The organism is Paenibacillus sp. FSL H7-0756, assembly GCF_038006765.1.
Classification (GTDB): domain Bacteria; phylum Bacillota; class Bacilli; order Paenibacillales; family Paenibacillaceae; genus Paenibacillus_AQ.
In genome coordinates this window covers 1,787,590-2,018,275 of sequence record NZ_JBBOVT010000002.1, presented here as the reverse complement: position 1 = coordinate 2,018,275, position 230,686 = coordinate 1,787,590, and the positions used below count along the sequence as shown (strand labels likewise).

Below are 230,686 nucleotides of genomic sequence, written 5' to 3'. Positions count from 1 at the left end.
TGACCAGCTTGCCCGGACCGCGGTACGGATATGTGAGGCGCAGATGAAGGAGGCGGGCTACGGCCTGCCTCCCTGCGCCTATTCCTTTATTGTTTTCGGGAGTGCGGGCCGGCAGGAAGCTACACTGTGGAGCGATCAGGATAACGGCCTGATTGTCGAGGAAGCGCTGGAGGGTGAACGGAAAAGGTATTTCGAAGCTTTTGGCAGCATGCTGTCGGATGTGCTTGAGGCGATTGGCTATGAGAAGTGTGAGGGCAGGGTCATGTGCTCTGAGCCGCTCTGGCGGAAGTCACTGGCAGACTGGAGGCTCCAGCTGGCAGACTGGATGGAGCAACTCGAATGGGAGCCTGTGAGGTACCTGATTATAGCTTCGGATATGCGGCATGTAGCGGGAAGTGAGGCGCTGTCTGCGCAGTGGCGGGAAGCCCTGCATAACGGATTCACGGATAACAGTAAATTGACGTTGGCAGTACTGCGCAATACGGTGCGCCACAAGGCAACGCTGAATCTGCTGGGGCAGGTGCTCACGGAGCGGTTCGGTGATAATGCAGGCGGCTTCGATGTCAAATATGGCCTCTACATTCCGCTTGTCAATATTGTCAGGCACTTGTCGCTGCTGCATGGAATCGAAGCATCTTCGACACTGAAGCGGCTGGATGAGCTGGCTAAGCTGGAGCAGTATCAGCATCTGGAAGAAATCAGGCGGGCTTGTCTGACAGCGCTCAGGATGCGGGTGAACACGCCGTTTACGGTGACGGACGGCCTGCTCGTGAGCAGTGATTATTATGCGGAGAATGATTTGAAGAATAAGCAGCTCCGGGCGGAGCTGCGGGAAAGCCTGCTGCTGATCAGACGCCTGCATAAGGCGCTGCAGCGGCAGCTCCGGTCAGCGGAAAGGAGACAGCTATGAAGGAGCCGAGCAAAGGCGGAGGATTCTGGAATAATCTGCGGCAAGGCGGAATGCCCTCTGCCATCGCTTCCATGAGGGGCGGAGAATCGGCGCAGCAGACAGCCCAGCAAATGGCCTTTATCCGTTCTCTGATGCGCGAGAAGCGGCGTCCCGAGGTGTTGCATACTCCGCTGTCTGAACTGGAGACGGTAATATTCGATCTGGAGACTACAGGCTTCTCCCACCAGGGTGGGGACGAGATTATGTCCATTGGGGCGATCCGGGTAGTAGGCGAAGAGATCAAGGCAGAGGAATGCTTCTATACACTGGTGAACTGCGGGGCAACGATTCCTGACAATATTACGAGACTGACCGGAATCTCAGCCGAGATGACCTCCTCTGCTCCGCCGCTGATGGATGGCCTGCATAACTTCATGTCCTTCGTCGGGCAGCGGGTGCTGGTGGCGCACGGGAGCGCCCATGATAAGGCGTTCCTGAACGCTGCCTTATGGAAGACCTCCAAGGTCCAGTTAACCCACCGGGTGCTGGATACGATGATGCTGGCCCGTTGGCTGGAGCCGCACCGCAGCAATTACACGCTGGATGAGCTGCTGGCGATCCATGAGATTCCTATTGAGGGCCGCCATCATGCGCTGGAGGATGCCAAGATGACGGCGAAGCTGTGGGTAGCTTACATCCGCCAGATCTTACAAAAGAATCAGGTAGATACGCTAGGCGACTTGTACGCCTATCTAAGCAGGACCTGAGGGATATTGTGTAAGACTATCCGGATTGCAGTGCAAAGCGAGGAGTCATAAAGGTATTTCAGGAAGGCGGCGGGTCAGGCGCTACGTTGCGTATCGGCCTTAGGCCAATACACATGCCACCCGCTGCGGCAGCGCCAGCAGCTGTCCGCAGGTCTCCTGCGGCAGCCGGGCAGCAGAAGCTTCCCCAGCCTTTGCTGTACGGAAGAGTCCGGTCTGAACACCCGGGGGCTTCCCTGGCCGCTGTCAGCTTTACCCCTCTCTCTTCATGGGATTTCGTCTTTGACGGAATCCTCTTTTTTTATGATAACGTTTGAAACTGGAGCAAGTGGGGGTACAATAGAGAAAAATCCTCCATGTAAAGGATCTGAACTCTATGAAAGCAGTCCATAAACGGAATGTAACGATTCTGGCCTTGATTGTTTTTCTGGCCGTTCTTGCCATAGAACATAAAGTGAAATCGGAGCCAAAGGCGGTTGCAGTCCTGCAGCAGACGGCGGAACCGGAGACTGGTGCATCCGCCGGACTCAAAGCGCCTCCTTTTACAGTGCAGGAAGGGGATAAGCAATATGGGGTCGATGGGGCGAGGGAGAAGCCGGTCATTCTTAACTTCTGGGCCTCCTGGTGTGATCCTTGCCGGCAGGAAGCTCCTGAACTGAATAAGCTGGCTATGAAGTACAGCAAGGTGCTGGATGTATACGGAATTAACGTGACCAGCCAGGATTACAAGCCTAATGCGGAACGCTTCGTCAAGAAGTACATGCTGACCTTCCCGGTGATGTATGATCTGAAGGGCCAGATCTTCGACAAGTATAACGGGGCGGTGTTTCCGACCAACGTGTTGATTGATAAGAACGGGGTCATCAGCGAGATTATCCTGGGGGTCCTGAGCGCAGAGGAATTGGAGAAAAAGATTATTGCGCTGACCGGCTCCTAGCACAGGCAATCAGCTGCATGGTGAAAAGCCCTCCTGCGCGGAGAAAGTTCCGCATCGGAGGGCTTTTTGGAGTGCATCGAGCGAAGCCAAGGAGATCAGTGATTGACCAGACCTCTCGGTTCACTGCTGGCCGGAATGCCCTGGTCCAGTGAGATCTGTCCCAGAAGGGCATAGCGCATGGAATCGACCAGCGCCTCCCAGCTCGCTTCGATCACGTTGCTGGATACGCCTACGGTGTTCCAGGTGTCGCTGTAGTCCTTGGATTCAATCAGCACGCGTACCTTCGCGGCCGTCTGATCCTGCTCATCCAGCACACGGACCTTATAGTCGGAGAGGTGCATGTCTTTAAGCTGCGGGAAGTAGGTCTGCAGTGCCTTACGCAGCGCATTATCCAGTGCGTTGACCGGTCCGTTGCCTTCGGCGGCCGTGTACAGGCTCTCGCCGCCCACCTTCAGCTTGACGAAGGCTTCGGAGACGACAGGGCGGCCGGCGGTTTTCTCAACCAGCATCTTGAACGATTCGAAGGTGAACAGCTCGTTCATCTCGCCGGTTGCTTCCCGGAGCAGCAATTCAAGCGAAGCATCCGCGCCTTCGAACTGGTACCCCTGATGTTCAAGATTCTTGATCTTATCAATCACCTTGCGCGCCTGCTCGCTGCTTGGATCAAGGCTGAGTCCCATGTCCTGCGCCTTGGACAGCACATTGCTCTGACCGGCAAGCTCGGAGACCAGGACACGCTGCTTATTGCCTACCAGCTCAGGGGCGATATGCTCGTACGTCCGTGAATCGCGCAAAATGGCGGATACGTGGATGCCGCCCTTGTGGGCGAAAGCGGCTGTGCCGACATAAGGCTGATTCACCGGCATGTTCACGTTGGCGACCTCACTGATGAACCGGGCTGTATTGGTTAACTGCGGCAGAGAATCGCCAGGGATGCAGTGATAGCCCATCTTCAGCTGCAGTGTTGGAATGATGGAACACAGATTGGCATTGCCGCAGCGCTCGCCGTAGCCGTTAATGGTCCCCTGGACCTGCCGGGCACCGGCGCCGATTGCGCTTAGGGTGTTGGCAACCGCAAGCTCACAATCGTTGTGTGTATGAATACCGAGCGATGCTTCCGGGAGCATCACACCGATGCTTGTCACAATATCATGAATCTCATGCGGCAGGGTGCCGCCGTTCGTATCGCACATCACCAGCCAGTCTGCTCCGGCCTCGCGGGCACGGGTGAGAACGGCAGCGGCGTATTCAGGATTGTTCTTGAAGCCGTCGAAGAAATGCTCTGCATCGAAAATGACCTCAAGCCCCTTGCGCTTCAGATAAGAGATGGAATCGCCGATCATGGCCAGGTTCTCTTCCAGAGTGGTCTGCAGGGCAGTATGAACATGGAAATCCCACGATTTGCCCACCAGGGTAGCCGCCGGAACGCCAGCGTTAATCATCCGCTGCAGCCCCTCGTCCTGCTCAGTCACCGTGTTCTTGCGCCGGGTGCTGCCGAATGCGGTAATTTTGGCATTCAGATGAAGCTCCTGGACTCTTTTGAAAAACTCGATATCCTTGTTGTTGCTGCCCGGATTGCCGCCTTCAATATAATGGACACCCAGATCGTCGAGTTTCCTGGCAATCTTCAGCTTGTCATCCGCCGACAGACTGATCCCCTCGCCTTGTGTTCCGTCGCGCAGGGTAGTATCGAAGATGGAGATAGACTTAGACATGAGTGTCCTCCTAAAAGTGTTATTAGCCTTCGCATAGGAAATTAATTTTTATATTATAGCATTTTTACGCGGGAAAGTAACAAAGAACTTTTCACTGCGCTGTCACAAGCGGCTCTCTGGCAAGTTGACCTCCCGCCGGGGTAGAGGTATGCTGACAATAACAATGGAACCCCGAAAGATAAGAAGGTGGATACCATGCAGAGTGTGGATCAATATTATCCGGCAAGCGGCAGGGTTATTCTGCATGTGGATATGAATGCCTTTTATTGCTCTGTGCATGAGGCGGAAGATCCGGAGCAATATAAAGGTGAGGCGACAGCGGTGGCTGGCAGTGTGGAGGCTAGAAGGGGGATTATCGTCACCTGCTCCTACGCCGCGCGCAGGCTGGGCATCTCCACTGGTATGCAGGTGCAGAAGGCGCTGCGGATTTGTCCGTCTTTAATGCTTATTAAGCCGGATTTCCATCTATACCGCAAGTACTCGAATGCTTTTATGCAAATTGCCTACAGCTATACCCCCTTGCTCGAAGCGGTCTCTATAGATGAATGCTATCTCGATATCACCGGCTCCCGTCAATTCGGTACCCCGCTGGAGATTGCCGAGGCGCTGCAGCGGCGCATTATGGAGGAGCTGGGTCTGCCTTGCTCCATCGGGATTGCCCCCAACAAGCTGCTGGCGAAGATCGCTTCTGATCTGAAGAAGCCCAGCGGTATCTCCGTGCTGCGGCTGCGCGATGTGCCGTCCGTGCTGTGGGACAAGCCGTGCAATGAGATGTTCGGCATTGGCGGCAAGACGGCCGAGAAGCTGCGCAAGCTGGGCATCTACAGCATCGGACAGCTGGCGGCCGCAGACGAGGCGATGCTGGTCGGCCATTTCGGCGTCATGGGTGCCTGGCTGAAGCGGGCGGGGAACGGGATTGATCACGGGATCGTGAATCCGGAGCGGGAGCAGAGCAAATCCATCGGCCATACAACCACGCTGCCGCATGATGTAGTAGGCTTGGCTGAGGCGCGCCCGATTCTGCTGAACCTAAGCGATCAGGTCGCGCGGAGGCTGAGGAAGCAGGGGCTGGTTGCAGCGGGGGTACAGCTGACGATCCGCACGCCGGATATGAAGACGATTACCCGCTCCCGCCAGCTTGAGGCTCCCACGGAGAGCGCCGAGGACATCTATAAGGTGGCATGCGACCAGTTCGCGCGCCACTGGAAGGGTGACAAGCCGGTGCGGCTGCTGGGGGTAACGCTCCAGGGGCTGATACCCAAAGAGGAGTCGGCCATTCAGCTGGACCTGTTCGACTACGAACGGCAGCCGAAAAAGGAATCGCTCAATAAGGCGATGGATATGCTGCGCAACAAGTTCGGCGAGAATGCGGTGCTGACCGCAGGGATGCTGAGCGACAGCCACTCTGCGCGGCTGCGTAATCATAAGGAGCGGGGCACCTCGCTGCAGAAGGACAATCTGGGCGGCGCAGATAAGGATATAGACTGAGATAAGGGCCGTCATCACCTGCTGGGAGCCCCCCTGAGAATGAGGCAATAATGTCAACACATTGAAAATTCATTGAAATTGTATCCTATTTATATTAATATGAGAAAAATAACAGGCTGCGACTGCAGGCTGTATAGTTAAGCGGGAGGCAGAGAAAAAATGGCTAAGTACACTTGGGTCGAGAAGGACACATGCATCGCTTGTGGTGCTTGTGGCGCGACGGCCCCTGATATTTTTGATTACGATGATGAAGGTTTGGCAGAAGTGATCTATGAGAACGACGGCAACCACGGTGATGTAGTGATTCCGGACGACTTGTTCGATGACCTGCAGGATTCAGCTGACGGATGCCCTACAGACTCCATTAAGATTGCAGATGCACCTTTCAACAAAGAGGGCTAAGCTACTGCCGTCTAACATAAAGACATCTCCGGTCCGCAATAAATGCGGCTTGAGGTGTCTTTTTTTGCATCTTTTGCCGATATACAATAGAAGGCAGATACGAATACGTAACCATACCACCAATAGTGGAGGCCAACATGAAGAATGCTCAGCATCTAAAAGCCTATGTACAGATGCATCCGGATAATAAGATGGCATGGTACTTGCTTGGTAAGGAATACTATAAGAACGGCCAGTATGGAAAAGCGAATTACTGCTACAATCAGGCCGGGGAAGTGTATGAGGCATTTGAACGCAGCAAGGTGCCGGCGGAAATGCTGCAGCAGTACGAGGAAGGGCTGCTGGAATCGGCCCGGGAACGGCAGACCGCTAGACTCAAGAAGCGCCGGGTGCTGCTGGCTCTAATGCTGCTGCTGCTCATGCTTATTCCGGCTGCCGTCGCACCGGGAATTCAGCCGGAGAGAGCGGGCACCGCTGCGCCAGCCGCGAATATCTCAGCTGTGCTGCCGCCGGAGAGCGCCGAAGAGACACCGGTAAGTCCGCAAGAACCGGCAAGTCTGGATTTCACGGCGGTAGCGGCGGATGCTGCTGCGGGGGGCGGGGGCCTGGCAGCCATCCTGAAGTCGGCAAAGACGCCTTCCGCCACCGCATTGCTCGGTATGAAGCGCTCGGGCAAATGGCTGCTCTGGAAGAAAGGGTTGCCGCTGGAGGCTACCCTTGCCAAGAGCGGAGAAGGGCGTATAGTTTATCAGTCCTATAATCAGGCAGCGTGCGCATGCCAGCCGCCGGATCCGGCGGAGCTTAAGCAGCAGGGACTGAACTGGCAGAAGCAGCAGGAGGAGCTCGCTGTGCTCTGGAGTGCGCTGCGTACGTACAAGAACAGCAAAGGGGCTTATCCCGAAGCGGTACAGGAATTAGTGAAGCCGTTCCCGGCGAACGTGCTGGGCGGCATCACCCCGCTGATGAAGGAAGCCTTCGCACCGCTGCGCAGTGCCGCACGGGGAGAGGCGCCGCTGCTCTCTGCATCTCCACAGCCGTCAGGAGGCCAAGAAGCAGGTACTCCGGGGCAAGAGCAGACAGGCGGACGTCCGGCGGCGGGGCCGGGGGAGAAGCTTTTTTTCAAACAACCGCTTGCTATCATTGTTGATAAGCAAAACTACCGTCTGGCGGTCACCAGCGGCAATGTAATTCTGCGGAATTATCCTGTGGGACTCGGCGGAGATAAGACACCTGAAGGAGAGTTCTTCATTAAGGATAAGGTCGTGAACCCGAACGGGCGCGATAACGGGGAATTCGGCAGCCGGGGCATGCAGCTCTCGGACAGTAATTATGCAATTCACGGGACGAATGAGCCGGATAGCATCGGCAAGGATGAGTCGCTGGGGTGTATCCGGATGAGCCGGAAGGATGTGGAGGAGCTGTTCGCGATGGTGCCGATGGGCACGAAGGTTCAGATTAGTCAAGGGGTTCTGCCTGAGGAGCTGGTCGTACCGGAGGAACGTTTCCCTTCGGATTCGCCCCGTAATCAGACCAACCCCCATAAAGTGTACCATTGGCTGAACTAATTCCCGACAAAGATAAATAAAACGGCGATAAGCGCAATCAGCAGTATCAGACTGGCGCTGATCCACAGAATCGCTTTGCGGTTCACTTCTTCTTTTTTCTGCTGGAGTGTAGGAGGCTTACGTTTGGTTGACATTAGGTCGCCCTTCTTTCTCTCTTAGTCTGTGATAACCCTTACATGTGAGGATTGCCGGCGGTGCATTGAACTTGTGCCCGCTCCTCTATTCTAGTCTGGATGAAAAGACAAGTCTAGCTGCAATCTCTTGCGGCAGGACTGGATCAACGGAGCCATAGTCTATACAGAGGAATAACGGCTGGAGTATCATAAGGAAAGTTTCATGCTGGAGCGTGAAGAACACAGAAGCAGGAGTGATGCTGCCATGGCAAGCAGATCCAAAAGCGAAATTCCGGTGCTGCTATACCGCTATGCAGGTCCCCGGAGGAATATAGGATTCACCTTTTCCCGGTATAATTTGAACATGGAAGAGGGCGGGAGTGCACACGCAGAGATGCTGTTTATCTATGAAGAGGACTTTGAGTATCTTAAGCCTGCGATTAACAAGGTGTTCCCTGTAACCAATCCCTTTACTGGAGAAGAGCAGACATCGCTGGACCCTTGCTGGGAGAATCCTATTCCGAAGAGCTTGTGGGAGTCCATCTTGTCTGAGCTTGAGCAGCAGCGGGATAGTAACTCTGAACTACAAGATTTCCTGAACCCGTTCATAAGCTGGGCAAGGAATCACCTGCGGACTGCGGACGGAATTGAAATTACGGGGAATCTGTGAGAATTGGCGGCGGCGGCAAGGAAGTGCGGCAAGGCGGGGACAATCGCTGCGGCAAAAAACTTTTCTTTTCCCCCGGAAACGGATAAAATTAAGAAGAAACCTATAGATACGGGAGTCGTTATGTCAATTGTGGTTCCCTTGAAGGAGCGAGAACGGTGCTGTATCGACATTTTGGCAAGCCAATTTTCTTTAAAATGGACCCGGAGACGGCGCATCATCTCGTCATCGGCGGACTGAATAAAGCAGATCTAGTACCCGGCGGGAGCGCAGCCATGCGCCTGATGTACGGGGTTCCTGAGACGGCAGATCTTGCAGTAGACCTGTTCGGGGTACATTTCCCGACCCCTGTGGGCTTAGCGGCAGGGCTGGATAAGAATGCGGAAGCGGTAGGAGGGTTCTCTTCGATCGGCTTCGGATTCATGGAGGTAGGCACGGTAACTCCGGTAGGCCAGCCCGGCAATGACAGCCCACGGCTGTTCCGGCTGCTGCCCGACAAGGCGCTTATTAACCGGATGGGCTTCAATAATGAAGGCGCTGAGGCTATGGCTGAACGTCTCAAGAAGCTGAAGAAGCGCAGAATTCCGGTGGCGGTCAATATCGGACGCAACAAGGCCACCCCGAATGAATTGGCGCATGAGGATTACCGCAAGTGTATCCGTACGCTGTATCCGTACGGTGATTTTTTTGTGGTCAATATCAGCTCGCCGAATACCCCGGATCTCCGGAGTCTTCAGCATGGCAGCGAGCTCTCGAACCTGCTTAGCGAGGTTAAGGAAGAGATGGAGCTGCAGCGGGTGAAGACGGGCACTACGAAGGGGCTGCTGGTCAAGATCGCTCCCGATGTCAGCGACGCTGAGCTGGAATATATGGTACATACCATCAGGGAAGCCGGAATGGACGGCATCATTGCCACCAATACGACACTCTCCCGTGAAGGGCTGCAGAGTGACAAAGCCGGAGAGACGGGCGGGCTGAGCGGTCAGCCGCTGCGTGAACGTTCTACAGAGATTATCCGCAGAATCTATAGCCAGACTGGCGGCAAGCTGCCGATTATCGGGTCGGGCGGGATTTTTACAGCCCAGGATGCTTACGATAAGATACGTGCGGGCGCCAGTCTGGTCGAAATTTATACAGCACTCATCTATGAAGGGCCGGAGGTTAACCGCAGAGTGCATGCCGGACTACGGCAGCTGCTGCGGCGGGACGGCTTCCAGAGGCTCCTTGATGCGGTAGGCGCTGATCATCACTGAAGGATGAATGGACAGGAGGACAAGGCGATGGACGTCAGGGACTGGGGAACTTTTCTGCTTCCTTATGAACAAACGGTGGAGGAATTGAAGGTTAAATTCAAGACGATGCGCTCCGAACTTAAGAAAAGGGAAGAATATACTCCGATTGAATTCGTTACCGGCCGTGTAAAGCGGCTGTCTAGCATACTTGAGAAGGCTAAACGCTTAAACGTAAAAATGGAGGATCTGGAAACGGGCATCGAGGATATCGCCGGCATTCGCATTATGTGCCAGTTCGTCGAGGATATCCGCAGAGTGGCGGAATACATCCGTGCCCGCAAAGACCTTGAAGTACTATATGAGAAGGACTACATTACCAATTATAAGGAAAGCGGCTACCGCAGCTTCCATATGATCATCCGGTATCCGGTACAGACTGCGCTGGGTCAAAAGATTGTACTCGCTGAAATTCAAATCCGTACACTGGCGATGAACTTCTGGGCAACCATTGAGCATTCGCTGAATTATAAATACCGGGAGAGCCTGCCTGATGAAATGCGGGTGCGCCTGAAAACGGCAGCAGAAGCGGCTTCCATTCTGGACAGCGAGATGTCGAGTATCCGGGAAGAGATTCTGGAGGCCCAGAAGACCTTCGAGGAGAACTCGAACATGACGACCCAACTGCTGAAGGCAATCCACCAGCTGTATTTCTATCATCTTGTGAATGAAGCGATTGAGAGTCAGGAACGGTTCAATGCGATCTGGCAGGCTCAGGATATGGATGCAATGAAGGAACTGCTGGACCATGTGCGCGAGCTGCTCTCGAATGCCAAGAAGGGCAGCGAGCCGGATGGCTTATGAGCCGCTGTATCTGGCCTACCTCATCTACTTCAACCGGGACAGGGATTATTTCGAATGTCATGAGGTGTTGGAGGAATTATGGCTGGAAAAGCAGCGTGATCCGTTATACAAAGCTCTGCTGCAGGTGGCAGTCGGGCTGTACCATTTCCGTAATGCCAATGTGCGCGGCGGCCTGATTCTGCTGAAGCAGTCTCATGAAGTACTGGGCAGATATCCGGCGGTGACGCTGGGGATTGATCTGGCGAAGCTGGTCCGGGAAGCCGGGGAGTATGTTGCCCGTCTGGAGGCTTACAACGATCAGCCCTTTGATTATTATGATCTCACAATCCGCATCGTAGACCCCGTGCTGGAGGAAGAGGTCAGGCTCGCTGCTGAGTCTACTCCGCCTGTGCTGCCTCAGCGGCGCGGGCCGCAGCGGCCGGACAGACCCAGGCACAGCCCGGGTGGCGCTTGACCATAGTAAGGTACAACAGGAGCACCCGCAGGGGTGTTCCTGATTATTTGAGCGGGAGGACGGCATCATGACAGCACAACTGCCCGGAGCTTTCGCGCAGCGTATGAAAGAGCTGCTGGGACCGGAATATGAGCAATTTACAGATACCTATCAGCAGTCACCTTACGGGGGAATCCGGGCCAATACACTGAAAATAACGGTGGACGGGCTGCGGGAGCACTCCCCCTTCCCCCTGGAGCCGATTCCCTGGTGCCCTTCGGGCTTCTATACCGGAGAGGGAGCCAGACCCGGAAAGCACCCCTATTATCATGCGGGGCTGTACTATATTCAGGAGCCGAGTGCCATGGCCCCGGTTGAACTGCTGGATGTTCAGCCGGGGGATCGGGTGCTCGATCTGTGCGCAGCCCCGGGCGGCAAGTCTACCCAGATTGCTGCCAAGCTGCAGGGTGAAGGCCTGCTAGTCTCGAATGACCTGCATCCTGAACGGACAAAGGCGCTCGCCAAGAATCTGGAGCTGTACGGGGTACGTAACGGCATTGTCCTGAATGAGCGCCCGGAGCGGATTGCGGCGGCCTTTCCCCGCTTCTTCGACCGGATTCTGATCGACGCGCCGTGTTCGGGTGAAGGCATGTTCCGCAAGGACGAGGATATGGTCAGACAGTGGGAGCCGGGAACCCCGGACAAATATGCGGAGATGCAGCGGGAGATTCTGCAGACGGCAGCCACGGCGCTGAAGCCGGGCGGAACGATGGTCTACTCGACGTGCACCTTCGCGCCGGAAGAGGACGAGGAGCTGGTGGCCGGATTCCTGGCTGGCCATCCGCACTTCTCGCTGGTTCCCATAGGCGGAACCGGTCCGTACGCTGCCGGACTCGGCCCATTGCCGGGTGCGGCGCGGCTGTGGCCGCATAAGGTCAAGGGGGAAGGGCATTTCATGGCGGTATTGCGTCATGAGGGAAGTGGCGGATCGGAGAGAGAGGCATTTGAAACCGGGGCAGCAGGAAATGGAACTACGGTGACAAACACTTTAGAGAACGTAAAAGCACGAAATGAGTCGAGAGAGAAAAGTCTGTCAGCCGCGCCCCGGAGCAAGCCTGGCAAAACAGACTCTCATAGTAAGGCAGTTCCCGGTAAGGCAGATTACGGCCGGGGCGGCAAGGGAGGACGCGGATCTGGACACGGCTCCGGCTCTGGCTTTGGTAGAGCCGGAACGGGTCCAGGTCCGCAGTCACAGCGAACTGGCGGGGAAGCGGTAGCGTTCGCGGTCTATGCGGACTTTATTCAAGAGCTGCTGGGGACACAGCCGCCCGGACATGCGATATGGTTCGGCGACCATCTTTATATCTCCCCGTTGCCGCGTGAAGCGCTGGACGGGCTGAAGACGGTCCGGCCGGGCTGGTATGTGGGGCAGATCAAGAGCGGCAGATTCGTTCCCGGTCATCCGCTCGCTACAGCACTTCGTCCTGAGGAATGCAGCCGCTCGGTATCGCTATCCAGCGCCAGCGGGGAAGCGGTCTCCTACCTGAAGGGGGAGACCTTGTCGATCCCCGCAGAACGCATGTCCATTAAGGATGGACATGCTTACAAAGGTTATACTCTCGTTTGCATTGACGGCTTCAGCGCAGGCTGGGGCAAATGGCAGGACGGACTACTGAAGAACGAATATCCCGCAGGCTGGAGGTGGACTTAGAGTATGGCTACAGGAGGAACGGCGAATAAGAAACAGCGGATTGATAAGGTGCTGTCCCACATGGGGATTGGCTCGCGCAGCGATATCCGCAAGCAGGCCAAGCAGGGCCTGATCACAGTCAATGGAGCTGTCGTCAAAGACAGCGGGTTCCATGTAGACCCGGAGCAGGACCGCATAGAGGTTGGCGGGGAGCCGGTTCTCTACCGGGAATTCATCTATCTGATGATGAATAAACCGCCGGGCGTATTATCCGCCACCGAAGACAAACGGGACCGTACGGTTCTGGATCTGCTGAAGCAGGAGTATGCGCAGTTCGAGCCGTTCCCGGTCGGACGGCTGGATAAGGATACCGTGGGGCTTCTGCTGCTCACGAATGACGGCAAGCTGGCACATGAGCTGCTGTCCCCGCGCAAGCATGTCCCCAAAACCTACGAGGCTACCGTTGAGGGGGAGGTTGATGCAGCGGATGTGGCTGCTTTTGCCGAGGGTGTTACGCTTGAGGATGGTTATGTGACTCTGCCCGCGCAGCTTAGCATTCTAAGCAGAGAACGGGGCAGCCGTGTGCTGTCGTATATCTCACTCACCATTACGGAAGGCAAATTCCATCAGGTGAAGCGGATGTTCGTGGCTGTCGGGAAGAAGGTAGTGTTCCTGAAACGGGTGTCGATGGGCGAACTCAAGCTGGATGAGACGCTGCCCGAGGGAGCTTGCCGGGAGCTCACGGCCCGTGAGCTTACGCTGCTGCGCGGCGGCGGGGATGCGGAATCGTAAGGATTAGTTAAATAGAGACCAGGAGCGAACTGGCGGTATACTATACAGAGATAGGATGATGGGGTATGAAATACAAGCTGATTGCACTGGATGTAGACGGAACACTGCTGAATGATGATCATCAGCTCAGTGAAGAGAATAAAGCGGCGATTGCCGAGGTCACACGCCAGGGCGGGCAGATTGTACTCTGCACAGGGCGCAGTCCGCAGAATTCGATTCCTTTTATGGAGGAGATGGGCTTGTCGGGCTATGTGCTTGGCCATAACGGGGCGGCAACGGTAAGCGTCAAGGACCGTAAGGTGCTGCACCAGTATGGGCTGGACGCCAGAGGGCTGGACCCGTATATCGCCTATTGCCGCGAGCGTGATATCCATTTCGATGTGAACACAACGTTTGAGATGTATGTGGACAATGTGGAGAACCTGACGAAGGAAGCCCACTATATGTATGAGCATTTCCGGATTATGCCTGCATCTCTTCCCGCTTGGGAGGACTTCCGCGAACCGATTGTGAAATTCACTGTATTCACACAGTCCGATATTCTGGATGAAGCGCAGCGGGAGTGGGCTACTTGGGGAGAGCAATACAACATTCTGCGCAGCGGAGAGTTCTTCGTCGATTTGATGCACCCGGAATCCTCCAAAGGCAATGCCCTGAAGCATCTGGCAGCCGAGCTTGGCATCCCGCAAGAGCAGGTGCTGTCGATCGGCAACTATTACAATGATATCTCCATGCTGACCTATGCCGGTCTGGGTGTGGCGATGGATAACTCTCCGGTGGAGGTCAAAGCAGCCGCAGATGTGATCACCGGCACTAATAATGACAACGGCGTGCGCGATGCGCTGGTGAAGTACTGTTTGTAAGTAGACTAATTCAACTTGCATAGTGATGAAAAAGCAGCCTGCCCCCATTAAGGGAGCGGGCTGCTTGAGGTCCGTGTGCTGTGCTGCTTACAGCGGAATTAGACGAACAACGAACGGGAAATGATTACGAGCAATATGAAGAGTACCAAAATCGCACCGGTTGAAGTGAAGCCTACACCTGCACCCATGTCTGATTCCTCCCTTGATTCATGTCTGTTCCCATTTGCCGGCGCTTAAGTCCGGCGGATCTCCATGGGATAATGACATCATATGCGTAGGGAGGCTTCATGAACTGGTCAACTGCCTAAACCTCGTCAAGATGGGCTTTTAGAATCCGCAGACCCTTGGGCAAATGATTCTTGAGCTGGCCGGAGCTGGCTTTGCCCCAGCCTACGGGCAAGCCGTCTACGGTTACCAGCGTCCAGCCATGCAGGCTTGGCGGAACCGGCAGACTCTCTCCGCGCAGCCAGGCCTGGATTTCCGGGCCGTCCGCAGGCATATCATAGCTGCGTGCCGCCTGATCCGGCCGCAGAGCCATGGCCAGAGCGTGGGCAGGCTCGATCCGGTTCTTTTTGAGATGGGCAATATGCAGTCCGGCACGCGGCACCTTGAGCCCGTCCAGTATACCGGTATGCAGCCGCTCCCTGAATGCCTCAGGCAGCAGATACAGGGATTCGCCGAAGAGAAGCGGCACGCCGTGTCCGGCGAATCCGGGCAATTCTGCCTCCGACCAGCTCATGAACTGTTGATGGGCCTCCCTAAGCGTAGCACTTGCCTTCTGACTATTACTGCCGCGTTCACCGCGTTTACTTTTGCTTGAACGTGAAGCAGATTCTGTCTGGTCAGCGGAAGCAGCCTTGTGCAGCAGGGCCACAAAATGCCCTTCACCCCGCTCCAGGTGGGGCCACAGCCGCTTCGTAACGATCAGCTCCATATCGGGATAGGTCTGCACGAAGCGCTCCATCGTCTCCTCATTCTCCTGGCGGTTGAAGGTACAGGTCGAATAGACCATATGACCGCCAGGCTTCAGCATCAGATACGCATCCTGCAGAATATCCCACTGTCTGGCTACACAGATCTCCACATGCTTCGGGGACCATTCGTCTATCGCCGCAGGGTCTTTGCGGAACATCCCTTCGCCGGAGCATGGCGCGTCCAGCATAATGCGGTCGAACACCTCAGGGAATCTTTTGGAGAGATCACCGGGAGCTGCGGAGGTAACCAGCGTGTTGCTTATGCCGAGCCGCTCGACGTTTTCGGCCAGGATTTTGGCCCGCTCCGGGTGGATTTCATTGGAAATAAGCAGCCCTTGCCCCTGCATCAGTGAGGCGATATGGGTGGTTTTGCCGCCGGGAGCGGCCGCCAGGTCGAGAACGATCTCACCGGGGAGCGGCTTCAGCAGCTCGGCTGCGGACATTGCGGAGGGCTCCTGAATATAATATAGTCCGGCGGTATGATACGGATGTCTTCCCGGCCGGACCGGGTCCTCATAGTAGAAGCCCGATGGGCACCATGCTACCAGTGACAGGCCGAATTGTGCGATTGCCTGCTCCGCTGCGGCGCGGCCGGAAGGTGCACTGCTTTTTAACGTATTGAACCGCAGACCCTGGGTCCGCTTAGCAAGATAGCTCTCCAGAAAAGCGTCCGCCGTATCCCCCAGCATCTCTCTAATGTTAGCGGTGTACGCGGCAGGCAGCCGTTCTTCATTCATCTTTCATTCTCCTCTAGTTCAAAATCCAAGATAAGTAAAGCTGTCATCTTAGTTGCTGTTTCGGGTGGATACCGATAAAATTAGGATATGGAACCTTAGCGTACCTATACCTGTAGCTATACCCGTATTTATTATTGTACATATACACAACTATATCATAATTGCCGGCTTTCACCGTAAATAGGGCAATTGTAAAGGGAGATGTACCAATATGAACTTGCTGCAAGCGCTATTCTTCCCGCCGGAGCAGCCCGGTGGTGTATCTTCTATGATCCCTTATCTGCAGGAACGCTTCCGCTCGAGCCGCTGGGAGATGGATTTGTTCTGGCTGCCCAAGCGCATCCGGGGCAAGGGACGCGAAGACATCGTCTTCGAGACCTTTGATTGGACCGTGTACGGCGAAAGTCCGGTTGTACAAAAATACATTCAGACCTACCGGGATTACATCTGGTGGACCAAGCTGCGCATGAGCAAAAATTATGATCTGATCCATGCCCATCATCCGATTGCAGGGCTGGCGATGAAGAGAATTTATCCTGATGTGCCCTTGATTCAGACGCTGCACTCCAGCTATGAGCGTGAATTGATTCTGAACGGGTTGATCCGCGAGGGGGGGATTGAGCATCAGTTCCTGGTCGCCATTTACCGGGAGCTGGAGCATGTGAGTGACCGGCTGATGACGGTTTCGCGTGCTTTTGCCGATTATATGACTCCTTATATTGAGCGGCCGGACAGCATCGGAGTGATCCCGAACGGGTTCGACGAGAAGCGGTTCAAGCCTGTCCCGCATGAGAATGACATCCCGCAGTTGGTCACGGTTACCCGCCTGGTGCCGGCCAAAGGCATCGATATTCTGTTCAAGGCCTGTGCCGAGCTGAAGAAGCGGGGGCATGAATATGTGCTGCATATTATCGGGGACGGACCGAGCCGGGCGGAGCTGGAGAAGCTTGCGCAGGAGCTGGGTATATATAATGAGACTATTTTTTACGGCTATACGCTGCATCCTGAGGAATTCATGCCGTTCTTCGATATCTTCGTATTGCCATCGCGGGCGGAGGCGTTCGGTTCGGTATTTGCCGAGGCTGCGCTGAGCTGTCTGGCGCTGGTCGGGACCAATGTGGGCGGCATTCCCGAGCAAATTGAGGACGGGGTGAACGGGCTGCTGGTGAATCCGGATGATGAGCTGGGACTGGCAGATGCTCTGGAAAAAGTAATCACGGACCCCGGTTACCGCTATGAGCTGTCGCGCTCGGCTTGGGATAAAGCAAAAAGCCTCTATTCCCTGACCCGTGTAGCCAATGAACTGAAGAAAACCTATCTGCAGTTCCAGCCGGGAATGAAGGGGTGAGGCTATGATTCCTTTTCGTTTCCTGCATGCTGCGGATCTGCATCTGGACAGCCGGTTCGCCGGTCTGTCTCATCTCCCGCCGGATATCCGCTCCTATCTCCGGGAGTCCACCTTCGCCGCCCTCGGGCGGCTTGTTGGCGTAGCCACCCTGCAAAAGGTAGATTTCGTGGTCATTAGCGGCGATGTCTACGATGTCTCGGATGCATCGCTTCAAGGGCAGCTCCGGTTCCGGGAGGCTCTGGAGGAACTCGGACACCACGGAATTCAGGTATTCCTGATCCACGGTAACCATGATCCGCTGGACGGCCCGCGCCTTAGCTCAGCACCGCCTGCCCATGTTACGGTATTCGGCGGCAGTGAGCCGGAACGCGTTACCGCCCGCCGCCGGGTGGACGGGAAGGAGGTAGCTGTGATCAGCGGCATCTCCTACCCGACCTCCAAAGTGACAGAGAATACAGCTCTGCGCTTCAGCCGCCAGCCGGGCAGCAGCCTGTTCCACATCGCCCTGCTGCACGGCAATGTGGACGGGGATCTCCAGCATGAGACTTACTCCCCATGCACCCGGAAAGATCTGATCGGCAGGGGCTATGACTATTGGGCGCTGGGGCATATTCATAAGCGGAGTATTCTGCATGAGCATCCGCCTATCGTCTATCCGGGCAACATTCAAGGAAGAAGCATTAAGGAGACCGGGCCAAAGGGCTGCTATACGGTTGATGTCAGTGCAGAGGGTGCAGTCCGGCTGGATTTCCATGAACTGGACAGTGTACGCTGGCAGGTCCGCGAGCTCTCGATTGAAGGACTCACTGACGAGGCAGAGTGGACCCTGGCTGTAGAGAATGCAGTGGAGGATATCCGCAGAGAGACTCCGCAGATGATGTCTGTGGTCAGATTCCGCCTGACCGGGCGGGGGGATATACATAAGGTGCTGGCTGAAAAGGGGGCGGCAGATGATCTGCTCACCGAGCTCCAGCGGCGGGAAACTGTGCGCGCGGTGCGCAAAGAATACGCGGGCTTGGTCTGGACGGAAGGCTTCTCCATTGAAACGGGACTTGCGGTTGACCGGGAGCACTTGCTTCTGGAGGACAGCTTCCTGGGTGAAATGCTACGGCTTGCCGGGCACAGTAGCGGGAATGCCGCAGAGCTGGACGAGCTGGTCGCTACTGCGCTGAGACCGCTGATGGAGAACCAGGAGCTGCGCAGGCTGCTATTATCCGTAGGAGCCGAAGAGAAGCAGGAATGGCTGAGAGGTGCAACAGAGCTGGGAATCACTCTGCTGAGCGGACTGGAAGAGTCCGGAGGGACGCCGCTGAATACTGCGGAAGAAGGCAAGGTGTATTCTGTTGAGGGCAATGGAGCAGGGCTGGAAGGGACTGGACGGGCGTGGGAAAATGCGCCGGCGGATGCTGACGGATGGGTGATGAGTAAGAACACTGCCGGGGATACCGGAGATAGTGATGGACAGCAAGACCGGGAGGTAGAGGGATGAAGATCGATTCATTGCGGATCGGCGGCTACGGAAGGCTGGCTCAGCGGGAGATTGGACTGAATGAAGGGGTCACGGTTCTGTTCGGACGCAACGAGGCTGGTAAAAGCACGACCCTGCAGTTCATCCGTGCCATGCTGTACGGCATCCCCGGCCGGGGGAATCCGGCTGAACGGTACGAGCCGCTGCAAGGAGGGACGCACGGCGGAGTTCTGGAAGCAAGGGATGAGTCCGGCGCATTATGGACCATCCGCCGGTATGCTTCCGGCGGCGCGGGGCCGGGCAGAGCGGAGAAGCTGCATATTGCACTCCTCCATCCGGATGGCCGCACGGAGGAGCTGAATCAGGCGGAGCTGGAGCGGCGTCTGCTTGGCGGCATCTCCCGGAGCATGTTCCGCCAGCTGTTCGCTGTCTCGCTTGACGAGCTGCAGGAGCTGGGTGCCTTGCAGTCCGGGGAAATGAGCAGCTACCTGTTCCATGCCGGGATGGGCGGCGGCGGGGAGATTATGCGGGCCGAGAAGCGTCTGGTCCAGGAGGCCGAGAAGCTCTACAAGCCGCGAGGCAAGGTCCAGGAGGCGGCCAGGATTCTACAGTCTATCGGGAAGCTGGAGCAGGAGGTAGCGGAGAGCCGCTCTTATCTGCCGAGATATAACGGGAATACCCTGGCTCTGGAAGCAGCGGAGCAGAAGCTGGAGCAGATGAAGCTGGACCGCGGGCTCGCCGGTGCAAGGCTGATGAAGCTGCACAAGGCGCAGGACATCCGGGAGCTGTGGCTGAAATGGAGCGAAGGCCGGCTGGAGCTGGAGGAGCTGCCTGTGATTGCATCGTTCCCGGATAACGGGGCGGAACGCTGGAGGTCGCTTACAGCCGATCTGCGCAGCTTGCAGGGTGCAGCGTTCCGGCTGGAACGGCTTACGGCAGAGCTTACCGCAGAGCTTGCGGCGAAGCCGCCTGATCCTCTGCTTGCAGAGCAGGGGCCTGCGCTCGAAGCGCTGGACCGCAGCCGCAGCAGCTATGAGGACAAGCGGGCGGAGCAGCAGCGGATTCAGGCGGAGCTTGCGGCTCTGCGGGAGCAGCTGCAACGCCTGCTGCGCAGCATTGGCGCAGGCTGGGATACCGCAGAGCTTGCGGGCTTCACACCGGCCGCCGCGGACCGGGAGGCCGCGCGGCGTTACGCCGCCTCCTTTGCCGGATATGACCGGCAAATGGAGACCCGGGGCGCGGAGCTGCTGAGCCTCCGCGCCCGCAAGGCCGCCGCCGCTGCTGCGCTGCAGGCGGCCGAGCGCCTGCTGGCGCAGGAGCACGCCAGCGGCGCAGCGGACTTCGCGGGCCTGGCACCGCGCAGCCCGCGTGAACTGGTGCAGCTCTGGGACGAGCTGCAGCAGGCCGCCGAGCGCTGGCGCGAAGCGCAGCTCGGCCCGGAAGGCGGCGCGTCAGCTCCGCGCCGCAGGGATACCGCCGGGGGCAGCCGCCCCGGCGACAACGGGCGCCGGGCGGTACGCTACCGGCGCTTCCTGCAGGCGGGCGCAGCGCTTACGCTGCTGCTGCCGCCTGCGCTGTGGCTGACCGGCGCACCGCCGGTCAGCGTATGGTCCGCGCTCGGCCTGCTGGCCGCAGCGGACCTGTGGCTATGGGCCGCCCTGCGCGCAGCGGGGGCGGCGGGGTCCCCGCCGGAGCCCGGCGGCGGGGAAGCGGGCAAGGCCGCAGCGGAGATGCTGCGGCTGCGCGGGCTGTTGCTCTCCGGCGCGGAGCGGGAGAGCGGCCCTAAGGCCGCCAGCCCTGACGCAGGCGGGCTGGAGGCCGGGATGCGCGAGCTGCGCCGGCTGATGGAGGCCTGGGGCACCTGGCGCCAGCGCGTTGACCGGCAGGCGGCTGAGGCCGAGGCCTGCCGGACGGAGCTTGCGCAGCTGAGCGGACAGGAGCAGGTGCTGACCGGCGAGCTGGAGGAAGCGGAGGCCCGCTTCACGGAGCTGGCGGCACGCTACGAAGCATGGCTGCGTCAGCGGAGACTCCCCGAAGGGCTGTCGCCGGACGGCCTGCCGGATATCTTCGCCCTGGCAGAGCAGGGCCATGAGCTGCTGTGCCAGGAGGCCAAATGGTCTGCGCGGCTTAGCGGACTGGCTGAGGAATGTGCGCTCTATGAGCAGGAAGGGCTGAAGCTGTTTACGGCTGCGGAGACCGGACGGCCAGCTCCAATTCCTTTTGTAGCTGATCAGCAATCGGTACCGGCTGCTCCGTTTGCTGCACAGCACCGCCTACCCGCCACCGATCCTACTGCCCAATACGCACCCGCAACTCCAGCTGCTCCTGGTCACCCTACCCCAGCCGCCCTCTTAACCTGGCTGGAGCTGCGGAAGCGGGAGTGGGATCAGCTGAGGGCTGAGCTGCTACGCAGAGAGAGTGTGGAGGTGCGGCTGGCTGAAGTCCGGGAGGAGCTGGCAGCGAATCACAGGGAGCAGGCGGAATTGAACCTGCGGTGCTCGAAGCTGCTGGAGGAAGGCAGTGCTGAGAACGGAGAGGAGTTCCTGCGCCGTTCCTCTGCGTGGCTGAGACGGATAGAGGTTACGCGGTTCGTGCGTCAAGCGGAGCTGGCGATGTTCAGCGGATGGGATGATGAAGGCCGGGCGGAGCTGCTGAGTCTGCTGGAGCATCTGGATGCCGGGCGGCTTGAGCAGGAGCATCAGGCTGCGGAAGAAGCGGCGGCCGAGCTTGAAGAGGAGCGGAGCATGCTGCTTGAGCAGCGCGGCAAGCTGCTGCAGGAACGGGAAGCGTTGACAGAGCGAGGCAAGGAAGATACTGCCCTCCAGCAGCTGGAGGAGCAGCGGGCGTCACTGCGTAATCTGGCCGGGCAATATGCGGTAACGGCGCTGGCGGCCGAGCTGATGGGGCGGACGCGCAGAATCTATGAACAGGAGAAGCAGCCTCAGGTGCTGCAGCTCGCCTCCTTGTACTTCTCGAAGCTCACGTACGGGGAATACCGCCGGATCGTGATGACACTGGGGCACAAAGAGCTGAAGGCTGAACACAAGGATGCCGGACTGCTGGACAGCGGACTGCTCAGCCGGGGAACCGCAGAGCAGCTGTATCTGGCGATCCGGCTGGCACTGGCAGAAACGATGAGCAGCAAGGTCAATTTGCCGATGTTCTTCGATGATCTCTTCGTTAATTTCGATGAACACCGGCTTCAAGCGGCCCTGGCTCTGCTTGGCGAGCTGTCGGCTTCCCGGCAGATCGTCATGATGACCTGCCACCGTCATGTCGCCGAAGCAGTGGCGGGCATCATTCCTGCAGCAGCAGTTATTTCCGTGTAGTCCGGATGGCAGGCTTGATGCTGACAATCGTGATTCCCTGCTTTTTGCCGCCCGCCCCTCCTGCCGGTGGCTTCCCCTGTCCTGGCGGCGGAGACATGGGGGAGCGCACCAGCATGATCACCCATATCAGACACAGCGCGCCGAAAATCGGGTAGAAGATGCCCAGCAGTGAGCTGAAGCCGAATTGGCTGAACACATAGCAGATCAGCATCAGCAGCGGGGCGACAAGCGCAGGGGCAACCGGGAGCCGCTGCTGGAGCTGTACGCTTACCCCGTAGATTCCCGCAACAAAGGTGCTGAAGATTTCCATGAAGATCAGCAGCAGAAAAATCATCTGCACCACCGGACCCAGCCGGACGGCGATGCTTCCCATCGGAATCTCGAACTGCAGGATGCCCGGCATCTGCGAGCTCATGGCAAAATGAGCCGCCAGCAGCATGAACCCGATACCCGCTCCGCCCAGAATACCGCCGCGCACCAGCGCACGTTCGTCATCCGTATGGCGGGCCAGCGGAACGAGTACAGCCTGAGCCATGCCAAGGTTGAACGAGGTATAGAGCAGCGGAGAGATCCAGGCGTTGATGCTGCTGTAATCGGTGGGCAGGAAGAGGAAGCGTTCGGCTCCCGCAACGCCCAGCGTATTACAGACAAGGATTAGCGACAAAGTAAGCATCAGGGGCACCACCAGGCTGTTGATCTGCAGAATGCCGGAAATACCGCGCTTCAGGAGCAAGTATGATCCAAGGATCGTCAGAAGCAGCCCCGCCTGATAGGGAAGGCCGAGATGCTCCTTGAAGATCGCCCCGGCGCCTGCGAGCATGATGCTGTTCACCCCGATCAGAATAATCATGGTGAACAGGCTGATGATGGTCCCGGCCTTGGCTCCGAACAGGTGGCGGTTGAAATCCTCATACGAGTCCGCAGAGATTTTCCGGGCGATGATCATCATTTTGGTGCCCAGCCAGATAAAGAGAGCGGCAGAGAATAGAATCGTCAGCAGCGCCCAGTGTCCGTACCTGGTGAAAAAACGGAGGATTTCCTGGCCGGTAGCGAATCCGGCGCCTACAATGGTGCCAATATAAGTGAACGCGATCTGTAATGTGCGGACATGTGACTTCATGCTTAGCCTCCTTATGAATGCTGCGAAGTTTATAATCGCGGGGCCTGCAAGGATATAGCCTTGTGTAGTCCGCATAGTACAGGTTATGATGAGGAACAGAGGGACATGACTTCCGCCTGGACGAACAGGTGCGATTTCGGTGAAACGTCTATAAAGGGTAATGGAGGCTTACAATTATGGAATTATTGAAACAGCGGATATTGGAGGAAGGCGTAGTCGTCTCGGATCAGGTGCTGAAGCTGGACGGACTGCTTAACCACCAGGTCGATCCGATGCTTACGATGGAAATGGGACGGGAATTTGCCCGCAGATTTGCTGAGGCTGGAGTGACTCGCGTAGTGACTGTGGAATCCTCGGGGATTGCCGTGGCATTTGCCACCGCTTATGAGATGAAGGTGCCGCTGGTGTTTGCCCGCCGCAAAAAAACGCTGCTGGCTGATCCCGACGCTCTGTGTGAACGGGTTCCATCTTTTACCAAAGGAATTGTTACAGACATCATGCTGTCCCGCCAGTTCATCTCGGAGGATGACAAAATCCTCTTCATCGATGACATTATCGCCAACGGCGACGCGGCCCGCGGCCTGATTAAGATTATCCAGCGTTCAGGAGCCGAGCTGGTGGGCCTTGGCGTAGTGGTCGAAAAAAGCTTCCAGGCCGGTGCACGCACGATCCGCGAACAGGGAATCCGTCTGGAATCCCTTGTTGATATTACCTCTCTTAATGACGGGACGATTGTTTTTGGATAAGGTGGAAGTGACAATAACAGGAACACAGCCTATTTTTTAAACATCTGCTTTTCACCCTATAAGTTTTCCTTTATAATAAAAATTAGACATGAGAGAGGAGGCGTCACAATGGGGAATGAACCGGTGACAGAGCAATTTTTTATTGATAAACTAACCGAGGCTAAGGATCACTTCGAACGTGCGCTGGATTGCAAACACACGGAGTTCGACGATTTGTATCCCTATATGATCGAACATCCTCAGTTTTTCTGGTACAAACGTTATGTTGCTTGGTCAGAGCTTTTGACAATCACAAGTTTGTGTGAAGAGCTGTCGTTCAGCTGGAGACAGACATTCACAGAGCATCAGGTCGAATATCTGGAACAACGTGTGATGTCCGCTAAAGTTCTTGACTTCTGGTTTGAGAAGAATGAAGCGCTGATATAGGAACTTCATAAGACATACAGATTGCTTTTGAAAGATAACTAGACCCGGATGATTCTCATTTGGGTCTTTTTCATGACCGGATTCAGAGTTGAATTTGGACAAGCTAAGCACAGAGAGGGGAGCAAAAATACTATGATCAGTGATGAACAACTAGATGCCTACCGGATTTCCGGTGAGCGGGTAAGAGTCGTGCGCGACGGACTGGCGAGCAATGATATCAGAGGGATCGTGCTGGCCTGGGACGAGACTCAGGTGATGATCCGGCGTCCGAACAAGCATGTGGTGAAGCTGGACCGGAGATACTTGTATCAGCCGGTGAGCGAGCCCAGACCGGAAGCCTATACCTCAGAATAAGCGGAGAACGGAGGCCACGATGAGTCATCATAATAAAATAGCGGTAGTCACCGGCGGCGCGGGCGGAATCGGACGCTGTCTCACCGAGAAATTCCTGAAGGCCGGAGCAATGGTTGCCTGTATCGATACGGATGCAGCAGCCGGACGCTGGCTGGAGGAACGGTATGGCACAGAGCGGCTGTTCTTCTATGCGGGCGATATTGCGCAGCAGTCCGTGCTGGATGATTTCACCGCACAGGTAATCAGCCGCTACGGACAGGTGGATTACCTGATTAACAATGCCTGTACCAGCAAAAAAGGCTTGTTGTCCGAGTGCAGCTATGAGGATTTCGAGTACGTGCAGCGGATCGGAGTGACAGCGCCTTATTATCTGACGCTGCGGCTTAAGCCGTATTTTACCCAAGGAGCCTCTATTGTGAATATCTCCTCCAGCCGGGAGCGGATGTCGCAGCCGGATACCGAGAGCTATACTGCCGCCAAAGGCGGGATTGGTGCTTTGACCCACGCCCTTAGTGTAAGTCTGGCCGGTAAGGCTAGGGTGAATGCCATCAGCCCGGGCTGGATTGACACTACGGCTTATCACGGTACGGAGGAAACGCCGGAACCGGTTCATACAGAGCCGGACCGGCTGCAGCATCCTGCGGGACGGGTCGGAACTCCGGCAGATATCGCGGCTATGGTGCTGTTCCTGTGCAGTGAGGCCGCGGGATTCATCACGGGCGAGAATATTACAATCGATGGCGGGATGGGCAAGCAGATGATCTACCACGGAGACGGGGGCTGGACCTACCGCCCAGGAGGGCAATCATGAAGCTGCCGGTTATTAAGAACGCCGGGGAACTGGCTGTGCTGGTGCGGGATATCGGGTACCTGCCCTTGTTCCGCTGTGAGATCGCAGGCTTCTCTCTGGAGGAATGCACACCTGCGGGCTACTGGTTCGTGAAGGATGTAATCGGCCCGTGGGAATGGCGCGAGGAGATTGCGGCCGGGGGCGAGATCGCTTATGCGAAGCTTTTTAACAAGAAGGCCGGGTTCATCAGCAGAGAATGGTATCCGGACTTCGCCAATTACCGCCGGGACGGTTATGATTTCGATGCCAGATATGATGACGGACTGGCCTCCATGGCCAGCAAACGAATCATGGATGTGCTGCTGGAGCATGAGGCAGGACTACTCTCCAGTGACCTCAAAGCGCTGTCCGGCTTCGCGGCCAAAGGTGCCAAAGGCTTCGACACAGCCATGACGCTGCTGCAGATGCAGACCTACATTACAGCCAGCAAATTCGAGTATAAGCAGGACAAGCATGGCCGTCCCTACGGCTGGGGAATCGGCCGTTATGCTGTGAGCGAGCATGTATTCGGAGCAGACTATGTGACTTCACGTTACAGCGATCAGCCCGAGGCATCCAGGGAGCGGATCATGGAGCATACGGCCAAGCTGTTCCCGGAGGCCGGGGCGAAGCAGCTGGAGAAGGTCTTGAAGTAAGTTCCCTCAGGCGTTGAACCGGTGAACGGCAGGAAGGGGCCGGGTTGCTGCTTGGGCCAATGTAATCGAAAAACCGCCGCTCACCATCAACGTATCATATATTGTTCTGCACCCGCACCAAGAGCCTCGTCCGCAAAAGGACGAGGCTCTTCATGTCAGCAGTACATTCCACCACAAGGGCAGCTTAGATGGTCATGGCCAACTGTTCGGCTTGTTCTTCCCGGGGAATAATGGAGGCAAGCTCGGCACCCAGTCCGAGGTAGGCGCGCATACGCTGCATCATCTCATTACGGAAGCCGGGCCATAGAATATGGATCTCGCCAACATAGCCCCGGCAGTTATACTCGGCGGTAACTCCGCGCTGATCCTGGCGCACAGTGTTGATCTTGAGCTGGTTCGCGGTAAGCTCGCGGGTAACCTCCTGCAGCATCAGGGATGTCTTCTTGGTAGCGCTGGATACCAGCTCCATGTAGAGCTGGGGAGTCTTGAACAGACCGCTCTTGCCGATGGCGCGGCAGTCCCGTTCAAATACTTTATGAATAAACGTTAGCAACAGATAGCTTCTGACCAGGGACAATTCATCTTTGGTTATATTCTCAGGGATTGTTGGTGTATTTAGGGGGTGTCTCTTGGTAATCGCCATTATAAATCACCTCATTTATAGTATGCGAACCTTTGTTCTCATTATACACCGAATCCGCAAATAAAAGCAATATTTTACTTGCAATTTATGGATAGCAATTTACAATAAAATAAACTTGACTCCATAATTCTGGCATGGTAAGATCTATCTTGTGACTGCGAAAGTTAGTCAACTGAATATGCGGTCATGGCGGAATTGGCAGACGCGCTGGCTTCAGGTGCCAGTGGTAGCAATATCGTGGAGGTTCGAGTCCTCTTGACCGCATTACCGTAAGAATGAATAAGCTCTTGAATCAGTCCTTTTGACGGTTCAGGAGCTTTTTTTGATTGGTTAGATCTGATTGATAATAAGAATTAGGTGTGCCAATATGGTTTTGCTATTGAAATAGGCCGCCTGTATTGTTTATGATAATATCTATGATATTCATTAAATCTTGAGTAGGTAGATTATGAATTTAAATGACAATATATTAATCAAGATTCGTGAAATGAGGGAAAGCTTTACTCCGGTTGAACGGCTGGTCGGGGATTATATTCTGGAGAACAAGGAAGAGATTCCCCATTTGTCCATTAAAGAATTAGCCCAATCGAGTAAAACAAGTGATGCCTCGGTCCTGCGGTTCTGTAAAACAATGGGCTACAGCGGATACCGCAATTTTATTGTGAGTATATCAGCTTCTTTGGGTTCCCGCGATGAGGATGCAAAGGCCCAATATACAGATATACAGCCGGGTGATGATCTCTCGACCATTATTTCAAATATTTCACTCAATAACATGAAATCCATTGAGGACACACTTAGTGTGGTTGACCGGAAAGAGATTGCAAGAGCAGTAGAAGTGCTGTGCCATAGCAAAAGAATTGTTTTCTTTGGCATAGGGGCCTCGGGAATCGTGTGTATGGACGGGGAACAGAAATTCTCACGCATTAACAAGATGTGTCATGCTTATACGGACGGCCATAGCCAGCTTACTGCAGCAACCTTGCTCGGCAAAGATGATGTTGCCATTTTTATTTCTAACTCTGGTGCAACCAGTGATATTATTGACGCCCTGATCATTGCCCAGAAGAATAAAGCGACATGTATTGCAGTTACCCGGTACAACAAAAGCGAGCTTGCAGTGCGGGCGGATATTGTTCTTAGCATATCTACCCCTGAAATAACGATCCGCAGTGGTGCCATGGGCTCGCGTATTGCTATGCTGACGATCATCGACATCCTGTTTGCCGGGGTTGCCAGTGCAGAATACGAGCAGGTAAAAACGTCTTTAACCAATACCCATAATATTTTGAAGAAAAAACTCAGATATTAAATTCTGGGAAGCGCATGGATTTGGAGGAAGGGGCTATCCCGAAAGTATACTAGCCCCGGTTGTTCTTCAGTTGTCCAAATACGCTTTCCGGCTCCATCATTCGGCGGTTTTGTTTCTTTTTAAGGATAGACGAGTCGTTTCCTGCTTAAACAGCGGAGAGGACGGAACGATTGTGGAAAAGCGATAGCGCTCGCCTTGGTCTCCGGATTTTCACCGCTAAGGGGAATGAAAAAAATCTGGAGAGCACAGCGATTGGAACAACGTTTCGTTCGCGGAGCGTCCTCACCGAGCGCAAACGTTCATCCAACTCCAAATCAAGGGGTGTTCCAGCCATTTCATGGCTTATGGGACATCCCCTTTTTTTTATTCCCTTTGCCATGTCAGATTATCTACATCATAAAACGTTTGATTTTGGCGAAACTAATGACTCGTTTTTCAAGAATACGGCAGAAGGAGTGATAATAACGTTTGACAAAAGTGAAAATTGTATATTGTAAGCGCTTTATAAATGTGATATAACTGATTATACGAGTCACTGAAATAAAAAATCGGAATAATATTCATAAATAAAATTTTATTTCAAAATCTATTGACGGTTTTAGGAATATATATTAGTATAAAAATTAATAAATGTATGGTATTCTAACATCATTTGTTAGATATATGTAATTTATATTTAAAAAGAAGGAGGATGACTATGAATGACTACCTTGCGGGATTAACTACAGAAGCCGTGAATCCGGACACCCTGATGATTGATGAATGTACAACTGAACAAATGGTCCAGTTAATGAATCAGCAGGATGCTCTGGTCTCCGCAGCCGTCGCTAACGAAATTCCGCAGATTGCAAGGGCGGTAGATATTCTGCACAACAGGCTGTCTGCCGGCGGGAGAATGTTTTACATAGGAGCCGGCACATCCGGAAGATTGGGTGTTTTGGATGCTTCCGAATGTCCTCCTACCTTTGGTACAGATCCTTCCCTGGTACAAGGATATATCGCTGGGGGTGATATTGCTTTACGGAATGCGGTTGAAGGCTGTGAAGACGATGAGGAGGAAGGGATCTCATTAGTCGAAAGCATCGGGGTGACAGAGCAGGATGTAGTTATCGGCATTTCGGCAAGCGGGAGTGCCAAGTTTGTGATTGCAGCTTTGGCGAAGGCGAAGGAGCTTGGGGCAGCTACCATCGGTGTGTGCAACAACAAGGACTCCAAGTTTGAACCCATTGCAGATATTTGTATTTCACCTGTTGTAGGACCGGAGGTCATTAGCGGCTCGACCCGGTTAAAAGCGGGAACGGCTCAAAAGCTGGTGCTTAATATGCTGACAACATGTACTATGGTCAAATTAGGGAAAACTTATAACAACTTAATGGTTGATTTAAAAGCCAGCAATTTCAAGCTGATAGACCGCTCCCTCCGCATTATTATGAATACGACAGGGGTAGAGACCCAAGCCGCCTCAGAGACACTTGAAAAAGCAGGAATGAATTGTAAGCTGGCCATCATGATGATTAAAACGGGGTTAGATGCAAAGGCCGCAGAAGAAGCGCTTGAAGCAAATGGAGGACGCCTGAAACAAGCGATCCTATCATTGAATTAGAAAATTGAGGAGGCTGCTATCGATGAAAAAAAGAAATGGTTCAACGCTGCTTTTGTCAGCAATCATGATGATGTCGCTATTATCCGCCTGTGGAGGGAACGCAAATAACACTGCGGATTCTGCAAATTCCGGAAGCACAGGCAGCAGCGGTGCGGGAAAAGATACAATAACTGCATTATTACCTCCGGTATCGGCTAATTACCAGGCCCGGTTTGCTGATATGGAAAAAGAATTTAATGCACTGCATCCTAATTTGACGCTGAAAATCGAACCGGCGAGCTGGGAAGATATGACACAAAAGCTGGATACACAAGTCAATGCAGGCTCCCCTCCGGATATTGCCTGGATCGGTGCATCCGGACTTTCGAAATATGCAGCACTAGATGTACTAATCGATCTGAACCCAGTCCTGTCTGACGAAGTTAAGGCGGATTATGACGAAGTTCCAATGAAGTATTTTCAATTGGGTGATGCCCAGTACGGCCTGCCCGCGTATATGGAAATCCACACCATCGGCGGTAATAAACAATTCCTTGAAGAAGCCGGAATTGACTGGAAGAGTATTCAGCAAAACGGCTGGACCTATGATGAGTTCCGGAAAGCTATTGCAAAAGGCGTAGTAAAAAATGATAAAGGTGAAACCAGCCGTTACGGTTTCGTATTCGCGACCTCCGGTGTAACTTCTAAAGATTACCTGGCTATTCTTGCTAAAACTGCGGGTCTGCCGGATTACTTCGACAAGGACCTCAAATACACGTATACAAGCAAAAAATTCCTGGGCCTGCTGACAGCGATCCGTGAAATGATCGACGATGGTTCTATGCCTAAAGAGTTAAGCTCCATCGATGCCGGCAAACGCTGGAATATGTTTCTGACCGGCCAAACGATGATCACCGGTAAAGGCTTGTCGGCATTTGAAAACTCCGCCCGTCTGAACAATGAGAAAATTAAAGCGAACGATGGATCAGCTGTTGCGGATTCGATCGAAGTGGATTACATTTCACTTCCTGTACCAACCTTCAACGGTGCCGATTATATCCCTACTTCCATAGTAGATGGTTATATCGCACTCCGTGGTAAAAAAGAGCCTTCAGAAGAACATATCAAAAATATTGCCCTGGCGGTGAATTTCCTGTCTTCCGGTTCGATTGCTGCCAACTATAGTAATGAGCTGTTCTTAACACCAATTACCGAGTCTGCACGTAAAGCAGAAGTGCTTGAAAAGTTCCCGCGTAACGAAGACAACGTTGCTGCAGGGAAAGCGATGATGGCCAAAGCACTCCCGGCCCGTACAGATATTCCTACGGAGCAGGCTGCTGAAGCGCTCAAAATTGAAACAGAAGTGATTATTCCTAAACTGCAGGCATTGCTTGCCGATGAGATTACCCCGCAAGAGATGTATGATGCAGTTAAAGCAGCTGCCGTCAAATCCTTCGGTGAAGATGGTGTGGTCGCGGACTAGATTGCCATATAGGCCGGCATGTGAAGTGAAAGCTGTACGAAGCTTAAACGTACAGCTTTCCTTCTGAATGCAGGCAAGCAGAAGGTACTTTTTTGAAGAAGAGAGGTGCGGCCCAATGAATCAATTGTTGACCAAAAGAAAAAAGCTGAAGCTCGAAAGTGACTCTGGCTGGGGATACGCGTTTATCGCAGTAGCACTTATTGCATTTTCTTTATTTACTGCCTATCCGGTAATCAATGCCTTTATAATCAGCCTGCAGAAATATCGTCCACTAGGGTCCACTTATGTCGGCCTGGAGAACTTCGTCAATTCCTTTTCAGATGAGCTGTTCTGGAAAGCGCTGAAAAATACATTGGTCTATACGCTGTTAACCGTTCCATTTAATATTTTACTGTCCTTCCTTGTTGCCATTCTGATTATGCCTTTTAAGAAAAAAACACAAACTATATTTAAAGCGGTATATTATTTGCCGGCTGTAGCTTCAGGGGTATCTCTTGCTGTCGTATGGCTGTGGATCTTTGATCCGCTAAAATCAGGTATTGCCAATCAAGCGGTCGGACTTTTTGGTATCAGTAATCAGAACTGGCTGGGTTCGAGTGCAACGGCCATGTTTTCACTTGTATTAATGTCCTGGCTGTCAAGTCATGGTACAGCGATCATTATCTATCTGGCTGCACTGCTCAGTATTGATAACAGTTATTATGAAGCAGCTGATATTGATGGGGCGACTTTTTTGCAAAAGCTGCGGTATATTGTCATTCCTTTCCTTAAGCCAACAACGCTATTCCTGCTGGTTACAGGGGTCATAGGTTCCTTCCAGGTGTTCCAGAACGCTTATCTGATGACAGGCGGCGGACCAGACCATGCCACAACCATGGTGGGATTGTTAATCTTTAACAATGCGTTCACATATTTCGAGTTTGGGGAGGCAGCGGCCCAATCCTTGCTTCTGGCAGCGGTTATTGCCTTGATCTCATTCTTCCAATTTAAGATTTTAGGTAAAGACATAGAATACTAGGAAAGGGGCAGAAACCTATGGGGTTGTTCAACAATAATATCAAAAGCAAAGGATCGCTGTTCGCCCGTAATGGTCTGATCATTACAGCCCTTCTCCTGTTTGCCGCAGCGACCATTTTCCCGATATACTTTATGATCATTTCCTCGTTCGGTGATCCGGTAGAAGCTGGCGCAATGAGCTATTCGCTGATCCCGGCAAAGATTTCCTTTGAGTCTTATAAATTCTTTTTTAACTTCAGCGCCCATTCCTGGGATTGGTTGAAAAATTCTTTTATTGTAGCAGCTTGTATTACGGTATCAAACGTATTTTTCGCCACGCTTGCAGGATACGCTTTTGCCAAAATGAAATTTAGAGGAAAAGGCATTCTGTTCGCTATTCTGCTGGGGTCCATGATGATTCCTACTCAAGTCACCCAGGTTCCGCTGTATATATTGATCGTGAATATTTTTGAATTGCAAAATACGTATACAGCGTTGATTATGCCAAGCATTGTCACGGTGTATAACATTTTTCTGGTCAAGCAGTTCATGTCCTCCATTCCGGTAGAAATTATTGAAGCTGCCAAAATCGAAGGCTGCTCCCAGCCTAAAATCTTTTGGTATATCATTATGCCGTTGTCCAAAACGGTTATGGCAGTACTGGCCATCCTGACGTTTATGGCAGCATGGAATGACTTCTTCTGGCCGTTCCTGGTTACCAACACTATGGATATGCAGACGATTCAGGTGGGGCTCAAAAACTTCCGTTTTGCGAATACCACTTACTTTGCACCTATGATGGCAGGGGCAACCATTTCTGCCGTTCCGATGTTTATTTTGTTCTTCAGCTTACAGAAGTATTTCCTTGAAGGAGTAGCCGTCGGAGCGGTGAAAGGGTGATGGGCGGCCCAGCTGAAGTAAATCTTACCTATCTGGTTGGCTTGATGTCCGGCACATCGGTAGACGGTATTGATGCAGCGGTAATTAAGCTTTCGTCCACGCCGGACACAGAGTATGGAATAGAGACGGAATTACTGGTTTTTGAGAACACTCCGTTTCCAGCGCATGTCAGAAGTTCGATATTCGAGCTGTTTGATCCTTCCAAGGCTACGGTTGATAAGGTAGGCGCAATGAACATGTGGCTGGGGGAATTATACGCCCGGGCAGTAGTGTCGGTGATCCGCAAATGCGGACTTGCGCCTTCCCAAATATTTGCGATAGGATCCCATGGCCAAACGATCTATCATGCACCGGAAGAGAAGAGGATGGACGGCTATAACCTGCACTGTACGGTACAGATCGGAGAAGGTGCAGTGATAGCGAACCGGACGGGCATTCCCTGCATATCAGATTTTCGGGTTGCCGACATGGCAATGGATGGACAGGGAGCGCCACTCGTGCCTTTTACTGAATATTTATTGTTTAACCATCCGGAGAAAACATCACTTCTGCAGAATATTGGAGGAATAGGGAATGTAACGGTTCTTCCTGCCAATGCTTCTCCCGAAGAGGTGTATGCCTACGATACAGGGCCCGGAAATATGATTATTGACGGTCTTGTATCCCATTTATTTGCGCCAATGACGATGGATGCCGGCGGTGAAATTGCTGCGGGTGGTGAGGTTATTGATCAGCTATTGAAATGGATGCAGCAGGATGAGTATTATAGTATGCCTTTCCCGAAATCGACAGGCAGAGAACGGTTTGGACAACAATATGTTGCACAAATACTTCAGATGATGGAGGAGCATCACTGGAAAGCTGAGGATGTTATTGCCACAGCTACACGCTTGACAGCATGGAGTATTGCCGACAGCTATGAACGGTATATTGCCCCGCAGCATCAGGCTCAGCGATTGCTGGTTGGCGGCGGAGGGAGCTATAACCTGACGTTATTGCGCGATTTGCGGCAGTTATTTGCTCCCTTCGGAGTGCGGGTGCTGACACAGGAGGATATTGGCGGCAACAGTGATGCCAAGGAAGCCGTTGCTTTTGCTGTGCTGGCTTATCATACGATGAGACGTCTGCCGAATAATATCCCTCAGGTAACCGGAGCTTCCCGGCCGGTAGTCATGGGCAAAATTTCTTGGCCCTACCCGGAACACAGGGGGTTGGAATGATGCAAATCAGACTCTTCTCCATGGAAGATTTTTCTGGAGTGGTCGCGCTCTGGAACCGGGAGGCTACGAAGTATGACTACAAGCCGTTTACCGAACAGGAATTTCAGGACACATTTATTAATCATGCTTATTTCGATGCGGAGTGTATGTGGGTAGGCTTTAATGAACGAGGGATTGTAGGTTTTGCAGCCGGCTGCAGCGGGGATGACCTTCCGCTCGGCGATGTGGCGGGCTATATTACGACCGTAATTATAGATTCGGGTGCCGCTTTTTTAGAGCTGTACGATGCCTTTGTGCAGCGCATGGAAACAAGGTTCCGGCAGCTTGGGAAAAGTCAGGTGGAGGTGTTGTTCTTTAACCCTGTTAAGCTGAAATGGACGATGCCAAGCGCACCGCAGCATGAACACAATAATGCCCCGGGCATTAGTACAGACCAGCCGTTATATGATGCTTTGATCGCCAGAGGGTATGCAGAGCGGGCGACACAATGCGGCATGCACCTGAAGCTGGGTGACTTTAGTGTTCCTGAAGATATTGCAGTCAAAGAAAGCAAAGCAAACAGAGAAGGCTATCAGGTTACTCATTATGCCCCCGCTGTTCATAAAGGGCTTGAAGCCATGCTTGCAGCCCTGCAGAATCCGCAGTGGGAGAGGGATGTAGCAGCATTTGTAAAGAATGGTGAACCTCTTGTGGTGGCAGTTCATGGCAGTGAGGTTGTGGGTTTTGCAGGTCCAATTATGGTCGAACCGGATGGCCGGGCATTTTTTTGCGGGATCGGGGTACACCCGGAGTATGAGGGACATGGTCTCGGCAGTGTCCTATTTTCCCGGATGGTCGAAGCTTTTCAGACTGCAGGCTGTCAATATATCTCTTTGTTTACTGGCAGCAATAACCCGGCTCTTGGAATCTATCAAAAAGCAGGATTTCAGATTGAAAAACAATTTTCCATATTGCGGAGGGAGCTGTAGGGATGAGCGGAAAGTTGACGGTTTTAGCGATTGGAGCGCATGTTGGGGATGTGGAATTGGCGTCCGGCGGTGTACTGGCCAGCCATAGCTTAAAAGGAGACCGTATCGTAACCCTGGCTTTAACTCCAGGTGAAAGAGGCGTGCCGGCCGGGCAGGATATGAAGGAGTACCGTCAGCAAAAAATCAAAGAGGCAGAGAGTTTCGCTGATATGCTGGGCGGTGAAGCCGTTGTTTTTGATTATTGTGACGGAGAGCTGCCAGACAATCAGGAGATTCGGCTGGAGGTCTGCGATGTGATCCGCCGCGTGAAGCCGGACATTATCATCACCCATTGGAGAAACAGCATGCATAAGGATCATGCTCTGACCCATCATATCGTGAACGATGCAAGGTTTTTTGCCAGCCTGTCCTCTTTTGAGCGTGAGCTTCCTGCTCATTTTGCCGCAAAGCTGTATTATTCGGAAAACTGGGAAGATGCTGTGGACTATGTCCCTTACGTATACGTGGATTTTGATCAGGCGGCTTATGATTTATGGATTGAGGCGTTAGGCCAGCATTGGTTTGTGACGAACAGCAAATCTTTTAAATATATGGATTACTATAAAGCGTTGGCCGTTGTCCGGGGCTGTGAAGCAAGAAAAACCTATGCCGAAGCCTTCATGGTCCCTGCCGAGACGATGAAAATCAGACAATCGGGGCTTGCGTGATATGGTATTAAACGGGATTGATTCTATTGTGAAGTATCTTCATCTGTTCAAAGGTAAACGTGTGGGGTTAATTACCGCGCCGACAGGGCTTACCAAAGATTTCAGATCCACCATTACGATATTACACGAGAATTGTAATCTTACGGCCATGTTCTCACCTGAGCATGGTGTCCGCGGAGATCTGGATGCAGGGGCATTAGTGGAGACGTATACGGACCCTTTTACCAATGTTCCGGTCTACAGCCTGTACCGCAAAGATTCCAAACGTTTAACAAAGGAAATGCTGGAGAAGGTAGATATCCTTGTGTATGATATCCAGGATGTTGGTGTACGGTATTATACCTTCATTTATACGATGCTGTATGCCCTTGAGGATTGTGCTCCGGCAGGCGTGGAATTTGTTGTTCTCGACCGGGTGAATCCGCTGAACGGGGTGAACGTGGAAGGGAATATCCTACAGCCCGGCTTCAAATCCTTTGTCGGGAATTATGAGCTGACTGTCCGGTACGGCCTGACCGCAGGTGAAGTGGCTGTCATGGCCAATGATCAGATGAACTGGAAGGCATCGCTTCATGTCGTTCGTCTGGAAGGCTGGGAACGGAGCATGTCTTTCCCGGATACAGTCTTAACCTGGGTTCATCCTTCACTGGGAATTCCCCGGTATGAAACCGCGCTGTTATATACAGGCACCTGCCTATTTGAGGGAACAAACTGCTCTGAAGGAAGAGGCACAACCTTCCCCTTTGAAATGATTGGAGCTCCCTTTATTGAGGCGCAGCAGCTGGCAGATGAGATGAATGCGTTGCGCCTTCCAGGCGTGTATTTCCGTCCGGTTCATTTCAAGCCAACGTCTTCTAAGCATTCCGGAGAGCTGTGCGGCGGCGTTCAATTATATATTACAGACCGCCAGGTGATCAAGCCGTTAGAGGTTGGCGTAACCTTATTATTTACGATCAGGGACTTGTTTGAGCCGTTTGCATTTCTGCCTCCCGTGAAGGAGGGCTCACGTCCTTTTATTGACTTATTGGGCGGAAGCAGCATCTACCGGACGAAGGATATTCAGGCTAAGCAGCTGCTCGAACAGTTTGCAGAGGACAGCAGGCAATTTGCAGAAATGAAACAGCAGTATCATTTATATCACTAGCGGATGGTGAATAGCGGATGAGAACGATAGAACAAATGAGCTTGCGTGAGAAAATCGGGCAAATGTTCGTAACAGGCTTTCCGTCAACGGAGATGTCCCCGGAGCTGAAGGAAGTCATTGAGCAGTACAAAGTCGGAAATATTATTTTATTCTCCCATAATATCAGCAATAAATATCAATTAGGCGGGCTTGTTGCAGAACTGCAGCAATGGTTCACCACACATACAGGCATTCCGGGCTTTATTACGATTGACCAGGAAGGCGGCCGGGTGACCCGAATGCCTAAGGACGCGACGAATGTAGCCGGAGCCATGGCCATTGCCTCTTCAGGACGCCCTGAAAATGCTTATGCAGCAGGCAGAATAACGGCCCGGGAACTACAAGCATTAGGCATTAATTTCAATCTTGCGCCCGTGATGGATGTTACCAGTAATGCGCTCAATCCGGTGATCAACGTCCGCTCTTACGGGGATACTGTTGAGACGGTATCGCAGTACGGGATTCAAATGATGAAGGGCTTGCTCGATGGCGGCGTAATGTCCTCGCTGAAGCATTTTCCCGGTCATGGGGATACCGATGTCGATTCACACATTGGCTTGCCTGTTATTAACAAAACGGTGGAGGAGCTAGAGCAGCTTGAACTGCTGCCGTTTAAGGCTGCAATCGGGCAGGGGGCCGAGGCCATCATGAGCGCCCATATTTTATTCCCGCAAATCGAAACGTCTGGTGTACCGGGAACGATGTCTTATACGATTATTACAGAGCTGCTTAAAGGGAAATTGGGATTTGAGGGGCTGGTTGTCTCCGATTGTCTGGAAATGGATGCGATTAAACGCTATTACGGGACGGCCAAAGGTGCACTCGAAGCCGTTAAAGCAGGGATTGATCTGGTATTCATCAGTCACACGCCTGCAACGGTTAAAGAAGCGGTTCATTTAATAGAAGAAGCTGTAGCGGCGGGTGATTTGGATGAAGCGGTTATTGATGCAGCTGTTGCCAAAATTCTAGCCTATAAAGCCCGCTATACGCATGTTGGGGAACCGGATTACGGGATCGTGGGCTGCGGAGTTCACCGCCGGGCGAACGAGCTGATGCGTACGGAAACGATCTGCCTGATTAAAGGTGAGACCCGGCCCGTTCAGGCAGGGGATGGGCAGGTCTTGTTTGTGGGCTCCTATGCCTACCGGACCGACCTGGCCTCCAGCAGTGTGAATCAGGAGCTTAGTTTCCCGCAGTATATGGGTGAGCATTTTGCTGCGGCGTATGAGCTGATCAGCATTGATCCGGACGAGGAGCAGATTAACACAGTGCTGCACAAGGCTGAAGGGTACAAGCATGTTGTTATCGGGCTGTTCAATGCGCGTGAAAATACAGGCCAGCTGGCGCTTGTGCAGAAGCTTGTGGCAGCAAACTGTAAAGTAACGGCAATTACCTTGGGCCGGCCGTATGATTTAGCTTTAATCGAAGGCGGGTTTTGCGGCATTGCAGCCTTTGAATATACTCCGGATGCATTCAAGTCCCTTATTCCCATCCTGAATGGTGAGGTCACACCTGCTGCCAGTATTACGATTCAGCTATAGGGGGATATCAGTATGGCATTTATTGTTGGCATGGACGGGGGCGGCACCAAGACAGCTGTCATTGTTACTCATGATGATCAGGAAGAGCCCGTACGATCCTTTACGGCAGGGCCTATTAATTATAATGGCGGCGATGCCGGGGCTATTGCTGCCGCTTTCGGGGAGATTTTTAAGCAGATCAGGTCCTGCTGCACAAGCCTTGCGGAAGTTAATCATGTATGTATAGGAGCGGCAGGCGTAAGCAATCCGGCAGTAGCCCGATTTTTGGAGCAACAGGTGAGAGATAACGGTTATAGCGGGCCGCTAACGATTACCGGGGATCAGGAAACCGCACTATATGGAGCCCAGAATGCGATGCAGGGTATTATTCTCATTGCCGGTACAGGCTCCATTTGCTTCGGGGTGAATGAAAAGGGAGAGCGGCACCGCACAGGAGGCTTTGGTCATCTGATTGATGATGAGGGAAGCGGATATTATATCGGGCGTGAGCTCTTGTCCGTGCTGGTTCAGACAGAGGACGGAAGAATGGCGGATACGATGATTCCGGAGCTGGTCTATAAGCAGCTTGGACTTGGTACGGTGCAAGAGGTTATAGGTTTTGTCTACGACAAAAACACAACGAAAAAAGATATTGCAGCGCTCGCCCCGGTGATGACGGCAGCATGCGGGCTCGGGGACGCCCAGGCGCTAAAATTGGCGGAGCAATGTGCAGCCGGTCTGTTTGAGCTTGTGGTGCCTGTGATTGAGCGGCTGAAATTATATGAGAGTAAGGTTGCAATTGCCGGAAGTGTGCTGCAGAAATCCCGTTTTGTAAGAGAGGCCTTAGAGCGGAAGCTTGCCCGCAGCTACCCGCAGACCCAGCTGATTATGCCTGTTCATAATGCAGCCTATGGTGCTGTACTGCTCGGAAAATCAAAAATGAGTAACGGGTAATCCTATGAATGAAGCAAAGGAAGGGTGTGCCACAAGTCCGGCAGTTTTGGACTTGCGGCACACCCTTTTTCCGGTGAATAAACAACTCCGGGGTGACAGGTTACGTTCAAAATTTGTCGGTTAAATAAAACACGGCCTGCTGCTTCGGGAACAGGGCCTGCAGAATATCAGTATGTCGGGCAGGGGCTCCAGCTTCAGCTGCGCCTTCCGCATTATAGCCAAAGATGATATAAGAGATCAGATTCCGCTCATCCACTTCTATGGTTATCCGGGACCCGGACTGACTATTCCCGGAAACGGAAAGCCGCTTCTGGCGGTAGTCGAGGCAGATCCGCTCCTCCCCGCATTGCAGCGTTATGAACAGCTCCTGTTCCGCCATCAAGTCATTGCCGTTAAGGCGATGCTCCAATTCAGGCTGAAGCTTGTGGAAGGTAGAATACAGGTTGATCATTTTCCACATCGCCATATGGATGGGAACGGGCTCTGCCTGAAGCTGCAGATAATAGGAATATAGCTTGTGATCTTCAGGAAGCATCGCCATGATTTGCCTGGCCTTCGGCCGAAGACGGCATAATTCATGAAATAAGTACTCCACGCCGTCCGCTGCCTCATCCAGATAGATGAGTTCGTTGATAAATACCTGTTCGGTGTCCTTTTTTTCAATAATGCCATAAGCGACAATTTTATGATCGTGCTGAAGCAGCAGACAGTCCGATTTCTTCCATTCCGGCCAGCGGATCAGATCCTTCCAGTAGGTTTCATTACGTACTACAGTATAGGTGCGGTTCTGATTGAATTGTTCATAAATAGCACGGATATCCTCAAGATAACGGGGCTCAAAAGGTATAACCTCGTAACCGTCCGGCTGCCCGCCCCGCGCCTCATTTTCAACAGCGTAAGCAGTCTCGGGAATCAGTCTCCAGCCGGCCTTCTCATAAAATGCATGCTTGCTGGCCAGAAGTACACTTATATCAAAACCGGCTTCTCTCATGTAGTCTGTTTGTGCAGCAAGAATTTTGTGTGTCAGCCCCATGCCGCGATAATTGGGATCTGCAGCGACGCTGCCCATGGCGCCCGTCTGCAAGACCGCTTGGCCGACTCTGATGGAAAGCGGAAAGATTTGAACATTGGCAGCAACCTTGCCGCCGACCGTCGCAAACCATGTGGTATCCGGGTCATAGGAGGTGTCGAGGTCTAATCTTTCCTGGAAATACCCCCGGCCTACGGAAAAACATTCATCTAAAATATCGTAAATCTGTTCAAGCTGTTCTCTGCCCGGCCTGTTGGTTACGCTTATATTTTGTTCTGGTGTTGTCGTCATCTTTGCTTTCCTCCTGGGTCGCTATGTTAAAAACAGAGTTCATTCAGAATCCTTCATCAGAATAAGCCGAAACCCCTCTTGAATATAAGTTCTCCGCTAACTTAATAAATTCTTCTGGCGGTATATCCTTTTCCTGCTGGAGCCAAAGGCGAAATAAAGAAAGGGTCGTCGTCAGATAGAACTCAATGAAGTATGGCGTTAAGGAATGATTTTGCGGAAGGCTTAGGAATTGCTCCATGGGGATGTCTCTTTTTAAGCGTGCTAAGAAACGGGGGCTTCCATAATCGCCCAGAAGGGCATGGAGCGCCAGGAGATGTTCTTTTCTGTCCAGACAAGACAGCGCATCCTGAACCGAATGCATCGACAGCTCGTTACCGGCTAGTTCTGCTTTGATGTCATGGAGCAAGTTATTTTCCACAGTGTCCAGAAGTTCGTAAATGTCAGTAAAGTATTGATAAAAGGTACTGCGGTTATACCCTGACCGGCTGGCGATTTCCTGGATGGAAATTTTCTCAACCGGCTTTTGGCTGTATAGCTCACAAAACACATCTATAAACTTTTGTCTTGTTTTCTCCGTAATTTGGGGCTGCTTGTTCATGTTTCCCTCCTGCCTGCGCATAAGATATCATCCGACAGATATTAAAAAACTGATGATTGATCGAGAAATCCTAAAGCTTTATGATCACATCATACAACATGTTGTCGGATAATCAAATGGGGATATTAAAGAGCAGGAGTGATTATAATGTCAGCAGAGCAAAACAGAATTTTAATTTTCGGTGCAGGTGTCATCGGGAGTATTTATGCAATAAAGTTTATGGAAGCAGGATATGACGTTAGTCTGTTTGCACGTGCGGACAGGTTCAGAGCTTTACAAGAAAAAGGCCTGCAATATAATGACAAAGGTACAGTCAGAACGGTTCCGGTGAAGGTCATGGATACGCTCGAAAATGACGATATATACGATTTTATTTTCGTTACCGTTCGTTATGACCGGGCCGAATCCGCGTTGCTCGCGCTAAAAGATAATCAAAGTCAAAATATAGTTACGATGACCAATAGCCCGATTGGATTTTCTTCGTGGCAGGATATTGTTGGGGACCGGCTGTTACCGGCTTTTCCCGGCTTCGGCGGACAGATTAAAGATGGGGTCCTGTTTGCCCGGTTCATGCCCAAGCTTCTAGTGGCTACCGCATTTGGAGAAATGAATGGCGCAGTGACGCAGCGCATCTTAAAGCTCGCACAAGTATTTCAAACCGCCAAGCTTCCCTACGCTATAAAAAAGGATATGCAGGCGTATCTAATCACTCATTCTGTATCAGATATTGCTCTGCTGGGCGGTTTGTATTCCCGCAATCAGGAGAGTGAACCTATATCACCGGGAACCAGAAAGACGGCACGAAAAATAACAGTTACTTTAAAAGCGTATCTAAAAGCAATCCGCGAAGCTGATGTTGCTGTTGATCCGCCCGTTTTTAACATAGTCCCTAAGCTCCCAAGCTTCATCCTGGATGTTCTCTTCATTGCCTGGCTGCGCACCAAAATGGTTAAGGATATGCTGCTGCCGGATTATGCGAATGCTGCGAATCAGGAGGTTGTGCAGCTAGAGAAGGATCTGACAAAATTTCTATCTATGCAGAACGGCTGATGAATCGTTTGTTCCGGTATTGTAACCCGTCTGTTTATTCTTCACTTCCAGCGGATGGTAAGGTTGAAGAACTGAAGCAGGCGGGAGGCTTACCATGATAACAAGATTAGGGAAGATACTGAACATATCGATATTGGCGGTCTGCCTGGCTGGATGCAGTCAGGCGGCAGAGCCAACAGTTGCACAGCATATTCCGGTTACACCAACTCCGGGACATGCAGCACTAGAAGAGGATCTGATTCCGCGCAACACCTCAGAACCTTTTATCGGGCGGATAGATCTGGATCAGGAGACAGCGAAGTTCATCTATGGAACCTGGAAGGTGGACAAGCTGCTGGGATTCGCGAATTCCTATAATGACGCGTCTGAATATCCTACAGGACAGGACATCATTGGGGATGAACTTGTGATTCATAAAGATTACTTCTCCTCGATGGGGCTAGAGGGCTATGAAGCGTACCAATACGAGTTCACCAATCCCCGCTATAGCATAACCCAGAGGCATTATAACGGGGATTCCTTTTACAGAGTGAACAAATTGAATCTGTCTATGATCGGGACCAGCGATGTAACGACCGACATAGAGGTAACTGAGCCTTCGCCGGGACTGGGTGTACCGCTAAGCTTCATCGATGTGAATCATAACAAGCTGATCCTGTGGATCGAAGCCGCAACGTTTGAGTTGATAAGAGTGGACGAATCGGGTAATAAGTAGTCTAAGTACTGGAGTCTATAATGACAGGAGTGAGCGCATATGAGCTGGGATGTACTTATTATGAAAACGAAATACGATTTTGAAGCGCCGGAGGAAGAACAGCCGCCAGTGCCACCGCTGGGACAACGTGATGTAATCATTGAGAAGCTGACCCGCCGCCTACCGAACCTGGATTACCGGGATAAGGCTTGGGGAGTCCTTGAGGGCGAGGGGTTTTCGATTGAGTTCAACACAGGTGACGAGGAGCTCGTGGATTCAATTATGCTGCATGTCCGGGGCGGGGGAGCGGTGATGGATACCCTCTGCTTGATCTGCGAGACACTGGAGGCTTATGCCCTGGACACATCGGATACCGGCTATATTGACTTTGAGCAGCCTGAAGCAGCGGAGCAATCCTGGGAGCAATTTCAGAAGTATCGTGACAAGGTGATTAACAACCATAACGGAAGGGTTTGAAGTGAACAGAGGCGCAGGATGGATCACATCTGCTGCCTCTTTTTTGTGTTTTGAAGTGTTTGGAAATAACGTGCAGAATGGTATTGACGCCTGAAGAAGTAGCATGTTAATATTTTCACGTGACAAACTAACATGTCAGTATGCCTAAATAGCATGTTAGCATGTTAACTCATTTATCCTACTTCAGGAGGTTTTTTTGTGGATGTGGCTAATGTTGTAATCGGTTTCATTATGGTCTTATCTTTTTTTGGATTGGTGTGGTATTGCGTCAAGGGGTATAACCTCATGGTTGGCTTCTTCGTCATGTCGGTGCTGTGGACCTCAATTGCTCTGATCGGAAATAGCATTCATCCTACCTCCGTGATGGAGGGCAAGACCTTCATTGACGTCCTGACGAACGTGTTCCAGACGGGGCCTGAGAACTACGGGAAGGCGATACTGGTTAATATTTTCTTCGGCGCCTTCTTCGGCAGAGTCCTGATCGACACCGGGATTGCCGCTACACTGATCCGTAAGGTCGTAGAGCTTGGAGGAGACAAACCAAGAATTACCATGTCCCTGCTGTGTATCGTTACCGCTGTAATCTTCACCTCCATGACCGGTATCGGTCCGGTCATCTCCATTGCTGTCATCGTGCTGCCGATCATGCTGTCACTCGGAATTCCTTCACCGATTGCCTTGTTCTCCTTCATGGGCTCGATCATGGCGGGGATCTTCGGGAACATCGTGAACTTTAAGCAATATCAGGCGATATTTGCAACAGCCAACGAAAGCTATGCCAGCTACGACTATAATACATATTTCAAATTCGGCATGATTGCGATGGCAGTATCTCTGATCGTAGTGCTGGTGGTATCTAATGTGATGATGAACCGGAAGCTCTCCCGGGCCTGGGCGGCCACACCGGATAGCGGAGCTACTGTGGATGCACCTGCCATCTCCTGGATCTCGATCATTCTGCCGGTAGTGGGTGTGGTAGTGCTCAAGGTGCCGATTATTTTCGGCTTTATCTTCGCAGCCCTGTTCGCCCTGCTGACCTGCGGCAAGCTGAAGGGTGGTTTTGCAAGCGTTTGCAGAATGCTGTCGAAGCAGTTCGCAGACGGAGCGATCGATGTGGCGCCGATGATCGGGTTCTTGCTCACGCTGTCGATGTTCAACAATGCGGCCACCTATGCTTCCCCTTATTTCAAAACCCTGCTGGACGGCGCAATGCCCCAGACCGCGCTGCTCTTGTGTATTGTATTTGCCATCCTGACACCGCTCGGCTTCTTCCGCGGTCCGATGAACCTCGTCGGTTCGGGTTCGGCCATCCTGGCCGTCGTGGTGGCAACCGCTGCCTGGCCGGTCCAATTCCTCTATCCGCTGTTCGCCATTACTACCGTTGCACCGCAGCATTTGGACGTTACACAGTCCTGGGTGGCCTGGGGCTTCGGCTATACGAAGGTTCCGGCCAAGGAATACATGAAGATGTCGATTCCTACCGGCTGGATCATCGGGATTATCCTCTGCGCGATCGTATTCTTCATGTACGGAAATTTGGTGTAGTCTACTATTAAGGAAGAGAAACGGAGAAATCATATGAGTACAATGGTTAGAATGGGAATCGATGTGGGGGGAACCCATACCAAGGCAGTGGCGATTGACAATGCGACCCATGAGATTATCGGGAAATCATCGGTCAAGACGACGCATGATCATGCCACAGGCGTAGCCGCAGGTGTGGTGAAATGCTTCATGAATTGCCTGGAGGAGAACAATATCCGTCCTGAGGATGTGGTGTTCGTGGCCCACAGTACCACGCAGGCTACGAATGCGCTGATCGAGGGCGATATTGCCCAGGTGGGCATCATCGGCCTGGCGAAGGGCGGTCTGGAAGGCTGGCTCGCCAAGCGGCAGACCCGGCTTCAGAATATCGATCTGTGCAACGGCAAGGAGATCAAGATCTACAATAGCTTCCTGAATGTTAAAAAAATGTCCGAAGCCTCCGTGCTTTCGGTCATCGATGATTTGAAGCAGCAGGGGGCACAGGTGATTGTGCCTTCGATGGCTTTTGGCGTAGATAACGGGCGGCCCGAGGAACTGGTCTATATCGAAGCGGAGAAAAAAGGCATGCCGACCACCATGGCCTCCGACATCACAAAATTATACGGGCTGACCCGGAGAACCCGGACGGCTGCGATTAATGCAAGTATTCTGCCGAAGATGCTGGATACCGCCAATTCCACAGAGAAGTCGGTGCGGGAGGCCGGGGTTCATGTTCCCCTGATGATTATGAGAGGCGACGGCGGCGTTATGGAGATCAGTGAGATGAAGAAGCGGCCTGTGCTGACGATGCTGTCGGGCCCGGCGGCCTCAGTCATGGGCTCATTGATGTATCTTAGAGCGTCTAACGGGGTGTATTTCGAGGTCGGCGGTACGACAACCAATATCGGTGTGATCAAAAACGGCCGTCCGGCCATCGACTATTCCATCGTCGGCGGTCATCCGACCTATGTCAATTCCCTGGATGTACGGGTGCTCGGCGTAGCCGGCGGGTCCATGATTCGGGCGAACAAGAGCGGAGTGGTCGATGTCGGACCCAGATCGGCGCATATCGGCGGACTGGATTATTCCGTATTCACCGATCCGGATAAGATTAAGGGAGCTCAGGTCGAATTCTTTTCTCCAAAGCCGGGTGATCCTGCTGATTATGTGGCGGTCCGGCTGGGAAACGGGGAACGGGTGACGATCACGAACTCCTGTGCGGCGAATGTGCTGGGACTGGTGAAGCCGGAGCATTTCTCTTACGGGAATGTGGAAGCGGCCAGAAGAGCGATGCAGGCATTGGCGGATTACTGCGGAATGACGGTAGAGGATATTGCCAAGCAGATCATGGAGAAGGCGTATGCGAAGATCGAGCCGATCATCCTGGCGCTGGCCGAGAAATACAAGCTCGAGAAGGACCAGATCTCCCTGGTAGGTGTTGGCGGCGGCGCGGCTTCGCTGATTGTCTATTTTTCCGAGAAAATGGGCCTGAAGTACAGCATCCCCGAGAATGCAGAGGTTATCTCTTCGATAGGGGTTGCTCTGTCGATGGTACGGGACGTTGTAGAGCGGATTATTCCGTCTCCGTCGAAGGAAGTGATTGCTGCCCTCAAGATGGAAGCCATGAACAAGGCCATCCAGAGCGGGGCCACCCCGGAGAGCATCGAGATTCATATTGATATTGATCCGCAGACCTCCAAGGTGACAGCGATTGCTACCGGTTCTACCGAGGTGAAGACAACCGAGCTGTTGAAGGAATGTGATGAGGCGGAGCTGCGGGAGCTGGCTGCCCAGGATATGCGTATCCCGCTTGAACGGACCAAGCTGCTGGAGAAGACCCGGTATGTCAGTATTTTCGGCGAATGGATGGATAAAGCCGGTGAAGCCGGTCCGGTCCGCATCCTGGACACCAAGGGCTTCATCAAAGTGCAGAGGGGCCGGGCAATGGCGCTTAAGACCACTGCGGGTGATTACCTGAGCGCGGTTAAGCAGCTGTGGGAGGCAATGGCTGTGTATCAGACGGAGCTGATTGCAAGACCTGACTTTTACCTGTGCATCGGTGCCCGTGTCATGGACTTTACCGCATCGGACTTCGAACAGCTGGAGCTGCTGATGGATATTGAGGTATCCACCTTCGAGCCGGACACGGAGATCATTGTCGTGGCGGCTAATATCAAGCAGAGCTAAGAACCGCGCGGAAGAACGTGTAGACAGGGGGACGTATGCAAGTGCAGACGAAGCTGGGAGAGCTGCTGTATCCATTGCTGGAGGTTGACCATGAGGCTTGGGGAATGTATGCCTTCTCGAGAGACATTCTGAACCGGCGGATTTCGCCGGAGACGAAGCGGGAAATGCTGAAGCAGGCCAGAGCCTGCGGCATAGAATATGCACAGCGGATGATGCTTGAATATGGGACCCGTGATGTCAGGGTGCTTGCTGAACGTATGAACCTGAAGCTGGAATTCAAGGATGCGCTCATGACCGGCAAGCGTGTGCTATTCGCCTCCTATACCCCGCCGGACCGGATCGAAATCATGGAAGAACCCTTGCGCAGAGCGGCGGAGCAGGTGCGGGAGGCGGGTCCTGGTCTGGTTGAACTTTTTCCGCAAGCTGGTATAATGAATACTATCCTTGGCCACGAAATTTATCATTTTGTAGAAGATCGGTTTGCACAGGAAATATACACCCGGACCGAGCGCGTTCTGCTATGGAAGCTGCTGGGCCTGAAGAATTATTCTACAATACGCACCTTAAGTGAAGTTGGAGCCATGGCTTTTACACAGGAGCTGAACAGACTGCGGTACCCGCCGTTTATTCTGGATGTCCTGTTGTATTACAGCTACGACTCAGCCAGTGCGGAGACAATAACCCGTGATGTACTAGGAGTGAGTTCAGGGAAGGTGTAGGGAAGCCGTTGAAGATTATGAATAACAGTAATTCACTGAATGATGTAACTTACAATAGAATAAAAGAAGACATCATGAATATGACGCTCGAGCCGGGAATGGATGTCAGTGTGCAGAAGCTGTCTGAACGCTATGGCGTCAGCCGGACGCCGGTACGGGAAGCAGTGGTCCGCCTTCAACAGTCAGGACTGGTGGAAATATATCCTCAGCGCAAAACTGTAGTCTCTAAGATTGATCTGCAACGGGTCCGTGAGGAGTGGTTCATCCGCACCTCGCTTGAATCTGCGGTGATCGATGAGTTCATCCGCAAGTGCAGCGAGCTGGTAGCCGATACGATGCAGGAACTGATTAATAAGCAGAAGAAGTACATGGACAAGAAGTATTTCAGAGAATTCTATATTAAGGACAACCGGTTCCATCAGCTGATCTTTCAGACGGCCGGGGAGGAGTTATCCTGGTTCACCATCGAAGAGGTAGCATCCCATTACAATCGTATCCGTCTGCTCTACGGGAAGATGGAGGGGGTGCAGCCGTCCGATATCGATAAGCATGTGAAGATGGTGGCGGCGACCCGCAAGCGGGATGTGGAAGGGATGCGCAAGGTCGTGATGGAGCATTCCAATACACTGCTGGACCGGGTCCAGAGCATGTCGAAGCAGTACCCGCAATTCTTCTGATCATACACGCTGTAAAGATTCAAGGCGTATACCGAAAGCCTCTCTCTATGGAGGAGGACTTCCGGTATACGCCTTTTGTTGTGATATAAGAAATGATATCACTCCTATTGCTGCTTGAGCCGCCGGTAATATAGCCACGTTCTGCCCGCGAACGAACCGAAGAGCAGAATGGACAGGAACATAATTGAAGTGTTCCACGCCTGGGATGCGGTGATCCCGTCCCGCAGCATGCTATCAATGAAGGCCGACAGATTAAGGCTGTAGAGCAGGATCATGGGCAGGAACAGCAGGGTATAGCTGATGGCGATTTTACGTGCCTGCTTCAGGCGGTGGACCGGATCACTATAGATTTCCTGCTGCTCCGCAGCGTTCTGCTCCTCCCGGCTCCAGAGGGTCCATTTCTGCAGAGAGAAGGGAGAGCTGTAGAGTCTCGTCCAGCCAGCCTCATGGTGCAGCTCGAAATACCCTTCATCGGCAATGACCTGATAGTCGGCGTGATAGGTCATGCGGCGTGGACGGCCCTTGCTGAAATGGAACAGCGTTCCTCCGAAGCCTACTTTATAGAGATTCCATCCGTGCTTCTCTTTGTCCTCCAGCCATTGCTCCAGCCGGTCAGGGGCGTACATCCAGCCGGGCTTCATCCGCGCCATCGTAGTGCCGGCAGGCTTCTGCGGTCCGGGAGGCTTCTTCAGGTCCTGATGGTTTAGCAGAAATACCTTACTGGCAGCCCGGAGCTTCACTATAGAGTAAATTGCAAGAACAAGCAGGGCCAGGGCTCCCGCTGCTGCGGCCCAGGTAACGGCCCACAGCGGACTTGGCTGAATGCGGACTGGAGTATCCTGATTGAAGGTGAGCCCTAGTACAAGCAGTGGAATAAGGGCAATGAGCAGCAAATACACCAGGATTCCCATGAAAAGATAGGAGATGATACGGTTTCGCCTCAGGACATCCTTACGTGAAGGATAGGCGCTAATCTGTGACGGCAGCCGGTCATTCTCGTACAGACTCCATTTTCCACGCTGCAGCCGCTTGCTCCATCCCTCTGCGGCAAGATAAGGAGACATGGATGAATGCTTGGCCGAATGATAAGCCAGCTGATAAGTTAGCCGGAAAGGCTCAGCCTGCCGGAAGGTAAAGCGCCGCAGCAGTAAGCTCCATTCTTCCACACGCCATCCCTTGCCGGCCATATCGGCCAACCAGGCTTCTGTCCCCGGCAGATCATAGCTCCAAAAGGGCCGAAATACAGTTCTCATTGAAATTCCTCCTCACTGGTGACGGCGTTGCGGTGAAGTTCCTTTAACCTGCCGATTTCAGCGCGCATGACTTCCTTCCCCAGCTCAGACACCTCGTACACCGTCTTTCTCTCTTCATCGGCAAATACGGTAATCAGTCCATCCTTGTTCATTTTGGTCAAGGTTCCATATACTGTACCGGAGCCCAGCCGGAGCCGTCCTTCCGACAATTCCTCCACATGCTTAATAATTCCATATCCATGGCGCGGCTTGGTTAAGGACAATAGAATATAGAAGGCCGTTTCTGTCATGGGCACGTACTTTTTTAGAACCTTTTGCGCTGCGGACACCGCGTTCACCTGCTTCGTCAATTCGTTGTGCCAAGTCATGGCTAAGAAAATATGTCGTGCTGTGACTATGTCATAGTGTGACTATATCACGATGCGACATATAATTCAACTATAGGCAGATGTTCTGAGGTAAGCAGGACTAACCTCGGGGAAGAATTAGGGGCTGGCACAAGGGCTGCCAGAGCTCAGGTACAAGCTGGGGCTGTAAACAGTAGACCGTCTGTAAATATTGGCTGAGCGGAGCCAGCTTGTTCTCAACCAGCACCTCCTTGATCTCGGACGGCTTGACGGGGATAGCTTGTCCGGTGGAGGACATGAACTCGGCTAGGGGAAGCAGCATAGCGCAGCTCTTGCGGTATGACATGCGGTGCGGGAACCTGGGGGAGCTGCCGGAATCGTATTTAGACAGCCTGATGCGGGCGTAGTGACCCGCCAGGACGCTGCGGGCATCGAGCTTCAGCACAGCGAAGACCTCGCCCGGCTCTCTGCGCGAATACATTGCAGCCATTGCGAGGCAATCGCGCCAGGTCGCCCACAGGAACACATGGCGGTCCAGGCAGCGGCGGAACTCTTCCGCCGTTGTCCCCGGAGCCATCGCCTCAGGCGTAATGCGCAGATGGGCATTCAGCGTCGCGGCTTGCCCTGTATAGCTTACCCGGTGCGCCGCAGTCCGCCGCTCTCCGGCTGCATGAGCGGGGCTCAGCACCGCAGAGGAATAAATGGCGTCAAGGGCAGCCATGGCGGGCAGATTCACTGCCCGGGTGAAATGATAGAAGGAGGTGCGGAGCGGGCTTTTGGTCATGGCATCAATCAGGTAGGGGTTCATGGGAGCTTCTGTCCTTTGAAGGAGCTGAAGGGCATGCTCTTCACCTTGCGGTTCAGCAGCACGGCATTGATCTCGCCTCCGGCCAGGATGATAAAAGAGCTGATATACAGCCAGATTAGCAGCACGGTTACGCCCCCGAGACTGCCGTAGGTTTTGGAGAAATCACTGAATTGATTGACGTATACGGAGAACAGAACCGAGGTCGTAATCCAGCCGATGGTGGTGAACAACGCCCCAGGCATAACCTCACGCAGCGCCAGTCTCCGGCTGGGAGCGATCCAGTACAGCAGGGTGAAGACGATGAACATTACGAACAGCGGAATCGCATATTGCAGCAGATCCCAGAGCTTTTGGAATCCATAGGGGAGATCAACCAGCAGAAAGACCTGCGTCTTAAGCCAGCTGCCAAGGACCAATAGCAGCATGCTGAGCAGTACGACGAACCCGATTGTCAAGGTAGCGAGCAGGGCGATCCCCCGGATTTTCCAGAACACTCTGCTCTCGTCAATCTCGTACGCACGGTTAAGCCCCTTAATGATGGCATTGATCCCTTTGGAGGCGGCCCACAGCGTAGCCAGCATCCCGAAGGACAGCAGCGTCTGGCTGCGTCCTGCGGAAACATCCTGCAGAATCTCTTCTATAATAGAGATGGCTTCGGCGGGCATGATCTGCTCCAGCTGCTCTATATTTTTCTCCAGGGAGATATTCGCATACCCGATCAGGGTCATGATGAAGATGAGGAAAGGAAACAGAGACAGGATTAAATAATAGGTCAGCTGCGCAGCGATGCCCTGGACATCATCGTCATTAATTTTCACCCATAGCTGCTTGATGAACTTGAAAGTGCCTCTTCTACTGCCGGAAGTGCTGTTCATAGGACCCTCCTTCATGAATTCCCGGATAGGCTGAGATGGTAGCCAAATCGTTCCATATATATGTATACCCCGGTGAAATACCCTTTAGTCCGTCGGGGTAGTTTTTATTGTAACATACCGGGATTAGCTGGATTTTGGCAATTCACTTGTATTATACTGGAAAACTCTTAGAATAGTAGGAAAGATAGCAGTATAAACTGAACCTGGGCCAAACCTTCTCTGGAGTCGGGCCATCCCATAACAGAACAAAACAGGTTCAGTCTATCTTGCTACACCCAAGGTATAAGGAGAGTGTATATGAAGCTGCTGCTTGAGGAGTATGAGGGAATTAGGCGTTGGATGGTTCGGAATGCCCGTCCGCTGGACCTGGCGCGGTGGAGATTTCACTTTGAGGGCGGCGGAGCTGCACCGGTGCTGGAAGCGCTATCCGCCTATCAGAATGAGGATGGGGGCTTCGGCCATGCCCTGGAAGCGGACGCGTGGAATCCGAATTCCACGCCCATCCAGACCGCTACGGCGGTGGAGAGGCTGTTGGAGCTGGAATTCACAGAGGCCGGGCATCCGCTGGTGCAGGGAATTCTGAAATACCTGGACAGCGGCGCGGATATGGATGGCCGCACATGGAGGAATGTCGTAGCTTCCAATAACGATTATCCTCATGCCCCCTGGTGGCATACAAGTTCAGACAGTACTTCCCACAGTATGTATAACCCGACAGCTATTCTGGCCGGATTCATTCTGAAGGCTGCTCCGCGGGATAGCGGGCTGTATGCCACCGGACTGGAGATTGCCCGTGAGCTGACAGAGCTTTTCCTGCGTGACCCTAATATTGAGATGCACCCGCTGAAATGTGTGGACACGCTGCTGCATTGCATCACCTTGGCGGGGCTGCAGGAGCACTTCCCCTATGTGGAGCTGCAAGAAGCCTTCAAAGTACAGAGCGCACGCCTGATCAGCCGCGATGAGGGGAATTGGAACGGGTATGGATGCCGTCCGTCAGCGTTCATTCATTCGCCGCATAGTCCCGGATACGCTGAACTGGGCGGACTGCTGCACCGGGAGCTGGACTATCTGCTGGAGACCCGAAATACCGCAGGTGTCTGGGAGCTGACCTGGAGCTGGGAAGGATATGAACGCGAGTATGCTATTAGTGAGAACTGGTGGAAGGGGCATATCGTGATTGAGAATTTGCGGCTGCTGCGGGAATTCGGACGAATGGCGGAGCTGCTATGAACAGAACTGGAATACCGTCTGGCATAAAATAAAACGAATGAAGCGGTCAAGCCACAGCCCTCCGTACCGGGAGCTGTGGCTTGACCGCGTCGCGTGCCAATTGCAGCCTTATCACTGGCAGCAGCTATTAGGCGCCCCCGGATTGAAGGAATTCCTGCTCGTAAATGGCCCGGACATCCTTCAGGATACGGCTGCTATGCTCTGTGAATTTCAGCGGTTTGACCTGATTCTTAATCAGGAAGACACCGGACTTGCCGCTGTGTTCACCCAGAGCTGCCTGATACAGCAGGCCTGCGCCATGGGTAGGCTCGGGGAAGAACAGCCGTGTAATGGGTTTTAACCATAACGGGATACCGGATTTTTTGCCGCTGCGAAGGGTGTTGTTGCCTCCGGGATCGGCGCTGCGGATCAGAATGCCCTCTGCCGCAAGCGCCGGGGCCACCGCTTCCGTCCACAAGGACAAGGCACGCTTGGTGTCGGCATAAGGGCCGGTCAGCATCTGAAATTTGGCCGGGTGCTCCAGAGAATCCGGATCGAAGCTGCGCTTCATCATAAACGCATTGGAGGACGTATTCACGACCGTGCGGAGCCTGCTTTTCAACAAGAGGGGCTTCAGCTCCATCGTAATGATATACGGAACCACCGTCTGCAGCTCATAATGCAGCTCACGCCCTTGCTTGGACAAGAATAATTCGGGGAAGCTGCCCCCGGCGTTGTTGAACAGAATGTCAATGTGCGCTTCGTGATGGTTAATCTCCTGCAGGGCATTCCGTAATTGCCCGAAATCGCTTAAATCTGCCTTATAGATTCGAAGTTGTCTGCTGCTGAGTGCCTGCTGGGTAAGCGGGTCATCTTCTGCAAAAGCAGAGCGGATCAGCGCAATGACCTCCCAGCCTTCATTCAGAAGTCTATGGGTCAGGGCCAGCCCGATACCGTGATTGGCTCCAGTAATCAGCGCGGTGCGCGGGGGATGTGATGATTTCATAGTGGTTGCTCCTCTACATGGAAAGTGGTGAATGGTGCTCATTGTATAACTTGGAGCCGAATCCAAGTCAAGCGATAAAATGTGTCATTGACTTGGAGCTGGCTCCAAGTTGTAGAATGGAGGGGAGGATTGAGAACAATCAAAGGGAGTGATTCTATGAGTCTGGCGGAAGCGGATCTCCAGCAGGGATATTCGATTAAGGAAACGGCGGAGCGGACGGGCATGTCTGAGGATACGATAAGGTATTATGAGAAGATTGGGCTGCTGCCCCGGGCGAAGCGCAAGGGAAACAGCCACCGCATCTATAGCGAATCAGACCTGAACCGGATGCTGCTGATTACATGTCTCAAAAAAACAGGGATGTCGCTGGACGACATGCGTCCTTATCTGCACTTGTCTATGGATGCAGACCTGTCTCAGTATCCTGAGCTCCACACGATGATTCGGAATCACCGGCAGAAGATTATCGAGCAGATCGCATCGCTGCAGCAAATTGTTGACTTCATAGATGTAAAAATCGACCAGGGGAGCCTGGGCCCGCAGGCTTGTGAGCTGACCGGGGACCGCAAGCAGATGCCAAAGGGACGTAAAGCCAAGACTACAGTGTGAGTATCGATGAAGTGGTGGAATACAGGCGGAGCCTATAGCGGCTGAGCTGGACCGGAGCTCTGCAAAAAGCTTAAACGAGCGTAGAACCGCCATCCACGACAATAATTTGACCGGTAGAATAGTTCTCCCGCATTAAGTATAAAAATGCTTCGGCACCATCCTCCGGTTCACCGATTCTCCCCACTGGAAGTGATTCCCCGACATTATTGTACATTATGCTCCGGTGCTTCTCAGGAACCTCGTTCCAAAACTCGGTACGCATAATGCCGAAGCTAACGGTGTTGACGCGAAGCGGGCTCAACTCAACGGCCAACGCTCTGGTGAGGGACTCAACAGCTCCACATATACTGGCTGCAACAGTAACTCCTTTCTGCGGACGAGCTCCGGCGATACCGGAAGTCAGCGTGAGCGAACCGCCTCGCCGGATGTTCTGACTGCCGTATTTGGCAGCCATGAACGCTCCCCAGTATCGCAAGTTGAATAATTGCTGTGCAGTCCCGATGTCGGTGATATCCAGATTTTCGATCATCATTGGGTCGCCGGCAGTAAACACCAAGTGATCGAATTCGCCGATATTACTAAAAAATGTTCTAACCTGTTCCTCATTCGTCAAATCCACCGCATACCCTTCGGTACCTTCAGGCAAACGCGAAACGGCCCGGTCAACTTTTTCTTTTTTGCTGGACACGACGACTAGGTTCGCCCCTTCCCGGGCGGCGGCTTCGGCGGTCGCAAATCCGATTCCTGAGGTTCCTCCAAGAATAACAACACGTTTGTCTTTGAAACGATGCCCATATTCGTTCTCTATTGTTTGCACAAGAAAAATCTCCTTTGTATTCGATATTTGAATTTAAGAACGGGTGATAACACGATTATAATCAGTTATAGAACCGGTAAACAGGTGTGCGTTTATACTACTGCTCCGGATACTATTGGCACGATTACTAGTATAAAAAGTATCACCAATAGAGAGGAGGTAACCTGTTCATGAATGATGAGAGAAGACGTAAAGAATTGGCTGATTTCCTCCGTTCACGACGCTCGCGTGTCTCTCCGGTAGAGATGGGGCTGCAGGTGGAACAGTCACGCCGCCGCACGAAAGGCTTGCGGCGGGAAGAAGTGTCAAGCTTATCGGGCATTTCTTTGCCATGGTATACAGCACTGGAGCAGGGCCGGGACATTCATGTGTCGGAGCAGGTTCTGGAAAGTCTGGTGCGGACATTGCGTCTTAACAGCGGCGAACGCAACCATCTTCTTTTATTGGCCAATCCTTCACCGCTTCTGCAGTCAAACTCGGATGATGCCGTTCCTCCTTCCCTGCAGAAGATACTGGACAGGATGGGAACCTATCCAGCGTACATTATGGATCGACGCTGGAATGTTATCGCAATGAACCAAATAACAGATACGTTGTGTAGAGACTTCAGCCGAGACCCGGAGCTCGGAAAAAATATTCTTTGGCGTGTTTTTGCAGTGGAGGAGAGCAAGCTTCGCATTGCGAATTGGGAGAAGGTTGCCTCGATGATGGTGGCCCATTTCAGAAGCCGGTTTGCCCTTTACATGAACGATTCGTGGTATCAGGAGCTGGCCGAGAAGTTAATGGACAGGAGCGAAGAATTCAGGACGTTATGGGAACGGCATGATGTCTCCGATTCTTTCGAGGGTGAACAAATCATCCGTCTTCCTGAAACTGAACTGCTGACGTTCCAATACCATACTTTTAAAATTTCTGAGAGCAGCGATTATGCAATGAGGGTATTCACGCCCGTATCCGAAGAAAATAAAGTGCAGGTGCTGGAGGACATGCTTGAAGCAGACCGCCGGGGAGCCGGATGGCTTATCCAGCCCAATGGCGGGTGAAAGCGGCTCTCCCTGCCATTGTTAATTTTTGCGTAACCACTTTCGTACATATTTCACCTTCGGGAGCCAAACAATGAGAACAATTGTTGAATCACGAAGGAGGTTCTATAGATGAAGAGACGCAATTCCAGAAGGAAGCATATCCTATTATATCTGCTGGCTGCGGTTATGGTAATGCTCACTGCGCTTGTTCCCCCAGCTCCGCATATGGTGTCTGCTGCTCCGGCAGGCAAGGCTGCTTCCCCACCTGCGGCCCACAGCGGTTCCGTCACCCGGCAGGAAGCGGAGCAGAAGCAGCCGCCCCGCGTCGCTGTTATTATTGATGACTTCGGCAATGACATGCGCGGGACGGAAGAGATGTTCAAGCTACCGGTCAAAATTACCGTGGCGGTGATGCCGTTCATGCGCTCCAGTGAGCAGGATGCCCGGCGCGCGCATGAGCTTGGCTTCGATGTGCTGGTCCACCTGCCGATGGAACCGCGTCAGGGCAAGCCGGAATGGCTGGGGCCGGGGGCCGTGCTGACCAGCATGAATGATGCCGAAGTCCGGAGGCGGGTGGAAGCTGCGCTCGATAATGTGCCTTACGCGATTGGCATTAACAATCACATGGGCTCCAAGGTGACCGGTGACGAACGGGTCATGGGCATCGTGCTTGCCGTCTGCAAGGAGCGCGGCCTGTTCTTCGTAGACAGCCATACCAACTACCGTTCAGTCGCGGGACGGATGGCCCGGGAGCTGGGGATGCCGCCGGTGGAAAATCATATTTTCCTGGATGATGTGCATTCGGCAAGCCATGTAATCAAGCAGATGAAGCTCGTGCAGGAGCGGGCCATGAGTCAAAAGTTCTGCGTCACCATCGGTCATGTCGGCATCCAGGGCAAAGAGACCGCCGCGGGCATCCGCAGCGGCATTGCCGGAATGAAGGACAAGGTGCAATTCGTCGGTATCTCCGATCTGGTCCGCGAGGAATGGAAGTGGAATGCCCGGCTTACACTTCCATAAGATAGGCAGCGATCCCGTTCGCAATGGCTTCGGCGATCTCTTCCTGGCCCTTCGGTGTACAGAGCTTCTCGCGGTCAGCCGGACTGCTGACAAATCCCGCCTCAACGATCACCGTTGTGGCGGTTATTTTGTTGAGCAGATAGAACGGTTTGCCCCGGACAGGATCATTCTTCATCCCGTAGAGCCTGTTGAGCTGATCCTGTATGGTCCGGGCCAGCAGGAAGCTGCGTCCTTCCTGGCGGTACAGGACGAGCGGACCATGCTTGGACGGGGATTTCGCCCAGTTAATGTGGATGCTGACCACAACATTGGCCGGAAGCGTCTCTGCCAGCTCCTTGCGCTGGGCCAGATCGCGCAGATGCCGGGATCTGTTCCTCAGCCACAGATTCTCATCGCTGGGCGCATAATCGCCGGTCCGGTTCAGAATCGTATCGAAGCCGTCCGCACGCAGCAGGAGGAAGAGACGGCGTGAGATGGCGAGGGTAATGTCCTTCTCCAGAATGCTGCCGTAGGAAGTTCCGCCGTCAATTCCTCCATGCCCGGCATCGATCAGAATGATCCGCTGGTCATGGCCGAGCATATGCTGGCGGTGTTTGGGCTGCTCTGCCTGCGGATTAGTGCGTGAAGCAGCCGCGTGGATCACAGCGGGGTTGCCTGCTGTAAGCATGAGCAGAACGCTTGCTGCGGCTATGATCTTTTGCAGCCGGTACCGGGATCTCGGCGGGGCCTGCTCTTTTAAATGATGGGAATGTGTAGCGGTATGGGACTCCAATGCTTCTGATTGTCTCAAGTGAATAACCTCCCTGCCGGAATAATCAACAGCTACTTGAACTTAACGACGGTTTATACAGGTGTAGTCTTGTTAGATTGTGCCTTAACGGCCCAACCTATGCGAAGCTTCGGATTCCGGTTTAGAGATCGGAGGATTGGAGCACACTATAGGTATAAGATCAAGGGGCGGGAACCCGCCAAGCACTCACCTGGGAGGTGTATGAGATGGCATCCGGCGGAGATGATCTGGTGAAGTATATTACGGAGAAGGTAGTCGTCTACATTGAGAACCCTCGGGCTGTCCATGCCAGACGGAAGGCAGAGAAGCAGCCATGGGCGGAAAAATGGTTCGGCACGCTGCCGCTCGCCTGGTCCGTGTGGCGCAGCAAATGGAGCCGGAACGGAGATAGTAAGGAGTAGCGCTTCAGCCGGTAAGCGGGCGCTGTGTGGGCATGAGGTGTATAAATGCACCTCATTCTGTCCTTTTGCCCGATTTCCACTAATTCAGGGGGTACAAGTGCACCTGAGTTCGCAGAAGTCGGGCGTTGAGTGTGAATCAGGTGTATAAGCAAACAGCCTTCCCAAGTGGCGCCGTACAGACGGTGCCCGGGAAGGCTGTTTCAGTATGGAGCAGGAATTCTGCCAGTGTCAGTCTACCGGCTTGAACCGGGCAGAACAGCCGAGCCCAGCGAGGTTCCTCCGGGCAGCGGTACCGGCAGCTTGTGGAAGGTTCCGGCCTTCTGTAGGGCATTAAGCGGGAGGTAGCGGATGCCACCGGGACCGGCAGCAGCATAGACTACTGCGGCTTCTGTGCTTCCCTGGTCCCGGGAAGCGCCGGGCTTCAGCCAGCTCTGGCTGCCTGTAATCATGAATGGCGCGCCCAGCGTGTCGTTGTGCCCCGAAGACTGGAAGGCGAGACTGCCCCGCTCCTGCAGCAGAGCGCTAAGGCTTGCTCCATTCAGCGTCTTCAGACTGGGTGCGGTCAGCCACAGCAGATCGGCATAAGGGTCATCCTCTCCGCCGCTCCGCAGAGCGGGCAGGGCAGTTCGAGCTTGCCCAGGGCTGGAGGACAGCATAGCTGAGGCTTCCGGTGCAGCATTAAGAATAGGCTCAGCCTGGCCCTGACTCCAGGGTAGGGTCTCCAGGACGGCAGCATTCAGATACAGCGTGCTGTTCTTGGTAGTGATTTTCCAGACAGGCAGCATTGGAGCATAGAGCGCCGTAACCCCGATAGCACCTGAAGAATTAGAGGGTATCAGTCCTTGCTGCACCAGATACTGGCGCAGTTCAGTCATACTATAAGGGAGTCCATCGGTTCCGGCTCCGTATTCGCTAAGCAGATATCCGCCCTGATCCGCAGCGGAGATAATGAGATAGCCGATCCGCTGGCCGCTGCTCATCACATTGACCAGCCAGCTGCGCGTTCCCGGACCAAGCGGGTAGACCTCCGTTACGGCATTCTTCCATTCCTTAAAAGGAGCATCCGCAGAGAGCTGATTCATCGTCTGCCGGGTGAAGGCCTGCAGCGTTTCCGGCGCCGGAATCGGCTTCATTTCAAGTCCCGGAAGAACCTCCTGCGTGACAGCCTGCGTCACGGTCGTCCGGCTGGCTTGTGATGCTAGCGCCTGAGGAGAGGAGGCACTGGCAGCCAGCAGAGTCAGTCCAAGAATCAGACAGAGGAGCAGGCGGCCACGCCGCCGGAATGAACCCTTCTGCCTTATAGAGATGTTCATAGTATAGGTCACCTTTCCTGTACCCAAGGATATTCGCAGAGCACGCTGTCCCGGCCGCCTTGCCGCAAGCCCGGGCTTGCTTCCGCTTCTTACTGTCCATTCTAGGGGACAAGCCCTGAAAAGGCTGTTGCTTGCTGTCGCGCCGGGCGGCGGGAGTTTCGCTGTTTTTTTGCCTGCTTTTAGCGGACCAGGTCGCATTCTATGTGCTGCGCAGATGAAACAATCCGTACGTTACGGCAGAAACTGCAATCTGCGGCTCATACTGCCACGAGGTCTCCTGACGGCGGCGGTTGTACTGCTCCTGGATGGCGAGCCGCTTCTCTTCTTCCGGTTCTTTCAGCAGCTCCGCGTAGTAGATGTCCACGATACTAAGCTCCAGCTCCAGCCGCTCTCGGGCTTCTTCCGCCCAGGTGTAATCCAGCAGCGCCAGCTTGGAAGTCAGATATCCCTCCAGCCGGTCGGCTCCGTCCGTAATCCCCAACTCGAACGGCTGAACATGAATGTTCTCCGGCAGCCGTGGCGTCAGCTCCTTGCCGGCCAGCCGGGCCTCGAAGTCCGGGACGATCAGCCCGGTGGTTAAAGAGACCGCGATGAAATGCAGCTCCTCGCGCTTCAGGTCACAGGTCATTTCGACCTTGTAGCAGACCGCCAGCCACGGCTCGTAGGCGGCCGAGAACAAGGTGGTCCGCTGCCTGAGGCCAGGGTCCTCGAACAGTTGGAGACACCGGCCTTCGTCCCGCGCCGCCGACCAGATCTGCCGCAGGCGCTTGCTGCCGTAGGTCACATCCTCGCGGCGGATCATCCCCGGTCCGAGGCGCGGCAGCGCCGGAACGATGCCGAAATACCGCGCGAGGATGCTGTCTTCCGGCGCAGCCGATACCCCCGGCGGCAACGCCGCTCCCTGCGCCGCGCCAAGGTCCGCGCTTGCTTCGGCATCCGCCGCCCCGGCCAGACCCGGCGGCGCTCCCGCCCCTGCCGGGCGGCTTGCCCCGCCGCGCGGGCGGGCCGCAGGCGTGGCAGCCTGCGCGGCCAGTTCATCGTACTTCTGCGGGTCGAAGACGAAGCTGAAGGACAGGGTCTCGGGATCTACGCCCGTGCGCTCCACGAAGCCCCAATAATAAGGGCGGTCCGTCAGCATCCGGTCCGCGCGCGGGGAGAGCTTCACCGTCACATGCAGGGGAGAGGATTCCAGAATCGTACATTCGGTCGCTTCCAGATAATCCATGACCTGCTTGCGTACTTCCATAGGGGACAGCATCAGTTAGGCACCCCGCTATCATCCAGCTTGGCGTGGCTCAATTCACTGAGCGAATCGCCGATCGTATCCAGCCCGCTGCGCAGCTCCTCGTCGCTGCCCGCTTCGAGAACGATTTTGTACAGGCTTTTTTCAAGCGAGCCCTTCTGCTCGAAGCGCTCCAGAATGACATCCAGCCCGCCGATGACCATCTCGAACATGTTGATTTTCTCATGCAGCAGGTGGAGGATATGCTCTTCAATCGTCCCTTCGGTGGAGAGGTTATAGATGACCACATCATTCTCCTGACCGAGCCGGTGGACCCGGCCGATCCGCTGCTCGACCCGCATCGGGTTCCAAGGCAGATCGAAATTGATCATATGGTGGCAGAACTGCAGGTTGATCCCTTCGCCGCCGGCTTCAGTGGCAATCATCACCTGGGCGCGTCCGCGGAAGAGGTCCATCATCCAGTCTTTTTTGCCGCGGTTCATCCCGCCGGAATACGTCACACATTGCAGTCCATGCTCGCGGAAATACTGAAGCAGATACTCCTGCGTGGCCCGGTATTCCGTGAAGACGATCACCTTCTCGTTCATTTCACGGATTAATTCCATCGTCTTCTCCGCCTTGGTATTCGTCTTGACCGTTCGGATCGTCTGGAGCAGCCCCATCATCCGCTCGCGCTTCGGCGAATCGGCCGGCAGCTTCTTGATCAGATTCACCAGCGTAACGAACACCGCATCCCGGCTGCTGCACACCTCACGTTGAAGCGTGACCAGGGAGAGCATACTGCTGAGATTGCCGCCCGCCTCCTGATACTGTTCTTTGACAAAAGCGGTCACGCCATCATACAGCGCCTTCTCCTCTGCGGAGAGGGTGAGGGGGATATTGCGCACCTTGCGCTTGGTGAAATTCACCGGGCCTTCGCCCCGGCGGTTGCGGATCATGACCTTGGACAGCTCGCCCCGGAGCTGAACCTCATTCTTGGGCTGGCGCTTATCCACCACGAAATTGGTAGCAAAATCGCCCTGATTCCCAAGCTGGCCCGGCTTCAGCAGCGTAATCAGATTGAACAGCTCGCCAAGATCGTTCTGCACGGGGGTGGCGGTGAGCAGCAGGCAGTATTTTTTGCGGAGCTGCTGTACGAACAGATAATTGGTCGATTTCTTGTTCTTCAGCTTATGGGCTTCGTCGATAATCAGCATGTCATACTCCTGGCTCAGCAGCATTTCCTTATGAGGGTCACGCTTGGCTGTATCCATCGAGGCGACGACAATGTCATTGCCCCAGGAATAGGCTTTCTTTTGCGCTACGGCAGAGATTCCGAACTTCGTATTCAGCTCTCGTACCCATTGCAGGACAAGCGAGGCCGGCACCAGAATCAGAACCTTGCTCACCAGCCCGCGCACCAGATATTCCTTCAGCACAAGTCCCGCTTCGATGGTCTTGCCAAGTCCGACTTCATCGGCCAGAATCGCTCGTCCCGACATCTCGAACAGCACCTTGTGCGCCGTATCCAGCTGATGGGGCAGGGGAGACAGCCCGGACAGATGCTTCATACACTGCAGCTCATCGAAGCTGGTCACCAGGCCCGACTGCTCTCCCTGTACAGCAAGGCGGGATAAGCGCCAGTCGCCCCACGGCCCTCCTTTATCGAGTCTCGATTCCAGATCATGCAGCCAGTTACGCTCAAAAGATAGAGGAACAGGCAGCAGCGGCGCAGAAGTTACCTTCTCTTGGGGCAAGGAATTGCGGAATAATTGCGTCATGTTGCAGCCTCCTCCGTCGCAGTTTCATATCGAAATGCGTAACAGTAGTATGCTCGTTTCAGAGAGATTTCATAACCAGAGGGGCATGGAATTCACAGAGGAACGCTGTAATCCGCCTTGAAAGCTTTCAGTTCCGCTGCCCTGCAAAAAAGCGAGAAAGAGGGAGGAAATCAGCCGTTCTTTTCCTGTTTTTCCGTTATTCCTGCCTGGGGCTGCTTTTTCAAAAAAGACCTCTATCCACAACATGTGGTATAGTTTAAAAGTTAACGCACACCATATATTGTTACAAAAGCATGAAATTTAGCGGGTATGCGGATTTAATTCGGTTGTTTGTTATTGACAAAAGGAGCTTTCGCCGGACAAGCAGGCTGCGGCTGCCTTGCCGCCGGAAGCATGACCTATTACATCCCCGGGAGGTTTTGGTATTGAGTACAGTGGAACACAACAAGCGTCTAGAGGGTCTGAGCGAGAAAATATTCCTGGACCGTTACGCCTGGAAGGACGCAGACAGCAATAATGCCAAGGTAGGCGATGTGGTGCTAGTCCTGACCAAGGACGATCCGAAGTTCCCGACCAAGGAGGTCGGCGAGATTGTGGAGCGCACAGGCCGGATCGTTACGGTTCGAACCCGCAGCGGGGAGCTGGTGCAGTCGGATGTCGAGAAGCTGACTCTGAACATCGAGAAGACGCCGGAGGAGATGTGGGATCGTCTGGCGGCCGCGATGGCCTCAGTAGAGAAGACACCCGAGCTTCAGGAGGAGTGGACCAGCCGGTTCCGCTCCATTCTGGATGACTGGAAGCTGGTTCCAGGGGGACGGATTGCGGCTGGCGCCGGGGCAAGCGAAGAGCTTACGTTATTCAACTGCTATGTTATTCCCTCTCCAAAAGACAGCCGGGGCGGCATCATGGAGACCCTCTCCGAGATGACCGAGATTATGGCCCGCGGCGGCGGGGTTGGCATCAATCTGTCCTCGCTGCGTCCGCGCCGCGCTATTGTCCGTGGGGTGAACGGTTCCTCCAGCGGCTCTGTCTCCTGGGGTGGCCTCTTCAGCTACACTACCGGACTGATTGAACAGGGCGGCAGCCGCCGCGGTGCGCTGATGCTGATGATTAACGACTGGCACCCGGATGTGCTGGATTTCATTACCGTGAAGCAGACGATGGGCCAGGTGACGAACGCCAATCTATCGGTATGCGTGAGCAACAGCTTCATGAAGGCCGTGAAGGAGGATCTGGATTGGGAATTGGTCTTCCCCGATACGACTGACCCGGATTATGACACCCTGTGGGACGGCGATCTCGATAAATGGAAGGCCGATAACCGCCGCGTCATTCCTTACCGTACCGTCAGAGCGCGCGATATCTGGCAGACGATTATCGAATCGGCCTGGAAATCAGCGGAGCCGGGCGTTGTTTTCATGGAGTATTATAACCAGATGTCTAATAGCTGGTATTTCAATCCAATCATTTGTACCAATCCGTGCTTCCACCCGGATACCCGTATTGCAACGGAATATGGACTTTTAACCATTGAAGAGTTATATAAGAAGGTTGGAACGGAATCCTTCCTGGTGGGAACCGATTTGAGACTAGTCGAGCAGGCCAAAGTGGTCGGCGGCAGAAGCTATGAAGTTCCAGGTCTACAGATGAGACGGGCTACAGTGTTCCCGACTGGGACCAGAGAAACCTTGAAGATCTCGCTGCAAAATGGGGTTGTGCTATCCGTTACGCCTGAGCACCGCTTATTTACCGACTCCGGCTGGAAAGAGGCCCGGAACCTGAATGCAGAGGATTGTGTATATTTGCAGTCCGGTGAAGGCGGGTTTGCGGCTGAGGATCAGCTTGGTGAGGGTTGGGTCCGCGAACAGCTTGAGGGACTTGGAGTCAAGGCGGTTAGAGCCGGTGAGAAAGAGGTTCCGGCTGCACTGTATAGCGCTTCACGTGAGACCGTTGTTGCGTTCCTGCAAGGATTATTCTCGGCAGACGGAACGGTATATGACCGAGATGAGATGCACCGTTCGGTACGGCTGACTTCAGCTTCGAAGAAGCTGCTTCAAGGCGTTCAATTGCTGCTGCTTAATTTCGGAATTAACAGCTCCATCAATAGCGACGGACACAGCGGATTCTATGAGCTTATCCTAAGCGGCAACAACATCCTGGAATTCAAGAATAAGATCGGCTTCAAGCTTCTTACCAGAAAACAAGAGGCACTGGAGCGCATTGCCAGACCTTCCCGCAAAAATGAAAAGTTTATCTCCAAAGTCGTTGGTATCGAAGCAGGCGAGGTTGTGACGGTATACGATATTACTGAGCCTGTTACGCACTCCCTGATCGCTGGCGGTGTTGTGGCTCATAACTGCGGGGAACAGGGCCTGCCCGGCTGGGGCGTGTGCAACCTGTCCGCAGTCAATCTCTCCAAGTTCTACGATGCCGATAACCATGATGTGGACTGGGCAGATCTTGCGAGAACTACCCGTTATTCCGTGCGTTTCCTGGATAATGTTATCGACAAGACACCGTATCATTTCCCGGAAAATGAAGCGAACCAGAAGCTCGAACGCCGCGTAGGCCTCGGCACCATGGGACTGGCTGAGCTGATGATTAAGCTGAATATCCGCTACGGCAGCCCCGAATCGCTGGAGTTCCTGGACAAGCTCTACGGCTTCATGGCCCGCGAGGCCTATCTGGCTTCTGCGGAGATTGCCGGAGAGAAGGGCTCATTCCAGGCGTTTGACACCGACAAATATTTGCAGAGCGGCTTTATGCGGAATATTACCGAGGTGTACCCGGAGGTCGGCGAATCGATCCGTAAGCATGGCATGCGTAACGTGACTGTAATCACCCAGGCCCCTACCGGCAGCACAGGAACCATGGTCGGTACATCTACAGGCATCGAGCCGTATTTTGCCTTCAAATATTTCCGCCAGAGCCGTCTCGGCTATGACGAGCAGTTCGTGCCGATCGCTCAAGAATGGCTGGAAGCCCATCCGGGAGAGGAGCTGCCGGAATACTTCGTCACTTCGATGGACCTGTCCGCTAAGGATCATATCCGTGCTCAGGCCGCTATTCAGCGCTGGGTGGACAGCTCCATCTCCAAGACCGCGAACTGCCCGTCCGACTTCACGGTAGAAGAGACCGCCGAGCTGTACGAAATGGCCTTCGATCTGGGCTGCAAAGGCGTGACGATCTACCGTGACGGCAGCCGTGATGTGCAGGTGCTGGAAACGGCGAAGAAGGAAGACAAGAAGGAAGAGGCAGCTGAAGTTAAGTCGGTGGAGGCTAAGGAAGCAAAACAGGCAGCTCCGGCTACTGTAGTTGCAAAGCCAATGACTATGGAAGCATCGGCGGGCCTGCCAGGGGCCAGCGGAGTAGACAAACAATACAAGAAGCGTCCGCAGGTGCTGCGCGGAGCGACCTATAAGATCAACACACCGTTCGGCATGGCGTATATCACCATCAATGACCTTGATGGCATCCCGGCCGAAATCTTCCTGAACGTCGGCAAGGCTGGCTCTGACGTCTTCGCCATGGCCGAAGCCCTCGGTCGAGTTTGCTCGCTGTTCCTGCGCTATGGCGACCACGGCGAGAAGGTCGGCCTGCTGATCAAGCACCTCAAGGGCATCGGCGGATCCGGCGCCATCGGCTTCGGTGCGAATCGCGTCGAGTCTATCGCCGACGCAGTAGCCAAAGCCCTGGAGACCCATGTGCTGAACAACGCCCATGACGACCATATCCCAGCGCCCATAGCGGCTACACTGGAGCTTGATTTCAACGAGGCGCTGAGCGCTGAGCTGAAATCCACCGTTCCTCCGGTAGCAACGAACGATAGCCACGGCGGTCATGACGCGCACAGCCACGTTACTGCTTCGCGGGATCTCTGCCCTTCCTGCGGGAGTGCCTCGCTGATTAATATTGAGGGATGTAAGACCTGCGGGAATTGCGGGTATAGCCGGTGCGGGTGAGGAAATCAAAAACAGGACATCCACAATCTTAAGTGAAAAATCATTTTCTGCACAGATTTAACAGATGTAATTCTAGCCTTTAGAAATCCGTATTTTCCTTATGCAATAACAAACATTGTGAGGAGGAATTTAAATGCGTGATCGTAATAAGGATGGTCAATATCGTCAGAAGCGTGCAGACACAAAGGTTGGGAATATCGAAGCTAAGTATGGGGTTGATTTTGGGGTTCGAAGTGACATGGAGCTTGGGACCTTAAGAAAACAGCATGGCGACAAATCACTGACTCAAATTCTAAAAGATCAAAACAAATAACAACATAGGGGGAGTGACTGTTGGCTCCCCTTTCTTTAATAAAATGACAGCAAGAAACGCATAAGGTTCGCATAACAACCAATAAGGGAGTCATAATGTATGCCTCAGATAATAAATCAAGTAACCAAGTTAGCAGTTCGTAAATAGTTATATACTCATGTTACTGATTAAGCTTAGAAGAAGCGATACCATTATTGATGGGAAGAGTAATAAATAAGAACATTAAAGAATTACTCCAACGTGTTAAATGCCTTTGCTTAATTTGATGAACATGTAAATTTTGAAAAATTAATAATTGAACATGTTTTCCTTAGATAATAAGATTGATTAAAAAATTATATTGGAGAATGAATAATTTACAGAACAAAGTAATGAAATCCACATTATGATTAGTGAAAGGAGAATAGTAAATGAGTCATTTCTCAGAAAGATATAATGATCTACGTTATACTATTTCGACTGATGGAACGCTTGGACTGAGGAATGCTCAAATAGGCGCTATTCATGCGATTGCTTCATTTAATACTTTGCAGAAAAAAATCGCTGGTATAGTTGTCATGCCAACAGGATCAGGAAAGACGGCCGTTTTAATGATGGCACCATATATCACGAATAGCATGAAAGTTTTAATTGTAACACCAAGTGTCATGGTTCGTGGACAAATCTTTAACGACTTTTCAGAGCTTAAAACACTGAAAAAGGCTTTGGTTTTTACGAATGAAATTACTCCGCCAGCTGTTTATGAACTGAAAAATAAATATTCTATTGAACTTCAATCTACTGTTGAAGCTGCAGATGTTATTATTGCAACTCCTCAATGCGCATTGTCCTTATCTGAAAGTGATATTAGTAATTTATTTGATTTAGTATTAATAGATGAGGCGCATCATGTACCGGCACTTACATGGCAACAGATCCTTATAAACATGAAGGAATCGAACCATTTTTTATTCACTGCTACGCCTTTTCGCATGGATCGTAAAGAGATCAAGGGCGAAATTTTATATACTTATCCGTTGTCAATGGCTCACCGTGATGGTATTTTTGGTGAAATTCTTTACATCCCGATTGATGAGGCACCTGAAAAAGATAAACTCATTGCAAAAGAAGCAGAACGTTTATTTCTAAACGATAGACAGCAAGGATACGATCATTACCTTATGGTGAGAACTGATACTAAAGAGAAGGCTAAATACCTAGAACATCTTTACAAAACCGAAACAGCTTTAACTTTAAAACGCATAGATAGCTCTATGTCTTTCAGGACTGTAGAACTGAGTATTAGCGCATTAAAAGAAAGAAAGATTGATGGAATCATTTGTGTTGATATGTTAGGAGAAGGATTTGACTTCCCTAATTTGAAAATAGCTGCTATTCATGATCCTCATAAATCTCTTGCTAATACTCTCCAGTTCATTGGCAGATTTGCACGAACAAATGCTGAAAATATTGGTGTTGCAAAATTTATTGCCATGAATGATGAAGAATTGATGGTGGAAAATTTCAAGCTTTTTTCTAGTGATGCTATTTGGCAAGAAATAATAGTGGACCATGAGCGAGAGAACTATTCGCAAAGAAGAAGAAGTAAAAAAAAATCTAAGCGAGTACGTTCGAGATGACGGTTTAACTATGTCAGAAGATATTATCACTTTGCATAGTTTAAGACCTAATTGCCATGCGAAAGTTTATCATATATCGGGTTTTGATATTAACGGGGATTTCCCAAAAATATGTCGTGTGGGAGAGAATATCTATAGAAATCCTGCGGATAATACGGTGATAGGCATTGGAACATTAAAAAATCGTCCGAAATGGTCTGATACCGACCAAGTGTTGGACATTCAAAATTTTCTCTTCATTGTACATTACCAAAAAGAAACATCGCTGCTCTTTATATATTCACAAATGAAAAGCGAAATGGATTATCAATTGATAGCAGAAGCATTCACTACCAGTTATGACAAAATTCCAAGGAATGAAATTCATCGCGTATTAGGTGAGTTGCAAGAATTCGAAATGTTTAACACCGGTATGCAAAGTAGATTCGCGGAGACTGGTGAGTCATATCGTATCTATGCTGGTTCAAATGTAGCATCTGCGATCAATCCGGTTACCGGAAAAATGTACTCAGCAGGACATGTGTTTTGCAAAGCGGTTGCAGAAGCTGGATCAATTACTATCGGTTATAGTAGTGGATCGAAAATATGGAGCAGCTCATATGTAGTAATACCAGAATACATTAAATGGTGTAATTCGTATGGGGCTAAAATTGCTAATGAAAAAATGGAAGTAAAGACTAACACTAATTATGATTTGATGCCATTGCCAAGGAGACTCATTAAATTCCCTGAAAAGATATTTTTTTGTTTTTTTTCTGACAGAACATATACATCACCACCAGCACTTATGTTGAGCGTAGATAAAGTATCTGAGATTATTCTTACAGATGCATCATTAGAAATTATATCTGTATCAGAGGAAGAAGTTATTATTGAAGTATGTTTATCTAAGCTTAGAGAAATAGTTGTTTACTGTGTTAATGGAACTTACTCTTCTCCGGAGCCTGCTATGCTATTGAAAGACGGTAAAAATAAAGTCTTACTAGCGGAATATCTTAATAATTATCCATTGGTTTTAAAAACAACTGATGACTCTGTAATAGAAGGGAATGAAATATGTTCTGGTGCACCCGACGCAATTGTTTTTTCTAGCAACAACATAAATAATATTGCCTGGGAAAAGTATGACACAGATATTAGATGTGAGTTTGGGCAAGCTACACCAGGTCAAATTTCTATTCAAGATGCATTAGATAAAATACTGATCGAACAAGATAATTTTGATTATATGCTCTATGATCATGGCTCAGGAGAAATAGCCGACTACATCACTATCAAAGAAACAGAGCACATGATTGAAGTTGTTCTTTTTCATGTAAAAGCGATGGGAGGAAAAAAATTTAACGGAGATTTAGGCGATATTTATGAAGTCACACAACAAGCAATAAAATCAACAATATGGTTAAAATCGAGGGGGACTTTATTGGATAAAATAAAAAGCCGTAGAAAAAGCAACCATGGCGTAATGAGAAAAGGCGAATTTAATAAACTCGAAAAATTAATGAAACAAAATAAGTTATTTACTGCTAAAATTATTATTGTTCAGCCAGCTATTAAGAAGAGTGTTGAACTACCTTCTAAATATCAAGAGGTGTTAGCGGCTACAAGTTATTATATTATTAATAGTGGCCGTGTAACTGAACTGGGTATATGGGGGAGTTAAACTCTTTCCAACTTGTAACAGTGTATCAAGTGCTGTATGAATATTACATTCTTAAAAAATTCAGTTATTCAAACCGATACAATGCAAATGACAGATGACAGCTTGATGATCCCTAGAATGGAATATATGGCCCAAAAAAATTTCAAAAGATTTGTATTAATCCTAGCCATTATTTTGGGTCACAGTTTAACAATAGCAGCGGCAGCTTAAGACTTTCTTTACCAGGTCTTAGACTGCCGCTGTTTTTTTATTCACAGATCAGTCCCCTACCACGTTACCCCCCACCAAACAATAGCCCAAAAGAGTAGTTTTAGCCGTATTCACCAAGATGTAAGAAAGAGTTGAGACTTTCATGAACGTTTGAAGGCAATAAGGTGACCGGAACCGTTTTACTTAAAATTAAAGATATAATAATTCAAAATATCTAACCGCTTGGATAAGGAGGCACTAACGTTATGGGCATCGATACTGTGCTGTGGAGCAGACTGGTGACAGGCTTGACACTAGGGTTCCACGTTATTTTCGCAACAATTGGCGTTGGGGTTCCGCTAATGATCGCCATTGCAGAATTCATGGGCATACGCAAAAAAGACGCTCACTACACGCTGATGGCCAAGCGATGGGCCCGCGGGTTTGTCATTTCTGTAGCCGTGGGCGTGGTGACAGGTACGGCGATTTCACTGCAGCTGGCCTTGGTCTGGCCGAATTTCATGAAGCTTGCCGGTAACGTGATTGCGCTTCCGCTATTTATGGAAGTATTTGCTTTCTTTTTTGAGGCGATCTTCCTGGGCATTTATCTCTATACCTGGGACCGCTTCAAAAAGCCGTATATCCACTGGCTCCTTACGATCCCGATTGTTGCCGGTGCCGGGATGTCCGCTGTGTTTATCACAACTGTAAACGGGTTCATGAATCAGCCTGAGGGCTTTGCCATGGCGGGAGGACAATTCACAGCTGTGAATCCGGTGGAGGCGATGCTGAATACAGCGACGTTCTCCAAGGTGTTCCATGTCTTAAGCTCAGCCTATCTGACCGGGGCCGCACTGCTGGCAGGCATAGCCGCGTTTGCACTCCTGAGGAAGGGCGCCTCGGAATACCATAAAAAAGCGCTGAAGCTGATGATGGCCGTAGTGATGGTGTTTGGACTGCTGAACGCACTTGCTGGAGATGTATCTGCGAAATTTTTGGCGGAGCATCAGCCGGAGAAGCTGGCAGCGGCAGAGTGGCATTTTGAAACGGAGAGCGGAGCAGATCTGATTCTGTTAGGGTGGCTTAACGCAGAGCATGAGGTGCTGGGCGCACTGCACATTCCCAAATTTCTCAGCTTCCTCGCCTTTGGCGATTTCAATGCAGAGGTAACCGGTCTGAATGAATTTCCTGCGGATGAGCGGCCGCCGCTCCTGGTTCATTATTTGTTTGATCTAATGGTCGGTATAGGGTTCGCTCTATTAGGTATTTCATTCCTGTATTTCCTGTTTGTATTCTGGAAAAAACGCAATGAGCATAACAAATGGCTGCTTCGCGCGATCGCATTAGGGGCGCCGCTTGCTTTTTTGGGAGTCGAGCTGGGATGGTTTTACGCTGAAATCGGGCGCCAGCCCTGGATCTTAAGGGGATACATGCGTGTAGAAGAGGGGGCTACGGCATCACCGAGTGTGAGAATCCTGTTTTTTGTATTCCTGTTGCTGTACATCCTGTTAGGCACTGTCTGTGTTCTTGTGCTGCGGCGCATGTTCAAGGACAATCCGGCAGAAACCGAGATGGAGAAGTGGAATCAGCCTCCCGGCGACAAATCAACAGCAAGGGGTGAGCGCGCAAAATGAGTTACGAGCTGATTGGAATTTCAGTGCTCTGGCTGTTTTTATACGGCTATTTAATTGTGGCCTCCATTGATTTTGGAGCCGGGTTCTTTGCCTTTTATGCCCGGCTGACGAAGCAGGATCATCTGATCAACCGTCTGATCTCCCGCTACCTATCGCCTGTCTGGGAGATTACGAATGTGTTTTTCGTCTTTTTTTACATTGGACTTGTCGGCTTTTTCCCGGACACCGCTTATTATTACGGCTCGGCGCTGCTAGTTCCGGGAAGTATTGCTGTTATCCTCATCGCGATCCGCGGTTCGTTCTATGCGTTCGAGAATTACGGCTCCAAAAATAACATCGTATATCTGTTTCTGTATGGCGCTTCGGGCCTGCTAATTCCCGCATCCTTGTCCGTGGCGCTTACCCTGTCGGAAGGCGGCTTTATCTTTAAGCAAGGGGAGACCGTGTCTCTGGATTACTGGACCTTGTTTACGAACCCCTTATCCTGGAGCATTGTAGGCTTGGCGATTGTATCCGTGCTGTTCATCAGCGCCTCCTTCTTGGCTTTTTATGCTTCCCGGGCTGAGGATCATAATGCACTGAAGCTTATGCGTACTTATGCGCTGTTCTGGAGCACGCCGACGATTGTGATCGCGCTGACGGCCTTTATTTATTTGGGCCAGCACAATGAGCGGCATTTTCAAAATATGATGGATCTATGGTGGCTGCTTGCGCTGTCCGTAGCGTTCTTCATGCTTGCCATGTGGCTGCTATACAGCGGACGCCGTTACGGCTTGGCATTCATAAGCATCATGCTGCAATTTCTCTGCGCCTTCTTCGCTTACGGCATCGGGCAGTATCCTTATATTCTGGACCCGTTCATTACGATCGGGAACAGCATCACTTCACCGGCCATGGGCCTGGCGCTGGTCATTGTGTTCATCGGCGGGATGTGCTTGCTGATTCCTTCCCTGATTCTGGTGTTCAAGCTGTTTCTCTTTGACGCAGATTATGTGAAAGGAAAGAAATAAATGAACAAGACAACAAGCCTGATCGCTGAGCAAATGTCTAGGCAACGCAAACGATTGGTTATGCTGACCCTCCTGTCGCTCCTGCTTGGCATTGCGATCGTAAGTCAGGCCGGGCTGCTGGCGGAAGCGGTCCAGCGGGTGTTCGTGGAGAAGGCTTCCTTATCCTCGGTTGCTCTGCTGCTCGCTCTTCTGCTGTCAGTGATGGCGATCCGCAGTTTACTGTTATACGCAAACGGAAAAGTTGGCCTAACTATGGCTGCCGCCGCTAAGGCAAATATGCGTTCAGCCGTGCTGCAGAAGCTTACCCATGCGTCCATACCTTCAACACTGCGGGGGCAGACGGGAGGAAAGGTCAGTGTGGCGCTGGACGCAGTGGACGAGACGGACAGTTACTTCAGTCAATACATGCCGCGGATGGCCGAAGCAGCGATCATCCCGGTTCTGATTCTGGCCGTTACCTTTACCTTACATGCGAATACCGGCTTCATTCTGCTGTTTACGGCACCGTTCATCCCGCTGTTTATGATTCTGGTGGGACTGCAAACGAAGAATAAATCCGAAGAAAAATATGCGCAGCTCGCAGAATTCTCCGGCACCTTCCTGGATTCGCTTCAAGGGCTGGTGACCTTAAAAATTTTCGGACAATCCCGCCGCCAGCAGCAGCAGATTGAGCGCAGCAGCCTGGGTTACCGTGATGCGACCATGGATATTTTGAAGGTTGCCTTTACGAATACGTTTATGCTGGAATCGATCGTCATGCTGGGCATCGGGATTGTTGCTCTTGAATTGGCTATTCAACTGCTCGTTTTCAAATCCATGCCGTTCCACACAGCTTTTCTTGTCCTGCTGCTTGTTCCCGAGTTCTTTAACCTGCTCAAGAATACAGGAACCGCTTTTCACAGCGGGCGGACCAGTATGGGGGCGGTCCGTAAGGTGGAGCAGATGCTTGCGGAAATAGGCGGCGGTACCGGCACACAGCCGGACGGGGGAGGGCAGTCCTCAGCCAAGCTGCTCAAGCTGCCGCCATCCATTGCGCTCAATGGTGTACATTTCCACTATGCACCCGGTTCATTCGAGCTTAAGGCTGGGTCTGTCTCCATAGAACCCGGACAGCATGTTGCCATCGTCGGCCACAGCGGCTCGGGCAAAACAACCTTACTCCATCTCATTGCCGGGCTTTTGAAGCCGGTATCAGGGACAGTGACGGTGAACGGAAGCCCGCTGACAGCGTGGGAGGAAGACTCGTGGTTTGAGCAGGTCAGCTACATTACTCAGCATCCCTATATTTTTGCCGGTACCTTTGCTGAGAATATCGCCATCGGCGCCGGACGTGAGGTCTCCAGGGAAGAAATCAGGCAGGCCGCAGAGGAAGCGGGACTTGCAGCGCTGGTTGCCGGACTGGAGCAGGGACTGGACACCCATGTCGGGGAGGGCGGCAGGGGATTGTCGGGAGGGGAAAAGCAACGTCTTGCTTTAGCGCGGGCATTCTTGAAACGTCCGGCCCTGATCTTGTTCGATGAGCCTACAGTAGGTCTCGACTTGCAGACCGAACAAATCCTGCAAAGCTCCATAACAGCGCTGGCCCAAAAGGCCACGATGATCACAGTCGCACACCGGTTATACACGATCCGGCAAGCGGATAATATTTTGTTTATGGACCATGGAGTATTAGCAGCGGCCGGACCTCACGACGAGCTCCTTGAACGTATGCCTCAATATGCCGAGATGGTTGATATGCAGCGAAAAGGAGGGTCAGCATGAATGAACTGGCGATTTTGTCCAAGGCCATGATAGCGGAGCGTAAGGATATTCTCCTGTCGATTCTGGGAGGGTTTATTGCCGGCGCAGCCGGTGTGGCCCTCTTCTCCGCGAGCGGATATCTGATTTCACAGACGGTCTTCATGCCGCCGCTCTACACCCTGATCGTACTGACCTCGCTGGTCAAGCTGCTGGGTTTGCTCCGGGCGGCAAGCCGTTACGGAGAACGCCTGTATTCGCACAGAGCAACCTTTTCCATGCTTAGCCGTTTGCGCACAGGCTTTTTTGCCAGGCTGATCCCGTTAACGCCCGGTATCTTGAACAAGAACCGCAGCGGAGATCTGCTTGCACGGATTGTCGGGGATGTAGAGAGCCTGCAGAATTATTTTTTGCGTGTTGCTTATCCGCCGGTTATCGTCATCACGGTATTTCTGGCAACTATGGTGTTCAGTGCTTCTTATTCATTCTGGATGGCTTGCTTGTTTGTAACAGGAATGCTGCTGACTGCATGGGTTGTACCGGGAATCGTATTGATGGGCCAGCGGACGGTACACGGCCGTGTCCGTAAGCAGCGGGCGCTGCTGTCAACGGAAGTCACCGAAGTATTGTATGGCTACCGTGATCTGAAGGTGTACGGGCAATTGCCGCAGCGGGAGCAGCAGCTTCAGGCGGCTTCGGCAGCACTGACAGCAGAGCAGCAGCGTGCAGCAGGTCATCTGTTACGCGGACAGGCGATGCACACCTTTGTAACCTTTTTTATATCGTGGGGTGTACTGACGCTAGGGGCCTATCTAATTATGGAAGGTGCGCTGGCAGGCGTATTCTTAGCGATGCTTGTTATGGCCTCACAGACGGTGTTCGAAGAAGCAGCGGCCATGGCTACTTTACCAGCCTATAAGCAAGACAGTGAGCACGCGGCCAAAAGGCTGACTGAAACCGTATTGACTTCCGGTGATTTACCTGTGCAGCCGGGCCGCACCCTGGCGGCAGGAGAGCCTGTTTCGGTAGAGCTGTCCGGCGTTACATTCCAATATGAAGACGAGTGGCGGCCCGCGCTGACGGAAGTGTCACTACACCTCCCGGCCGGCTCCCGAACGGCTGTGGTTGGACCAAGCGGATCCGGCAAATCCACCCTGATCGATCTGCTGCTCAAGCTGCGTACGCCTGCATCTGGAGCCATACGTTTTAACGGCATTTCGGTACAAGAGCTGGATGAGTCAGGCATTTGGGAAGCCTCAAATGTCGTATTGCAGCAAAGCCATTTTTTCCGCGGAACGGTCCGTGATAACTTGCTGCTGAATGGAGAAGAACAGTCTGACGAAGTATTGTTAGTAGCTCTAGCTAAGGCCCAATTGCCGGATATGGCATTAACCGATGTTGTATTCGAAAAAGGAGAGAACCTGTCCGACGGCGAGAAGCAGCGTCTGGCTCTGGCCCGGGTCATGCTCCGCAAAGGGCGGTTATGGCTGCTGGATGAACCTACATCTTCGCTGGATTATGTCACGGAAGGGCGCGTATTAACCCATCTCTACGAACAGTCCGCCGGAGATACCTTACTGCTCATTTGCCACCGGCTTACCGGCCTGGAAGGGATGGACAGGATTATCGTCATGGAGCAGGGCAGGGTGATCGAAACGGGTTCATATGCGGAGCTAATGGAACAAGAGGGCTACTTGTACCGGATGAAGCAGATTGAGCTGCAGATGATTGGAGAGCAATAGTGAATTCTCATTTACATTTACACGACAGCATGTAATTTGATGCTGTCGTGTTTTAAGTTTAATTAAAATGATTTTGAATTTAAGTAATCGTAAAGGGGCTGTGGATTCCAGATTTGAGCTTCAATGTATTCAATGTAAGGGCCCATACCTTCCCAAAGTGCAGTTCTGCCTTTATCCTCTGGTGCACCGTAAATATCCGCTAACATAGCTAAGTCTGAGAGAGTAAAGATTCTCCCATGATACTGTGATTGATAATGAGCAGATTCCTTATCTGCCCCTAGCCAATAGGTAACCATGCTATCGGGATAAGTGAAGCTTATATCCTGGTGCGAAAAAACACTGAGCGGAACACGGATTCTGCTTAATTCAAGGGCAGACAAGTGATCTTCCATCCATTGAGAGTAGCCCAGCACTGCGTAGAGTGGATAATTTTCTTGGGGATTTCCCCCTTGTTCTATGAATTCACTCATTACCCATTGTTCAGCTTGCCGTCTATTATGTAAATATTGAGCAGGTTCCTTGAATCTATCGGCTACCGGGTTATCCACATATAAAGTCTCCATAACTTGAATTGCATCAGAATCACTTAATGCGGTTAGGCTGCGGAATGGTGTATCACCCTGTCTATAATAATGAGTCAGAAATGTAATCATGTTTCTCCTCTTCAGTAATTATTTTTTGGAAAGTGCACTACATTTCAATACATAATACATTTCCTCAAGCATGACTATCGCGTCGTCAATGGTTAGTTCCTGCGAGTTCATGTGGATCATAACTCCAATTCCGAGCCAATATGCCGAAAGCTTCTTGAACATTTCCCGGGTTTTTATTGTGCTCATCGTGCATAGCTGAGGATCTAACTGAAGAAACGCCTGATAGATCTCTTCTGAGAGCAGGTCATCATTATTCTTGGTGTAGTCACTGCTGTACTCAGATAAAAATAATAATCGGAACAGATGCTTCTCTGCTTGAGCAAAAAATAAACAACCTACTGCCAGGTTCATTGCGGGTTCATTCTTCTCATTGCTGTATTGTTTGATCTCATTTAATGCGAAATCAACAGTACGCTTGTATACGTCTTCCTTGACCTCTTCCATACTTTTGTACAATCGATAGACAGGTTGAGTAGAGCATTTTAGCTTTACCGCGATATTTCTGGCTGTCAGCACCTCGAATCCGGCTTGGCGGGTTAGTTCGAATGCTGTAAGGGAGATCTGTTCTCTAGTAACTTCTGCTTTTGGCGGTATTTTTCTCAACTCCTTCAACTGAAACTAAAAATAACAACTGTTATGTAACGTATGTTATTACCACTTCAATCAATTGTCAATCCCTGTAATCCAACAGGTTGTAGATTTCCTGAATTATAGTTATATTTTAGGAAATGATGAAGGAGAGAATGAATGAGATTATGCTTAAGCAAGCCATGAAATACATCGCTATTTTATACAAATATGCTCCCTATCTGATCATCTTGAAGTTCTTACAAATCCTGCTGCTTGCTCTGACTACTCCACTGACGCTATACATAACACAGCATCTGATTGATTCTTTACAAGGTTATATCAATAATGGTGTTCCGCTGAATCAGCTTGTCCAATGGGGAGCAGCCTTGGTAGCTACCTTGCTCTTCACAGCGAATAGCACCTTCATGGACAGTATGATTACCCTACGCTTAAGAAGTAAGCTGAACAAGGATTTTATGGAAGAAATTGTGGAGAAATTTAACCGGATAGAGTACTCCTGCTACGAGGATTCCAAGGTACAGGATCATTTGAATAAGATGGGAAATCACCCGGATGAGAAGATTCTGGAGGTGCTGATCCAGACCTTAACGATGATATCGCAGCTGGTCAGCTTAGTGAGCTTGATGGCTATCTTTTTACAGGTATCGGGCTGGTTTACTGTGGCCTTCTTGATAATCTTCACACTAATGGTAGTACTGAACTTCAAAGCGATGAAAATGATGAACGGGCTGTTTACCAGCCAATCCCGGGAGGAGCGGGAATTATCCTATCTGGGGGGACTGCTTAGTGATAAAAGATCCCTGCTTGAACTCAAGGTATTTGGTGCGGTCGGATACATACAGAGTAAATGGAAACAAAAATCGGAAAAGGTGCTAAAAGAGCGGTTGATGACGACGATAAAGTCTCATCGCTATTTTGCTGCCAGCAGCTTTTTACTACTGATGTGGATCGGATTAGTAATCTTTGAGCTGATATATGGAGTCATGGAACGACGGGTTTCTGTCGGGTTGTTCGTTTCTTTGATTGGAGCATCCGGCAGTATTCTGGGAATTGCAGATGATCTGTCATTATTGTTCTCCCGGCTGTCTCATCGTTGTATGGAGATTATGCATTATGAAATGTTCATGCGGCTTCCAGAGCGGCACAATACCGCTTTATCCGGACATTCTGCGACGCTCAACTCTGCAGCTCATCCATTCATAGAATTTAAAGATATTTGTTTTACCTATCCGGGGACTGCAGAGCAGGTGCTGAAGAAGGTCTCCTTCACCATTCATCAGCATGAACATATTACTTTGGTTGGAGGGAATGGGGCCGGTAAATCGACAATTGTAAAGCTGTTAATGAAGCTGTATGTTCCAGATCGCGGAGAGATATTGATAGATGGTGTACCCTTGAACCAGATCAGTCAAGAAAATCTTAGAAACAGTATAGGGATTATCTTTCAGGATTACGGCAAGTATTCATTGACTCTTCGAGAGAATATCGCTTTTGGCAACATCGCCAAAATAGGAAATGACAATGACCTTAGAGGCGCTTTGACCAAGGCAGCACCCGATGGGTTTCTGTCTGATTTGGATACGGCTTTAGGGAAAATTGCGGAGAACGGTATAGATCTGTCTGGAGGACAATGGCAGAAGATTGCCATGGCCCGTGCTTATCTGGCAGATTGCCCTTTCATGATTATGGATGAACCGACAGCGGCATTAGATCCGGTGGCTGAAAGTGAATTGTACGCAACTTTTAGAGATATGATGGGGGAGAAGGGTTGCTTATTTATCTCTCATCGTCTGGCGAGCGCCAGGTTCTCTGACCGTATCTTAGTGCTACAAGACGGTGCTATTGCGGAAGACGGAACTCACGAACACTTAATCAGTCAGAAGGGTATGTATGCAAATCTATGGAGCAAGCAAAGCTCTTGGTATAGGGACAGTGATAACCATGAAGGATAGATACACACCGCTGGTGATTGTGCTCAGAGTATACAAACAAACGTTAAAGGCTGCTCCTTGGTCAGGGGTTTTGTCTCCGCTGTATTATTTGCTCGAGGGCATTTTTCCGGTATTTATAACGATAATTTCAGCCGGTCTTTTTAACGAGGTTTATTCTTATTCGCAGGGAAAAACGGAGGGGTATCCTCTTTATTTCTATGGAGGAGTTCTGCTGGCAGGCTATGTATTAAAGCAAATCCTTCAGTTTATCTCTAATATCACGATCAATGCCGGGGTCTATGAACGATGCACAGATTATCATAAACAGGCTATAGCACATAAGAGCTCCCGGTTACCGCTGATCCTGTATGAGGACTCCGAGACCATGAACATCAAAGCTAGAGCTATGGACTGTGTAAACCGTGAAATTCTAAGTCAAATTTATATGTCATCTGCGGTATTTGCTACAAGCGCTATCAGTATTATTTCATTGGTGTCTGTGCTTGCCAGCTACAATCTGCTGTTTATTCTGTTGTCTTTGTTGACAGTCATGCCCTACTTTATTGCGAGAAGGCTGCGTGGTAAGGATTTCTATGCGCTGAAGAAGAGACAAACCAAACGAGTCCGCTATAGGGATTACTTGTGGGAAATGTTCAATGATAAGACCGCAGTGAAAGAAATGCGAACTATGGGGTTCGACCAGTACTTAAGAGAGCAATTCAAAGAAACAAGAGTTGAGATAGATAAGGAGTTATGGGAATTCAGTAAAAAGGATGCATTATCTTTGCTATTCTGCGATACGATTCGTGTCATTGGTTATACGGCGAGTGTCGTTCTCGCACTGGTCCTAACCGTATCCGGTGAGATTAACATAGGCTTGTTCGGAGCAAGCATCGGGGCTTTCTTATCCGTACAGAATGAAACGAAAAAGTTCTTAATGGATCTGGGCAGCCTTCCTGAGAAAATAGCCTTTGCCAAGGATTATTATGCTTTTTTGGACTTACCTGAAGAGCGTAAAGGATCAGTGCAAAAAGAAAGTCTTACAGAAAACATAAAGCTGAAGCAGCTTGAATTTACTTATCCTAACGCAGGTCGCAAAACGATTAAAGGAGTTAACCTGGAAATTCATAAAGGTGAGAAGATAGCGGTTATAGGTGAAAATGGAAGCGGGAAAACAACGCTCTCGAAGTTGATTTTGGGACTATACCCCGTTCAGCGCGGTGCAGTTACCTATGATGGAGAAGCCTTAGAGGGTCTGAATCAGGAGGCTCTTTTCCAAATGATCTCTATCATTCCACAGGATTTCATGAGATATTCACTTACTCTGAGAGAGAATATCTGTATATCGGATTTGGCGAGGTCTGATACTGACCGTGATATCTTGGAGGTGCTGGAAATGGTTAAGCTGGATATTGATCCTTCCGGACTCAATCGTACACTAGGGAGAGAATTCGATGGACTGGAGCTTTCGGGCGGACAATGGCAGAAACTCTCCATTGCGAGGGGATTATTCAAGAGGAGTGAGATTATCGTAATGGATGAGCCGACTAGCGCATTGGACCCGCTGATTGAGAATGAGATCCTGATGAATTTTCTCACAGTGGCACAGGACAAGACGGCAATTATCGTCTCCCACCGGACCGGCTTGTGCCGGCATGTGGATAGAATAGTAGTAATGAAGGCTGGTGAGATCGTCGAAGTCGGCAGCCACAGTGAGCTGATCCAGAGAGAGGGCGAGTATACAAGGCTGTATACAACGCAAGAGCAATGGTATGTTTAGATTTGAGCAGAACGTAATAACCGGTACCTGCCCGCAGGCATTCCATAGTGTGTCTTAAAGGCTGAGCAAAATTGCTCAAGCGACGAATAACCGACCGTTTCTGCGATATGGCTGATGGTCATGGCGGTCATGGTCAGGTAATGAGAAGCTGCATTTAACCGGGCTATGGTCCGTTTCCGGGTAAAGGTCATGCCGTAAAATTGTCTGATCGTTCTTTCCGTCTGTCTGACGCTCAAGCCCAATGTGTCCGCCAGCGCTTGTACGGTAATAAAGCGGTATTGGTACAGAAAGCTGTGTTCAATGGCAGCCAGCCGGGTATCGTCGAGCGTCTGCAGCGGTGCCTGTGAGATGGAAGCGGCCGGCTGGTCACCCATATAATTCCGGATCAGCTTGACGACAATCTGTTCAAGAATCGTGCTTACATACCGGTGATAGCCGATGAATTTGCGGGTAGTCTCGAAGGAGAGCTGCTCAAACAATGGCATCAGGTTTTGTGTATCCTGGCCGATCCAGAATGGTGTCTGTGCGAATGTTCCGGTGATGCTATCAAGCTCCTGATCCCGGGCAGGCTTGTTTTCCAGCAGCTCGAAGCAGATACAGTACTCCGACATGGGGTCCGAAGGATTCGTAATCTGCTCGTGGACGACATCCGGTCCTGTCATGAACAAGGTACCCGGGACGACCGGATAACTGTGTCCGTTCGCGATCAGCATACCTTGCCCTTCCGGGACATAATGCAGTTCATAGCTTCGTTTGCTGTGGATATGCTCGGGAAAAGAACGGTGAAACGTACCGGATAACATATATGGCACATTCAGCGCCAGCCCTCCGACAGTAATCCGCAAATTCATATTCTCCAGGTGGATCGGCGGTAAATTCATGGGTTATCCGCTCCTCATTGCCGCTTGTGCCCCTATTATAACAGATCTGCGAAATTGCGACATGCGAAGCGGGAATCTGTCGTTTCTGTGAATGCCGCTTGAAGCCAGGTCTTCTTTATAATAAGAGGCAAATGAGGGGGAGGGAGCATCATCGCATGAAGAATGATTTGCAATCTGCACGCCTGTACGAACAAGGGAATTATGCCAGCACCTACACGGAGATTCCAGCGTCCAATCCCGGCCGGGCATGGCGGGACGGAATGGTCAGCGGAAACGGGGAGAACGGATATGTCACATCGGGAGCGCCGTATGCGGACAGCTTTATTTATCAATATATGTGGTTCAACTATCCGTCTGGCGATCCGCGAGTGATTCCGGAAGAATTGACCGGACAGCTGGCCGAGGCCAGGAGAAATGTCTTCCAGCTTAATGATCAATGGAAGATTACGTTTGCGGACGGGACCACCAGGGCAAGAACCTTTCTCTACAGCTATCATCCGGGGCACCAGCTCCGGTTAAGCGCCATGAATAAGGGAACCGTGTCCGGTTATGAAAGATGGACCAACTATGAGACAGCGGAAACCGGCGTGCGCTACTCCGATGAAGGCGGCGAGTGGATCCGAACCTCTTTTACGTCCAGGGAAGACAATGTATCGGTTACGAAGATCTCGCAATCGTCGGCCGGTACCAAGATCAACATGATCATTTCGATTGATGACATTTCGGGGATGTACAAAGCGCAGGATGGGGCGACCGAGGTGACCGCACTCCAATACAAGAAGCTGGTTGATCCGAATGCGGACTATATCGCACAGGTGGCCCATTACCCTTCCTACCCGGGCAGCGAGCTGGCCGATGGGGGATACGCCGGCTTGACCCGGGTTGTGGTCATTAACGGAACCCGGAGGAGAGTGCTGCTTGCGGACACGAATGAACCGATGAATGTCGGCGCAGACCAGAATCCGGTGATTCAAGTGAACGATGCGGAAGCCGTGTACTTAATCACGCAGTCGGACCGGACCTTTCATATGGGTAAGACCGGTGATTTTGCAGGCCAGACGAGCTATGCGATAGTGGACGGTCTTTTGCAGATTACGAATGCTGTTGCGGTAAAATATCAGGACGCTTCGGGCATCTTCGATTACAATGCAGCCCTTGCGCCTCATGCCCGGAAGCACGCCGCAGAATTTAACGCCGTACGTTTCTCTCTTGCAGGTGACAACGAGGACAAGTCCGCAGACAATGAAACGTTGATCAACGCGCAGAAGGCTTGCAAATCAAGAATCCATCATGCTTTCTTGGAGCAGGTGTACAATCAGGGGCGGTATGCCTTGATCTGCTGCAGCGGCTCAAGCGCCCCGAGGTTATATGGAATGTGGACCGGGGAGTGGAATCCTGGCTGGCGGGGGATTTATACGCTGGATGCCAATGTGAATCTGCAGGTGGCAGCTATGAATACTGGTCATTTGACTCTTGCCCAACTCGGGTATATTACTTTTTTCCTCCGGAATACGCCCGATTTCGAATACAATGCGCGAATGGCCTACGGAATGCATGATGCGCTTCAGGTATCGGTCAACTCGGACATCGACCGCGGGATGCATGTGGAGTACGATAACGACTACCCGTTTCAATATTGGAATGCGGGGGCAAGCTGGTGTCTGCTTCCTATCTTCGAATATTGGCAGTGCTACGGCAACCAGCAGATTCCCATCAACGAGTACATGAGAATCCACGAACTGAAGCCGATTCTAAGCGTTGAAGACGGAGGGCTGACGGATGAAGAATTCGCAGAGCTGCTCGGCAGGGGATATCTGGATTTAGAGCAAGATATTTTGCTTACGCTGTTAACCAAGCAGGCTAATTTCTGGGAGCAGCTATGTACGCCGGAGTACTATACGGATGTTAATGGCACAGCGTGCTATGAGCAAGGGAAGACGGAGCTGCATCCGGGCGAGAAATATCTGCTCCTCCCTGGCTATTCGCCGGAGAATCACCCGGTCGGTTACCATAGCACACTCACAGCCAATGCCAGTATGGATATTTCAGCAGCAAGGGACGGACTGGGTATGGTAATCACTATTGAACGGGCGGTTAAGCGTAACGGATACGAAGCGGCAGCCGCCAGATGGGAAGCGTTACTTGCGCTGCTGCCGGACTACAAGGTGGACAAGGACGGCGCTTTGCGCGAATGGGCGATGAACGAATATACGGAGAACAACGACCACCGCCATTTGAGCCATCTCTACCCGGCCTGGCCCGCCTATGAGACGCAGAACGATGCAGAGCTCTTAAGAGCGGCAATTACCGCGATGGAGAACCGGAACAAATACAATACGTCGGACGCCACGGCGGGGCACGGCTGGATGCACAAGGCGCTGGTCTGCGCGCGGTTAAAGGACGGCAACGAAGTGGCCGCTTCGCTTTTGCCGATGATGACGGACTCCGGCTACTATGCATCACTGATGACAGACCACGACACCAACGGGAGAAATGACTGCTATTGTACGGATACCTTATTTGGTACAGTAGGAGCGGTGAATGAGGCGTTGCTGTTCTCGAGTACCGGTGAAATAGAGCTTCTTCCGGCTTTGCCATCAGGATGGCAAGCAGGTTCCATACATGGGCTGATGGCCAGAACCCTGCTGGAGGTCCGTACTTTAACGTGGAACCTTGAATCCAAATCGGTGAGCGTTACCCTGGAATCCATGATTGATGCTAACGAGCTCCAATTGAAATTGGGCATTCCTTGGACAACAGCAACGGTCAACGGAGAAGAGACCAGGGCACTTGGAGAGGGAGCGGGGAAATATCTTCGCTTGACGTTGAGTTCGGGTGTTGCTGTTATGGTTAAATTCACGTTAGGTGGTTAAGGTAGAGGAGTAGCAGGTATTCAATAACGGCATATGAAACTGTGACAGGCAGGGATACGTATCTGAGGTAGGTCAGACTCTAACATATCGGAGGTACGAATCATGAAACAACTCTACATCAAACAAAAGGTATTCAGCATAGGTGAGAAGTTTACGGTGAAGGATGAGCGGGAGCAGGATGTGTATGTTGTGGAGGGCAGCTTCATGCGCATTCCCAAGACGTTCTCGATTATGAACGCAGGCGGAAGGGAAGTTGCGCAGATTACGAAGAAGGTGTTCAGCTTCCTGCCCAAGTTCTTCGTGGAAGTGGATGGCCGTGAGATATTGACGATTAAAAAGGAGCTGTCGTTCTTCAAGGCGCGCTATTCGATAGATTCGGCGGATATTGAGGTGCACGGGGACTGGTGGGACATGGATTTCCAAATCCTGCAGCGCGGAGCCGTTGTAGGGGAAGTTAGCAAAAAGTGGTTCACCTGGGGAGACAGCTACAGTGTTGAAGTTTTGAATGAGGAGCTGGAGGCGGTCATCGTCGCGATTGTGGTTGCCATTGATTGTGTGAAGGCGGATCACCGTGCCGCTGCTTCTAATTCGTAGTTAATAACAATATTTTCAAATACACCCTCTCCGCACGGAGGGGGCTTTTGGCGTGCACCTGCATGTGAGGATAGATCAATTATGATCCTGCTTAGATCATTGTTTTGGGCTAGTAGGTTGATTAGAATTTGGGGTGTAGGCAATGTAAACGTAAAGGAGACGGTAACATGCTTAGATTGATCAATGTGGAGAACGGTACGGTAAAAGGCTTGCCCGCAGCCGATCCCCGGATTACGAGCTTCAAGGGAATACCGTTCGCAGCGCCGCCTGTAGGCGAGAACCGCTGGCGGGCACCGCAGCCTGCGGAAGACTGGGAAGGCGTGCTGCTGGCTCATGAGTTCGCGCCGGTCTCCATGCAGGTCAGACAGGAGCTGGATGACAACAATATCTATACCCGTGAATGGGCGGTTGAGCCTGATATTGCGATGAGCGAGGATTGCCTGTACCTGAACGTATGGACCCCGGCCAAGCAGGCGGACGAGAAGCTTCCAGTGTATGTATGGTATTTCGGCGGCGGGCTGCAGGTAGGCCATCCGGCGGAGATGGAATTCGACGGCGAACGGATTGCCCGCCGGGGGATCGTTGTTGTAACGATTAACTACCGGCTGAATATCTTCGGCTTCCTCTGTCATCCCGAGATTACAGCGGAATCGCCTGAAGCACCGGCTAACTTCGGCAACCTTGACCAGCAGGCGGCGACACGCTGGGTGAAACGCAACATTGCGGCCTTCGGGGGCGACCCGGACAATATCACCATCGGCGGGCAGTCGGCGGGCGGCGGCAGTGTCATGAGCCAGCTCACCTCTCCTCAGAACGAAGGATTGTTTCAGCGGGCGATTGTTGAAAGCGGTATCTTCACCGATCTGTACCCGGGAACCCTGCTGCCGCCGCTCCGGGGAACGCTGCAGGACGCGGAGCGGGACGGAATTGAGTTCTTCAAATATCTGGGCGTATCCTCTCTGGCCGAAGCGCGGAAGCTGGATGCAGTCTATCTGCGGGACAAGGCAGTGGCGCTTGGCGGCTTCTGGGGGACTGTTGCTGATCAGAAGTTCCAGGTAGGCACCCCGTTCGACAGGTTCGTGCAGAATAGACGCTTGAAGGTGCCGGTCATGCTCGGCCATACCTCCTCCGAGTTCTTCAGCACTCCAAAGGTACAGTCCTACGAGGAGTTCAAGCAGCTTGCGGCAGACATGTTCGGGGAGGATGCGGAGACCTTCCTGAAGCTTAGCGGCGCAGGGCCGGATGCCGTTCAGGAAGCGGCGGAGCGGGCAGCGGTAAGCGGGATCGAATACGCAATCCGTATTGCCGGACAGGCGAATGCCGATACCGGAGGCGAAACGCCGCTCTATTACTATAACTTCGATGCCGAGATTCCGGGATGGGATAACCCGGGCACCTTCCACTCGGTGGATCTGTGGTTCTTCTTCGAGACGCTGGCCAAGTGCTGGCGGCCGTTTGTCGGCAAGCATTACGATCTGGCCCGTCAGATGTGCAATTACACTGCACACTTCATCCGTACCGGTGACCCGAACGGCAAGGATTCCACAGGCGAAGAATTGCCGCGCTGGGAGCCGTACACCCCGGAAGCACCTTACGGGATGCTGTTCGCAGACAAGGCTGAGTTCTCCAGAGAACAGCCGGGTGAGATCATGAATTTTCTGGTGCAGCAGTATTTCAAGAAGGCTGGCAGCCCGGTCTGAGCTGAGAAGCGCAGGAAGCGCGCGGTAATCAATATATCTTACCTCTGGCCTGTCTCTGGTAATTTCGCGGTGTATACCCGGTCACCTGCTTGAATTGCCGGCAGAAATGCTCCACATTCGGATAGCCGCACCGTGCTGCGATATCGGCGATGCTCTCGGAGCTGTAGACGAGGTATTCCTTGGCCATGCGGACGCGGCTGTTAATGACATCCTCCATGCAGGAGAGTCCGAAGTTTTTTTTGTAGATACTCTGGAGATAGCCTGAACTGATCTCAAGCACACCGGCCATTCTGGCCACGGTCCAGTACTCTCCGGGGTTCGTCTGAATGAGCGTGCGCAGCTTCAGCAGCTTATAGTATTGCGGGGTAATATTGTCCTGGAAATAGGATTCCCAGAGTTTGTTGAACAGCGCGTGCAGGAGCAGATCGATGGAGGAGGCTTTGCAGTCCCCGCCCATATGGTGCTCGCTGGCGAGCAGTTCAAGCAGCTTTTGACAATAGTCAGGGTCGCTAAGCGCAAAAGGGATACCTAGGGGAAGCGGAGATTCCGTGACATAAGGCTCATTGGTTTCAAAGCGAATCCAGTCATTAATAAACTGGCCGCCGCATGCCTGATAATAGACTTTCTGCTGCGGCTGGTACAGAACTACGCTGTGGGCAGGGTACGGCTTGAGTCCGCCATGCACCCAGAATAGCGCCGGAGTCTTGGTAATGACCAGGAGCCAGTGCGCACCAGCGGGAACATCTACAACGAAGTTAGAGGCGTGTATCGTATTGCACTCGACATAGTGAATAAGGGCCATTTCCGTACTCCTCCTAATGAATCTCGCGGAATTCACCTGGCGTAATTCCTTCGGATTCCATGAATTTCTTGTTGAAGTAGCTGATGCCCGGATACCCGGAGAGGATGGCAACCTCTTTGATGGACATCGAGGGATGGGCCAGCAATAATTGCTTGCTTTTTTGAATCCGGCATTTGGTGATATAAGTGCCAGGGGTCATTTTCGTTGCCTTTTTAAACAGGCTGCAGAAATAATTCGGTGTCAGCCCTGCTTGAGCCGCCCACCATTCCAGCTCAAATGGAAGGTGGGCTTTTTGTTGCATTTTGGGCAACAGAGCCGTTATTTTATCCAGATGATTGGTGCTGCGGTAGGATGAGAATGGAAGCGAATTGCTCACAAATTCAATGATTACGCTATAGGTTAAGGTGGAGATATGGGAGGGGCGGAGGAAATTATAATGTTCAACCTCATGAAATAAATCTTCAAATGCCGAATGCAGGAGGGAATCGTTCTTCAGCGTCCAGATCGAAGAACTGGTATACCGGTTATCCAGGAAGTAAGCCGGGAGTGCATTGCCGTTAAACTGAATCCAGAAAATATTCCACGGGTCTGACTCTGAGCAATAATATCGCATACGGTCGTTCGGGAAATGGAGGAAGGCATCCCCAGCGCCCAATGTAAAGGTTCTGTCCCCGATTTCGATATCCCCGCTTCCACTAACGATATAATGCAAACTGAAATCTCTGACCCCATTCGGCCGGTTCACATTATGATCATCCGGGCGGACGAAGTTTCCGAACGAATGCGGAAAGCAGAAGAACCGGAATTCTGTAAAATTGGGTAAGTAATAAGTTCGCATGTTGCTGTCCTCCCGCCTTTCCTCTATCAGATAAAATCTTAATATAGTTTCATTAATAGTATAATATTATTATTTCGTCAAGGATTATTGATCATTATAATGAGAACAATAAACTATTTTTGTTTCAGAAGACGGTGCCCGATATATAAAAGTGACAACGCTTTCTAGAAAACGTTAGCTTACGCCGCGGTTCCCCGGGAAGGTAAACTACAGGTAAAGGAGGAACGAATGATGCAACTCGAAACAAACTTAACCGGCACGGGAGTTCAACGGGGCCAGATATGGAAGCGGTTTAAAAAACAAAGAGTGCTCCATTTATTTGTCGGGCTCGGCATGGTTTTTCTGGTGATTTTTTCCTACACTCCAATGTTCGGGATTCTGATGGCGTTTAAGGACTACAGCATTTCCGACGGGATCAAGGGGATTTTTACAAGTGATTGGGTGGGACTCCGGTATTTCGATGAATTTATCCACGATTATCAGTTTGGTAAGATCGTCAGGAATACGCTTGTGCTCAGCTTCTTAAAAGTGATTTTCGCTTTTCCAGCCCCCATTATACTGGCCATTCTGCTCAACGAAGTAAAAAGCATGCCGTTCAAGCGGTTCGTGCAGACGATCAGCTATTTGCCTCATTTTATCTCATGGGTAGTAGTGGTCGGAGTCTCCTATGCGTTCCTGTCCGCAGATATGGGGCTTGTGAACAAAGCGCTGCTGCAAGCCGGGTTCATCGACCAGCCGCTTAATATTCTGACGAGTCCGAATTATTTCTGGGGCCTCGCTGTAGGGAGTGCCGTGTGGAAAGAGATGGGCTGGTGGACGATTATTTTTCTGGCCGCGATTACAGGCATCAATCCTTCACTTTATGAAGCCGCTGAGATTGACGGGGCTGGCAGGCTGGCCCGCATCCGCCATATCACACTTCCGGGAATGAAGGGGACCATCGTCGTCGTGCTGGTTCTGACCATCGGCAGCATTCTTGGAGGCGGCTTGGTCGGCTCTAACTTTGAGCAGGCGTATCTCCTGGGGAACAGTATTAATAATCCGACCTCGGAAATCGTGCAGACTTATGCGTTCAAGGTGGGTTTAAGCGACGGCCGGTTCTCTTATGCAAGTGCGATTGATTTAATCCAGTCTGTTATCTCGGTCATTCTAATCTTCTCCAGTAACTTCATTGCGAAGCGCGTCTCTGGCTCAAGTCTATTCTAGAGAAAGGAGCGTTAACAGTGCTCAAGAGTCAAAAACAAAAAGATCTGGTCATGGACAGTACCGTATATTTGCTTCTTTCCATTATTGCGCTAACGATGTTATATCCCTTTTATTATGTACTGATTGCTTCGTTTAACAAGGGTTCTGACACATTATTAGGCGGGATGTATTTATGGCCGCGCAGTGTAACCTTTGAGAATTACAGGATTTTCCTGGAGGACCCCAAATGGATGAAGGCGTTCCTGGTTACTGTGGCCCGCACGGTCTCCGGCACCGCGCTCGGGCTTCTGCTCACCAGTCTTGTAGCCTATGCGCTGTCTCACCGGGATCTGCTGTTCAGTAAATTTTATTTCACCTTGATTATTTTCGCGATGTACTTCTCCGGCGGCCTGATTCCGTATTACGTGGTGCTGCGTTCATTGGGGCTGCTGAATTCGTTTGGCGTGTACATTGTACCCTCTATGCTGAATACATTTTTCTTGCTTATCGCTATCTCGTTTTTCCGGGAGATTCCCGGCGAATTGAAGGAGTCTGCTCACATGGATGGCGCAGGCGAGTTCACGATTTACTTCCGCATCATCCTGCCGGTCTCGATGCCGCTGCTTGCCACAATGGCACTGTTCATGGGGGTGGGCCAATGGAATGCCTGGCTGGACTCCGCGTATTTCGTCCAGTCCGAGAATCTGCGGACGCTTACATTCCGCATGATGGAGATCATCAACCAGAGCAACGCCCCGATGGATTCGGTGGCTGTAGCCAACCGGCCCGGCGGCGGAGTTACCAGCTTTTCCTTGCAGGTCACCTCGATGGTCGTCTCCATCTTGCCGATCATCTGCGTATATCCGTTCCTGCAGAAGTATTTTGTACACGGGATTATGTTAGGTTCTGTCAAAGGTTAATCAGGATGCTGAAAACAAAACAGGGAGAGATACACATTGCTTAGAGAGAATCTGGACCGGAATTGGGAGTTTGAACACGGGAAGCCGTTTCACATTCAAAGCAAGGAAAACGGGCAGGCGAGAATCGTTCATCTGCCGCATGACTTCACGATTGAAACGGATACGTGGGCGGAGGCTCCCGGCGGGAGAGCAACCGGATATTACGGCGGCGGGATCGGTACTTACACCAAGATGCTGGATATCCCGGCCGAGGCTGAGGGAAAAAGAGTGCTGGTCGAATTCGACGGCGCGTATATGAACACCACTGTGGTACTCAACGGGCATACCGTAGCCCAGCATCATTACGGATATACGCCATTCCATGCTGACCTCACGCCTTATATGAGGCCCGGTAATCCGAACCGGCTCGCGGTGACGGTGAATAATGCCGCACAGCCCAACTCCCGCTGGTACACGGGGTCAGGCCTATACCGCCATGTCGATCTGTTAACCAGTCCGAAGCTGCATATCGTACCATGGGGAATCTATGCCCGCACCTCGCATATCGTGGGCGGCACAGCGTTCATTATTGTGGAGACAACGGTAGCGAATCATGCGGATACTCCAGCCAGTGTATGGGTGGACCTCAAGCTGGAGAAGGAAGCCGGAGGGGGTGAGGCGGGAAGCGGAAGAGTGCAGATCTATGTACCTGCGGCCGGGAAAGCTGTTGGACGGGTGACGGTCGCGGTTGACCGTGCCGAATGTTGGGATATTGATTCCCCGTCTCTATACCGCATTACTGCATCTCTGAATGGAAGCGATAAACATTATGACAGTGACAGTACCCTGTTCGGCATCCGGACGCTCACTGTTGATGTGAAGAACGGTCTGATGCTGAACGGGAGCACGATCAAACTGAAAGGCGGCTGTGTGCACCATGATCACGGGATTCTTGGAGCCGCTTCCTACAGAGACAGCGAGTACCGCAAAATGAAGCTGCACAAGGATAATGGTTACAACGCCATCCGATGCGCCCACAATCCGCCGTCCAGGGATATGCTGGATGCCTGCGACCGGCTGGGCCTGCTTGTGATGAATGAAGCCTTCGATATGTGGACGATGGACAAAAATCCGCATGATTACAGTTTGTATTTTGAGCGCAACTGGAAGTCTGACATCGAAGCATTTATCCGGCGTGACCGCAATCATCCCAGCATCATCATGTGGTCAACAGGCAATGAAGTCAACGAGCGCGGAGGGTTGTCCGGCGGTTATGAATGGGCTGCCCGGCTCACGGCATGGGTCAGAGAACTGGACCCGACCCGTCCGGTTACCAACGCGGTATGCACCTTCTTCAGCGGGCTGGAGGATGAGGATCAGGAGCGGTTCTATGATGATCTCAAGAACCCGCCGAAAGAGTCGGCAGGCTTCGTCAATTTTGACACGGAGTTCGGCAAGCAGGTGTGGGATGGCTATACGGAAGCCTTCTGCGCTCCGCTCGATATTGTGGGCTATAACTATCTGATTCATCAATTCGCTGCCGCTGCCCATAAATATCCTGACCGGGTGATCTGCTCGACCGAGAGTATAGCCAGAGATATGGATCAATATTGGGAAGGTGTAGAACGCCATCCTTATATTATCGGCGATTTCAACTGGACCAGCTTCGATTACATCGGGGAGGCCGGACTGGGCAAGACGATATATGCGGAACCTCATGAGGCGGACGAACGGCGTAAAACCTTACATGAGTCCCCGTATCCATGGCGCCTGTCCTACGACGCGGATTTCGATCTGTGCGGCTTCGCGCGCCCCCAGCTTGCTTACCGGCGGATTGTCTGGGGTTCTGACGAAACCTTCATTGCTTCACACCGTCCTGAAAACTACGGCAAAACCGAGCTGATTAGCGGATGGGGCTGGACGGAATGCGAGCATGCCTGGAGCTGGATCGGGTATGAAGGCGAACCTGTTACTGTCGATGTCTACTCGGCAGCTGAGGAAGTCGAGCTCATTCTGAACGGTGTAAGCTTGGGCAGGCAACCCGCAGGCAAGGTTAACCGCTTCAAGGCGCGATTTGTTCTTACCTATATTCCGGGCACCTTGGAGGCTGTGAGTTATACCAAGGACAGCAAAGTTTCAAGCGATGTGCTCCACTCGGCCGGAGAGCCGGCGGGCATCCGCATTGTTCCGGAGAAAAAAGAGCTTGCTGCAGATGGGCAATCGCTCTGTTACGCGGTTGTTGAGATCATCGACGGTGCCGGTAATTGGGTGCCGGAGGCCTCGCTTTTGGCAGAGGCACGGGTACAAGGTGCGGCTACACTGGCTGGCTTCGGCACCGGCAGACCCCAGACGACCGAGAATTATACTACCGGCCGGTTCACTTCCTTCAAAGGCAGACTGCTGGCCGTTGTCCGAGCAGGGGTTGAGCCGGGAATCTCCACGCTGACAGTCAGCGTTGACGGGCTGGAGCCGGTTAGCCTGGATATTCCTGTGAATTAATACTATGGAGGGATTACATTGACAAAGACAACAAGCCGCAAGACGCTTGCGGCAACCATGGCAGTTACCTTGACGCTGGGACTATTGTCCGCTTGTGGCGGAGGCAATAGCGAAGATGCCAAACAGGGGGAAGCTGCCGCAACAGCCGGAGCTGGAGCTGTGAAGGAATTATCCTTGTTCATTGATTTTCCCTGGTGGGCAACCAAGGACTGGAAAGGGCCGATTGCGGAGAAAATCACCGAGAAGACGGGCGTTAAGCTGAATGTAACCGTAGCCACAGACGACAAGCAGCTCCCGCTGATGATTGCTTCAGGCGATCTGCCGGATCTGGTGCTCACCTCCAGCAACGTAGGCCGGATGTCCGATGCCAAGCTGTCGTATTCGTGGAATGAGCTGATCGAGAAGTATGCGCCGGACTTCAAGCTGGATGCCACCCGAATTGCGATCAATACGATGGATGACGGCAACTTCTATACGGTCCGCAATGCCTTCGCCACCCAGGAAGAGATGTCCAAGAATAAATTTGCGCTCGGCGGGGACGGCAATCCGGGGATTGCGGTGCGTGAAGACATCCTGAAGGAGCTGGGGAATCCCCCAATCAAGACACTGGATGACTTCGTGAAGGTGCTCGGTATGGTCAAGGAGAAGTATCCCGACATGGTGCCGCTGGTGCTGGACAAGAACTGGATCGAGCAGTATTTTCTCCAGCAATTCGGTGCCGAGGCCCTGTTTGACAACTGGGTTGAACAAGACGGGAAAGTGGATTATTTCATCAGACAGCCGCAAATGCTGGAGTTCTTCAAATTCATGAACAGCTTGTACCGGGGTGGCTACATTCTGGCTGAGAACTTTGCGTTTGCCAATGATCAGATCGACGAGCAATATGCGACAAGCGGCAAAGCGTTCGCCCACGGTCACACCGTAGGTACTGCGGATACGGACAACAGCGCCATTAAGAAAAACAACGGTACGTTTACCTTCAAAATGCTGCCGAGCGCATTGACCAAAGAAGCGAAGAAGGTAAGCACAGGACTGGGCTTCGCCGGCACCTTCATCACCAAGAAGAATAAGGACCCGGAGGCCTCGATCAAGCTTCTGCAATATCTGGCCAGCGACGAAGGGAAGAAGCTGACGATGTTCGGGGTAGAGGGCGAGCATTGGACGTGGAATGAAGAGGGACACCCGGATCTGAAGTATGATTCGTCTGATCAGGACTTCATGAATGTCAGCGGCATCGGCTGGTGGGTGCTGTACAATGACGGTGTCATGGAGGGCATGAGAGGATATGTGCCGGGCAAGCAGAAGACACAGGCGCTGATGGAGACAAAGGCGATCACAACCTACAATCCGGCGCTCGGCCTGATTCAGACGCAGCCGGATTCTGCGGAGAAGACGCTCAAGACCAAAATCGACGAGATGATTAAGAATGAGAAGGTCAAGATCTATCTGGCAGGCTCTGAAGCGGAGGCAGTAGCCAATTACGAGAATCTGGTGAAAACGGCCGAGAGTCTGGGCTTGCAGCAACTGGTAGACTGGGCCAACGATACGTATCAGAAGAAAAAGGAGCTATTCAAGTAAATCAGGGACAACCGGTAGAGGCGATGAGCCTCTACCTTATTTTTCGTCAGACGATACTCATTACAACAGGAGGAAGGGCAAACATGAGAGTACTGATTGTAGATGATGAACCGCTGATTCTGAACGGGCTGGTGAAGATTATCGGGGAGGCGGCTCCGCTCGGGACGGAGGTTTTCAGGGCGGACAATGCGTTTGAGGCCTTGGAGCTCATGATAGACTGTATGCCGGATGTGACCATTACAGATCTTCATATGCCGGAGAAAAATGGCTTCGAGCTCATCGAGGCGGCCAGGGAGAGCGGACTCTGCGACCGTTTTATTATTCTGACGGGCTACGATGAATTTGAATATGTCCGCAGAGCGCTCCGCACGGGGGTGGTGGATTATCTGCTGAAGCCGCTGGGTAAGGATGAGATTGCCGCTCTGCTGGTGCGGATTGAACAGGAGCTTCCCTCTGAAGCCGATCCGGAGTATTCGAACCATGCGAAGCGCATTCTGGCCTATACCAAAACCCATTATATGAACGATCTGTCGCTCAACCATCTGGCGGAATTGATGAATCTTCATCCGAAATATATCAGCAGTCTGTTTAAAAGAGTGACCGGCGATACGTTTGTCAATTATCTGAACGGATTTCGGATTAAGGAGGCTCAGAGGCTGCTCAGGTCCCATGGCCGGTTATCCGCAAACGCCATCGGCAAGAAGGTCGGGTTCGAGGACAAGCATTATTTCACTAAAGTCTTCAAGAAATATACAGGAATGACGCCGGGAGCTTACCGTGATGAGAGCAAACCGGAGTATCCGGCGAGTGGCGAAGAAGCAACCGGAGCTGGAGGGCTGGAACTGAAAGATAAGCGCAGTTAAACCGCTGCATCCGGGATTATGTCAATGCCGGATAAGTGAAGTAAAAATGTGAGCGTTGTCAATAAATAGATGCCTCCCCCATAATGAAAGCGTAACCAAAATAAAGACCACAATAATTGAACTGGGGGTTGACTATGAACACAGGTACAAGAAAAGGTCCGGGCCTACTGAAGAGTACTTCCATCCTGTTGTTGTCTGCACTGCTGTTGTCCGCTTGCTCGGGCAAGCTGGAATCCGGTAACGGCGGCAAGGAAGCGGCAGCCGGTAATGATCCGAAGCCAAATGCAGCTGTAGATGAGAGCCCGCTCGGCAAATATGATCCTCCGATTGAGGTATCGTTCGTCAGAGATCTGGGCGATGTGGTAGAGAATAACGTGCTTGGCGTATTGAAGGACGAGACGATTGATAATAACCGCTGGACCCAGTTGTATGAGGATCAGCTCGGCATCAAGATCAAATATAACTGGATTGTGAAGGGCAGCCAGACCTCGGATCAATATTTGCAGAAAATCAATGTCACCCTGGCCTCCGGCGATCTGCCGGATGTAACGCCGGTCAACGCCACCCAGCTGAAGCAATTGGCCGATTCAGACCAGATTGAGGATATGACGGCGTTATATGAAAAGTATGCTTCCCCGTTCACCAAGAAGGTGCTGTCGGGAGAAGGAACGAGTGTGTTCGATGCCGCGACCTTTGACGGGAAGCTGATGGCCATTCCGAGCCTGGAGTCCTCCATCGAACGGTCGATGTATATCTGGATTCGTACCGACTGGCTGGAGAAGCTGGGGATGCAGCCGCCTAAGACGATGGCGGATGTGCTTGCGATCTCTGAAGCCTTCGCGGATAAGGACCCGGACGGGAACGGAAAGAAGGACACCTACGGCCTTGGCATTACCAAGGATCTGTGGGGCGGGGCGATGGGGCTGGAGGGCTTCATGGCCGGGTATAATGCCTATCCGAACATCTGGCTGGATGACGGAACGGGCAAGCTGGTCTACGGCAGCATTCAGCCGGAAGTGAAGAAAGCGCTCCAAGTGCTGCAGGATATGGCCAAGAAGGGGCAGCTGGACCAGGAGTTCGGCGTCAAGGACGGGGGCAAGGTCTCCGAGCTGATCTCGGCCGGGAAGATCGGGATGGAATACGGCGAGCAGTGGAACTCCATCTGGCCGCTGCAGCTTAACCGTGACAATGATCCCAAGGCCCAGTGGCAGGCCTTCCCGATTGTCTCGGAATCGGGCGACACGCCGAAGGTGCCGCTGAAGTTCAGCACCACCCGCTTCTTCGCGGTCAAGAAGGGCGCCGCCCATCCGGAAGCGGTGATCAAATTGTTCAACCTGCATCTGGAGAAGAACTGGGGCGAGACGGCCGAATTCGATAAGTACTTCGCACCGCCGGAAGCGGAGAGCGTGTGGCAGTTGTCTCCGGTTACCCCGTATCCGGTAACGAAGAACGTAGACGCGTTCCGTGAGATTGATGCCGCCCGCAAGGCCGGAGATTTCTCGACTCTGAAGGGCGAGGCCAAGACAATTCAGGAGAAACTGGAATCCTATGCTTCAGGCTCAACAGAAGGCTTCGCACTATGGGGCTGGGAGCGGATCTACGGCGAGCAGGGCTCCATGGGCATAGCTGACCAGTACATCAAGAATGACCAGTTCATTCAGGAGAAGTTCGTCGGCGCTCCGACTCCGACCATGGTTGAGCGCAAGACAACGCTTGAGAAGCAGCAGAATGAAATGTTTGTCAAAATCATTCTGGGTGATCCTATCGATAAGTTCGACCAGTTCGTGAAGGACTGGAAGAAGCTGGGCGGCGATCAAATTACGCAAGAGGTCAACGAATGGTACGCAGCGACTAAGAAATAAGGCGCCCCTGGAGGAAGAAAAAGACCTTTTCTTCCTCCATTCCATTCTTGCCTGCAGATGTGGAGGATAACGATGAGAGCAAAACTGCGAAAAGAACTGCCGCTTCATTTGATGCTTTTGCCGGGACTGGTGATGATCATTCTGTTCTCCTACGTCCCCATGGCCGGTGTCATGATCGCGTTCCAGAAATTCATCCCTGCCAAGGGCTTGTTCGGGGATCAGAAGTGGGTGGGCCTGGATAACTTCGAATATGTGATGAACCTGCCAAGCTTCACACAGGTGCTGTGGAATACGCTGTTTATTTCGAGTCTTAAGCTGATTCTGGGCCTGATTATTCCGCTGGTGTTCGCAATTCTGCTGAACGAGCTGGCCAGTAATGTGATCAAACGGTCCGTGCAGACAGCGATTTATCTGCCGTATTTCTTATCCTGGGTTGTGCTTGGCGGCATCTTGATTGATATTCTGTCTCCATCGGGCGGGATTGTGAATGAATTCCTCGGATGGTTCGGCGTCTCCAAGATCTTTTTCCTCGGCGACAATGACTGGTTCCCCTTTACGCTGATTGCCTCGGATGTGTGGAAGAACTTCGGCTACGGCACGATTGTATATCTGGCGGCTATAACGGGCATTGATCCCGGGTTATATGAAGCAGCTACCATTGACGGCGCCAACCGCTGGCACAAGACCTGGCATATTACCATTCCGGGCATACGTATGGTCATCGTCCTGCTGTCGGTACTCAGTCTGGGACAACTGTTGAATGCGGGCTTCGATCAGGTCTTCAATCTGTACAGTCCGCAGGTCTACGAGAGCGGGGATATCCTGGATACCTTCGTCTACCGGATCGGTCTATTGGACGCCCAATACGGCGTAGCGACTGCCGTCGGCTTCTTTAAATCAATCATATCGCTCACCTTGATTTCCAGCTCGTATTTCCTGGCTTACCGTTTTGCCAAATACCGGATCTTCTAGAGGAGGGAGTACCCTTGGAGCAACAGCTAACGCCCAAACCGGAGGAATGGACTCCCATTCGCCCCAAGAAACGTTTTGACGGGATTGCGGTACTCAACGCAACCTTCCTGATTCTGGTCTCACTGCTCTGCATTCTGCCGCTTATTCATATTGTCGCTGTGTCCTTCAGTTCAAGCGCAGCAGCATCCGCCGGATATGTCCGGCTCTGGCCGGTAGATTTCACGTTCGCTTCCTATATGTATACGATGAGCCGGACTGAATTCTGGCAGTCGATGCTTGTCTCCCTGACCCGGATCGGCATCGGGACGCCGCTGAACCTGTTGCTGACGATTCTCGTGGCCTACCCGTTATCCAAGGAATCACACGCTCTGCGGTTCCGCAGCGTCTATGCCTGGGCCTTCTTCGTCACGATGCTGTTCAACGGCGGGCTGATCCCCTGGTATACCACTCTCAAGGAGTATGGCCTGCTGGATTCGATCTGGGCGCTTGTACTGCCCGGCGCCGTTCCTGTATTCAGCGTGGTGCTGCTGCTTAACTTCTTCCGGGAGATTCCGAAGGAGCTGGAAGAGGCCGCGCTGATTGACGGGGCCGGCCACTTCCGGACGGTCTGGTCCATCTTCGTGCCGATCTCCAAGCCGGCGCTGGCCACACTCGCTTTATTCTCGATGGTGGAGCACTGGAACAGCTGGTTCGACGGCTTGCTGCTCATGGGGAATCCGGCCAACTATCCGCTGCAAAGCTATATTCAGACCATTGTCATCCAGCAGAACCTGTCGAATATGTCGCGTGATGCCATGCTTGACCTGGCGCTGATCTCCGACCGGACGCTGAAGTCTTCCCAGATCTTCCTCGGCTCCCTGCCGATTATACTGGCTTACCCGTTCCTGCAGAAATATTTCGTGAAGGGGATTGTACTCGGCAGTGTCAAAGGATAACCTCCCGGAAGTTATGCATAAGCCAGCGGAGCTTCCGGGATTCAGGCTATAATGGTGAAAATGATTGCTGGGGGCCTGGGATTGTTGTTCCAAAAGGATTATTCACTGCGCAATACGATATTTCTGCGGCTGATTGTGACCTTTCTGCTCATTATGCTGCCTATTCTTGTCTTCGCCGCCTATCTGTATCAGTGGATTGTGCAAACGGCCAGCAATGATATTCGCAGCTCGGCCAGTGCCCAGACCGTCTTCTACTTAAGTGATATGGAGAATGAGATCGAGCGGATGAAGCTGTTGCAGTTCAGTCTGCTGGAGGATGAGGATCTGAACAAGCTGGCGCTGACCTGGGAGACGCTGCCGACCATTGACCGCACGGAGAACCTGAATTCGCTGATGAAGCGGCTGTTCATTGTGCAGAACAGCAGCACGTATATCAAGGACGTACGCGTTCATATCATGACCATAGGCCGGACCATCTCTTCGGTTGGCGGCGTGCGTGAGCTTGAGCTGAAGCGCTTCCGTGAGATCCGCTCGGTCTTCGGGGACCGGAAGTCCCAGGTGATTGAATGGGAAGGAGGCTTGTACCTCAGTGCGATGAAGCAGCGGGGTATTAAGGGCGCGGAGCCGCTGCTCACGGTGGAGATTGAACTGGACACCCAGGAGCTGCGGGCGGCGCTGGGCCAATTCAATACGTATCCCGGCAGTGGAACGCTGCTGCTGTCAGACAGTGCGAGATTCGCGCTGTACAGTATGACCGGTGAGCTGGCGCAGGCGGACCCCTCCCAGTACGCCCGGGATATCCGCTTGGTGGCCTCCGGGGAGAGGCTAAGCATCGCAGGCGCACCTTATTATATCGTCCAGACCGGCTCGCAGGAGCTGGGCTTGTCCATTTACCGGATCATCCCGGAGGGCATTATCAAGAATCCGCTGAGCAAATTCTATACCTGGGCCTGGGTGTTCGCTGTGGCTGCGCTTGCGATCATCATTGCTTTTGCGCTGTCCACCTACAAGTTCATTCATAAGCCAATGCTGACGCTGGTGAAGAGCTTCCGGAGAATGGAGCAGGGCGATCTGGATATTCATATCCAGCATGAGTCGAGGGATGAATTCCGTTATCTGTACAGCCGCTTCAATCAGATGGTAAGCAACCTGCATTCTCTGATCGACCAGGTGTATAAGCAGAAGATCCTGGCCCAGCGGGCAGAGCTGAAGCAGCTTCAATCACAGATTAACCCGCATTTCCTCTATAACAGCTTCTTCATTCTGAACACCATGGCGAAGACCGGCGATACCGAGCGGATCGAACAGCTGACCACGATGCTCGGCGAATACTTCCAGTTTGTCACCCGGAACGCTTCCGATCTGGTGTCTATGGAACAGGAGATCCACCATGCGAGAATGTATACAGAGATTCAGGCCATGCGTTTCTCCCGGCGGATTGGGGTCCGGTTCGATGCCTTGTCCGGGGAGCTGAAGCAGGTGCAGGTGCCGCGGCTGATTGTCCAGCCGATTATTGAGAATGCGTTCAAGCACAGTCTGGAAAAGAAAGCGATGGAGGGCCTGATCATTGTCCGCTTCGCCCAGGATGGCCCGGACATCCGCATTATCGTTGAAGATAATGGGGACCGGCTGAGCGATGACACACTGGAGCAGTTGAAAGAGTCCCTTAATGTCTATCAGGAGCAGGCGGAGACAACGGGCCTTGTGAATATCCACCGGCGCATCCGCATGACCTTCGGGGAGGCAAGCGGCTTGCTGGCAGACCGGAGTGAGCTGGGCGGACTAAGGGTGACCATCCTTTTTAGAGCTGGAGGTGAGAATACCGGTGTACAGGATGCTTATCGTTGACGATGAAGAGATTATCACGGATGGTCTGGCGGTTGTGTTTGGCAAAATGGAGCTGGAACTGGACATCTACAAGGCCTACTCGGGCCACGAAGCGCTAAGCCTGCTGAGCCGGACCCGTGTGGATATCGTCCTGTCTGATATCTGCATGCCCGAGATGGACGGGCTGGAGCTGATGGAGCATATCCGCCGTAGCTGGCCGCAGTGCAAAATCGTATTCCTGACCGGGCACAGCGACTTCAACTACGTCTATCAGGCGATTCAGGCTCCGGGCGTCCAATATGTGCTCAAGAATGAAGGGTATCCGAAGCTGATTGAGGCGGTCAAGCGTGCGCTCCAGGAATTGCAGGAGACGATGCAGGTCAATGACCTGATGCGCGAGGCGAAGGAGCAGCTTAACACGCTGGAGACCTTGGCGCAGGGTGATTATTTCCGCCATCTCATTCACAGCGTCAAGGTGGATCAGGATCTGGCGGAGGATTTCATCCGTCTGAATATTCCGCTGGATGCTTCGCGGCCGGTGCTGATTGCACTGGGCAGCATCAGTGATCCTGAGTCCTCGCGCACGTATATGGACCGCCGGGAGACGGCGCTTGCAGTGAAGTTCCTGTCGGAGAAGCTGCTGAAGGAGCGGACGGCCAGCCTCGGGGTCATCGACCGGTACGGTGACCTGATCTGGCTGATTCAGCCGGGCGGGACGGGAGAGGCAGCGCAGCCGGAGGCTTTTGAGCAGATGATGAAGTTCCTGGAAGGCACCTTCGAGCTGATTCAGCAGTCCTGCCGGGAATCGCTGGAGGTCGGGATGGCCATCACCCTCAGTGCTGAGGAGTGTGCCTGGTCCAGGCTTCCGGTAGTGTACGATAAGGCCAGACAAGTTCAGCATTACCGGGCCGGGGACGGGGAGCGGATGGTGCAGAAGGTGCAGCTGAATGAAGCGGCGGTGCCGGATACCGTGCGTGACCGGTTCATGCGTGACAAGGTGGAGACCCTGGCTGCGCATCTGGAGGCAGGCCGCAAGCAGGAGTTCCTCCGGCTGTACGGGGAGATGGCCGAACCGGCGGGGCAGGACCCGGGAAGGTGCAATCCTTATCTTACCGAGCTGTATTACACGATTGCGCTGATGCTCATGTCGTATATTAACAGATGGGAAGCGGACGAGGAGATCGGGGCAAGCGGATTAATGCAGCTTGAGGTTCACCGTACCCTCGGCGAAGCCTTCCAGTATCTTCGGAACACGGCGGAGCAGCTGTTCTCTGTCAGGAAGAGCGGGGAGCAGAAGCGGGCAGCGGGTGTCATCGACCGGATCTGCATATATATAGAAGAGAATCTCGACCAGGATCTGTCGCTGGTGCGGCTGGCCGATGTGATCCACTTCAATCCCTCCTACCTGTCCCGCCTGTTCAAGCAGGAACGGGGAATCAATCTGTCCGAGTACATCGAGGATATGCGCGTCCGCCAGGCCAAGGAGCTGCTGCGCAGAGGGGAGCTGAAGGTCGCCGAGGTCGGCTCGCTGATCGGCTACGTCACCCCGCAATCCTTCACCCGGGTATTCAAAAAATGGACTGGAACCACGCCGCAGGAATACCGTGCGGATATGGTGGGGGGGTGAATGGATAGGATAGTAGAATAGGATATAAGAAAGTCGCTCCTTCGGGATGGATGGCGTTGCCTCCATCGTCCGGGGGAGCGATTGTTCGTTGAGGAGAGTAAATGAGAGGGATAAATTACATTAATGCAGCCCAAAGTCGGCCTGACGGGCGAATGAAAGGGATAAATCCCTTTGGTGGGGCTGGAAGTAGAGTAAATGGTGAAATGAGAGGGATAAATCCCTTTGGTGGGGCTGGGCTTGGGCTAAAGGAGTGCCTGGATATGGTAGGTGCAGGCAAAATGAGTAAATGAGGAGCACAAGTGCACTTGAATTTGCTAAAATACGGGCAAAACGAGCAAATGAGGAGCACTTGTGCAGCACAAGTGCTCCTCATTTTTCAATTTCGTCTTAGATGGGCGGATTGCTTCAAGCTGCTTACCGTTACTTATAAATCCGATAATTCCCGCTCAGTGCCAGCATGGTGAAGAAATACAGGCAGTTGTCATAATAGCGCCGTTCTCCGGTGCGCAGGGGGGTGTTCCAGAACAGCTTGACGAAGTGCCCGGCATCCGGGCCGTCGGCGGCGAGCGAGGCCATGGCCAGAGTGGACAGCAGGCCGACTGGATGCAGGGAAGGCTCGTCAAACGGCTGCCCGTCAATCGTATACCGCCGGTAATCAGCCGGATCGATATCGCGGAAGAACGCCTGAATGCGGTTTGACTGCTCTACCTGCCAAGGATCGCAGCGGAACCATTCATAGTCCAGCCCGATATTAGCGGCGACCCGGTAGGCGTCACTGAAAAAGTGGCGGAAATCCCCGTGCGGCTGGGGTTCAGCCGGAGTTCCGTCATAATTGGCGTATTCCGGGGACAGTCCAGTAACCGGGTGGCAGGCCAGGTGCAGGTAATCCCGGCTACGGGCGGCTGCATCCTTCCAGAACGCCCGGTCTGCTTCATCTGCCTGCAGGGCGAACAGATCATAGAATTGCGGCAAATGATAGGAGGGATCACTGAACGGAGTCTCCGGGATGAACTTAATCAGCCGGGTCTCGGGGTCCCACATCGGATCGCCTTCCCCGTCTTCTCCCTTGTGCACACAGGCGCGGAGAATGATTCTGGCCTGCTCGGAATAATTGAACGGCGCGGCCCCGTCACCCCAGCGGCTGGAAGCAAAGAACAGCGCCATCGCGAAGAACTCCTCTCCGTCCGGGGCGGGTCCTTGCGACAGCCTTGTACCGTCCAGCCTGCATTGCCAGGCAAAATAATCCTTATAACGTCCCTCCGTATGCTGCATGAAGACCTTGGCGAATTTCCAGAGCCGGTCGAACTCCTCTTTTTTATCCATCTGAACCGCCATCATCATCCCGTAGGACATGCCCTCTGTACGCACATCGGTATTGCCTGTATCTACGATATAACCCTTATCATCATCCATCGTATGGTAGAGCCGGACATCAGGGGCGCCGTAGAACATTTCGTTCCAGGTATCTTCCAGCCGCTGCTGAATGGCCTCCGGACGCAGTCCGTGCTCAAGAAAGAGATTTCTATACTCTCCTGTATAAAAAGAGCCCTCTGTAGTATTCATCATAACATCCTCCAGGTGAATTTGATTTTGCCCAAGTATATCATAAGCGGCGGTATAGAGATTAAAGCGTTTTCCGGATAATTTATAGATGATTCCGGATCTTGACCATAATCTAAGGATAGATCAAGCTTAGGTGTCTATATGTCATGGACTTCACGCCAAAAGCTTCTCTATACTGGTAGGGACATGCTGCAAGATGAATAACAAGGTAAGGGTGATAGAGCTATGAATGAGGTGTCAAAGCTAATGAAGCTTACAGTCTACACGCGCATACCGAACCAGGATTACACCGGGTCCCTCAGCAACAGTGTTCATATGGCCTGCACAGATGATCATAATGAATTTCAGCCGCTTAACCGGAACTATGGCCTATTATTTGCCGTGGCGACCGTGGATGAGAAGAATGTGATCCATGAAAAAGGACTCAAAAATCCCCATTTGTTCCGCACACAGGATGGTGCTTTCGGGATTGTTGCGGTAAGAGTTGACGCCTCCTCGGGGGAGGATGACGGGGAGAGCAGAGGGCAGATTCTGCTGTGGACCTCGCCGGATCTGGTGACCTTCGATGCCCAGCGGCTTGTCCGGCTCGATAAAGAACGATATGTAAAAGAAGCCGTCTGCGCACTGGACAGTACAGGAGCAGGATATGAGATCCGCTGGCAGGACAACGACGGCAACTATTATGTTAACCGGCTGGCTGACCTGCGGAAGCCGGAAGAGATCTCGCCGCCGGAGCCTGCAGAAGCTTACACGGTAGAGCAGCCCGCTAGGCCGCTGCCCGGAACCCGTCCGGGGAATGTGCTGACAGTGGACGGTCCCACAGGCCGCAAGGTACAGGCAGCATGGACCCCGGTGTATAACACCGGTATTCGCGTGGCAGAGCAGGTCAGTGTCCGCTCCGCCGGGGAATTAGCGAAGGTCAGAGCCACAGCGCTGTATTCGGACGGCTCCATTGCCGATAAGCGGGTGGACTGGGATACCGCAGGAATTGATTTCACCTTGCCGGGAACCCATACCATACATGGCAAGGTAGTCACATATGACTTACCGTTCCCTTTGGCAAGCGGCTATGCAGACCCGGTAATTCTCCCTTGGAACGGCAGGTATTACTTCCTGGCTACCAATGACAATGTCAATAATATCGGCATCTATGTCCGCGTGGCAGATACCTTGCAGGACCTATTCGTTCCGGGCTTCGAGGAAGCCGTTATACTGGATCTTAATGAGGAGCTGAACTTCATTCAGACCTTCTGGGCGCCGGAATTCCATGTCATCGGCGGGGAGCTGTACATCCTGTTCGCCGTTGGCGGCAAGGTATGGGGGCCGCAATGCCATCTGATGAAGCTGAACCCCGGCGGCGATATTATGAAGGCCGGGGATTGGAGCACACCGGTCCGGGTGAAGCGGATGGACGGTACTCCATTAGCCGCAGACGGTATTACGCTGGATATGACTTATTTCAAAGCAGACGGTACCTCCTGTGTAGTCTGGTCTTACCGCAAAGGAATCGGAACGCCGCTGGATACCGGCTCCATGCTGTATATCGCCACGGTAGATGAAGCGAACCCGGCGGTATTAGCGAGTGAGCCGGTGCTGCTGTCGCGTCCGCTGCTGGGCTGGGAGAATGTTCAGGGCACGATTAATAACGAAGGCCCGTATCCGCTGCTTACAGAAGATACCGTGTATATTGCCTATTCCGGCGGGGCGGCAACGGGATATACCTACGCAGTGGGCTGGTTAAGCATTCCACGGGGTGGAGACTATCTGGATGCCAGCGCCTGGAGCAAGGCGGGTACGCCGGCACTTTCTTATTATTCGCTGGACGGGGTGTACGGTCCGGGGCATAATTCCTTTTTCCAGGATACAGACGGTACTACGCTAGTCCTCTACCACGGGGAAGAGCAATTGGTGAAGCATGGAACGAGATGTTCGGCAATCCACAGAGTCCATTACAACAGTAACGGCGTTCCACTGCTTGATGTGGCCGGGGAGAGAGATGTACATCCGGATTACGCCGACTGCAAGGTGCAGGTGACTGTGCTTACTTAGCTAGTCTACACTTACAACGACAATCTATATAACAAATGGAGGATGTTAGAATGACACAACAACAAGGATTCAACCCATATCTGCCTTCCTGGGAGTACGTGCCGGATGCGGAACCTTATGTTTTTGAAGGAAGAGTCTATGTCTATGGCTCGCACGACCGGTTCAACGGACATGCCTTCTGTCTGAACGACTATGTCTGCTGGTCAGCGCCGGAGGACAATCTGGGCGATTGGCAGTATGAAGGGGTGATCTACAAGACAACAGATGACCCGCTCAACCCGGAAGGCAGCATGTGTCTCTATGCACCGGATGTGACACAGGGACCGGACGGGCGCTACTATCTCTACTATGTACTGGACAAGGTTTCTCTCGTATCGGTAGCGGTCTGCGATAAGCCGGGCGGCAAATATGAATTCTACGGCTATGTAACCTACGGGGACGGCACGCGTCTGGGCGAACGGGAAGGTGATGAGCCGCAGTTTGACCCGGGGGTATTGACCGAAGGCGACACCACGTACCTGTACACCGGCTTCTGCGGATATGGCGATAAGTCCAGGCACGGCGCGATGGCTACTGTACTCGGTCCCGATATGCTTACGATTATTGAAGAGCCTGTGTTCGTGGCACCGAGCCAGCCTTACAGCCAGGGAACCGGCTTCGAGGGCTATGAGTTCTTCGAGGCTCCTTCCATCCGCAAAAGAGGGGATATCTACTACCTGATCTATTCCTCCATTTCCATGCATGAGCTGTGTTATGCCACGAGCAGTCATCCTACCCGGGATTTTGTGTATCAGGGGGTCATTGTGAGCAACTGTGATCTGCATATTGATACGTATAAGCCAGCGGACCAGACGATGTATTACGGCGGCAATAACCACGGCAGCATCGTGGAGATTCAGGGGCAGTGGTATATTTTCTATCACCGGCATACCAACGGAACCGCGTTCTCGCGCCAGGGCTGCATCGAGCCGATTACGTTCCGTGAAGACGGCACCATCCCGCAGGTGGAGATTACAACCTCCGGCCCGAACGGCGGCCCGCTGGAAGGACGCGGTGAATATCCGGCTTATCTGGCCTGCCACCTGTTCACCAAGGATCAGGAGATGTACACTGGAGGCTTCGGCAAGGTGGGTGCCTGGATGGACAGCCGGTTCCCGAAAATCACCCAGGACGGCAGAGACGGCGAAGAAGAGATGGGCTATATTGCCAATATGACGGAGTCGGCCACCGCCGGGTTCAAGTATTTTGACTGCAAGGGGGTTAGCCGGGTCTCCATTAAGGTGCGGGGATATTGCCATGGTGAGTTCCAGGTGAAGACGGCTTGGGACGGGCCTGCGCTTGCTTCTATTCCGGTAGGCTTCACGAATGTCTGGAAAGAATATGCTGCGGACGTGGCGATTCCGGACGGCGTTCAGGCACTGTATTTCACGTATACCGGGGGCGGCGGCGCGCAGTTTGCTTCGTTTACGCTGGCTTAAGCGGTCGCGGGCGGGACGGGATGGAATGGAATAGAGCATGACAAGCAGCAGCGCCCGAGAACTCTCTCAGGCGCTGCTGCTCTATTGGATGGAGGATAGTTAGTTGAAGACAGAGAGGGTTCCTCCTATTTGGCTCCACTCATTTGCAACTTATGCCTTAGCTCCAACATCTGAAGTAGTGCACGGACACAGGTGCCGCTATTTTGTCCAAAAGTGTGATTATTCACGAGCTACGGACTCAGTGGACCTTAAATGGGCGATATGGAAGCCAAATAAGATAGAAACAGTTAATTAACGGCCACTGAGTCCGTGAAAAGCTCATTTCTTCGGTTTTCAGGAATATAGCGGCATCTGAGTCCGCATGGCTTGCAGCCAGGTGCAAGAAATCTCATGCCTAGTAATCTAGCTCGTACAGGGCGGAGCCTATTTGTTGTCCGCTCCCGCCCACACACACTAGATGGTAATGGAGTATGCCCCGGACACTACACGCCGGAAGAATACCGTGCCTTGTACTCTGAGGGCGTCATGTTCATATAATGCTTGAACCACTTGGAGAAATAGCTGACATGCTGGTAGCCCGACTCCAGCGCAGCCTCCAGCACATTGTATGATCCGCTGCGGAGCAGACTGGCCGCCTGGCTGATGCGGATATAGTTCAGATACTCCATCGGGCGCATCCCCGTCTGAGCCTTGAAAAACTTGCAGAAATGCGAGCGGCTCAGCGCTACCACATAGGCAAGCTGATCCAGCTCCAGCCGGTCGCGGGAATGGGTCTCCATATAGCTCAGCACCTCCCGGATCTGCCGGTTATATTCCCGGCCGTGCCGGGGTTCCGGCTCCGGGTTCAGTGCGGTCAGCCCGTATTGATAGCTGTCTGCAATGAACAGCAGCAGGAGCGCCTTCAGGCTCATTTCGTATGCAGCAGATTGATGCTCATAGCGGCTTAACAGCTCTCTGATCAGCTGAAGCAACGGGGAGTGGGCGGCATCTGCGGCAGATAACATAGCAGGAAGCCGGATCTTCCCTTGCAGAACCGGGTCCAGGAACAGCTCCTGGACCCGGTCGGGCTGCGGCGAAGACAGCCAGGAGCCTTTGAACACGATGGAATAATAACAGGTGCCGCCCATTGCGGTGTCCATGCCCGAATGAAGCTCACCGGGATGAACGATCAGGGCATCTCCAGCCTGGATGGAGAACTCGCGGCTCTCAATATGGAAGGTAGCGTTGCCCTCTGCCAGATAGATCATCTCCATTTCGTTATGCCAGTGCACGGGAAGAATGGAATGCACGCGGGCCTGATGCTCCACCCGGTAGATATGCAGCGGGAATTCTGGCTGGCCGTGCAGCTTGTTCTCCCGGTAACGGTGTTCGTACATGATGCCCTCCTCTGAATCGCTATATTGTGATGATATCGCGCAAATATATGGTAGATGAACCGCTATCAATAATAATATCATTATAACCAGAGGAAGTCATAAGGAAGGGTGGAACCATAATGAAGCTGATAACTGTTCAATCCGGCGAGGCTGGCGTAAGGCTGGAGACTAGTGAGGGGATTATGCATATTGCCTGGTGTACGCCGGTGATTGCCAGAATCCGCTATACGCTGAATGCTGAGCTGAGCGGTAAAGAGAGTCTGATGGTGGTAAGCCGGCCAGAAGCCGAGACCGTACCTTACACTATCACAGACCTGCCCGGCCATCTGCAGATCTCAACGGCGCAGCTAATGATTGAAGTGGATAAAGAGAGCTGTGCCTTCAGCTACAGAGCTGCGGACGGCACACTGCTGACACGGGAGCCGGCCAGAGGCGGCAAAACCCTGGATCGCACAGAGGTCTATCATACGGTATTCGATGCTTCGGCAGACACGGTAGAGACCGGACAGGGTGCGGATGGGCTGCGTGCCAGAGCGGAGGGCGTTAACCGGAGGCTGGACCGGGAGGCTTTTCATACAAAGCTGGAATTCGAATGGCAGGAAGGGGAGGCCCTGTACGGACTGGGCTCCCATGAAGAGGGGATGATGAACCTCCGGGGACGGCAGCAATACTTGTACCAGCAGAATATGAAGGCGGTTGTTCCGGTACTGGTGTCTACACGCGGCTACGGGATTCTGGTAGATTCGGGATCTTATATGACTTTTCATGACGATGCCTTTGGCTCGTACCTCTGGAGCGATGCGGATGAAGAGATGGATTACTATTTCATTTATGGTCCGGAATTCGATCAGATTACGGCGGCAATCCGCTACCTGACCGGAGAAGCACCAATGCTGCCGAAGTGGTCCTTCGGGTATGTGCAGTCCAAGGAAAGATACGTCTCCCAGGCGGAACTCCTTGCCACCGTGCAAGAGTATCGTGAACGTTCGCTTCCCCTCGACTGTATCGTACTTGACTGGCAGTCCTGGACGGGTAATCTGTGGGGACAAAAGACTTTCGATCCTGAGCGCTTCCCCGATCCCTCGCAGATGATGAACAGCCTGCACGCTATGAATGCCAAGCTGATGGTATCGATCTGGCCGATTATGGGTGCGGGTGGGGATAATCATGAAGAGATGAAGGCGCGCGGCTTCCTGCTCGGCAATCAGGCGACATATGACGCCTTCTCGGAGGAGGCTCGTGCGCTGTATTGGAAGCAGGCCAACGAAGGGCTGTTCACCCACGGCATTGATGCCTGGTGGTGCGATTGCACCGAGCCGTTCGAAGCGGACTGGAAAGGCGCGGTGAAGCCGGAGCCGGAGCAGCGGCTGCTGATTAATACGGCAGAATCGAAGCGGTATCTCGATCCGGGCTTGATCAATGCCTACTCCATGCAGCATTCCAAAGGGATCTATGAAGGCCAGCGTGCAGCGACCTCAGCGAAGCGGGTAATCAATCTGACACGCTCCGCGTTCGCAGGGCAGCACCGCTATGGCACGATTACATGGTCTGGTGATACAGCCGCCAACTGGGAGACGCTGAGGAAGCAGATTGCAGACGGCCTTAACTTTTGCCTGACCGGTTCGCCATACTGGACGCTGGATATCGGAGCGTTCTTCGTGAAGAATCACAAGGAGCAATGGTTCTGGAACGGGGATTATGACGAGGGTGTTGCGGATTTGGGCTACCGGGAGCTATATGTCCGCTGGTTCCAGCTTGGCGCGTTCCTGCCGATGTTCCGTTCTCACGGAACCGATACTCCAAGGGAAATCTGGCAGTTCGGCGGGGAGGGTGAGCCGATGTATGATACGCTGGTGAAATACCTGAAGCTCCGTTACCGGCTGATGCCATACATCTACTCCCTGGCCGGAGCTGTGGCACACCGCAGCTATACTATGTTCCGCGCACTGGCCTTTGACTACCGGGAAGATGTGCAGGTCCATTCGATCGGCGACCAGTTCATGTTCGGTCCGGCTTTCATGGTGGCTCCCGTGACAGAGGCTATGTATTACGGTCCCGGCTCCCGCGAGCTTGAAGGGGTTCTTAAGCAGCGCAGTGTATATCTTCCTGAAGGCGAATGGTACGATTATTGGAGCGATGAACGGCTGGAGGGCGGTGTGACGATTGTAGCAAAAGCGGATCTGGAGACGCTTCCCTTGTATGTCCGCGCCGGGTCCATTATTCCGCTCGGCCCCGATGTTCAGTATTCGGATGAACAGCCGGAGGCTGTGACCCGGCTCAAGGTATACGGCGGCAAGGATGCAGCCTTCACCCTGTATGAAGATGAAGGCGACAATTATAATTATGAGACCGGCTCCTATGCCATGATTGAGCTGAGCTGGTGTGAAGCGGACCGCAGCCTGACTATCGGGAAGCGGGCAGGAGACTATGCCGGAATGCAGGCGGTAAGGCAATTTGCCGTAGAACTGGCGGGGCATGCGGGAAGCTGTGTTGTCACTTATGAAGGGGAAGCTGTAACCGTCCGCGAGGAGGATCTTCAGAGCTAAGGCAGAGGTTCATTGTAACCAACCTGAACGTTTTGTAAGCTGAATAGAGAAGCTCTACTAGGCTCTGTTACTCTTGCGGTAGGCGGCGGGTGTCATGCTGGTGATTCTTTTAAATGTACGGTAGAAGTGGGGCAGGCTCTCGAAGCCGCAGGCCATGGCGATCTGCTCAATGGTGCCGCTTGATTGCAGGAGGCTGTCCTTGGCGGCAAAAATCCGCTTAGTCGCAATATAATCCGTCACATTCATGCCCAGACGCTGCTTGAAGACCCGGCTGAAATGGGCCGGTGAGATCGAGGCCCGTGCAGCCAGGGAGCTTAGCTCCAGCGGCTGATCCAGATGATCGTTGATATAACTGAGCGCCTCACGGAACCATTCCGGCAGCAAGGGATTTGAAGCAACCGGCTCGGCCGCTTGCGGCAGACAGTAGCGGTTCAGATGCAGCAGTGTAAGATGAAGCAGCAGTGTAAGCGCCTGCCCGCCGTCCGGCTGATTCTGCTCGCGTTCCCGGTGGATCGCTTCGATATCATTTTGCAGAATCCCAGCATGCTCAGGAGACAGGGTATACTTGTACTGCTTGTTGGTCTTGGCAGCGTCGAACAGCTTTAGATAGGGATAAGACTCATTGTAGGTATGATTATGGATCAGAGCCGGGCTGAAAAAAAGAGCGGAGGAGGTCACCGGCTCCTCATTGTCGGGAAATCCCCGGTGTACCGTGTTCCCGGGAACAACAATGATGTCACCCGGCTGCATCTCATAAAAGGTCTGATCGATGAAAAAGCTTCCTTTGCCGCCGTATACGTAGATGAATTCGTACCAGTCATGCTGGTGGTCGGGCAGCTCACGCTGCGGGCTTTTTGTTTCCTTATAGTCCAGCAGCAGCGTAATTGGCAATTGATGGTCAAAATGCCTGCGGATCGGTTCCATAAAGTCTCCCCCTGAGTGAAATCTCTGCATTCTTACTTACATCATATCAAAATAAGGTATAAATTTGTTTGTTTTAGCTATTTTTATTCCTTTATCGGATGTTTACAATAAGGTGGAATGGAGGCGTTATCATGTATATTGATGCTCACCAGCATTATTGGAAGATAGACAGGGATGATTATGGATGGATTACGCCGGAGATTCCGGTGCTGTTCCGGGATTATCTGCCTGCTGATCTGGAGCCGGAGCTAACGAAGCATGGGATCAGCCGCACCATTGTGGTACAGGCTGCGCCGACCGTGGAGGAGACGGAATACATTCTGGGACTCAGCGGGCAGTCGGAGTCTGTCGCGGGTGTGATTGGCTGGCTGGATCTTGCAAGCCCTTCCTTTCAGGCAGAATTCGAGCGGCTCAGCAGACATCCGAAGTTCACCGGGCTGCGGGTGATGATTCAGGAGATGGCAGACCCCGGTGTGCTTTTGACCCGGCCATATATAGAAGCGCTCTCATATCTGGCGGAACGGGATGTGCCGGTGGATCTGCTGGTGCTGGCGGATCAGCTTCCGCAGCTTATTGCGATGCTGGAACAGGTTCCGGGACTGCGGGGAGTTATCGACCATCTGGCTAAGCCTAAGATTGCTTCGGGCCAATTAGAGCCTTGGAGAAGCTTAATGGAGGAGGTAGCTAAGCATCCGGGAATTTACTGCAAGCTGTCTGGAATGGTGACGGAGGCTGATCCGCAGGGCTGGACGCAGGAGGATTTCTCGGCTTACGTCCATGCTGTGCTGGAGCTGTTCGGACCGGAGCGGGTGATGTTCGGCAGCGACTGGCCGGTGTGTCTGATGGCGGCAACCTATGAGGAGGTTGTGGGGATTTTGCGCACAGCACTGCAAGACCGCTTGTCTGCGGAAGAGATGGAGCCGGTGTTTGGAGCGAATGCTGCTAGATTTTATAAGTTAGATCTATAAACCATAGGAGGTAGTGCAAGATGAAATACAGAAAGCTGGGCAATACGGGACTGGATGTCTCAGCATTAAGCTTCGGGGCCTCTTCACTGGGCAGCGTGTTCCGGGAGGTCCCGAAGGATGAGGCCATCCTTACGGTTCATACGGCGATTGATCTGGGGATTAACCTCATTGACGTCTCCCCATATTACGGTCTGATGAAAGCGGAAACGGTGCTGGGCGAGGCGCTGCAGACGGTACCGCGTGACAAGTATATTCTGAGCACTAAGGCCGGGCGTTACGGGTCAGATGAATTTGACTTCTCCAGAGAGCGGATCTTCCGCAGCGCGGAAGAGAGCATGGGCAGACTGGGCACGGATTACCTGGATATTCTGCTGCTGCATGATGTTGAATTCGGCTCGCTTACGCAGGTGATGGAGGAGGGAATTCCGGCGCTGGAAGAGCTGAAGCAAGCAGGCAAAATCCGTTACTTCGGTGTCAGCGGCCTGCCGCTGAGTGTGTTCGAGAAGGTGCTGCCGCAGACCAAGCTGGATGTCATTCTGTCCTATTGCCATTATTCGCTCAACGATACTACGCTGCTCCAGCTCCTTCCGCTGCTGGAGGAGAGCGGCACAGGGCTGATGAATGCGTCGCCTATCTCGATGGGTCTGCTCAGCAACCGCAAGGTGCCGGACTGGCATCCGGCAAGTGCGGAGATTCAAGCCGCGTGTCAGCGCGCCGCTGAGTATTGCAGAGACAAGGGCGAAGACATCGCCAAGCTGGCGGTCCAGTTCTCCACGGCGAACGAGCAGATTCCAACCACCTTGGTCAGCACGGCGACACCGGCTAATATCCGCAACAATATTAAATGGACCGAGGAGCCCATAGATCAACAATTACTGGCAGAAGTGCGCGATATTCTGAAGCCGATCGACGGTGCAACCTGGCCGAGCGGCCGGGCAGAATGGAACGAAGCATCTGGCCCGAACGGGGAGCGCTTATAATGAAGGGAATTATTTGTGAGGAAGTCGGTAAGTTCGTATTCCGCGAGGATCTGCCGGAGCCGGAGCTGGTGGACGGGGAAGCAGTTGTAAGCATCCGCCGTATCGGCATCTGCGGGACAGATCTGCACGCTTACCGGGGGAACCAGCCTTATTTCACTTATCCGCGTGTGCTGGGGCATGAGCTGTCCGGGATTATTGAGCGCATTGGCGACAACCCGCAAGGGCTACAGGCCGGTGACCAGGTCAGTGTCATTCCGTATCTGCATTGCGGAGAATGCCGGGCTTGTCTGAGCGGTAAAACGAATTGCTGCCAGAAAATGAGAGTGTTCGGTGTTCATCTGGACGGCGGGATGCGGGAACGGGTGAGTCTGCCTGTAGGCAATCTGCTGAAGACAGACGGGCTGACGCTGGATCAGGCGGCCATGCTGGAGCCGCTGGCGATTGGTGCCCATGCGGTTCGGCGCTCCGGTGTCGGCGCTGGAGATCAGGTGCTGGTGATCGGCGCAGGCCCGATCGGGCTGGGCGTGATGGCCATGGCCCGGTACGCCGGGGCGAAGGTGATTGCGATGGACGTCAACGATGAACGTCTGGCCTTCTGCAAGGGCTGGGCGCAGGCGGAGCATACGGTAAGCGCGTTGAAGGAGCCGAAGGAACAGCTGTCGGCGTTGACGGATGGCAACTTCCTGCCGCATGTTATTGATTCCACAGGCAACATTTCCTCTATGGAAGGGGCTTTCGGACTGGTTGGACATGGCGGTACATTGACTTATGTCGGCTTGGTCAAAGGGAACATTACCTTTAGTGACCCCGATTTCCATGCCCGTGAGATGACGGTGCAGGGCAGCAGAAATGCGACCCGCGAGGACTTCGAACAGGTGATTAGCGCCATTAGAGACGGTTACATTGATGTGGACCGCTATATTTCCCACCGCTGCTCTTTCGGGGAGATGACCCTGCAGTTCGAGAGCTGGCTGAATCCTGAGTCCAAGGTAATCAAGGCATTGGTGGAACTGAATTAACTGCGAAGGAGCGGAAAAGCGATGACAAGCACAAAACAGAGCCAGCGGTTATGGTACACGGAGCCGGCACAGGAATGGAATGAGGCACTGCCGGTCGGTAACGGCAGGCTGGGAGCGATGATCTTTGGCAGGGTAGCTGAGGAAAAGCTCCAGCTCAATGAGGATTCCGTGTGGTACGGAGGTCCGCGTGACCGCAACAATGAAGATGCGCTGCCCCACTTGCCGAAGCTCCGCCAGCTGATTCTGGAAGGCAAGCTGCGGGAGGCGGAAGAGCTGGCAGCCATGACGATGGTGGGGCTGCCGGAAGCACAGCGCCATTATCTGCCGCTTGGCGACCTGCTGCTGTCATTCGCCGGACATGAGCAGCCTGCTGAGGACTATCAGCGGGAGCTTGATCTCGAATCCGGCGTATCCCGGGTGAGTTATGTGACCGGCGGGGTCCGGTATACCCGTGAGCTATTCGCCAGCTACCCGGATCAAGCTATCGTGGTGCGGATTACCTCTGACCGGAAGAACGCAATCTCCCTGAAGGCCAGGTTTAACCGCCAGAACTGGAGAATGCTGGAGAAGACCGAGAAATGGAATGACAGCGGGCTGGTGATGGGCGGAGAATGCGGCGGGCGCGGGGGCAGCTCCTTCGCTGCTGCATTGAAGGCCGTCACGCAAGACGGAACCTGCCGCAATATCGGCGAATATGTGCTGGTGGAGGGGGCAAGCTCGGTTACATTGCTGCTTGCCGCAGGAACCACATTCCGCTATCCCGATCCGGCGCTGTATGCCAAGCGGCAGTTGGAGGCCTTGACTATGGTGCCTTATGAGGAACTGCTCGCCCGCCATGTTGCGGATTACCGCAGCTTGTACGGCCGGACCTCGCTGACGCTCCCGATGAACCCGGAGCTGGGCGGACTGCCAACCAGTGAACGGCTAAATCGGTTCCGGCAGGGGGGAGAAGACCACGGACTGATCTCGACTTATTTTCAATATGGCCGTTATCTGCTGATCGCCTCCAGCCGTCCTGGCTCCTTGCCTGCGAATCTGCAAGGCATCTGGAATGACAGCTTCACCCCGGCGTGGGACAGCAAATTCACGATTAACATTAACGCACAAATGAATTACTGGCCGGCAGAACTCTGCAATCTGGCGGAATGCCATGAGCCGCTGTTCGATCTGATCGAACGGATGCGTGAGCCTGGACGGGTGACTGCGAAGGTCATGTATGGCTGCGGCGGCTTCACGGCACACCACAATACGGACATCTGGGCAGATACTGCTCCTCAGGATACGTATCTGCCAGCATCGTTCTGGCCGCTGGGAGCAGCTTGGCTGTGTCTGCATATGTGGGAGCATTACCGGTTCAGCCAGGACCGCCAGTATCTGGCGAATGCCTACGATACGATGAAGGAATCTGCACAGTTCCTGTTGGATTACCTGATAGAGGATGAGTCGGGCCGGCTGATTACCTGCCCGTCCGTCTCGCCGGAGAACACTTACCAGCTTCCTGGCGGAGAATCGGGCGTGCTGTGTGCCGGAGCTTCTATGGACTTCCAGATCATTGAAGCCCTGTTCAAGGCCTGTGTCCAGAGCTCGGAGATTATCGGCCGTGACGAGGTATTCCGCGAAGAACTCCGTTCAGCGCTGGACCGTTTGCCGGGGCCACAGATCGGTAAATACGGGCAGATTCAGGAATGGATGGAGGATTACGAAGAGGTAGAGCCGGGGCACCGGCATATTTCGCATCTGTTCGCGCTGTATCCGGGGGATGCCTTCACGGTGGAGCATACGCCAGAGCTGGCAGCAGCAGCCCGTACGACGCTGGAACGCAGACTTGCCAGCGGCGGCGGACATACCGGCTGGAGCCGGGCCTGGATCATTAACTTCTGGGCCAGACTGCAGGATGAGGGTAAGGCTTATACGAATGTACGGGCGCTGCTGGAGCACTCCACCTTGCCGAATCTATTTGACAACCATCCGCCGTTCCAGATTGACGGGAACTTCGGAGGAACAGCGGGCATCGCGGAGATGCTGCTGCAGAGTCATACAGATAGGATCAGACTGCTGCCTGCATTGCCTGCCGACTGGAACGAAGGCAGTGTCAAGGGACTGCGGGCAAGAGGCGGCTATACCCTCGATTTCTCTTGGAGCGGTGGACTGGTTACGGAAGCAGTGGTAACATGTACCGTATCCGGCCCTTGCCGGCTCGAAGGTCCGGGACTGGATACGGTATCGTTCGCAGGAGAAGCGGGAAGCTCGTATACATTCACCCGCTGAGGCTGAATAGCAGGCTGTGCGGTTGACGAATACTATAAGATAGTACACTGGGATTGGCGCATTTGCGTCAATCCCTTTCTGCTGTGGTTGGTTTGAACGTCGAGCGCGGACCGAATGTAATCGAAAAACCGATTACATTGCACAGCGCGGGGGCGAGCGGAGCAAATGTAATCGAAAAACCGATTACATTGCGCAGCGTGGAGGCGAGCGGACCGAATGTAATCGAAAAACCGATTACATTGCGCAGCGTGGGGGTGAGCGGAGCAAATGTAATCGAAAAACCGATTACATTGCGCAGCGTGGAGGCGAGCGGAGCAAATGTAATCAAAAAACCGATTACATTGCACAGCGCGGGGACGAGCGGAGCAAATGTAATCGAAAAACCGATTACATTGCGCAGCGTGGAGGTGAGCGGAGCAAATGTAATCGAAAAACCGATTACATTGCGCAGCGCAGTGGCGTAGGTGCGGGTGGGTGCGCAAGGGACGAGCCTGATGGTGAGGTGCACAAGTGCCCCTGAATTCGCCGAAAGTAGGCCACCCGAGCAAATCAGGAGCACAAGTGCCCCTGATTCCGCTTTCATTCGCCGAAATCCGCCTAACCCGAAAAGGACCTAAGCAGGCTCAACGCTACACTCAACGCCACACATAGCCAGCTCAGAAAGAACGGCAATTCCACTGCCGTGCTGCAAGCAACCGTTTTCTTTTTATGAATTTATAGGGGGGAAGACCTATATTCTATGAATTGTAAGCGCATTCTGAAAACGTATAATTAAAGTTGTCACCAGGAGAAATTAGAAGCATAAGCGATTAGCCAAAAAGGGGAGGCATAACAACATGCACAAAACGGCAAAACGTTCAGCAGCAGCCGCTGCGGCCGGTGTATTAGCACTCACACTGGCACTGACAGGCTGTGGATCAAGCAATAACACCAGCAACACCGGAAGTAAGGATACCGGAGGCAAGGAACCCGCCACTGGAACTAACGCCAGCCCGGCAGCAGCCGGAGACGACACGGCTCCCGTAACGTTCTCGGTATTCATGAATGGTCCCGGACAACAGCCAACGCCTGACAATAAGCTTCTGAAGCTGATCAAAGACGAGACTGGAATCACCTTCAACCAGGAATTCCTGGTCGGCGACCTGCAGCAGAAGCTCGGGGTCATGATTGCCGGGGGCGATTACCCGGACATCCTGTCGGGTGACGACAAATTAATCAATGCCAAGGCATACATTCCGCTTGAGGATCTGATTGAGAAATACGCTCCTAACCTGAAGAAGCATTACGGTGCGGTCTGGAACCAGATCAAGGATGAGAGTGACGGCCACATTTACGTACTGCCAAGCTATGGCGTCTATCAAGGTAAAATTACTGAGCCTACTTATCAGGGACCAGGCTTCTGGCTGCAAAAAGGCGTGCTTGAGGAAATGGGCTACCCTACTCCTAAGACCCTGGATGAGTACTTCGACATCATTGCCAAATATAAAGAAAAACACCCGGACATGATCGGGTTCGAATCCCTCAACTTTGACTGGCGCGTGTTCCCGCTGCAGAATCCCCCAGAGCATCTGTCGGGGCATCCGAATGACGGGGCCGTTATTGTAGATAACAATGTAGCACAGATTTTTGCCGACAAGGATATCTCCAAGACTTACTACAAGAAGCTTAATGATATTAACGCTCAGGGCCTCATGGATAAAGAAGCCTTCGTACAGAACTATGACCAGTATCTGGCCAAGGTTGCAAGCGGCAAGGTCATCGGGATGTTTGACCAGCACTGGAACTTCCAGGACGGCGAGAAATCCCTGATCTCCCAAGGCAAGCTGGAAAATACGTATATCGGCTTCCCTCTGCTCTATCCGGGCGCAGAAGAATGGTATCGTGACCGTGGAGCGGTCGGTACTAACCGCGGATTCGGAATTTCGATCAATGCCAAGGACCCTGTCCGCATTATCAAATTCTGGGATAAGATGATTACCGAGGATTGGCAGAAGACGCTGCAATGGGGCGTGAAAGGTGAAGATTATGAAGTGAACGCAGACGGCTCCTTCTACCGTACGCCTGAGCAACGGGCGAATGCAGATCAGACCAGCTGGCAGGTAGCTAACAAAATCTCAGGGATGTTCGGTTACATGCCTAAGATTCAAGGTACGTACAGCGACGGTAACGCAGCAGATGCCGGTACACAGCCTCAGGAATTCTTCGACAGCCTGAAGCCTTACGACCAGAAGATTCTGAAGGCGTACAACAAGAAATCATGGTCCGAATTCTTCAAAGAACCGAAAGAGAACAACATCTACTTCCCTGCGTATTCCATCGTGCTTAAGGATGGTTCACCAGCCCAGCTCGCACAGTCCAAACTGAATGACCTCATGATTAAGTATTTGCCGAAAGCTATTATGGCCAGCCCTGCTGAGTTCGACGGCGTGTGGCAGGATTATGTGGACAGAATCCACAAGCTGGACATCAAGGCCTACGAAGACCGGATGAATGAAGGCATTCAGCAGCGTATCGAAAAATGGAGCGTTAAATAAACCATTTAATACAGAAATAGGAGCGGGAAATGCTGTTTCCCGCTCTTCCTAAATAGGAATGCGTGAATAGGACAAGTGGAGAGAATGATTTTTACAGGAGGGAAACAACATGTCTGATGCCGTACTGGACAAACAGGTCAAAAAACAGAAGACCCGAAAAAGCAAAATCGATCCGGAAATCGGTGTGGAACTCAGCTGGAAAACACTGAAAACACAGAAACAGCTTATTTTTATGTCCGTGCCCATTGCACTCTATCTGATTATCTTCAACTATGTTCCCATCTGGGGCTGGCTGATGGCCTTTCAGAATTACCGCCCGGCGGTGTCCTTTGGCCAGCAGGAATGGGTAGGTTTGCAGCAATTCAAATTTTTGTTCTCCGATGATACCTTTATGCTTGTACTTCGCAATACCATTGCCATGAGTTTTATTAACCTTGTACTGGGTACGGTTACGGCGATCGGTCTGGCTCTGCTGCTGAATGAGATCAAGCTCAAGTTCTTCAAGCGCGCGGTTCAGTCGATTTCCTATCTGCCGCACTTTCTGTCCATGGTTATCGCTGCGGGGATTGTATCCACTTCACTCTCCATCGATGGCGGGATTGTCAATGTCGTTCTAATGAAGCTTCACCTGATTAAAGATCCGATTATGTGGCTCAGTGAAGGGAAATACTTCTGGGGCATCATCGGGGCGTCGAACGTGTGGAAAGAGGTGGGCTGGGGTACGATCATTTATCTGGCGGCCATTACCTCCATCGATCCTTCCTTGTACGAAGCAGCTTCCATTGACGGCGCGAAACGTTTTCAAAAGATGCGTTATATCACGCTTCCGGGAATCAAGGCTACATTCGTTATTTTGCTGATTATGAACATTGGACATATTCTGGATGCCGGCTTCGAGCTTCAATATCTGCTGGGCAACGGACTTACTGTGGACTATTCGCAAACCATTGATATCTTTGTAGTGAAGTATGGTCTGGCTATGGGTAACTACTCGCTGGCTACGGCCGCAGGGATCTTCAAAACGATTGTCAGTGTCATTCTCGTATTCATCGCAAACAATGTCGCAAAACGCCTCGGCGAAGAGCGATTACTATAGAGGAGGAAGCCCATATGAAAGCCGGGACCAAAGGTTCAAGCCGGATTGAGCCGGTTGTATTTCATACCTTCAACACGATATTTATGCTCTTTGTGGTTACTGTCACGCTCTATCCGTTCCTCCAGACGCTGGCGGTATCCTTCAATGACGGCAGTGACACGCTTACCGGGGGGATCTACCTCTGGCCCCGTGTATGGACACTGGAGAATTACCGGGCGGTCTTTATATCAGGAACAATCTATCATGCTGCATTTATCTCGGTATCCCGTACGATAATTTCAACGGTGCTCGGTGTATTCCTTACAACGATGCTCGCTTATGCACTGGCGCAGCCGCAATATATTTTCCGCAAAAAGATCGGCCTGCTGTTCATCCTGACCATGTATTTCAATGCCGGACTGATTCCGAACTACTTCCTGATCAAGAATATGGGCCTGCTGCATAACTTCATGGTCTATATCCTGCCGAGTCTGGTCAGCGCGTTCAACCTGATTATCATGCGGACGTATATCCGCGGGCTTCCGTTCAGCCTTACCGAATCGGCGAAGATTGACGGGGCAGGAGAATTCAGAATTTTCTGGAAAATCATCTTCCCGCTCTGTACGCCTGTACTGGCAACTGTCGCACTGTTTATCGCGGTAGGCTCATGGAATTCCTGGTTTGACACATTCCTCTATGCCTCCTCGGATATCAAGCTTAGCACGCTGCAATATGAAATGATGAAGATGCTCGGCTCCATTATGAGTGCGAACAATGATCCGTCGATGCTTGCGGGAGGCCAGAACAATCAGGTCCAGTCGCTGGTTACGCCAGCCTCCATGCGTGCAGCCATTACGATCGTTACAGCGGTTCCGATTCTGTTCGTCTACCCTTTCTTGCAGAAGTATTTCGTGGTAGGATTGAACCTGGGTAGCGTAAAAGAGTAATTGTCAATACGTATTATAGTAAGGAAAATATGTATACTATAACCGTTTCGGGTGCAGCCGAAGCGGTTTCTCCTGTTCCATCATATGGAGTCCTGCTGGACTCCAACTACTTATATAAAGATGGTGATTCCATGCTTAAGGTACTGTTTGCCGACGATGAGCCGATTATGCTGGAAGGGCTCCGCTTCCTGGTCGACTGGGAGGCACTAAATTATGAAGTATGCGGCGAGGCGCTGGACGGGGAGGACGCGCTGCAGCTGATCGGCAGCACCCGCCCTGACCTGGTCATCACCGATGTGCGTATGCCGGTCATCGACGGCCTTGAGCTCATCCGAAGAACCTCTGAAAGCGATTTTCGGCCGAAGTTTATTATTTTTAGCGGCTATGCTGACTTTGAGTATGCCAAGCGGGCCCTGAAATACGGAGTAGCGAATTACTTGACCAAGCCTCTGGATGAAAAGGAGCTGACGGAGGCGGTGCAGACGGTTACGGCACAGATCCTAAAAGAACGCAAGGCGTCCTCTCGGCGTGATGCGCTCTCGGCTCTGATGCAGGAGGATATGGTATCCCGGCTCCTGATGCGGGAGAATACGGAGGAGGAGCGGGAGCAGGGGCTGAAGACGCTGGGGATCTCCCCCGCCTCGCGGCTATGCTGTATTCTGGTCCATGGAGCAGCGCCGGACAGCTTACATATGCGTGAGCAGCTCGCCGCCATGAGAAGCAGGGAACTGCTGCGCAGCCTCGCAGTCTATCCGTTCACCGCAGGCAGCGGGAAGCACGGCTATCTGCTGGTGTCTCCGCAGGAAGGACCGGTGCTTGACCAGGCACTGCTTACCGGGTGGATGGAGGAGATGCGGCCGCTGTACAGCACGCCGGTCTTTTTCACAGCAAGTCTTCAGCATCAGGGCCCGGAGGCTCTGAATACGGCATACCAGGAGGCGCTGGCTGCTGAGCTGTGCAAACCGTATGGTCCGGGGGCCGGGGGAGACGGCATCTTCGAGAAGCAGGATAAGACACAGATGGCTATGCTTCCGGCAGAGCTGAGACGATCGCTGCTGCAATCCGTCACCGAAGGGAAGACCCTGCATCTCACGGATCAGCTCGGAGAGGTGTTCAAGATTTTCTCGGCGGAGGTGGCTTCAAGCTCATGGATCGACGCTTTTCTGGCTAATATCAAAGCAGAGCTGCTACGTGAAATTACTGCCAGAGGGGGAGACTATGCGCAGTGGGTGCAGAAATGGTTCCCGTCCCGCCATACGGCTACTTGTCTGCCGATGCTTGAGCGTCAGATAGAGGAGGAGCTGTGCGAGGCTGCAGAGTGGTTCGCCGCGGCTGCGGACGGCAGGGCAGAGGATCAGATCGTGGCTGCAGCGATAGAGTATGTCCGCGGGCATTATCAGGAGAAGCTGAAGCTGCAGGATATTGCGGGGCATCTGCATGTGAACTCGGCTTACCTGGGACAACGGTTCAAGAAATACTACGGCAGCTCTTTTAACGATTATCTCCATGAATACCGCATTGAAGAGGCGAAGAAGCTGCTGCGCCGGACCGATATGGGGATTTCCGATATCTCGAGCAGAGTGGGCTATTCAGACGCCGATGTGTTCGCCGCCAAGTTCAAGGCGCTTAACGGAGTTACACCTTCCGTGTACAAGAAGAGCTAATTCAAGAGGAAGGAGGGGGCCTGCATGAAGAATAACCGGAAGCCATCTGCCTTCATCAATGATCTTCCGCTCAAATACAAGTTTTTGTTCATCTACTTGTTGTGTGTGCTTGTCCCCATACTTAGCATCAATGCCCTCTTTTATGTGCAGATCAGCCGTAATGTGGAGGCACGGGAGAGGGATAATTTGGAGATTTCTGTAGACCGGGTGGCTTATGACCTGATGCAGATCGTGAACGAATGTGTGGCGATCAGCAACACGGTGGCTGCGGACCGGCCTTTTATGGAGATGATGGATTACGCCTACCCGGATAATGAGGCTTATTATGATGCTTATAATGATTCTCTGAAGGACAAGCTGCGGCAGTACAGCAATCTTCATTCCTATATCTATTGGATGGGCATATACACCTCTAATCCGACGATTCAGAACGGCAACAGCTACTTCATTCTGTCGGACGCAGATAAGAGAAGTGAATGGTACCGTAAAATCTCAAGCAGCACAGACAAGGTGCTGCTCACTTCTTATCAGGGAACTAACCCGCTGAATCCGCCGCAGCAGGAAGTGCTTGTCAGCCTGATCCGCAAGCTGGATAACTTCACGGGCCAGCCCTACACGAAGTATCTGAGGATTGATCTGCGGCTGAACAATGTGCAGGACCTGTTCCAGAAGGAGCGTGACTATCTGGATTTCAAGCTGCTGGATGAGCAGAACCGGGTCGTGCTGGACTCGAACCGTTCCTTCTCCTCACTGGATGGCAGTGCCTTGCTGAATGTGGACACCAGCCTTGACCAGGCGCCCAAGCAGATTGTCCGGGCGCTCAGCAGTGCGGCCTACACCAAGGGCTGGCGGCTGGTTGGCACTCCGGAAGGGCGTAAGATCAACCATGAGATGGAGAGCGCGCTCAGGAACTCGCTGATTCTGCTCCTGCTGACGATCATCATTCCCACGCTGCTCATGATCGTCATTATACGTTCCTACAATCTGCGTGTACGGCTGCTCTACAAACATATGAAACAGGTCAAATATGAGCAATTCGAGAGCATTGATATGTATGAGGGGAAGGATGAGATCGGCGGTCTGATCCGCAGCTTCAATCTGATGACCGGCAAAATCCGCAATCTGATCAATGATGTCTACAAGCTGGAGATTCAGAAGAAGGATCTGGAGCTGGAACGGGTGCGGGCGGAGCTTAAATATCTGGAGAGCCAGGTGGACCCTCATTTCCTTTTTAATACGCTGAATGCGATCCTGGTCATCTGTAAGAAGTATAAATATGAACAGGTTACCGATGTCATCCGCAATCTGGCCCTGATTATGCGCAGGCTGCTCAGCTGGAAGGATGATCTGATTACGGTGGAGGAGGAAGTATCCTTCATCGAGATGTATCTGCAGATTGAGAAGTTCCGCTTCCAGAACCGGTTCTCTTATGAGCTGGATATTGCTCCTGAGGTGCTGAACTGCCGGATTCCCAAGATGAGTATACAGGCTCTGGTGGAGAATTCCTGCAAGCATGGTCTGCAATCGGTCAAATGGGCAAGGGAAATCCACGTGTCCGCTTCACGGAATGAGACAGGTCTGCTGATTGTGGTGACCGACAACGGCAAAGGAATCGAGAAGGAGAAGCTGGAATGGATCAAGTCCCATCTGGAGACAGAAGAGGATACGGGACAGAATGTCGGCCTCCGCAATGTGTATAAACGCCTCATGCTGTACTTTGACGGCAGGGCAGGATTCAGCATTGAGAGCATCGAGTATGAACGCACGGTCATTACCATCCAGATTCCCGAGGATTTGAGTCTGGTTCCGATAGGGGAGGGAGCTCATGTATAAAGTAGTGCTTGCTGATGATGAGACGATTGCCTTAGAGGGGCTGCGGACGCTGACTGACTGGGAGGAGCTGGGCTTCGAGGTATGCGGCGCCTGTGAGAACGGGGAGGAAGCGCTGGCTGCCATTATCCGCAGCTCGCCCGATCTTGTGATTACGGATATCCGCATGCCCGAGATCGACGGGCTTGAGCTGATCCGGCGCGTACGCAGCCTTGATATGGAGCAGCCGGTCTTCATCGTGCTTAGCGGCTACGGCGAATTTGAGTATGCCAGAACAGCCATCCGTTACGGGGTAAGACATTACCTGCTGAAGCCGGTCATGGATGCGGAATGGGATAAGGTGCTTACGGACATTACGGATGAGCTGGAGCTGCGCCTTAAGCAGACCATGCAGCAGAGCATGCTGTCCAGCCGGCTGTTGCCGCTCGCGATCGCGCGCATGCTTGAAGGGCACTGGACCGAGCCCGATGAAGAAGCAGCTGAGCAGATGGACCGCCTGGATGAGGCGGCTACTGGGTGGACGTATGTGCATGTGGAGGGTCATAGCAGCCGGATTACGGAGCTGTGCCGGGAGCTGGCCGGACCGGCCGGTGCGATGCTCATTGATCTGCCGGGGGATCAGACCGGGCTGGTCGTGGAGAGCTCGGGAGGGGCGGCTGGACTGGCGGAGCAGCTATACGCCGGACTGACCCGCGGCAGAATAAAGGGCTCGGTCAGCATCGGGCCAAGTGTGCGCTCCCTCCGCGAGCTGCCGGTCTCCTACCGCGAAGCGGCAGACGCTGCGGCACGCCACTTCTTCTATTCGGACGAATGCGGCCCGGTGGATTCGGCCAGTGAAGCTGAGGGACAGGTGAATTACACGCTTCCTTCCGCAGAGCTGATTGAGGAGATCATCAGCGCAGTGGAGCGGCTGCATGAGCAGAAGGCCGCAGAGAAGCTTGGTGAATTGTTCAGCGATTTCAAGGAGAACCGGACAGATCCGGGAGTCGTCCAGATGACAGGCATGGATATCATGCTGCGGAGCATGGAGCTGCTGAAGGAATTCGGCGGCGCGGACGATCAGTGGATCGGCACGCTTGATTTTTTTAGAACCGAGCCGAGATCCCTGGAAGACCTGCAGGTCACTCTGGAGACGGCGCTCTCCACCAGTATGAACTATATCCGCCAGCACAAGGAGCGTAACTCCGAGCATCCGCTGATCCGCGTGGAATGCTTCCTGAGAGATCATTATGCGGAGCATCTGACGGTAAAAGAGATTGCTGAGCATTTCTATATTAATCCGGTGTACCTGGGCCAGGCCTTCATTAAAAAGCACGGTATCAGCATTCTGGAGTACATTCATAATCTGCGGATCGAAGCGGCCAAGAAGCGGCTGATTGAAACTCACGATACGGTCAGAAGCATTGTGGAGAGCATCGGGTACGTACACTATCACCATTTCTTAAGAGAGTTCGAGAAACGGACGGCGCTGAAGCCCGTCCAGTTCCGCGCACAGGCACAGGGAAATAAAAAATAGGGTGCAATTATTTATTTGGGGTCCATCTATTTACTTTGGTGATGGTAAACGCATACAAATGCGTTATGATAGAGAGAGTTGTCCCAAAAAATGTTGTCAAATACAGGAGGTTAGCAAAAATGAAGCAAGCAAGCAGCGAAATTCCTGCATTACACGAAATGTTCCGGGAGGCCTTTAAAATAGGGGCCGCCGTCAGTACTGGCATTATAGCTGCCCAGGGTCCTTTCATTGGCAAGCATTACAACAGCATTACCGCCGAGAATGAGATGAAGCCGGCTCTGGTTCAGCCGCAGGAAGGCGAATTCACCTTCGAGGCAGCGGACGGTATCTTCGAATTCGCAGAGTCGCATGGGATCGGTGTCCGGGGGCATACGCTTCTGTGGCATAACCAGACCGGAGACTGGATGTTCCAGGATGCGGAAGGCGGAGCCTGCAGCAGAGAGCAGTTGCTTGCCCGCCTGCAGACCCACATTAACACAGTAGTGGGCCGTTACCGGGGACGGGCGTATGCCTGGGATGTAGTAAATGAAGCGATTGAGGACAAAACAGACCAGTACCTGCGGGATACGCAGTGGCTTGAGATCATCGGCGAGGATTATCTCCGTCAGGCCTTTGAAATGGCCCATCAGGCAGACCCTGACGCGTTGCTGTTCTACAACGACTATAATGAGACCGATCCTGTCAAGAGCGGCAAAATCTACAAGCTTGTACGCAGCCTGCTGGATCAGAATACGCCGATTCACGGGATCGGCATGCAGGGACACTGGAATATCTACGGCCCTTCCATTGAGGAAATCCGCAATGCGCTTAAGCTCTACGCATCGCTGGGGCTTAAGATCCACATTACCGAGCTGGATCTCTCCGTATTCCGTCATGACGACAAACGAACGGATTTGAAAGCGCCAACAGCTGAAATGCTGAAGCTGCAGGAGGAGCGTTATGCCGAGATCTTCGCCCTACTGCTGGAATTCAGAGACTCCATTGATTCGGTGACCTTCTGGGGTGTGGCCGATGATTATACCTGGCTGGACGGCTTCCCCGTCCGGGGACGCAAGAACTGGCCGTTCCTGTTCGATGAGCAGAAGCAGCCAAAGGCTTCATTCGCCCGGCTGGCTGAGCTGGCCGCACCGCAATCCTAATCTTATTGTAAGCTGGACACCTTATTATATCTGGAGGGAATCAAATGACAACTCAACTGAAGCAGGCTACCGGCAAGGTACCGCCAAGCGGCAATCCGCTGGTGGCACACAGATACGGAGCCGATCCTTATGCCCTGGTATTCGGAGACAGAGTCTATCTGTATATGACTAATGATGCGCTGGAGTATGATGAGAACGGCGCCGTGAAGGAGAACTCCTACAGCAGTATTAATACGATTACCGTAATCTCGTCCGCTGACCTGGTGAACTGGACCGATCATGGTCCGATAGCCGTAGCCGGACCGGAGGGTGCAGCGAAGTGGGCAACCCAGTCCTGGGCACCGGCAGCGCTTCATACCGTAATTGACGGCAAGGACAAGTTCTTCCTCTACTTCGCCAATAATGCCAGCGGCATCGGCGTTCTGTCGGGTGACAGTCCGGTGGGTCCATGGGTGGACCCGATCGGGGAGGCACTGATTCTGCGCTCTACACCTGGAGTAGAGGATGTTACCTGGTTGTTCGATCCGGCGGTGCTGTTAGATGATGACGGCAAGGGGTATATCTATTTCGGAGGCGGCGTCCCGGAAGGACAGTTCGCCGAGCCGGGCACAGCACGGGTGATGCCGCTGGGTGAGGACATGATCAGCGTGGTGGGCAGCGCGAAAGTGATTCCGGCCCCGTTCATGTTCGAGGATGCCGGAATCCATAAGTGGAACGGAGTCTACTATTATACCTACTGCTCGAACTTCTATGACGGGCAGCGGCCGGAAGGCAGCCCTCCTGCGGGAGAGATCGCCTATATGACCAGTGAGCATCCGATGGGTCCCTGGACGTATCAACACACGATCCTGAAGAATCCGGGACATTTCTTCGGCGTATCCGGGAATAACCATCATGCGGTCTTCCAGTTCCATGACAGCTGGTATATCGCTTATCACGCCCAGACCTTGTCCAAGGCTCAAGGGATTGCGAACGGCTACCGCTCCACACATTTGAACCGCCTGACTCATAATGAGGACGGTTCCATTCCGGAGATCCATGCGGATTACGAAGGTGTGCAGCAGCTTGCAGCGTTGAACCCGTATGAGCGTATTCCGGCGGCAACGATGGGCTGGAGCGCAGGGGTGAAGACAGAATACCTGGCCAAGGGCGGAGTTCAGGCCGTAACGGATGTGGAGCACGGCGGATGGATCGGACTTTCCGGGGTAGACTTCGGCAGCGGTGCCGGCTCGTTCCAGGCGTCAGTCCTGAGCCTGGAAGCGGGCGGCGTGCTGGAGCTGCATCTGGATGACCCGGCAGGTCCGGTTATCGGCAAGCTGCAGGTTCCGGCGGCAGGCGGAGCACAGGAATGGCTGGAGCTGAAGACGGCGGTCGAGGGAGCGGAGGGAGTGCATAACCTCTATCTGGTATTCTCAGGAGAGAGCGGTAAGGATTTGTTCAAGCTGGCCCATTGGCAATTCACACCACAGCATAACTAACAGCAAGGAGGCGGCACATTGAATACAGTCATCATTACTAATCCAGTACTATGGGCAGATGTCCCGGATGTGGATGTGATCCGGGTCGGTCCAGTGTTCTATATGGTCAGCACCAGCATGCACTCGATGCCGGGCTGTCCGATTATGAAATCGGTGAATCTGAAGGACTGGGAAATTGTGAGTTACGTCTTTGATACCTTCGAGGACACTCCGGCCTTCCGGCTGGAGGACGGCGAAGTGATTTACGGCGGCGGTTCCTGGGCGGCCTCGCTGCGGTGCAGGAACGGAATCTATTACGTATGCTTCTCTTGCAATGACACGGACCAGTTCTACATCTACCAGACCCGTGATATCGAGCATGGACCGTGGGAGCGTTCGGTCATTCCGGATCTGCACCATGACCCGGCGCTGCTGCTGGATGAGGACGGCCGTAATTATGTGATCTACGGCAACGGGGATATCCATATCCGGGAGCTGAACGAGGACCTGACCGGATGGATGCACCGGGGAACGAAGCAGCTGCTGCTGGAAGGCGAGCGGCAGGGCATTATGCTGCGGATGGAAGGCTGTCATGCCCATAAGCGGGACGGGTATTATTACCTGTTCTTCATTGAATGGCCGTCAGAGGGCAACATGCGCAGACGCCAGCTATGCTACCGGTCCCGGGAGCTGCTCGGTCCTTATGAGCGCAAGGTTATTCTGGACGATAACCTGGGCTACGAGAATCGCGGTGTAGCGCAAGGCGGGCTGGTCGATACTGAGGACGGCGACTGGTACGCCGTGCTGTTCCAGGATCACGGGGCAGTTGGACGTGTTCCCTGTGTATTCCCTGTGAGCTGGGAGAACGATTGGCCGGTAATCGGGGATGGCGGCAAGGCTCCGCTGAGCTTCGGGACGAAGCTGCCTGCGGATGAGCCAAAGGCGATTGTAATCAGCGATGAGTTCGACTATACGGAGAACCGGCTGGCGCTTCAGTGGCAATGGAACCATAATCCCGATAACGGGCTATGGTCAGTTACAGAGCGGCCGGGCTGTCTGCGGCTGCGTACAGGCAAGGCAGCTGATAGCGTCGTAACGGCGCGCAATACGCTGACCCAGCGGACGGAGGGTCCGGCTTGCAGTGCCGAGACGATGCTGTATCTGGGCGGCATGAACGAAGGCGACCGGGCCGGAATGGTAGCTCTCCAGTCCGGATACGGCACGGTTGAGGTGGCCGCCGGAGTGCAGGGACAGTTCACCGTGGATATGTGTATTCAGGGTGACAACGGCGTTGAAGTGGTGGAGAGTATCCCGTTCACGGGTGAGCGTATCTGCCTGCGGATCGATTTCGACTTCAGGGAGGGGGTAGACGAAGCACAGTTCTTCTATTCCGGTGACGGGGAGGTCTGGCACCCCATCGGACAGACGCTGCATATGAAATATACGCTGGATCATTTCATGGGCTACCGGATCGGCTTGTTCAATTATGCGACCCGGCTGCCTGGCGGCTATGCCGATTTCGATTATCTCCGTTATCACCGGCAGGATTAAGACCGGGTCTGGAAATGGGAAGCATATTCGCTGGGCGTCATCGATGTATGCTGCTTGAATATTCTTCCGAAATACGTCAGGCCCGTGAAGCCGACCCGGAAGGCCACCTCCTGAATCGGATACCGGCGGAGCTGGAGCAGGCGGCTGGCCTCATGCACCCGCAGCATGTTCACATATTCGATTAAGGTCTTGCCGGTGTTCTTTTTGAACAGATGACAGAAGTAGTTGGGGGTTACGCAGCAGATCCGTGCGGCCTCCTCCACGGTCAGCGGTTCATGGAAATGGTTGCTAAGGTGAATCAGCAGGGGCTGGATGCCTGTCTCCTGCCGGTCTCTTTTGGAAGGCGGTGCTGTGAACTCGGCCAGGGGATAAGCCAGACCCAGGGAAGAGAACAGGCCGCCTTTTATACATAATTCATACCCGGGATTCTTGCTCTGGTAGCTGAAAATAATCTGTTCAATGCATCCTCTGATCTGGCGGGTAACCGGCTGGTCCGCCCCATAGAAGGCAGGCAGCCTGATTTCACCGGAGAGCAGCGGCCGGATATGCTGAAGCTCAGTCAGGTCCCGTATACCGTTCAGCAATGCTTCGTTGTAGACAACCGCATACAGCTCACTGCCATCCTCTGTCGGATAGGCCGCATGAATCTGCGGACGGCTGACGAAGGCCAGCTCCCCCTGCACCAGCTCTCTGGAGTGGGGGCCGACCTGGACGCGGAAGCGGCCTTTGGTCACGAGAATCCATTCGAGATGGTCATGCCAGTGCGGCGGAATAATACTGCGGTCCGGAAAGCAGATATGAAATACATTGATGGGGAACAGGCCCTCGGGAATTTCCGTGTGCTCTTTTTTCCATGGATAAGGCTTGTCCTCGAACGCTCCACTCATCTTAATCCCTCCACACAATCGTAATATCGTATGATAGATGCGTATTTTTATGTATAGTATAGCGGCTTTGCACTCTTTATAATGTGGGTGCAACCTTATTATAGAACTGTTGGAGGGATCGCGCTATGTTTCGTGAAGAGAATGGCAGACTAATCAGAGAATATGATCATGAGAGAGTCTGGATAGAGCCTTGGGGAGAGCATTCGCTGCGTATCCGGGCTTCGTATGCGGAGATTACCGATGAGCAGTGGGCACTTCTGCCTGCTGTGCAGACGCTGAGTAATATATCGATCACTAAAGAACGCGCGAGCATTGTAAACGGGAATATCCGGGCGGAAATGACGGACAAGGGCCAGATCTTCTTTTATAACCAGCATGGCAAGCTGCTCCTTAACGAGACGGAGGATACCTATCAGTTAAAATACGGGGGCAGAGAGCTAAGCGCCATCCCCGGCAGCAGTGACTTCTCCGTGAAGCTCCGGCTGGAAGCGGACCCGCAAGAGAAGCTGTACGGCATGGGCCAGTATCAGCACTCCTTCCTGAATCTGAAGGGCTGCTCGCTGGAGCTGACCCACCGCAACAGCCAGATCAGTATTCCGTTCGTGCTGTCCAGCGCCGGTTACGGGTTCCTGTGGCATAATCCGGCGATCGGACAAGCGCATTTCAGTCTGAATGTGACCGAATGGACAGCTCCGTCGACCAAGCAGCTGGATTATTGGATCACTGCCGGCGACTCGCCTGCCGAGATCGAGGAGGCTTATGCCAAGGCTACGGGAACCGTGCCGATGATGCCGGATTATGGCATGGGGTTCTGGCAATGCAAGCTCCGCTACCGGACGCAGGAAGAATTGCTGGAGGTGGCGAGGGAGCATAAACGGCGGGGTCTGCCGATTGACGTCATCGTCATTGATTTCTTCCACTGGACGAATCAGGGAGACTGGCGGTTCGACCCGGAATATTGGCCTGATCCGGAGGCGATGGTGCAGGAGCTGCAGGAGCTGGGCATTGAGCTGATGGTCTCGGTCTGGCCGACTGTTCAGACGGAGAGTGAGAATTATAAGGAGATGCTGGAAAAAGGGTACCTGCTGCGCTCGGACCGCGGGGTGCGGACACAATTCCAGTTCCTCGGCCAGAATGCGATTTTCGATGCGACGAATCCGGAGGCCCGCAAGTTCCTGTGGGGTCTGATTAAGCAGAATTATTATGATAAAGGAATCAAGGTCTTCTGGCTCGATGAGGCAGAGCCGGAGCTGACGGTCTATGACCATGATATCTACCGTTATCATATCGGCTCCAGCAAGCAGATCGGCAATATCTATCCGATGAAATACAGCCAGACCTTCTATGACGGCATGGCCGCTGAAGGCCAGGAGAATATTATCAATCTGGTCCGTACCGCCTGGGCGGGCAGCCAGCGGTATGGGGCGCTTGTATGGTCTGGAGACATTCACTCCAGCTTCAAGGTGCTCAGCATTCAGGTGCGGGCCGGACTGAATATGGCTATGGCCGGGATTCCATGGTGGACCACCGACATCGGCGGCTTCCATGGCGGTAATCCGGCAGACGCCTCCTTCCGGGAGCTGATGGTCCGCTGGTTCCAGTACGGCGCGTTCTCTCCGGTATTCAGGCTGCACGGGGATCGTTCACCTTTTGTGCAGCCTACCGGAACGCGGGGCGGGGGCGTATGCGGAAGCGGCTCGGATAATGAGGTGTGGAGCTACGGGGATGAGGCGTATGTTATCTTCAAAGAGTTCATGCAGATGCGGGAGCGGCTGAAGCCGTACATCCGCGGACTGATGGAGGCTGCCCATGAGAAGGGCACGCCGCCTATGCGTCCATTGTTCTATGATTTCCCTCAGGACCCGGCAGCCTGGGATATCGAGGATCAGTATATGTTCGGTCCCGATCTGCTGGTCGCCCCGGTGCTGGGCGAGGGTGAACGGGCACGCAAGGTATACCTGCCGTCCGGCTCAGAGTGGACCCATGTCTATACCGGCACTGCCTATGCTGGCGGACAGGCGATTATGGTCGACGCGCCGCTCACGCAGATTCCGCTGTTTGTGCGGGACGGTGCCGTGCTGCCGGTGCTTGGCGGGGCTGAGGAGTAAGGATAGTGTGAACAAGAGCAGCGATTCTCCGGCGGAGGGTCGCTGCTCTTGGTAGTTGGGGCGGAATATGTACGGAAAACTGAACACATTGGGCCGGCGCGGAGGCGTGCGAGCGGAATGTAATCGAAAAACCGATCACATTTGGCGTGACAGAGGCGCGTGGATGAAATGTAATCGAAAAACCGATTACATTGGGCGTAGCGGAGGCGTGTGAGCGGAATGTAATCGAAAAACCGATTACATTGGGCGTGGCAGAGGCGCGTGAGCGGAAGGTAGTCGAAAAGCCGATTACATTGGGCGTTGCGGAGGCGTGTGAGCGGAATGTAATGGAAAAATCGATTACATTAGCGGCGGCGAGAGAGTGCCCACCGTTGGAGCGACGATGTATTCACACTTCCACATACCCTTACATACTCCTAACTAACTCCTGCCTAAGCCTCGTCTAACTCCGACCCTTTACACTCCCACTACTCTCCCTCCCGCACCTTCGGCTCCCGGGAAGCCAGCCGCTCCCGGTAGGCGCGGGGGGAGAAGCCGGTCAGCTGCCGGAACTGGCGGCAGAAATGCTCGACATTGGCGTAGCCGCAGAGAGCGGCGATCTCGGCGATTTTGTGCTGGCCGAAGCCCAGCTTCTCCTTGGCCAGCCGAATCCGGCATTGAATGACATCCTCCATGCAGGAGATGCCGAAGGCGGACTTGTAGATGGTCTGGAGGTAGCCGGTGCTGATGTGCAGATATCCGGCCATTGAGGATACAGTCCAAGGGTGGCCGGGATTGCTGTACAGCGTCTTGCGCAGCTCCAGCAGGTTATAATACTGCGGCGTCAGCTTGTCCTGGGAGGCTTCGGACAGCTTGTTGAACAAGAGACGGAACAGGTAGTCAATGGATAACTCCCGGTAATCATTCTGGAACGAGTTCTCCAGCGTCAGCAGCTGGAACAGCTGATGGCAATACCCGGGGTCGGGCAAGGAGAACGGGCTGCCCAGCGGCAGGACGCTTTCAGTAATATACGATTCATCCGCATCGAAACGGACCCAGTCGTTGACATACCTCCGGGAGCAGGCCCGGTAATAAATGTTGTGCCCAGGAGGGTATAAAGCGACAGAATGAGCGGGGAATTCCTTCAATTCACCGTCCACTTCGAACACCGCCGGGGTCTGGGTCAGGACAAGAAGCCAGGCGTTCAGTCCTTCGGGGATACTGTAGACGAAATTGGCCGGATGTGCAGCATCGTATTCCACGTAGTGAATTGTAGGCATTGGCTTCTCCTTTCTTCGGATAGATCAATTAATGGTCAGTAAATATCATTGTTAGTATTTCAGTGAATCTCTATAATTTGTAGTGGACATTAGAGTAAATTCGAAGGTTAACCGAACAGTGCGTAATTATAGTTATTAGAAATTATCAATAGGAAGGAAGATTATGAATTCATGATACCACAACAAAACGATGATCGGAAAGATATCCTTTGCTATACAAGACTGCCGCAGGAGGATATCGTGTATGCTTCGAAGCTGGCTTACAGTATGCACCTGGCATACAAGACCGATGGGGGCCAGTATCGGGCATTAAATCATAACTCAGGGGTTCTGTTCGCCAAGGCGACGGAGAATGAGGATGGGACGCTCCGGGCCAAAAGCCTGAAGAAGCCGTATCTTTTCTACTTGGCAGACGGGAATTTCGGCGTCATTGCTGTGCGCACCGAGGCTGACGGGGAAGCAGATGAACAAAGCAAGGGGAAGGTGCTGCTGTTCACTTCGGCCGATCTGCTGCAATACAGTGAGATTGGACTGCTGGAGCTTAAGACAGACACTCATGTAAGCGATGTCTCCTGCACCTATGACCCGGAGCGCAGCGGTTACCTGATCCAATGGATAGACGGGCAGGGCCAGGGCTATGAGAATTTCACTGCTGACATCATGAGCCTTACGAATGTCTCAGCACCGGTGGAAGCGGAGCCGTTCACGCTGGAAGCGGTGCAGACCGATATCGAGGGAATCCAGCCGCGTAATAGGATCGCTGTCTCTGCTGAGATAGCCCGCAGACTCTTCTGCAAGCTTACGGTACCGGAGAACATTGCTGTCGTAGTACCGGACCGGGTGAATGCGGCATCGGTAGAAGATGTGAAGGCGGTCCGGGCAACAGCCTTATACAGTGATGGAACGCAGGCTGCCAAAAAAGTCCGTTGGAACACGGAGGCCATCAACTGGGACAAGGCCGGAACCTACAGCATCTCTGGAGAGATCCATCAGGATCACTTTCCATTCCCGATTGCACTTAACCGTGCGGACCCTTGCATCGCAGCGTGGAAAGGGAAATATTATTTCATTGCGACTAATGACGCGGATAAGGAACATACGCTGTATATGAGGGAAGCCGATACGATTCCGGAGCTGGTGACAGCGGAGGAATCCCTGATCCTCGATTCCACCACGTATGAAGAGATTGGCGGCCTGCTGTGGGCACCGGAACTCCATATCATTGAAGACGAGCTGTATATTTTCCATGCCGCCACACCCGGCGAGTTCTTCCATGAGGAATCACATGTGATGAAGCTGAGTCCGGGCGGCAATCCCATGAATGCTGCGGACTGGTCCAGGCCCCGCCGGGTAGTGAAGAAGGACGGAAGCTATCTGTGCGAAGCAGGCACAACCATTTCACTGGATATGACCGTCATCCGCTGGAACGGCCAGCTCTATGCCGCATGGTCGGAGCGCCAATTCCTGCCGGTGGATCTGGGAGCCTGGGTCTACATCGCCACGATTGACCCGCAGGAGCCGTGGAAGCTGACCAGTGATCCGGTGCTGCTGACCCGGCCGGATTATGGCTGGGCCAATAACCATACGTTCGTGGATGAAGGTCCGTTTGCTCTGTACACGGATGACAAGCTGTACGTGACTTTTGCCAGTGCAGCGGTGGATGCTACTTATGTGGTCGGTCTGCTGACCGCAGACAAGGGGGCAGATCTGCTGGATATCAAGAGCTGGACCAAGGGCAATTATCCGCTGCTGACCTCCAGAAGTGTGCCGGGGGAATATGGGCCGGGCCATAATTCCTATGTGACGGACGAGGACGGGGTGATCTGGAACGCCTACCACGCCAGACCGGGAATTGAAGGACCGCGAAGCTCCGGCTTGCGGCGCGTGCATTTTGATATTGATGGTGCTCCGGTTCTGGATCTCACTGAGGAGAAGGATCTGAATCCGGGCCTGAAGCAGGTATCGATGGAAGTCATCGTAGGCTAGACTCCTGGCACGCCTAACTCTATAATATTCCTTGTCATCCGGGAACCCTTGACCATTCACTTAGGCCGGGGTTCCCTTTTTTTCAAGATTGTACTGGAGGAGTGGAAGCCGATATGTACGGGATCATTATTGTTGACGATGAGCTGTTTGTCCGCAAGGGCCTGATTGGAATGATTGACTGGGCGGGCAGCGGGTTCCAGATTGTGGATGAGGCGGACAACGGGGAGGATGCGCTGGAGCTGATCCGGGCCAAGCGGCCGCAGCTCGTGATCACCGATATCCGTATGCCGGTTCTGGATGGCATCGGGCTGATTGAGGCGGTGACGGAGGAGCAGCTTGGAACGGATTTTATCATAATCAGCGGATATAACGATTTCCGGTATGCCCAGCAGGCGGTCCGGTATGGCGTGCTGGACTATGTACTGAAGCCGATTAATGAGCATGAAATTGTGAAAGCGCTTCATAAGTTCCGTGATAAATTCACTGCGCGCAAGCAGCTACAGGACCGGCTTAGCATGCATGAGGGAGAGAAGCGGGTGGAGGCCCTGATCCGGGGAGAAGCGGAGGCGGAGGCGCTTGACGCCTGGGAGCAGCAGTGGATAGAGGCGGGAGCCCGCCAGTTCACCTATGTGCTGCTGGAGGTAAACAATGTGTTCCCTTGGAGCGGGAAGCCTATGCCCGGGAAGGCAGAGCTGAAGGAGGCGATCCGGCAGGCGGTGCAGCAGCTCACAGCAGAGACGCCGATTATCTATGAGCACCGGAGATTCTTCGGCTTCATTGTGCCGGAACATTATCTGGAGAAGCATGCAGGGGAGCTGCGCAGCTTCGTGGCGGATTGTCTGAGCAAGCTCTACGAGCGTTATCCCTTGGAGGTTCAGGCGTATGCGGGCAGACCGGTGAACACACTTCAGGAGCTGAAGTATTCGTATACCTCGGCCAAGGAGACTGTGGAGTACAAATATGTCCGGTCTGCCCAGCCGATTCTGCTGTACTCGGATATTGCCGGTCTGTCTCTGAACTACATTCATGCCAGTAGTAGGGTGCTTCAGGCGCTGATTGAAGCGATTGAGGAGAATAAGCAAGCGGAGATGCTGGACGCAATCTTCAAGCTGTTCACAGAATTTCAGGAGAAGCTGTTCTCCCGGGAAGCGATGAAGGCGGTTGCCATTCAATGCGTCCATAGTGTGCTGCACACTATACGGAGCATGGAGGGGGATGAGAAGCAGCTGGCAAGCCTTGTCCCGATGATGAACTGGCCGGATCATAACATCACGCTGACGGAGCTTCGTTCCTTGTTCGAAGCCTTTGCACAGGAGGCGGCGGAGCGGATTCAAGAGCTGTACCAGAACTACGGCAGCAGCGGGCTGTACCGGATCAAGTGTTATGTGGACCGGAACTTCCATGAGAATCTGAACCTCAAGCAGATCGCTGGCCAGTTCTATATGAACTCAGCCTATCTCGGTCAGGTATTCAAGAAGAATTACGGCATGTACTTCAATGACTACCTGCTCCAGCTGCGCATCACCGAGGCCAAAAAGCTGCTGCGGCAGACTGATCTGAGGATCTATGAAATTGCCGAGCAGGTCGGATTCAAGAATGCCGATTATTTCGTCACCCAGTTCGAGAAGCTGGAGCAGAAAACGCCGACAGAGTACCGAAACCGGACGGGTAACCATTAATGTCAGGAGGGGGCACTGTATGAAGCTGCTGAATAATATCCGGCTCAGGAATAAAATGTTCCTCGTCTATTTCCTCGGGGTCATCGCTCCAATCATTCTCACGAATGTGATCTTCTACAACACGATCACCGGGAATGTGAAGGCGCAGCGGATTAAGGACATCGATCTGGCGGTGGAGCAGATCAAGAATGAGTTCCGGCTGATCGTGGATCAGGCCGTGGGATTATCCTCTTTTTTCTATGCGGATTACAAGACCAATGAGGTGCTTGACCGTAACTTCACACAGACCGAAGACTATGTTGAGGCCTACGACCTCTATCTGCGGTCTACCCTGAACAACTATTCTCCGTTCTCTTCCTCGCTGCAAAACAAGACCCTCTATGTGGATAACCCCACGCTGCTGAATTCCGGGAACATCGGTATCCTGTCCGGGGAGATCCGGGAGAGCATCTGGTATAAGGAATGGATGCAGGAGGCTTCCTCCCAGCCGCTGTTCGTCCGCATCCAGGATGCAGGCGGCCGGTTCCAGTCGTTCTCGCTGCTGCGGCGGATGGATTATTTCGCGGACCGCATGCTCAAGGAGAAGCTGGTGAAGATTGATTTTAAGACGATTGATCTGATGGAGGTCTTCGCTAATCTGAACGTACACGGGGACGTGTATCTGCTGGGGCCGGAGGGCCGGATTGAATATACAACCAACCGGGCCATAGACTGGCAGGGGAAGGACCGGCAGCTGTATGCCTCTCTGAAGCAGGAGCATATCATTGATTTCCAGAAGGAATACGGGAGTATCAGTTATTTGTCCGGCTGGAGGATCGTCGGCACGGTCAATGAAAAGGAGATTATCAAGGAGGTGCTGAAATCCCGCTATTTCATCCTCTGGTCGGCCTGCCTGATGATGCTTGTCCCTACCGTTATTATTCTGATCATTACCCGCTCGATCAACCTCCGGATTATTGAGATCCTGAAGCATATGAAAAAGGTGAAGACGCAGCAGTTCCAGATGATTATGCACGGGGAGTCGCGCGATGAGATCGGCCAGCTGACCCTGGAGTTCAACAGTATGATTATGCAGATTAAGGCTCTGATTAACGATGTGTATCTAACGGAGATTCAGAAGAAGTCGCTGGAGCTGGAGCGGAGGAAGGCGCAGCTTAATGCGCTGCAGAGCCAGATTAACCCTCATTTCCTGTTCAACGCACTGGAAACCATTCGGATGCGGAGCCTGCTGAAGCAGGAGAACGAGACGGCCAAAATCATCCAAAGCATGGCGATGATCCTGCGCAGCTCATTGACCTGGAATAAGGAGTGGGTGAGCGTGGAGGAGGAGCTGGGCTTTATTCTCTGTTTTCTGGATATCCAGAAATACCGGTTCGAGGATAAGCTGAGCTACCATATCGATGTGGAGCCCGGGGCCTACGCCTGTATAGTCCCCAAGATGGTGTTCCTGCCCTTCGTGGAGAACGCCAGTATTCATGGCATCGAGCCGCTCAAAAAAGGCGGAAGCCTAGAGATCCGCATCAGCGTGACGGGGGATGAGGTGGTCTTCCAGGTGGCGGACAACGGGATTGGCATGAGCAGTGAGCAGGTGGACACGCTGTACGGATATCTCGACATGGAAGGGATTATCGGCGAGCGTATCGGAATACAGAATGTAATCTATAGGGTTACCATGCTGTATGGCGGGCGTGCGGTCTTCCGGGTGGACAGCAAACCGGGGGAAGGGACACGGATTGAGCTGAGAATCCCGGCGAATCCATAGTTTTCAAAGGAGAATCCATAATTTTACGGGTAACGGAGTAATGTAAACGCTTTTATACTAAAGGAGCAGTATATCATGAATATACAAGGGGGAGTACAGGCAATGGGTAAAAGCAAGAGAATATGGCTTCTCGCTCTGACGGCAGTCGTCTCATTATCCGTGGTGACAGCTTGCTCGGGGCCTAATAATGCCAAGAAGAATACAGGGACGACGGAGCCGACAAGCGCCGCTGCTACCACAGAGACCGAACCCAAGCAGGATAAGGTAACGTTCAAAATCTTCAACGGAGTGGCCGGCTCGAAGGATGGAAATACCAATGAGACGACCATCGGCAAGCTGCTGGAGGATCAGACCGGTGTCAATTTCAAGCTGGAATTCGTGGTGGGCGACCTCAATACCAAGATCGGAACTATGATTGCCGCCAATGATTACCCGGATGTGCTGATTCCTGATGCTGCTATAGAGGAAGTGCTTAATGCCGGTGCATTCATCCCGCTCGATGAGCTGATTGAGAAGTACGGGCCGAACATCCAGCGTGTCTATGGCAAATCCCTGAATCAGATGCGCTCCAAGGATGGTAAAATCTATTTCCTGCCGATTGCCGCCCAGGTGAACGATTTCATTCCTGAGCCGGAAGCCGGGGCGGGATTCTGGGTTCAGCGCCGTGTGCTGGAGGAAGCGGGTTATCCGAAGATCAAGACGCTGGATCAATATATAGAGCTGATTAAGAATTACCGCGACAAGCACAAGGATGAGAATCTGACCGGGATGGTCTCTCTTACGCATGACTGGAGATTCTTCGCCACCTCCAACCCGCCGATGCATCTGATGGGCTATCCGAATGACGGCAACGTTACCGTGGATACCAATACCTGGGAAGCCAAGACCTATGCCGGTGCAGAGTCCACCAAAAAGTGGCTGAAGACGCTGAATGACCTCAATGCTGCCGGTCTGTTCGATAAAGCCTCCTTCGTCGATAACTATGACCAGTATATCGCCAAATTAACCTCCCACAAGGTGCTCGGCTTCTTCGACTACCGCTGGCAGGTGGATAATGCGCTGAATGTGCTGAAGGATGCTGCCCGTAAAGATCCTTCCCTGGACGGCTTCAAGTACTTCCCGCTGCCGGTGACCTTCGAGGAAGGCACGCCGGATGCCTATCTTGATCCCCCAGGAGGCCTTGTAACGAACCGCGGAATCGGGATTACCGTCAGTGCCAAGGACCCGGTCCGCATCATCCAGTTCTTCGACAACATGCTGACCGAAGAGAACCAGACCCTGATGTCCTGGGGGATCAAAGGCGAGACGTATGAAGTGAATGAGAAGGGCCGCTACTACCGTACGCAGGAGCAGATCGACAAGATTGACGAGCCGTTCAGAGAGAGCTTCGGCTTCAAATACTTCAGCTGGAACTGGCCGATGTACAATGCCACCTCTACCCTGGCTGACGGAAATGCCAAGAATGTTGCCAGCCAGCCCGAGGTCTTCCAGATGACGCTGACCGACAAGGACAAGGCGATCTTAGAGAAATACGGCGTACAGACCTACAGCCAGCTGTTCGCTGAACCGGTTCCGCGTCCATACTTCCCGGCGTGGGGCTTCGCGAAGGAGCAGAATTCCCCGGAACAGCTCTGGGAAGCCAGCAAGGATGAAATGACGAAGAAATATTTCCCTAAGCTGGTGCTGACGACTCCCGATAAGTTTGATGCAGTCTGGGAGGAATACATGAAGGAATTCGGCAAGCTCGATACTGCGGGTTATGAGAAATGGACCACTGAGCAAGTCAAAGCGAAGGTCGAACTGGCGAACCAATAGCCGCCGGAACCGGCGGGAAAGACCAGGGCTGTACCCAGATGCTGGTCTTTCCTGCTTGCCGCTTAGACACCCCGGTGCGCTGAAGGAGAGAGATACGGATGGATAAAAATACGGTACCTGCGTTATCCCGGCCAGCGGCGGATAAGGAGCCGGGCCGGATGCGGCTGTTTTTCAAAAAACTGGGCCAGCAGCGGGCCCTGGCAGTGATGTCGGTCCCTTTTCTAATCTGGCTGTTTGTATTCAAATACTTGCCCTTGTGGGGCTGGAGCATTGCCTTCCAGGATTATAAGCCGGCCAGGAAGTTCATGGAGCAGACCTGGATTGGCTTCGAGCATTTCAAATTTCTGTTCGGGGACGACCGCTTCCTGCGGGTGTTACGCAATACGCTGGCGATGAGCTCGATTAACCTGTTCTTCGGCTTCGTCACCGCGATTACCCTGGCCTTGCTGCTTAATGAAATACGCAATATTGCTTTCAAGCGTGTAGTGCAGACTGTCAGTTATTTGCCGCATTTTATCTCCTGGGTGGTAGCAGCAAGTATCATTCAGACGACGCTGTCCCCGGATGGTACCATTAACCAGCTGCTGGTGGGTCTGGGCTTCCTTGACCGCGGCAATGAAATTCTGTTCCTGGGAATCCCCGAATACTTCTGGACCATCTTCGGAGCCAGCTCCGTCTGGAAGGATATCGGCTGGAACACCATCGTCTACCTGGCCGCTATGACCACAATTGATCCCACGCAGTATGAAGCAGCAGAGATTGACGGCGCGAACCGGTTCAAGAAAATGATCTATGTCACGCTTCCGGGCATCAAGTCTGTTGTGATTGTCCTGCTCATTATGAATATCGGATATCTGCTGGAATCGGGATTCGAGCCGCAGTACCTGCTGGGTAACGGCATGAATGTGGACTATTCCGAGAACATTGACATATTCGTGCTGAAATACGGAATTGCCCAGAGTAATTTCTCCCTGTCCATTGCAGCGGGAATGTTCAAGACGGTCGTCAGCTTCATCCTGCTGTTCATGGCGAACAATGCCGCGAAGCGTATGGGCGAAGCCAGACTGTATTAATAAAGGAGGCGCAGGCATGGAAACCGCAGCTGTCCCTAAGAAAAAACGCAAGCCCCCCATAAGCTCTTCCACCGGCGACCGCTTGTTTGTCATTTGCAACTACTGCTTCATGATCGCACTAATGATCGTTACTCTGTATCCGTTTGTGAATGTCCTTGCCGTGTCGCTTAATAACGCGCAAGACTCTATCAAAGGCGGAATCTACCTGCTGCCCAGAGAATGGACGCTGGCGAATTACACTTATATTCTGAGAGAGGCCACGATTTTTCATGCGACCTTCATCTCAGTGCTGCGCACCGTGATCGGAACGGTAGTCACCGTCTTCTGCTCGGCCATGCTGGCCTACACGCTTAGCAGACAGGATTATGTGCTGCGCAAATTCATCACCGTAGCTTTTATTATGACGATGTATTTCAACGGCGGTCTGATTCCCAATTACCTGCTGATCCGGGATATGGGACTGGTCGGCAGCTTCTGGGTCTACATTCTTCCGGGGATTATCGGGGTGTTCAACCTGATTATTATCCGTTCCTTCATTGAAAATCTGCCGGAGAGCATCATCGAATCGGCGAAAATTGACGGGGCGGGGGATTACCGGACCTTCTTCAGCCTCATTCTGCCGCTAACCGTGCCTGTCCTTGCCACGGTGGCGCTGTTCTCAGGGGTGTTCCAGTGGAATTCGTGGTTCGATGTGTTCCTCTACAATTCCTCGGATGAGAAGCTGAGTACCCTGCAATATGAGCTGCAAAAGATTCTGCAGAACTCCAATACCACCACCGGCACCTCTTCACTCGACGGGATGATCCAGGGAGCTACCGGAGGACAGCAGAATGCGGTCACGCCAATGTCCGTGCGGGCAACGATGACGATTGTAGCCTCGGTGCCGATTATCATGGTGTACCCGTTCCTGCAGAAGTATTTTGTCAAAGGCATGATGGTCGGCGGGGTTAAAGGCTAAGATGTCTAATTGTATACAAGAGTTCTCCCTTAGGGGGAATTATCATAGAAGGATCGTATGCCGGATGTACAAGGCCTGCGGTCTTTTCTATTAGGAATGTATACATGGTTATAGCATAATATAGTATTTTCATTTAAAATGTCCATATGACATATAAGAAAGAGGAGGATGTTCATATGGAATATCATGTTGCAATGCAAGGGAGCGATCAGGCTCCGGGTACAGCGGATCAGCCTTTCCGCTCCATCTCCCGCGCTGCGGCGCTGGCGGAGCCTGGAGATACAGTTACCGTTCATGCGGGTACATACAGGGAATGGGTGAACCCGGCTAACGGAGGAACAGAAGAACTAAGGATTGTCTATCAGGCTGCCGGAGATGGGGAGGTCATCATCACAGGTGCTGAGCCGGTGGCAGACTGGCAGGATGAAGGGGACGGTGTCTGGAGTACAGAGGTACCGAACAGCCTGTTTGCTGTGCGCAATCCTTTCAAAGAGAAATTGTATGGCGACTGGCTGTTCGAAGGGGCGTTCGAGCCGCATCTGGGGGAGGTCTACCTGGACGGCAAATCGCTGTACGAATGTGATAGCGTTACCAAGCTGCGCGATCCGAAGGTATGGCCTCAGGCCAAATACTCGCAGGATTCTCTTCTGCAGTGGTATGCGGAGGTAAGCTCCAATGCTACTAAGATCTGGGCGAGCTTCGGAGGCAAGGACCCCCGCAGGGAGAATGTGGAGATCAGCGTTCGACCTTATTGCTTCTGGCCGGAGAAGACAGGACGAGGCTATATAACCGTCAAGGGCTTCACGCTCCGCCAGGCTTCTCCCCAATGGGCACCGCCGACGGCGTTGCAGGAAGGGCTGATCGGCCCGCACTGGAGCAAGGGCTGGATCATTGAGGACAACCACATCTGCGAGTCCAAATGCACAGGGGTGAGCCTGGGCAAAGAAATCTCAACCGGGCATAACGAGTGGTCAAATGGCCGGATGAAGGGCGGGACGCAGCGGGAGCAGGAGGTTATTTTCCGCGCACTCCGCCAGGATTGGCATAAGGACAACATTGGAAGTCATATCGTCCGCAATAATGTAATTCATGATTGTGAGCAGGCCGGAGTGGTCGGCCATTTGGGCGGGGCCTTCAGCCAGATTGTCCAGAACCGGATTTATAACATCCATCATAAACGGATTTTCCACGGGGCAGAGGTCGGCGGAATCAAGCTCCATGCTTCACTGGATACCCAAATTTGCGGCAATGTTATTTACAGCTCATACCGGGCGTTATGGCTGGACTGGCAGGCACAGGGCACCCGTATCAGCCGGAACGTATTCTACGACAACCTGTCCGAGGATTTCTTCATGGAGGTCTGCCACGGTCCTTATATGGTCGATCACAACCTGTTCCTGTCGCCGATGAACTTCCGCAATATGGCCCAGGGCGGCGCATTCGTCCACAATCTGTTCGCCGGCAGGTTCGTAGTGCGTCCTGAGCTTACCCGTTACACGCCGTACCATATGCCGCATGAGACAGCCGTTGCCGGTTACAGCAACTTCACGGGCGGTGATGACCGATATTATAACAATATCTTCCTGCGTGATGAGGACACGGACAATGAGGTAGTGCCGATGACGTTCTTCGAGCATCTGCCGCTGTCTCCAAGAGATAAGGTGGACGATACCGGTGCTCCGGTAATGGATGGTATCCCGGATAATTCCCGCTGTTATCTGCATCCCGTAGGGCTGGGCGGCTATAACGAGCATCCGAATGCCCGGGATAAGCAGTGGTGGGAATACACCAGGGAAGAGATCAAGGCGCTGATCGATTCCGGGAAGCCGTTCCATCCTGAACAGATGGCCCTTCCTGTAGCCATTCAAGGCAATCTGTATCTGAAAGATGCGGTGCCGGGTGCGCATGAGACGCATGCGAAGGTCTATGCTGACAAAGGCATTGAGATTGAGGTTGATCCGGCTTCCGGCAAGGTGCAGGTGCATATCGTGAACCCTGAGCTGCTGCGTGCAGCCGCGCCGACCGTGGTCACCACGAATCTGCTGGGCAGAAGCTATCACGCCGAGATGCGCTATGAGGAGCTGGACGGCTCGCCGTACCGGTTCGACCGCGACTTCTTCGGTAAGCAGCGTCCGGACTCGAATGTAACGCCTGGACCGTTTGAATTAACCGATAATAGTCCGGTGAAGATTGTGCTGTAACGCAGAATGCTTGAAAGGGGCTGTCCCAAAAGCCATGAAATGGCTGCTTGGGACAGCTTTTTATTGTGGGCGTGCCCAGAGGCACGCATTATCTAGATGGTAACTGTGGAGACCCTCCCCCACACGGAATTTTTTTAGGAACCCGTAAGAGGCGCTCTATAAGTCCAAAAGACGAAATGAATCCTGGAAGGCATCTGATCCTGGCCGCCAGCCGTCGAGCGCTTTACTGCCGCCTGTTGTAGGCATGTCCTTGGTGTCATAAATATCTTTTATCGCAATCGGGAATCCCAGCAGATCACCCTTGGCGCCTTGTGCACGGGCATTGTCAGCCGCTTAGGCCTGGGCCAGCGCAGTTTCGGATACATGGAGGTAGGCATGGAAGCCAAGTTGCCCCCAATCGTACGCCTTGATTCGATCCAGATACGCTTGCGTAATTTGGACAGAAGTCGTTGTGCCGCTGATCATATCCTGCTGCATCTGTGCAATGGATTTATTTACAACATCGGTTTGAAACGGAATCACTCCCGAAGCAATAACAGATAACGCAATGGAAGTAACCAGTACTTGCTTTTTAGTTTTACGTAGATGTTTTAACTTAGTCATATGGGCAATCTCCTTTTCCTTTATGTATGTTTTTAAATTGTGTTAAGAAATGTAATATTGTTATTCGCTTCAGTCAATGAAAAATATGAATTTAATATATTTTTAGCAATATAGGGTGAATGGTGAACTAGTGTGAAATATATAGAGTAGATAAGGCGAGGGTGTATCAAGTTTTATACTAGACCTTATGGTCCGAAAATGAAGAATGATGTATTTACTATTTTTATTGTTAGAAACCTGTTACAATGACCAAACTTATTCGGGATAAATTCTTTATCAGGCAAATAGACACTGAAAAGGGGGAGTAGCTTTGAATAAGCTGGCATTGTTATTTCCAGGTCAAGGCTCCCAGTATGTGGGGATGGGGAAGCGTTCTTATGAGTCTTCTGAAGCTGCCAAAGAAGCATTTGAAGAGGCGAATGACACCCTTGGGCTGGACATCCGCAGGCTTTGCTTTGAAGGAAGTTTAGAGGCACTGAAGCAGACGGAGAATACACAGCCTGCAATACTGACAGCATGTTATGCGGATTATCTGTATTACCGGCAGCAAGGCGGAATTGAGCCTCATTATTCAGCTGGACACAGTCTTGGAGAGATCACTGCGCTTACCTGCGCGGGCGCTATTTCATTCCGGGATGCACTGCAAATTGTACGTATTCGTGGTGAGTTAATGGCAGAAGCAGGACGGGAAGTTCCGACTCTGATGTCCGCGGTACGGGGAATGAAGCCGGAAGAAGTAGAGGATTTATGTGCGTCGGTATCCACACCACGGGAGTGGGTTGTGGTTTCCAATTACAATTCGCCCGGTCAATTGGTTGTCGCAGGACACCGGAACTCGGTGATCTCAGTCGAGGTGGCGGCTAAGCAAAAGAATGCCGATGTGATCCGGCTGGAGGTCAGCACGGCATTTCATACTCCGCTGATGAGAGAGGCGGGTGAACGGCTGTTCCAGGTTCTTAAGGGATTTCGTTATGAAGAACCTGCATGGCCAGTTCTCTCTAACGTCACTGTTCGTCCATATGAGAGTAAGTCAAAGATCCCGCAGCTTCTGACCGCACAAATGACGAGCCCTGTACGTTGGACCGAAAATATGGATTATCTACAACAGCAAGGTGTCGTAATGGCAGTAGAAATTGGTCCAAAGGCTGTTCTACGAAACTTAGTGCGTCCGTTTTACCCGGAGATACTTGCCTTCTCCTTCAATAAGGAGGAGGATCAGGCTTCGATTTTTAGACAATTGCAACTGTTGCCGACTGTTGTAACCAAGTGTCTGGCTGCGGCAGTTTCTACAAAAAATCAGAACTGGGCTCAGGAAGAATATCAACAGGGCGTAATAGAACCCTATGAAAAAATCCGTAAACTTCATAATAAGCTGAAACAGTCAGGAAAGCAGCCCGACGTGGAGCAGATGAGAGACTCCCTGGACATGCTGATCCGGGTATTTACGACTAAGAAAGTACCGTTAGAGGAACAAAAAAGACGTATTGCGATTATTTTGAAATCGACGGGCACCGGAGGTATGTTCAAGGACTATTTAGATCCGTTCCACATTTAATCTTCTAAGCAGTAATTTAAGAAAGCGCAATAATCTGGATGGTATAACTATGATAATAGAGAGTTTTAAGAAGCAGCTTGCCAACAGGAAGTTGCTTTTTTGTTTCCAAAGCGGAATAAAATACATAATTTGGATATAATGTTTCTGTTTGTATTGAAAAAAAACAATAACTATAGGAAGATCTACTAGGTTGAAGGAATCCAGGATTTATCATATATATATATAAATTATCTATGGAAGGATGCTAGCAAATGCGAAAAACTATTTTGCCTGTTAATGAAAATCCGCCAATTATTGGTTATCTCCATCATGCATACCCTTTATCTATTTTGTCTGTAACTGAAGCGTATGTTCCCTGGTTTTACTCGAATTTTGTTCAACTCATCAGCCCCAAAGATATAGCCACCAACCGCAATTCCCAATTTGATTTTTATAATAAGTACTTTTTCTTTGGATACCCACAGGGCATACAGCCGCTTAAAAACCAAGTGATTAAGCGGGGATTATTATCCAAAAATTATACTGGCGGAGTTAAGCAATTTATCATAGATTGTATTGATTTGGGAAGATATATCTACACTTGGGCTGATGAGTATGATATTTCCAGTAAAATTTCATACCAGAAAAACCATGTATTTCATGATGTCTTCATTTACGGATATGATCTTGAGAATAATTGCTTTTATACATTAGGTTTTGGAACGGATATGCAGTTTTCTTCACATCTCATTCCATTTGAACAACTGCATAGTTTAGAGGACACTTTAGATTATTGGGATATAAAGATATTCGTAATTGAAAGAAATGATCAATTTGACGACTCCAGTGTAGATCTATCATTGCTTAACATTTGGCTTAATGATTATTTGCGGTCCTTTGATTCATCTCTTAGATATAAGCCGTTAATATACTCCTATGGTCTGAATAGTGAGACTGGAGATCTCTGTTATGGTATATCCGTATATGCTTCCCTGATGGAATACCTTGAATCTGTCAAAAGAGGGCAATCTTCGCTTGACATCAGGCCTTTTCATATATTATGGGAGCATAAAAAAATCATGGTTGAGCGAATCAAATATATGATTGATAACGTTTATATTGAAGATGACGGCTTACTGGAAAAGGCTGAACAGCTGGAAAAAGTCGTTTTATCGATCCGAAACCTTTTGTTGAAACATTTTATTATGAAAAACGATATTCCTGAGCAGTACATTAAAGAGAAATTATTAACGGCTAGAGGAATGGATATAGATTTAATAGAGACATTTATTTATATTCTAAGCGGAAAACTTAATCCTTCAAATGAGAATTAGAAAAATGCTTATTGTGAAAAAATTAACATCAATAATATTTTATAGGATATAAAATTGGTATATAGGAGGATGTATACCATGAATTGGTATGTAATATATGTGCAAACTGGTTATGAAGAAATAGTTCAGCGGTATATAAAGTATAAGTACCAAGGTGAATATACAACATTGACTCCCAAAAGAATGCTTTTTGAGAAAAGAGACGGAAAGTATGTAAGCGTTATTAGGAAAATGTTCCCTGGATATGTATTTATACAGTACAATATGGATAATTATTCTTACCATTTAATCAACGACTTGCCTAAGGTCCGCAAAATTCTTTGCAATGGCCTTGATTTCATCCATGTCGATGCAGATGAAATGAATCCGATACTGGATTTGCTGGATACAAACGGAATCATTGGTGATTCTGCGGCTAAAATGAACGCAGCCACAACGGAGTTCATCTCCGGCCCCTTAAAGGGACGCGAACATTTAATTTGCAAAATAAACAAGCATACTCGCCGCGCAAAGATTCGGCTGGAGTTGCTTGGAGAAACTAAAATGATTGATTTGGGCTTTAAACTCGACGGTATGCTCTAAGGCGGTTGTTACTTACAACACATTGATGCCCTTTGATGAAGCTTAGGCACATTAATTAGGCTGAATGTTACATAATTATAATCGGCTTACATCAAATTTGGTGCATGCAAGTGGCGAAGCTGTATTCTGAAGGCGGTATCCCTGTCTCTGACTCCTCCAATTTGGAGGATGAGCGGAAGCGGGTGGCCCGCGCTGAAAAAATATTATGATAGATTCCGGGTCCTCCTTATAAAGGGGATCTTTTTTTGTGAATTAGAATTGATTAATAACTTGCGAAGAATAGGGCGGTAGGAAATTATGAAGCAGATTAAAATATACGGCGTAGGCGGCCAAGGTGTCGTAACGGCAGCCAAGCTGCTGTGCAGTACAATCTGTCAATATGAAGGTGGATTCGCTAAAATGTTTCCGGCTTATGGGCATGAACGAAGAGGAGCGCCGATTTACGCTGATGTCTTTGTGGATAGTCAGCCGGTGCTCTTAAATTGCTTTGTTGCCCAACCGGATATAGTACTTCTGCTGGACCCTAGTCTGGAGCAGAGGGGGAGGATGATTAATAAGGGAATTGGACCGGACTGTCTGCTAGCCGTAAATACTTCCGACTGCGCCAGGTTTTCGGAATACGGCTTTGAGAGGATCTATCATGCGGATGCCTACCGTTTGTCCAAAGAAATGATCGGCAGTGATATTCCAAACCTGTCGATGCTGGGGGTGCTGGCCAGAACTGGACTTTATGGCATTGACCATGTGTGCAGCTGTATCGAGGATTATTTTCATACGGAATCTTCAATAAAATACAGGGAGTTGGTGAGGCGTTCATATGACTACGCAGAAGTTAACTGAGTTTTTGTTGGGACCTGTAGCAACAAGTTGGAGAAGCCAGCCCGTGGGGAGTTGGAAAAGCACGAAGCCCGTGTACAATGCTGTCGGGTGTACGGGATGTGGGCAATGTGAAATGTACTGCCCGACCGGCGTTGTACTTATGAACAGGAACAGTGCAACTGATTTAATTACTTTTAATTATGAATACTGTAAAGGCTGCAGCATTTGCTCTGAGGTGTGTCAGCGCAAATGTATCGCAATGGTAAACTGTGATGAAGAGAATTGATATAAGGATGCTGGACGGCAATGCCGCAGCAGCGGAAGCTATCAAGCTGGCACGGGTGGAGGTTGTTGCATCATACCCCATAACGCCGCAAAGCCCGCTGGTGGAAAGATTGTCGCAAATGGCTGATACAGGTGAAGCAGACTGCACATATGTTTGTATGGAGTCCGAGCATTCTGCCATCTCCTATTGCATCGGCTCGCAATTGACCGGTGTCAGAGCGGGCACTGCAACCTCCTCTGTTGGTCTGGCATTAATGCATGAAGTGCTTGGTGTGGCCGCAGGCTGCAGAGTGCCGATAGTAATGCCTGTTGTTAACAGGGCGCTGGTCTCTCCATGGAGCCTTTGGTGCGACCATCAGGATACCATGGCTGAGAGGGATACAGGCTGGATTCAATTTTATGCGGAAAATGCTCAAGAAGTGCTGGATTTAATGATTTTGGCCTACAGGATTGCCGAGCATAATGAAGTGCTTCTACCGGTCATGGTATGTATGGACGGATTTTTTGTGTCCCATTCACTCCAGCCGGTCGTTGTTCCTGATCAGACCCAGATCGATGAATTTATAGGAGAATACATCCCTCATAATATGCATTTGAATTTCAATCGTCCGTATTTTATCAACAATTTGACACCTCCTGAAGAATTTACTGAAATGCGTTTTCAGCAGGAGCAGGGGTTTGCCCGGGCTGAGCAGGTCATTGGTCAGGTAGCAGACTTGTATCTTCACAAATTCGGACGAAGCTATGGATTGCTGGAAGCCTATAAATGTGAAAACGCAGAATATATCATCGTATGTCTGGGTTCCATGGCCGGAACTATCAAGCATGTGGTTAATGAAAAGACAGCAGCGGGCGAACGGATCGGGGTAGTGAAGGTCATTTCCTTCCGACCTTTTCCCCATGAACAATTATCTGAGCTGCTGGACTCGCCGAATTTGGCTGGTATCGCTGTTATCGACAGGAGCGCCGGTCTTGGTGCGGCTGTTGGGCCCTTATGCCTCGAGGTGAAGGCTACGGTCAAGCGTAATGCAATACCGGTTACAAACTTTGTCTGCGGGTTAGGCGGGCGTGATATTTCAACCGGAACAGTTCTGAACATATTGGATGAAATGAAAAAAAACGGCAGCCAGTCACGCAAAGTATGGATTGATGTAAAGGAGCATGCAATGGAAATCAGAAGTAAAGGGGACAGGCAATGAAGGTATTAATGATGTTCATATACAACGATGAAATGAGCGGGACGATGGAGGAGATCGGGTTATCCCTGTTGGCCGCTGTCTTAAGACAAGATGGCCATGAGGTCAGACTGATGATGAATCATGAGCGGGAACTGGATATGGGTAAAATTCAAGAAACACCTGACTTGATTGGTTTTACGGTATATGAAGTTTCCAAGGATTCGGTGTACCGTAGTATTGCCAAGGCACGGGAAATCTGGCCTTCGGCAGTCATTTGTGTCGGAGGGGTGCTTGCGACCTCAGACGGAAAGCAGATGCTGAAGGAGAATGACGCGATTTCCTATGCTATCTCTGGTGAAGGAGAAGAGACTCTGAAGGAGCTGGTTCAGCACTTAGAGCGGGGCGAATCAGCTGCCGGCATACAAGGTGTCATCTACAGAGACGGTGACATCGTTGTGGAGAATGAACCCAGACCGCTAATTCAGGATCTGGACGAGATCCCTTTCGCAGCCCGTGACATTCTCGTTGAGAAAAAAATGAAAATTGCTACAATATCCGGTTCAAGAGGTTGTCTGGCCAGATGTAATTATTGTGCTACCCAGCTCTTTTGGTCGAAATGGAGAGGACGTTCTGTAGGTAATGTCGTCGACGAGCTTGAAATGATTGTTAACCGGTATCAGGTAAGAGCCTTCAACTTTATCGACAGCAGCTTCGAAGATCCCTATAACAGCCTGAAACGGCTGACAGCGCTGGCAGAAGAGATCGTCAGAAGGAAATTGTCGATTGCTTATTTCGCAGACTTCCGGGCCGAATTCCAACGAAAGACTTCTCCTGAGGTAATGGATTTGCTGAAGGAATCAGGATTGACTGGCGCTTGCATTGGTATTGAATCGGCCAACGATCAAGATCTTGTCTTCTACAATAAAATCGCCAGAGCGGATGATAATAGGAAAATCATGGATTTATTTAATGGCTACGGAATTTGGATTTCTCCGGGATTTATCAATTTCAATCCAAAAACCACCATTGAAGGCTTGCACAATAACCTGGAATTCCTTCACCAGTATGGCTATGACATTAAATTCTTCTCTAAACTGGCCATTTTCAGCGGCACGGTTATTTATAATCAGCTGAGCGCCGAGGGGCTGCTAACACCTGGAGATAAGTCTAATAACCAATACCGTTTTGTAGACCCATCGGTCGGCCGATTCTCGGAATTTATGCAGTATTTCGCCGGAGAAGTAAATCGGATCAATGGCAGAATTATGAGTAACCTGGATTTTTACCTGGATTATTTCCACCTGATCCTGGGGTACTACCGGCGACTGTTTGAAATTCGTCAGGATGCAGCCGGACTGGATTTTTTTGCACAGTATATTCAGGAGTACGGCGCTGTTAAGCAACTTTTTAACCAGTCGTTTTATCAATGGACAAGTATGCTGCTTAAGCTTGCACAGGATGAGGTCAGGCTGAATGGGATGAGGGATTGGACACTCAGCAGGATTACACCGCAGTTATTTGCCGACACACTTGCAGACTTTGAACGACTGCGTTTGAAGCTGTATCAATACTTAATGCGAAAAGGCTATGAATCCAGCATTATTACATTTTGATCTTTTGATAAAGGAACGGGAGACGATGAAAATACCTTTGGTTGCCAATGGTGTCAGCACCTGCACAGGCTGCGGCATGGAAATAGTTCTGAGAAATATTCTGGATGTATTGGGTCCTGATACAATGATTGTCATTCCCCCTGGTTGCGCTGCCTTATTCTCAGGAGACGGAAACGTAACCGCGTTGCGGATTCCCGGATTTCAGGGGAATCTGGAGAACACAGCGGCATATGCGGCTGGAATAAGGGCTGGGCTTGACCGCCAGAACCGCAGCGAAGTGCATGTACTGGCTTTTGCGGGAGATGGTGCGACAGCAGATATAGGATTGCAGTCTCTTTCCGGTGTCTTTGAACGGCAGGAGCGAATTATTTATGTCTGTTATGACAACGAAGCATACATGAATACCGGTATGCAGCGGAGCAGCTCCAGTCCCCAAGGTGCCTGGACCAGCACAACGCCGGGAGGCAAAGCGGTAATGAAAAAAGATATGCTTAGCATTGCTAGGGCACACGGCATTCCTTATATAGCTTCTGCATCTGTCGGATATATGCCTGATCTCAAGCGGAAAATCTCCAAGGCGAAAAAGGTAATGGGGCCCAGCTATATTCATATCCATACCCCTTGTCCTACCGGCTGGGGGTTTGAGTCCCGCTTAACAGTCGAAGTGGCACGAAAGGCGGTTGAAAGTGGGATGTGGGAGCTTTACGAAATAGAACACGGAGAGAAAACTGTCAGTCGGAGCAAGATAAAACATGCTTCAGCGGAGGCTTATTTCAGCCTGCAAAAGAGATTCAGCAAAGTTTCCTCAGAGTTCATGAAGGAGCGGGTCCAACATGAGGACAAGGACTAAGGCTCAGGGGAGTAGGCTGCGTAAGGTTGAAGTGGTATCCTGCTTTGCTGGGGTCAGCCAAGTCGAGCCGATCCTGGAAGCTGGAGCAGATGCCCTTTACTGTGGTCTGGTTCGCAGCTCGTGGCATAATACCAGCATTGAATTAAGCTGGGATGAGATATACGCAGCCAGTAAAATCATCCACGGCCAGGAAAAGAAACTGTATGTCGCCATCAATCGTGATTTGACTACTGAAGAGGTGGATGAACTCCTGGAGCGGTTGCCCGTCCTGGACAATGGAATGCTTGACGGACTCATTCTCTCAGATTGGGGTTGTATCCACGCTATCCGCCAGCGGTCAGGGAGTTTTCCGATTCATCTAAGCGCAAATGCGGGATGTATGCATGATTGGGACTTTAAATTGGCCGAGGAGCTGGGGGTACAACGGATTGTCTTACCGCCGGCCATGACATTGAAAGAGATGAATGCAATTACATCCCGCTATCATTTTGAATGGGAAGCTATCACTTACGGGATGAAATGCATCAATGAAGCCGGACATTGCCAATGCGAATTGCCTGTCGGGGAGAAAAGCACGCAATTTATATGCAGCCATCCATTGGGTTTTAGCGGTGGCTGTATGGATGATGAGGTTATGTATTTACCTTTTGGAAACCAATTCTCCAGAGGGGAAGAAGCGCAGTATTTACGGGACATCGGCGTGAACCACTGGAAGATTGAAGGTAGGGCAAGGGGTTACAGCCATATCGCTCAGGGCACAAGGACACTAAGATCGCTTGCCGATATACCATATGGGGGAATGCTTCCATGACAGAACAAATAGTTGTAAACGGAGTCCACTGCCACTCTTTGTGTGACTGCTCTATGGATTTTGAAAGACAGCCTAAAATTTGGATTTTGGGAAGTGTATTGTGCGATAAGGAACGGGCAGATTTGAACGAAGAGCGGCTGATAAAGTCATGCCAAAAGATCAAAGAGGCTTCGCCTACGGCTAAAATATATGTTCAGCAGCCGTATTATCTGTTTGGACAAGAGTCTCAGTTCATAGAATTTGTTGGGGAAATGGGCAGGTATAAATTAATTGACGGGATTGTGGTGAACGGCCCTGGGATCCTGAATGCCTTTCAGGGGACGGACCATCTGGAGTTTGTGCTGGGCCGCTTCAGTATCCGAAAGCGAAAGCGGACCAATGCTTATTTATTTGATCTTCTTAAGAATTGCAATATAGCAGCAGTAGAGTGTTTTGCGGAAGATACCTCCTTATTGGAGGACCTTTCGGTGAGTACCCATTTCCCGCTATGGATCAGAGAAGGGGAGAAAAGAATGTTCTCCTTGTCGAGACAGTGCCTAATTCAAAAAGACGGGCGCTCCGCGACCTGCGATCCCCGTCGCTGTGCCTCAGGATCGCAGATTCTCGCTGACCGTAGCAAACATGTAAGATTGATTAGCAGCGGGCATCTTCTGTATCGGGCAGGTTCCATCGTTGAAGACAAGCCCTTGCCCCTGCATGAGGCAATTATTTATAACGCAGGCGGGCTGGAAATATGAAGAGTACCAGATTAGTAACGCCCTATTGGAATCCGGTTACAGAGACAGCAGAACTTCAGCGTTTGCAGAAGCTTCAGCTGCGCAGGTTCCGGGAGGCCATGCAGTTTGCAGGGCAGCATTCTCCCGCATACCAGAGCTTATATGCCTCCGCAGGCATTCAGCCTGAGGATATTAACACTATACAGGATATCAGACTGGTGCCTATCGTTGATAAGCACTTTTTTCAGGAGTCTGCTACCGGTTCATTTTATGGCAACGGGCTTGCCGTTCCGGCGTCAGATGTCGTCTTCTACCATCAGACCAGCGGTACAACAAGCCGTCCTATGAGACAGCCGGATACGCTGGAAGACTGGTATTGGTGGGCAGAATGCTGGGCAGCAGTGCTATGGGCACAAAATGTCAGGAAAACGGATAAAGTCATGATTGCCTTTAACTATAACCTTTTTATAGGCTTTTGGGGTGCGCATTATGGTTGTGAGAAAATCGGTGCTGAAATTATTTCTGCCGGAGGACTTTCGTCTGAGCAAAAGCTGCATCATATCTTCGATGCGGGCATTTCAACATTGATTTCGACGCCGACTTATATCCTCCGCCTTGCCAAGACGGCAGCCGGGCTGGGGATAGACCTATCCCAAAGCCCGGTTAAACACATCATATGCGCTGGGGAGCCCGGAGCACAGATTCCGTCTACCAAAAAGGCTATAGAAAAGGCCTGGAATTGCGATGTATATAATCATGTAGGCGCGACGGAAGTAGGGGCCTGGGGGTTTGAGTGTGCGCATAAAGGCGGAGGGCTGCATGTCAATGAATCGATGTTTCTGGTAGAAATAGTTGATATTCACACCCATGAAGGCATAGAGGAGCCGGACCGGTACGGAAAACTGGTCATCACGGCTTTTCACCGGAAAGGGCAGCCGTGCATCCGATTTAATACAAACGATTGGGCTTGCTGGCAGGAGACGCCCTGTTCCTGCGGACGAACTTACCGGATGCTGAAAGGCGGCGTGGAGGGAAGAATAGATCATTTGCTGAAGGTCAAAGGCACGTTTGTGACCCCTGCTGTTGTAGAGGAGATTGTAAATAGTTCCGAGAGTCTTGCTCATGAATATAAGGTCCTTATACATCCTGGGGATAAGCGGCCGGAGCTGATTGCCGAATGTGTGCCCGAAACAGCTCCGGAAGAGATTGCGGAAATTGCCGCCAGTATCCGTAAGCATATTCGCAACCGCACCTGTCTGGATTTTGAAGTCTCCATCCAGCCATATGGATCACTGCCGAAAAGTGAGCTGAAGGCGAACAGATTCACAGACTTGCGGCAGAAAGGGGGATTGGTCCATGAACCCAGCTGCGGAACTGCCGGTTCTGGAGAAAATCACTGAACATATTGACAGGATGGAAGCGATAATTGACGAGATCCAGATATATGGTGAAATCATGCCATGCATAGGGAGTAATGCGGAGCAAATCAAAGCGCTGCTGCGGCTACTCAAAATAGAGTGTGAAGATTTTTGACTTTGAATAGTTGGAGGTGATCCAGTGAATAGTCGGTTGACTGACCCTTATCTGGATTCAATGAACCTGCTGAACGAATTAAGCCTTTTGTATCCCGGAGCAGTCTCCTTTGGCTCGGGAAGACCGAAGGAGGAGTTGTTTGAAGTAGAATCTGTGGTCTCAGGCATAAAGGATTACGCAGCCCGTCATAAGCCCGCATTGGTTGGTAGTGATAATCTGAACAGGCTTGGTCAATACAATATGACCAAAGGAATCATTAATGAGTCCATTTCCAGACTGCTGCTTAACGATGAGGGAATCACAGCGGATCCTGAGGATATTCTGCTTACCGACGGAGCACAGGAAGGAATGGCGATCGTAATCCATGCTCTCTTCGGTTCGCCTGAGGATGTGCTGATGATTAGCGAGCCTTCCTACGTGGGCTTCGTCGGTTACGCGAAAATATGCGGTATCCCCCTTTGTCCCATTGGCCGAAAAGAAGGAGGAATGGATCTTGATGAACTGGAAGAGAAGATGCTTGCCTTGCACAACCAGGGAAAGCGCCTCAGAGCCGTTTACGAAGTTCCTGATTTCCACAATCCTACAGCGGAATATATGCCCTTGAACAGCCGCAGGCGTCTGCTTGATCTGGCAGAAAAGTACGATTTTTATATAGTGGAGGACAACCCATACGGCTACTATCTATACGAAGGAGAGAAGATTCCCACGTTAAAAGCACTGGATATCCACCGAAGAGTGATCTATATAGGCAGTTTTTCCAAAACCATATTCCCCTCATTGCGGCTGGGATATCTGGTTGCTGACCTGGATCTTTCCATTGGCTCCAGAAAGGTGCGATTATCGGAGCTGTGTAAGAAGGTGAAAAGTTTCCTGACTGTCAATACATCGGCATTGCTTCAAGCCATGGCGGGGGAACTGCTTGAACGTGAGGATTTCTCTCTAAAGTCATTTGTTAAACCTAAAGTGAGCAGTTGTCTACATAGCAGGAACCTGCTGCTTTCCGCTCTCGACAGGCATTTGGAGGGGCGATGTACTGTAGCCAAGCCAGCGGGAGGGTTTTTTATGGCGGCCGAGTGCTCCTTTGAATGGACTCGTCCGCTGCTCATGGAATGTGTTCGAGACTACGGTGTAATAATTTGTCCTATGTATATGTTCCGGCTTAATGAAACGGACAGATCGCACGGATTCCGCCTTGCGTTCAGCAACCTCGACCCGGAGACAATAGAGACCGGAGCCGAACGGCTGGGTGCTTTTATCAGGAACCGTATATGAGGATAGATCCGCGGGATGTTCAAGATATAGTAGCATTGTCTCCTATGCAACAGTCAATTTTGTTGGAATGCCTGCTTAATCCGATGGAGGGTCTTTATATCGAACAGACAGAGCTGATCTTTCAGGGGCCATGGTCACAGCAGGCTGCGGAGAGGTCCTGGAAACATCTCTCAGCCGTCAATGACTCCCTTCGGACAATCTTTCGCTGGGAAGGTTTGAGCGAACCGGTACAAATCGTCTTCAAAGAGCGGACAGTGCCAGCAGAGTATTACAGCATGACTAGTCTGCCTGCAGAAGATCGGGAAAGGCGCAGTAAGAAGCTCATGGAGGAAGCAGCAGGCAAGCTGGACCTTGGGCTCTGTCCAATCAGGCTAACCTTTATCCCTGAAGCCGGCCGCTTCCGTCTGGTAATTACGCACCATCATATACTGTTTGACGGCTGGAGTAATGCGCTGCTGGCTTCCGAATTTGTGGCGGCATATACAGAGGCGCTGGGGGACCGGACACAAGCCCGGCCAGTCAAAACACCTTACAAGCAATTTATTAATTACTTGCAGTCTGTCCAAACGGTTGAACAGGAGGAGGTGTGGAAGTCCTATTTAAAGGGATTTGTCCAACCTCCATGTAAAGTCTCACAGTCAGCAGGAACCACCCAAGATTCTTCACTTGAAGTATATGCAAGCGGACTGGACAGCAGGCTTGAGGAGGCAGCAAGGCTATGTGCCGAGCGGGGAACCACGATGTCTTCGCTTTTTCAGCTGGCCTGGGGGTTAACTCTCCAGAAGTTCTGCGGTTCTGATGATGTGGTATTCGGTACCGTTGTCTCGGGGCGAAATGTTCCTGTGCAGGGGATCGGGGAGATGGTCGGATTGTTTATGAATACAATTCCGATAAGGGTCAGAACACATCCCGGTGAGAGGCTTGCATCGGCTTGGGAGCGGTTGGATCAGAGTAACAGAGAATGCGTCCCGTCACATCACCTTCCACTCCATGCCATTAAACAGGCGGTTGATAAGACCAATGAGCCGCTGTTCGATACATTTCTGGCCGTAGAAAATTACCCGGTGAATTGGAGCGGACTTACCGGCACGGACAAGCTGAGGCTTGAATCGTACCGTCACCGTCTTAATGGTACCCGGTTCCCTTTGACGGTCGAAATTCTGATGATTAACGGATTCGAGATTCGCTTTGTCTATGACGGGAAGTATTATTCCAACAATCAGGTGAAGGTTCTGGACCAGGAATTCTGCTGTATATTGTATGCCGCAGCTTCCATGATTCATGCTCCCGTTGAGCATCTGTTATATGGTGCCCCAGCCAAGGCTTGTGCGCCGGTAGCGGATTTTGATTTCTGATTAAAGCTTCAATTGTTAAAAGGGCGGTGGAATAGTGCAACTTCAAACGAACAGTGAAACGGCGGATCTGAATGGGGAATGGAATGACCTTGAAGGCGAACGAAGCCAGTATGCTTTTATGCTTCATGATTATCCGTACGGGAGAGCTCAAAATTGGCAGTCTTATCAAAAGCAGATTGGCAGTGAACAAGGACAAGCGCTACTTCGGATATGCAAAAACAACGATTTATCTGTTTATATATGGATAATATCCGTATTGGGTATTGTTATGCGAGGATCATCGGGAATGGGGCGTATGCTTATTTTCGCCCCCCTTACGCAGGGTGAGAGAACGCATGGCCACAGTGGTGTTCTGATAAATAGCACTGTAGATGGTGGCATGGTATTCCGGGACTACTTGATTCAGATGAAACAGGAGGTTCTGCGTAACAGCTACTCTCACACCATTGAAGCCCAAAAAAAAGTTAAACAGCTCCTCAGTACCGGAGAGAACTGGCCCTTCCGCTACCAGTGCCGTTATGACGCAATTCATGGAGCAACGGAAGAAGACATTCTCCCGGGGAATGAAATATCGTTATCTTTTCAGAAAATCAATGACAGCTTTACACTGACAATCAGTTATGACGAAGCCCTTTTTCTGCACGATTCGATGCAGCTGTTGGCTGAGAGATTTCTGCTCGTACTGGAGCAGACGCTTGTGCATCCGCAATTTGAAATAGGCGGCTTCAGCGTTCTAAGTGAGGATGAGGAGTCACGGCTGCTGACACAGCTAAGCGGCAATGACGGGACCACATCCCCTGAGCAAACGGTGACGGGGCTATTCCAGCTCACTGCTAAGAGAACTCCGGACTGTCAGGCAGTCGTGTTCAAGGAGAAAATGCTGACTTACCGGGAGCTGGAGGAGCGTTCAGACATGGTAGCAATCAATCTGCGAGCAAACGGTGTTTCACAGGGGGCGCTAGTTGCGGTAATGGCCTCCCCTTCTCTGGAGCTTATTGTTGCTTTGCTTGGTATTTTGAAGACAGGCTGTGCTTATGTTCCGCTTGATCCCAAGTATCCGGAGAGTCGGACACGCTACATGCTTGAAGATTCATCAGCGGAGGTACTCCTGGTCAATGGATATGAAGAGAGGGCGGCCGGGCTCGGTTTTAAGGGAAAGGTTATTTCGTACAGCCTCCTGGAGTCAGAGGAACTTCCGGAACAGCAGCCACAGTACCAGGAAATAAAGCCCAGCGATTTGGCCTACGTGCTGTATACCTCAGGCTCCACAGGCAGGCCCAAAGGGGTAATGATTGAACACCGCAATGTAACTGGTCTGGTAACTGATATGAATTTTATTTCCCTGCGACCAGGTGAGGACCGGCTGGCAATGACGGGTTCAGCTGTATTTGATATTACTACGTTTGAGATTTGGGCTTCCTTGCTTAACGGAATTACATTACATGTGATTGACGGAGACACGCTGCTCGATCCTGATGCCCTGGTAGAGAATATACGCCACAACAGAATTTCTGTTCTCCATCTGGTGCCCCAGCTGTTTAATCGTTTCGCACTCGACCATGATTCGATTTTTAAGAATCTGCGCTATTTTCTGATTGGTGGAGATACGGTGCGTCCTTATCTATTGAACCGGATCAGACGGAAATACCCCAAGTTAAATATCTGCCATATGTACGGCCCTACTGAGAATACCACATTCTCCTCTTGGATGCCCGTTCATCAGGAGTATGATGGCCCAATTCCCGTTGGTAGACCAGTGAGTAACTCTGTGATGTATATCCTGGATGAAGCAGGACAATTATGTCCCATAGGTACTCCAGGAGAGATTTATGTGGGGGGGGCCGGTATAGCCAGAGGATACCTTAATCAACCGGAGTTGACACGCGAACGTTTTGTGCCGAATCCTTTTACCGGAGGCGAACGTTTATACCGGACCGGTGACCTGGGACGCTGGATGACGGACGGGACTGTGCAGTTTCTGGGCCGAAACGACCAGCAGGTCAAGATTAGGGGAGCACGTGTGGAACTCACAGAGGTGGAGAGCAGGCTGGCCCACTTTCCAGGCATATTGGAGGTTGTGGTTCAGGTAAGGGAGGAGCATTCAGATCCCATATCGGATAAGGAATTGGCTGCCTACTACGTGGCGGATTCTTCAGTGCGCCGGGAATCGTTGCGGACATGGGCTGCTGCTGAGCTTCCAGCGTTTATGGTTCCCTCGCAGTTTATCGAAATTGAAGCTGTTCCGCTGACACCTAACGGAAAGGCCGATTATAAGGCTTTACGCGAAATTCGGAGCAAAGAAACAGTGGCCATCGGTCAGCCGAGAGATGACATAGATCGTAAGCTTATTGAAATCTGGGAACACATACTGCCGAATCAGACAGGCCTGATCGGGATTGATACCCGTTTTTTCGATGCGGGCGGGCATTCCTTGAGAGCGATTTCACTTGTATCGTTGCTTTCCAGACACTTTCACATACAACTGCCACTGGCGGAAATTCTGCAGAATCCGACCATCCGGACGCTGGCGGATTTCATTAGTGAGCAAAAGACTGCCATACATGATCCTATTCCGGCTGCCGTTCCTTTAGAGGAGGGTAATGTGCTTTCATCGGCACAAAAAAGGCTGTACTTCCTGCAGGCGCTTCATCCGTTGGAAACAGCATATCATATGACTGCAGTCTACAAACTGGAAGGCCGGATTGACCGTGACGTGCTCGAAGCGGGTTTTAAAGCATTGGTGAACAGGCACGCTATTCTTCGGACCTGTTTCATCCGAAAAGGAGATGAGATCCGCTCCTATATCATGCCGGAGTCACCCTTTGCGCTGGTGCAAATGAGGTGCAATGAAGCTGAAATAGAAGATGCAATCAAAGCGGCAATTTGTCCTTTTGATCTGGAACAGGCTCCCTTGATAAGGGCGCGGCTTATTGAACACGGGGATAATCAGGTCCTTTTAGTGGTTGATTTGCATCATATCGCTGCTGATGGACTGTCATGCCAGCTGCTGATGAATGATCTGGCCGTATTTTGGTCAGGAGGAGTGCTGCCGGACCCGGACAAAACCTATAAGGACTTTGTGATATGGCAAACCGGAAGAAACCGATCAACGGCGCTTGAATCACAACGCAAGTACTGGATGAGAGAATTTGCCGGTGGTATACCGGTTCTGGATCTGGCCACAGACTTTACCAGACCGGATCTTCTCAGCCATGAGGGTAACGCTGTAGCGTTCACTTTACCGAACACAACAGTAAGACTGCTTAGCGCTCTGTCGGCAACCGCCGATACGACGTTATTTGTTATTCTGTTCGGGATATGGTTCCTGTTGCTGCACAAGCTTACTCATCAGAAGGATTTAGTTGTCGGCACTGTAACCGCCGGCCGGTCTCATCCGGATCTGGAGGAAATGGTTGGCATGTTCGCTAATACGTTGCCTATCCGGCTTGGTGTGCAGCCGGAGAACAATTTCTTGAACTTGCTCTCGCAGCTGAAATTGAAAGTTATTGGTGCCCTTGAACATGATGAATATCAATTCGAGGATATGATAGATGAACTGCAGGTTCACAGGAACCCTGCACATAATCCCCTATTCGATGTCATGTTCACAATGTCACCCAAACCGGCTCCTGTCCCAGGTATACCGGATATGAGTGTGCAGATTTATCCCATTAAAAAACAGACTTCAAAATTCGATTTAACTTTGTTTGCTGAAGAGGATGCGGTAACAGGCAACCTTCATTTTGAACTTGAATATTGCAGCCGGTTGTTTAAGCGCAGCACGATTAACAATTATATCCGCTGGTTTATTCATCTGGCGAAATTAGCAGCGGAGTATCCTGAGGAACCTATAGCTAGGATTTCTCTAACAGGGAAGGAATCAGAGGAACAACTGCTTGATGCCTATTGTGGTGAGTGGGTTGCCCTTTCAGGACCGGCTACTGTGCAGGAACGATTTGATGAGTGTGCAGATAGTTATCCGGACAATATTGCCGTATCCGATGCCGGACAACACTGGACTTACCGGGAGCTGCGTCTCTTAACGGATTTGGTGGCCGACAGATTAATCCGGCGTGGAATCCGCAAAGGCGATAAAGTCGCTTTGTTACTGCACAATTCGGTCTGGCTTGTTGCAGGTATGCTCGGTGTGCTGAAAGCCGGGGGTGTATATGTACCTCTTGATCCCGAGTTTCCAACGGAGCGGATTAATGGCTTATTGGCTGCCAGTGGTAGCCGTCTTCTGCTGACAGAGCAAGATTTGGCAGGAAGGACATGGCAAGTGGAAAGCTTGTGGATAGCCGGTGAGCTGGAGCTCCGAGAAACTCAAGGCGAGCTGCTGTGTGCTGCAGGAAGCGCAGAGGATTTGATTTATATTATTTATACTTCCGGCTCAACGGGAACACCGAAGGGTTGCCTTATCCGGCAGGAAGGGGTCATAAATTATCTGGATTGGGCAATTCGTACTTATTTTAACCATCCTGGGATTGTGGTTCCTTTATATACATCTCCAGCCTGCGATTTGACTGTTACTTCAATTTTTGGACCTTTGCTATCCGGTCATGCGCTGGAAATCTATCCACGCGGAATTGAGGTTCTACAATCCATAGTAACTGACAAAAAGGTGAATCTGATAAAGCTCACACCATCCCACTTACGGCTTTTGAATCAGTTGGATTGCTGTGAATCGCCACTGCATACGTTCATAGTCGGAGGGGAAGCACTTACTACGGAGCTTGCTTCTACAACCCGAAAGAACTTCAAAGGTAATGTACGGATTATAAATGAATATGGACCTACCGAGACTGTGGTTGGCTGCATGGTTTACGAATTTGATCCGCATACAAATGTTAAGCTTTCAGTTCCCATCGGCAAACCCATTCAGAATATGGAGGTGTGCATTCTGGATGAATCCGGGAACATGTGCCCGGTGGGTGTACCAGGAGAACTACACGTCTCCGGTGTAGGAGTTTCACCGGGATATCTGAACAGGACTGACTTAACGGAAGAGAAATTCATTGCCCATCCTTGGCGGGGGCCATATGGCCGGATGTACAAGACGGGAGATATTGCATTGTATGCCGAGGAGGGCTGGATCGAGTACCGTGGAAGACGGGATACTCAAGTGAAGATCAGAGGTTACCGGGTTGAGACGGAAGAGGTCGAGCACTGGTTATTGCAGCAGCCGGAGGTGGAGAATGCTATAGTGACCGCGGTACAGAGCCCCGCCGGATACTTGCATTTATGCGCTTATCTCGTGACAGAGACAATAAAAAACCACAGTGCATGGAAAAAAAACCTGGCTGCACAACTGCCTGATTATATGGTACCCGATTACTACGTTACACTTGAAGACCTGCCCATGATGGAGAACGGGAAAGTCAACCGGTCGTTGCTTCCCCTGCCGATATGGGAAGCAGCAGGAAGCAAGGAGAGAACGAAGTCTGATGGGGAAAAGCTTGTTTATGATTTATGGGTGAAACAGCTGGCAGTCACAGAATTTGGTACAGAAGATAATTTCTTTGATATCGGCGGGAATTCCCTTACGGTTCTAGCTGTACACAGTGAACTGGTCAAGATCTACCCGGGTCTGAAAGTGACGGATTTCTTCAAATATCCAACCATTAGTTCATTATGCAGTTATATCGCCTTAATGGACAAGGAAGCGCAGCAAGAGGAGGACGTTGAGGATAATGTGAATCAGGATCATTGTAAATCAATAGATTTGGTACAATTTATGGAATCATGCTTCCGGCTGCCGGAAGCTGTAACTTCAACGCTTGAGGCGTTATGCCAAGCTTCCCGTGCAACCTTGCGTGAGGCCGCAGCTGCAGTTTTTGCTTGCCTCTGGGGGGATGCCGCGGGTAGAGCAATGGTTAGCGCTGACACGCTCATTCCAGATGAATATTCCGGGGTAGTGCGAATGAAATTTGACTTCTCCGGCAATCCGGCTCTACCGGCCATGCTGGAGCAGGCGTGCAGATTACAGGAAATAAGCTCTGAAGCGCTGGGAGTTGAAGTGGAGGGCCCGGAGAAGGAATTACTAATTGTTCCGCTGATTTACTGGAAGGACGATATTGACATCTGCGACTGTCCTGCAGATAGCTATGATGTTCTGGTGGAAATGGAACGGAGCATAGGGGAAGGCTGTTTGTTCCGCTGCCGCTATAACCAGGCAATACTTGATTCGCAGGCAGCGGATGAAATATTTCATTTGTATTCGGGGATGTTAAGCGCCATCTCACAGACTTAAGATTGACTCGACAAAAGGTGGAGATCCAGTGGGAGAAGGAGTGCATGACCTGTTAAAATCGTTGAAATCGGGAAGAGAGACAACACCTCTGGCCATGGACCATAAAACAGTTAAGACTGACCGTGATTTGGCCATTATTGGTATATCAGTCCAACTGCCTTTCGCTTCCAGTCTGCAGGAGCTGGCCAAAGTTCTCCATGAACGAAGGGACTGCATTGGAACATTGAGCGGGCAGCGAATGCTGGATACCGTAGAATTCCTCGGAATTAATGGGGTGAAGCCCGAAGACTACACTATAAATGAGGCAGCATATCTGGAGGACATTGCTGCCTTCGATTATCCGTTCTTTAGAATTACGGCGAAGGAAGCCGAACTGATGGACCCGGCCCAGCGGTTGTTTCTTCAAGCAGCCTGCCATGCGTTCGAAGAAGCTGGCTATACACAAAAAATGCTCAAAAATAGCCATACTGGCGTATTTGTCGGTTACCCTGCTTCTACAGGCTACTACGAGAGGGTACGCAAGCTGGAGCCTGAGATGAGTGTACTCGCAGGCCCAGGCAACATCGCATCGGTGCTTGCGAGCCGTGTATCTTATTTTTACGATCTGTCGGGACCTTGCCTGAGTATTGATACGGCCTGCTCATCGTCCCTGGTTGCTCTGCACGAAGCATGCCGCTCCCTGCGCAGCGGGGAATGTACGATGGCGCTGGTTGGCGGAATTAATCTGCTGACCCAGCCAGTCCGGCTGAAACAGGAGGCGCTTCCGGATATCGCATCCGGCGATTACAGAGCCAAGAGCTTCAGCGATACTGCAGATGGGACAGGACAAGGAGAAGGCTGCATTATTACCATCATTAAGCCGCTTCGCGACGCACTGCGGGACAAGGACCATATCCATGCCTTGATTAAAGGAAGTGCTTGTAACAATGATGGTTCTTCCATCGGAATCACTGCTCCCAGCCCGAAAGCGCAGGAAGAGGTGATTGTCAGTGCGTTGAAGGATGCAGGAGTGAATGCTGATTCAATTTCCTATATAGAAGCGCATGGTACGGGTACGAAGCTTGGAGATCCAATTGAGGTCCAGGCGGTCACAGAGGCATTCGGCAGGCACACCAAGCGCAAACAATTTTGTGGGATTGGTTCAATTAAAACGAATTATGGCCATTTAGATTCGGCGGCGGGTTTACTTGGGCTGGCCAAGGCGATTGTATCTCTAAAGAACCGGAAGCTGTATCCGAATTTGCATTTTCATGAAGCGAATTCACAAATTGATTTTGTAGGCAGCCCGGTCTTTGTCGTGGATGAAGAACAGAATTGGGACATTGATACAGGGAGGCCCAGACGCTGCGGGGTAAGTGCATTTGGCCTGAGCGGTACGAACTGTCATGTCATTCTTGAAGAGTATGCCGGATCAGAGGGCGCATGGATTGGAGCAGAGAAAGTAGAAATCCTGCCCCTGTCAGCAAAAACACAACCGGCACTGGAAGCGCTGGTTGCGCGATATGCGGCGTTTCTGAGAGAAGGTCCTGATCTGACATTGGCCCAAATCTGCTGCACAGCACAAAAACACAGGGAGCACTACGCCAAACGAGTAGCCGTATGCGGGAAAACGGCAGCAGAAATGGTGCAAAAGTTAGATGTTATATTGCTGGAGGGAAGTGCAATAAGGGAACACTCTCCGCTCTCCCTTATTGCGGATTATGCACAGCCGTTGCATACCGCGAAAGCGTATATGCAGGGTGTGGAAGTTGATTGGACGGCAGCTGGTAATACATGGTCAGGCGTTACGGCCAGTCTGCCGGCTTATCCATTTGACCGGAAACGCTGTTGGCTGCGGTCAGACTTAGGAGAAGATACGGAGTCTTCTTCCATAGAGGTGAAGGTTATGGTGGAACAAGCAGCTCCGGCTGCCAGTAACTTACATTCAGTGGTATTGAAAGATTTACAGCACTTTATTGCTTCGCTATTCGATACTGATCCTGCGGATATCAACGAGAATGCGGGATTGTTCGAACTTGGCATTGATTCTATTTCCATTGTCCAGCTTAAACAGAAAATTAAAAACAGCTACAGCTTGGATATCGCACCTGAAATTTTGTTTGGAGAACTGGACACCTTAGCCAAGATTAGTAGGCATATTCAGCAGTCCGTTCCGGAAATTCAGCTACCTGCTGCTGCCGCAGCGGAGGACAGCCACTCGGCCCAGACCGTGGACACTCCTTCGCAGGTAAAGCCACAGTCTGGGGAAAGGCCTGATTCGAACAAGGTGCCAATGCAAGACCAGTCTGCAAGTGTTCTTGAAAGACTTATACAAGGACAGCTGGAGGTTATGACACAGCAGCTCTGGGTTATGGGAGCGCGCACAACTGGAGCCGTCCTTCCTGTGTCCCCGGTAGCGCTCTTGGATAAGACGACTGCAGCCTCTAAGCCAGTAGTCCGAACCAATTATTTATCACCGGCACCGGCACCGGATCGGCTGCAGCAGAAGTTTATGGTCAAATTCAGTACACCGCTGCAGCCCCGGCAGGAAACTGAGCTCGCTGAGCTTATTGGCCGGTATGAAAAGCGGACAGCGGGTTCAAAACGGCTGGTACAGCAGTATCGCGGAGTATGGGCCAATGGAAGAATGATACAGGGCTTTAGCAAACCATGGAAGGAACTGATCTATCCGATTTTTGCTTCTGCAGCGAAGGGATCACGGATGACGGATGTGGATCATAACGAATACATTGATTTTGCCATGGGCTTCGGTGCCAATCTATTTGGGTATAATGACCCACGTATCTCCCGGGCGCTAGGCGCTTGTTTGGAGGACGGGGTTGTTCTCGGTTCTCTGGTCTCTTCTCCCGGAGAGGTTGCTGAGCTGCTGCATGAAATTACCGGTGTGGAAAGGGTCGCTTTCTGCAATTCTGGCACTGAAGCTGTTATGAATGCGCTGCGGGTAGCTAGGGCAACGACCGGTAAGAACAAAGTTGCGCTTTTTGCAGAATCCTTTCATGGGACATTTGACGGTATTTATGTCAGGCGAGACATATCCGGTGAAGCAGGACAGGCGGCTCCACTCAGCTTAGGAACGCCTGAAGCTATGGTTCAGGATGTACTGGTTCTGGAGTATCTGGATAATTCAGCTTTGAACGCGATCAGAGAACACGCTTTGGAGCTGGCAGCAGTCCTGGTTGAACCTGTACAAAGCCGCAATCCTGGCGTAGACCCGGGGGTCTTCTTACAGCAGCTTCGTGCTCTGACATCAGAACTGGGAATCGCCCTGATTTTTGATGAGATTATTACAGGATTCCGTATTCATCCTGGCGGAGCACAGGCATACTTCGATGTTGAGGCAGATCTGGTCACGTACGGTAAAATTATCGGCGGCGGAATGCCGATCGGAGTATTCGCGGGTAAAGCTGCTTATATGGATCGGGTAGACGGCGGAAAATGGCAATATGGCGACGATTCTGCTCCCAGCAACTTTCTGGCACATACCGGGGGGACATTCTGTCATCATCCGGTCTCAATGGCAGCGGCAAAGGAAGTTCTGACGATAATCAAGTCCGATGCAGACCGCATCTATCCGGTGCTTAACCGCAGGACGCGACAACTGGCCGAAGGGTTGAACGCCTTCTTCACAGCAGGCGGGATTCCGCTGCGGATCGCGCAATTTGGCTCCCTTTTTATATTTCAGGTGGAGCAGGAAACCTCAGTGCTGCGATTTCTTTACTACATGCTGATCGAGAAAGGGTTCTATTTATGGGAGGGAGGAACTTGTTTTCTGTCTACTGCGCATACGAGTGAAGAGGTCGCTGGCTTCGCCCATGCCGTTATGGAAAGCTGCCGCGAATTGAGCGAACGGGGTTGCTTTAATTTCACTCTGCCGGAGCAGAATTTAACCGTCGAGGGAATTTCAGAAGCGTTTTTTCATTCCCGGCCAGCCAAGGTAGCGATGACAGAGAACCAGATTCGTTTTTGGCTGACCTATGTAGGTAATAAACGGAGAGCGCAAGCTTTTATGGAAAGAACAATCGTGCCTTTACACGGTGATTTTAATCAGCGATGGGTGGAATCGGCATTTCGGCAGGCTGTTAACCGCCATGAAATTCTGCGGACTGTACGAATTGAGAACGAAACGATGTTCATCTCAGAACATGTGGACACTGTTCTTGAGTTCAGGGATATCTCCGGCGAGGCTGGACAACATGCCGCCAAGTCAGAGTCCATATTAATAGAGGCGATGGAAAAGGATTTTGATTATGACGCAGGAGGACCGCTGATTCGTGCCCTGCTGATCCGTGAATCGGAGGAACGGCACATACTGGCGGTCATGGCCTCCGCTCTGATCATGGACGGATGGTCTATGGATATCTTTATAAATGATTTTTCGGCCATCTATGCCCATTTATCACAGGGCATTCCACTGTCGCTCCCCGTAGCTGGCAGATTCAGCGATTATGTTCAGCTTCTTGCGGCATACAACGAAAGCAAGGAGGCAGACGAAGCCATTGAATTCTGGAGTGCAGAAGCCCGGAGACCGGCTGAAGCGCTAGACTTGTCGGTTAATCCTTTTGGGGAATCGAGAACTTCCCTCACTGTGTTCGGAGAGGTCTGCTGCGTGGTGGACGGGGCACTGAAAGAAAGACTGGGACAGCTATCCAAACAATGCAATACAACGCTGTTTACAATACTTTTCGAGGCCTACGCACTGCTTTTGTACGGTGTGACGGGGCAGTCCTGTTTCGTTATTGGAGTTCCCTTTTCCGGGCAGTTGAACATGGAAGTAGAGCAACTTGTCGGTCATTGTGTCTCAACTTTACCTGTAGTAGTCCAGGTGAATCCAGGTTCGACAATAGGTGAATTCTTGAACGGGATTAAGAAGCAGATCATGCTTGTCTCGCGCCATCAGGTCTTCTCCCATCACCGGCTGATGGAAGAAGTGAGCGCTACGCAGTCCGAATATTTGCTGCCTGGAATAACAGCAGCGTTCAACCTGGAGCGCAGCAGCACAGCCGCAGGGCCGGATACGGAAGAAACAGAGCGGCCGATTGCTTTTTCAGGGCCTTCAGGGAAATATGAATTGTTCCTGGACGCTTCGGACAGAGGGGAGAATATCATGTTGGCATTATCTTATAATGCCTCACAGATACCGCATATTTTTGCGCAGCGTTGGTTGGAGTACTATATGGAACTACTGCAAGAACTGCCTGGTGCCATGGAACGGAATGTTGCTGATTTCATTGATGAGCGGGGTGAGAATAGTTATGCTGCATCCATTGGTTAGCCGGGATGAGAGTACAGTCCATGAGTTTCAGCTAAACTGCCTTGAGCAAGAAGTATCCAGGCTACGGACGTTCCTGCTGCAGGAGGACCTCCCTGAAAGGGCAGTTCTAGGAATTTGTACCGCTTCTCCCCTGTTTGCCGCCTGTTGCATGGAAGCTGCGGTTAAGTCGGGGTGGAGTTATGTTTATTGCCGCCCATGCTTGTCCTCTGAGGATGTAAAGGCAATAGTAACTAGTTATTCGATCTCCATTATGTTTACAGACCGTAACGATCTTGAAGGAGTGCGTTGTTTCAATCCTGAGAAAGACGGGAGAGATGCGCAAGCGGGTTACCAGTCTCAGCAAAGTGCAATTCCTGGAGCGGCTGTCCGCTTAACCGGCAAAGGCACGGAATGGCGGATGAACGGGCGGGAGCAGGAGCTTTATTACAGTGCATTATCGGCAGCATTGCAATTGCGGGTGGGCGAGAATATGGTTGTGGCGGTCAAAGGGCTCAACCCTGAAACGGTATGCGACCTAGTTATCGCCTTCATCCGAGCGGGGAGACAGGCGGCTCTCTCTATTCAGCCCACTCTTGACCTTGAAGGAATCAGCGCAAATACGACGATAGTGGCTCATGAGCGGATCTGGCGGACTATGCTGAGAACCGGGGTGGAGCAGGATAAAAGTAATTTACGTGTGTTTGCTATAGAAGCGCATTCCATGCTCAATCGGACCCTGGACCTGTATAGAGAAAATTTTGTGAATGGTCTCTGCGGATTTTTTCTATCTGCCCGGGGCGAACCGTTTATTTTGGCTTACCAAAATAGCTATGAGGAAGTTTTGCCCTTTGGCGGGCAATATGAGCTTGTACCGGCAGGTAAACCGCTGCCCCCCGGGAACTGCATCCTCTTGAATGAAAGGCAACACCGCCCTTGGGCCGGTGCCGTGGGAACACTGTATACTCACTGGAATCATTCCTATTCCATAACAGATTGTCAAGGTTTCTACGATCCTGAGGGGAGCCTGTATATTCGCAGCGCTTCGGCTGATCTTCAAAAAGCAGACCCGGGCTTGCTTGAAGAAATACTCAGCTTTCTGCCGGAACTGCGGGAGGTGCGTATGGAGATTGGCGGAGGAACGCTGGTTTGTCTGGCGATTGCTGAACCTTCGGCTGGTTGCGATGAAACAACTGTAAGAAAAAAAATCAAGGATGAGCTGCCGTTACAGCTGCAGCCCGGGACGATTAATCTTATCGCCCCCGGCGATGGGGCAAATGCCGGCCGGAATACCGGAGAGGCACAGATGGAACATGCGTTTGCTGAAAAATGGTGGCTACCTACGGATAAGGCGGACAGTTCCATGCGCTATGAAGCCATTGGCAGGTCGGTCATGGAGGTGCTTAATAGAACGAATTTGGACTTTGATGATAATTTTTTTGATATGGGACTTGATTCAATTTCGGCGATGCGGCTGGCTGTACGGTTGCGCAAGGAAGGATTTCAGGCGGACATCAGATGCATTTTCACTGCACCTACGGTCAGGTCATTGTCACTGGCACTTAGCCGGAAAGGACTGGATGAGATTTTTGAGGACAAACATGTTGTCCTCAAGGAAAGATACGTGGAAGAGAGTCTCACATTAATTCGAAGCGAGAAAGACCGCAAATATGGCAAAGATATGCTGGATTCCGGTCCCGGAATTGAAGCGATTTATCCGCTAACACCGATGCAGCAGGTGATTCTCGCTCAGAACCTGAACTACCGGAATACGGGGCTTGATGTTGTTATTATGGAATATCGGCTGAACGGACGCTTACAACCGGTATTTTTTGAAGCCGCTCTAAAGGAAACGATAAGGAGACATCCCGTCTTGCGCTCGGGATTTTTGTGGAGGCGGCTGAGCCATCCCCTCCAAGTTGTATATCAAGATCCCGAATTTAAGCTGGAGCAGGAGAATTTGCTGGAGCTCGCCCCGGAGTTCCGGGAGGAACGATACCGGAGCAGACTGGCAGAAGTACGGACAACGGGGTTCAACATTGCTGAACCTCCGCTTCTTCGTGCACTATTGTTTGCATCTGCTCCGCAGGAATGGATATTTGCGCTGGTATGTCAAAGCTCGTTGTTTGATGGCTGGAGCTCCAACCTGATTTTTAACGATGTTATCCGTATTTATTCGGCATTTGTGCATGGGGAGGAAACCAGGCTGAATCCGGCGGAGCCATTCATCTGTTATGCGAAGTGGCTCGAGGCTCAGGATGTCGAAGCAGCCAGATCTTATTGGGTCAAGGAGTTAAGCAGCTGGGTCCCGCCTATATCCCGGCCTCCCGTTCAAATGCGCAGCCATTATGAACCGGAAGAAATAATAGCGGATTTAAGTGCCGAAGTGCTGCAGCATATTCAATCTTTTAAAGAAAGGAACCGAATTACCGCCCATACCATCCTTCTTGGAGCCTGGGCTATGCTGCAGGCTGAGATGGCGGAGAACAGTGATGTTCTGATATCGATGATCGTTTCTGGACGACCAGAATCATTGGATGATGCGGATAGCATTGTGGGTCTTTTTTCAAATACAGTGCTGCTACGTGTTGCAAATGGCACGCTGGGGGATATTGACGAAAGACTGTCCTGGCTGAGCATGATTCAGGAAAAAGTGACCCGGCAAAAGCCTTATGAGTATCAGACGCTCCAGCAAATTGCCGAGTGGTGCAAACTGCCCGTTGAGAGTCTGCAGCAGGCTGTATACACCGGGGCATTCGTCTATCTTAACTTTCCAATGGATATTACAGAGAGTATGGGGGAGGATCTATCGTTCATACCGCTTTCAGAAGCAGGATATGTAAGTGCCCCATTTAGAATGTACGTGCATCCGATTAATAATCACAAACTGATTTTAAGATATGATGGCTATTACTTTAAGAAGCCGCAGGCTGAACAGTGGCTAAGCCGTTATGCAGATATTGTTAAACAACTGGTATACCCGTCCCAAGGAGGAAGAGAGCATGAATGAAACAGAAATCAAAGTCGTACGCATTCTCAAAGAAAATACCGGAAATCAAGCCATGGATGACGCTGAAGTGCTGCATAAAAATTTCAGGGAATTAGGGATCAATTCACTGAACTTCATCAGAGTAGTGGTAGCTATTGAAGAAGAGTTTGATGTTGTGTTTGAAGATAATCAGATGAATTATGAACTGTTCGGCAGTGTGAAGGACATTGTTTCATTAATCCGCAAAGAAGTGTGATCATACTATCCATTGTTTGAAAAAGGAGAAGATCAAATGATAATGACAAAGCAGGACATAGATGTGGAATTAACCCAAATCATAAATGACCTTATTTCTGATGGAACGCTGAGCGGTGATTATAACGAAATCAATTTTGATTGGCAAACCGATAGCCTTTTTAATTCATTAACTTATATCAAGCTTCTGGTCAGTCTGGAAAAAGCCTTTGATATCGAGTTTGAGGATGAAGATCTGAGCTACCAGAAATATTCGACCTTACGGGAATTGAGAGAGCGGATTTATGTCGTAGTGCAATTGGACCGATCATAAAGGAATTATGAATCCATCTAAAGGGGAATAGAAAATGAATGGAATGATTTCAACTTCACTGGCATTCGCTACTGCCGGAGGCCAGGAAGTCCGAATACTTGAACTTACGGAAGAATCCGTCACATTGGAATGTGCAGAACCTATCGACGGGCCGGCAAGCTGTGTAATCGACATTATTGATTTTTCTACCCGGAAGTATACGACATTCGAGTTTTCAGACAGTCCAGTTACCGTCATAGAGGAGCTTACTTTTTCGTATGTATGCCAGATTGAGCTACCTCCGTTAATCTCCGGGAACCAAGCTATCTTTGTTTCGCGGGTAGAACGGCTTAATCATTTCCTGCAGCTGAGGGAAGTGCATGGCGACATCGCAAAAATCAGCAGCTCCGGTTTCTTTGAAGAAGAGAACCTCCCGCTCTATCCCTTGGAGCAAGACAGAGAATTCTGGGCTTCCTATGTGGATCAAGCTGCAGACTGGAAAGAGAAGGTGCAGAATCTGCAGACTGGAGAAAATTCAGCTTCATGGAGGAGCCTGCTTTCTTCAGCCGAGCTCGCTTTTAATATCAACGACGATAAAATTTTTGGTAAATGCCTCGAGACTTCCATTCTTGAAGTGATACAAGAGAACATGGACAAGTTTGAACTGAGCACTGCCGGCATCTCGCACATGGACTTTAAGAGGGTATATATCGGCAACGAATTCTGTCCGAATCGGATTCCTGAATTGGATAAAATGATAGCCTTGATGGACCGTGCCAGTGAAGAAGGATTCAAGGTTACGGTGGTAATCTCTTATATGTACGACGATCAGAGGGAGCGCATGATAAGGATGTTCGATGCCCTGTCCGGCTGGTGCGAACAGAATCAGACTCAGCTTGAGGTGATCATCAATGACTGGGGGGAATTGATGATTCTCCGCGAATATCCGTTACTTGTCCCTGTGCTTGGGCGGCTTTTGAACAAGCGGAAGAAGGATACGAGAACTAAATGGTGGTGGGGATTCGAAGAATTCCGTAAGGAACTGGGAGAGAATGCACTGAACAGCGACTTTTTTCGTGAGTATTTGGCCCAATGGGGAATGTCCAGATATGAATACGAATGCAACCAGACGGATGTAAGCATTCCAGAAGGACGGCACAGCCTGCATTTTCCGTTCTTCCAGATCAATACTGCAACCTTTTGCCACTTAAATGCTTACTGCAAGCTGGGCAAACTCGATTATGTGGGAGCATGTCCCCAATATTGTTCCGAACTATTATTCCAGTTCCCCAAACATTTGAATATGATCGGCAATGGCAATACAGTATTTGGCCTCGATCTTTCGCTGATCAGCGATGCAGAGAGCTGGGCTCCTGCGCTTAAGGACAAGGTTGACCGCCTTGTCTATTCTGCAGTTTGACGGTTTCACAACAATCTATGAATGCGGGGGAAATAAGATGAACATTGTAACGCCATTAACGAATGCGGAGTCATATGAGACACTTGCGGAAGCGGGAGCAGATGAATTTTACTGCGGGTATGTACCAGGGGAATGGCTTAAAAAGTACTCAAGCCTGCTTCCCTTTAACCGCAGAGAATATCTGCTCGGCAATCATAATATTACTAACCTCAGCTCCATGAAGATTCTCGGAAGAAAAGTTGAGTATTACGGAATTCCAGTCAAGATTACGATGAATTCCCATTATTATTTGGCCAGACAGTATGATGAGGTGGTTGAATACATCCGGCGGCTGATGGATATCGGGTTCAATACCTTCATTCTGGCCGATCTTAGTTTTGTGCTCTATTTGCGGGAACAGGGAGTTGACTGCCAGATTCATATCAGTGGAGAAGTTGAAACTTATAACAGGGAGACTGTGCAGTTCGTAAATCAAGCCAAGGTGTCCCGGATTGTATTCCCGCGGAAAATTAATTTGGGCAATATCCGCAGTGTCATTGAAGGCAGCGGGATTGCAGACATGGAGTACGAGGCTTTCTTCCTAAATGCATTTTGTCTTTATTCCGGAGCTTTTTGCAACGGAACACATTGTGATGAAATGTCGCCGGTATGTGAAATACCGATGGTGCCGGGCCGGTTTGAAGACAATGGCCGGTTCAAACGTGCAGAAAGCTATCTGCATAAAATGACGGGGATTCAAAACAAGCTTCACAGCAGGGAGGCAGAGCAAAGCAAGCCCGCTTCAGCCGGGCATGAGGTGGGAAACTGGGGCTGCGGTATGTGCCGGATCAAGGAGCTGGAATCCATTGGGGTCACTCATCTGAAGGTTGTGGGCCGCGGCGGAGCGCTGGAGAATCTGGCAGAGGATATCCGTATAGCTAAATCTGCGCTCCAAATGAACACAGAGCAGCCTGAGCGCCAGGAAGCCGAGATACGGCAAGAATTAGGGTACCGCTGCAGCTATCTTTGCTATTACCCAAGTGGACTGCCGCATGAGGACAATGAGACTAGACCTGTATCTGTAACATCCAAGTGAACAGTGCCGCATAGAGCGGACAGGAGGAGCTATGCAGTATATACCTGGAAACGGCGACCAGACCATTTCTGGTATTAAGCCATTTAATGAGTTTTATTTTTTGAACTGCTTCTACAGTGCATTATTTCCGGTAATGATTGCGCGGGGAAGTAATGTGATTAACTTTCTAGTCAATAGTCCGCTGATCTATAGCTGGGAAGGATGCACAGAGCAGCGCTTCCTGTCTGCCGACTGCTGCCATGTGCAGGAATTAGAGGCAGTTCTGCTGAATGAAGGGATCGATGTGGAAGCGTATGGGATAACTAACCGATTCACATATGATCTGACAAAAGCGCTATGCCGCGGCAGGGCAGTTATTGTAAATGTCGATTGCTTCTACGAGCCTATCCGGCAGGATTGCTACCAAACGATGCATTGGCATCATTCGCTGCTGGCCTACGGCTTGAATTCTGAGACCGGAATGGTACAGATTCTTGAGCAAAGCAGATCCGATGTATTGGATTACCGGGAAACATCAATCGCTCTGGAGGATTTGAGCTGTATGTATGAGGGGTATCTTCAGCATCTCCATAAGCCGGACAAGCTGTCGTTCCATAGTTTTGGGGCAACGGCTCCGTCCCGGCCGCTTAAGGATATCGCAGCAGCCAGAGTGCAATATGTGCGAAGTCTTCAGGTTGCAAGGCCAGAGATTTCAGAAGGTCTCTCCGGTCTGCGCGGGTTCATCGACAGCTATACGTCGAATTGCCGGGACGAGAAGAGGCTTTATGATACATCCGGGATCATGCTCCCGGGCTTGAATGACATTATAGAAGCTAAGCGGGCTCAGAGCTATTTGCACGGGGTGCTGTTTGAGCCGGAAGATAGCGTGCAGAGGCTGCAACAGGATATTTTGGACTTGTGGAAAACTATCCGTGCAATAATCGCAAGATACCAGTTCTCAGGCCGCTATCGCCAGGCTTCCATTCTTGGCGCAGTTTCTTCTTTAGAACGGGTCTATGAACTGGAGTTGGTGTACTATAAGCGTTTTTGGGAGAATGGTACATATGCTGAAAGCTTGAATTATGGAGGTGAATGAATTGGATGAAGATCAACCCTCGAAATGGCCGTTAACCCATGCCCAGAAACGAATCTGGTACCTGGAGCAAATGCATTCAGGGACCCCACTGTTTTCGATCGGAGGAACCATCAGGGTCCGGGGTGCTGTGGATTTCAACCTGCTGGAAGCTGCGATACACCGGTTTATCTCCATGAATGACGGAATCCGGCTGCGGATTACAGTTCATAGTACCGAGCCGGCCCAGTATATATCGGATGCCCCGGCCACTCTGCTGGACCGGATGGACTTCTCATCTGAGGAACATCCCGAATATGCCTTCAGGCGGTGGGTGGAGGCAGAGGCGCGTAAGCCGTTTCAATTGACTGGCGAACCTCTTTTTTATTTTGCACTATTCTCTCTTGGCGATCAGGACTGCGGATATTTTGTGAAATTACATCATATTATCGCTGACGGCTGGTCTACCCATATTATGACTGAACAGATAACAGACAGTTATGAGCAAATGTTGAAAGGGACTGTGGAGCGGGAAAAGGGGAGTAAGGCGCCATCCTACCTTGAATATATCGCTTCAGAGGAGCGTTACCTGGTCTCCGCCCGGGCAGAGAAGAACAAGCGGTTTTGGATGGAGAAGTTTCGCGAGCTGCCTGAATACTGTCTAAAAGCCGGGTCAAACCAGTTTGAGGGACGCCGTCTGTCCTTTCTGCTGGACAAGGAGCTGTCCGGAGAAATTAAGGCATTTGTTCAGGCGTGCAATTGTTCCATCAACACGTTTTTTGTTACCGTTTTCCTCCTTTGGCTGAAGCGCAGCGAGCATATGGTTGACCTTGTTCTCGGAACACCTACCTATAACAGGTCGAGCCGGGAGCAACGCCAAACCTTCGGAATGTTCACCAGCCCGATGGTGCTCAGAATATGTATTGATGAAGAAGATAATACAGCCGGGCTGCTGCAAAGAGTGGACCGTGAACTACAGGCCTGCTATTACAACCAACGGTATCCCTACAATCTTCTTGCTCAGGAACTGGAACTGCGGAAAAAAGGATATGCTGATCTATTTAACATCTGTGTGAACTATTACAACACCCGGTTGCCTTCCAGGCTGAATGGCGCAGCGGTTGAGAATACCGAGTTCTACAACGGCTATCAGGCATATACGCTGCAGCTGGTTATTAAGGAATGGACAGAGGAACAGCGGATCGGTCTGGATTTCGATTACAGGATAGCAGATTACTCCGAAGAACAGGTGCAACGAATGTATAGACAGCTTACAGGACTGATCCGGCAAGCTGTTAGATCCCCGCAGTCCAGGCTGGCCGGATTGAAAATGCTGAGCGAGGCTGAATATCACCACAAGATTATTGAATTCAATAATACGCGGATGTCCTATCCTGCAGACCGGACAATTATCGAGTTGTTCCGTGAACAGGCCAAACGAACGCCAGAACAGCCAGCGCTGCTTCATGGGCAGAACACCATGACATATCGGGAACTGGACCGAAGATCTAATCACTTGGCTATGCGTCTTAGCAATCACGGATTGGGTGTGCGGAAGCTTGCAGCCATTATAGCCGAACCTTCTCCTGAAAGTGTCATCGCTCTATTAGGAGTACTCAAAGCTGGAGCAACCTATCTGCCTATAGACCCGGACTATCCGGCAGAACGGATTTCCTATCTGCTTCATGATGCTGAACCGGATCTGCTGATCGTCAATACGGTAATAGATCCTGAAATTATGTGGCAGGGACCTGTTGTCAGCCAGCAGCAGGAAGAACCGGGGCTGCATTCGTTGTATGTGCCCGCCCCATCTCCGGAGCCCAATGATCTTGCTTATATCATTTATACTTCCGGAACGACCGGCACACCCAAGGGAACAATGATCACTCATAAAGGTCTGGTCAATTACTGCTGCTGGGCCAGAAGCATTTACACACAAGGCGAAACAGAAACATTCGCCCTATATTCATCGCTTGCTTTTGATTTAACGGTAACCTCTATATTCGTGCCGCTGATCTCAGGCGGGCAAATTGTAATTTATCCCAAGAATCCAAATCGCAGTGTACTTCACGATATTGTGAACGACAATCTGACCACCGTGCTAAAGCTAACACCCGCGCATCTGGCATTGCTGCAGGATGGCGAATACCGGAATTCAAGTATTAAGCGGATGATCGTCGGAGGCGAAGAACTCAAAGGGGCCTTAGCATCCCGCATTGTGGCCGCATTCGGCGGTGATATTGAGATTTACAATGAATATGGACCTACGGAAACTGTCGTCGGCTGCATGTTCTATCGCTATAATCCGGCTAGAGATACAGCCAAAACAGTGCCTATCGGCGAGCCGATCGCCAATACATCCATTTACATCCTGGATGAGCTGATGCGCCCGGTACCTGTTGGCGCTACAGGAGAATTGTACATAGGCGGTGACGGTGTAGGGCGGGGGTATCACAGAAGGGGACAGCTGACTGCAGAACGGTTTCCGCTCAACCCGTTCACTGAAGGCGAAAGACTGTACAGAACCGGGGACAAGGCCAGATTCATCACAGATTCATGCATTGAATACATTGGAAGAACTGACAGGCAGATCAATCTCAAGGGCTACCGGATTGAACTCAACGAGATTGAGCAGGTGCTGGCTGATCATCCGGCTGTGAAGATGGCGGCAGTTACGGTATATGAGGATAGCTTCTCCGTGAAGCATCTATGTGCATATCTGGTTATGAACCAGAGGGGAAGTCTGGGCGAGGTAAGGAGTTATCTTGCCTCCAGGCTGCCACATTATATGGTCCCGCCCATTTATGAAATGCTGGATCATCTGCCTCTGACGATCAACGGGAAGATTGATACTGCAGCATTACCCGCCCCGGCGGCTGAAGAAGGCGGGGTTACAGAATGGCAGCTGCATGACACGATGCTGGGAACTGTTCACGAGATAATTAGTCAAGTGCTTGGATTAAAGGCAGAAGAGCTTCGTCCGGAGCACAATTTCTTTTTTATGGGCGGCGATTCCATCAAGGCAATACTGATTTCTTCCAAGCTGCATGATTGCGGGCTTGAGCTGCAGGTAATGGATATTTTAAAGTATCCTGTGCTCGGAGAAATGTACACCCGCATCACCCGGACGCAAATCCGCGGGGTCAGCCGGCCTGTTCCGGCAGAAGGCAGCTTGTCTCTCACACCTGTTATGAGGAAGTTGTTAAGCGGGAGGTATGAACAGAGTAATTATTATAACCAGTCTATCTTGCTGGATATTAATGAGGAATTACCGGTATCCCGGATTGTGGCAGGGCTTGAGGGGCTGGTCCGGCATCATGATTCGCTACGTCTTAACTATGATGATGTGGCAGACATGCTGTTTTATAATCCGGAGCATCTTATGGCGGACATCAAGGTGGAGACTTATGACTTGCGTTCGCTTCCTGTAGATGAACAGGGAAGACAGCGCAACCTTCTGGCACAGCGGCTTAAATCCGGTTTTGATATTGGAAGCGATTTGTTGCTGAGTGCGTGCATCTTCGAGCTTGGCGGGCGTGGCAGGCAATTGCTGATCACAGCGCATCATCTCGTGGTTGACGGGGTGTCGTGGCATCTGCTGCTGGATGATTTGCGTTTGCTGCTCAATTTTCAGCGGGCAAACAATACACAGAACCTCCCGGGAACAACGGCTTCTTTTAAAGAATGGACCGAATTTATGCACGATGAAGCTGTAAGGTTGAAGGCACAGAAGGAAGCGGTTTATTGGAATAAGATATTGGAGCCGGATTATGCCTGGCCCTTGAAGCAGCGGGGAGAAGAGCAGACTGCGGCAGTCTGTATGGAGACGATAGAAGCAGCGTTGTCCGAGGAGGAGACCTGCTTGTTGATGACCCGGGCGAATGAGGCTTATCGCACTGAGACCCAGGAACTGGTGTTGACTTCGTTTTTGAAAGGCTTATGTGAGAGCTCCGGCCAGGAGCATCTGTTGGTGGAGCTGGAATCTCATGGGCGGGAAGGCGGAGCAGAGGCTCCTAATGTCTCACGTACAGTAGGTTGGTTCACCTGCCATTATCCGGCCCGATTTATGCTTGACCGCAATGCAGCGATTGAGGAGACTGTCATTTCGGTAAAAGAACAGTTTCGGACAATACCGAGAGGAGGTATTGGTTACGGCCTCTGCTGCGGGCAATCAGACAGTATCGTGCCGCAGAAACGTCTGATCCGTTTTAATTACATGGGCGGATTTGATATGGCTCCGAATCCCTGGTTCACCTTATCAGCAGACACTGCAGGAGAAGAATCAGACGAAGAGCTTGCGCTTCAAGGCTGCTTGTGGGATGCAAATATCTGGGTGGCTGGCGGAAGATTGAGAATTCGGGTCTCCTACAATGAACTGGAGGTTGAAGGCAGCACCCTGTCGGCTTTCATGCAGAGCTTTGTGGCGTCTCTGACAGGCATAATCCGGCATTGCGCCGAACAGAAAGCCGCGAAGTTCTCGCCGGCTGACTTCGATACTATCAGTTTGAGTGCAGATGAGCTGAATTCCCTTTTTATCTAAGGAGCTGACAGACTTGAAATTTGTTTACAGGATCTTACTGCTGCTGCTGATCCCGCTGATGTTTGGTTATCCGGGATATTCAAGTGCGGAGGAAGCACCGGACAGGATAAGCGGGGAGAAGATGCAGGCCATTGAACAGCGGATTGTGAAGCAGATGAAGGCGGGGAAAATTCCCGGTCTATCTGTCGTCCTGGTGGAAGGAGATCGTACCGTTTATCAAAAAAGCTTTGGTGTTGCCAGCAAAGAGACGGGCTTGCCGGTCACCAGTCAAACCTTGTTTGAGCTTGGTTCTACCAGTAAGGCCTTTACAGGTTTAGGTGTTCTTTATCTGGAAGAGGAGGGCCTGCTGAGCCTGACTGATCCGGTGGACAAGTATATCCCTTGGTTCCACATGAACTATAAGAAACTGCCGGTCCAAATAACCATTGCTCAGCTTCTTCACCAGACATCAGGAATTCCGTACCGTACCATTGGCGATATCGAGGCCTATTCAGGCCCGGATGCGCTTGAACGAACCGTACGCCGGTTGTCGGGTGGAGAGCTGGATTACAAACCTGGAGAGCGCTTCCAGTATGCCACGGTGAACTATGATGTACTGGGGTATGTCATTGAACAAGTCAGCGGACAATCATATGAAGACTTTATAACAGCCCGGATTTTATTTCCTTTGGGTCTGAAGTCTACCTATAGTTCCCGGGATGAGGCCTACGCTCTGCCTACGATGTCGGAGGGGCATAAGCTCTCTTTCCTGTCACAGCGTACTTATGATGCTCCGGCATATCAAGGCAATGCACCGGCCGGGTATATCGTGATGAACGCTGAGGATATGGCAAATTGGCTGAAAATTCAAAGCGGAGCTGTCAAGCTGGAATCACCGTACCGGAAGCTCATAGAAAAGTCGCATGAAGCAGATCGCACCGTTGCCCCCGGCGGAGACGGTTCCTCATATGCTGCCGGATGGCAGGTCTTTCAGAAAGGCAGCGGTCAACTGTCTCATGCCGGTTCCAATCCCAATTTCTCTTCCAATATTGTAATCAAGCCCGGAGAACATCTGGGCTTGGCGGTTCTAGCCAACAGTAATTCGGATTATACCGGGGCTATAGTTAATGACATCATGTCGATACTGGAAGACAAGAATCTGAAGGGCTCTTCCGGAGACATGATGCTGTCGCTGGACCGGATTTCCTCGGCACTAATTGTCCTTTCAGGAATTCTGTCTGTGCTGTCCCTGGGGTATCTGATTATGTTCGTGTACGAGTGTATACAACATAAGAGAAAGGCTGCCGACTGGAGCAATGGCAACTTGGCACGGCTAGGGGTCACACTTGTTTTTTTGGGTGGGCTTGGCTATTGTCTTTATCTGCTGCCCGACGTACTCTTTGATCGTGTGCCATGGAGCTTTGTACATGTTTGGGCGCCGTATAGTCTTGTACCAGCCATGGTTACGCTGTTTGGAGCATTGGCACTCTTTCTGCTATATTTTCAGCTAATCCGCTGGTTTCCTAGAGAGAATGACAAACTGATGTTTCCGCTCATTGTACTCAGTTTCGTAAGCGGCTTTGGTAATGCTTTTGTCATCTTCACCATCAATGCGGCACTTGACCGTAAGGACGCCTTGTTCAGCGGTCTAATTGTCTATTTCCTGCTCGGCCTTGCGCTTTATGTGCTTGGGCAAAAGCTGATTCAGACGGAGATGGTTAAGCTGACCGGCGGTTTAGTCTATGCCAAGCGGACTGAGTTGATTCAGAAGGTGCTGAATGCGCCTTACGCCAAATTTGAACAGATGGAGGAAGGGAATATTCATGTCGGGCTAAATAATGACTCGGAAACGATCGGCCGGCTTCCCGGAGTCATCATCAGCGCGTTTACAGGAACAGCGACGCTTTTATGCTGCCTTGTTTACCTCGGAACCATCAACTTTTATGGATTGCTGGTTTCCATAGCCATTATTGTGCTGGCAGCAGGACTATATGTGGCCGTAGGCAAATCGGCAAACAGGATCTGGGAGCGGACGCGTGATATTCAGAATACGTTCTTCTCGATGATCGATCATTTAATTCTGGGCTTTAAGGAACTTAGCATGAAGAAGCAGCGGAGAGCAGATTTTCAGCGGGATATGGATGAATGTTGCGATGAATACCGGTCCAAAAGCATTCTGGCATCCATCAAGTTTACAAACGCCTTTGTAGTCGGAGAGCTGCTATTCACTTTCGTCATCGGTACTGTGGCATTTGTATTTCCGGTTATCTTCAACAATGTTGAGGTCGGAGAGCTGCGCGCTTATATCTTTGTCTTTTTGTACATGACCAATCCACTCCATTCCGTGCTGGATAATATACCAGAGCTGTTCCGTATTCGGGTGAGCTGGAGACGGATTCAGTCTTTAATTGAAGAGATACCGTCAGGAGAAACTGCTGCGATACCCGTAGACGAAGAACCGCCTCATGCCGGGCATAATTCGCATGGGGAGTTTGAAATCAGCCTGGAGGAAGTGACCTACGCCTATGAGGGGAACAACGGAATGCGTGTCTTCCGCGTGGGGCCGCTGTCTTTATCGTTCCGTTCGGGGGAGATCACGTTTATCACTGGCGGGAACGGCAGCGGGAAGACGACATTGGCTAAGCTGCTTACAGGCTTATATGAGCCACTTGGAGGGAACATCACTTTGAATGGAAGAAAGGTATCCCCTTCGGAGTTAAAGGAGCTTTATTCAACTGTTTTTAGTGATTTTCATCTGTTCAGGACAATGTACGGCATTAATTACGACCATTGCGAAGAAGATATTCAGAAATATCTGCAGCAGTTAAGACTTTCCGAGAAAATCCGGGTGGACCAAGGGAAATTCGACCATCTCAATTTATCAACGGGTCAGAAGAAGCGTGTGGCACTAATGATCAGCTATCTTGAAGACAAAGATATCTTTTTGTTCGATGAATGGGCTGCTGACCAGGACCCTGAATTCAAACAATACTTTTACCGGACGTTGCTTCCTGAGTTACGGGCCAGGAATAAATGTGTTATCGCTATTACTCATGACGATCATTATTATGATGCAGCTGACAAAGTTTATAAGCTCACCATGGGAAAGGTAGACACCCATCCCTATAGTATTAACAGGGAGGTGGTCATTGTTGGGAACTAATATGGGGGTTATGGGAAATGCGATTTGGCGGCAGGGGGAGGACCATTGAATAATATATTGGATCAGGTAAGAAGGAAAAGAGATAGAAAAGCCAATGTCAACCAGTCCATTGGCGGCTTATTGTCAGCGAATTCCTTGCAGATGAATCTCTCTGCGGGGATCAATCAATTTCCTCCACCGGAGCTTTACCGGGAATATTTGCTTAAAGATTCCCTGTCAGGTGACTTTGTCAAGAAATATTCAGAAATCGAAGGCAATGCGGATATCCGGGAAGCGATTTTATTCTACGAGCGTTACTTGACTTCAGGAGATGTAGAGCGGCAGCCTGAGTTTCCGCAACATGTATGTATAACCGTCGGGGCTACTCAGGCTATCGCTTTATTTATGGAGTATTACTCCTGTCAACATCCCGGGTCTACCGTGATGCTGCTGGGTTTAAGTTATTATTTGTTTTATGAATGCTGTGAGCGCCAGCAGCTTCAGGCTGTAACCATCATGTCTCAAGAGGCGGGCCGCATTGCGCCTGTTCTCGCAGAAATCGAAGCAGCACTGGATACATACAATCCAGAGCTGCTGATACTGACACTCCCGTTCAATCCTTCCGGTGAGATTTACAGTGAAACGGAACTGGAGGAGATCATCGGGCTGTTACAGCGTAAAGGGATCACAATGCTGATTGACAAGTGCCAATTGAATGAGTTAGCAGATCAATTTGAGTTCATTAATATTAATAGAGTCATCGAACGCACCAACTATAGCGAACACACTTATGTGATCAATAGCTTGTCCAAAACAAGAAGTATCCCGGGAGCACGGATAGGATATATTCTTTGCAATGAGGAATTCAGGGAATGTGTGTCCTACTGGAATGAGCTGTTTTTATTTTCCCCACCAACCTTCTATGTCACGCCGTTCATTATAGATATGGTGTACCGTGTGCTTTTTCTGCACTGGAAAAAAACCGGATGCGAAAACGAAATACAGCAAATTCTAAGGAAATTCAGAGAACAGCTGCTGTACTGCGGAGGAAGAGAGATGTATATCCGCCACCTAAAACCTATTCTGAAAAACAGGGACGTTATGCAGGATGTTATGCGGTTTGCTCAAGAAATCAGGGAGAACCATGATCAGGTTCAGCTCAATTCTATGTATTTCTCGGAAGCAATGGGAGTCAGGCTGGAGAGCCGGACGGAGCTGGGAGGCGGTTTTAACTTTTGCGTAAGAATCCGCGGGTGGGCCGCGAAGGATCAACTGGACATCTGCCACGACCTTTTGCACAAGACCAGGATTATTTTAATGCCGGAATCTTGTTTTAACAATAACATCGTGTCCGATCTTGAACACCCCTTCTGGTTTCGGATCTCGGCAGCGTTACCTTCGGCGCATTTCGCCCAGTTGACCGACTCTCTTATAGCCTATATTGATGAGAGAATGAAGGACGGCAGTGTGGCTGAAACTGATTCTAACGGCGAACCACTCAACCTAAAGAGGTGATCAATAGTGACCAAAGTTTTACCAGTCCAAAAGCCGCCAGTTTTCGGCTATCACTTCTACTCGTATCCCTTGGCAATTATCCTGAATTATGAGTCGAGCTATCCATGGTTTTACAGCAACTATATACAGTTAGCCTTTAATAGAGATATGAATGCTCCTGTGCCTTTCTGCTTCTATATGTATGACTATGCCATTGTTCCCTGGCTGACTACATACCGTTTGTCCAGGGAAGTATATGCCTTGACTGACAAGCCCGTTGTCGATTTTGTTAAGGCGGCCCTAGACAAGGAGTATTATGTCTATCTGAATTTAGATGAATACTTTGTTCCAGAGAGATTTACTTACGGCAAAGAGCATTTTTCGCATGATTCACTGGTATATGGATACGATTCGTCTACCAGCTCCTTCCATATCCTTGGTTTTAACGGCAAGGGCATGTATGTTTCATCACAGATAACATTTCAAGCGTTCGAAGCTTCATTCCGTTATCTTGATCAGATGGGTAACGAATGTAATCAGATCGTTCTTTATCAATATAAAGAGGACGGGAAATATGATTTCAATCAAAAACTGGTCTGTGAATCTCTCGAGGATTATTTGTATTCCCGCAATACCTCTGAGCGCTTCAGCATGGTGGAAAGTCCATGGGAACGTGCATATGGTATGGAGATTTATGATGTTCTCCTGAAGTATTTCAACAATCTTTCTGAAGGGGAGGCTGCTGCCGATGTAAGGCATGTTCATATTCTGTGGGAGCACAAGCATTGCATGAAGCTCCGTACTGAGTATATGTTTGACAGGGAGATTATCCGAAAGCCGCACCTGGTAGAGCAAGCCGTTTTTCTGGAAGGACAGGCATTGATATTGAAGAACAATTTTCTTAAATATTGCGTTAACTGCAAGCCGGAACTGCTGGCTTCGATTATTCAGCTGACTGAGGATATAAGAGAATTGGAGAAGGTGTTCCTCCCAGACTTGATCATGGATATGAAGCTTACGGAAAGTATCGGGCCTGTCATTTGACAGGCCCTTTTTTAATGGGCGTGCCCAGAGGCACGCATTATCTAGTTGGTGAAAGTAACATCAAGTGAATCCTGCCGCGTCGTCAAAAAGGCCCTGCGAAGGGGAACAGAGGGAGCCGAGTCCCGCCATAATGGACGAAGGCCAAGGAAACTGCACAGAACTTGGAACAGCAGTGAAGAATCCTCCGGTGTATAGGGAACGGCATGGATTGAAAGATAGTGCAGTGAACTGGGGAGACCCTCCCCCACCCGGGAGTTTTTTTTCTACGGTTGACTAATTCACTAACAAAGTTTGTTTTCAATCTGTTTTAGGTAGGCAACGGGGTCTCTGCGGAAGCGTCTACGTTTCGTGGTTTCGTCTAGCCGCTTGGCCCATCGACAACGTTCTTGGTTAAAAGCTTTGGTTCCACAATCCGGACAATGAGTGACTTCTGGGCGAAAATATATTTTTCGTTCGGGAACAATTCGATTTTTAGGTAAGCTTCTCTTTTGCGGTTTCATGATGATTCCTCCAAGTTAAGTATGGAATCTTTCTAAGGCAACATGGGCTCCATACAACGGGAGGAGAAACCTAGCCATGACAACAGAATTGGAAAGAATAGCAGCAAAAGCACGAGAAGATTCGAAGCTCCAGTTTACTTCGCTTACTCACCATATCTCTAAAGAACGACTAGAAGAATGTTTGCAGCATATTCCCAAACGAACAGCCCCCGGCGTAGATGGGGTGACCCGAGACGAGGCGTGAAAAGCTTCGAGGTGTGGGCAGGAGAAATGCTCACATCCATACACCGGAAAGGCTACCATCCGCCAGCGGTAAGAAGAGTCTGGATACCGAAGCCTGTTACCTGGGAGGAATACCAGCGATTACGCTCATTGTTTCCACTGATGCGACCGAAAATCTTCATCCCGTATCAACGGTTGAAGACATACGCGATGCTGTAAAACCAGTTCTGAAGAGCCCGGTGCGGGAAATCCGCACGCCGGGTTCGGTGGGGGTTCGGGTCACCAGTTGGGTTGCCCTTCTACCCGGAGTCCGAGGGAGGAGGGAGTAATACCTCGTCTTACCCTACTGTGTCCTATGCAGAGTGCAAGAGAACAAATTATTATAACAAATCTATACCTATAAAAAGGAAAAGCTATCACATATAATAGAAGAGTAGTAAAATTATGAGTGTTGAATGGAGAAGAAGGAATGAATGAAAAGTATATTGGCAACGTGGAAAATTTCAACAATGTCCGTACCTTTTTAAAAAAAATGGTAACCTTGACAGGGCAGCTTCAAACCTGGGAATTTGTCAGATTCGAGTTCTGGAACCGGTACGAAGCGCCCAAAAGTGCAGACCCTAATTTCATGGAGCATAATGCACACCTATGGAAGAATGAAGCCGGTGAGATAACAGGACTTTTCATTTCCGAATCCGGAGGCGGTTTCTTCAGCTTAATCGTTCATCCGGATTACCCGTATCTGGCGGACGAGATGGTCGCATGGACCCGGAATGTATGGGGCAAGGGGAAAAAGAAGCTTAACACGGATTGCTATCCCTATGGTCAGGAGGTTCAGGCATTATTGGATCAAGGTTTTGTGCAAGATTCCCATATCGGGAATACCCGAAGATACGATCTTGCGAATACTGAGTACACTTTTAACCTGGAAGAAGGCTTCTACATCCGGTGCATGGCTGAAGGGGCAGACGAGGAATCGAAGGGCGAGTTGATTGAACAGATCTTCTCTCCGTCTGATTCCGGCCCAGTCAAGGTAGAGTATTGGAGAAAAACTCTGCCGTCCTATCTTGCGGAGCTTGATTTCTCTGTGGTTGATGATAAGGGCCGGCATATTGCCTTCTGTTTCGGGTTCGTGGATCAGGATAACGGGATCGCGGTTATAGAGACGATTGGGACCCACCCGGATTACCGGCAACGCGGCTTCGGCAAGGCGGTTGTTACAGCCTGCTTCTTGCGGCTGAAGGAGCAAGGTGTGACAACGGCATATATTACAGGGTTCTCTGCTGAGGCTAATGCTCTATATCAATCCCTGCAGCCGGTGGAGATTACTCCGATGCATTCGTATGTATACGAAGATTAAATACAAGCGGGTCTGTCCAACGTAGAAGACGTCTATCCTTCATATATATTTTTCTGCAACAGGTTCCTCAGCAGGATTTCGCACTTAGTTTATTGAATAAACAAAGTGTGGGGATATACATATAATCTAAGAGAGGAATGAGCAGCATTGGACATGAACCATCAGAAGTATTCAACACAAGCAGCGGGATATGATCAGGAGAGAGCAGGGATCGAGCGTGGTAAGATCACGATGATCGAATATCCCTCTGCAACAGTTGGCAACACCCGGAAGGCTAGAGTATACACACCGCCTGGCTACTCCAGCGCAGAGAAATATAGTGTGCTGTATCTGCTGCACGGTATCGGTGGAGATGAGGACGAATGGTACACTCACGGCACACCCCAGGTTATTCTGGACAACCTGTATGCTGATCAATTGCTGAAGCCAATGATTGTAGTTCTGCCGAACGGGCGGGCGATGCTGAATGACCGGGCGGAGGGCGACATCTTCGCGCCTGACAAGTTGGAAGCCTTTGCAACCTTTGAGTCTGATCTGCTGAACGATCTGATCCCTTATATTGAAGCGAATTATTCCGTTATGACGGACCGGGAGCATCGTGCGCTGGCCGGATTATCCATGGGCGGAGGGCAATCACTCAATATGGGTCTGAACAACCTGGACCGTTTCGCCTGGGTAGGAGCCTTCTCTGCGGCACCTAACACGAAGGAGCCAGAGCTGCTGGTGCCTGATCCGCAGAAGGTAGCGGACGCGCTTAACCTGCTCTGGTTATCCTGCGGAGACCGGGACAATCTCAAGTACGTCAGCGACCGCACCCATGCTTATTTCACAGAACATAACGTGCCGCATATCTGGGTGGAAGAGCAGGGCGACCATGACTGGCCGGTCTGGAAGAACGGCTTGTACCAGTTCGCTCAGCTTGTTTTTTAAGGGAGCAGGAAGAACAGTTACCGGTAACAAAAAAGACAGCCCCAAGCCATCTCCATGGCTTCGGGGCTGCCTTTTCTTTTACTTTTACAGCTTACGCAATAACGCTCATTTGCTTACTTATTAGCAATCGCATCGGCGCGCATTTTAACGATTTTGTCTGCTCTTTCCTTGTCTACTGCGAAGACATCGTTCCAGCCGAGTCCTTCGACATCGCTCTTCAGCTTGGTCCAGAGCTGGTCGAATTCGGCCTGGTCCTTGGCGAAGATCATTTTCCAGGAGGTGTTCTTGACATAATCCGAGATCTGGCTGCGTTTGTTCTTGACGTCAGAGGAATCGGAGCCAAGACTGGTATTGATGTTCGGCACGATGTCGATCATGTTGTTCTTCGTATAGTACTCGGTCGGAGTAGTAGCATCATAGGTCTTCTGCCAATCTGTAGTCAACGCAGTCTTGTTGGCTTCAATGGTGGATGCCCAGTAGGTGCTGTTATAGAATTCTTTGGTTTCCGGGTCGGTCACGAAATCACTCATAATCATCGAGTTGACCTTGCTCTGGCCATCCTGGTAACCGCCGCCGCCGTATTCAGCAGGCACAGGAGTATTTTCCTGGAATGCAGTCTGACCAACTTCGGTCAGCTTGAATTTGCCGTCCGGTGTTTTTTCATAGTTGAAGCCTTCGAAGCCGTTGGTATAGTAACGCAGGCCTTCCGGAGAGGACATCCAGTCCATCAGTTCCATGATTCTTTCCGGTTCTTTCGCTTTGGAGCCGATGGCAAACACTCTGCCGTTCCCGAAGTAAGCATCACTGTTCTGGATCAGGTGGGTATCGCCGATCGGAACGGCTACGTTGCCGTCACCCTGGTTGCCGCGTTCAATCGTGTTGTAGAAGCCTCTCTGCCAGGAGTACCACAGGAGCAGCACCTGCTTGTTGGTCAGCTTCTCAGATACCTTGTTCCAGTCCTGGGAAGGGGAATCCGGGTCGACGAGACCCATTTTGTTAGCGTCATAATAGAACTGCAGAATCTTCTTGTACATGCTGTTGTCGTCTACGATCGGCACGATGTCGCCCTTGGCATTCAATTGAATCGTTGTCGTGCCGTTCGGCTGCTCATAGCCATACCAGTTGCTCAGCCACCGGACATTCTCCATGCTTCCGCCGTCCCAGTCCTTCCACAGGGTAATTGGAACAATCGGCTTGCCATCCGGAGTCTTCGGATATTTAGCCTGCATGTCCTTCAGGGCTGTCATCAGGTCGTTCAGATTATTCAGCTTTGGCGCGCCGATTCCCTTGTAATAATCCCAAGGCATAATCGGGCTGGAGTATGGCAGCTCTTCCGAAAAGGTCGTTGGTGAAGTATCGGCGGTGAAGGCCGGGAGAGCATAGATTTTACCGTCCGGATTCTGCTTCTCGAAGGCCACATTGAACGGCTTAAAGTGATTGTCTACATATTGGGACAGATGCTCCGTGTTCTTAATCATGTCGGTTAGATCCATAATCATGCCTGCCGGAATCAGTTCCTCGAGCTGGCTGTTCTCAATAATCAGGAGGTCGCCGAGGTCACCGGATGCCGAGCGGGTCTTGTACAGCTGGTCGCCCGCTACCTGCGGGGCCAGAATGTTCAGCGTGATATTGAATTTGTCCTTAAGCAGCTTGCCGTACCATCCCGTCTGCTCCCCTTGATAGTTAGCTGCGTTGTCGAATACCGTAATGGTTAGAGGTTTGCTGTGATCGATGCCTTTGCTTGTGCCCGGATCGGATGACTCAGTAGGTGTTCCGGGTTCGGCCGTCCCCGCAGCAGCTCCTCCATTGTTGGAATTACCGCTGCAACCACTTAGCGCCGTTGTTACCAGCAGGATGGTCGTCCCTAGTAACAGCGCGGACTTTCTGCCCAGCTTAATGTGTGCTTTCATGTGTAGCCCCCCGAATGTTTAATGTATCATAAATGGCGCTGGCGGATTAGCCTTTGACCGCACCAATTATAATTCCTTTTACAAAAAATCTCTGGAAGATCGGATATACCAGCAGAATAGGTGCGACTACGATAATGGTTACGGTCATGCGGATGGAGGTAGAGGTCTGCTTGGTCGCCAGAGTAGCCATGGCCGTTGAGCCGGCATTCTGCAGATTGACCATGGTCGACAAGGAACTCGCCTGGTTGATGTAGTTATACAGTATGAACTGTAAGCTGTAGAGCTTACTATCCGTTACCAGCAAAAGCGTATCCTGAAAGGAGTTCCACTGGTTGACCGCCGAGAAAATGGCAACGGTTGCAAGGATCGGCTTGCTGATTGGCAGAATGACTTTATAGAAAATCGTAAAGATTCCTGCGCCGTCAATGCTGGCCGCCTGCTGCAGCTCCTTCGGTGTTGCCTCGACGAAGGTTTTGACCAGGATAATGAAGAAAGGAGCAACAACGGACGGAAGAATATAAGCCAGGAAGTTGTCCGTCAGATGCAGCGATCTCATGGTCAGATACCAAGGAATGATTCCGGCGTTGAAGAACATCGTGATAATGGTGAAGCGGTACCAGAACTTTTTGCCCCACATGTCCTCCTGCGCGAACATGAATCCAAGGAAGGCCGAGGCGCCGACGGTCAGGAGCGTACCGATTACGGTTCTGCCGAGGGAGATCATGAACGCATTGCCCAGACCCGGGATTTTGAACACATCGATATAATTCTGGAAATGAATCCCCTTAGGCCAGAAAATGATTTCGCCCTTCGCACTGAGATCATTCGCGCTGATCGTATTGATAATGATCGAGTAGAACGGATAGACACAGATGAAGGCGAACAGGGAGAAGAGGATATAGATAATAGTAGAGATGATTTTATCGGTAGCGCTGACCTGCATTTTGACCGTTTTTTTGGTGATGTCGATCTCACGGGTGTTTGGCGTAAGACTGGTCTGGTTGTCACTCATACAATGCCCTCTCCTCTCAGCATTTTGGACAGCCCGTTCACCGAAAAGAGAAGCACCACGCTGATCACACTCTTCAGCATACTGATCGCAACAGAGACGGAATAGCTGCCGCCGCCCATGGCGAGGTTATACACATATAGATCAAGAACCTGAATAGTGTCCTTGTTAAACGCATTCTGGAATACGAAATACTGCTCCAATCCGTTGTTCAGGAAGCTGGCAATCTGGAGCATCAGCAGGACGAAGTAGGTTGGCATCATGCTTGGCAATACGACATGGCGGATCACCTGCATCCGGGTAGCCCCGTCTACATAAGCCGCTTCATACAGCGATTCGTCGATGCCCATGATGGCTGCGATGTACAGAATGGCGGACCAGCCCAGTGTCTTCCAGGTAGCCCAAGCCCACATCGTCCACCAGACATGCTCGGAGCTCTGCAGGAACATGGTTGGAGAATCGGTCAGCCCGGTCATATGCAGGAAGCCGTTGACCATCCCTTCGCTGGAAAACATGGAGAAGGCGAGGGAGTACACAAGCACCCAACTGATGAAGTTCGGCAGCGTGGTGACCGTCTGGATGAATTTGCGGAAACGTACCGCCTTGATTTCGGTCAGGAAGATAGCGAAGATCATCGGGAGCCAGGAGAAAAGGATGCCCAGTCCGCTGATGCCGAAGGTATTCCAGATGACCTGCATTAACTGGTCGATCTTGACCTGATTCTCAACCAGGGAATGGAACCATTTGAAACCGACGAACTCGGAGGCGGACAACGGGATAGGCGGGGTGTAGTCAAAAAATGCATATACCCATCCATAGAGCGGATAGTAGGCAAAGACAGCGAGTAAAAGCATAAAGGGAGAGATGTAAAGGAATTTCCGGAACGAATTGCTTCTCATGCTCTGGCTGCGCATTGTTTCACTCCTCATCATATTCTCTTTGTATGATTGCTTCCTGAAGCTAAGCCGGGTCAAGCAATCCCGGGCATTTGTCTGTCTGTCATCCCCCTTCTTCAGTAAGCAACTCCGGTTTTTGATAACGCTTTCATGTATGAAACTATAATAAGTTATCGTCTATCTTCCTACAATGACCGATCCTCACCAATTATTGATCTATTGTAAGGTGAAGGAGACGCGGACGAAAAGGGCATTTGCATGGGAGAGGCAAGAAAGAGAAGCAGGAAACACGAATGAAACCGGAGTTTATAGGAGTGGGAAGAAAGGAACACGGGAGGTTAGTGGGCGGATGAGCCGACTGAGGGGCATAAGTGCACCTGATTTCGTCAAATGCGGGCAGATGAGCTGAATGAGGGGCATTAATGCACCTGAATTCGTCAAACGTTGGCAGAAGAGCCGAATGAGGGGCATAAGTGCACTTGTTTTCATCAAATGGATAGGTAGCAGCGCTTCTAGGGTCTGGCAGGCAGCGGCTGTACATATTCAGAGCCTTGCTCCATATTTCGTACAGGCCGCTCCCTCCAAGCCCTCCGCCTCAGGCAGTGATGAAGCATTGCTTGCGGTATTCATTGGCACTGGTTCCCGTGTATTCTCTGAATTTCTTATAGAACCAGTCGATTTCCGAATACCCCACAGCGTCTGCAATCTCATAGATCTTCATGTCGGTCGTTTCCAGCAGCAGCTTGGCCTTCTCCATCCGCTGGCGCAGGAGGTATTCGTTGAAGGACATATTCTCCTGCTGCTTGAACTTCTGTCCGAGATAGGCGCAATTGAAGTTCAAGGAGTCGGAAATCTGCTTGAGCGTAATATTACGATGGAGCTGCTCATCCACGTATTGCTTGATCGTACTGACAATTGGAGACGGGGAGGGCAGCTCTTTTTGAAGGGTGAACTCCGCATAATCCTGCTCCGCAGCAGCCGGTCTGCCGGCTGGAGCCAGTATCCGTCTAACCGCTTCCAGACTTCCGCCCAGCTCAGCCGGGTCCACCGGGTCCGTCAAGTAATCGCTTACATTATAAAGTAAAGCTTGCCGCGCCAGCCCGAAATCCCCGCTGCCTCCGAGCAGGATAATCGGAACGGAGCTTCCCTGTCTAATCTGCTCACAGACTCTCATGCCTGGCGCATGGGCGTCCCTGATGTTCAGAAGAACCAGTGATATCCCCTCGCTGCGGATCAGCCGCAGAATATCGGATGAATAATCAGCATGCGCATGAATGATAAAATTCTTAAGTTTGCTCCCTGCCATATAAGAAGCGATCTCCCGCACCAGACGGTTTCGCTCTACACATAAGATTCTGTACAACATGATGACCCCGCTTTCAGAGAGAAGTTAAGCTTCCTTCATTCATTATGTGCAACAGAGCCAGGCGCTACAATGTGCAATTCTTGCACCAGGCTCCATTTGTTTACCTGATCGAAATCCGGTAGCCCGGTGGATAAGGACTTGCGGACCCGACCTATAATTTGACAGGTGAACGCCTGAAGTTAGACGGGTTGCTGCCTGAAAATGTAAGCGCTAAACTTTCGAGGTAAGTCATTCATATTTGGGGGGACAGATCATGCGGGCAAAAAAAGTAATGTCAGTATTCATTAGTACGTTGTTATTAGCAGCCACGACGGCATGCGGCGGAGCGGGGAACGGCGGGAACGCCGGAGGGGGAGCATCAGCCCAGCCGGCGGCGGCTACGGAGGCTCCGGCCGCTGAGGCCACTGCGGAAGCTACAGCGACTGCGCAGCCTAGCAATGCTACACCGGACAAGGATTTCGATATGGGCGGCAGAACGATCAAGATTGTCTCCTGGTGGGATATGAAGATTCCCGAGGATAACCCGGACAATATCCAGCGCTCGAAGAATCTGAAGGAATTGATGGCCAAGCATAATTTCAAGGTTGAATATGTAGCGCTGGACTTCGGTGAATACCAGAAGAAGGTAGTGGCTTCACTGGTTGCCGGTGAACCGCTTGGCGATATTGTCAGAATGGGCAAGGGCTATATGATTCCGGTGCTGACGAAGCAGGATATGTTCTGGCCGGTTGACGAATACACCAAGAACGAGAATGCTTTCAATCAGCGGATGACTACGGAATTCTCGCAATATGAGGGCCGGGGCTATGGCTTCTCTGAGAATGCGGGTAACCTGATCAGCGGGATATTCTATAACCGCACTTTGATGAAGAAGCTGGGCATGAAGCCGCTCCAGGAATATGTGAACGAGGATAACTGGAACTGGGAGACCTTCACCCAAGTCGCCAAAGAAGCGAACAAGGATACAGATAACAACGGGAAACTTGATGTATGGGGCTTGGCCTCAGGCGGGTTCCTGGAAATGGCGATGGCCTCTAACGAGACCGATCTGACCATTGATGACAAGCAGAATCTCGATGATCCCAAGCTGCTGGAGGTATTCAAGTTCATCGCCAAGCTGGGTGCCGAGAAGGTAGCCCGGCCGACTGAAGGCGGGGACTGGCAGGAACCGGCGCAGTTCTTCCGCCAGGGGAACACGCTGATGTATGCAGGAGCAGATTATGAGGCGAACGGCTTCAAGACGGATATGAAGGATTATGATATCGGCTTTGTTCCTTTTCCAAAAGGGCCTAATGCTACCGAATACCACAGTGTGGAATCCAATGTCCAGTTCCTGACCATCCCGAAGAAAGCCGAGAATCCGGACCAGCTGCTCTATATCTGGGAGAAGATCAACGATATCGAGTCGATCTATGATTATCCGAAGCAGGCTTCCCTGGAGAGCACGTATGACAACGAGGACGATATCAACAACGCCAAGCTGGTCGAAGGCGGCATGCTGTTAACGAACCATAACACCTTCTCGACTATGCCGTACTACGAGATGGTGGATGAGCTAAAGAAGGGAACTTCAGCTTCGACTGTCATTCAGAAGTACAAGGCGAAGGTTCAGGCATCTGTAGACGCGGTCTACAAAAAATAAACGGATATCCGCATGGAACAACAGTCCCCCGCGGACTGTTGTTCCCATTCTTGCGGCATTTTATATGATCCATTGCTTAAGGGGAGGAGTACGTTGAATATTCGAATCAGGAACATAGCGATTATATTGGTTGTTGTCCTGCTGGCCGGGACGATCTGGATATTTAATTCCCCGGGGCAGTCTGTGCATTCCGACTCTCCCGCAGTAGGCAAGTTCACGGCAGCCGCGCAGGATGCTGAAGAAGGCAGCTATGAAGCCTATCTGAAGCAACACGGGGATGCCCCGCGCCCTGACCGGGAGATCCGCATCGAAGGGGAGAGCTATTCCCCCGGCAGCGGAGATGTCTTTGAGGTGAAGCAGCAATTCGAGGGGCTTGACGGAGCAGCAGTCATTACCCAGGAATCGGGAACCATCTCCTGGGAGGTGCCGGTTCCGGAATCCGGGCTGTACAACATCCGGGTTCATTATTATCCGGTGGAAGGCAAAAGCTCGTCCATTGAACGTTCCTTATCCATCAACCGGGAGGTGCCGTTCAAGGGAGCGGATACCTTGCTCTTCGACCGGGTCTGGGGGAACCGTGAGGAGGTCATTAAGCAGGATGACCGAGGCAACGATCTGCGCCCCAGACAGGTGGAGCAGCCGGTGTGGCAGTCCACGGTCATTGCGGACAGTGAAGGCTTCTATGAGGAGCCGTATGCCTTCTATCTGGAGCAGGGGAACCAGACCCTGTCGCTGACCGCACTCCGTGAGCCGATGGCCATTGATTATATTGAGCTGTTCCAGGACCGGACAGTGCGCTCCTATGCAGAGGCTAAGCAGGAGTATGAGACTAAGGGCCTTCAGCCGGTACAAGAGCCTTATATCGAGGTCCAGGCCGAAGCGGCATCCGCCAAATCCTCGCCTACCTTATACCCGTTATCCGACCGCTCCAGCCCGGCAGTGGTTCCTTATGCCGTCTCAAATTTAAGGATTAACACCATCGGCGGGGTGAACTGGAAGCTTCCGGGGCAATGGATCGAATGGGAGATTGATGTCCCTGAAGAAGGTCTGTACCGGATAGCGCTCAAGGAGAAGCAGAATCAACTCCGGGGCGTCTATGCCAACCGCAGCCTGACTATTGATGGTGAATATCCGTTCACCGAGATGAAGCAGATCCGCTTCAATTACTCTCCCGGCTGGCAGATGAATGTACTCGGCGGGGAAGAGCCTTATCTGTTCCATCTTACACAAGGGACGCACAAGCTGAGACTGACCGTGACCCTGGGCGATATCGCGCCGTTGGTCCGTACCGTCCAGTCCAGTGTCCTGACCTTGAATGAAATGTACCGCAATATTCTGGCAATTACCTCCAACAACCCGGATAAGTTCCGCGACTATCAGCTGGAGAAGCGGATACCGGAGATGACCAAGGTATTTCGGGAGCAGGCGGAGATTATCCGCGGTGTCGGCGAATATCTGGAGCAGGCCACCGGGGAACGCAGCGACAAGGTATCCGTGCTGTACTCGATGGTCACCCAGCTGGAGGATATGGCTAAGCATCCGGACACGGTAGCCAAACGGCTGGTCTCCTTTAAGACGAATGTCGGCGGACTGGGGACCTGGATTCTTAGCGTGCGGGAACAGCCGCTGACACTGGATTCACTGGTGGTCTCGGCGCCGGATAAGCCGCTTCCGTCTGCGCAGGCGACCTTCTTCCAGAAGCTGAAGCATGAGCTGAGAGCGTATGGCGCCTCGTATACCGAAGACTATGACAGTATCGGTAACGTGACGAAGAACCAGAAGGCGATTACGGTCTGGATTTCGACCGGCCGGGATCAGGCTCAAGTGATGAAGAGCATGATTGACGATACCTTCACGCCGGATTCGGGCATCTCCGTGGCACTGCGGCTGGTGCCTCCGAACATTCTGCTGCCGGCAACCCTGGCGGGCGAAGGGCCGGACGTAGCCATGCAGATCGGCGAGGATCTTCCAGTGAACTATGCGATGCGCAAAGCATCGGCCGATCTGTCCCAGTTCGCCGATTTCAAAGAAGTGGCTGACCGCTTCCGCGACAGCGCCCTTACGCCTTATAAGTACAATGGAAGCGTCTACGGGCTGCCTGAGCAGCAGATCTTCCCGATGCTCTTTTACCGGAAGGATATTCTGCAGGAGCTTGGCCTGGAGCCCCCTACTACGTGGGAGGAAGTCTACAATGTCGTCTCTGTGCTGCAGAGACATAATCTGGAGTTCTATCTTCCCCTGGAGGATACACTGAACAACGCGACGCTGGTGCCCAATGCGGCCTTCACCATGCTGCTCTACCAGAACGGCGGGCAGCTCTACACGGACGACCAGAAGCGAAGCGCGCTGAACTCGGAGACCTCCATGAGTGAATTTAACAAGTGGACCCAGTTCTATACCAATTACAAGTTCCCGGTGAAGGTGGACTTTCCGAACCGTTTCCGTACAGGCGAGATCCCGATCGGGATTGCCGATTATACGATCTATAACAGCCTGACGGTAATGGCGCCGGAAATCCGCAATTTGTGGGAATTCACGGTGGTGCCGGGAACGAAGCAGGCGGACGGCACGGTGGACCATAGCGTGGCCAGCCATACAACCGGCGTCATGCTGCTGGAGAATGCCAAGGACAAGGAGTCGTCCTGGGAATTCATGAAGTGGTGGACAGACAAGGACACCCAGGTCCAGTACGGCCGGGAAATGGAAGGACTGATGGGAGCGGCGGCACGTTATCCGACCGCGAACATTGAAGCGCTGGAGGAGCTGCCGTGGCCGGTGAAGGATTACAAGGAACTGGAGAGCCAGTGGCAATGGGTGAAGGGTAACCCTCAGGTTCCCGGCGGGTACTTCACAGGCCGGCATCTGGACAATGCGTTCCGCAAGGTGGTCAACGGGAATGTGAATCCGCGTGAAGCCCTGTCGGATTATCTGATCTACATTAACGATGAAATTCAGATCAAACGGAAGGAATTCAAACTTCCGTATTAGGTTGGAGGCTGCAAGCTGATGGTACAAATACACAATACCACTGAACCAGCCTTGCCAGGGCTGGCTGGCGGTCCGGTCAAGGAGTCCCGCCTGGCGCAATTATGGAGAGATATCAAGAAGAGCAAGCATTATTATTTCATGATGAGTCCCTATATGATCATCTTCTTCCTGTTCACGGTAATCCCGGTGGTCGTCTCCTTCGGGCTGAGCTTCTTCTATTTCAATATGCTGGAGACGCCGAGATTCATCGGCTGGGAGAACTATTCCAGGCTGCTCCTGGGCGATGATGTGTTCATGATCGCGCTGAAGAACACCTTTCTGTTCGCTGTCATCACAGGCCCGTTAAGCTATATTGCATGCTTCCTGTTCGCCTGGCTGATTAATGAGCTGTCGCCCTTTGTCCGGTCACTGATGACGCTGGTCTTCTATGCGCCTTCGATTTCGGGCAATGTGTTCTTCATCTGGCTGATTGTCTTCTCGGGGGACAGCTATGGTTACCTCAACGGCTTCCTGATGAAGATCGGGGTGCTGCTGGAGCCGATTATATGGCTGCAGAATGAGAAGTACATTCTTCCCATTATCATTATTGTGCAGCTCTGGCTGAGTCTCGGCACAAGCTTCCTGGCGTTCATCGCCGGACTTCAGACCGTGGACCAGACGCTGTTCGAGGCGGGGGCGATGGACGGGATCAGGAACCGCTGGCAGGAGCTGTGGTTCATTACCCTGCCGTCCATGCGCCCGCAGCTGATGTTCGGCGCAGTCATGCAGATTACCGCTTCCTTCGCGGTGGCCGAGGTCTCTATTGCGCTTGCGGGCTTCCCGAGCGTCAACTATGCGGGACATACGGTGGTAACGCACTTGATGGATTACGGGACACTGCGCTTTGAGATGGGCTACGCCTCTGCGATTGCTACCATTCTCTTCGCGATCATGCTCGGAACCAACATGATGACCCAGAAGCTGCTCCGAAAGGTGGGTGAATGACCCTGTATTCAAGAGTGATAGGGGCTCTTCGCCCTCAAAAAAGACTGAACCGTTCCTTTGCTGTCAGTTTTATGCTCTTCGGCCTGCTGCTTGGCTTCGGCGCATTCATGGTTCTTCCGCTGATCTACACGGTGAACAATGCCTTCAAGCCGCTGGATGAGCTGTTCATCTTCCCGCCGAGATTTCTGGTGCGGAACCCTACGCTGGAGAACTTCACCGATCTGATGGTGATCATGGGCAATTCCTGGGTGCCGTTCACCAGATATATTGCGAATACGCTGCTGATCACCCTGGTAGGAACCGCAGGGCATATCCTGCTGGCGTCGGCAGCAGCGTATCCGCTGGCCAAGTTCAAATTTCCGGGTTCAAGCATTCTGTTCAAAATTGTAGTGCTGTCCCTGATGTTCTCGCCGCATGTTACGGCAATACCGAACTATCTGGTCATGTCGCAGCTGGGGTGGATCAACACCCAAGCGGCGATTATCGTGCCGTCACTGGCCTTTTCACTAGGCTTGTTCCTGATGAAGCAGTTCATGGAGCAGATCCCGGATGCGCTGATTGAGGCGGCCAAAATCGACGGTGCGAACGAGTACCGCGTGTTCTGGCAAATCGTAATGCCGAATGTGAAGCCGGCCTGGCTGACGCTGATGATTCTGCAATTTCCGGCGCTGTGGGGCACAGATGGAGGCAGCTTCATCTACAGTGAGAACCTGAAGACGCTTCACTATGCGCTCAGCCAGGTGATCCAGGGCGGGATTGCACGTGCCGGGGTCGGAGCGGCAGTCGCGCTGCTGCTGATGACTGTGCCGATTCTGTTGTTCATTATTTCACAGAGCAGTGTCATCCAGACGATGGCCACATCCGGTATGAAAGAGTAGAGAGGAGGAACGGTGACAATGGTCGCAAGGATAAAGAAACTGAGAACCGGTCTGCTGGCCTTGTGCTGCCTGGTCAGTCTGGGGCTTGGCGGAGAGCTGGCCCTGGCAGAGAGCGCAGCCCCTTCCTACAATTATTCATACTGGGGGAATGCGGTGGCGGCTCCGTCCGCCTACGAGGCTACTACGCTCATCACGGGTGCCAGCTCCGGTGCGGGCCCCTTCAACAATCCGCAGGATATTCAGGTTACAGCAGATAAGCAGATCTATGTTCTGGATAGCGGCAATAACCGGTTTGTCATACTGGATCAGGACTACAAATCTGTCAAGACGGTAGATGCGTTCCAGTTCAAGGGGAAGGCGGAGAAGTTCAACAATCCGCAGGGCATCTATGTGACGCAGCAGAAGGAAGTGTATGTGGCAGATACGGGCAATAAGCGTATCGTCCATCTCGACAGCAGCTTCAAGGCGGTGGGGATCATTGAAGCCCCGAAGTCCGAGCTATTGCAGGCGAACTTTGAATTTCAGCCTGTCCGTGTTGCTGTAGACAAGGCGGACCGCATCTATGTGATGTCGGCCGGCGTTTTCGACGGCTTCATGGAATTCGGGGCGGATGGTGTGTTCAAATCATTCATTGGCGCGAACCGGGTGCATATCGATGCGGTGGAGTATTTCTGGAAATCGATCTCCACCAAGGCGCAGCGCGAGCAGATGGTCATGTATACGCCAACCGAGTTCACGAATCTGGACATTAATGACGAAGGCTTTCTGTACGCTACCAACGGTGACGATTACGGGGACCCGATCAAGAAGCTGAACGCGCAGGGTGCGGATATTCTGCGGAGAGAGGGCTATTACAAGCCCAGCGGCGATCTGCTCTACTCCACGCGCTCAGGCGGTGCCCCGCGGCTCGTGGATATTGATGTGAGCGACAGTGAAATATACGCGGTGCTGGATGCCAGCCGGGGCCGGGTGTTCACGTACAACGGGGACGGCTATCTGCTGTACATTTTCGGCGGAATCGGTAACCGTCTGGGCGAATTCAACACTCCGGTTGCCATTGAGCACAGCGGTGACGATATTCTGGTGCTGGATCAGGCGCTGGGTGAAATCACGGTATTCCAGACTACAGAGTATGGAAGAACGCTGAACAGTGCCGTACGCAGCTACTATAACGGTGATGAGGAGATGGCTTCCCGGGAGTTCAGCAAGGTCGTTAACTTGAATGCGAATATGGAGTATGCCTATGCGGGCATAGGCAAGGCATTTCTGCGGCAAGGCGAGTACAAGGAGTCGGCGGAGTATTTCGAGCGCAGCATGGACCGGACCAACTATTCCAAAGCGTTCCTGCTCTACCGTAAGGAAGTGCTTCGCGGACATTTTTCCACCATTATGACGGGTCTGATCGCACTTGTAGCCCTATGGCTGGGCCTGAGAATGTTCCGGAAAATGAAGGCCAGAAAGAAGGTGGAGCTCCATTGAACAGAGAAGCGCTGCAACATCCGCTGTATGTGATGGTTCATCCGTTCAACGGATACTGGGACCTCAAATATGAACGCAGTCAAAAAACCAGTCTGATCCTCTCCTTCGGCATTCTGTTTATGCTGATTCTGACGAATGTGCTGGGCGAACAATACAGCGGGTTCCTGGTAAACCTGAATAATCCCCGGTATCTGAACAGCTTGCTGGAAGCGGTCTATGTGCTGGTTCCTGTTCTGTTCTGGTGTGTGGCCAACTGGTCGCTGACCACGCTGATGGACGGGGAAGGGAAGTTCGTGGAGATTTTTATTACCACCTGCTTCGCACTGCTTCCGATTGTGCTGATTAATTTCCCATGGATCTGGATCAGTAATTTCATCTCGGCCCAGGAGAGCTCTTTTTATTACTTTTTCAAAAACTTTGCCATTCTCTGGTCGGGACTGCTGATGTATGTGGGCATTATGACCGTTCATCAGTTCTCCCCGTCCAAAACGATCGGGACGATTCTGCTGACGCTGCTCGCTATGGCCTTCATGGCTTTCCTGACCCTGCTGTTCTTCAGTCTGGTTCAGCAGATGATTGCATTCGTCTCGACCATATATCAAGAAATTGTCTTAAGGAGATAGGAGGAGGACCGGGAATGAGGAAGCCGTTAATCATGCTGCTCTCGATTCTCTTCAGTGTGAGTGTGCTGGCCGGCTGTTCGGCGTCAAGCTCAGACAGCCAGGCCAGCGGGCATGAACCGAATCTTGAAGTGTCCTTTACGGAAGGGAGCGCGCTGAAATCTGCCTTCACCGATTCTGGGGTGAGCGGGATGACAGGCGTACTTGAGAACGCGCAGCTCCGGCTGTTCATGGACGAAGCTACCGGAGGGATCGCCGTCAAGAATCTGTCAGACGGCACGGTATGGTACAGCAATCCGCTGGACCGTGAAGCGGATGCCAAGGCCAGCGGGGATAATAAAGACCTGCTGTCCGCGCAGCTCAAGCTGGATTTCTATAACAACCTGGGTCAGGTCAGCTCTGTCAATTCATATACGGACAGCGTGGCCCATAAGCAAATGAAGATGGAACTGACGCCTGGGGGCGTCAAGGTCTTCTACCAGTTCGGAACGACGGCTGCAACAGCAGAGGACCTGCCGATGAAGATGGGCAAGGAGCGGTTCGAGGAGAAGATCATGAGCAAGATGGATAAGACCGGGCAACGGACGATGAAAATTGCCTATACCTTCGATGAGGAGAACGGAGTCTATACGCGAAACGATGAAGCGCTGAAGGGGCTTCAGCTGGAGCGGACGCTGAAGGGCTTCGAGAAGGCTGGATATACCGAGGAGGATCTGCAGCAGGATATCGCCGAGAACAACCTCAGCCAGACCAAGCCTGCGCCGCGTATTTTCCAGCTCGCCATTGAATATGCCCTGGACGGGGACCAGCTGGTCGTCAAGGTACCGGTAGCGGATATCCGTTATCCTGCGGATTATCCGGTGAATGACATCTCCCTGCTGAGCTTCCTGGGTGCCGGAGGGAGCAAGGATGCCGGGTCCATCCTGGTGCCGGACGGCTCAGGAGCGCTGATTCATTTCAATAACGGCAAGATCCGTTATCCCGCATATAAGCAGGCCGTGTATGGTGTGGACGGGACGATGGAGACCACGGATGCCTATGCGCAGCAGCAGGAGGTCAAGCTGCCGGTGTTCGGCCTGATCCGGGAGGAAGGCGCCATGCTGGGCATTATTGAACAAGGTGCTTCTCTGGCCACCATCAATGCGGATACCAGCGGCAGATTGAATGGATACAATTACGTGTATCCGAGCTTTACCCTGATTGCCAAGGGGGATCTTACCCTGACGTCAAGCGACCAGAACCGCACCCTGCCGAAATTCCAGCAGGAGCCGCCTAAGACAGATTACGTCGTCCGTTATGCATTCCTGAGCGGAGAGGAAGCTTCCTATCCGGGCATGGCGCGTTATTACCAGAGCTATCTGGCGGAGCATGGCGGACTGCCTGAGGCACAGCCGCCGGCTTCCGCAGACTCCCCGGTAAATACGCCGTTCTATCTGGAGCTGGTGGGCGGAATCACGAAGACCAAGCATGTCCTGGGTATTCCTTATCAATCGCTGGAGGCGCTGACCACCTTCGAGGAAGCGCAAAAGATTCTGGAGCAGATGAAGCAGCGCGGGATTGATAACATCAAGCTGAAGTATGCGGGCTGGTTCAACCGGGGCCTGGATCATAAGGTGCCGGACCAGCTGTCTGTGGATAAGGCAATCGGAGGCAGCAAAGGGCTGGAGCGGCTGACTGCCTACGCCAAGGAGCAAGGCATTCAGCTCTTCCCTGACGTCGCACTGCTGCGGGCGAACCAGACCTCAGGCTTCCGGATTAACCAGAAGGCTTCCCGGATGCTCAGTGAGATTCCGGCCGCCGTCTATCCGTATAATATGGCCTTGAACCGGCGGGACCGTTCCTTCACCCCTGCCTATATTATTTCGCCAAGCAGGATCGGCGGATATGTTGATGCCACGCTGAAGGAGATTGCGCCGTTTCAGACCGGCGGCATCTCCCTGAGGGATATGGCCGATCAATTGAACAGCGATTTCCGTAAAAATCAAGAGATTGACCGGTCAGCGTCCGAGCAGATATCGGTCCAGTCTCTGGAGAAGATCACCGGAGCGTCCATGCGCATTCTCGCGGACGGCGGGAATGCCTACGCCCTTCCGTATCTCTCTGACATTACGGATGCTCCGGTGTCCAGCAGCCGGTTCAAGCTGGAGGATGAGGAGATTCCGTTCTATCCGATGGTGGTGCGGGGATATGTGAATTACACCGGCAAGCCTTTTAACCTGTCCACGTTCACGAATCCAAGGCAATATATCCTGAAGAGCCTGGAGTATGGCTCCGGCCTCTATTATGAATGGATGCATGCGCCTAATTACAAGGTGAAGGATACCGACTTCGATAACCTGTATGCGGTCCATTATGAGCAGTGGATTAACCAGGCGGCTGATATGTATACCGAAGTGAACGGAGTGATGAAGAACGTTCAGAATCAGCGGCTGACCGGTCATGAGAAGCTGGCAGACGGTGTCTATAAAAGCACTTACGGTAACGGGATGTCTGTCATCGTCAACTACAATAAGACCGCAGTCCTTGCAGAGGGCCGGACGGTTGAGGCCGAAAGCTATATTACAGGTGGTGAGCAATCTTGAAATCCATACTTAGACTGGACCGCAGATCCTACAATGAGCAGAAGGCAATCATGGGTTTCTTCTATGTGCTGCCCTGGCTGCTGGGGTTCATCTTCTTCTTCCTGATTCCGTTGTTGTCTTCGCTGCGCTACAGCTTAAGCTCAGTGCAGGCCAACTCCGACGGACTGATTGTTCATTTCAGCGGCTTCCAGAATTATGTCGAAGCGCTGACGGTGAATACCGAATTCAACCGCTCGCTGGCCGATGCCATTATGAATATGGTCATCAATGTGCCGCTGATCGTGATCTTCAGCCTGTTTCTGGCCGTGCTGCTGAATCAGAAATTCATCGGCCGATCGCTGGCCCGCTCGATCTTCTTTCTGCCTGTCATTCTGGCCTCCGGGGTCATTCTAAGCCTGGAGAGCACCAGCCTGATTCAGGCGGTCAACGACCAGAATGCCGGTGCGGGAGCGATTCAGGGGCTGGGCACCTTCGAGCTGGAGGGGCTGATGTTGGACGCGGGCTTAAGCGAATGGGTCGTGAACTATCTGACCAGCGCCGTGAGCCGCATCTATAGTATCGTGAGCCAGTCCGGCGTACAGATTCTGATTTTCCTGGCCGGCATCCAGACCATCTCGCCGCAGCTGTATGAGGCGTCCAAGATGGAAGGGGCAACCGGCTATGAGGCCTTCTGGAAAATCACTTTTCCGATGGTCAGCCCGCTCATTCTGGTGAATTCCATCTATACGATTATTGATTCCTTCTCGAATAACGCCATGACGGATCTGATCCGGGAGACCGGCTTCACCCAGTTCAACTTCGGTCTAAGCTCTGCGATGGCCTGGCTGTATTTCGCCGCAGTGGCCTTAATTCTGGCTGTCAGCAGCTATCTGATCTCGAAGAAGGTCTTCTACTATGATTAAAGGGAGGATGGGACAAATGCATGCGACCCGCTTACTGTCGCTCGAACGCTGGAAGAAATGGGTATGGTCCTTCGTGCGGCTGACACTCATTGCAGGCCTGTCGTTCGTGATCCTCTATCCGGTGCTCCAGAAGATATCCACGGCCTTCAAGGCCAAGAGCGATCTGTATTCGCCGATTGTCGTCTGGCTTCCCGAGCATTACACGCTCGACAATTTCGTCAAAGCAATTGGGATTATGGACTACTGGCAGGCCTTGCTGAACACCTTCACTCTGTCGGCGCTGACTACGATCTTAACCGCCATCTCCTGCGCGCTTGCAGGGTATGGCTTCGCCCGGCTGAAGTTCAAGGGAAGCCAGCTATTGTTCGCCGGAGTTATATTGACCATTCTGGTCCCGCCGATCACGATTCTGATTCCGGTCTACCTGAATTTGAAGGATTTCAGCCTGATGGGGCTGATTCCGCTCTTAACCGGCGGCAAATCGGTGAATCTGCTTAACACCTACTGGCCGTTTATTCTAACCTCTGCTACGGCGAACTCGCTGAAGGCGGGGTTGTACATTTTCATCTTCCGGCAGTTCTTCCGGGGGATTCCCAAAGAGGTGGAGGAAGCGGCTTACATCGACGGGGCCGGGGTAGGCAAGACCTTCTACCGGATTATGCTGCCTAACGCGATACCGTCTATAGTTACGGTGCTGCTCTTCTCGTTTGTGTGGCAATGGAACGACAGCTTCTTCACCACGACCTATCTGACATCCAGCAAGGTGATGGCGACCCAGCTAGGCTCACTGCCGTATAATCTGCAGATCCTGCTGGAGGACGGCGCCAATTCCAAGGCCGATCCGTTCTACCTCAGCATGGTCCAGGATACAGGGATTCTGCTGGCAATCCTGCCGCTGATCATTATCTACCTGTTCGTGCAGCGGTATTTCGTGGAGAGTATTGAACGTACCGGGATTGTGGGTTAACTGTAGAAGGAGGATGACTGTGCGCCAAAATAACAGAACAAGCACTCCGGCCAGACTGGCCCGGAGTATAATCTTCGCATCCGCGCTTCTATGGTTATCCGGCTGCTCCGCTTCTGGCGGGGACGCGGCTCCGGCTGCCCCCTCGCCCGGGCCGCAGGAGAGCGCGGCGTCATCCCCGGCTGCCCCGGCAGGGACTCCGGCAGCATCCGCTACAGCTTCGCCTGAAGCTGCGGCGGATGCTCCGGTGCAACAGGAGGCCACGCCGCTGGCGGCAGCTTATGCGGATTACTTCCCCATAGGCGCTGCGGTGGAGCCGGACCAGACAGAAGGAGCGACAGCAGAGCTGCTGAAGAAGCATGTGAACTGGCTCGTGGCCGAGAATGCGATGAAGCCGGATGCGATTGCACCGGCTGAGGGCACCTTCACCTGGGAACGGGCGGACCGGATCGTCGCCTTCGCCAAGGCGAACGGCATGGGGCTGCGCTTCCACACCCTGGTGTGGCACAGCCAGACCCCGGAGTGGTTCTTCCGGGATGAGGCGGGCGGAGCGATGGTCGATGAGACCGATGCGAAGAAGCGCGAAGCGAACAAGAAGCTGCTACTGAAGCGGCTCGACAGCTATGTCACTGCTGTTGTCAGCCGTTACAAGGACGACATCTCCTCCTGGGATGTAGTGAATGAGGTGATAGAGCCTAACGACCCTGACGGTATGCGGGCCAGCGACTGGTACAAGATTACCGGCACCGGATTCATTGAGACCGCCTTCCGGGCGGCCCGCAAGGCTGGAGGACCGGAGCTTAAGCTGTACATTAATGATTACGGCACAGAGAGTCCGGAAAAGCGGGACCGTCTCTACGAGCTGGTGAAGGACATGCTGGCGAAGGGAGTGCCGATTGACGGGGTTGGCCACCAGACCCATATTAATCTGGAATATCCTACGGTGGAGAGCATAATCGGGTCCATGGAGAAGTTCCATGCTCTGGGCCTGGATAATCAGATTACTGAGCTGGATATGAGCCTGTATGTCTATAATGATCTCAGCGATGTCGGCCCTGTAGTCCCCGAGGATATCCTGCAGAAGCAGGCCGCGCGGTATGGTGAGCTATTCGCTGCTCTAAGAGATCGGAAGGAGCTGCTAAGCGGGGTCATGTTCTGGGGCATTGCGGATGATCATACCTGGCTGAGCACCTTCCCGACTGAGCGCACCGAGGCTCCGATGCTGTTCGACCGGCACCATCAGCCCAAACCGGCCTTCCAGGCGGTCACTGATTTCTAAATAGTAAAGAACGGGTAAGCCAAACAAGAATTGCACCTTACAATTCCTTTATTTTTGCCGGGATAATATAATATTCTGGTAGTAATAATCTTGCAAAGTGAGGTTGCAACTGGTGCCCATAACAATCAAGAACACAATGGCCTGGACTGTCGCTGCGTGCATGGCCGTACAACTGTTGACCGCTTGTGAGAAGAGTGATAGCCTTGCGGAGCGTTCTCCGGTCCCTGAAGGACAGCCGGGGAGCGCTCCGCTCTATGAGGAGCCGGGTCTAAGCAAATATGATCCGCCGATTCAGCTGTCGTTCGTACGTGAGAACAACGATGCGCTTGAAGAAATACTGAAAGAATTGCCGGGGGAGTCGCTGGAGCATAACCGCTGGACCGAGCTGTATGAAGAGGTGCTCGGTATTAAGATCACCTATGATTGGACGGAGTGGAGTTCCATCTACTCCCGCAAGCTGGGGGTATCCCTGGCCTCCGGGGATATCCCCGATATTGTGCGGGTGAATGCTTCGCAGCTCAGGGTGCTGAGCAATGCAGGGCTGATCCAGGATTTGAGCGGAGTCTATGACCAGTATGCAACCCCGTTAACCCGCAAGGTGCTGAGCGAGGAAGGGACGGGTCCGTTCGAGACAGCTACCCTCGACGGCAAGCTTATGGCGATCCCGGAGACCAATTCGTCCATTGAGGGTGCGATGTTCCTGTGGATTCGTACGGACTGGCTGGAACGCCTTGGCCTTCAGCCGCCGAAGACGATGGCAGAGGTGCTGGCTATTTCGAAAGCGTTTACGCAGGAAGATCCTGACGGCAACGGCAGGCACGATACCTACGGCCTTGCGGTAACCAAATACCTGTGGGACCCGGTCATGGGACTTACCGGGTTCATGGCCGGTTATGGTGCTTATCCCGGAATCTGGATTAAGGACAAGACCGGCAAGCTGGTCTTTGGAGGGATCCAGCCGGAGATCAAGCATGCTCTGCAGGTGCTTCAGGACTTGTACCGGACAGGACAGATTGACAGGGAATTCGCGTTCAAAGACGGGGTCAAGGCCAGCGACTGGATTGAGCATGAGCAGGTCGGAATGATGTACGGGGAGCAGTGGGGCTCCTTCCTCGTGCAGCTCAGCCGTGAGCAGAATCCGCAGGCCGAGTGGCAGGCCTTCCCGCTGGTCTCGGAGTCCGGGGCAGCGCCGAAGGTGCCGCTTCCGTTCAGTACCAACCAGTTCCTGGCAGTTAAGCAAGGCGTCCAGCACCCCGAGGCGCTGATTAAGCTGATTAACCTGCATCTGGAGAAGAACTGGGGGACTACGAGTGAGGTAGAGCGGTACTATAACGCGCCGCAGGCGGTGTGGAAGCTGTCGCCGGTGACGCCGTTTCCGGTGCAGAAGAACCTGGAGGCCTTCCGGGAGCTGGAGACCTTCCGGCGCACCGGCGATGCCTCCGTGCTTCAGGATGAAGCGAAGACGATCCAGAAGCGGATTGCCGCTTACGAGGCGGGAGGTGCGGACAGCGAGACAGGCTGGGGCTGGGAGCGGACGTATGGGCCTTCGGGCGCTTTTTCCATCCTGGACGGGTATGAACGTAAATCTCAGCTGCTCTATGAGAGCTTCGTCGGCGCACCTACAGAGACGATGATCGAGAAGCAGAATATTCTAAATAATCTTCAGATTGATGCCTTTCTTGATATTATTCAGGGCAGACCGATCAGCGAGTTCGATAATTTCGTGGCACAGTGGAACAAGCTGGGCGGCGAGCAGATTACGGCTGAGGTTAACGACTGGTATGCTAAGAAGGGCGGGAGCGGCAAATGATCGGGCCTGAGCAGACGAGTGGAGGCGGTACACGTGCTTAAGTTTCCTGCGGTGTCGATGCGCCACACTATTTTTATCCGGATGGTTGTGACTTATCTAGCTATTATTCTGCCGATTCTGCTGCTTGGACTCTACCTCTACAACTGGAGCTACAGGAATGCAAGCCAGGATCTGTCCAGAGCGACTCTGTCGCAATTAACCTATTATCTGGAGGACCTGAACCGTGAGGTGGAGTGGATGGAGATCCAGCAGTATGATCTTGCCCAGGATACCGAGCTGAACAAGATTGCCGTTACCTGGAATTATATGGACGATGTTCAAAAGCGGGAGAGCCTGAACTACATCACGCAGCGGCTCACCTCCCTGAAGAACAGCAGCGCCTATATCGGCGATGTGTTCGTTCATATCCGTACCATTAACAAAACGCTGTCCGCGATGAACGGCATTGATCAGTTTGACAGCAGCAAGTTCAATTTCTTCCGGTCGGTCGATCTGAGAAAAGAAGGGCGGCTGATCAACTGGAACAACTTCCTGGAGCTCAGCGTTACCCAGTCAAGCGGGAGGATGGGCGAACCGCCGCTGTTCATCGTTCAGATCGAGCTGGACAACGAGAAGCTGAGGGATTCGCTCCGGGCGATTAACGCGTACGAAGAGAGCGGCTCGCTGCTGGTCTCGCGGCTGACGGACTATGCGCTCGGTACGGAGAACAGCTCCCCGGAGCTGATTGAGAGCTATCACCAGGCGGTTGATGAAGGGAACCTGTACAACTGGGAGCTGGACGGAATACGGTATCATATCGACAGCTTCTCTTCTGACAGGCTGGGGATGGCTGTGGCCACCTATTTGCCGGAGAAGGCGGTCAAGCGCCCGCTGACCAAGTTCGTGGTCTGGGCCTGGCTGTTCGCGGCGGCGTCCTTCCTGGCGGTGCTGATCTATTCCTACGCGACCTATAAGTTCGTTCAGAAGCCGCTGCTTGTACTGATCCGCAGCTTCAAACGGATGGAGAGCGGTACGCTTGATATTCAGATTGACCATGCCCGCAAGGATGAATTCGGCTATCTGTATCTCCGGTTCAACCAGATGCTCAGCAGGCTGCGAATGCTGATTGACCAGGATTACACCCAGAAGCTGATGATGCAGCGGGCGGAGCTGAAGCAGCTCCAGTCGCAGATCAACCCGCATTTCCTCTATAACAGCTTCTTCATTCTCAGCGCCCTGGCGAAGCAGGGGGACAGCTCCCGGATTGAGGAGTTCGCTGGCATGCTGGGCGAATATTTCCGGTTCATCACCCGTAACGGAGAGGATAATGTCCGGCTTGCGGAGGAGACGCGCCATTCCCGGATGTACACGGAGATCCAGAAGATGCGCTTCTCCAGGCGCATTCAGGTTCAGTTCGACGAGTTGCCGGAAGCCATGGAGGAGCTGCGGGTTCCGCGCCTGATTCTCCAGCCTATTATCGAGAATGCCTATGAGCATTGTTTGGAGAAGCAGGCGGAGGATGGGGAGCTGCGGATTTCTTTTGAACAGGAGGAACGGGAGATCCGCATTATTGTCGAGGATAACGGATGCGGGCTGACCGATGAACGGATCGAGACCTTGAGAAGGCGGCTGAATCAGAACGGCGGCACGCATGAAGTTACCGGCATGAGCAATATTCACCGGCGCATCCAGTTAATCTACGGGGAAGGCAGCGGCCTGTTCCTGGACAGAAGCACACTAAGCGGCCTCCGGGTTGAAATCCGGATTAGGCTCACGGGAGGTGAAGGTCTTGTACAGACTATTGATCGTTGATGATGAAGAGATTATAACAGACGGCTTATACGAGGCGTTCAACCAGTTGCTTCCGGACAAGCTGGATGTCTACAAGGTCTATTCGGCAAAAGCGGCCCTGGAGTGGCTCTCGCGCACCCGGATCGATATTGTGCTGACGGATATCCGCATGCCCGGCATGAGCGGGCTGGAGATGTCTGAGCAGATCCGGGAGTTTTGGCCGCGGTCGCGGATTGTTTTTCTGACCGGCTACAGCGAATTCGATTACGCTTATAGCGCGCTGCAGCTTCCCGGGGCCCGTTATCTGCTGAAGACGGAAGGCTTCGACAAGATTATTGAGACGGTGCAGGAGGTGCTGCAGGAGATTGAGCAGGGCAATATGCTGAGCGAGCTGCTGGAGCAGTCCAGGGAGCAGCGCGATTCCATGGAGACGGCGGCGCAGGGCGATTATCTCCGCCATCTGCTTCAGGACAGCCAGGCCTTGTGTGCAGATATGGATGTGTTACGTGCAGATTTCAGCAAGCTGGGCATCGGTCTGGAAGCCGAATCCCCGGTGATGCTCGTTCTTGGACGGCCTACATACGCGGAGGGTATCTCATACATGGACCGGCGCGAGCTTCTGACCTCCTCCCGCCTGATCTGGAATTCCCATCTGGCGGAGATGACCCGGCATGCCTGGGTGCTTGACCGGCACGGGGATCTCTTGTGGCTGCTGCAGCCACTGGATAATGCCGGGGCTGCCTTCGGCGGGAATTTCGCGCGGTATCTGGAGGGAACGCTGGAGATGATTCAGGATTCCTGCCGGCAGACGCTGGGCCTGCCGGTTGCTTTTACGGTCAGCGGCTCAGCCTGTGCCTGGACAGAGACCGGCCGCCATTACGAGCGGCTTCACCGGCTGCAGCAGATGAAGATCGGGGACGGCATCTCCATGGTGCAGATTGACCGCGGCGGTCCGCCGGAGCCTGACATCGTCCGTGAGACGGGGGTGCGGCTCCACCAGCGGGTGGAGAATCTTGCGGCCCATCTGGATGCCGGACGGCGTGAGCGGTTCGCGGAGACGCTGGAGGAGATCCGGGAAGGCATTCATTCGGGCGTCTCTGTGGAAGAAGCGGCCGAGCTGTATTATACGGTTGCGCTTGTGCTGCTGTCCCATATGAACCGCTCGGAGCTCTATAGCCTTGTCAATGAGTATGGCAAGCTGATGCGGCTGGACGAGCATTCGTCTCTGGGGGAAGGCATCTATTATCTGGAGCGGCTGGCCTCAGATCTCTTCGAGCGGAGAAGCACAGCCGAGAAGGAGCGCTCCTCGGAGGTCATTGAGCGGATCTGCGATTATATCCACAGCCACTTGGGTGAGGACCTGTCTCTGGTGCGGCTGGCTGAGCTCCATTATTTCAATCCGTCGTACCTGTCCCGCTTCTTCAAGCAGGAGCAGGGCATTAACCTGTCAGAATACATCGATCAGTGCCGGGCGGTCAAGGCGAAGGAGCTGCTGGGAAATGAAGCGCTCAAAATCCGCGATGTAGCAATGTATGTCGGCTATGAAGCCCACCATTCCTTCACCCGCTTCTTCAAAAAAATGACGGGAATGACCCCTCAGGAATACAGGGAGTCTCTACATGTAAATCTATAATTTGTAAGTCTATCAACTATAATCACACAGGTTTCCGCCCGTCTCCACGCAGAGTACAATTCAGATGTATTCGCTTTCATTAAGACGGCATCCGCCGATTCCACGAAATGAGAAGGAGATGGGTATCTGTGAGAAAAAGGAAGTTAAGCTTATCCATGAAGCTGCTGGTGATGCTGGCCCTGCTGTTAACGCCGATGCAGTCCGGCGGAGGCACTGCAAACGCTTGGGAGGGTTCGCCTGTTCCCAAGCTGCATGTAAGCGGCAATCAGCTGGTGAACGGCAGCGGACAGCCCGTACTGCTCAGCGGCTGGCATCAGCCTACCGGGGCTTACTGGACGTATCAGAACAGCAATTATTATCTGAACCGCAACGGCGGCAACCGGCATAAGGCCACTCTGGAGTACCTGAAAGAGATCACAGATACCTTCACCAGCACCTCCGCCAAATACGGCAACAGCCACGGCTGGTACTCGAATCAGGTCCGCCTGTTCATCGACCGCGAGGATATGGGCGATGTCGCAGCCGGAACGTATAACTTCGCGGGCCTTCAGGCAGCTACCCAGAATCTGATCATTCCTTATGTAGAGTATGCGAAGACAAAGGGGCTGTATGTCACGCTGGGGCTGGACTTCACCCTGCTGGACAACAAGGCGACTACCCAGGCCAACCTGGACAAGTTCAATCAGATCTGGGGTTATCTGGCCTCTCAGCCGGGACTCAAGAGCGCGGATAATGTGATGTTCGAGCTGGTGAACGAGCCGGTGCTGAGCGATGTGAACGGACAATGGGGCGGCAATCCCTCCCAGCCGAACTTCGCGGTGTTCTGGAATTCGCTGAAGAACTTCCAGAACTCGATGATCTCGACCATCCGCAGCAAAGGCGCGGACAATGTGATCTGGGCTTCGGGACTCGGCTGGGATCAGCATTATCAGCTGACGGCATCGAGTCCGCTGACCGATCCGCTTAACAATTACGGGTATGCCGTGCACTGGTACCCGGGCTACGGCGCTTATGACAATTTCAACTCGCTTCAGCAGATCTGGGATAGCAGCATCAAGCCTGCGGCCGATGCTTACCCGATCAATATTACGGAAACCACCTGGTTCAAGAACCAGCCGGGCGACTCCTCGTATTGGGATCTGTTCAACGGTACGAACGCGGGCTTCGGCAAGAATACCAAAGCCATCTTCACTGCCGCCGGCAATGTCAGCATTGCCGTCCATATGAACGGCTTCCTGCTTAATCCCGGTCCGAAAAGCTCCTTCGCCGATCCGGACGGCGGGCTGCTCTATGACGGCAATGCCACCCGGGACGGTATGGCACGGTTTATCTTCGAATGGTACTATGAGCGGGCACAGTTCAACCCTTGGAACGGGGTGTGGAACGGAGTTACCAACAATGCCAAGTACAAGCTGATCAACAGGGCGTCAGGCAAAGCGATTGACGTTCCGAACGGGCAGAATACGAATTCCCTTCAGCTCCAGCAGTGGCCGGAGAACACCGCGCTGGCTCAGCAATGGACGGCTACCGATATGGGCACGTACAATAATATTTACCGGCTGCGCAGCGTGAACTCCTCTGATAACAAAGTGATGGATGTGCGGAACGGCACGAAGAATAACGGCGAAGCCATCCAGCTGATGCAGGATTTGAACAACACCGCCCAGCAGTTCCGGCTCATCAAGCTGAGCAACGGCTACTGGAGCATTCTCAATGTGAACAGTAACAAGGCAGTCGAAGTCACAGGTGCCTCCACCGCAGACGGCGCGAAGCTCCAGCAGAACCTCTACCGCGGCGACCTGCACCAGCAATGGAAGCTGGTTCAGGTGAACTAGAGCTTTATGGTAAGAGCCCCCTTCTCCATCTGCAGGGCGGTCCGGGAAAGTACCGGATTGCCCTGCGGGGGGAGGGGGCTTTTTTGAGCGTGCGGGAGGTGCAAGTGAGAAATGTAATCGAAAAACCGATTAGATTCAGCGCTGCGGAGGCGTGCGGGGGAAATGTAATCGAAAAACCGATTACACTCGGCGCTGCGGAGGCGTGCGGGCAAAATGTAATCGAAAAACCGATTACATTCGGCGCTGCGGAGGCGTGCGGGCGAAATGTAATCGAAAAACCGATTACACTCGGCGCTAGCGGAGGCGCGCGGGGGAAATGTAATCGAAAAACCGATTACACTTGGCGCTGCGGAGGCGTGCGGGCGAAATGTAATCGAAAAACCGATTACACTTGGCGCTGCGGAGGCGTGCGGGCGAAATGTAATCGAAAAACCGATTACACTCGGCGCTAGCGGAGGCGTGCGGGCGAAATGTAATCGAAAAACCGATTACACTCGGCGCTGCGGAGGCGCGTGGGCGAAATGTAATCGAAAAACCGATTACACTCGGCGCTAGCGGAGGCGTGCGGGCGAAATGTAATCGAAAAACCGATTACACTCGGCGCTGCGGAGGCGCGTGGGCGAAATGTAATCGAAAAACAGATTACATTCGGCGCTGCGGAGGCGCGTGGGCGAAAGGTAATCGAAAAACAGATTACATTCGGCACTGCGGAGGCGTGCGGGGGTGCGAGAGCAAATGTGTGTGAAAAACCGAATACATTTTGCGCGCGGGGAGGTACGGGAGATGGGTGGCGACGGGTGGCGGGCCGGGCGCAAATGTGCGGAGGGAAACAGTTGCCTTTTATACACTTGCTGATGAACACAAGGCTCCTCCTGATGGCGTAAAGTAAGTTGTGTACCACAATTTGGAGCCTAGCCAGGCACCAAAAAAGTAGGGTATCCTCGGGTTTACCACAACACCAAGAAGGAGCCCTACTCGATGACTATTGTACCCGAACATATGCTAAATAATCTATTTGAAAAACTTGTTAAAGACTTCATGAAAGAGAATATGGAATCGCTCCTGCGTGCCGAAATCCAAGGGTTTATGTCGAGTGAAGAAGCCGGTGCCAGCAATAGCCGTAACGGATACTATACACGGGATCTGCATACGAGATACGGCCATATCGAGGATCTTCAGGTTCCCCGGGACCGCCAGGGTCTCTTTCAAACTCAGATGTTTGAACCCTACCAACGGCGGGAGGGCTGGCTGGAAGAAGCGGTGATCCAGATGTATAAATCCGGCATGGGAACCCGGGACGTGGCCCGATTTATTGAAAGCATGTTCGGCAGCCATTACTCGCCCACCACCATCAGTAACATCACCGCTACGGTGCTGGAGGATATCCACCAGTGGCAGAAACGTCCGCTGAGCAAACGCTACTCTGTGATCTACCTGGATGGGCTGTACGTGAAGCTTAAACGGGGCACGGTCCGGGGCGAAGTCGTCTATTTTGCCATGGGAATCGACGAAGAAGGTCAGCGTCAAATCCTGGGGTTCTACGTAGGGGGTCAAGAGAGCTCGAATGGCTGGCGGGAGGTGCTCAAAGATCTGTACGCACGCGGGGCCCAGGAAGTGCTGCTCGGTGTATTTGACGGACTGCCGGGGCTCGATGCGGCCTTTAAAGAAACCTACCCGCAGGCGGATGTGCAGCATTGTGTGGTGCACAAAGTACGAGCCACGTTACCCAAAATCCGTGTGGAGCACAAAACCGATGTGATTAAGGCCCTGAAGACCGTGTATGATGCACCAGATGAGGTCGTGGCCCGGGCGAACTTTGACACGGTGAAAGCGAAGTGGAATGCGTTATACCCGAAGGAAATGCGGTCTTGGGAGGAGCAGCTTTCGACGTTACTGACGTTCTACAAGTACCCGGAACCGATGCGTAAAGCGATTTACACGTCCAATCCCATTGAGCGAATGAACAAGGAAATCCGCAAACGTCTGAAGCCGATGAACAGCCTGACCAACATGGATGCGGCAGAAAAAATCGTGTATCTGGAGATGTTAGGCTACAACGAAAGGTTTGGGCAGCGAGTCACCCCTGGCTTTGGGGTGGACACGTTGAAAAAGAAGCTCAGCCAGCTCTATGAAGCCCGCTACCCTTCGTTGCCCACAGTCGAAGAAGAGTAGCCAATGAATCCAATTTCTGGGGGTCGGGGTTCCCCCTCCCCCAGAAACACTACACCCCCAACCCGTAACCCCGGGGAGGTACTTCTACTCATTTACACAAACTTCTTGACGCTACCCTCCTCTCCTGCGCCAACGGTTGGAAAAACAACACTTAATTATACACATTTCCACTAAAGTGACGAGATCAAACTAATTTGATGCTGCTTTTCCACTTACTCCCGCCCAATCCTGAGAATCCAGCCAATTAAGATACCTTTGTCCACCTATTTCCGAGAGAGAAGATGACACAAGTAGTTTTGCTTGCAGCAGGGCCAGAGAAGGTGTGATTGTTCAACCAGCCTACCCGCCCACTCCCGTCGAAGTTGCTGTATATGCGCCCGCAAGCATCACAATCCGCATAAAACATACCAAGCTCTTTACACCTTCGACTCTCTCACTCCGTATATAAGAAAAGCAACATACCTCCATACGAAAGCAACGTTAAGCTATGTATTATAAAGGTTTTATGTGATTAAATACATAAAGAATACAGCATTTCCCCAGGGATCAATACCTCTCATAATGCGAAAGGATGAATACAAATTATGGACAAGCAGCAACAGCTCGGCTTAACGCCGCCGATGGGGTGGAATTCGTGGAACACTTTTACTTGGGATATCAACGAGCAATTGATCCGGGAAGCGGCCGATACGCTGGTGGCGGATGGTTATAAGGATGCAGGGTACGAATACATTGTCATTGACGATTGCTGGAGCCTCAAGGAGCGGGATGAGCAGGGCAGGCTGGTGGCAGATCCGGTTAAATTCCCGAACGGAATGAAGGCGGTTGCAGATTATATTCACTCCAAGGGACTGAAGTTCGGGATGTACTCTTGTGTGGGAACACATACTTGCGCCGGGTATCCGGGCAGTTTTGAGCATGAATTCCAGGATGCCGCTTCGCTGGCCGAATGGGGCGTAGACTTCCTGAAGTATGATTACTGCTTTAAGCCAAGACATATGTCTGGAGAGCTGCTGTACAAACGGATGAGTCTTGCGCTTAAGAACTGCGGACGGGACATCCTTTTCTCCGCTTGTAACTGGGGTGAGGATAATGTCTACCAGTGGATTCGTGAATCCGGCGCGCATATGTACCGTTCTACGGGCGATATTCAGGACAGCTGGGAATCGATCAAGACTCTCGCGCTGTCGCAGCTCGACAAAGCCGCCTACACCGGAGCCTACTGCCATAATGATCTGGATATGCTCGTCGTGGGCATGTACGGGGGCAGCAACAGTGACTTCATCGGCAGTCAGATTGGCGGCTGTACAGATGTGGAGTACAAGACCCACTTCTCGCTGTGGAGCCTGATGGGTTCTCCGCTAATGATCGGCAGTGACATCCGCAAGGCGAATGAGGCGACTAAGAACATTCTGCTGAACCCGGATCTGATTGCCATCAACCAGGATATCGAGGGCCGCGGAGCTTACCGCATTAAGCCTGAGCCGCAGTGGTTCCATACCAATGAAGTATTCATGCTGGTAAAAGTATTGGCAGACGGTGACCTGGCCATCGGGTTCTTCAACCTGAGCGATGGCCAGCGAGAGATGTCGCTGCAATTCTGGGATTTCGGACTTCCGTATGCCTCCGGCAAATCGCTGTCCCTGTATGACTGCTGGGAGCACAAGGAACTTGGCGTGTTCAGGGAAAGATATGCTCCGGTCATTCCGGCTCATGATTGTCTGATTGTACGGGCTAAGATCGTCTAACGGGCAGCCAAAAAAATGAGCAGAACCTGCAGAAAATGCGGCGTCCCCTTAATGACGGATGATGTGGCGATTTACCTCAAGCTGGTCACACGCAATGCCCAGGATTTCCTGTGCATCGACTGCCTCGGTGTTCAGTTGAAATGCGGACGAGAGCCGATTGAGCGGCTGATTAAGTATTTCCGGGAATCGGGAAAATGTGTGTTGTTCCGTTAACACCTTCCAAAATGTAAGAATAGGTCTGTCCCGCAAGGCGTTAGCGCTTGTGTGGGACAGGCCTGTTTCGGCTGAGCGTACCTCCGTAATCCCTACGAACTGTCAACAGTAAGTAGGCTAGGTGGTGGAAGTGAGATGTATAAATCCCTCTGATTGGACTAGAAGTGGGCGGAATGAGCAAATGAGATGTATAAATCCCTCTGATTGGACTGAAGTGGGCGGAATGAGCAAATGAGATGTATAAATCCCTCTAATTGGACTAGAAGTAGGCAGAATGAGTAAATGAGATGTATAAATCCCTATAATTGGACTGGGAGTAGGCAGAATGAGTAAATGAGATGTATAAATCCCTCTGGGTGCGCCGGAGTGAACGGCAAGGGGGAGGTAGGAGATCGGATGGTAGATTGAGCCAATTGCGAGGGAGGAGTAATTGACTAAACAGAGCAGCATATCTCGGGTATTATTCAATACCCCGAGACTGCTGCTCTGTATGTTATTGAGAGTCTATAGGTGTGCTCTGTAAGTAACCAGTATCTAGTGGGTCAGTTCACGAAGCCCGCCTGTTCCAGCAATCTTAGAATTACCGTGGCGGCTTCCGCGCGGGTGGCGGATTGGCCCGGGTGGAATTGCCCGTCAGGCGTTCCGGTGATGAGGCCTGCCTGAACCGCCTTGGCAACATCCTGCTGTGCCCAGCCGGCAATCTGGCCTGCGTCTTTGAACGCTGCTGCCTGTGCTTCGGAAGCTGGAAGCGGCGCGCCAGCAAGCGCCATGGCCTTCACCAGAATAACTGTCATCTCCTGGCGTGTTACCTTGTCATTCGGCCGGAAGGTGTTGTCCGTTCCGCCCTGTACCAGCCCGAGCTGAACGGCTGCCCCGATGCTTCCGGCATACCATGCACCGGTGGGGATATCTTTGAACGAACTGGCTGCCGGACCGGAAGAGGAGAAGCCAAGCGCACGAACAATCATCGCTGCGAATTCAGCGCGCGTTGTGGTACCGTCCGGTGCGAAGCGGCTATCCGTAAGTCCGGTTAGGATATACTTGGAGGCCAGTCGGTGAACGGCTTCCTGGGCCCAGTGGCCGTTCATATCTGCAAAGGTCTTGTTGCTGGAGATTACCGCAAACGTACCGTTGCTAGGACTGTGGAAAGATACTTCGCCTACATTAAAGGTTGCCGGTACAAAGCTGAAGCTGCCGTTATTCTCCACCCGCACGACTGTCGCATTCCGGCTGCTCACCGGAGTGCTGAGCGGCAGGGTATGCCGGGCATAACTGCCGCCGAAGCCCGGAATCTCCACCGACCGGCCACCGGCCTCAGCCTTCACTGTATACTCCACCGCCTGGCCGATGAGCTGGCCTTGGGCGGAGAGGGCAACTTGACGGATCGCTTGCTGCCGCTCTTCTGGCAGCACCGTCATGCTGACGGTAAGCTTCCAGTCTTCGCTTCCCAATTGCTGCCCCAGCGCTGCCGGATTAAGAGCACTCACAGGGAAGTGGATGGTGCCTAGTGTAGAGGTAACCGTGATCTGCTCTGCTGCCTGAACCTGCTTGGCGTCCAGAGTGGCTGTTGCTGAGGTGCCGTTAACCGTAGCTTCAACGTTAAGTTGACTGCTGCCTGGAGCTACAGGCTGCACCGAACCTACGGTGTTGCCGCTAGTAGTATTAGTGCTACTTCCACCGTTACCACTGGAAGTCCCGCCATTACCGCCGCCGCCATTATCGCCGCCGCCATTATCGCCGCCGCCGTTGTCCCCGCCGCCGTTGTCCCCGCCGCCATTACCGCCGCCGCCATTACCGCCGCCGCCATTACCGCCGCCGCCATTACCGCCGCCGCCATTATCGCCGCCGCCATTATCGCCGCCGCCATTATCGCCGCCGCCGTTGTCCCCGCCGCCGTTGTCCCCGCCGCCGTTGTCGCCGCCGCCGTTGTCCCCGCCGCCGCCATTACCGCCGCCGTTGTCCCCGCCGCCATTATCGCCGCCGCCATTATCGCCGCCGCCATTATCGCCGCCGCCATTATCGCCGCCGCCATTATCGCCGCCGCCGTTATCACCGCCGCCGTTATCACCGCCGCCGTTATCACCGCCGCCGTTATCACCGCCGCCGTTATCACCGCCGCCGTTATCACCGCCGCCATTATCACCGCCGCCGTTTACCTCCAGCGTGTGACGGGCATACAGATCGAACCGGTCGAATGCCGGTGTGTACTGGCGCGGGACTGCTGTGTAAGGCGTGAAGCCTTGCGCGCCGCTTCCGCCATAAGGATTGGAGCCGCCGTTGTACGTATTATTGTTAGAGAAGCGGATCGTATTCACGCCTGCCTTCAGTTCCACATCCAGTGTCTGGGTAGTGAATTGCTGCCAGGAGATGGTGTTCTTGAAGTAGACCGTCTGCGGTTCGCCGCCGTTGACACTTACTTGCGCATAACGTTCAACGACATCATTGTTGTAAGCATGGGTTCCCGCACTCTCACCATTGGCATAAGTGACCACCAGCTTGTAGGTGCCTGCCTTAGGCACGTTAATGTTCCTAAGCTCCAGATACCGCTCTGCTCCGTCGTAGGAGGTGATGCCGTTCACATATTTGCCGCCGGAGGCATATTTGGCAAAAGCATCATCCCGGATAAGCGGCAGCTCCGAACCCGCCGGTGTTCCCACCACCACAGCCGCCTCAGACTCCACAGAATATAGAGCAGTCTTACTTACAAAGGCTGCATTAATGTAATCCAGACTAAGTGCCGCGCTGGAGCGCACGTCGATCAGGTTAATACCTCTGCGCAGGAAGACTGGAGCTTTGGCATCCTGCCATTGCCCGTTCGTATTCACCACAGGAAGATCAACCAGCGGCTTACGGTCATGGGCAAGCTGTAGCTTCCCGCCGCCCGCAGAGGCATAGCGTGCGGTTAGCTCATACATCCCGTCCTCCAGCACGCTGACGACGAACCGGGTGTTGGCCACCTGGCTGCCGCCATAGCCGCTCACATATCCGGCCCCCTGGAAGCCTTCCAGGCTGCCGGCCCGGGACAAGCCCTGCTCTGAATCATAGTCGGCGAATTCCGCCTGCACCCGGTAATTCGGAAGTGCGCCGGGCAGCCCGTTATACGTCAGCTCGATGGCATCCAGAGTGGATTCGCCCTGGCCTGCTTCTCCCGTATCCGGGTTGGTTCTGCTGATGCCGATGGAATGGGTGCCCCCTGTCAGATCGGCGAATATAGTATTGCCGCCAAGCAGCTGCATATTGTAGTCGGCACGCAGAACGATTTTGGCTGCCGGCTGATCGTCAATCTTGACGAACCATTCAGAATTGATGCGCTGATTGGCATCACCCGTATTCGATTGATTGCGCAGCGAAGCGGTCGCGCCGCTGCCGCCAATCAGATCCAGACGGTAATTTCCGTCTGCCGGTACGGTCACCTCTGTCCATTTCACGAGGCTGTCCGCAGCCTTGATGCCTGACACATACTGGCCGTTCGAGGCGGAGCGTCCAGTGCTTTTACGCGGATAGTGATCCGTTGTGACTACATTGGTCTGTACCTGCGCATTCTCCGCCTCGTAACGCTTGACGAAGGTCTCCTGCGGAGCATGGCTAACTGCCGGTGTAATGACTGCATAGTAAGCCGAGGTGTAATCATTCAGGTTCACATCCAGCGTGACCGAGCCGTTCTTAACCGGAATATTGCGGTCCAGAATCTGCGCAGGCTCCACCAGGAAGCCGGTCAGGCCGGTGTAGCCTGCATAGAATACAGTGACATGCACCTCTTCCGCCCCGGCCAGGAAGGAAGGGCTGTTCCCGTTGCCGGTGATGTTATTGAATCCGATCTGCCCGTCGCCTTGGGTCCCGCCGAAGGCGATACTGACCTGCTGCTTCTGGTCTTGAATCGAAGTTAACCCGTACAGGCCGGGGCCGAAGGCGTCATTCTCAGCTCTGGCGTTGATCACATTGACCTTGGCCATGTCGCCGCCCATCATGTCGGCATACCATTTGTAGAGCCACCATGCCCCGTTCGGCTCGTTCTGCCCGGCGAGCAGGGACCCGTAGGAGTTGGCGGTATTCCAATACGGCAGCATGCTGTTCATCTTCAGCTCATCGTAACGTGCGATGTAATGGACAAGCGAGCCGCCCACGGCAATCTCTGAAGTGGCCGCATATTCATTAATATCGACTTTGAGCGGGAAGGGAAGAGGGCGGTCCGGGTACAGCTCTTTATAGCGCTGTAAGGACTTCGCTTCCACTGCCCGGAAGGTTGTGACGTTCGAGGCAGCCTGATTAAAGGCTTTGTCCCACAGCATATGCCAGCTGATAATATCGGGCAGACAATCATTCTCCACACAGAAGGGAATGAAATCCTCGAATACTTTAGCCCCGTACTGGGTCAGATTCACGCCGGAAATGACTGCACCGGGATCGATTTCTTTGATCTTCTTAACTACGGCAAGCCAGTCGGCATTGAACACGGCTCTGGAGTTCTTCCCCGTCTGGCTGTCTGACAGCAGCTGGGGATAACGGGTGTTGTTCTGTTCAGGCTCATTGAACGGAATATAGATGAATCTGGAATTGACATCCCGGCCGGGATTTGCCGCAGCCCATTGATCCTTGTAGGCTTTAACGGCCGTTGTAATCGGAATGACAGCTTCCTGAATATATTCCTCTGCCGTTCTGGACGGATAATACCAGTGCTGGTAATAATCCTGCATCACGATATTTACGGCTTCCCCGCCAGCCTCGAAGAAATAATCCGACACTCTGAGTGCATCGCCGGTTGGATGC

At 52.0% G+C, this 230,686-nt stretch carries 173 protein-coding genes, 1 tRNA gene and 1 pseudogene (2 of these 175 running past the window's edge); 139 read left to right on the top strand and 36 right to left on the bottom strand.

From position 1 onward, the window contains the following. From NST04_RS25360 to NST04_RS25350, 3 genes are all read left to right on the top strand, one after another. Nucleotides 1-910 carry the 3' portion of a DUF294 nucleotidyltransferase-like domain-containing protein gene (locus tag NST04_RS25360; protein ID WP_341186839.1) on the top strand. The gene continues 164 nt to the left of window position 1, outside the view, so the window shows 910 of its 1,074 coding nt (coding positions 165-1,074); its start codon lies beyond the left edge, outside the window; it ends in the stop codon at nucleotides 908-910. Next, nucleotides 907-1,656 (top strand): exonuclease domain-containing protein, encoded by a 750-nt coding sequence (locus tag NST04_RS25355; protein ID WP_209874255.1) that lies wholly within the window; start codon nucleotides 907-909, stop codon nucleotides 1,654-1,656. The genes NST04_RS25360 and NST04_RS25355 overlap by 4 nt, the downstream gene beginning before the upstream one ends. Nucleotides 1,657-2,029: 373 nt before the next feature. Next, nucleotides 2,030-2,590, top strand: a complete 561-nt coding sequence (locus NST04_RS25350; protein WP_036725194.1) for a TlpA family protein disulfide reductase — start codon at nucleotides 2,030-2,032, stop codon at nucleotides 2,588-2,590. Between the two features lie 95 nt (nucleotides 2,591-2,685). Here the strand turns inward: NST04_RS25350 and cimA are convergent, their stop codons facing one another. After that, on the bottom strand, nucleotides 2,686-4,305 hold the full coding sequence (gene cimA / locus NST04_RS25345) for a citramalate synthase (protein ID WP_341186690.1): 1,620 nt from the start codon (nucleotides 4,303-4,305) through the stop codon (nucleotides 2,686-2,688). 195 nt (nucleotides 4,306-4,500) lie between these two features. On the opposite strand from cimA, the gene NST04_RS25340 reads away from it, so the two are divergent. The 3 genes from NST04_RS25340 to NST04_RS25330 all read left to right on the top strand — a co-directional run bounded on the left by NST04_RS25340 (nucleotide 4,501) and on the right by NST04_RS25330 (nucleotide 7,760). Next, nucleotides 4,501-5,793, top strand: a complete 1,293-nt coding sequence (locus NST04_RS25340; protein ID WP_341186689.1) for a DNA polymerase IV — start codon at nucleotides 4,501-4,503, stop codon at nucleotides 5,791-5,793. A 159-nt stretch (nucleotides 5,794-5,952) separates the two neighbouring features. After that, on the top strand, nucleotides 5,953-6,195 hold the full coding sequence (locus tag NST04_RS25335; RefSeq protein WP_341186688.1) for a ferredoxin: 243 nt from the start codon (nucleotides 5,953-5,955) through the stop codon (nucleotides 6,193-6,195). 137 nt (nucleotides 6,196-6,332) lie between these two features. After that, nucleotides 6,333-7,760, top strand: coding sequence for a L,D-transpeptidase family protein (locus NST04_RS25330; protein ID WP_341186687.1), 1,428 nt, complete (start codon nucleotides 6,333-6,335; stop codon nucleotides 7,758-7,760). Here NST04_RS25330 and NST04_RS25325 read toward each other — a convergent pair. Further along, nucleotides 7,757-7,894 (bottom strand): hypothetical protein, encoded by a 138-nt coding sequence (locus tag NST04_RS25325; protein WP_341186686.1) that lies wholly within the window; start codon nucleotides 7,892-7,894, stop codon nucleotides 7,757-7,759. The genes NST04_RS25330 and NST04_RS25325 overlap by 4 nt on opposite strands. Nucleotides 7,895-8,138: 244 nt before the next feature. On the opposite strand from NST04_RS25325, the gene NST04_RS25320 reads away from it, so the two are divergent. The 7 genes from NST04_RS25320 to NST04_RS25290 all read left to right on the top strand — a co-directional run bounded on the left by NST04_RS25320 (nucleotide 8,139) and on the right by NST04_RS25290 (nucleotide 14,411). Further along, nucleotides 8,139-8,543 (top strand): hypothetical protein, encoded by a 405-nt coding sequence (locus NST04_RS25320; RefSeq protein ID WP_341186685.1) that lies wholly within the window; start codon nucleotides 8,139-8,141, stop codon nucleotides 8,541-8,543. Nucleotides 8,544-8,698: 155 nt separating this feature from the next. Next, nucleotides 8,699-9,793 carry a quinone-dependent dihydroorotate dehydrogenase gene (locus NST04_RS25315; RefSeq protein WP_341186684.1) on the top strand — a complete coding sequence of 365 codons (1,095 nt, stop codon included), beginning with the start codon at nucleotides 8,699-8,701 and terminating at the stop codon, nucleotides 9,791-9,793. Nucleotides 9,794-9,820: 27 nt separating this feature from the next. Then, complete coding sequence (locus tag NST04_RS25310) at nucleotides 9,821-10,633, top strand: GTP pyrophosphokinase (RefSeq protein WP_036725183.1); 813 nt, start codon at nucleotides 9,821-9,823, stop codon at nucleotides 10,631-10,633. Beyond that, on the top strand, nucleotides 10,599-11,087 hold the full coding sequence (locus NST04_RS25305; protein WP_341186683.1) for a DUF309 domain-containing protein: 489 nt from the start codon (nucleotides 10,599-10,601) through the stop codon (nucleotides 11,085-11,087). The genes NST04_RS25310 and NST04_RS25305 overlap by 35 nt, the downstream gene beginning before the upstream one ends. 67 nt (nucleotides 11,088-11,154) lie before the next feature. Further along, nucleotides 11,155-12,777: an RsmB/NOP family class I SAM-dependent RNA methyltransferase gene (locus NST04_RS25300; RefSeq protein WP_341186682.1), complete on the top strand. Its 1,623-nt coding sequence runs from the start codon at nucleotides 11,155-11,157 to the stop codon at nucleotides 12,775-12,777. Between the two features lie 3 nt (nucleotides 12,778-12,780). Beyond that, on the top strand, nucleotides 12,781-13,548 hold the full coding sequence (locus tag NST04_RS25295) for a pseudouridine synthase (protein WP_341186681.1): 768 nt from the start codon (nucleotides 12,781-12,783) through the stop codon (nucleotides 13,546-13,548). A gap of 65 nt (nucleotides 13,549-13,613) precedes the next feature. Then, nucleotides 13,614-14,411, top strand: a complete 798-nt coding sequence (locus NST04_RS25290; protein ID WP_341186680.1) for a Cof-type HAD-IIB family hydrolase — start codon at nucleotides 13,614-13,616, stop codon at nucleotides 14,409-14,411. A 98-nt stretch (nucleotides 14,412-14,509) separates the two neighbouring features. On the opposite strand, the gene NST04_RS25285 is transcribed toward NST04_RS25290, so the two are convergent. Continuing rightward, on the bottom strand, nucleotides 14,510-14,599 hold the full coding sequence (locus tag NST04_RS25285; RefSeq protein WP_143803672.1) for a sporulation protein YjcZ: 90 nt from the start codon (nucleotides 14,597-14,599) through the stop codon (nucleotides 14,510-14,512). A gap of 116 nt (nucleotides 14,600-14,715) precedes the next feature. Continuing rightward, nucleotides 14,716-16,122, bottom strand: coding sequence for an RsmB/NOP family class I SAM-dependent RNA methyltransferase (locus NST04_RS25280; protein WP_341186679.1), 1,407 nt, complete (start codon nucleotides 16,120-16,122; stop codon nucleotides 14,716-14,718). 211 nt (nucleotides 16,123-16,333) lie between these two features. On the opposite strand from NST04_RS25280, the gene NST04_RS25275 reads away from it, so the two are divergent. Genes NST04_RS25275 through NST04_RS25265 form a run of 3 tightly spaced genes read left to right on the top strand, consistent with a single transcriptional unit; the run spans nucleotide 16,334 to nucleotide 22,267 of the window. After that, nucleotides 16,334-17,470, top strand: coding sequence for a glycosyltransferase family 4 protein (locus tag NST04_RS25275; protein WP_341186678.1), 1,137 nt, complete (start codon nucleotides 16,334-16,336; stop codon nucleotides 17,468-17,470). Between the two features lie 4 nt (nucleotides 17,471-17,474). Continuing rightward, nucleotides 17,475-18,959: a metallophosphoesterase family protein gene (locus NST04_RS25270; protein ID WP_341186677.1), complete on the top strand. Its 1,485-nt coding sequence runs from the start codon at nucleotides 17,475-17,477 to the stop codon at nucleotides 18,957-18,959. Beyond that, entirely contained in the window at nucleotides 18,956-22,267 is a 3,312-nt protein-coding gene (locus NST04_RS25265; protein WP_341186676.1) for an AAA family ATPase, read from the top strand. Before NST04_RS25270 ends, NST04_RS25265 begins: the two co-directional genes overlap by 4 nt. Here NST04_RS25265 and NST04_RS25260 read toward each other — a convergent pair. Then, a complete protein-coding gene (locus NST04_RS25260; protein ID WP_341186675.1) occupies nucleotides 22,254-23,387 on the bottom strand; it encodes a YkvI family membrane protein in 1,134 nt (377 codons plus the stop codon). The two genes, NST04_RS25265 and NST04_RS25260, sit on opposite strands and share 14 nt — an antisense overlap. A 176-nt stretch (nucleotides 23,388-23,563) precedes the next feature. On the opposite strand from NST04_RS25260, the gene NST04_RS25255 reads away from it, so the two are divergent. The 5 genes from NST04_RS25255 (at nucleotide 23,564) to NST04_RS25235 (ending at nucleotide 26,398) form a co-directional block, all read left to right on the top strand. After that, entirely contained in the window at nucleotides 23,564-24,133 is a 570-nt protein-coding gene (locus tag NST04_RS25255) for a xanthine phosphoribosyltransferase (protein WP_036725092.1), read from the top strand. Nucleotides 24,134-24,241: 108 nt separating this feature from the next. Next, nucleotides 24,242-24,559 carry a hypothetical protein gene (locus tag NST04_RS25250; protein WP_340754713.1) on the top strand — a complete coding sequence of 106 codons (318 nt, stop codon included), beginning with the start codon at nucleotides 24,242-24,244 and terminating at the stop codon, nucleotides 24,557-24,559. Nucleotides 24,560-24,691: 132 nt separating this feature from the next. Then, a complete protein-coding gene (locus tag NST04_RS25245) occupies nucleotides 24,692-24,913 on the top strand; it encodes a hypothetical protein (protein WP_036695680.1) in 222 nt (73 codons plus the stop codon). 19 nt (nucleotides 24,914-24,932) lie between these two features. Next, the gene (locus NST04_RS25240; protein ID WP_341186674.1) at nucleotides 24,933-25,724 is read left to right on the top strand and encodes an SDR family oxidoreductase; all 792 of its coding nucleotides are present in this window, start codon (nucleotides 24,933-24,935) and stop codon (nucleotides 25,722-25,724) included. Then, on the top strand, nucleotides 25,721-26,398 hold the full coding sequence (locus NST04_RS25235; protein WP_341186673.1) for an AlkZ-related protein: 678 nt from the start codon (nucleotides 25,721-25,723) through the stop codon (nucleotides 26,396-26,398). Before NST04_RS25240 ends, NST04_RS25235 begins: the two co-directional genes overlap by 4 nt. A 184-nt stretch (nucleotides 26,399-26,582) precedes the next feature. Here NST04_RS25235 and NST04_RS25230 read toward each other — a convergent pair whose 3' ends face one another. After that, nucleotides 26,583-27,041, bottom strand: coding sequence for a hypothetical protein (locus tag NST04_RS25230; RefSeq protein ID WP_341186672.1), 459 nt, complete (start codon nucleotides 27,039-27,041; stop codon nucleotides 26,583-26,585). A 180-nt stretch (nucleotides 27,042-27,221) separates the two neighbouring features. On the opposite strand from NST04_RS25230, the gene NST04_RS25225 reads away from it, so the two are divergent. From NST04_RS25225 to NST04_RS25170, 12 genes are all read left to right on the top strand, one after another. Then, nucleotides 27,222-27,305 (top strand) — tRNA-Leu (locus NST04_RS25225). A 184-nt stretch (nucleotides 27,306-27,489) separates the two neighbouring features. Further along, nucleotides 27,490-28,353: a MurR/RpiR family transcriptional regulator gene (locus tag NST04_RS25220; RefSeq protein ID WP_341186671.1), complete on the top strand. Its 864-nt coding sequence runs from the start codon at nucleotides 27,490-27,492 to the stop codon at nucleotides 28,351-28,353. A 697-nt stretch (nucleotides 28,354-29,050) separates the two neighbouring features. Further along, on the top strand, nucleotides 29,051-29,956 hold the full coding sequence (murQ, locus tag NST04_RS25215; protein ID WP_341186670.1) for an N-acetylmuramic acid 6-phosphate etherase: 906 nt from the start codon (nucleotides 29,051-29,053) through the stop codon (nucleotides 29,954-29,956). A 22-nt stretch (nucleotides 29,957-29,978) separates the two neighbouring features. Continuing rightward, nucleotides 29,979-31,418 (top strand): ABC transporter substrate-binding protein, encoded by a 1,440-nt coding sequence (locus NST04_RS25210; RefSeq protein WP_341186669.1) that lies wholly within the window; start codon nucleotides 29,979-29,981, stop codon nucleotides 31,416-31,418. A gap of 115 nt (nucleotides 31,419-31,533) precedes the next feature. After that, nucleotides 31,534-32,436 (top strand): carbohydrate ABC transporter permease, encoded by a 903-nt coding sequence (locus NST04_RS25205; RefSeq protein WP_036695674.1) that lies wholly within the window; start codon nucleotides 31,534-31,536, stop codon nucleotides 32,434-32,436. Between the two features lie 17 nt (nucleotides 32,437-32,453). Then, nucleotides 32,454-33,314: a carbohydrate ABC transporter permease gene (locus NST04_RS25200; protein WP_036695673.1), complete on the top strand. Its 861-nt coding sequence runs from the start codon at nucleotides 32,454-32,456 to the stop codon at nucleotides 33,312-33,314. After that, the gene (locus NST04_RS25195; protein ID WP_341186668.1) at nucleotides 33,314-34,534 is read left to right on the top strand and encodes an anhydro-N-acetylmuramic acid kinase; all 1,221 of its coding nucleotides are present in this window, start codon (nucleotides 33,314-33,316) and stop codon (nucleotides 34,532-34,534) included. The genes NST04_RS25200 and NST04_RS25195 overlap by 1 nt, the downstream gene beginning before the upstream one ends. Continuing rightward, entirely contained in the window at nucleotides 34,531-35,502 is a 972-nt protein-coding gene (locus NST04_RS25190; protein ID WP_341186667.1) for a GNAT family N-acetyltransferase, read from the top strand. Before NST04_RS25195 ends, NST04_RS25190 begins: the two co-directional genes overlap by 4 nt. 2 nt (nucleotides 35,503-35,504) lie before the next feature. Further along, nucleotides 35,505-36,209, top strand: a complete 705-nt coding sequence (locus NST04_RS25185; RefSeq protein WP_036695672.1) for a PIG-L deacetylase family protein — start codon at nucleotides 35,505-35,507, stop codon at nucleotides 36,207-36,209. 1 nt (nucleotide 36,210) lies between these two features. Beyond that, nucleotides 36,211-37,353, top strand: a complete 1,143-nt coding sequence (locus NST04_RS25180) for an exo-beta-N-acetylmuramidase NamZ family protein (protein WP_341186838.1) — start codon at nucleotides 36,211-36,213, stop codon at nucleotides 37,351-37,353. Between the two features lie 17 nt (nucleotides 37,354-37,370). Beyond that, the gene (locus tag NST04_RS25175) at nucleotides 37,371-38,933 is read left to right on the top strand and encodes a glycoside hydrolase family 3 protein (RefSeq protein ID WP_341186666.1); all 1,563 of its coding nucleotides are present in this window, start codon (nucleotides 37,371-37,373) and stop codon (nucleotides 38,931-38,933) included. A gap of 12 nt (nucleotides 38,934-38,945) precedes the next feature. Then, nucleotides 38,946-39,866: an N-acetylglucosamine kinase gene (locus NST04_RS25170; protein WP_341186665.1), complete on the top strand. Its 921-nt coding sequence runs from the start codon at nucleotides 38,946-38,948 to the stop codon at nucleotides 39,864-39,866. Between the two features lie 106 nt (nucleotides 39,867-39,972). Here NST04_RS25170 and NST04_RS25165 read toward each other — a convergent pair whose 3' ends face one another. Next, nucleotides 39,973-41,187 carry a GNAT family N-acetyltransferase gene (locus NST04_RS25165; protein WP_341186664.1) on the bottom strand — a complete coding sequence of 405 codons (1,215 nt, stop codon included), beginning with the start codon at nucleotides 41,185-41,187 and terminating at the stop codon, nucleotides 39,973-39,975. Nucleotides 41,188-41,230: 43 nt separating this feature from the next. After that, nucleotides 41,231-41,785, bottom strand: a complete 555-nt coding sequence (locus NST04_RS25160; protein WP_341186663.1) for a TetR/AcrR family transcriptional regulator — start codon at nucleotides 41,783-41,785, stop codon at nucleotides 41,231-41,233. Nucleotides 41,786-41,932: 147 nt separating this feature from the next. Here NST04_RS25160 and NST04_RS25155 point away from each other — a divergent pair, with 147 nt between their 5' ends. The 7 genes from NST04_RS25155 to NST04_RS25125 all read left to right on the top strand — a co-directional run bounded on the left by NST04_RS25155 (nucleotide 41,933) and on the right by NST04_RS25125 (nucleotide 49,113). Then, a complete protein-coding gene (locus tag NST04_RS25155) occupies nucleotides 41,933-42,835 on the top strand; it encodes a ketopantoate reductase family protein (RefSeq protein WP_341186662.1) in 903 nt (300 codons plus the stop codon). A gap of 94 nt (nucleotides 42,836-42,929) precedes the next feature. Beyond that, complete coding sequence (locus NST04_RS25150) at nucleotides 42,930-43,550, top strand: hypothetical protein (protein WP_341186661.1); 621 nt, start codon at nucleotides 42,930-42,932, stop codon at nucleotides 43,548-43,550. A 39-nt stretch (nucleotides 43,551-43,589) separates the two neighbouring features. After that, nucleotides 43,590-44,006, top strand: coding sequence for a hypothetical protein (locus NST04_RS25145; RefSeq protein ID WP_341186660.1), 417 nt, complete (start codon nucleotides 43,590-43,592; stop codon nucleotides 44,004-44,006). 198 nt (nucleotides 44,007-44,204) lie between these two features. Beyond that, a complete protein-coding gene (locus NST04_RS25140; RefSeq protein ID WP_341148749.1) occupies nucleotides 44,205-45,551 on the top strand; it encodes a citrate transporter in 1,347 nt (448 codons plus the stop codon). Between the two features lie 33 nt (nucleotides 45,552-45,584). Beyond that, entirely contained in the window at nucleotides 45,585-47,717 is a 2,133-nt protein-coding gene (locus NST04_RS25135) for a hydantoinase/oxoprolinase family protein (protein ID WP_341186659.1), read from the top strand. A 41-nt stretch (nucleotides 47,718-47,758) separates the two neighbouring features. Next, entirely contained in the window at nucleotides 47,759-48,436 is a 678-nt protein-coding gene (locus tag NST04_RS25130) for a hypothetical protein (RefSeq protein WP_341186658.1), read from the top strand. A 17-nt stretch (nucleotides 48,437-48,453) separates the two neighbouring features. Continuing rightward, nucleotides 48,454-49,113 carry a GntR family transcriptional regulator gene (locus NST04_RS25125; protein WP_076157574.1) on the top strand — a complete coding sequence of 220 codons (660 nt, stop codon included), beginning with the start codon at nucleotides 48,454-48,456 and terminating at the stop codon, nucleotides 49,111-49,113. A 104-nt stretch (nucleotides 49,114-49,217) separates the two neighbouring features. On the opposite strand, the gene NST04_RS25120 is transcribed toward NST04_RS25125, so the two are convergent. From NST04_RS25120 to NST04_RS25105, 4 genes are all read right to left on the bottom strand, one after another. Then, entirely contained in the window at nucleotides 49,218-50,366 is a 1,149-nt protein-coding gene (locus tag NST04_RS25120) for a DUF2812 domain-containing protein (protein WP_341186657.1), read from the bottom strand. Further along, entirely contained in the window at nucleotides 50,363-50,734 is a 372-nt protein-coding gene (locus NST04_RS25115; protein ID WP_341186656.1) for a PadR family transcriptional regulator, read from the bottom strand. The genes NST04_RS25120 and NST04_RS25115 overlap by 4 nt, the downstream gene beginning before the upstream one ends. Before the next feature lie 100 nt (nucleotides 50,735-50,834). Further along, nucleotides 50,835-51,521 carry a DUF7002 family protein gene (locus NST04_RS25110; RefSeq protein ID WP_341186655.1) on the bottom strand — a complete coding sequence of 229 codons (687 nt, stop codon included), beginning with the start codon at nucleotides 51,519-51,521 and terminating at the stop codon, nucleotides 50,835-50,837. Further along, nucleotides 51,518-52,396, bottom strand: coding sequence for a YihY/virulence factor BrkB family protein (locus tag NST04_RS25105; protein WP_341186654.1), 879 nt, complete (start codon nucleotides 52,394-52,396; stop codon nucleotides 51,518-51,520). The genes NST04_RS25110 and NST04_RS25105 overlap by 4 nt, the downstream gene beginning before the upstream one ends. Before the next feature lie 297 nt (nucleotides 52,397-52,693). On the opposite strand from NST04_RS25105, the gene NST04_RS25100 reads away from it, so the two are divergent. Beyond that, nucleotides 52,694-53,629 carry a hypothetical protein gene (locus NST04_RS25100; protein ID WP_341186653.1) on the top strand — a complete coding sequence of 312 codons (936 nt, stop codon included), beginning with the start codon at nucleotides 52,694-52,696 and terminating at the stop codon, nucleotides 53,627-53,629. A 127-nt stretch (nucleotides 53,630-53,756) separates the two neighbouring features. Here NST04_RS25100 and NST04_RS25095 read toward each other — a convergent pair whose 3' ends face one another. Continuing rightward, the gene (locus NST04_RS25095; RefSeq protein ID WP_341186652.1) at nucleotides 53,757-54,614 is read right to left on the bottom strand and encodes an SDR family NAD(P)-dependent oxidoreductase; all 858 of its coding nucleotides are present in this window, start codon (nucleotides 54,612-54,614) and stop codon (nucleotides 53,757-53,759) included. A gap of 129 nt (nucleotides 54,615-54,743) precedes the next feature. Here NST04_RS25095 and NST04_RS25090 point away from each other — a divergent pair, with 129 nt between their 5' ends. Continuing rightward, entirely contained in the window at nucleotides 54,744-55,223 is a 480-nt protein-coding gene (locus NST04_RS25090) for a MerR family transcriptional regulator (protein ID WP_341186651.1), read from the top strand. Nucleotides 55,224-55,293: 70 nt separating this feature from the next. On the opposite strand, the gene NST04_RS25085 is transcribed toward NST04_RS25090, so the two are convergent. Next, nucleotides 55,294-56,040 (bottom strand): SDR family oxidoreductase, encoded by a 747-nt coding sequence (locus NST04_RS25085; protein ID WP_341186650.1) that lies wholly within the window; start codon nucleotides 56,038-56,040, stop codon nucleotides 55,294-55,296. 170 nt (nucleotides 56,041-56,210) lie between these two features. Between NST04_RS25085 and NST04_RS25080 the strand changes: the two genes are divergently transcribed. Next, entirely contained in the window at nucleotides 56,211-57,083 is an 873-nt protein-coding gene (locus tag NST04_RS25080; protein ID WP_341186649.1) for a helix-turn-helix transcriptional regulator, read from the top strand. Nucleotides 57,084-57,194: 111 nt separating this feature from the next. Further along, nucleotides 57,195-58,085, top strand: a complete 891-nt coding sequence (locus tag NST04_RS25075) for a divergent polysaccharide deacetylase family protein (protein WP_341186648.1) — start codon at nucleotides 57,195-57,197, stop codon at nucleotides 58,083-58,085. Here NST04_RS25075 and NST04_RS25070 read toward each other — a convergent pair. After that, complete coding sequence (locus tag NST04_RS25070) at nucleotides 58,072-58,875, bottom strand: N-acetylmuramoyl-L-alanine amidase family protein (protein ID WP_341186647.1); 804 nt, start codon at nucleotides 58,873-58,875, stop codon at nucleotides 58,072-58,074. The two genes, NST04_RS25075 and NST04_RS25070, sit on opposite strands and share 14 nt — an antisense overlap. 206 nt (nucleotides 58,876-59,081) lie before the next feature. Here NST04_RS25070 and NST04_RS25065 point away from each other — a divergent pair, with 206 nt between their 5' ends. Then, the gene (locus tag NST04_RS25065; RefSeq protein WP_341186646.1) at nucleotides 59,082-59,276 is read left to right on the top strand and encodes a YqzE family protein; all 195 of its coding nucleotides are present in this window, start codon (nucleotides 59,082-59,084) and stop codon (nucleotides 59,274-59,276) included. A gap of 233 nt (nucleotides 59,277-59,509) precedes the next feature. Here the strand turns inward: NST04_RS25065 and NST04_RS25060 are convergent, their stop codons facing one another. The 3 genes from NST04_RS25060 to NST04_RS25050 form a co-directional block, all read right to left on the bottom strand. Further along, nucleotides 59,510-60,589 (bottom strand): hypothetical protein, encoded by a 1,080-nt coding sequence (locus NST04_RS25060; RefSeq protein ID WP_341186645.1) that lies wholly within the window; start codon nucleotides 60,587-60,589, stop codon nucleotides 59,510-59,512. A 199-nt stretch (nucleotides 60,590-60,788) separates the two neighbouring features. Continuing rightward, entirely contained in the window at nucleotides 60,789-61,835 is a 1,047-nt protein-coding gene (locus NST04_RS25055; RefSeq protein ID WP_445667943.1) for a YqhG family protein, read from the bottom strand. An 11-nt stretch (nucleotides 61,836-61,846) separates the two neighbouring features. Beyond that, nucleotides 61,847-63,592 carry a DEAD/DEAH box helicase gene (locus NST04_RS25050; protein WP_341186644.1) on the bottom strand — a complete coding sequence of 582 codons (1,746 nt, stop codon included), beginning with the start codon at nucleotides 63,590-63,592 and terminating at the stop codon, nucleotides 61,847-61,849. A gap of 425 nt (nucleotides 63,593-64,017) precedes the next feature. Between NST04_RS25050 and NST04_RS25045 the strand changes: the two genes are divergently transcribed. The 9 genes from NST04_RS25045 to cydC all read left to right on the top strand — a co-directional run bounded on the left by NST04_RS25045 (nucleotide 64,018) and on the right by cydC (nucleotide 77,461). Then, a complete protein-coding gene (locus NST04_RS25045) occupies nucleotides 64,018-67,554 on the top strand; it encodes an LAGLIDADG family homing endonuclease (RefSeq protein WP_341186643.1) in 3,537 nt (1,178 codons plus the stop codon). A gap of 133 nt (nucleotides 67,555-67,687) precedes the next feature. Further along, on the top strand, nucleotides 67,688-67,867 hold the full coding sequence (locus NST04_RS25040; protein ID WP_341186642.1) for a hypothetical protein: 180 nt from the start codon (nucleotides 67,688-67,690) through the stop codon (nucleotides 67,865-67,867). A 410-nt stretch (nucleotides 67,868-68,277) separates the two neighbouring features. Further along, on the top strand, nucleotides 68,278-69,486 hold the full coding sequence (locus NST04_RS25035; protein WP_341186641.1) for a DEAD/DEAH box helicase: 1,209 nt from the start codon (nucleotides 68,278-68,280) through the stop codon (nucleotides 69,484-69,486). Next, nucleotides 69,419-71,149: a hypothetical protein gene (locus tag NST04_RS25030; protein WP_341186640.1), complete on the top strand. Its 1,731-nt coding sequence runs from the start codon at nucleotides 69,419-69,421 to the stop codon at nucleotides 71,147-71,149. The genes NST04_RS25035 and NST04_RS25030 overlap by 68 nt, the downstream gene beginning before the upstream one ends. A gap of 36 nt (nucleotides 71,150-71,185) precedes the next feature. Then, complete coding sequence (locus NST04_RS25025; protein WP_341186639.1) at nucleotides 71,186-71,359, top strand: hypothetical protein; 174 nt, start codon at nucleotides 71,186-71,188, stop codon at nucleotides 71,357-71,359. Nucleotides 71,360-71,604: 245 nt separating this feature from the next. Then, nucleotides 71,605-72,972 (top strand): cytochrome ubiquinol oxidase subunit I, encoded by a 1,368-nt coding sequence (locus tag NST04_RS25020; RefSeq protein WP_341186638.1) that lies wholly within the window; start codon nucleotides 71,605-71,607, stop codon nucleotides 72,970-72,972. Then, the gene (locus NST04_RS25015; protein WP_341186637.1) at nucleotides 72,969-73,982 is read left to right on the top strand and encodes a cytochrome d ubiquinol oxidase subunit II; all 1,014 of its coding nucleotides are present in this window, start codon (nucleotides 72,969-72,971) and stop codon (nucleotides 73,980-73,982) included. Before NST04_RS25020 ends, NST04_RS25015 begins: the two co-directional genes overlap by 4 nt. Next, complete coding sequence (gene cydD / locus NST04_RS25010; protein ID WP_341186636.1) at nucleotides 73,983-75,743, top strand: thiol reductant ABC exporter subunit CydD; 1,761 nt, start codon at nucleotides 73,983-73,985, stop codon at nucleotides 75,741-75,743. Beyond that, on the top strand, nucleotides 75,740-77,461 hold the full coding sequence (gene cydC, locus NST04_RS25005; protein ID WP_341186635.1) for a thiol reductant ABC exporter subunit CydC: 1,722 nt from the start codon (nucleotides 75,740-75,742) through the stop codon (nucleotides 77,459-77,461). Before cydD ends, cydC begins: the two co-directional genes overlap by 4 nt. A gap of 62 nt (nucleotides 77,462-77,523) precedes the next feature. Here the strand turns inward: cydC and NST04_RS25000 are convergent, their stop codons facing one another. Further along, entirely contained in the window at nucleotides 77,524-78,114 is a 591-nt protein-coding gene (locus NST04_RS25000; RefSeq protein ID WP_341186634.1) for a hypothetical protein, read from the bottom strand. 18 nt (nucleotides 78,115-78,132) lie between these two features. Further along, nucleotides 78,133-78,726 carry a TetR/AcrR family transcriptional regulator gene (locus NST04_RS24995; protein ID WP_341186633.1) on the bottom strand — a complete coding sequence of 198 codons (594 nt, stop codon included), beginning with the start codon at nucleotides 78,724-78,726 and terminating at the stop codon, nucleotides 78,133-78,135. Nucleotides 78,727-78,857: 131 nt separating this feature from the next. Between NST04_RS24995 and NST04_RS24990 the strand changes: the two genes are divergently transcribed. Both NST04_RS24990 and NST04_RS24985 read left to right on the top strand, forming a co-directional pair. Then, nucleotides 78,858-80,657: an ABC transporter ATP-binding protein gene (locus tag NST04_RS24990; RefSeq protein ID WP_341186632.1), complete on the top strand. Its 1,800-nt coding sequence runs from the start codon at nucleotides 78,858-78,860 to the stop codon at nucleotides 80,655-80,657. Continuing rightward, complete coding sequence (locus NST04_RS24985) at nucleotides 80,596-82,416, top strand: ABC transporter ATP-binding protein (protein ID WP_341186631.1); 1,821 nt, start codon at nucleotides 80,596-80,598, stop codon at nucleotides 82,414-82,416. The genes NST04_RS24990 and NST04_RS24985 overlap by 62 nt, the downstream gene beginning before the upstream one ends. Here the strand turns inward: NST04_RS24985 and NST04_RS24980 are convergent. Continuing rightward, nucleotides 82,413-83,297: an AraC family transcriptional regulator gene (locus NST04_RS24980; RefSeq protein ID WP_341186630.1), complete on the bottom strand. Its 885-nt coding sequence runs from the start codon at nucleotides 83,295-83,297 to the stop codon at nucleotides 82,413-82,415. The two genes, NST04_RS24985 and NST04_RS24980, sit on opposite strands and share 4 nt — an antisense overlap. Before the next feature lie 155 nt (nucleotides 83,298-83,452). Here NST04_RS24980 and NST04_RS24975 point away from each other — a divergent pair, with 155 nt between their 5' ends. The 3 genes from NST04_RS24975 to NST04_RS24965 all read left to right on the top strand — a co-directional run bounded on the left by NST04_RS24975 (nucleotide 83,453) and on the right by NST04_RS24965 (nucleotide 88,464). After that, the gene (locus NST04_RS24975) at nucleotides 83,453-86,170 is read left to right on the top strand and encodes a glycosyl hydrolase family 95 catalytic domain-containing protein (RefSeq protein ID WP_341186629.1); all 2,718 of its coding nucleotides are present in this window, start codon (nucleotides 83,453-83,455) and stop codon (nucleotides 86,168-86,170) included. Nucleotides 86,171-86,272: 102 nt separating this feature from the next. After that, nucleotides 86,273-86,764, top strand: a complete 492-nt coding sequence (locus tag NST04_RS24970) for an LURP-one-related/scramblase family protein (protein ID WP_341186628.1) — start codon at nucleotides 86,273-86,275, stop codon at nucleotides 86,762-86,764. A gap of 167 nt (nucleotides 86,765-86,931) precedes the next feature. Next, nucleotides 86,932-88,464 carry a carboxylesterase/lipase family protein gene (locus tag NST04_RS24965; protein WP_341186627.1) on the top strand — a complete coding sequence of 511 codons (1,533 nt, stop codon included), beginning with the start codon at nucleotides 86,932-86,934 and terminating at the stop codon, nucleotides 88,462-88,464. Between the two features lie 28 nt (nucleotides 88,465-88,492). Here the strand turns inward: NST04_RS24965 and NST04_RS24960 are convergent, their stop codons facing one another. Both NST04_RS24960 and NST04_RS24955 read right to left on the bottom strand, forming a co-directional pair. After that, on the bottom strand, nucleotides 88,493-89,266 hold the full coding sequence (locus NST04_RS24960; protein WP_341186626.1) for a helix-turn-helix transcriptional regulator: 774 nt from the start codon (nucleotides 89,264-89,266) through the stop codon (nucleotides 88,493-88,495). A gap of 13 nt (nucleotides 89,267-89,279) precedes the next feature. After that, nucleotides 89,280-90,104: an AraC family transcriptional regulator gene (locus NST04_RS24955; protein WP_341186625.1), complete on the bottom strand. Its 825-nt coding sequence runs from the start codon at nucleotides 90,102-90,104 to the stop codon at nucleotides 89,280-89,282. Between the two features lie 231 nt (nucleotides 90,105-90,335). Between NST04_RS24955 and NST04_RS24950 the strand changes: the two genes are divergently transcribed. From NST04_RS24950 to NST04_RS24905, 10 genes are all read left to right on the top strand, one after another. Beyond that, on the top strand, nucleotides 90,336-91,310 hold the full coding sequence (locus tag NST04_RS24950) for an ABC transporter permease (protein ID WP_341186836.1): 975 nt from the start codon (nucleotides 90,336-90,338) through the stop codon (nucleotides 91,308-91,310). A gap of 17 nt (nucleotides 91,311-91,327) precedes the next feature. Then, complete coding sequence (locus tag NST04_RS24945; protein ID WP_341186624.1) at nucleotides 91,328-92,209, top strand: carbohydrate ABC transporter permease; 882 nt, start codon at nucleotides 91,328-91,330, stop codon at nucleotides 92,207-92,209. A 36-nt stretch (nucleotides 92,210-92,245) separates the two neighbouring features. After that, nucleotides 92,246-94,687, top strand: a complete 2,442-nt coding sequence (locus NST04_RS24940; protein ID WP_341186623.1) for a glycoside hydrolase family 2 TIM barrel-domain containing protein — start codon at nucleotides 92,246-92,248, stop codon at nucleotides 94,685-94,687. An 18-nt stretch (nucleotides 94,688-94,705) separates the two neighbouring features. Continuing rightward, the gene (locus NST04_RS24935; RefSeq protein WP_341186622.1) at nucleotides 94,706-96,265 is read left to right on the top strand and encodes an ABC transporter substrate-binding protein; all 1,560 of its coding nucleotides are present in this window, start codon (nucleotides 94,706-94,708) and stop codon (nucleotides 96,263-96,265) included. A gap of 83 nt (nucleotides 96,266-96,348) precedes the next feature. Next, nucleotides 96,349-97,128: a response regulator transcription factor gene (locus NST04_RS24930; protein WP_341186621.1), complete on the top strand. Its 780-nt coding sequence runs from the start codon at nucleotides 96,349-96,351 to the stop codon at nucleotides 97,126-97,128. A 134-nt stretch (nucleotides 97,129-97,262) separates the two neighbouring features. After that, entirely contained in the window at nucleotides 97,263-98,990 is a 1,728-nt protein-coding gene (locus NST04_RS24925; RefSeq protein ID WP_341186620.1) for an extracellular solute-binding protein, read from the top strand. A 72-nt stretch (nucleotides 98,991-99,062) separates the two neighbouring features. Further along, on the top strand, nucleotides 99,063-99,962 hold the full coding sequence (locus NST04_RS24920; protein WP_209992448.1) for an ABC transporter permease: 900 nt from the start codon (nucleotides 99,063-99,065) through the stop codon (nucleotides 99,960-99,962). Nucleotides 99,963-100,018: 56 nt separating this feature from the next. Further along, complete coding sequence (locus NST04_RS24915; protein ID WP_341186835.1) at nucleotides 100,019-100,897, top strand: carbohydrate ABC transporter permease; 879 nt, start codon at nucleotides 100,019-100,021, stop codon at nucleotides 100,895-100,897. A gap of 81 nt (nucleotides 100,898-100,978) precedes the next feature. After that, nucleotides 100,979-102,745: a sensor histidine kinase gene (locus tag NST04_RS24910; protein ID WP_445667954.1), complete on the top strand. Its 1,767-nt coding sequence runs from the start codon at nucleotides 100,979-100,981 to the stop codon at nucleotides 102,743-102,745. Beyond that, nucleotides 102,732-104,351 (top strand): response regulator transcription factor, encoded by a 1,620-nt coding sequence (locus tag NST04_RS24905; protein WP_341186834.1) that lies wholly within the window; start codon nucleotides 102,732-102,734, stop codon nucleotides 104,349-104,351. The genes NST04_RS24910 and NST04_RS24905 overlap by 14 nt, the downstream gene beginning before the upstream one ends. Nucleotides 104,352-104,771: 420 nt before the next feature. Here NST04_RS24905 and NST04_RS24900 read toward each other — a convergent pair whose 3' ends face one another. Then, on the bottom strand, nucleotides 104,772-105,914 hold the full coding sequence (locus tag NST04_RS24900; RefSeq protein ID WP_341186618.1) for a glycosyl hydrolase family 8: 1,143 nt from the start codon (nucleotides 105,912-105,914) through the stop codon (nucleotides 104,772-104,774). Nucleotides 105,915-106,139: 225 nt separating this feature from the next. Between NST04_RS24900 and NST04_RS24895 the strand changes: the two genes are divergently transcribed. Both NST04_RS24895 and NST04_RS24890 read left to right on the top strand, forming a co-directional pair. Next, nucleotides 106,140-107,963, top strand: a complete 1,824-nt coding sequence (locus NST04_RS24895; protein ID WP_341186617.1) for a family 43 glycosylhydrolase — start codon at nucleotides 106,140-106,142, stop codon at nucleotides 107,961-107,963. Between the two features lie 50 nt (nucleotides 107,964-108,013). Then, nucleotides 108,014-109,441: a family 43 glycosylhydrolase gene (locus NST04_RS24890; RefSeq protein ID WP_341186616.1), complete on the top strand. Its 1,428-nt coding sequence runs from the start codon at nucleotides 108,014-108,016 to the stop codon at nucleotides 109,439-109,441. 482 nt (nucleotides 109,442-109,923) lie between these two features. Here NST04_RS24890 and NST04_RS24885 read toward each other — a convergent pair whose 3' ends face one another. After that, nucleotides 109,924-110,817 carry an AraC family transcriptional regulator gene (locus tag NST04_RS24885; protein WP_341186615.1) on the bottom strand — a complete coding sequence of 298 codons (894 nt, stop codon included), beginning with the start codon at nucleotides 110,815-110,817 and terminating at the stop codon, nucleotides 109,924-109,926. Nucleotides 110,818-110,936: 119 nt separating this feature from the next. On the opposite strand from NST04_RS24885, the gene NST04_RS24880 reads away from it, so the two are divergent. Then, complete coding sequence (locus NST04_RS24880) at nucleotides 110,937-113,363, top strand: glycoside hydrolase family 31 protein (protein WP_341186614.1); 2,427 nt, start codon at nucleotides 110,937-110,939, stop codon at nucleotides 113,361-113,363. Between the two features lie 57 nt (nucleotides 113,364-113,420). Here the strand turns inward: NST04_RS24880 and NST04_RS24875 are convergent, their stop codons facing one another. Continuing rightward, nucleotides 113,421-114,287, bottom strand: coding sequence for an AraC family transcriptional regulator (locus NST04_RS24875; protein ID WP_341186613.1), 867 nt, complete (start codon nucleotides 114,285-114,287; stop codon nucleotides 113,421-113,423). Nucleotides 114,288-114,418: 131 nt separating this feature from the next. Here NST04_RS24875 and NST04_RS24870 point away from each other — a divergent pair, with 131 nt between their 5' ends. The 4 genes from NST04_RS24870 to NST04_RS24855 are packed head-to-tail and all read left to right on the top strand — an operon-like array spanning nucleotide 114,419 to nucleotide 119,522. After that, nucleotides 114,419-115,255, top strand: coding sequence for an amidohydrolase family protein (locus NST04_RS24870; protein ID WP_341186612.1), 837 nt, complete (start codon nucleotides 114,419-114,421; stop codon nucleotides 115,253-115,255). Between the two features lie 20 nt (nucleotides 115,256-115,275). After that, nucleotides 115,276-116,235, top strand: a complete 960-nt coding sequence (locus NST04_RS24865; RefSeq protein WP_341186611.1) for an aldo/keto reductase — start codon at nucleotides 115,276-115,278, stop codon at nucleotides 116,233-116,235. Beyond that, nucleotides 116,235-117,254, top strand: a complete 1,020-nt coding sequence (locus tag NST04_RS24860; RefSeq protein WP_341186610.1) for a zinc-binding alcohol dehydrogenase family protein — start codon at nucleotides 116,235-116,237, stop codon at nucleotides 117,252-117,254. Before NST04_RS24865 ends, NST04_RS24860 begins: the two co-directional genes overlap by 1 nt. A 21-nt stretch (nucleotides 117,255-117,275) precedes the next feature. Continuing rightward, the gene (locus NST04_RS24855; RefSeq protein WP_341186609.1) at nucleotides 117,276-119,522 is read left to right on the top strand and encodes a glycoside hydrolase family 95 protein; all 2,247 of its coding nucleotides are present in this window, start codon (nucleotides 117,276-117,278) and stop codon (nucleotides 119,520-119,522) included. A gap of 67 nt (nucleotides 119,523-119,589) precedes the next feature. Here the strand turns inward: NST04_RS24855 and NST04_RS24850 are convergent, their stop codons facing one another. Beyond that, nucleotides 119,590-120,105, bottom strand: coding sequence for a hypothetical protein (locus tag NST04_RS24850; RefSeq protein ID WP_341186608.1), 516 nt, complete (start codon nucleotides 120,103-120,105; stop codon nucleotides 119,590-119,592). 253 nt (nucleotides 120,106-120,358) lie between these two features. On the opposite strand from NST04_RS24850, the gene NST04_RS24845 reads away from it, so the two are divergent. The 9 genes from NST04_RS24845 (at nucleotide 120,359) to NST04_RS24805 (ending at nucleotide 133,235) form a co-directional block, all read left to right on the top strand. After that, nucleotides 120,359-122,056, top strand: a complete 1,698-nt coding sequence (locus NST04_RS24845; protein WP_341186607.1) for an extracellular solute-binding protein — start codon at nucleotides 120,359-120,361, stop codon at nucleotides 122,054-122,056. A 109-nt stretch (nucleotides 122,057-122,165) separates the two neighbouring features. Beyond that, nucleotides 122,166-123,152, top strand: coding sequence for an ABC transporter permease (locus NST04_RS24840; RefSeq protein ID WP_036693453.1), 987 nt, complete (start codon nucleotides 122,166-122,168; stop codon nucleotides 123,150-123,152). 14 nt (nucleotides 123,153-123,166) lie between these two features. Further along, on the top strand, nucleotides 123,167-124,078 hold the full coding sequence (locus tag NST04_RS24835; RefSeq protein ID WP_036693452.1) for a carbohydrate ABC transporter permease: 912 nt from the start codon (nucleotides 123,167-123,169) through the stop codon (nucleotides 124,076-124,078). Between the two features lie 131 nt (nucleotides 124,079-124,209). Then, a complete protein-coding gene (locus NST04_RS24830; protein ID WP_341186606.1) occupies nucleotides 124,210-125,742 on the top strand; it encodes a response regulator transcription factor in 1,533 nt (510 codons plus the stop codon). A gap of 24 nt (nucleotides 125,743-125,766) precedes the next feature. Further along, complete coding sequence (locus NST04_RS24825; RefSeq protein WP_341186605.1) at nucleotides 125,767-127,575, top strand: sensor histidine kinase; 1,809 nt, start codon at nucleotides 125,767-125,769, stop codon at nucleotides 127,573-127,575. Then, nucleotides 127,568-129,088: a response regulator gene (locus NST04_RS24820; RefSeq protein WP_341186604.1), complete on the top strand. Its 1,521-nt coding sequence runs from the start codon at nucleotides 127,568-127,570 to the stop codon at nucleotides 129,086-129,088. Before NST04_RS24825 ends, NST04_RS24820 begins: the two co-directional genes overlap by 8 nt. 119 nt (nucleotides 129,089-129,207) lie before the next feature. Next, nucleotides 129,208-130,227 carry an endo-1,4-beta-xylanase gene (locus NST04_RS24815; RefSeq protein WP_341186603.1) on the top strand — a complete coding sequence of 340 codons (1,020 nt, stop codon included), beginning with the start codon at nucleotides 129,208-129,210 and terminating at the stop codon, nucleotides 130,225-130,227. Between the two features lie 44 nt (nucleotides 130,228-130,271). Next, nucleotides 130,272-131,705 carry a glycoside hydrolase family 43 protein gene (locus NST04_RS24810; RefSeq protein ID WP_341186602.1) on the top strand — a complete coding sequence of 478 codons (1,434 nt, stop codon included), beginning with the start codon at nucleotides 130,272-130,274 and terminating at the stop codon, nucleotides 131,703-131,705. Between the two features lie 18 nt (nucleotides 131,706-131,723). Continuing rightward, complete coding sequence (locus NST04_RS24805; protein ID WP_341186601.1) at nucleotides 131,724-133,235, top strand: glycoside hydrolase family 43 protein; 1,512 nt, start codon at nucleotides 131,724-131,726, stop codon at nucleotides 133,233-133,235. Here the strand turns inward: NST04_RS24805 and NST04_RS24800 are convergent. After that, complete coding sequence (locus NST04_RS24800) at nucleotides 133,232-134,122, bottom strand: helix-turn-helix transcriptional regulator (protein ID WP_341186600.1); 891 nt, start codon at nucleotides 134,120-134,122, stop codon at nucleotides 133,232-133,234. The genes NST04_RS24805 and NST04_RS24800 overlap by 4 nt on opposite strands. A 125-nt stretch (nucleotides 134,123-134,247) precedes the next feature. Between NST04_RS24800 and NST04_RS24795 the strand changes: the two genes are divergently transcribed. Next, a complete protein-coding gene (locus NST04_RS24795; RefSeq protein WP_341186599.1) occupies nucleotides 134,248-136,230 on the top strand; it encodes a glycoside hydrolase family 31 protein in 1,983 nt (660 codons plus the stop codon). A 467-nt stretch (nucleotides 136,231-136,697) separates the two neighbouring features. On the opposite strand, the gene NST04_RS24790 is transcribed toward NST04_RS24795, so the two are convergent. Beyond that, the gene (locus NST04_RS24790) at nucleotides 136,698-137,489 is read right to left on the bottom strand and encodes a helix-turn-helix transcriptional regulator (RefSeq protein WP_341186598.1); all 792 of its coding nucleotides are present in this window, start codon (nucleotides 137,487-137,489) and stop codon (nucleotides 136,698-136,700) included. A gap of 171 nt (nucleotides 137,490-137,660) precedes the next feature. Between NST04_RS24790 and NST04_RS24785 the strand changes: the two genes are divergently transcribed. From NST04_RS24785 to NST04_RS24755, 7 genes are all read left to right on the top strand, one after another. Further along, on the top strand, nucleotides 137,661-139,475 hold the full coding sequence (locus NST04_RS24785; RefSeq protein ID WP_341186597.1) for a family 43 glycosylhydrolase: 1,815 nt from the start codon (nucleotides 137,661-137,663) through the stop codon (nucleotides 139,473-139,475). A 113-nt stretch (nucleotides 139,476-139,588) separates the two neighbouring features. After that, a complete protein-coding gene (locus NST04_RS24780) occupies nucleotides 139,589-141,154 on the top strand; it encodes a response regulator transcription factor (protein ID WP_341186596.1) in 1,566 nt (521 codons plus the stop codon). A 19-nt stretch (nucleotides 141,155-141,173) separates the two neighbouring features. Continuing rightward, on the top strand, nucleotides 141,174-142,916 hold the full coding sequence (locus NST04_RS24775) for a sensor histidine kinase (protein WP_341186595.1): 1,743 nt from the start codon (nucleotides 141,174-141,176) through the stop codon (nucleotides 142,914-142,916). Between the two features lie 75 nt (nucleotides 142,917-142,991). Beyond that, nucleotides 142,992-144,731 (top strand): ABC transporter substrate-binding protein, encoded by a 1,740-nt coding sequence (locus tag NST04_RS24770; protein WP_341186594.1) that lies wholly within the window; start codon nucleotides 142,992-142,994, stop codon nucleotides 144,729-144,731. 98 nt (nucleotides 144,732-144,829) lie between these two features. Beyond that, a complete protein-coding gene (locus NST04_RS24765; RefSeq protein WP_036693425.1) occupies nucleotides 144,830-145,804 on the top strand; it encodes an ABC transporter permease in 975 nt (324 codons plus the stop codon). A 16-nt stretch (nucleotides 145,805-145,820) separates the two neighbouring features. Then, the gene (locus NST04_RS24760; protein WP_341186593.1) at nucleotides 145,821-146,762 is read left to right on the top strand and encodes a carbohydrate ABC transporter permease; all 942 of its coding nucleotides are present in this window, start codon (nucleotides 145,821-145,823) and stop codon (nucleotides 146,760-146,762) included. Between the two features lie 176 nt (nucleotides 146,763-146,938). Beyond that, the gene (locus NST04_RS24755; protein ID WP_341186592.1) at nucleotides 146,939-148,963 is read left to right on the top strand and encodes a right-handed parallel beta-helix repeat-containing protein; all 2,025 of its coding nucleotides are present in this window, start codon (nucleotides 146,939-146,941) and stop codon (nucleotides 148,961-148,963) included. A gap of 156 nt (nucleotides 148,964-149,119) precedes the next feature. Here NST04_RS24755 and NST04_RS24750 read toward each other — a convergent pair. Continuing rightward, nucleotides 149,120-149,281, bottom strand: a pseudogene (locus NST04_RS24750) (amidase family protein); the annotation flags it as partial. A gap of 15 nt (nucleotides 149,282-149,296) precedes the next feature. After that, nucleotides 149,297-149,566, bottom strand: coding sequence for a hypothetical protein (locus NST04_RS24745; protein ID WP_341186591.1), 270 nt, complete (start codon nucleotides 149,564-149,566; stop codon nucleotides 149,297-149,299). Between the two features lie 310 nt (nucleotides 149,567-149,876). Between NST04_RS24745 and fabD the strand changes: the two genes are divergently transcribed. The 29 genes from fabD (at nucleotide 149,877) to NST04_RS24605 (ending at nucleotide 195,239) form a co-directional block, all read left to right on the top strand. Beyond that, nucleotides 149,877-151,121 carry an ACP S-malonyltransferase gene (gene fabD, locus NST04_RS24740; RefSeq protein WP_341186590.1) on the top strand — a complete coding sequence of 415 codons (1,245 nt, stop codon included), beginning with the start codon at nucleotides 149,877-149,879 and terminating at the stop codon, nucleotides 151,119-151,121. A 251-nt stretch (nucleotides 151,122-151,372) separates the two neighbouring features. Further along, nucleotides 151,373-152,434: a hypothetical protein gene (locus tag NST04_RS24735; RefSeq protein ID WP_341186589.1), complete on the top strand. Its 1,062-nt coding sequence runs from the start codon at nucleotides 151,373-151,375 to the stop codon at nucleotides 152,432-152,434. 78 nt (nucleotides 152,435-152,512) lie between these two features. Next, a complete protein-coding gene (gene loaP, locus NST04_RS24730; RefSeq protein WP_341186588.1) occupies nucleotides 152,513-153,016 on the top strand; it encodes an antiterminator LoaP in 504 nt (167 codons plus the stop codon). Between the two features lie 297 nt (nucleotides 153,017-153,313). Next, entirely contained in the window at nucleotides 153,314-153,856 is a 543-nt protein-coding gene (locus NST04_RS24725; protein ID WP_341169084.1) for a 2-oxoacid:acceptor oxidoreductase family protein, read from the top strand. Then, nucleotides 153,834-154,121 carry a 4Fe-4S dicluster domain-containing protein gene (locus NST04_RS34065; protein WP_445667942.1) on the top strand — a complete coding sequence of 96 codons (288 nt, stop codon included), beginning with the start codon at nucleotides 153,834-153,836 and terminating at the stop codon, nucleotides 154,119-154,121. Before NST04_RS24725 ends, NST04_RS34065 begins: the two co-directional genes overlap by 23 nt. Beyond that, a complete protein-coding gene (locus NST04_RS24720; protein ID WP_341186587.1) occupies nucleotides 154,108-155,319 on the top strand; it encodes a phenylglyoxylate dehydrogenase in 1,212 nt (403 codons plus the stop codon). Before NST04_RS34065 ends, NST04_RS24720 begins: the two co-directional genes overlap by 14 nt. Before the next feature lie 32 nt (nucleotides 155,320-155,351). Next, nucleotides 155,352-156,911, top strand: a complete 1,560-nt coding sequence (locus NST04_RS24715) for a B12-binding domain-containing radical SAM protein (RefSeq protein ID WP_341186586.1) — start codon at nucleotides 155,352-155,354, stop codon at nucleotides 156,909-156,911. Then, the gene (locus NST04_RS24710) at nucleotides 156,886-157,761 is read left to right on the top strand and encodes a thiamine pyrophosphate-dependent enzyme (protein ID WP_341169081.1); all 876 of its coding nucleotides are present in this window, start codon (nucleotides 156,886-156,888) and stop codon (nucleotides 157,759-157,761) included. Before NST04_RS24715 ends, NST04_RS24710 begins: the two co-directional genes overlap by 26 nt. Then, nucleotides 157,745-158,572: a peptidase U32 family protein gene (locus NST04_RS24705; protein ID WP_341186585.1), complete on the top strand. Its 828-nt coding sequence runs from the start codon at nucleotides 157,745-157,747 to the stop codon at nucleotides 158,570-158,572. The genes NST04_RS24710 and NST04_RS24705 overlap by 17 nt, the downstream gene beginning before the upstream one ends. Then, nucleotides 158,569-159,309 carry a hypothetical protein gene (locus NST04_RS24700; protein WP_341186584.1) on the top strand — a complete coding sequence of 247 codons (741 nt, stop codon included), beginning with the start codon at nucleotides 158,569-158,571 and terminating at the stop codon, nucleotides 159,307-159,309. Before NST04_RS24705 ends, NST04_RS24700 begins: the two co-directional genes overlap by 4 nt. Beyond that, nucleotides 159,306-160,688, top strand: coding sequence for a phenylacetate--CoA ligase family protein (locus NST04_RS24695; RefSeq protein WP_341186583.1), 1,383 nt, complete (start codon nucleotides 159,306-159,308; stop codon nucleotides 160,686-160,688). The genes NST04_RS24700 and NST04_RS24695 overlap by 4 nt, the downstream gene beginning before the upstream one ends. Continuing rightward, nucleotides 160,645-160,821 carry a hypothetical protein gene (locus NST04_RS24690; RefSeq protein WP_341169077.1) on the top strand — a complete coding sequence of 59 codons (177 nt, stop codon included), beginning with the start codon at nucleotides 160,645-160,647 and terminating at the stop codon, nucleotides 160,819-160,821. Before NST04_RS24695 ends, NST04_RS24690 begins: the two co-directional genes overlap by 44 nt. A gap of 24 nt (nucleotides 160,822-160,845) precedes the next feature. Beyond that, nucleotides 160,846-162,093 (top strand): aminotransferase-like domain-containing protein, encoded by a 1,248-nt coding sequence (locus NST04_RS24685; RefSeq protein ID WP_341186582.1) that lies wholly within the window; start codon nucleotides 160,846-160,848, stop codon nucleotides 162,091-162,093. A 44-nt stretch (nucleotides 162,094-162,137) separates the two neighbouring features. Continuing rightward, nucleotides 162,138-163,448 carry a condensation domain-containing protein gene (locus tag NST04_RS24680; RefSeq protein ID WP_445667941.1) on the top strand — a complete coding sequence of 437 codons (1,311 nt, stop codon included), beginning with the start codon at nucleotides 162,138-162,140 and terminating at the stop codon, nucleotides 163,446-163,448. Between the two features lie 34 nt (nucleotides 163,449-163,482). Further along, nucleotides 163,483-169,698, top strand: a complete 6,216-nt coding sequence (locus NST04_RS24675; protein WP_341186580.1) for an amino acid adenylation domain-containing protein — start codon at nucleotides 163,483-163,485, stop codon at nucleotides 169,696-169,698. Between the two features lie 94 nt (nucleotides 169,699-169,792). Continuing rightward, nucleotides 169,793-174,970, top strand: coding sequence for an aminotransferase class III-fold pyridoxal phosphate-dependent enzyme (locus tag NST04_RS24670; RefSeq protein WP_341186579.1), 5,178 nt, complete (start codon nucleotides 169,793-169,795; stop codon nucleotides 174,968-174,970). Nucleotides 174,971-175,220: 250 nt separating this feature from the next. Then, nucleotides 175,221-177,956: a condensation domain-containing protein gene (locus tag NST04_RS24665; protein WP_341186578.1), complete on the top strand. Its 2,736-nt coding sequence runs from the start codon at nucleotides 175,221-175,223 to the stop codon at nucleotides 177,954-177,956. Next, a complete protein-coding gene (locus NST04_RS24660) occupies nucleotides 177,949-178,191 on the top strand; it encodes an acyl carrier protein (protein WP_341169070.1) in 243 nt (80 codons plus the stop codon). The genes NST04_RS24665 and NST04_RS24660 overlap by 8 nt, the downstream gene beginning before the upstream one ends. A gap of 36 nt (nucleotides 178,192-178,227) precedes the next feature. Next, the gene (locus NST04_RS24655; RefSeq protein ID WP_341169069.1) at nucleotides 178,228-178,503 is read left to right on the top strand and encodes a phosphopantetheine-binding protein; all 276 of its coding nucleotides are present in this window, start codon (nucleotides 178,228-178,230) and stop codon (nucleotides 178,501-178,503) included. Nucleotides 178,504-178,537: 34 nt separating this feature from the next. Then, entirely contained in the window at nucleotides 178,538-179,902 is a 1,365-nt protein-coding gene (locus NST04_RS24650) for a hypothetical protein (RefSeq protein WP_341186577.1), read from the top strand. A gap of 37 nt (nucleotides 179,903-179,939) precedes the next feature. Further along, nucleotides 179,940-180,977, top strand: a complete 1,038-nt coding sequence (locus NST04_RS24645; RefSeq protein ID WP_341186576.1) for a U32 family peptidase — start codon at nucleotides 179,940-179,942, stop codon at nucleotides 180,975-180,977. A 154-nt stretch (nucleotides 180,978-181,131) separates the two neighbouring features. Beyond that, nucleotides 181,132-182,052 (top strand): hypothetical protein, encoded by a 921-nt coding sequence (locus NST04_RS24640; RefSeq protein WP_341186575.1) that lies wholly within the window; start codon nucleotides 181,132-181,134, stop codon nucleotides 182,050-182,052. Between the two features lies 1 nt (nucleotide 182,053). After that, the gene (locus NST04_RS24635; RefSeq protein ID WP_341186574.1) at nucleotides 182,054-186,568 is read left to right on the top strand and encodes an amino acid adenylation domain-containing protein; all 4,515 of its coding nucleotides are present in this window, start codon (nucleotides 182,054-182,056) and stop codon (nucleotides 186,566-186,568) included. 13 nt (nucleotides 186,569-186,581) lie between these two features. Beyond that, on the top strand, nucleotides 186,582-189,710 hold the full coding sequence (locus tag NST04_RS24630; protein WP_341186573.1) for a cyclic peptide export ABC transporter: 3,129 nt from the start codon (nucleotides 186,582-186,584) through the stop codon (nucleotides 189,708-189,710). Between the two features lie 45 nt (nucleotides 189,711-189,755). Then, complete coding sequence (locus NST04_RS24625) at nucleotides 189,756-191,204, top strand: pyridoxal phosphate-dependent aminotransferase (RefSeq protein ID WP_341186572.1); 1,449 nt, start codon at nucleotides 189,756-189,758, stop codon at nucleotides 191,202-191,204. A 6-nt stretch (nucleotides 191,205-191,210) separates the two neighbouring features. Beyond that, the gene (locus NST04_RS24620; protein ID WP_341186571.1) at nucleotides 191,211-192,227 is read left to right on the top strand and encodes a hypothetical protein; all 1,017 of its coding nucleotides are present in this window, start codon (nucleotides 191,211-191,213) and stop codon (nucleotides 192,225-192,227) included. 576 nt (nucleotides 192,228-192,803) lie between these two features. Further along, entirely contained in the window at nucleotides 192,804-192,971 is a 168-nt protein-coding gene (locus NST04_RS24615) for a hypothetical protein (protein ID WP_341186570.1), read from the top strand. 447 nt (nucleotides 192,972-193,418) lie between these two features. Next, nucleotides 193,419-194,309 carry a GNAT family N-acetyltransferase gene (locus NST04_RS24610; RefSeq protein WP_341186569.1) on the top strand — a complete coding sequence of 297 codons (891 nt, stop codon included), beginning with the start codon at nucleotides 193,419-193,421 and terminating at the stop codon, nucleotides 194,307-194,309. Nucleotides 194,310-194,462: 153 nt separating this feature from the next. After that, nucleotides 194,463-195,239: an alpha/beta hydrolase gene (locus NST04_RS24605; RefSeq protein ID WP_341186568.1), complete on the top strand. Its 777-nt coding sequence runs from the start codon at nucleotides 194,463-194,465 to the stop codon at nucleotides 195,237-195,239. A 113-nt stretch (nucleotides 195,240-195,352) separates the two neighbouring features. Here the strand turns inward: NST04_RS24605 and NST04_RS24600 are convergent, their stop codons facing one another. The 4 genes from NST04_RS24600 to NST04_RS24585 all read right to left on the bottom strand — a co-directional run bounded on the left by NST04_RS24600 (nucleotide 195,353) and on the right by NST04_RS24585 (nucleotide 200,420). Continuing rightward, a complete protein-coding gene (locus NST04_RS24600) occupies nucleotides 195,353-197,149 on the bottom strand; it encodes a hypothetical protein (RefSeq protein ID WP_341186567.1) in 1,797 nt (598 codons plus the stop codon). Nucleotides 197,150-197,195: 46 nt separating this feature from the next. Then, a complete protein-coding gene (locus NST04_RS24595; protein ID WP_081751123.1) occupies nucleotides 197,196-198,161 on the bottom strand; it encodes a carbohydrate ABC transporter permease in 966 nt (321 codons plus the stop codon). Then, a complete protein-coding gene (locus NST04_RS24590; protein WP_341186566.1) occupies nucleotides 198,158-199,057 on the bottom strand; it encodes an ABC transporter permease subunit in 900 nt (299 codons plus the stop codon). Before NST04_RS24590 ends, NST04_RS24595 begins: the two co-directional genes overlap by 4 nt. Before the next feature lie 592 nt (nucleotides 199,058-199,649). Further along, a complete protein-coding gene (locus tag NST04_RS24585; protein WP_341186565.1) occupies nucleotides 199,650-200,420 on the bottom strand; it encodes a helix-turn-helix transcriptional regulator in 771 nt (256 codons plus the stop codon). A 253-nt stretch (nucleotides 200,421-200,673) separates the two neighbouring features. Here NST04_RS24585 and NST04_RS24580 point away from each other — a divergent pair, with 253 nt between their 5' ends. From NST04_RS24580 to NST04_RS24500, 17 genes are all read left to right on the top strand, one after another. Continuing rightward, complete coding sequence (locus tag NST04_RS24580; protein WP_341186564.1) at nucleotides 200,674-202,062, top strand: ABC transporter substrate-binding protein; 1,389 nt, start codon at nucleotides 200,674-200,676, stop codon at nucleotides 202,060-202,062. 93 nt (nucleotides 202,063-202,155) lie between these two features. Continuing rightward, nucleotides 202,156-205,050 carry an extracellular solute-binding protein gene (locus NST04_RS24575; RefSeq protein WP_341186563.1) on the top strand — a complete coding sequence of 965 codons (2,895 nt, stop codon included), beginning with the start codon at nucleotides 202,156-202,158 and terminating at the stop codon, nucleotides 205,048-205,050. Nucleotides 205,051-205,068: 18 nt separating this feature from the next. After that, nucleotides 205,069-206,034, top strand: a complete 966-nt coding sequence (locus tag NST04_RS24570; RefSeq protein ID WP_051477978.1) for a carbohydrate ABC transporter permease — start codon at nucleotides 205,069-205,071, stop codon at nucleotides 206,032-206,034. Further along, complete coding sequence (locus NST04_RS24565) at nucleotides 206,031-206,912, top strand: carbohydrate ABC transporter permease (RefSeq protein WP_036724919.1); 882 nt, start codon at nucleotides 206,031-206,033, stop codon at nucleotides 206,910-206,912. The genes NST04_RS24570 and NST04_RS24565 overlap by 4 nt, the downstream gene beginning before the upstream one ends. An 18-nt stretch (nucleotides 206,913-206,930) precedes the next feature. Beyond that, nucleotides 206,931-208,391 carry a hypothetical protein gene (locus NST04_RS24560; RefSeq protein ID WP_341186562.1) on the top strand — a complete coding sequence of 487 codons (1,461 nt, stop codon included), beginning with the start codon at nucleotides 206,931-206,933 and terminating at the stop codon, nucleotides 208,389-208,391. Further along, entirely contained in the window at nucleotides 208,388-209,014 is a 627-nt protein-coding gene (locus tag NST04_RS24555; protein ID WP_341186561.1) for a YIP1 family protein, read from the top strand. The genes NST04_RS24560 and NST04_RS24555 overlap by 4 nt, the downstream gene beginning before the upstream one ends. A gap of 14 nt (nucleotides 209,015-209,028) precedes the next feature. Continuing rightward, entirely contained in the window at nucleotides 209,029-211,593 is a 2,565-nt protein-coding gene (locus NST04_RS24550; RefSeq protein WP_341186560.1) for a DUF5696 domain-containing protein, read from the top strand. After that, nucleotides 211,590-212,495: a carbohydrate ABC transporter permease gene (locus tag NST04_RS24545; RefSeq protein ID WP_341020733.1), complete on the top strand. Its 906-nt coding sequence runs from the start codon at nucleotides 211,590-211,592 to the stop codon at nucleotides 212,493-212,495. The genes NST04_RS24550 and NST04_RS24545 overlap by 4 nt, the downstream gene beginning before the upstream one ends. Nucleotides 212,496-212,511: 16 nt before the next feature. Beyond that, nucleotides 212,512-213,462, top strand: a complete 951-nt coding sequence (locus tag NST04_RS24540; RefSeq protein WP_341186559.1) for a carbohydrate ABC transporter permease — start codon at nucleotides 212,512-212,514, stop codon at nucleotides 213,460-213,462. A gap of 19 nt (nucleotides 213,463-213,481) precedes the next feature. Then, nucleotides 213,482-214,738, top strand: coding sequence for an endo-1,4-beta-xylanase (locus NST04_RS24535; protein WP_341186558.1), 1,257 nt, complete (start codon nucleotides 213,482-213,484; stop codon nucleotides 214,736-214,738). Between the two features lie 136 nt (nucleotides 214,739-214,874). Further along, nucleotides 214,875-216,548 carry an extracellular solute-binding protein gene (locus NST04_RS24530; protein ID WP_341186557.1) on the top strand — a complete coding sequence of 558 codons (1,674 nt, stop codon included), beginning with the start codon at nucleotides 214,875-214,877 and terminating at the stop codon, nucleotides 216,546-216,548. A gap of 18 nt (nucleotides 216,549-216,566) precedes the next feature. Continuing rightward, nucleotides 216,567-218,339, top strand: coding sequence for a sensor histidine kinase (locus tag NST04_RS24525; RefSeq protein ID WP_341186556.1), 1,773 nt, complete (start codon nucleotides 216,567-216,569; stop codon nucleotides 218,337-218,339). Next, the gene (locus NST04_RS24520) at nucleotides 218,317-219,951 is read left to right on the top strand and encodes a response regulator (protein WP_341186555.1); all 1,635 of its coding nucleotides are present in this window, start codon (nucleotides 218,317-218,319) and stop codon (nucleotides 219,949-219,951) included. The genes NST04_RS24525 and NST04_RS24520 overlap by 23 nt, the downstream gene beginning before the upstream one ends. A gap of 128 nt (nucleotides 219,952-220,079) precedes the next feature. After that, on the top strand, nucleotides 220,080-221,786 hold the full coding sequence (locus tag NST04_RS24515; RefSeq protein ID WP_341186554.1) for an RICIN domain-containing protein: 1,707 nt from the start codon (nucleotides 220,080-220,082) through the stop codon (nucleotides 221,784-221,786). A 978-nt stretch (nucleotides 221,787-222,764) separates the two neighbouring features. After that, nucleotides 222,765-223,958, top strand: a complete 1,194-nt coding sequence (locus NST04_RS24510) for an IS256 family transposase (RefSeq protein WP_341186553.1) — start codon at nucleotides 222,765-222,767, stop codon at nucleotides 223,956-223,958. A 584-nt stretch (nucleotides 223,959-224,542) separates the two neighbouring features. Next, on the top strand, nucleotides 224,543-225,706 hold the full coding sequence (locus tag NST04_RS24505; protein ID WP_341186552.1) for a glycoside hydrolase family 27 protein: 1,164 nt from the start codon (nucleotides 224,543-224,545) through the stop codon (nucleotides 225,704-225,706). Nucleotides 225,707-225,757: 51 nt separating this feature from the next. Continuing rightward, on the top strand, nucleotides 225,758-225,919 hold the full coding sequence (locus tag NST04_RS24500; protein WP_341186551.1) for a hypothetical protein: 162 nt from the start codon (nucleotides 225,758-225,760) through the stop codon (nucleotides 225,917-225,919). A gap of 542 nt (nucleotides 225,920-226,461) precedes the next feature. Here NST04_RS24500 and NST04_RS24495 read toward each other — a convergent pair. Further along, on the bottom strand, nucleotides 226,462-230,686 hold the 3' portion of the coding sequence (locus tag NST04_RS24495) for an S-layer homology domain-containing protein (protein ID WP_341186550.1). Its footprint extends 1,187 nt past the window's final position; 4,225 of the gene's 5,412 nt are visible here — the last part of the coding sequence; the start codon falls outside the window, past its right edge; its stop codon occupies nucleotides 226,462-226,464.

What these genes read in the sequence shown, in the direction of transcription:
- NST04_RS24755 (WP_341186592.1), top strand. Translation starts at nt 146,939, where the DNA reads ATGGAATATCATGTTGCAATGCAAGGGAGCGATCAGGCTCCGGGTACA.
- NST04_RS25275 (WP_341186678.1), top strand. Translation starts at nt 16,334, where the DNA reads ATGAACTTGCTGCAAGCGCTATTCTTCCCGCCGGAGCAGCCCGGTGGT.
- NST04_RS24645 (WP_341186576.1), top strand. Translation starts at nt 179,940, where the DNA reads ATGAACATTGTAACGCCATTAACGAATGCGGAGTCATATGAGACACTT.
- NST04_RS24695 (WP_341186583.1), top strand. Translation starts at nt 159,306, where the DNA reads ATGAAGAGTACCAGATTAGTAACGCCCTATTGGAATCCGGTTACAGAG.
- NST04_RS24595 (WP_081751123.1), bottom strand. Translation starts at nt 198,161, where the DNA reads ATGAGTGACAACCAGACCAGTCTTACGCCAAACACCCGTGAGATCGAC.
- NST04_RS24780 (WP_341186596.1), top strand. Translation starts at nt 139,589, where the DNA reads ATGTACGGGATCATTATTGTTGACGATGAGCTGTTTGTCCGCAAGGGC.
- NST04_RS25235 (WP_341186673.1), top strand. Translation starts at nt 25,721, where the DNA reads ATGAAGCTGCCGGTTATTAAGAACGCCGGGGAACTGGCTGTGCTGGTG.
- NST04_RS24785 (WP_341186597.1), top strand. Translation starts at nt 137,661, where the DNA reads ATGATACCACAACAAAACGATGATCGGAAAGATATCCTTTGCTATACA.
- NST04_RS24665 (WP_341186578.1), top strand. Translation starts at nt 175,221, where the DNA reads ATGTTTACAGACCGTAACGATCTTGAAGGAGTGCGTTGTTTCAATCCT.
- NST04_RS25285 (WP_143803672.1), bottom strand. Translation starts at nt 14,599, where the DNA reads ATGGGTGCAGGTGTAGGCTTCACTTCAACCGGTGCGATTTTGGTACTC.
- NST04_RS24980 (WP_341186630.1), bottom strand. Translation starts at nt 83,297, where the DNA reads ATGAATTTACCGCCGATCCACCTGGAGAATATGAATTTGCGGATTACT.
- NST04_RS25075 (WP_341186648.1), top strand. Translation starts at nt 57,195, where the DNA reads ATGAAGAGACGCAATTCCAGAAGGAAGCATATCCTATTATATCTGCTG.
- NST04_RS25040 (WP_341186642.1), top strand. Translation starts at nt 67,688, where the DNA reads ATGCGTGATCGTAATAAGGATGGTCAATATCGTCAGAAGCGTGCAGAC.
- NST04_RS24895 (WP_341186617.1), top strand. Translation starts at nt 106,140, where the DNA reads ATGAATGAGGTGTCAAAGCTAATGAAGCTTACAGTCTACACGCGCATA.
- NST04_RS25150 (WP_341186661.1), top strand. Translation starts at nt 42,930, where the DNA reads ATGATAACAAGATTAGGGAAGATACTGAACATATCGATATTGGCGGTC.
- NST04_RS24650 (WP_341186577.1), top strand. Translation starts at nt 178,538, where the DNA reads ATGAATGGAATGATTTCAACTTCACTGGCATTCGCTACTGCCGGAGGC.
- NST04_RS25340 (WP_341186689.1), top strand. Translation starts at nt 4,501, where the DNA reads ATGCAGAGTGTGGATCAATATTATCCGGCAAGCGGCAGGGTTATTCTG.
- NST04_RS25180 (WP_341186838.1), top strand. Translation starts at nt 36,211, where the DNA reads ATGGTATTAAACGGGATTGATTCTATTGTGAAGTATCTTCATCTGTTC.
- NST04_RS24500 (WP_341186551.1), top strand. Translation starts at nt 225,758, where the DNA reads ATGACGGATGATGTGGCGATTTACCTCAAGCTGGTCACACGCAATGCC.
- NST04_RS25335 (WP_341186688.1), top strand. Translation starts at nt 5,953, where the DNA reads ATGGCTAAGTACACTTGGGTCGAGAAGGACACATGCATCGCTTGTGGT.
- NST04_RS25110 (WP_341186655.1), bottom strand. Translation starts at nt 51,521, where the DNA reads ATGAACCCCTACCTGATTGATGCCATGACCAAAAGCCCGCTCCGCACC.
- NST04_RS24610 (WP_341186569.1), top strand. Translation starts at nt 193,419, where the DNA reads ATGAATGAAAAGTATATTGGCAACGTGGAAAATTTCAACAATGTCCGT.
- NST04_RS25305 (WP_341186683.1), top strand. Translation starts at nt 10,599, where the DNA reads ATGCCAAGAAGGGCAGCGAGCCGGATGGCTTATGAGCCGCTGTATCTG.
- NST04_RS24955 (WP_341186625.1), bottom strand. Translation starts at nt 90,104, where the DNA reads ATGCGAACTTATTACTTACCCAATTTTACAGAATTCCGGTTCTTCTGC.
- NST04_RS24900 (WP_341186618.1), bottom strand. Translation starts at nt 105,914, where the DNA reads ATGAATACTACAGAGGGCTCTTTTTATACAGGAGAGTATAGAAATCTC.
- NST04_RS24590 (WP_341186566.1), bottom strand. Translation starts at nt 199,057, where the DNA reads ATGAGAAGCAATTCGTTCCGGAAATTCCTTTACATCTCTCCCTTTATG.
- NST04_RS25155 (WP_341186662.1), top strand. Translation starts at nt 41,933, where the DNA reads ATGTCAGCAGAGCAAAACAGAATTTTAATTTTCGGTGCAGGTGTCATC.
- NST04_RS25230 (WP_341186672.1), bottom strand. Translation starts at nt 27,041, where the DNA reads ATGGCGATTACCAAGAGACACCCCCTAAATACACCAACAATCCCTGAG.
- NST04_RS25135 (WP_341186659.1), top strand. Translation starts at nt 45,585, where the DNA reads ATGAGTACAATGGTTAGAATGGGAATCGATGTGGGGGGAACCCATACC.
- cydD (WP_341186636.1), top strand. Translation starts at nt 73,983, where the DNA reads ATGAACAAGACAACAAGCCTGATCGCTGAGCAAATGTCTAGGCAACGC.
- NST04_RS24970 (WP_341186628.1), top strand. Translation starts at nt 86,273, where the DNA reads ATGAAACAACTCTACATCAAACAAAAGGTATTCAGCATAGGTGAGAAG.
- NST04_RS24615 (WP_341186570.1), top strand. Translation starts at nt 192,804, where the DNA reads ATGACAACAGAATTGGAAAGAATAGCAGCAAAAGCACGAGAAGATTCG.
- NST04_RS25245 (WP_036695680.1), top strand. Translation starts at nt 24,692, where the DNA reads ATGATCAGTGATGAACAACTAGATGCCTACCGGATTTCCGGTGAGCGG.
- NST04_RS25320 (WP_341186685.1), top strand. Translation starts at nt 8,139, where the DNA reads ATGGCAAGCAGATCCAAAAGCGAAATTCCGGTGCTGCTATACCGCTAT.
- NST04_RS25060 (WP_341186645.1), bottom strand. Translation starts at nt 60,589, where the DNA reads ATGAACATCTCTATAAGGCAGAAGGGTTCATTCCGGCGGCGTGGCCGC.
- NST04_RS24845 (WP_341186607.1), top strand. Translation starts at nt 120,359, where the DNA reads ATGCACAAAACGGCAAAACGTTCAGCAGCAGCCGCTGCGGCCGGTGTA.
- NST04_RS25030 (WP_341186640.1), top strand. Translation starts at nt 69,419, where the DNA reads ATGAGCGAGAGAACTATTCGCAAAGAAGAAGAAGTAAAAAAAAATCTA.
- NST04_RS24690 (WP_341169077.1), top strand. Translation starts at nt 160,645, where the DNA reads ATGAACCCAGCTGCGGAACTGCCGGTTCTGGAGAAAATCACTGAACAT.
- NST04_RS25105 (WP_341186654.1), bottom strand. Translation starts at nt 52,396, where the DNA reads ATGAACAGCACTTCCGGCAGTAGAAGAGGCACTTTCAAGTTCATCAAG.
- NST04_RS25025 (WP_341186639.1), top strand. Translation starts at nt 71,186, where the DNA reads ATGAATATTACATTCTTAAAAAATTCAGTTATTCAAACCGATACAATG.
- NST04_RS24925 (WP_341186620.1), top strand. Translation starts at nt 97,263, where the DNA reads ATGAACACAGGTACAAGAAAAGGTCCGGGCCTACTGAAGAGTACTTCC.
- NST04_RS25095 (WP_341186652.1), bottom strand. Translation starts at nt 54,614, where the DNA reads ATGAAATCATCACATCCCCCGCGCACCGCGCTGATTACTGGAGCCAAT.
- NST04_RS24745 (WP_341186591.1), bottom strand. Translation starts at nt 149,566, where the DNA reads ATGACTAAGTTAAAACATCTACGTAAAACTAAAAAGCAAGTACTGGTT.
- NST04_RS25145 (WP_341186660.1), top strand. Translation starts at nt 43,590, where the DNA reads ATGAGCTGGGATGTACTTATTATGAAAACGAAATACGATTTTGAAGCG.
- NST04_RS24960 (WP_341186626.1), bottom strand. Translation starts at nt 89,266, where the DNA reads ATGGCCCTTATTCACTATGTCGAGTGCAATACGATACACGCCTCTAAC.
- NST04_RS24840 (WP_036693453.1), top strand. Translation starts at nt 122,166, where the DNA reads ATGTCTGATGCCGTACTGGACAAACAGGTCAAAAAACAGAAGACCCGA.
- NST04_RS24975 (WP_341186629.1), top strand. Translation starts at nt 83,453, where the DNA reads ATGAAGAATGATTTGCAATCTGCACGCCTGTACGAACAAGGGAATTAT.
- NST04_RS24735 (WP_341186589.1), top strand. Translation starts at nt 151,373, where the DNA reads ATGCGAAAAACTATTTTGCCTGTTAATGAAAATCCGCCAATTATTGGT.
- NST04_RS25300 (WP_341186682.1), top strand. Translation starts at nt 11,155, where the DNA reads ATGACAGCACAACTGCCCGGAGCTTTCGCGCAGCGTATGAAAGAGCTG.
- NST04_RS24505 (WP_341186552.1), top strand. Translation starts at nt 224,543, where the DNA reads ATGGACAAGCAGCAACAGCTCGGCTTAACGCCGCCGATGGGGTGGAAT.
- NST04_RS24540 (WP_341186559.1), top strand. Translation starts at nt 212,512, where the DNA reads ATGCATGCGACCCGCTTACTGTCGCTCGAACGCTGGAAGAAATGGGTA.
- NST04_RS24565 (WP_036724919.1), top strand. Translation starts at nt 206,031, where the DNA reads ATGACCCTGTATTCAAGAGTGATAGGGGCTCTTCGCCCTCAAAAAAGA.
- NST04_RS24860 (WP_341186610.1), top strand. Translation starts at nt 116,235, where the DNA reads ATGAAGGGAATTATTTGTGAGGAAGTCGGTAAGTTCGTATTCCGCGAG.
- NST04_RS25355 (WP_209874255.1), top strand. Translation starts at nt 907, where the DNA reads ATGAAGGAGCCGAGCAAAGGCGGAGGATTCTGGAATAATCTGCGGCAA.
- NST04_RS25035 (WP_341186641.1), top strand. Translation starts at nt 68,278, where the DNA reads ATGAGTCATTTCTCAGAAAGATATAATGATCTACGTTATACTATTTCG.
- NST04_RS24580 (WP_341186564.1), top strand. Translation starts at nt 200,674, where the DNA reads ATGCGGGCAAAAAAAGTAATGTCAGTATTCATTAGTACGTTGTTATTA.
- NST04_RS24770 (WP_341186594.1), top strand. Translation starts at nt 142,992, where the DNA reads ATGAATATACAAGGGGGAGTACAGGCAATGGGTAAAAGCAAGAGAATA.
- NST04_RS24510 (WP_341186553.1), top strand. Translation starts at nt 222,765, where the DNA reads ATGACTATTGTACCCGAACATATGCTAAATAATCTATTTGAAAAACTT.
- NST04_RS24875 (WP_341186613.1), bottom strand. Translation starts at nt 114,287, where the DNA reads ATGGAACCGATCCGCAGGCATTTTGACCATCAATTGCCAATTACGCTG.
- murQ (WP_341186670.1), top strand. Translation starts at nt 29,051, where the DNA reads ATGAATGACTACCTTGCGGGATTAACTACAGAAGCCGTGAATCCGGAC.
- NST04_RS25205 (WP_036695674.1), top strand. Translation starts at nt 31,534, where the DNA reads ATGAATCAATTGTTGACCAAAAGAAAAAAGCTGAAGCTCGAAAGTGAC.
- NST04_RS25295 (WP_341186681.1), top strand. Translation starts at nt 12,781, where the DNA reads ATGGCTACAGGAGGAACGGCGAATAAGAAACAGCGGATTGATAAGGTG.
- NST04_RS24880 (WP_341186614.1), top strand. Translation starts at nt 110,937, where the DNA reads ATGAAGCTGATAACTGTTCAATCCGGCGAGGCTGGCGTAAGGCTGGAG.
- NST04_RS25050 (WP_341186644.1), bottom strand. Translation starts at nt 63,592, where the DNA reads ATGACGCAATTATTCCGCAATTCCTTGCCCCAAGAGAAGGTAACTTCT.
- NST04_RS25055 (WP_445667943.1), bottom strand. Translation starts at nt 61,835, where the DNA reads ATGGAAGTACGCAAGCAGGTCATGGATTATCTGGAAGCGACCGAATGT.
- NST04_RS25290 (WP_341186680.1), top strand. Translation starts at nt 13,614, where the DNA reads ATGAAATACAAGCTGATTGCACTGGATGTAGACGGAACACTGCTGAAT.
- NST04_RS24830 (WP_341186606.1), top strand. Translation starts at nt 124,210, where the DNA reads ATGCTTAAGGTACTGTTTGCCGACGATGAGCCGATTATGCTGGAAGGG.
- NST04_RS24990 (WP_341186632.1), top strand. Translation starts at nt 78,858, where the DNA reads ATGAATGAGATTATGCTTAAGCAAGCCATGAAATACATCGCTATTTTA.
- NST04_RS25260 (WP_341186675.1), bottom strand. Translation starts at nt 23,387, where the DNA reads ATGAAGTCACATGTCCGCACATTACAGATCGCGTTCACTTATATTGGC.
- NST04_RS25120 (WP_341186657.1), bottom strand. Translation starts at nt 50,366, where the DNA reads ATGAGAACTGTATTTCGGCCCTTTTGGAGCTATGATCTGCCGGGGACA.
- NST04_RS24810 (WP_341186602.1), top strand. Translation starts at nt 130,272, where the DNA reads ATGACAACTCAACTGAAGCAGGCTACCGGCAAGGTACCGCCAAGCGGC.
- NST04_RS24715 (WP_341186586.1), top strand. Translation starts at nt 155,352, where the DNA reads ATGAGCGGGACGATGGAGGAGATCGGGTTATCCCTGTTGGCCGCTGTC.
- NST04_RS24800 (WP_341186600.1), bottom strand. Translation starts at nt 134,122, where the DNA reads ATGAGTGGAGCGTTCGAGGACAAGCCTTATCCATGGAAAAAAGAGCAC.
- NST04_RS25330 (WP_341186687.1), top strand. Translation starts at nt 6,333, where the DNA reads ATGAAGAATGCTCAGCATCTAAAAGCCTATGTACAGATGCATCCGGAT.
- NST04_RS24710 (WP_341169081.1), top strand. Translation starts at nt 156,886, where the DNA reads ATGAATCCAGCATTATTACATTTTGATCTTTTGATAAAGGAACGGGAG.
- NST04_RS25195 (WP_341186668.1), top strand. Translation starts at nt 33,314, where the DNA reads ATGGGCGGCCCAGCTGAAGTAAATCTTACCTATCTGGTTGGCTTGATG.
- NST04_RS25350 (WP_036725194.1), top strand. Translation starts at nt 2,030, where the DNA reads ATGAAAGCAGTCCATAAACGGAATGTAACGATTCTGGCCTTGATTGTT.
- NST04_RS25100 (WP_341186653.1), top strand. Translation starts at nt 52,694, where the DNA reads ATGAAGCTGCTGCTTGAGGAGTATGAGGGAATTAGGCGTTGGATGGTT.
- NST04_RS24760 (WP_341186593.1), top strand. Translation starts at nt 145,821, where the DNA reads ATGGAAACCGCAGCTGTCCCTAAGAAAAAACGCAAGCCCCCCATAAGC.
- NST04_RS24660 (WP_341169070.1), top strand. Translation starts at nt 177,949, where the DNA reads ATGAATGAAACAGAAATCAAAGTCGTACGCATTCTCAAAGAAAATACC.
- NST04_RS24790 (WP_341186598.1), bottom strand. Translation starts at nt 137,489, where the DNA reads ATGCCTACAATTCACTACGTGGAATACGATGCTGCACATCCGGCCAAT.
- NST04_RS25210 (WP_341186669.1), top strand. Translation starts at nt 29,979, where the DNA reads ATGAAAAAAAGAAATGGTTCAACGCTGCTTTTGTCAGCAATCATGATG.
- NST04_RS34065 (WP_445667942.1), top strand. Translation starts at nt 153,834, where the DNA reads ATGACTACGCAGAAGTTAACTGAGTTTTTGTTGGGACCTGTAGCAACA.
- NST04_RS24550 (WP_341186560.1), top strand. Translation starts at nt 209,029, where the DNA reads ATGAGGAAGCCGTTAATCATGCTGCTCTCGATTCTCTTCAGTGTGAGT.
- NST04_RS24825 (WP_341186605.1), top strand. Translation starts at nt 125,767, where the DNA reads ATGAAGAATAACCGGAAGCCATCTGCCTTCATCAATGATCTTCCGCTC.
- loaP (WP_341186588.1), top strand. Translation starts at nt 152,513, where the DNA reads ATGAATTGGTATGTAATATATGTGCAAACTGGTTATGAAGAAATAGTT.
- NST04_RS25115 (WP_341186656.1), bottom strand. Translation starts at nt 50,734, where the DNA reads ATGACTTGGCACAACGAATTGACGAAGCAGGTGAACGCGGTGTCCGCA.
- NST04_RS25185 (WP_036695672.1), top strand. Translation starts at nt 35,505, where the DNA reads ATGAGCGGAAAGTTGACGGTTTTAGCGATTGGAGCGCATGTTGGGGAT.
- NST04_RS25220 (WP_341186671.1), top strand. Translation starts at nt 27,490, where the DNA reads ATGAATTTAAATGACAATATATTAATCAAGATTCGTGAAATGAGGGAA.
- NST04_RS25190 (WP_341186667.1), top strand. Translation starts at nt 34,531, where the DNA reads ATGATGCAAATCAGACTCTTCTCCATGGAAGATTTTTCTGGAGTGGTC.
- NST04_RS24560 (WP_341186562.1), top strand. Translation starts at nt 206,931, where the DNA reads ATGGTCGCAAGGATAAAGAAACTGAGAACCGGTCTGCTGGCCTTGTGC.
- NST04_RS24705 (WP_341186585.1), top strand. Translation starts at nt 157,745, where the DNA reads ATGAGGACAAGGACTAAGGCTCAGGGGAGTAGGCTGCGTAAGGTTGAA.
- NST04_RS24795 (WP_341186599.1), top strand. Translation starts at nt 134,248, where the DNA reads ATGTTTCGTGAAGAGAATGGCAGACTAATCAGAGAATATGATCATGAG.
- NST04_RS25015 (WP_341186637.1), top strand. Translation starts at nt 72,969, where the DNA reads ATGAGTTACGAGCTGATTGGAATTTCAGTGCTCTGGCTGTTTTTATAC.
- NST04_RS25065 (WP_341186646.1), top strand. Translation starts at nt 59,082, where the DNA reads ATGGCATCCGGCGGAGATGATCTGGTGAAGTATATTACGGAGAAGGTA.
- NST04_RS25310 (WP_036725183.1), top strand. Translation starts at nt 9,821, where the DNA reads ATGGACGTCAGGGACTGGGGAACTTTTCTGCTTCCTTATGAACAAACG.
- NST04_RS24950 (WP_341186836.1), top strand. Translation starts at nt 90,336, where the DNA reads ATGCAACTCGAAACAAACTTAACCGGCACGGGAGTTCAACGGGGCCAG.
- NST04_RS24985 (WP_341186631.1), top strand. Translation starts at nt 80,596, where the DNA reads ATGCAAATCTATGGAGCAAGCAAAGCTCTTGGTATAGGGACAGTGATA.
- NST04_RS24775 (WP_341186595.1), top strand. Translation starts at nt 141,174, where the DNA reads ATGAAGCTGCTGAATAATATCCGGCTCAGGAATAAAATGTTCCTCGTC.
- NST04_RS24865 (WP_341186611.1), top strand. Translation starts at nt 115,276, where the DNA reads ATGAAATACAGAAAGCTGGGCAATACGGGACTGGATGTCTCAGCATTA.
- NST04_RS25080 (WP_341186649.1), top strand. Translation starts at nt 56,211, where the DNA reads ATGAATGATGAGAGAAGACGTAAAGAATTGGCTGATTTCCTCCGTTCA.
- NST04_RS25165 (WP_341186664.1), bottom strand. Translation starts at nt 41,187, where the DNA reads ATGACGACAACACCAGAACAAAATATAAGCGTAACCAACAGGCCGGGC.
- NST04_RS25200 (WP_036695673.1), top strand. Translation starts at nt 32,454, where the DNA reads ATGGGGTTGTTCAACAATAATATCAAAAGCAAAGGATCGCTGTTCGCC.
- NST04_RS25000 (WP_341186634.1), bottom strand. Translation starts at nt 78,114, where the DNA reads ATGATTACATTTCTGACTCATTATTATAGACAGGGTGATACACCATTC.
- NST04_RS24530 (WP_341186557.1), top strand. Translation starts at nt 214,875, where the DNA reads ATGGCCTGGACTGTCGCTGCGTGCATGGCCGTACAACTGTTGACCGCT.
- NST04_RS24965 (WP_341186627.1), top strand. Translation starts at nt 86,932, where the DNA reads ATGCTTAGATTGATCAATGTGGAGAACGGTACGGTAAAAGGCTTGCCC.
- NST04_RS25255 (WP_036725092.1), top strand. Translation starts at nt 23,564, where the DNA reads ATGGAATTATTGAAACAGCGGATATTGGAGGAAGGCGTAGTCGTCTCG.
- NST04_RS25240 (WP_341186674.1), top strand. Translation starts at nt 24,933, where the DNA reads ATGAGTCATCATAATAAAATAGCGGTAGTCACCGGCGGCGCGGGCGGA.
- NST04_RS24655 (WP_341169069.1), top strand. Translation starts at nt 178,228, where the DNA reads ATGATAATGACAAAGCAGGACATAGATGTGGAATTAACCCAAATCATA.
- NST04_RS24680 (WP_445667941.1), top strand. Translation starts at nt 162,138, where the DNA reads ATGCAACAGTCAATTTTGTTGGAATGCCTGCTTAATCCGATGGAGGGT.
- NST04_RS25280 (WP_341186679.1), bottom strand. Translation starts at nt 16,122, where the DNA reads ATGAATGAAGAACGGCTGCCTGCCGCGTACACCGCTAACATTAGAGAG.
- NST04_RS24600 (WP_341186567.1), bottom strand. Translation starts at nt 197,149, where the DNA reads ATGAAAGCACACATTAAGCTGGGCAGAAAGTCCGCGCTGTTACTAGGG.
- NST04_RS24720 (WP_341186587.1), top strand. Translation starts at nt 154,108, where the DNA reads ATGAAGAGAATTGATATAAGGATGCTGGACGGCAATGCCGCAGCAGCG.
- NST04_RS24820 (WP_341186604.1), top strand. Translation starts at nt 127,568, where the DNA reads ATGTATAAAGTAGTGCTTGCTGATGATGAGACGATTGCCTTAGAGGGG.
- NST04_RS24700 (WP_341186584.1), top strand. Translation starts at nt 158,569, where the DNA reads ATGACAGAACAAATAGTTGTAAACGGAGTCCACTGCCACTCTTTGTGT.
- NST04_RS25175 (WP_341186666.1), top strand. Translation starts at nt 37,371, where the DNA reads ATGAGAACGATAGAACAAATGAGCTTGCGTGAGAAAATCGGGCAAATG.
- NST04_RS24835 (WP_036693452.1), top strand. Translation starts at nt 123,167, where the DNA reads ATGAAAGCCGGGACCAAAGGTTCAAGCCGGATTGAGCCGGTTGTATTT.
- NST04_RS24570 (WP_051477978.1), top strand. Translation starts at nt 205,069, where the DNA reads ATGGTACAAATACACAATACCACTGAACCAGCCTTGCCAGGGCTGGCT.
- NST04_RS25170 (WP_341186665.1), top strand. Translation starts at nt 38,946, where the DNA reads ATGGCATTTATTGTTGGCATGGACGGGGGCGGCACCAAGACAGCTGTC.
- NST04_RS24930 (WP_341186621.1), top strand. Translation starts at nt 96,349, where the DNA reads ATGAGAGTACTGATTGTAGATGATGAACCGCTGATTCTGAACGGGCTG.
- NST04_RS24605 (WP_341186568.1), top strand. Translation starts at nt 194,463, where the DNA reads ATGAACCATCAGAAGTATTCAACACAAGCAGCGGGATATGATCAGGAG.
- NST04_RS25325 (WP_341186686.1), bottom strand. Translation starts at nt 7,894, where the DNA reads ATGTCAACCAAACGTAAGCCTCCTACACTCCAGCAGAAAAAAGAAGAA.
- cimA (WP_341186690.1), bottom strand. Translation starts at nt 4,305, where the DNA reads ATGTCTAAGTCTATCTCCATCTTCGATACTACCCTGCGCGACGGAACA.
- NST04_RS25160 (WP_341186663.1), bottom strand. Translation starts at nt 41,785, where the DNA reads ATGAACAAGCAGCCCCAAATTACGGAGAAAACAAGACAAAAGTTTATA.
- NST04_RS24815 (WP_341186603.1), top strand. Translation starts at nt 129,208, where the DNA reads ATGAAGCAAGCAAGCAGCGAAATTCCTGCATTACACGAAATGTTCCGG.
- NST04_RS25270 (WP_341186677.1), top strand. Translation starts at nt 17,475, where the DNA reads ATGATTCCTTTTCGTTTCCTGCATGCTGCGGATCTGCATCTGGACAGC.
- NST04_RS24920 (WP_209992448.1), top strand. Translation starts at nt 99,063, where the DNA reads ATGAGAGCAAAACTGCGAAAAGAACTGCCGCTTCATTTGATGCTTTTG.
- NST04_RS24585 (WP_341186565.1), bottom strand. Translation starts at nt 200,420, where the DNA reads ATGTTGTACAGAATCTTATGTGTAGAGCGAAACCGTCTGGTGCGGGAG.
- NST04_RS24765 (WP_036693425.1), top strand. Translation starts at nt 144,830, where the DNA reads ATGGATAAAAATACGGTACCTGCGTTATCCCGGCCAGCGGCGGATAAG.
- NST04_RS25250 (WP_340754713.1), top strand. Translation starts at nt 24,242, where the DNA reads ATGGGGAATGAACCGGTGACAGAGCAATTTTTTATTGATAAACTAACC.
- NST04_RS25265 (WP_341186676.1), top strand. Translation starts at nt 18,956, where the DNA reads ATGAAGATCGATTCATTGCGGATCGGCGGCTACGGAAGGCTGGCTCAG.
- NST04_RS24850 (WP_341186608.1), bottom strand. Translation starts at nt 120,105, where the DNA reads ATGAAAGCGGAATCAGGGGCACTTGTGCTCCTGATTTGCTCGGGTGGC.
- NST04_RS24870 (WP_341186612.1), top strand. Translation starts at nt 114,419, where the DNA reads ATGTATATTGATGCTCACCAGCATTATTGGAAGATAGACAGGGATGAT.
- NST04_RS24725 (WP_341169084.1), top strand. Translation starts at nt 153,314, where the DNA reads ATGAAGCAGATTAAAATATACGGCGTAGGCGGCCAAGGTGTCGTAACG.
- NST04_RS24670 (WP_341186579.1), top strand. Translation starts at nt 169,793, where the DNA reads ATGGACCATAAAACAGTTAAGACTGACCGTGATTTGGCCATTATTGGT.
- NST04_RS24905 (WP_341186834.1), top strand. Translation starts at nt 102,732, where the DNA reads ATGCTTATCGTTGACGATGAAGAGATTATCACGGATGGTCTGGCGGTT.
- cydC (WP_341186635.1), top strand. Translation starts at nt 75,740, where the DNA reads ATGAATGAACTGGCGATTTTGTCCAAGGCCATGATAGCGGAGCGTAAG.
- NST04_RS24885 (WP_341186615.1), bottom strand. Translation starts at nt 110,817, where the DNA reads ATGTACGAACACCGTTACCGGGAGAACAAGCTGCACGGCCAGCCAGAA.
- NST04_RS24855 (WP_341186609.1), top strand. Translation starts at nt 117,276, where the DNA reads ATGACAAGCACAAAACAGAGCCAGCGGTTATGGTACACGGAGCCGGCA.
- NST04_RS25020 (WP_341186638.1), top strand. Translation starts at nt 71,605, where the DNA reads ATGGGCATCGATACTGTGCTGTGGAGCAGACTGGTGACAGGCTTGACA.
- NST04_RS24890 (WP_341186616.1), top strand. Translation starts at nt 108,014, where the DNA reads ATGACACAACAACAAGGATTCAACCCATATCTGCCTTCCTGGGAGTAC.
- NST04_RS25125 (WP_076157574.1), top strand. Translation starts at nt 48,454, where the DNA reads ATGAATAACAGTAATTCACTGAATGATGTAACTTACAATAGAATAAAA.